Origin of the sequence: Diaphorobacter aerolatus (assembly GCF_014489535.1) — a bacterium.
In the GTDB taxonomy this organism is placed as follows: Bacteria; Pseudomonadota; Gammaproteobacteria; order Burkholderiales; family Burkholderiaceae_C; genus Diaphorobacter_A; species Diaphorobacter_A aerolatus.
In genome coordinates, this window is record NZ_CP060783.1 from 1,556,584 (window position 1) to 1,787,269 (window position 230,686).

Sequence of the window (230,686 nt, forward strand, 5' to 3'; positions counted from 1 at the left end):
TGGCCGAGTCGGTTTTTCTGCTGCTGCGCCTGATGCGTGATTCCGGCATGCCTCAAAAGGTGGTGACGACGCGTGGCCAGTTCCAGCAGACCTTGCCGCATGGCCGCACTTTCAATCTGCTGCGCATGCGCATCGACCCCGCATTCAAGCTGATTCCCGAGATCAGCGGAAACCGGCTGCTGGTGTCGGTGCGACTGATGCAGCAGGAAGAGAGTGGCAAGTTGTTGCCATCCACCGAAGATGCCAATTTCGAGCTGACCCTCTGCTCCTGACTCACTGAACACTCGACCGACCGCGCAGACCGACAGCATGAGCGAGAAAGATTCCGCATCGGGCACCACCGCCCCCAAATATGTGAAATGCCCCACCTGCGGCGGCCCGAGCCTGTACGCGGCGTCCAACCGCTTTCGCCCGTTTTGCAGCGAGCGCTGCAAGATGATCGACCTGGGCGCATGGGGCAATGAAGATTTCAGAATGCCTGCCGAAGCGCCGCCAGAGGACAACCTCTACGGCGACCCCAAGCTCGAGCCTTGAGCAACCCGGCGTCTACAGGTTGCGTCTATCTGTGGCTCAGCCAATCAGCGACGGATCGAACGGCACCCCACGCTCCTCGGCAAACCATTGAAGCACCGGAACGGCGCCGGGCAGAATCGGCTCGACGGTCGGCGGCCAATCCTGCCAGGCCATGTTCTGGCCCTCGCGCATCTCGAATGCACCCTGCCATTCAAACACCTTGCACCAGTGCAGCCGCACCAGGGCGTGCGGGTAGTCGTGCTCGGTTATCTTCCACACACTGGCCGCACCAATGACGATGCCGAGCTCTTCCTGCAGCTCGCGGCGCAGCGCCTGTTCCACCGTCTCACCCGCTTCGAGCTTTCCTCCCGGAAACTCCCAGTAGCCCGCATACGGCTTGCCCTCGGGACGCGAGGTCAAGAGCATCGCGCCATCGCGCTTGAGCAGAATGCCGACCGCCACTTCCGTATGCTTGCGCGGCACCGCGTTGTCTGACGCATCAGCCATGGGCGTTCTGCCCTGCAAAGTCGCGTGCGAACTGCGAAGCCACGCGGCCACTGCGCGAGCCTCGCTCAAGCGCCCACACCAGTGCCTGTGGACGCGCTGCGGCCATCGCCTCTTCGGGCACGCCAAGTGATCGCAGCCATTGCGCGACGATGACCAGATACTCTTCCTGACTGAACGGATAGAAGCTCACCCAGAGACCGAATCGCTCGGACAGCGAAATTTTTTCCTCGACGACTTCGCCGGGATGTATCTCGCCATCGTCGGTGTGCGTATAGCCGAGGTTCTCCTTCATGTATTCGGGCAGAAGATGGCGGCGGTTGCTGGTTGCATAGATCAGCACGTTGGGCGTTGACGCCGCCACAGACCCATCCAGAATCGACTTGAGCGCCTTGTAGCTCGCCTCGCCGTCCTCGAAGCTCAGGTCGTCGCAGAAGACAATAAATTTTTCGGGGCGACTCGACACCACTTCCACGATGTCCGGCAGATCGGTGAGATCGGCCTTGTCGACCTCGATCAGCCGCAGTCCCTGCGAAGAATAGGCGTTCAGGCAGGCCTTGATCAGCGAGGATTTGCCGGTGCCGCGCGCGCCGGTCAGCAACACGTTGTTGGCAGGCTTTCCATCCACGAACTGCTGTGTGTTGCGTTCGATCTTTTCCTTTTGCCCGTCGATTTCCTTCAGGTCGCTCAGGCTCTGCAGCGAGAGATGGCGCACGGGCTCCAGCACGCCATGACCGTTGCTGCGCTTGCGGTAGCGAAACGCCACCGAGGCACCCCAATCCGGCGCGGAAAGTGGCTTGGGCAGCACGGATTCAATGCGATCAATCAGTTGTTCCGCTCGTTGCAGCAAGCGCTCAAAGGCTTCGTTCATGTCTCGTCCATCGATCTGTCTTTGAGTGCGACTCACGAGCGGTAGTCGGCATTGATGGTCACGTATTCGTGGCTCAGGTCACAGGTCCACACGGTGTCGCTCGCGGTGCCGCGCCCCAGGCTCACGCGCACCGTGATCTCGCTTTGCTTCATCACGCGCTGTCCGTCTTCCTCACGGTATTCGGGATTGCGACCGCCCTGCTTTGCCACGTGCACTTCATCCAGATAGAGGTCGATGCCGCCTTGTTCGAGGTCCTCGATACCCGCATAGCCCACGGCCGCGAGAATGCGACCCAGATTCGGATCGCTTGCAAAGAACGCGGTCTTAACCAGTGGCGAATGCGCGATGGCATAAGCCACCTGACGGCATTCCTCACCCGTCTTGCCGCCATCGACGCGAATGGTAATGAACTTGGTTGCCCCCTCGCCGTCGCGCACGATGGCCTGTGACAGCTTCTGCGCCACGTCGAGCAGCGCCGCCTTGAGCAGCTTGCCGTCGGCGCTGTCCATGGACGTGATCTCGGCGTTTCCGGCCTTGCCGGTCGCCATCAGCACGAACGAATCATTGGTCGATGTGTCGCCGTCAATGGTCACACGGTTGAACGACTGGTCGGCCAGATCGCGCACCAGGTCCTTGAGCAGAGCGGGCGCGATGTCGGCATCGGTGGCGACAAAGCTCAACATGGTCGCCATGTTCGGACGAATCATGCCCGCGCCCTTGGAGATACCAGTGACAGAAACCGTCTTGCCTGAAATCTGCACCTGCGTGCTGAAGGCCTTGGGGATCGTGTCCGTGGTCATGATGCCGCTCGCCGCATTTCCCCAGTTGTCGGGTGTAGCGGCGGCGATGGCCGCAGGCAGGCCCGCAACGATGCGCTCCACGGGCAGCGGCTCCATGATCACGCCCGTCGAGAACGGCAGAATCTGGGTGGCCTTGATGCCGAGTTCCCTGGCAAGCCCATCGCAGGTCGCGTTGGCGCGCGCAAGGCCGTCGGAACCCGTGCCGGCATTGGCGTTTCCGGTGTTGATCACCATGGCGCGAATGTCCGAGCCATTGGCCAGGTGCTCGCGGCAAATCTGCACCGGAGCCGCGCAGAAGCGATTTTTCGTGAACACCCCGGCAACCTTCGTGCCCTCGTCGAGCAGGAAGACCGTGAGGTCCTTGCGATTGGCCTTGCGCACGCCCGCTTCGGTCACCCCGATGCACACGCCGGCGATCGGGTGCAGAGCGGCTGGATCAGGAGCGGAAAGGTTCACTGGCATACAACGGTGTCCTTGAAAATTGAAATCAATCGGTGGAATCTGCGGAAGCGGCAAGCGCGTCGCGAAACCATGATCCTACAAGCAAAAACACGGGCGTGAAGCCCGTGTTGGTGATCGCAGAGTGGGCTAAGGCCGATGGTACTTGCTCACGCCAGTTTGCCGTGGCACTGCTTGTACTTCTTGCCGCTGCCGCAGGGGCAAGGGTCGTTGCGACCGATGCGCAGGCCCTCGTATTCGGCCGGCAGCGGTTGCGACTCGGGACCATCACCGGGATCGCCGAGATCGGTACCGCCGTGGTAGATCGCGCCTTCCAGCCGATCACCCTGGTGGTTGATGGCCTGAGAAACCTCGTCGAGCTCGTCGTTGGAGGGAATGCGCACCGTCATGAGCGTGCGTGTCACGCCGTTCTTGACCGAGTCGATCAACTGACGGAACAGTTCGAACGCCTCACGCTTGTATTCCTGCTTGGGCTGCTTTTGTGCATAGCCGCGCAGGTGGATGCCCTTGCGCAGATAGTCGAGCGCCGAGAGGTGATCGCGCCAGTTGGAATCGAAACTCTCGAGCAGCACGGCGCGCTCGAAATTGTTGAACTGTTCCTTGCCGACCAGTGCCACCTTGGCTTCGAACTGGTCGCGAGCCGCGGACACCACCTTGTCGAGGATTTCGTCGTCGGTCATGCTCTCGGAGCCCTGCACAGCCTGCTGCAATGGCAGCTCGATATGCCAGTCGGCAGCGAGCGCTTTTTCGAGGCCGGGCAGGTCCCACTGCTCTTCCACCGATTCGGCGGGCACGTACTGATGCACGACGTCGGCAAACACGTCATCACGCATGGCGGCGATCAGGCCGCTCAGGTCCTCGGCGTCGATGATCTCGTTGCGTTGCTGGTAGATCACCTTGCGCTGGTCGTTGGAGACGTCGTCGTACTCAAGCAGTTGCTTGCGGATGTCGAAGTTGCGAGCCTCGACCTTGCGCTGCGCGGATTCGATGCTGCGCGTGACGATGCCGGCCTCGATCGCTTCGCCATCGGGCATCTTCAGGCGATCCATGATGGCCTTGACGCGGTCGCCCGCGAAGATGCGCATCAGTTGGTCATCCAGGCTCAGGTAGAAGCGTGAAGAGCCCGGGTCACCCTGACGACCGGAGCGGCCACGCAACTGGTTGTCGATGCGGCGCGATTCGTGACGCTCGGTCGCGATGATGCGCAAGCCGCCCAAGGCCGCGACCTTGTCGTGATCGACCTTCCACTCTTCACGCAATTGCTGTACGCGTGCCGCACGTGCGGCCTCGTCCAGCGATTCATCGGCTTCGACGGCAGCAATCGATTTTTCAATATTGCCGCCCAACACGATGTCGGTACCACGACCGGCCATGTTGGTGGCAATCGTGATCATGCCGGGACGACCGGCCTGCGCCACGATGTCGGCTTCGCGGGCATGCTGCTTGGCGTTCAACACCTGGTGCGGCAGGTTCTCGCGATTGAGCAGTTCGTCGATGATTTCGGAGTTCTCGATGGAGGTCGTGCCCACGAGGACCGGCTGACCACGACCGTAGCATTCGCGGATGTCCGTGATCGCCGCTTCGTATTTTTCTCGCGTCGTCTTGTACACGCGGTCGAGCTGGTCATCACGCTTGCTCGGACGATTAGGTGGCATCACCACGGTCTCAAGACCGTAGATTTCCTGGAATTCGTAGGCTTCGGTGTCGGCCGTACCGGTCATGCCCGAGAGCTTGTTGTACAGGCGGAAGTAGTTCTGGAATGTGATGGAAGCCAGCGTCTGGTTCTCGGCCTGAATCTCCACGCCTTCCTTGGCTTCCACGGCCTGGTGCAGGCCATCGCTCCAGCGACGGCCCGACATCAGGCGGCCCGTGAATTCATCGACGATCACGATTTCGCCGTTCTGCACGACGTAGTGCTGGTCACGGTGATAGAGGTGATGGGCACGCAGCGCCGAGTACAGGTGGTGCACCAGCGCGATGTTCGACGGATCGTAGAGCGATGCGCCTTCCGCGATCAACCCGGCCTGCGCGAGCAAGTGTTCTGCATGCTCATGGCCCTGCTCGGTCAAGAAGACCTGCTGCGACTTTTCATCCAGCGTGAAGTCGCCCGGCTTGGTCACGCCCTCGCCCGTGCGCGGGTCGGCCTCGCCTTCCTGGCGGGTGAGCGTGGGGACGATCTTGTCCATCTCCACGTACATGGCGGTATGGTCTTCGGCCTGGCCGCTGATGATCAGCGGCGTGCGCGCTTCATCGATCAGGATCGAGTCCACTTCGTCGACGATGGCGTAGTTCAGGCCGCGCTGCACGCGCGAAGCACCTTCGTAGACCATGTTGTCGCGCAGGTAGTCGAAGCCGTATTCGTTGTTCGTACCGTAGGTGATGTCGGAGCCATAGGCCGACTGCTTTTCCTCACGCGGCATCTGCGGCAGATTGATGCCGACCGTCAGGCCCAGGAACTGGTAGAGGCGTCCCATCCAAGTGGCATCGCGATTGGCCAGGTAATCGTTGACCGTCACCACGTGCACGCCCTTGCCGGACAGCGCATTCAGATAGACCGGCAGCGTCGCCGTCAGCGTCTTGCCTTCACCGGTGCGCATTTCGGCGATCTTGCCGTCATGCAGCGCCATGCCGCCGAGCAACTGCACGTCGAAGTGACGCATCTTCATGACTCGCTTGGAGCCCTCGCGAACCACGGCAAACGCCTCGGGCAACAGATCGTCGAGCGACTCGCCCTTGGCGACCCGGTCCTTGAATTCCTGTGTCTTGCCACGCAACTCGTCATCACTCAGCTTCTCGAATTGAGGCTCCAGAGAATTGATGCGTGCAACGGTCTTGCGATAAGTTTTAAGCAGCCGGTCATTGCGGCTGCCAAATAATTTGGTGAGAAAGTTGGTGGCCATGCAAACAGGACCGTCTGACCCGCACAACGCGCGCCAGACGACCGTAATCCCTAAGACTAATTGGTATCAGATGGGGCCGGTTCCGGAAATTGCAACAGTTGCTTGCCCTGTTACCTCGCCTCCGGACACGGGGGCTCGGTCGCAGATTCTACCCGCGCGCAGTGGATCACCCTTGAAAACACCGACCACCCTGACAAGGAAGTGTGTTTGAGCGCGTTCAGCGACGTGCGCGAACCACGCTCGCAAGCGAAATCGCCAAAAAAGTGAAGGAATTCGCGGCTCGCATCGGCGAGGAGCGCTGCACAATAACGGGCCGAATCCCGATCAGACTCCAGCCCCATCACAACCCACGACATGCATCGACGCCACGAAGCCATCCCGCTCCTGCAGGCAGCACAGAAATCGCCTGCGCTGGCACACCTGGCGCAGTTGACGCGCGATTCCAGCGCCCGTCTCGCGGCCATACAGCCGCTGATTCCACCCGGCATGCGCGCAACGATTCAGGCCGGACCGATAGAAGGTTCGACCTGGTGCCTGCTCGTCAAGGGAAACGCTGCCGCATCCAAGCTCCGACAACTGCTGCCATCGTTCGAGGCGCATTTGCGAACCAAGGGATGGGACGTGCAGCTCATCCGCATCAAGATTCAGGCCAGAGCCGATATCTGAATCGGTGTCCAAATGCTTATTGCTCAGCAAACGGAAAATCACCGACGCAGAACGAAAAAACCCCATGCGTGGGCATGAGGGTTTATCGTACTGGTGCCGGTTGTCGGATTCGAACTGACGACCTACCGCTTACAAGGCGGGTGCTCTACCAACTGAGCTAAACCGGCGAAGCTCTTATTCTAGCCTTGACTTTCGGGCGTTTTGCGAAAAACCCGAAAACTTTTGCGCACCGATTGTTTATTTCACCAGCTTGAGTGACGGGCGTGCGCCGCCACCACCCGCAGGCGGCTTGGGTGGTGGGCTGTCTTCATCGAAATCCTCGTTGTTCCCCTGCGCACCACCCACCGGGACGAGTTGTGGAACCGGACGTTCGGTGGTTGCGTCCGTGGGTGCGGAAGCGCTTGCCAAGCCATCCATCTGCGACGGCAGCCGATCCTGGGACACCGAGCCATCGAGATTGTCGACCGGAGGCGGGAACGCCATGCCCTGGCCATTCTCACGCGCATAGACCGCAATCACCCGGCCCACGGGCACCATGATCTCGCGTGCCACGCCGCCAAAGCGAGCCTTGAACTCGATGAAGTCATTGCCGAGTTGCAGACTGCTGGTTGCGTCGTAGCTCGCGTTCAACACGATCTCGCCATCCTTGACGAATTCACGCGGCACCTGAACGGAATCATTCACGCTCACCACGATGTAGGGCGTGAATCCGTTGTCGATGCACCATTCGTGAATCGCGCGGATCAGATAAGGCCTGGTGGACGAAATTTCCGGGGCGTTGATCATGGTGTGCAGACGTTTGTTCGCAATGTCTTCGGTAAAAACCGATTACTTGCGCATCACCTTTTCGGACGGTGTCAGCGCTTCGATGTAGGCGGGGCGCGAGAAGATGCGCTCGGCATACTTCAGCAGCGGTGCCGCGTTCTTGCTGAGCTCGATACCGTAGTAGTCGAGACGCCAGAGCAGAGGCGCAATGGCCACGTCGAGCATCGAGAAGTTTTCGCCCAGCATGTACTTGTTCTTGAGGAACACGGGCGCGAGTTGGGTGAGGCGATCACGAATGTGTGAGCGGGCCTTTTCCAGCGCCTTGTCGTTGCCCTTGGAGGCACGCGACTCGAGCGTGTTCACGTGAACGAACAGTTCCTTTTCGAAATTGAGCAGGAATAGACGCACACGCGCGCGATCCACGGGATCACCAGGCATCAGTTGGGGGTGAGGGAAACGCTCATCAATGTACTCGTTGATGATGTTGGACTCATACAGAATCAGGTCACGTTCGACCAGAATCGGCACCTGCCCATACGGGTTCATGACATTGATGTCTTCGGGCTTGTTGTAGAGATCCACATCGCGGATTTCGAAGTCCATGCCTTTTTCGAAAAGGACGAATCGGCAGCGGTGTGAAAAAGGACAGGTCGTACCCGAGTAAAGCACCATCATGGTGAGCGGCTCCTAAAAAGTCAAAAAGAGTGGACGCTTTCGCGGCCACTCTGGACCGGCCAGACGCACGCCTGACCGGTATTCATTGTATGGATTGGCGGTTACTTGACGTCTTTCCAGTAGGCTGCATTGAGCCTCCACGTAAAGAACGTCAGCACTCCCAGGAAGAACAGAACCCAGACGCCCACGCGGATGCGCGTATTTTGCGCTGGTTCGCCCATCCATTGCAGGTAATTCACGAGATCACCTACGGTCTCATCGTATTTCAGGGGCGACATGGTACCAGCGCTCACCTGCTGCCAGCCCTTGAATACCTGAGTTTTATGTCCGTGGCTCTCGATTTCCTCGAAAACCGGTCTGCGATCACCCTGCAACTGCCACATCGGATGCGGCATGCCGACGTTCGGGAACGCAAGGTTGTTCCAACCCGTCGCCTTGGTGTCATCACGGTAGAAGGTGCGCAGGAAGGTGTAGAGATAGTCCGCGCCCGTGCCGTTGTGGCCCGCACGCGAGCGCGCGATCACGGTCAGATCCGGGGGATTGGCTCCGAACCAGTCCTTGGCCTGCTTGGGATCGATGGCTGCCTTCATGGTGTCGCCGATTTTCTCGGTCGTGAACATGAGGTTGTCCTTGATCTGCTGCTCGGTCAGGCCGATGTCCTTCAGGCGGTTGATGCGCATGAAAGCCGCCGAGTGACAGTTCAGGCAGTAGTTCACGAAGATCTTTGCGCCGTTCTGCAGCGACGCGGTGTCGCTGGTGTTGCCCGGCGCCTTGTCCCAGGCAATTCCACCCTCTGCCGCCTGAGCACCCGTGGCGATTGCGAGGGTCGCGACCAGGGTCAAGATAACTTTTTTCATCATGGTTTTGGACTCCTGCTCAATGCGCTGCAAAGGTGACGCGATCCGGCACCGGTTTGGGCTCGCCCAAACGTGACCACCAGGGCATCAACAGGAAGAAACCGAAGTAGAACAGGGTACCCACCTGCGAAACGCGTTCACCGATAGGCGATGGCGGCTGTACGCCGAGATAACCGAGGATCAGGAACCAGACCACAAAGAGGGCATACAGCCACTTGTGCCAGCCCGGACGATAACGAATCGAACGAGCCGGGCTCTGATCCAGCCATGGCAGGAAGAACAGGATGATCACGGCACCACCCATCACCACCACACCCCAGAACTTCGCATCGATGGAGAGCATCAGCGCAATGGCGACCACCGCGGCCACAACCACCGCGCCCTTGAAGATGCTTGGCAGCTTCGACTTGAAGACTCCGAAGCCCGCGCCCAGCACCACGCACCCGATCAACGCATACATCATTTCGCTCGTGATGGCACGCAGCATCGAGTAGAACGGCGTGAAATACCAGACCGGAGCAATGTGGTTCGGCGTCTTCAGCGGATCTGCCGGAATGAAGTTGTTGTACTCGAGGAAGTAGCCACCGAACTCCGGCGCGAAGAACACGACCGCCGAGAACAGGAGCAGGAAGACACAGACACCGAAGATGTCGTGCACGGTGTAGTAGGGATGGAAAGGAATGCCGTCGAGCGGATGGCCCTTGTCATCGACCGGCTTGCCCGGACCCTTGATTTCGATGCCGTCGGGGTTGTTCGAGCCCACGTCATGCAGTGCGAGCAGGTGGGCAACCACCAGACCCAGCAGCACCAGCGGCACGGCAATCACGTGGAAGCTGAAGAAGCGGTTCAACGTTGCGTCACCAACCACATAGTCGCCACGGATCAGCAACGCCAGATCGGGGCCGACGAACGGAATGGCGGCAAACAGGTTCACGATCACCTGCGCGCCCCAGTACGACATCTGTCCCATGGCAGCAGATAGCCCATGAACGCTTCGGCCATCAGCGCGAGGAAGATCGCGCAGCCGAAGATCCAGACCAGCTCGCGCGGCTTGCGGTACGAGCCGTACAGCAGGCCACGGAACATGTGCAGATAGACGACGATGAAGAACGCCGATGCGCCCGTCGAGTGCATGTAGCGGATCAGCCAGCCACCCGGCACATCGCGCATGATGTATTCGACCGACTCGAACGCCTTGGCGGCGTCGGGCTTGTAGTGCATCACGAGGAAGATGCCCGTGACGATCTGGATCACCAGCACCAGCAGCGCCAGCGAGCCGAAGATGTACCAGAAGTTGAAGTTCTTCGGAGCGTAGTACTCCGACATGTGAACCCGGTAGGCATCGAATGCCGTGGGGAAGCGGTTTTCCAGCCAGGTCGTCGCCTTTTCGGTGGCGGACGCGTTGGGGGAAACTTCCTTGAATTCGCGGTAGGCAGCCATTTTTGGTTTCTCCCTCAAGCCTTCTTGTCGTCGCCGATGAGCAATCGGGTGTCGGACAGGTACATGTGAGGCGGAACCTCAAGGTTGTCCGGAGCCGGCTTGTTCTTGAACACCCGGCCTGCCAGGTCGAATGTGGAGCCGTGGCAGGGGCAGAGGAAGCCGCCCTTCCAGTCTTCCGGCAGCGAAGGCTGGGGACCGGCCTGGAACCTGTCCACGGGCGAGCAGCCGAGGTGCGTGCAGATACCCACGACCACGAGGACCTCCGGCTTGATCGAGCGAGCCTCGTTGCGCGCGTAGGGCGGCGTGAACTCGTCGGGCTTGCGTTGCGATTGGGGATCGGCCAGTTGTCCGTCCAGCGAGGGCAGTTCGGCGATCTGCGCCTTGGTGCGCTTGACGATCCAGACCGGCTTGCCGCGCCATTCCACCGTCAGCTTCTCCCCTTCCTGCAGAGATGAAATGTCCACCTCAACCGGCGCGCCGGCGGCCTTGGCCTTTTCGGACGGCTGAAACGAGCTGACAAATGGTACGGCAACTCCAACGCCGCCCACCGCACCAGCACAGCCAGACGCAATCAGCCACGTCCGTTTGCTGGAATCGATCCGGGATTCACTCATGGGGGTCCTCGATGTGCATCGCTAATATGGTTAACAATAAATTGTAGCGGAGTGAAAATGGTTATTGCACCATAGCAATCACCCTTAAGCTACGTAATACTTCGGTGTTTTCATCTATATCAAAGGATTTCTCAATGAGTTTTATGAAAGAATTCCGCGAGTTCGCGGTCAAGGGCAACGTAGTTGATTTGGCAGTCGGTGTGATCATCGGCGCCGCATTCGGCAAGATCGTTGACTCCATCGTGAACGATCTGATCATGCCGATTGTGGGCTTGATCTTCGGCAAGCTGGACTTCTCGAATCTATTCGTTGCACTGGGCACCGTCCCAGAGGGAACACCCCATACCCTGGAAGCGATCCGCAAGGCAGGCGTTCCTGTTTTCGCATACGGAAATTTCATCACCGTGGCAGTGAACTTCATCATCCTGGCGTTCATCATCTTCCTGATGGTCAAGCAGATCAACCGTCTCAAGCGCGAGGCTCCGGCCGAGGCCGCTGCACCCGAAGCGACGCCGGAAGACGTGATTCTGTTGCGCGAAATTCGCGACAGCCTCAAGCGCTGAATTGATTTTTTTACAACACTCGCAACAAAAATGCCGCCCTTTTGGGCGGCATTTTTGTTGGGGAACGTCGTCATATATCGCCAGTAACGAATATTCAGTCGTTCCAGGCCGCCAATTGTTTGGCCATGCGGATCGAAGCCACGAGGCTGGAAGCATCCGCGCTGGCGCTGCCGGCGATATCAAACGCAGTCCCGTGGTCGGGGCTGGTGCGCACGAGGGGCAATCCCAGCGTCACGTTCACGCCGGATTCCACGCCCAGATACTTGACAGGTATCAGTCCCTGATCGTGGTACATCGCGACTACGGCATCGAACTCGCCGGGCTTTTCAGTCGTGTTGCGCGCGCGCATGAAGACGGTGTCGGGCGCAAACGGACCGGCCGCGGCGATACCCTCGGCGCGCGCCGCGGTGATCGCCGGGGAGATGATTTCAAGCTCTTCGACACCAAACAGGCCGCCCTCACCAGCGTGCGGGTTGAGCCCGGCCACTGCGATCCGAGGCGCGCGACCCAGTGTTCTGACCAACGCACCGTGTGTGATGCGCAACGTCTGCAACACGTTTTCGAAAGTGACTGCTTCAATTGCATCGCGCAGTGACATGTGGATGCTCACCAGCACGGTGCGCAGTTCGTCGTTGGCGAGCATCATGCGCACGGGCATGTCGACAATCTGCATGCCGCGCGATTGCGCCGCTTCGGCCTGCAGCAGTTCGGTATGTCCGGGAAAGCTCACGCCTGCGAGCGCCAGCGCTTCCTTGTGAAGCGGAGCGGTCACCATGGCCGCCACCTCGCCACGCAACGCGGCACGCGCCGCCCAGATCACGGATCGCGCCGCCGACAGGCCGCCTTCGCGAGTGATCTGGCCGAACGGAACCAGCGCGGGCATGTCCGGAAGCTGCAGGACCGGGATGCAGCGTGGCGACGCATTCAGCGCCTCGGCCACGTCATTGATCTGCGCCACGGGCAACGGCAAGTCGCCAGCCACGCTCACGCACTGCGCGGCGCGGCGCATGGTGGCGACATCGCCCACCACGCAACAGCCACGCGTGACATCGGGCGAGTCGCGAAAGGCCTTGGCGATGATCTCCGGGCCGATGCCGGCCGGGTCACCCTGGGTGATGGCCAAAGGCTTGCGCGATAGGCTTTCTGAATTGGCTGACATGGTGTGCCGCAGCATCAGGCCGGGTTGTCGATTTCGACGAACACATGCTCAAGGCCGAGTTGCGCCGCCACATGACCGGCAGCAGCCGGCGCCCCGTAGCGCTCCGTCGCGTGATGGCCCGCTGCGAGGAAGGCCACGCCGGTTTCACGCGCGAGATGCGCCTGGGGCTCGGAAATCTCTCCCGTGATGAAGGCATCGGCACCGGCCGCAATCGCGGACTCGAAATAGCCTTGCGCGCCCCCGTGCACCAGGCCACCCGGCGGATTTCGCGGCCATTGCCGGGATCCGCCAGCGTCACGGCGCGGCCCAATTGGGCCTGTACATGCTGGGCCAGCTCGGTGGCATTGGCAAAATCGGCCGGACCCGCAAAGCCCAGATCCTGTTCGCCAAATCGCTGATCGGCCACGATGCCCAGAACCCGGCCAAGCTGGGCGTTGTTGCCGAATTGGGGATGGGCATCCAGCGGCAGGTGATACGCGAACAGATTGATGTCGTGCGCGAGCAGCAACTGGATGCGCTGCTTCATCCATCCGGTGATGCGCCCGTCCATGCCGCGCCAGAAAAGGCCGTGGTGCACGAAAATGGCGTCGGCCTTGTGCGCGATTGCGGCCTCGATGAGTGCGCGGCTCGCGGTGACGCCGCTCACGATGCGCGAAATGCTGTCCTTGCCTTCCACCTGCAGGCCGTTGGGCCCGTAGTCCTTGAAGCGTTCGGGCTGCAAGAGTTCATCAAAAGTAGTCAGCAGGTTTTGCCTTGAGGTGCTCATGCCCCGGATTGTCCCAGATGATCCCGATGCCGGAATCGGCCGAAACAACCATTGCCAGCAAATGGTTGAATGGGTGGACTTCGCAGCGGCACTTCGTGGATCGTTCCCATCCGCGCGACAATGCGTTCTTTTGCACGTAGAGAATCACCCAACATGAAGCGCTTCTGGCTGCTTTTCTCCCAGGCCGTCACGGTCCTGCTCGCCGCGTATTTTGTCGTGGCCACCTTGCAGCCGAGCTGGCTGCAGCGCGGTGCGTCGCGCAGTGTGGCGGGCATCAACCTGATCGAGGCACCGCCGGCTCCAAGGGCCGAACCGGCACCCGGGAGTCTCAGTGGCGCGGCGCGCAAGGCGTCGCCCGCCGTGGTCAGCATCAACACCAGCAAGGCCGCCCGTGCCTCGCGCGGCAATGATCCGTGGTTCGAGTTCTTTTTCGGCGACCAGGGCAACCAGGCACAGGTGGGTCTTGGCAGCGGCGTGATCGTGAGCCCGGATGGTTTCATCCTCACCAACAACCACGTCGTCGAAGGCGCGGATGAAATCGAGGTCACGCTGACCGATGCGCGCCACGCCAAGGCCAAGGTGATCGGCACCGACCCCGACACCGATCTGGCGATTCTCAAGATCGACCTCGACAAGCTGCCCGTGATCGTGCTCGGCGACTCCGACCAACTCTTCGTGGGCGACCGCGTGCTCGCCATCGGCAACCCGTTTGGCGTCGGCCAGACCGTGACCAGCGGCATCGTCTCGGCGCTGGGTCGCAGCCAGTTGGGCATCAACACGTTCGAGAACTTCATCCAGACCGACGCCGCGATCAACCCCGGAAATTCGGGCGGCGCGCTGGTCGACGTGAACGGCAACCTCATGGGCATCAATACCGCCATCTACTCGCGCTCTGGCGGCAGCATGGGCATCGGCTTCGCGATTCCGGTGTCCACGGCACGCCTGGTGCTCGACGGCATCGTCAAGGATGGGCAGGTCACGCGCGGCTGGATTGGCGCCGAACCCAATGAGCTTTCGCCGGAACTTGCCGAAACCTTCGGCGTGAAGGCATCGAAAGGCGTGATCGTCACCGGCGTGCTTCAGGGCGGTCCGGCAGCTCAGGCGGGCCTGCGTCCGGGCGACGTGATCACCAAGGTGGGCGACAAGAGCATCACCAATGTCTCGGAACTGCTCTCTACCGTGGCGGCACTCAAGCCAGGCGTCGAGACCCCATTTGCGCTTCTGCGCGGCGACGCGACCACCGAGATCGCCATCACGCCCGGCACCCGCCCGGCTCCACAAAAACGCTTGCCGCAGCAGCGCTGATCGCTGCGTAGCCGAGCCAAAAACAAAGGGCAGTCCCGTCAAGGACTGCCCTTTTGTTTGATAGGTTCGGCAGCGCCCTCGATCAAGAGGAACTCTTCTCCGACTCCGCCTGCTCTTGCTCGGATTTCTGGGCATTCTTCTGGAACCAGCCCGCCGCAATGATGCCGATCTCGTAGAGCAGCACCATCGGCACGGCAAGCGATATCTGCGAGAGCACGTCGGGCGGCGTCACCACGGCAGCGATCACAAAGGCCAGCACGATGAAATAGCCGCGAAACGCCTTGAGCTTGTCGATTTCGACGATGCCAAGGCGCACCAGCAGGATCACCACGATCGGCACCTGGAACGCGAGGCCAAATGCGATGTAGAGCGAGAGAATCGCCTCGACATAGGACGAGATGTCAGGCGTTGCCGCTACGCTCGCAGGCGTGAAATTCTGGATGAAACCGAACATGCGCTCGAGCACGAACAACTGCACGAAGGCGATGCCCGAGTACGCGAGCGCGCTGCCGAAGAAGATCAGCGGAAGCGCAAATTTCTTTTCGTGGGAATACAGGCCCGGCGCGACGAACGCCCAGAGCTGGTACATGATCCACGGCAGCGCGAACAGGACGGCGGCCATCGCAAGCACCTTGAGTGGCACGATGAACGGCGAGAACACACCCACGGCAATGAGCTTGGCGCCCGGTGGCATGTGGTGCTTGATGGGCGTGGCGATGAAATCGATCAGACCGTCCGGCCCCGGCCAGATGGCCAGCAGGATCAGGGCGACGATGATGCCGTAGATGCTGTAGAGCAGGCGGTCGCGCAACTCGACAAGGTGCTGCACGAAGGGCTGCTCAGTGCCTGCCAGTTCGTCGTCTTTGGATGGTGGGTGGTCTGCCATGGTGAAAACAAAGACGCGAACCTGAACGCTTCATCGTCAACGCAGGTTCGCGCACTGATAAAAAAGAGGGCCGAAACCGGAGGATTGCTTGACCGCAACCGGGGTTGCCTCAGGCACTGGCCGAAATCGACCTTGCGGCATGGCGTTCAGATCGGCTTTTTGGGACGGAAGCGCGCCACGCGCGCGGCACCCGATTGTGCCTTGGTCCGCACGCCTGAGCGCGATTTGTACCATTGGGGCACAGCGCCTCGCTTGACGCGCCAGTTCTTGCGCGGATGATTGTAGGCTGGCGTGACAGAGCTGTAGGAGGACGACGAAACATCACCATCCCAGTTCGACTCCGACGACGAGGAGGAGAAGGAGGTCGAGCCGGTGATCGAACCCGTGGTTTCGTTCCAGTCCTTTTCGAAGTCGCGCGCGCTGGTCTGCACGGATTGCTCGACATCGCGTGCCGCGCTCTCCACGTTGTCCTTCATCTTGCGCAACTCGTCCAGCTCCATCGAGCGATTGACCTCGGCCTTCACGTCATTCACATAGCGCTGCGCCTTGCCCAGCAACGTACCCACGGTACGCGCCACTTTCGGCAATTTCTCGGGACCGATGACGACCAGCGCCACCACTCCGATCAGCGCCATCTTTGAAAGGCCAATATCAAACATTCAGCTATCCGGGTATCCGGGTATCCGGTGGTCGTGCGTCGCAGATCAGCTCTTGTGCTTGGCTTCCACGTCGATGGTCGACTTGTCGGCGGCGGCGGCGTTGGTGACTTGGCCGGTGGCAGCAGCGGCATCGGCGTCAGTGGCCTGACCGTCCTTCATGCCATCCTTGAAGCCCTTGACCGCGCCGCCCAGATCGGAGCCCATGTTCTTGAGCTTCTTGGTGCCAAAAACCATCACCACGATCAGCAGCACGATCAGCCAGTGCCAAATAGAAAACGAACCCATGTTGATTCTCCTAACGAATAGCGACCATTCTAGACGCCGTACGTGTCAAGACGGTCATTAACCAGTAACTTTCCCCGGCGGGGACATGGCATTTGCAAGCGCTCAGCCCTTTTTCCAGGGGCGCGGACCGGCGATCACGTGCATGTGCAGGTGGTGCACCTCCTGGCCGCCTTCGTCGCCCGTGTTCACCACGATGCGAAATCCGCCTTCCGGATAGGGATTCGCGCCCTGCTCCTGCGCGAGCTTCGGAGCCAGCGTCATCATGCGGCCCAGCAGCGGTGCGTCTTCCGCCGTGACGTGCGCCATCGACGGAATGTGCTTCTTCGGAATCATCAGAAAATGCACCGGTGCCCATGGATTGATGTCGTGGAACGCGAAGATGTCGTCGTCCTCGTAGACCTTCCTGGAAGGAATCTTGCCTTCGATGATCTTGCAAAAAATACAGTCGGGGTCGTGCATGGCTGGCTGGTCTGTTTCAAGAAACGATGGGGGTCGTGGACAGCGACCGGCTTTTGCTGGCGTTCACGCAGGCTGCGGCTGTCCGTTCGTTCGTTCACATATTCTCGGCGAGTTTGAGCGTGGGCTTGAGGCCGATGTCCGCAAAGTGCTTTTTCAGCCATTCCTCGCCCGAGGCGCGGCCGAGTGCGAACAACTGCCGAATGAATGACATGTCGGTGCGCATCTTGCTCGCCGCGCCCATCGGTGCGAGCACCGAGCCGCCGTCGATGCGGTGCATCAGCACATTCTTGTAGCGCCGACTATCCAGTTTGCCTTCGGCAAGCAGGCGGCGCACGAATTCAATCGCGCGCAATTCGGCCAGCAGTCCGGCGTTGAAGGTCACTTCGTTCACGCGCTCCATGATTTCCTGCGCGTCGTCGGGCAGGCGATCATGGTCGATCGGATTGATCTGCACGAGCAGGATGTCGCTTGCATCGGTACGGTAGATCAGCGGATAGATCGCCGGATTACCGGAGTACCCGCCATCCCAGTAATGCTCGCCATCGATCTCCACGGCCTTGAACAGCATCGGCAGGCAGGCCGACGCCATCACGGCATCGGCGCTCAGCCGTTTGCCCGTGAAGATCTCGCCGCGCCCGGTGCGCACATTGGTCGCACAGACGAACACCTGCTTGGCATTCGTCGCGCCGATGCGCTCGAAATCCACTTCCTTTTCAAGCAGCTTGCGCAGCGGATTGATGCCAAGCGGATTCATCTGGTAGGGCGACAGCCACTGCGAGAGCATGTTCATGAACGCACCGGCAGCAGGCATGGGCACGCCCCACAGCATCGTCGATCCCATGGTGCCGACGCCCTCCCACAGCCGCGTGAGGGATTCGCGCGCCTTCTGGGCTCCGGCCAGTTGCTTCTCGTGTGGATCCTTGTATTCGTGCGCCGCCATCGCGAACCCATGGGCCAGCGCCACGGCGTTCATCGCGCCCGCGCTGGTGCCGCTCACGCCCTCGATACGCACACGACCGTCTTCAAGCAACGCGTCGAGCACGCCCCAGGTATAGGCACCGTGCGAGCCGCCGCCCTGCAACGCCAGATTCAGCGTCTTTTCCCGGCGCTCTTCAGGCATCGATCGGGCGTCCGTTGCTCATCGCGAGCATGCCGCGAACGATGCGGTACAGGAACCACAGCGAAATCAGTCCCCAGGCAATCCAGCCCGGCACGAGAAACAGCAGCCAGAGCGGCGCCGTCACCACGTAGAGCACACCGGCCCAGATCACGGATCTGATGCGCCAGGAAAAATGGCTGGCCTGCCACGTGCCTTCGGCATCTCCGCGCTTCACGAGGTCGATGACCAGCGCGATCAGCAGCAAGGCGACGCTCGCCTGTGCACTGGGAATGACGGCGGCGACCGCCACGATCAGATGCAGGATGTAGCTGACCCAGCCGATCGCCTTGAGACTGTTCGCTCGCTGGTCGGGCTCGATGTCGACAATGTCGTTGTTGCGGTTGTTCAAGTGGAACCTCCTTCTTCCTTGGCACGTTGTTCGGCCTTGCGCAGCGCCTTTTCCTCAAGGCCACTCAGGCCCTCGCGGCGCGCAAGTTCGCTGACGACATCGGCTGGCGTGAGTCCGTAATGGGACAGCGCCACCATCGAGTGAAACCACAGGTCGGCGACCTCGTAGATCAGTTTGGATTTGTCCGCGCCGTGATCCACATCCTTGGCGGCCATCACCACCTCGGTCGCCTCCTCGCCGATCTTCTTCAGAAACGAGTCCGGGCCCCTGGCGAGCAGGCGCGCCACGTAGCTCTTGTCCACATCGCCGCCCTTGCGACTTTCGATCACATCGGCCAGCCGCGCCAGCACATCGACGGAATTCACCTCTGCGTCACTCATGATGTCATTCAGCATTTCTTATTTATAGATGGATTCGGGATCTTTCAAGACCGGATCGATAGGTATCCACTCGCCATCTTGAAGGCGACTATAGAAGCAGCTATGACGTCCCGTGTGACAGGCAATGCCGGGTTCGTGGCCGGTCTGCGTCACCTTGAGCAGCACCACGTCATTGTCGCAGTCGATGCGAACCTCGTGCACCGTCTGCACATGGCCGGACTCCTCGCCCTTGAACCATAGCTTGCCGCGCGAGCGGCTGAAGTACACGGCGCGACCCAGCTCGGCGGTTTTGGCCAGCGCCTCGCGATTGGCCCATGCGAACATCAGCACGTCGCCCGTGGCGGCTTCCTGCGCGATCACGGGCACGAGGCCCTGCGCATCCCATTTCACTTGATCTAACCAGTTCATCCCCGCATTGTCTGCGATTCGCAAAATGGGCTGGCAGGTTGTGGATTTGCGCAGCGCGTCCCCGGACTTCCATCCTCACTTGCGAGCACGCAGGACTCGGGCCGCACGCATGCCCATCAGCATGAGCAGCAGTGTCAGCAACCCGAGCGCCAAGCGCGAATCGACGGGAACCGGCGTCACGCCGCCCGGTTGCGGCGGAACCACGTCGGCGATCACGTCACTGTCGACCGACGTGCAGGGCGCGTCGGCCCTGCAAACACCGCCGGTGACGATGGCCGTGTTCACCGCATTGGTACCTACCGCGCCGCTGACCCGCGCGTTCACGAGATAGGTGACGTTGCCGCCCGCCGCAATCGTGATGCCCGAGCAAGTGAGGCCCGAGCACGTGCCGAGTGCAGACCCGGCGCTGGCGGCGCCCGGGACAATCGCCAGATCGGACAGTCCGCTGCCCACCACATCGGTCCAGCTCACACCTGTCGCCTCGGTCGTTCCGGGATTGGAAATGGTGACGGTATAGGTCGTCGTACCGCCGACAAGCAGCGAGTTCACGTTGTTGGTCTTGCTCACCGCCGGATTCGCAAGCGCCGCCACCGTCGTGGTCAGGCTCGCGCAGTGACCGTCGCCCGCCGCGCAATTGCCGGGAACCGGAGCCGCACCCGCGTTGTACGGATCACCGCCGCCGCCTACCGCCGCCGCATTGGTCACTTGTGGAACTGCCGTGCCGCCAATCGTGACTGGCAACACGATGCTCGACGATGCGCCGGCTCCGAGGATGGCCTCGCCGGTGCAGGTGACGGTTTGACCGCTCACCGTGCAATTGAAGTCGCCGTAGGTTCCAGCGGTTGCCGTGACGCCTGCGGGCATTTGATCGACCACTGTGATGCGCCCCGCGCTCGCAACCGTTCCCCTGTTGGTCACTTGCAGCGTGTAGCTCGCGTTGGCCTGCTCGACCATCCAAGGGCCGTTGCTGGTCTTTGTGATGCTCAGGTTGGGTACGCCAGGCAAGGCGTTGCACGCATCGTCGGTCGCAACCGCGCTGCCCGCAATGCTGGCTTCATTGAACGCGCCGTTTCCTGGCGTCGCATTGCAAACGAGTGCGGTCGCGCTGGCGTTGATGGCGAACGTGATTGTCACCACGTACCTGTGCGTGACCCCCGCCGGTAATGCCACGCTGGCGGCGCTGATGGGCGCGGCCACGTTGTTCGTCGGCGCCGGTGCCAAAGCCGCATTCACCGAGCCGATATCGGTCGTCACGGTCCAGCCGTTCAGCACCACGCCCACGGTCGGGAAGCCCGGCTTGTCGGACAAGGTGTATTCACCCGAGAAGCCGCCGTTGTTGCTCACGCTCACCTCATAGGTCGCCGTGAATTGTCCGGTGGCCGTCGCGGCAGCAATGACGGGATTGTTCTTGGCGACCTGAATGCTTGCCGGAGTGTTCACGCGCGTATCGCGGGTGGCGCAATGACCGGGCGCCGCCGCATCCAGCGCCGTGCAGGTGCTTGCCGGTGCCGGCGTGCTGTTGCCATTGAACGGATCACCGCCGCCTCCCACCGAGGCGTTGTTGGTCACCGTCGCGCCTGTGCCGCCCGCGATGGCCGATGCCGTCACGTTCACGGGCAGGCCGATCACGCTGGTGCCCGCCGCCGCAATGCTGACTGCGCTCGTGCAGGTGATGTCCTGCGCGGCGTAGGTGCAGCTCCAGTCGCCACTCGTGAGCGTGCCGCTCCAGTTCGGCGTGATGCCCCGGGCAGGGTGTCAAGCACCGTGACGCTGCCCGTCGTGGCCGCCGTCGTGCTCGCATTCGTCACCGTCAGTTGGTAGGCTGCATTGCCCTGCCCCACCACCCACGGGCCGTTGTCTGCCTTGGCAAGCTGCAGGCTTGGCGCGTTCACATTCGTGGTCAGGCTGGCCTTGCAGTTGTCCGTTGCCGGGCAGGTCGGATCACCGCCCCGAGTGCGGTCGCGGTATTGGTCACGCTCGGCGCAGCCGATGCGATGGGCGTGACTGGAATGACGAAGCTCGCTTCGCTGCCCGCTGCGGGGCTGGCGGTGAGGCTTTGCGTGATCGTGCAGCTCACCTGCTGGCCTTGCGCCGTGCAGCCCGCCGGCAGCGTGCCGAGCATGAGGCTGGCGGGCATCACGTCAGTGATCGTGATGGCGCCGCTGGTGGCTGCCGTGCCGGTGTTGGTCACGCTCAGTGTGTAGCTGGCCGGTACACCCACCGAGAACGTCGGCGTGCTCGCTGCCTTGCTCAGCACGAGCCTGGGTGCGTTCACTGCCGTGGTGTTCGTGGGTGCGCAGCGCGCTGGCAGGCTCGCGGCCTGTGTGCCGTTTGCGCACAGCGGATCACCGCCGCCCGTGGCCGTCGCCTGGTTTGTCACCGAGATGCCGTTCACCGTGTTTTGCGGAGTCACCGTGATGTTGAGCGCAACGCTCGCGTTGACCGCCAGGCTGGCGACCGTGCACACCAGCGTCTGGCTGCCCGCCGGGGTGTTCGTGCAGCCCGCGGGAAGCGCTGCGGTGTCAATCGTGAGGCCTGCGGGCACCGTGTCCGTCACCGTTGTCGCCGCGGTCGTTGCCGCCGTTCCCGTGTTCCTGAGCACCAGTTGGTACTGCGCAGCCTGCCCCACGGTGAAGGTCGCCACCGACGCGTTCTTGGTCAGTGTGAGTTGCGGCGCGGTCACCGGGTTGTCGGTGGTGCCGCTGCAGTGCGCTGCGGCCGGGCAGCTTGCATCACCCGTGTCGGCGTTGGCCTTGGCCACGTTCTGCAATGCCTGATTGTTGGCGCTCGCACTGGGTGTCACCGGAATCGTGAAGCTCACCGAGGAGCCAGTGGACAAGCCCGACGGCACGCTGCAGGTGAGGGTCTGGGCGCTTGCGCTGCATGACGCGGGCAGCGTGCCGATCACCAGGCCCGCTGGTATCACGTCGGTGATCGTGCCTGCAAGCGTTGCAGCCTGCCCGTTGTTGGTGGCCGTGATCACGTAGCTCGTGGGCTGGCCCACAACGAAGCTGCCATTGAGCGACTTGGTCACATCAAGGTACGGAGCGTTCACGTTGGTCACCAGTTCGCTCTGGCATGTGGCCGCCGTGCAGGCCGTGCCGCCGCCGCTCACGCTTGCCGTGTTCGTCACGGGTGATGCCGTGCCGTTGGCGATGCTCACCGGTGCGTTGATCACGGGCGCGTTCGAGCCCGGCAGCAGAACGACGCTGTTCGTGCAGCTGAGCTGCAATGCCGTGCTGGCCGAGCAGTCCCAGCCGTTCACGTTGTTCGTGAGCGCCGGAGTGATCGTGATGCCGGTGGGCATCGTGTCCGTCACCGTGATCTGTCCGCTCGTGCTGCTCGTGCCGTTGTTGCGCACCGAGAGCGAGTAAATGCCCGTCTGACCGACTGCGAATGCGGAAGGTGTCGCCACCTTGGTGATGGCAAGGCCTGGCGTGCCGCCGTTGGTGTTGGTGACCGTCGCCGTCCTCGCGCAGGGCGCCGTGGTGCAGCTCACGCCAGCCGGCGGCGTGACGGTGGCCGTGTTCACGATGTCGCCCGTGGCAGCGAGTTGCGCCTTGCCCGTGATGCTGATCGTGATCGAGCTGCCGCTGGCAAGGCTTGCGCCCGGCAAGGACACAGTGTTCGTCGTGCCACCGGTAGTGCCGCACGTCGCGCCAGCGCTCGCCGCACAGCTCCAGCTTGTCACCGCCACCGAGGCGGGCACCGTATCTGCCACGCTCACGCCCGTCACGTCGCTCGGGCCCGCATTGCTCACCACGAGCGTGTAGTTCAGGTCCTGGCCCGGCACATAGCCGCTCGCCGGGCTCGCCGTCTTGGTGATGCTCAGGTCTGCCTTCTTGCTTACCGTGGTCGTGTCGTTGGCGCAGTGGCTGTCCGAACAGCTACCGGGCACCGGAGGATTGCCGCCGTTATAGGGATCGCCACCACCGCCGACCGACGCAGCATTGGTGATCGTGGGAGCGGCTGTATCGGCGACCGCGACCGGCAACGTGATGGCTACACTACCGCCGCTCGCGACCAGCGCGGCACTGCTGGTGCAAGTGACGGTCTGACCCGAGACGCCGCATGCCCAGCCACTGTAAGTGCCTGCCGTGGCCGTGATGCCTGCGGGCAGATTGTCGATCACCGTGATCGCGCCGGACGTCGCTGCATTGCCGCTGTTGGTCACGGTCAGCGTGTAGTTCGCGTTGGCTTGTCCGACCAGCCATGGGCCATTGCTGCTCTTGGCAATACCCAGGTTGGGCAGGCCCGGCAATGGGCCGCAGTTCGCGGCTGGTGCGACGCCTGCAATGCGGGCCGCGTTGTAAGCGCCATTGCCCGCGCTGCCCGTGCACGCCAATGCTGTCACGCCGGAACTCGTCACGAACGTGATCGCAACAGTGTAGGTGTGCGTCGTGCCTGCTGCAATCGATGTATTGGTGGCGCTGACCTGATTGGCTGAGCCGTTGGCGGGTATTGCCGGCAAAGCGGGATTCACTACGCCATTGGTCGTGATGCTCCAGCCATTGAGCGACACGCCTGCCGGGAAGCCGGGGTGTCTTCGAGCGTGTATGCGCCCGCAACGCCGCCATTGTTGGTGACGGTGATGGTATACGTCGCCGTGTATTGGCCGAGCCCTCCCGCCGCCGCAATCGCTGGGGCGCTCTTGGCAAGCATCATCGCTGCCGGTGCATTCACTGCGGTGGGTTTGCTTGCGCAATGACCGGGTGCTGCCGCATCCAGCGCCGTGCAGGTGCTTGCCGGTGCTGGCGTGCTGTTGCCATTGAACGGATCACCGCCGCCTCCCACCGAGGCGTTGTTGGTCACCGTCGCGCCTGTGCCGCCCGCGATGGCCGATGCCGTCACGTTCACGGGCAGGCCGATCACGCTGGTGCCCGCCGCCGCAATGCTGACTGCGCTCGTGCAGGTGATGTCCTGCGCGGCGTAGGTGCAGCTCCAGTCGCCACTCGTGAGCGTGCCGCTCCAGTTCGGCGTGATGCCCCGGGCAGGGTGTCAAGCACCGTGACGCTGCCCGTCGTGGCCGCCGTCGTGCTCGCATTCGTCACCGTCAGTTGGTAGGCTGCATTGCCCTGCCCCACCACCCACGGGCCGTTGTCTGCCTTGGCAAGCTGCAGGCTTGGCGCGTTCACATTCGTGGTCAGGCTGGCCTTGCAGTTGTCCGTTGCCGGGCAGGTCGGATCACCGCCCCGAGTGCGGTCGCGGTATTGGTCACGCTCGGCGCAGCCGATGCGATGGGCGTGACTGGAATGACGAAGCTCGCTTCGCTGCCCGCTGCGGGGCTGGCGGTGAGGCTTTGCGTGATCGTGCAGCTCACCTGCTGGCCTTGCGCCGTGCAGCCCGCCGGCAGCGTGCCGAGCATGAGGCTGGCGGGCATCACGTCAGTGATCGTGATGGCGCCGCTGGTGGCTGCCGTGCCGGTGTTGGTCACGCTCAGTGTGTAGCTGGCCGGTACACCCACCGAGAACGTCGGCGTGCTCGCTGCCTTGCTCAGCACGAGCCTGGGTGCGTTCACTGCCGTGGTGTTCGTGGGTGCGCAGCGCGCTGGCAGGCTCGCGGCCTGTGTGCCGTTTGCGCACAGCGGATCACCGCCGCCCGTGGCCGTCGCCTGGTTCGTCACCGAGATGCCGTTCACCGTGTTTTGCGGAGTCACCGTGATGTTGAGCGCAACGCTCGCGTTGACCGCCAGGCTGGCGACCGTGCACACCAGCGTCTGGCTGCCCGCCGGGGTGTTCGTGCAGCCCGCAGGAAGCGCTGCGGTGTCAATCGTGAGGCCTGCGGGCACCGTGTCCGTCACCGTTGTCGCCGCCGTCGTTGCCGCCGTTCCCGTGTTCCTGAGCACCAGTTGGTACTGCGCAGCCTGCCCCACGGTGAAGGTCGCCACCGACGCGTTCTTGGTCAGTGTGAGTTGCGGTGCGGTCACCGAGTTGTCGGTGGTGCCGCTGCAGTGCGCTGCGGCCGGGCAGCTTGCATCACCCGTGTCGGCGTTGGCCTTGGCCACGTTCTGCAATGCCTGGTTGTTGGCGCTCGCACTGGGTGTCACCGGAATCGTGAAGCTCACCGAGGAGCCAGTGGACAAGCCCGACGGCACGCTGCAGGTGAGGGTCTGGGCGCTTGCGCTGCATGACGCGGGCAGCGTGCCGATCACCAGGCCCGCTGGTATCACGTCGGTGATCGTGCCTGCAAGCGTTGCAGCCTGCCCGTTGTTGGTGGCCGTGATCACGTAGCTCGTGGGCTGGCCCACAACGAAGCTGCCATTGAGCGACTTGGTCACATCAAGGTGCGGGGCGTTCACGTTGGTCACCAGTTCGCTCTGGCATGTGGCCGCCGTGCAGGCCGTGCCGCCGCCGCTCACGCTTGCCGTGTTCGTCACGGGTGATGCCGTGCCGTTGGCGATGCTCACCGGTGCGTTGATCACGGGCGCGTTCGAGCCCGGCAGCAGAACGACGCTGTTCGTGCAACTGAGCTGCGATGCCGTGCTGGCCGAGCAGTCCCAGCCGTTCACGTTGTTCGTGAGCGCCGGAGTGATCGTGATGCCGGTGGGCATCGCGTCCGTCACCGTGATCTGTCCGCTCGTGCTGCTCGTGCCGTTGTTGCGCACCGAGAGCGAGTAAATGCCCGTCTGACCGACTGCGAATGCGGAAGGTGTCGCCACCTTGGTGATGGCAAGGCCTGGCGTGCCGCCGTTGGTGTTGGTGACCGTCGCCGTCCTCACGCAGGGCGCCGTGGTGCAGCTCACGCCAGCCGGCGGCGTGACGGTGGCCGTGTTCACGATGTCGCCCGTGGCAGCGAGTTGCGCCTTGCCCGTGATGCTGATCGTGATCGAGCTGCCGCTGGCAAGGCTTGCGCCCGGCAACGACACAGTGTTCGTCGTGCCACCGGCCGTGCCGCACGTCGCGCCAGCGCTCGCCGTACAACTCCAGCTTGTCACCGCCACCGAGGCGGGCACCGTATCTGCCACGCTCACGCCCGTCACGTCGCTCGGGCCCGCGTTGCTCACCACGAGCGTGTAGTTCAGATCCTGGCCCGGCACGTAGCTGCTCGCCGGGCTCGCCGTCTTGGTGATGCTCAGGTCTGCCTTCTGGACAACCGTCGTGACGGGTGTCGAAGGATCACAGGTTTCGTTGGAATTGGCCGCCGTGCAACTGGGATCTCCACCACCACCGATGTTCGCCTTGTTGAGCCCTCCCGCTGCTACGGCCGAAGCAGCCACCGCAACCGGAATGGTGACCGTGTAGGTGCCATTGGCCAAACCCGAATTCAACTGGCAGTTCGGCCCCAAGGCGCTTCCGGAACTGGCGGTGCAGCCGCTGAGCGTGGCTCCGTTGTTCACCGTGGGAACTCCGGCCAGGGTGATTCCAGTGGGCAGGGTGTCCGCCACGGAAATGGTTGCGGTCGTGGGACCACTGCTCACGGTGATTGCAATCTTGTAATTCTGACCTGCCGCGCCGACCAGCAACGGAGTTGCCGATGCAGTCTTGGTGGCCGTGATGCCGGGCTGCTGAATCGTGGTGACCACGCTCGCGCTGTTGTTGGCCGGGACGCTGTCGTTGATGCCGTCAGGCGCAACAGCGGTCGCGGTATTGGTGATCGATGCTCCGTTGGTCGAGGCCGTCGCCTGAACGATGACCGTGCAGGATGCGTCCTTGGCCATCGAGGCAAGGGTGCCTGTGAGGTTGTTGCCATCCAGCGTGACGCTCGTGGCACTGCAACCGGTGACGGTCCCGGCCGGGGTCACCGAGACAATGGTTGGCGACGTGAAATTGCTGGGGATTTGATCGCTCAGCTTGGCATTGCTGACGACGCTCGGGCCTGCGTTGGTCAGTTTCAAACGGAACTGCACCAATGCCCCGTTGGATGCAACGAGGGTTCCCGTTTGGTACGCGGCTGCGGTGGAAAGCTTCTGCTCTTTGGTGATCTGCAGGTCCGCATTCAACGGCACGCTGTCGGTGGCGCAGCCCACAAAGGGCACGCCATTGGCGGTACACGTCTGCGCCGTGACGTCCGTGGGAAAAGTGCTGTTTTGCGGATCGGTGGACGAAGACGCAGTACCTACCTGCGCCGCATTGGTCAGCGAATTGGTGGCACCGGTTGCCACCGTCGCATTGAAGGTGATGACGGCGTTCGCATTTGCAGCTAGGACCCCGCCCGTGTTATTGCAGGTCAGTACGTTGGCGGCAACGCTGCAACTGAATATGCCTTGCGTTGCCGGGTTCACGACGGGTGCGCTGAAACCCGCCGGCAGAACGTCAACAACGCGGATCGTGTTCACAGCCGCCGCGTTACCGCCGGTATTGCTCACCGTGAGCGTGAACGCGACCGTATCACCAGGGCCTCGGGATTGCGGATTTGCGTGGGTTTTCGCAAGCCGTATCTGCGCTGCGTTCTGCGCAGTGTTCATGTCGATGGCGCAGCCCGCAGGAACGTTGTTGTTGGTGCACAGCGCGACAGAGCCAGCGTCTGGCGTCGTCAACGGCAGATTGGGATCACCTCCGCCGCCAATGCGCGCCTTGTTGGTGTATTGCTCGGCACTCGTCAAGGCTCCGGCATTCGCCAACAGACTGAACTGACTGGAGGCACCGCCGGGAATCGACACATTCGAGGTACAGGTCACCTCGGTGCCGGAGGCCCGAACGCAGGTCCAATCCGCAGCGTTGGCACCCGATTTGACGAGTGTTACCGGCCAGTTCATCGGCGCGGGCAGGACGTCCCGGAACTGGATGCTCCCGATCGATGCCGCATCTCCCGAATTGGTGACGGTGAAGGCGTAGGTGGTCGTGCCGTTGATGTTCACGTTGAACTGACCATCGTCCTTGGTGAGCGACAACGCCACGCGCTTCACGATATTCGTGTCTGCCGCACACCCCGTCGCCAGATCCGACGCTGCGGCCGAGCACAGTGACGCCGTCGCCTCGGTCGGAGCCAATGGCTTGCTGGGATCGCCACCGCCGCCGATTTGCGCGCGATTGGTCACCGCGCTGGGCGCTGTGGAGTCCACTGTGAGTGGAATACCGATGACCGCGTTTGCACCAGCGGCAAGCGAAGTCGATGTAACACACGAAATGCTGCGGGAATTGGCCGCGAGCGTGCAGGCGAATCCGCCGGAATTGAACGGTGAATTACCGGCAAAGCTGAGCCCCGTTGGCAGGACATCCACCACCGTGATCAAACCGGTCGTCGGCGCACTTCCGAGATTCGCAACCGTCAGCGCATAGGTCGAGCCACCGCCCGCGATGACGGTCGTGGTGCCATCGGACTTCGTCAGCGAAAGCAGCGACGATTGCACCGAGTCGATGTCCAGCGCGCAGCCCACCGGAACATCATTCGCCGTGCACGCCTGAGTGGTTGCCGAAGTGGGTGCCGTTGGCTTGTTCGCATCACCGCCGCCGCCGATTCGGGCCTTGTTGGTAACCGCCGCCGCAGCCCCGCGTTGACCGCGGCAGAAAAGGCGAAGGTGCTGGTGCCGTTGTTGCCCGGAATCGGCGTCGCACTGGTGCAGGTCAGGACGTTGCTCGCTGCCGAGCAGGACCAGAAAGTGCCCTGTGGACCCGACAAGGGAACGATGCCGTTGTTCACGCTCAGGCCTGCGGGCAACACATCCACAACGGTGATCACGCCGGTGCTGGCAACCGAACCTCTGTTGGTGGCCGTCACCGAATACGTCGCATTGCCACCGTTTTGCAATACCGAAACATTGTCGGTTTTCGACAGGCGCAGATCGGTCGTGCATGCCGCGCCCGGCAAAGTACCCGGGGGAGTCGAGGTCTGGAAACTCGCGAGCCCGCCGCTGTTGCCGCTTGCGCCATAGTTGTCCGATGCGCCATTGGTCGTGCGCCCCGGTGTTCCGCCCTGAACGGTGGGTGTCACCACAAAGGCTGCCGGTGAATAGGCAATGAATCCGCCGCCACCACCGCCGCCCGGCCCATGGCGATTGGCAACGCCAGCGCCGCCCGAACCCCACGCATTTCCACCGTCGCCGCCGCTCACGTCAATGGTCGCCGCGCCGCCCGCAATGGAGTAGATGACCACGGAGCCACCGGCGCCGCCGCCGCCTGCCGCATCCGAACCCACGTTGTAGCCACTCGCGCCGCGCGCATCTATCACACCGGAGCCGGTCACCAGGTTGGCGCGGATGATCACGATGCCGCCTCCGGCCGCGCCGGAAGAACAAAGTGCCGCCGCGGAGCAACCCATTCCGTTGTTCGCGTAGGCCAATGGGTCGCTGGTCAAATTATTGGTGCCGCCCGCACCCCCGCCGCCGCCGAGGAAGATTCGATTGAAGGTCAGATCGCCCGAATATCCCGCGCCACCACGGCCCCCGCTATCGACCAGCGGGTAGTACCAAGGCCGCCCGCCGACGCCGCCCGCGGCGTAGTTCCCGCCGCCACCACCGCCAGCGTTGTATTGATTGATGCCGCTCGTGGGGCCACCGTCGCTGCCGCCGCCGCCCGCGTTGGCTGGAGCGCCCCGGGCCCTCGAGCCATTGGGATAACCTTCTACCGCGCTGTCCACCGTCGTCAGGTTGGTCGCGTTAGCGGCATTGGTCGTTTTGAAGCCCCAGCTGTCTTTCCTGGCGACGACTCGCGGCGTTCCGGCAATGCCTTCGCCCTTGCCCCCGTCGGCCTGAGAGGGCGACGATATGGCCCAGTCAGCGGCCGAGCCGCCCGACGTGGCGCCTATGCCTGCCGCGCCTCGAAACCCTTTGCCAGCCGCAAAAATGGCGCGATTGCTCACACCCTCGGCGGTTCCATTGCCCAGAGTCAGCGTGTCACGCACATCGAGGACGACCACACCACCGGTCGCCCCATTCCATGCGGGCGCGACGATTCCATTTGCCGTCAACGAGGTGTATTGCGGCACGCGAATCACCTGGAAGGTCTTCTTTCCGGAAGTCGCCGTTGCCGCCACGTTTCTATAAGTGTTGGTCAACTGGGGCGCAAAGGTCACGTTGCTGCCAGCCACTGCGGTCACCGTGACGAACTCATAGACGCCGGAATTTCCTATGGAGGTCGATCCCTGTCCCGATCCCGTGCCATCGCCATAGGCATTCGAATTGTTGGAGTTGATGCTGGCGTCCTGCATCTGGATGATCAGAAGCAGATCACCCGCGACGATGGACTTGCCTGCACCATCGCTTGCGCGCGTACCCAGGGTCAGCGAGTTGGCTCCCGCCGCCACCTGAGGCGCTGACACCGGGAAGTAGTCATTGACGGCACCGCCTGCTGTTTGCGGCCCGTCCTGCCGGGCGCTGCGCAGACCTGAGCCCCAACCGAAACCGGTAGTAGCAACACTGCCAGCGCAAGCGCAAGACGGCCAAGCCATGCACGACAAACTGCCAACGGATTCATTTGTTCCCGGGCTGATGTCGAATCACTCACAAGCACACGCGATTCATTCGCTGCCTCGTGCCCACGCCCACCAAGAACCAATTTCAAAGACATCGACGATTTCTCCAGCACATAACTGCACTGGCTTTACAGCTACGCCAAGTGCGCGCTCACATTTCGCCGTTGAAACGGGTTGCCCAACAAATCCACCTATGGGCAATGAGTAGCGAATACTGTGCGACTAAGCGCACTTTATAGCATTTACTCACAATCACGCTTCAATTAATATCTTTGAACAATGCTTGGAATCCACTGCCAGTACAGCGCCTGACGCGTGACGGCGTTGTCTGGTCGCCACGCAAAACGCCCCTGACATCTGTGCAATGCCAGGGGCGTTTTGTTTGAATTCGCTCAATACACGCTATGCCGTCACCAGCGAACAGGAATTCCCCGCTCGCGCATGCGCTCCTTGGCTTGACCGACCGTGTATTCGCCAAAGTGAAAGATGCTCGCGGCCAGGACGGCGTCGGCGCCGCCTTGCTGGACTCCGTCTGCCAGATGGTCGATGTTGCCAACGCCTCCGGAAGCGATCACCGGAACGCTGACCGCATCGGCAATCGCGCGCGTGAGCGCGAGGTCGAAGCCTGACTTGGTGCCGTCGCGATCCATGCTGGTCAGCAGGATCTCTCCTGCGCCGCGCTGCGCCATTTCGCTCGCCCATTTCACGGCGTCAAGGCCGGTGTTCTTGCGGCCACCGTGACTGTAGACGTCCCAGCCTTCGCCGCGCTCGTTCACGTCCTGACCCTGGCGACGCTTGGCGTCAATCGCGACGACGATGCACTGCGCGCCGTATTTGTCACTCGCCGCGTTGATCACGTCGGGATCAGCAATCGCGGCAGAGTTGAAGCTCGTCTTGTCGGCGCCCGCGTTGAGCAGGCGGCGCACGTCGGCGACGGTGCGCACGCCGCCGCCCACGGTCAGTGGAATGAACACCTGGCTGGCGACGGCTTCGATGATCGGCAGGATCAGGTCACGGCCATCGCTCGTTGCGGTGATGTCGAGAAACGTGAGTTCGTCAGCACCCTGCGCGTTGTAGCGCGCGGCGATTTCCACCGGGTCGCCAGCGTCGCGCAATTCCACGAAGTTGACGCCCTTGACCACGCGGCCACCGGTCACGTCGAGGCAGGGAATGATGCGTTTTGCAAGCACAGTGAAATCTCCGAATCAGACTGAATGAAAATTCAAAACAAGCCGAGCATATTCCAACAGACAAGCTCGGCGTTCGCTGGGCGCGACGGCCATCAGCTTTCAGACAACCGCTGCCAACCCGACCAGCGTTCACCCGGTTTCAGCGTTACGGCCTGATCCACGCAGGCGGCCTCCACACACAGCATCGTGCGGTAGCCGTCGGTGGGCATGTCCTGCAATTGCGCGCACAGCTCGGCACCGGGATTCCAGACCACCACGTTGCCCCAGTTTGGGCTGTGTTCCACGATGAGTGACGGCCTGCCCTGTTGATCCCGCAATTGCATGGGTCGCGTTGCCGAGGCAAACACGCTGTCGTATTCGCCGTCGAAACCGATCTCGCCCTGCTGCACGTCACGCAGATCGCGCACCGCATCCCAGCGCGCAAGACCGTCGAGCCCTTCGAGGCGCAAGTGGCCGATATCGCTCACCCGCAGATAGCTGTGCAACGCCCCGTGAAGCTCCAGGCATCGACGCCGCTGTTGAACAGATCGAGCGTCATGCACAGACTGCCGGGCGCGAGTTGCACGATGAGCCGCGCCTCGAAGCCGTGCGGCCACCAGTCGCGCGTCCGTGCATCGTCCTGCAGCAGGAAGATGGCTTCGGCGTCGCCCGCAGTCTGCGCGGTGGACTCCAGGCGCCACGGCAGGTTGCGCGCAAAGCCGTGCTTGGCAAGCGGGCCGCGCTGGTTGAACTGCGGAAAGCAGATCGGCACACCGCCGCGTATCGCCGCCTTGCCATCCCGGACGGCGCGCGGACTCAGAAACAAATGCTCGCCAGCACTCGACGTGCTCCAGGAAAGCACCTGCGCGCCATGCAGTGCGATGACCACCGTGTCGCCGTTGGCAAGCGACAACCGCACGACCGGCTGTTGGTCCAATGTCTCGTTGCGCACCCGATCCGCGCCGACCGCCTGCGTCCCGCTCATTGCACGCGGCGCGCTTCGCCGTTCTGCCAGCGCCAGACATCGGCGCACATCTGCTCGACATTGCGCGCGGCTGTCCAGCCGAGCTTTTTCCTCGCGGTCTCGGGGTCGGCCCAGTAAGCGGCCACGTCCCCCGGGCGGCGATCCACGATGCGATACGGCACGGACACGCCACTCGCGCTCTCGAAGGCCTTGACCATCTGCAGCACCGACACGGGCTCGCCCGTGCCGAGGTTCAGCGTGAGCACACCGGGATGTTTTTCGAGATAGCGCAGCGCGGCCACATGGCCGTCTGCCAGATCGCTCACATGGATGTAGTCGCGCACGCCGGTGCCATCCGTGGTGGGATAGTCGCCACCGAAAATGCTGAGTTCCTTGCGCCCGCCCGCCGCGACCTGGGCCACGAAGGGCATCAGGTTGTTGGGGATGTCCTGTGGGTCTTCGCCGATCAGCCCGCTCGCATGCGCACCCACCGGGTTGAAATAACGCAACCGCGCCAGACGCCACTGGCCAGGCTCGGAACGGTCGAGGTCCGCCATGATCTGCTCGGACATCAGCTTGCTGTGACCATAGGGATTGGTCGGGCCGGTGGGCGCGCTTTCACGGATCGGCGATTCGGGTGCATCGCCGTAGACCGTGGCCGACGACGAGAACACCATGGTGCGCACGCCCACCTCACGCATCGCGGCGAGCAGCGTGGCGGTGCCTGCAACGTTGGTGTCGTAGTACCTGAGCGGCTCGCGCACCGATTCACCCACGGCCTTCAGACCCGCAAAATGGATCACCGCCGTGACGCCGTGTTCACGCAGCACGCGCGCAACCAGCGCCCGATCACGCACATCGCCTTTGACGAAGACGGGCTCTGCGCCCGTGATGCGCGCAAGCCGCTCCAGCACCGAGGGCTTGCTGTTGCAGAAATTGTCGAGGATCACATGGGGCAACCCTTGCGCGGACAGCGCCGCGCAGGTGTGCGAACCGATGAAGCCGGCTCCGCCAGTGACGAGAATCATCAGGCCGCGAGCTCGTCGGCGCGATCTTGGGCGGCCGCAAAATCGAGGTCACCGCTGTAGATCGCGCGGCCACAGATCACGCCTTCGACGCCTTCACTCTCGACTTCGCAAAGCTTCTCGATGTCCGACATGCCGGCCAGACCACCCGATGCGATCACGGGAATGGACAGCGCCTGAGCCAGCTTCACGGTGGCATCGATGTTGATGCCCGAGAGCATGCCGTCGCGGCCGATGTCGGTATAGATCACGGATTCGACGCCCCAGTCCTCGTACTTCTTCGCCAGATCGACCACCTCGTGGCCGGTGAGCTTGCTCCAGCCGTCGGTCGCGACCTTGCCGTCCTTGGCATCGAGGCCGACGATGATGTGGCCGCCAAAGGCGCTGCAGGCGTCTTTCAGAAAGCCGGGGTTCTTGACCGCCGCCGTGCCGATGATGACGTAGCGCATGCCCGCGTCGATGAAGGTTTCAATCGTGTCCAGATCGCGAATGCCGCCGCCGAGCTGCACCGGGATCTCGCTGCCCACTTCGTTGAGGATGGCCTTGATGGCGATCATGTTCTTGGGCTGCCCCGCGAACGCGCCGTTCAGGTCGACCAGATGCAGACGGCGTGCGCCCGCATCCAGCCACCGACGCGCAATCGCGGCGGGGTCGTCACCAAAAATGGTGGATTGATCCATGTCGCCTTGCTTGAGGCGCACGCAATGGCCGTCTTTGAGGTCGATGGCGGGGATGAGCAGCATGATCGTAAGCGGGAGAGGGGCGAGTCAAAAAGGTGGTCGACCCAACCAAGGTTGGAAAATCAGGGCTTCCAGTTCAGGAAGTTGCGGAACAACGCCAAACCATGTTCGGAGCTTTTTTCCGGGTGGAACTGCGTCGCGAAAATATTATCGCGCGCGATGGCCGAAGCAAAATGCCCACCATAGTCGGCCTCGCCCGCCACATGCTCTGCGCTGTCGGGTCGGGCGTAAAAACTGTGCACGAAATAATAGAAGCTGTCGTCGGGAATACCGCTCCATAGCGGGTGTACCGAGCCCGCATGACGCGACTGGCGCACCTGATTCCAGCCCATCTGCGGCACCTTGAAGCGGCTGCCATCGGCCTGCGTGCGACCTGCGAGCTCGAACTTGACCACTTTCCCGGGGATGACGCCAAGGCCGGGCGTGTCGCCCTCGGTGCTGTGATCAAGCAGCATCTGCATGCCCACGCACACGCCGAAAAGCGGCTTGTTCGCGGCGGCTTCGAGCACGCTTTCCTGCAGTCCGGAATCGCGCAGCTCGCGCATGCAGTCGCGCATCGCGCCCTGTCCCGGCAGCACGACGCGCTCGGCCGCACGAACTTCCTCGGGCGCGAGGTCACCACCACGCTCCAGCCACTGTCGGCAGCCACCGCAAGCACGGCCTGCGACACCGAGCGCAGATTGCCCATGCCGTAGTCCACGACCGCGACCCTTTTTGATTCACTGCTCATAGCTGCGTGTGCCAATGCCTGTTGTCGCCGAAGGAAAGAAAAATCGCCTGTTCTACCGCTCAAAGCGAGCCCTTGGTGGACGGGATCACGCCCGCCGAGCGCGGATCGCGCTCAAGCGCATCGCGCAGCGCGCGCGCAAAGGCCTTGAACACGGTCTCGCACTGGTGGTGCGCGTTGATGCCCTTGAGATTGTCGATATGCAGCGTGACACCGGCGTGGTTCACGAAACCCTGAAAGAACTCGTAGGTGAGCTGGGTATCGAAGCCGCCAATGCTGGCCGCCGTGAACGGAATGTGCAGATGCAGGCCCGGACGGCCGGAGAAATCCACCACCACGCGCGAGAGCGCCTCATCGAGCGGAATATAGGCGTGGCCGTAGCGGCGAATGCCTTTCTTGTCACCTACCGCGCGCGCAAACGCCTGGCCGATGGTGATGCCCACATCTTCCACCGTGTGGTGACCGTCGATGTGCAGGTCGCCATCGCAGTCGATCTGCAGGTCGATCAGGCCATGGCGCGCAATCTGCTCCAGCATGTGGTCGAAGAAGCCGATGCCGGTGGCAATGCGCGATGCGCCGCTGCCGTCCAGATTCAAACGCACCTTGATGCGCGTTTCCGCCGTGTTGCGGGACACTTCGGCGACGCGGTCGGCATTGGCATCGACCGCCGGGGTGGAGGGTACAAGTGATGATGTCATAGGGAAGCCTGAAGCGCCGCAAGCATTCTGGCGTTGTCGGCAGCATTTCCGACCGTCAGACGCAGGCAGTTGGCCAGCAATGGGTGCATTGTAGAAACGTTTTTGATCAGCACCTTCAGGGCCTTCATGCCCTCATAGGTTCTGGCGGCATCCGCCACGCGGATGAGCACCATGTTGGCCTCGCTGTTCCAGACCTTCTGCACGCCTGCCATCTGCTGCAGATCGGCAATCAACCGCGCGCGTTCGGTGCGTATTTCAAGGGCCTGCGCGGCGAACACCCCGGCGTGTTCCAGCGCGAAGATCGCGGCCTCGCAGTTCAGCACGCTCACGTTGTAGGGCGGGCGCACCTTGTCGATCTCGTTCACGATCGCCTGCGGGCCGATCAGGTAGCCCAGACGCACGCCCGCCAGACCGAACTTGCTGAGCGTGCGCATCAGCAGCACGTGGCCGTTGCGCCCGGGCTCGGCCTGCATGCGGCTGAGCCAGCTGCGGCTCGCGAATGGCTGGTAGGCCTCGTCCATTACCACGAAGCCGCCCTGCTCGCCGACCGCGTCAACGATGGACTGCACCGACGCTTCGCTCCACAGCGTGGCCGTCGGGTTGTTCGGGTAGGCGATGTAGGTGATCGCAGGCCTGTGCTCGGCAATCGCGGCCAGCATCGCAGGCACGTCGATTTCAAAATCGGCGTCGAGCGACACGTTCACAAAGTCGAGGCCCTGCAACTGCGCGCTCATCGGGTACATCACGAACCCCGGCATCGGCGCGAGCAGCTTGGCGCGGTCACCATCGAACGGCTGGGCGCAAGCCAGCGCCAGCAGGCTGATGATTTCGTCAGAGCCATTGCCGAGCAGAATCGCGCTGCCTTCGGGCGCGCCCGCATATGCGGCGAGCGCCGCCTTGAGGTCGTTCTGACGCTCGCCCGGATAGCGGTTGATCTCCAGTGCAGCAAGGCGCTTGCCCAGCTCCACCTGCAACTGCGCAGGCAGGCTGAAGGGGTTCTCCATCGCGTCCATCTTCAGGTATCCCGCCGATCCCTGAACCTTGTAAGCGTGCATGGCGCGCACGTCGGGGCGGATGCGATCAAGGGCTCTGGATTGGGAAGCGGACAGGGTGGTCATGATGGGAAAAACTTCGTCTGGATCGTCGTCTTGAAGGCGAAATGGAGATAGGGATGCGGGGGTCGCTCAGCCCGCCGCCGCATGCAGCGGATGCACCACGGTAACGCCGCCAAACTGCGCGCCGTGCGGCAAATGCAGCGACAGCATCTGATCGCAGCCACTGTGTTGCGCACAGGCCACCGCGAGGCAATCGCCGAACGCGAGCTGATGGCGCGCCTGCACGGCCCAGGCGGTCTCGAGCGTGGCGGCATCGGTTTTCCAGGGATTCCAGGTCTGATAGCGACGAATCGCAGCACGCGCATCGCCCTGCGACAACGGCACGGGCGCGCCCGTGACCTGGTCGTAGAACTCGCACAGCGCCTGACTGCCGGTGCGGCCGCTGCGGGCCTTCCACAGCGCATCAAGCCATTGGAGCGTCGCGGCATGAAGTTCGGCCTGACCCACGTCTTCCGCCGCAATCAGCACCGAGGTATCGACAAACACGGGACTCATCGTGCGACATCCTCGCCGGTCGTGCGCGCCACACGCAGCTTGCGCCCAGCGGGCGCGGAACCGGATTGCGGCGACGACACCGCGTGCCAACTGCGTTCATCGGTGCGCCATGCGAGATAGGCCCGCTCGTATGCATCCTCGCGCCGCTGCATCTCCGCCATGAAATCGCCCACCATGCGAGACACACTGGTGCCGCGCCTCGCGGCCTCGATGCGCGCCCATTCGAGCACGTCGTCTTCGACGGTGATGGTGAGATTTTTCACAGACTCGAGTTTACACGAAATTCGTGCAACACGAATTTCGTGTTCCTATTGCGTCAACGCACTACGGAATTTCCAGGCCCGGCAATTTCACCTTGCCCAGCCCCATCCAGTTGCCATATCTGTCGCGAGTGCGCACAACGTAACTCATGCGATCAAAGGGATCCCACACAAACGATCCGCGCCCTACATAAACGGCACCGGTACTGGGTATCGGAACCTGTCGCCAGAAGCATTGGGCCGCTGGCAGCCCGGTCAAGCCATCCGTATGCCCATTGCACACCAGCGAGCCGTCGGCATTGGCGACGCTGTTGAAATCCGGTGCAACCAACCGCTCAAGAACCGTATCGTATTTAGGCGGGCTCTCCTCGCTCTGCCGTGGGAGGTAGAACTCCCGAGCACACGCTCAAGATGGCTTGCTGCGCTTTGCCATGCCATGCGGCGAATGGTTTTCGGGGCCTCGCCCGGAAATTCGATGATGCCGGTACTGAGTATTCTTGAGCCCCGGTTGTAGTCGTACGGAAAACTGATCTTCACCACTCCGGCATTCGCGCTCTCATACGCGGAGCGGCCTGGCCCACCAAAATAACGGCCCCCTTGATATTCGATCAAATTCGCCGTGGTCTGAGTCACGTTCCCCTGATCAAACTTGGCGACGAATACACCCGACGCCGTGTGAAACGTGGCCGAGCCGTCCTTGCGGAAATTCGCGATCTGCGCAAACAGCACCGTGTCCTGCACGTCGAGCGAAATGCCGCGACCGGGCCGTCCGTCATCTTCAGACTCGACGATCCATGTGCCATTGACGGGCTGGACCGAGTTACCGGGAACGTGTGTAAAACCTTCTGGATGCTTGGGAGCCGGCGTACCCGTTGCGATACAGACCGAATCCTCGCCAACGAATTCGGGCACATAGCCCTGCCTTGTGGAGGGGTCACCTCCGCAGTCGTTCCCAGCACCTTGCGCTCCGAGATTCACTCCCATCAACTCGAAGGACTGCGCAGGTGCCTGATCCGTGACGACAGTCCCAACGACATCGCGGCCGAGTATTCGAAATCTTGCCTTGCGAATGGGCACGTCCAGATCCTGCCCACTGGTGCCCTGCACCCTTTCCCCGGTGGGGAAAGTCGTGCGCTCACAGTCATAGACTTGCGTGGCCTCGGCCAAAGAGCAGCGCATTTTCATGTACGGAGTCTCGTAACCATAATATGGAGGCGAAGTAGGTACACGCTTCTGATCCGCCAGGTGCAAGCCGAATACGCCCTGGCCTTCAGGAATGAGCGACACATTCCACAGATTGCGCGCGCCCGTAGCGTCCTTTCCCACCCAACGCATGATGCGGAATGGATCCCAGCCATCCACAAGCGGAGGCTGCATCAGATTTCGGTACAGCGGATCGCCCTGAACCAGCAACATGCGCGTGATGACTTTCGGCGATTCACCGGGAAGCTGAATCGTGCCGCTCAATCCATCGTTGAAGGTCACCACAACATCTCCCGCCGAGCCATCCTCGCTGGCAGCCGCATCGCCGCTGCCGAAATGCCGGCCTCCGCGATACTTCATCAGCGGCGCGGAAACGCTGTTGCCCGTCATCTGCCCCATGGCCGTGTGAAAGATGGCCGAACCATCCTTCGCGTAGTTGAACACCTGCATGAAGAAGGTATTGCCCTGCACGTCAATGGCAACACCCCTGCCCGGCTGGCCGTCCACCTCTTCGGAGATGACCCAGGTACCCGCCTGCGGCGTGAATTCGCGGGCGGCGAACGCGGGTTGCACCGCGGCGCTGACCAGGATGAGACTGGCTGCGATGTCGATGGGACGCAAACGTCTGGCCATTGTTTCGTTCCTTGTTACGAGGGTTTGAATGCCTGATGCAGTCACGGCCGCCAATTTCTATCACATTTCGCACAAAACTATGCGAGGTGATGATCTCTTAACAGGCGATACACCCAGAACGACGGATCGTTGTTGTTTACTCTGCTCTCGAACTCGACGGGCGAGAGGCCGGTCACTCGCTTCACGGAGCGACCGAGGTGCGACTGATGCTCGATCTACTTCGACAGCCGCATTTCCGCCGCCCGCGCGTGGCCCTGCAAGCCCTCGCCGTAAGCCAGTTCCGCCGCGATCTTGCCGAGTACCTGCGCACCGGCTTCGCTCACCTCGATGATGCTGGAGCGCTTCTGGAAGTCGTACACGCCGAGCGGCGATGAGAAGCGCGCCGTGCCACTTGTGGGCAGCACGTGGTTCGGACCGGCGCAGTAGTCGCCCAGGCTTTCGCTGGTGTAGGCACCGAGAAAAATCGCGCCGGCGTGCTTGAGCAGCGGCTCCCACTTGTGCGGCTCGCGGCTCGATACTTCGAGGTGTTCGGGCGCGATGCGGTTGCTGATCGCGCAGGCCTCGTGCATGTCGCGCGTGAGGATCAATGCGCCACGGCCATTCAGGCTCCTGGCGATGATGTCCCGGCGCGGCATCTCGGGAAGCAAGCGGTCGATCTCGCGTTGCACGGCGTCGATGTAGGCCGCGTCCGGGCTCAGCAGAATCGATTGCGCAAGTTCGTCGTGCTCGGCCTGGCTGAACAAATCCATCGCAACCCATTCGGGCGGTGTCGTGCCGTCGGCGAGCACCAGAATCTCCGAGGGCCCGGCGATCATGTCGATGCCCACCATGCCGAACACGCGCTTCTTGGCGCTGGCCACATAGGCGTTGCCGGGGCCTGTTATCTTGTCCACCTTGGGAATGGTCGCCGTGCCGTAGGCGAGCGCGGCCACCGCCTGCGCGCCGCCAACGGTGAACGCGCGATGCACGCCCGCCACATGGGCCGCAGCCAGCACCAGCGCGTTCTTTTCGCCGCGCGGCGTGGGCACGACCATGATGATGTCCTCGACACCCGCAACCTGCGCGGGGATGGCGTTCATCAGCACGCTTGATGGGTAAGCCGCCTTGCCACCGGGCACGTAGATGCCGACGCGGTCGAGCGGCGTCACCTTCTGGCCGAGCAGCGTGCCGTCCTCGTCGCGGTAGCTCCAGCTTTCGCCGTTGGCCTTCTTCTGCGCCTCGTGGTAGCTGCGAACGCGCCTTGCCGCGGCCTCGAGCGCGTGCTTTTGCGCATCGTTCAGACCTTCGAACGCGGCCTTGAGTTCATCCTTGCGGAGTTCGAGCGCCGACACGCTTTGCGCATCCAGACCATCAAAGCGGGCCGTGTATTCGAGCACGGCTGCATCGCCGCGCTGCTGCACATCGGCGAGGATGTCGGCCACGCGTTGCTCGATCTGCGCGTCGGTGTCAGCCGACCAGTGCAGCCGCGCAGCGAAGTCGGCTTCGAAGGTCTTCGAAGCAGTGGACAGACGCAGTGGAGCAGCTTGCAAAGTCATGGTGGCTCGGCTTTCGGGCAAGAAAAAAGAGTGTGATCAGTCCTGGCGAATCGCGGAGGCGAACGCGTCGATGATGTGGCGCAGCGGCGCCTGCTTGAGCTTGAGCGCGGCCTGGTTAACGACGAGGTGTGAACTGATGTCCATGATGCGTTCGACCTCGACCAGGTGATTCGCCTTGAGCGTATTGCCGGTGGAGACCAGATCGACGATCGCGTCGGCCATGCCGGTGAGCGGCGCAAGCTCCATGCTGCCGTAGAGCTTGATCAGGTCGACGTGCACGCCCTTGGACGCAAAGAAGTCGCGCGCGATGAGCGTGTACTTGGTCGCCACCTTCAGGCGCGAGCCCTGCGTGACGGCGTGGGCGTAGTCGAAATCGCTGCGCACGGCGACGCTCACGCGGCACTTGGCGATGTTGAGATCGAGCGGCCTGAAAAGTCCCTGTCCGCCATGCTCGATCAACGTGTCCTTGCCGGTCACGCCGAGATCGGCACCACCGTATTGCACATAGGTGGGAACGTCGGTGGCGCGCACCATCACCACGCGCACGCTTGGCTGATTCGTGGGCAGAATCAGCTTGCGTGAGGTTTCCGGATCTTCCAGCACCTCGATGCCGGCAGCGGCCAGCAGCGGCATGGTTTCATCAAAAATGCGGCCCTTGGAGAGCGCCAGAGTAATCATCGTCATTGAATTCTTTCCACGTCGGCTCCGAGGTCGCGGAGTCCGTCTTCCATGCAATCGTAGCCGCGCACTGCGAGGCCACCGCGAATCAATCGCAGGATCGAAAGATTTTCTCAGGCCTGCGCGTCACCCTGCACCGCCCATTCGGCGGGCGTGAAGGTCTTCATCGACAGCGCGTGCACTTCGTCGGTCTTCATGCGGTCACCAAGCGTCGCGTAGACACGCTGGTGGCGCTGGATCAGGCGCTTGCCGTCAAATTCGGCGGACACGATGGTTGCGTACCAATGGCGACCATCGCCCTCGAGGGTGATGTGCTCGCAAGGCAGGCCGGCGCTGATGAGGTCCTTGAGTTGGTCTGCTGTCATGGTGGGATGGGAAGGTGATGAAAATGAATGCCGCTGCGGCCATGCCGGGCCGCAGCGAATCGGCGAATCAATGGCGGATCTTGTAGCCGATGCGCAGCAGGTGGATGGCCAGCGCGCTGATCAGCAGCCATGCAGATCCGACGATGGCCAGACTCGTCCACGGCGACACGTCGCTCTGTCCGAAGAAGCCGTAGCGAAACCCGTCGATCATGTAGAAGAACGGGTTCAGGTGGCTCACGCCCTGCCAGAAGCCCGGCAGCGAATGGATCGAGTAGAACACGCCGGAAAGAAAGGTCAGCGGCATGATCAGAAAGTTCTGGAACGCAGCCATCTGGTCGAACTTGTCCGCCCACAGGCCTGCGATCAGGCCGAGCGTGCCCATGAGGGCAGCGCCCAGCAGTGCAAAGACGATGATCCACAGCGGTGCAGAAAAATCGGGCACCGAAAAGAACAGCGTGATGGCGAAAACGCCGACACCGACCAGCAAACCACGCAGCACGGCCGCACCGACGTAGGCGCTGAACCAGGCCCAGTGCGACAGCGGCGTGAGCAGCACAAACACCAGCGAACCCATGATCTTGCTCTGCACCAGGCTCGACGAGCTGTTGGCGAAGGCGTTCTGCAGGATGCTCATCATCACGAGGCCCGGAATGATGAACGCGGTATAGCTGATGCGGTCATAGACCATCACGCGACCTTCGAGCACGTGGCCGAAGACCAGCAGATAGAGCACGGCGGTGAGCACCGGCGCGCCGACGGTCTGAAAGGCGACTTTCCAGAAACGCAGCACTTCCTTCTTGAGCAGGGTTTTCCAGCCGTTCATGCCCCACCTCCCTGCTGCTCGTTCATCACATGGATGAAGACGTCTTCAAGATCGGCGCGGCGGATTTCCACATCCTCGGGCATCACGCCGCCCTCGCGCAACGCCGCGAGCAATTGCTCGACATCGCCCGCATCCTGCGCGGGGATCTGCACGATGCGACCGGTGACCCGGGCGCGCACTTCAACGGCGGCGGGCAGCGCTCCGTCGGTCTTGAATTGCAGCACATTGGAGGTCGCGGTCTTGAGCAGATCGGACATGCTGGAGAGCTTGACGACGTTGCCATGCTTGAGCATCGCCACGCGATTGCACAGCGCCTCGGCCTCTTCCAGATAATGCGTCGTCAGCAGGACCGTGTGGCCCTCGCGGTTCAGGCGGGCGACGAAATGCCAGAGGGTCTGGCGCAACTCCACGTCAACGCCCGCGGTCGGCTCATCCAGCACGATGATCGGCGGCTTGTGCACCAGCGCCTGTGCGACCAGCACACGGCGCTTCATGCCACCCGAAAGCTGGCGCATGTTGCTGCTGGCCTTGTCGGCAAGCCCGAGACTCTCGAGCAACTCGTCGATCCAGGCATCGTTGTTCTTGACGCCGAAGTAGCCGGACTGAATGCGCAGCGTCTCGCGCACATTGAAAAACGGATCGAACACCAGTTCCTGCGGCACCACGCCAAGGCTGCGGCGCGCTGCGGCAAAGTCGCCCTGCACGTCGTGGCCGAGCACCTTGACGGAGCCTCCGGTCGCCTTGGCGAGCCCAGCGAGAATGCTGATGAGCGTGGTCTTGCCCGCGCCGTTGGGGCCGAGCAACCCGAAGAATTCGCCTTCACCGATGTCCAGGCTGACGTCGTTCAGCGCCTGGAATGGGCCCTTGGGGTTTGGAAGGTCTTGGAGACGGACTGAAAGGATACGGCTGGCATGTAGCCTACGATTCTAATTCGGGAGGGCAGATCGCTGCCGGGCAAGGTCTTGAAGCGCTCCTCGCGAATCGCCGGGGTGCCGCAGCAGGCGCGACGACCACCCCGCCGCGCTCATTCCGAAGCCAGCAGTTCCTGCACGCCGTACAGGCCCGCCAGACTGGCAAGGGATGCAGGCAGTGCCTTGACGGCAAAGGTCTTGCCGAATTCGAGCGCGGTGCGGCGGCATTCGAGCAGCACCGCAAGCGCGGAAGAATCAAACACCTTGAGCGCACCGGCATCGACCACCAGATGCTGTTCCTTGTGCGCCTTCATGGCATGCATCAGCATGCGCAGACTGGCCGTCGCCTGGGCGTTGGTCAGTTCGGGCGGAAGCACCAGCATGCTCGGAGCGGTGGCAGCATTCATGGTGATCGGCTTCCTGCGGTCTGCTTCTTACTTGGTGTTGCCCGCAGCGTTGGCCTTGTTGCGGGCCACGAGCGATTCGATCAGGCCGTCAATGCCCTTGGCGTTGACTTCCTGGCCGAACTGCGTGCGGTAGGTGTCCACGATCCAGACGCCGAGCACGTTCAGGTTGTAGATCTTCCAGCCGCTGCCGTCCTTCTCGAGCCGGTAGTCGACCTGCACGGGATCGCCCTTGCCGCGCACTTCGGTGCGCACCAGCACGTCCTTGTCGCCAGCGGCGGCGCGCATCGGCTTGACGTCCACGGTCTGGTTGGTCACCTGGCTCAGGGCACCCGAGTAGGTGCGCACCAACAGGACCTTGAACTCATCCTGCAGACGCTTTTGCTGCTCGGGCGTGGCCTTGCGCCAGCCCGGGCCAACGGCGGCGGCGGTCATGCGGCGGAAATTCACATGCGGCATCAGCAGGCGATCCACGAGCACCATGATCTTGTCCACGTCGCCCGACTTGATCGAGGCGTCGTTGCGAATGGTCTCGAGCACCTCGTTGGACAGGCGCTTGATCATCGCATCAGGTGCCTCCTCGGCGGCCATCGAGGCCACCGGCAACGACATCAGGACCAGCGATGCCACGGCGGCGGCGGATTGGGAAAAAAGACGTCGATTCATCATCTTGGAGGTTCCTTGTGAATTCACATACAGGCTTGAATGTATGTGATTGGCAACATGCGCGTTATTGTCAGCACGCCGCCCGTGTTTCTTGCGTCCCGGACGTACCGGTTTGAAAGCAATTGCAACCCGCGCCGCAATCGCTCCGATGTTGATCCGGGCAAGTGATCAATAGTCGTCGGACAGCTTGCCCGCATCCTCATTCTCTACCTGCCCCTTCTTGGGCGCGATGCGCTGGCTGCGCACCTGCAGGTAGACGTCACGCGTGAACGAATAGGGATCGAGCGCGGCAGCATCCAGCACCTCGCCCGCATTCAGCAGCGATTCGCGCTTTTCCACATAGCGCAGGCCGTACAGTGAATTGCGCACCGGAATGTCGTTGATGTGGCCGACCAGATCGCCAGCATACCAATCCACAGGCAGCGCCGCGGTATCGCGAATCGTCGAGGGGCCCAAGAACGGCAACACCAGATACGGACCAGTCTGCACGCCCCAGTGGCCCAGCGTCAGGCCAAAGTCCTGCTTGTGGCGCTGCACACGCATTTCGCTCGCTATGTCGAGCAGCCCGCCGAGGCCGAACACGGTGTTGACGTTGAAGCGCACCATGCTGTCGAGCGCATCGGCGCCGCGACCTTGCAGCAGGTTGTTCACGAACGACCACGCATCGCCGAGATTGGCGAAGAAGTTGCTCACGCCCGTGCGCACCGGCTTGGGAGTGACTTGCTGATAGGCCGTCGCCACGGGCTTGAGCACCGCGCGGTCCAGCCCGTCGTTGAACGAGTAGATGTTGCGGTTGAAGGACTCATACGGATCGTCAGGATGCGGCTGGCCCGAGATACGGGTGGAGCTTGCGCAACCGGCGAGCAGCGCCATCGCAAGCGCAGCCATGCCGATGCTCAGCAGGCGTTTCGAATGGGTGGTTTTTGAATTAGTCATTTTTTACCGCCAGACCCGCTGGTGCTTCCACCTTCTTCGGCCTTGTTGTAGAGAAATTGTCCAATCAGGTTTTCCAGCACCACAGCAGACTGCGTCGCCGTGATTGTGTCACCTTCCGCCAGATTGGCATCGTCGGCTCCCGCCTCTATTCCGATGTATTGGTCACCCAGGAGGCCGCTCGTGAGAATCTTCAACGAGCTGTCCTTGGGAAACTTGTACTGCTTGTCCAGCTCCAGATGCACATTGGCCTGGAAGGTCTGGTCGTTGAAGGAAATACCCTTGACGCGCCCCACCACCACACCGGCGCTGCGCACTGCGGCCTGGGGCTTCAGGCCACCGATGTTGTCGAAACGTGCGGTCACGGCATAGCCCGGCTTCCAGTTCAGGCTCAGCAGGTTGGCGGATTGCAGGGCAAGGAACACGAGTGCGGCCGCGCCCAACAGCACGAACAGGCCGACCCAGACATCATTCTTGGATTGCTGCATGGTTTGCTACTTTCTCAAATACTGAACATCAGCGCGGTGAGCAGGAAGTCCAGCCCCAGCACCGAAAGCGACGCGATCACCACCGTGCGCGTCGTGGCGCGCGAAACGCCCTCTGGCGTGGGCTTGGCCACGTAGCCTTGCAGCACCGCCACGAAGGTCACGGCAACGCCGAAGACGAAGCTTTTGACCACGCCGTTGCCCACGTCCTTCCAGACATCGACGCTGCTTTGCATCGCGCCCCAGAACGCACCGGAATCCACGCCGAGCATGATCACGCCGACGACCCACCCGCCGATCACGCCGACGGCGTTGAACACCGCCGCGAGCAGCGGCATGGCAATCACGCCGCCCCAGAAGCGCGGCACGAGAATGCGGCGCACGGGATCGACCGCCATCATTTCCATGGCCGAGAGTTGCTCGCCCGCGCGCATCAACCCGATCTCGGCCGTGAGCGATGTTCCCGCGCGCCCCGCGAACAACAGCGCCGTCACCACCGGGCCCAGCTCGCGCACCAGCCCGAGCGTGACCACCAGACCGAGCGCATTGGTCGAGCCATACAGTTGCAGGATGTTGTAGCCCTGCAGCGCCAGCACGAAACCGACGAACAAGCCCGACATGGCGATGATCGACAGCGAGTAGTTGCCCAGAAAATGCACCTGGTCGCGCACCAGACCGGGCCGCCTGAAGACCTCGCCGCCAAGCTGCAACATGCGCCAGAACAGACGCGCACCCTGGCCGAGATCGACCAGCTTGCTGCGGACAGCAAAACCTATGTCGGAAGGACGCCACCAGCTCATGACCTGCCTCCCGATACGCCGCCCACCGGACCGAAATCATCTGCCACGGCAGGCCCCGGATAGTGAAACGGCACCGGCCCCGTCGGCAGCGCATTGACGAACTGGTGCACCAGCGGATCGCTGCTGTTGCGTACCTCGTCGGGCGTGCCCTGCGCGGCAATGGTGCCCGCGCCCAGAATGATCACGTGATCGGCCAGACGGAAGGTTTCCTCAAGATCGTGCGACACGATGATCGTCGTGAGGCCCATGGAATCATTGAGCTGGCGGATCAGTTGCGCGGCCGTTCCCAGCGAGATCGGATCGAGACCGGCAAACGGCTCGTCGTACATGATGAGTTCGGGATCCAGCGCAATCGCACGCGCCAGCGCCACGCGCCGCGCCATGCCGCCGGAAATCTCGCTCGGCATGAGGTCACGCGCCCCGCGCAGGCCCACGGCGTTGAGCTTCATGAGCACGATGTCGCGGATCAGTTCCTCGGAGAGATCGGTGTGCTCGCGCAGCGGAAACGCCACGTTCTCGAACACGCTCATGTCCGTGAACAACGCGCCGAACTGGAACAGCATGCCCATGCGGCGGCGAGCGGCGTACAGCGCCTTCATGTCCATCGCGCCGACGTTCTTGCCGTCGAACAACACCTCGCCACCCTGCGCCATCTGCTGGCCGCCAATCAAGCGCAGCACGGTGGTCTTGCCGCCGCCCGACGCACCCATCAGCGCAGTCACCTTGCCGCGCGGCACGCTCAGGCTGACGTCGCTCAGGATCGCACGTTCGCCGTATCCAAAATGGACGTTGCGGAACTCGACGAGCGGATCGGTGACGAGGGAAGCGGTTTCAGGCATGGATAAAAGCAATCGAGTGCCCGCACCGAACAGTGACGAGCAACCCCGCATCATAGGGGGAAAGGCCTTCGCCCTTGCGACACACGGGCATGAACGAACTGTTTCCCAAACGGCGCTTGACTATACTTGTGCGTTCTGTACCAAGCAGGCGGCAGCGCGCGGCCTGCAAGTTGCATGGACTCTTCCTGAAGTGAGTCCCCGCATTTCCGGACACGTGCAGCACTGCAACAGACTGCAGCAATCGCTTTTTTCATTGCGCCGTGATGTCGCAATGCAACATTTTCCGAGGCCATCTTCCCGCATTGTGGAAGGGATGGCCGTTTTATCGCCTCCACTTGTAAGGAAAGGGCCCCGAGTTCAATGAAGAACCACGTCCAGAACGCCATCCTCCCCGCAATCAACTCCCCGGCCGCACGCAAGGCGAGCGGTCTGCATCTGATTGGAGACCTGTACGGCTGTCTTTGCGACTCTCGCCTGATGCTGGATGCCGAATTTCTGGAGTCCTTCTGCAAGGAACGCGTTGCCTCGGCTGCTCTCACATCGGTGGGCAGCCTCTTTCACAGTTTTGGCGAAGGCGGCGGCGTGACCGGCGTGGTGGTGCTGGCCGAATCGCATCTGTCCATCCACACCTGGCCCGAGTCGGGCTATGTCACGCTGGACGTCTACGTCTGCAACCACACGAGCAACAACCGTCCGAAGGCGCAACAGCTGTTCGACGACCTGATGGCTGCCTTCAATCCGAACGACCCGCACCTGCACAGCGTCGAGCGCGCCTGACATGGGAGCGTTTGAACTGAAGCAGGCCGCGACACAGTCCTATGCGGCCGAGCGCCTGAACCCGGACTTCGGCTTCTACCTGAAGAACAGCCGCCTGCTCGTGAGTCGGCAGTCGGCGTGGCAGCACATCGAGATCTTCGAGAACGAGCAGTTTGGCCGCGTCATGCGCATCGACGACTGTTTCATGACCTCGGAGCGCGACGAATTCTTTTACCACGAGCCCATGGTGCACCTGCCGGCGATTGCGCACCAAGGGGTGCGCCGCGCGCTCGTGGTGGGCGGCGGCGATGGCGGCGCGGTGGAGGAACTGTTGAAGCTGCCGGACATCGAGCGCGTCGTGCTTGCCGAACTGGATGCCGAAGTTCTCTGCGTCGCGCGCGAGTGGCTTGCGCAAATCCATCGGGGCGCGCTCGACGATCCACGGGTGGAAATCCGCATCGGCGACGCGCGCGATTTCATCGGGCAGACGGATGAATCATTCGACCAGATCGTGCTCGATCTCACCGATCCGTTCGGCCCCGCGACCGATCTCTACACGGTCGAGTTCTATGAGGCCTGCCGCCGCGCGCTCGCGCCCGAAGGCGTGATGTCGCTGCATCTCGGCTCGCCGATCCATCTGCCGCAAAGCCTCAAGCGCATCGCGGCATCGGTGCGACAGGTGTTTCCGGTGTTTCGTCCGTATCTGCAATACGTGCCGCTCTATGGCACGCTGTGGTGCATGGCGATGGCATCGGAATCCACCGATCCGGCGCACGTCAGCATAGAGGAAGTGGATGCGCGCATCGCATCGCGCGGCATCGGGTCGCTGCAGCTCTACAACGGCGCCGTGCACCATGCGCTGCTGGCCCAGCCGAACTTCGTGCGCGAGTTGCTGGCCGAGCCCGCGATGCCGCTGCGGCGTGGCGAGACGCTCGGCGAGGTGCGCAATCCCGCGGATCTGCCGACCGTCGTGATCCAGTCGGCATAGCCCGGGACGCTGCGTTTACAGCATGTGGTGAAGAAAGGCCTTGGCGCGCTCGTGGCGCGGATCGGCAAAGAACTCCTGCGCGGGGCGTGATTCGATCAGTTCGCCCTGGTCCATGAACACCACGGTGTTTGCCACTTCACGCGCAAAGCCCATTTCGTGCGTGACGACCAGCATCGTCATGCGCTCGTCGGCCAGCTCGCGCATGGTGCGCAGCACTTCGCCCGTCAACTCGGGATCGAGCGCCGACGTCGGCTCGTCAAACAGCATGATGTCGGGCTCCATCGCCAGCGCGCGCGCAATCGCCACGCGCTGCTTCTGCCCGCCCGACAGGCGCGACGGATAGTTGTCGCGCTTGGCCGAGAGGCCCACCTTGGCGAGCAGCCTTTCGGTGCGCGCAATCGCCTCGGCGCGCGAGATCTTCTGCACGATCATCGGCGCTTCGATGATGTTCTCAAGCACGGTCAGATGCGGAAACAGATTGAAGTGCTGGAACACCATGCCCATCTTGCGGCAGATGGCGCGCACCTCACCCTCGGGCGCATAGCTGCGCTTGCCGCTGGCGTCGGTGGTCACCAGTGTCTTGCCCTCGACCTCGATCGTGCCGCTGTCGATGGTCTCCAGATGATTGAGGCAGCGCAGAAACGTGCTCTTGCCCGAACCCGAGGGGCCGATCACGGCGACCACCTCGCCCTTGGCAAGTTCGAGCGACACGCCGCGCAGCACCTGGGTCGCGCCGAACGCCTTCGTGATGTCGCGCGCGTCGATCATCGCCGTGCGGGGCGTGTTCGCGTTCGCGTCATTCGTCATATTTGGCATAGCGTTTTTCCAGGCGCTGGAAGCCCCATGTGAGCACCAGCGTCATGATCAGGTAGAAGGCCGCGGCCACGATGAATGGTGTGGTCGTGAAGTCGCGCTGCACGAATCCGCGCGCGGCGCGCAGCAGGTCATTGAGTGCGAGCACGTAGATCAGCGAGGTGTCCTTGACGAGCGTGATCGTCTCGTTGCTCATCGGCGGCAGAATGCTGCGCACCATCTGCGGCAGCACGATGCGGCGCATGGTCTGCGGATAGCTCATGCCGAGCACCTTCGCGGCCTCGTATTGACCGCGATCGACCGACAGAATGCCCGCGCGGAAAATCTCCGCGAAATAGGCCGCGTAGTTCAGCGCAAAGGCCACCACGGCGGCCGGAAAGTCCGGCAGGCGCACGCCGATCACCGGAACGAACGGCAGCGCGAAATAGATGAACAGCATCTGCAGCATCAGCGGCGTGCCGCGCATGAGCCAGATGTAGCCGTTGACAAGCGCCGAGAGCGGCTTGAAGTGCGACACGCGCGCGAGCGCCAGCACCAGTCCGAGCGGAACGGCCAGCAACAGCGTGATTGCGAACAGCTTCAGCGTGACGGTTGCGCCCTGCGCAAGTGGTCCGAGAAGGGAGAGAACGTAGTCCATACGGAAAGCTTGAGAGCCCCGAAGACGCCGGGACGATGGGCCCCGAAACGCCTGCGACGCGCGCTGCGCATCGTTTTGTGCAAGAACACCGCAGTGGCCCACCGGGCCGCTGCGGCGTCACGAAGAAGGCTCAGCGAAAGGCTGGCCGATGGCTGGTCGATTACTTGACGATGTCCTTGCCGAACCACTTGGTCGCGATCTTGGCCGCGGTGCCGTCGGCCTTCATGTCGGTCATGGCCTTGTTGAGTTTTTCGAGCAGGGCCGTGTCGTCCTTGCGAACGCCGACGCCATAGTCTTCGGTGCCGAAGTTCTCGTCGAGAACGCGGTACTCATCAGGCTTCTTGGCGACGTAGTAGCGGCCCACGACTTCATCCACCACCACGGCTTCCAGGCGGCCAGCGGACAAGTCCATCAGCGCGGTCACGTTGTCGCCGAAGGTCTTGAATTCCTTGAACGACTTGAACACCGCGTCGTCCTTCTTCACGGCGTCCACGGCAGACGAGCCTTCCTGAGCGCCCACGACCTTGCCGGACATGTCGGCCTTGTTGTTGATTGCCGACTTGGCGGCCACCACGATGATCTGGTGGTTTTCCATGTAGGGAGCGGTGAAGCCGATCTTTTCCTTGCGCTCGTCGGTGATGGTCAGGCCGTTCCACAGCGCATCGACGCGCTTGCCCGAGAGCTCGGCTTCCTTGGCGCTCCAGTCGATGGGCTTGAACTCGGCCTCTACGCCCATGCGCTTGGCGGCTTCGCGAGCCATGTCGATATCGAAGCCGACGATCTCGTTCTTCTCGTCGCGAAAGCCCATTGGGGGGAAATTGTCATCGAGTCCCACTACGATCTTGGTGACCGCCGCCGGAGTCGGCGCAGGTGCGGCCGAGGGCGCAGGAGTTTCGTTTTTGCTGCATCCAACCAGAGCGGCACCCAAAGCGAGAAGCGCGACAGCGGCAATCTTTTTCATGGTCTTGATGAAAAGTTAAAAGAAAAAAAGAGAAGACCCGGCCCGCAGGCAATTGCCCGCCTTCATGGAACCCGGTCACAAGAAAATAACCCTCTATTTTCGCCCAGCTTGAGCACAAGAGTCATGAGTCGCACCAATTGCACGGGCCATTTATTACAAGGCCGAAGCCCACCGTCTGAAACAACCCATGAATAGGTGATTTTCTGCTACCTAAAAAATAGCAATCACAAGAATACATCAACCCGCTCAGGCCCTGACCGCGCGCAACATCCTTGGTTGCGGACCGGCAATGCGCCAAACCCGGCTCAGTCGTCAGACAATATTCCGATCTCATCTTTCAGCCATTCAACCGGTACTTTTCATGCGTCACATACTCTCCGCCGTCGCCCTGTCCGCACTCACCTTTGTCAGCACCTTGAGCCATGCCGAAGTCAAGGTGCAGGACGCCTGGGTTCGTGCCACGGTCGCCCAGCAGAAATCCACAGGTGCCTTCATGCGCATCACCAGCACCGAGCCCACCACGCTGGTCGGTGTGCGCACCAGCGCCGCGCCCGTGTCCGAAGTGCACGAGATGAAGATGGAAGACAACGTGATGAAGATGCGCAAGGTCGATCCGGGCATCGCGATCAAGGCCGGTGAAGCACTCGAACTCAAGCCCGGTGGCTATCACGTGATGCTGATGGACCTGTCCAAGGCAATGGCCGCGGGCAGCCAGGTGCCGCTGACTCTGGTCTTCAAGGATGCTGCCGGAAAGGAAAGCACGGTTGATGTCAACGCCGAAGTGCGCGCGCTGAACGCCAACGCCCCGGCAGCCATGGATCACGGCAAGCACAAGCACTGACCGCCCAACGGCTGGTTTCGCGGCGCCAAGCTCGCCGCATGCCTGATAATCCGCCGTCAGCATCCATTCAATCTGATGCATTGATTGAAAGATGCCGACGGCGTTTCTTTTGAAGCGCCGCTCACCGCCCTTTTCTTTTCCATATACAACTACAACAAGAATTCATGCCCTCTGGTCAAGCCGACAAACAATGGAACTCTCCGCGCTGGGCGCTCGCCGTGCTGCTGGCGCTGCTCGGCATGCTCGGGCCGTTTTCCATCGACACCTACCTGCCCGCATTTCCCGCGATTGCGAGCGCGCTGCAGGCGACGCCCGTGCAAATGCAGCAGACGCTGTCGGCCTACCTGTTTGCGTTCGCGTTCATGACGCTGTTCCACGGATCGCTGTCCGACAGTTTCGGACGCAGACCCGTGGTGCTCTGGGGCATCGTGGTCTACACGCTCGCGTCTGCGGGCTGCGCGCTGTCGCAATCCATCGGTCAGCTCGTGCTCTTTCGCGCCATGCAGGGGCTGTCGGCAGGCGCGGGCATCGTCGTTTCGCGCGCCGTGATCCGCGACATGTTTCCGCCCGCAGAGGCCCAGCGTGTGATGAGCCAGGTGACCATCTTCTTCGGTGTGGCGCCCGCCGTTGCGCCCATCGTCGGGGGATTCTTTTCGGTCTATCTGGGCTGGGCCAGCGTGTTCTGGTTTCTCACCGGCGTCGGCATCGTTCTGTGGATCGCCAACTACCGTCTGCTGCCCGAGACACTGCCCCGTAAGGACCGCCAGCCATTCGACGCGGCGAATCTGATGCGTGGCTACTGGCAGCTCGGTACCAGCCCGCGCTTTCTGCTGCTGGCGCTCGCAAGCGGCGTGCCGTTCAACGGCATGTTCCTCTATGTGCTTTCCGCGCCCGCATTCCTCGGCGACCTGCTGCACCTTGGGCCTACCGAATTCTTCTGGTTCTTCGTGCTGACCATCAGCGGCATCATGGGCGGCGCGTGGGTCAGTGGCCGCCTCGCCGGGAAGATTCCGCCCAAGCGCCAGATCCGCCACGGCTTCGTGATCATGCTCACCGTCGCTTTGCTCAACCTGGCGCTCAACCTGTTCCTCAAGCCCCATCCGGCCTGGGCGATGCTGCCGATTGCGGTCTTCGCATTCGGCTGGGCCTTGATGGTGCCCGTGGTCACGCTGTTGGTACTCGATCTTTATCCGCAGCGGCGCGGCATGGCATCGTCGATGCAGGCATTTATCGGTTCCACCGCCAACGGCCTCGTTGCCGGGGTGCTGGCTCCGCTCGTGATGCATTCGGCAATCGGCCTCGCGGCCACCTCTCTCGCGCTGATGTGCGTGGGGCTGTTCGCGTGGATTTACCTGCATCACCGCTGGCCGGACATTGGCCGCGTGTCGCACAGCCAATGAGCATGAGCGGGCAATAAACGGAACGGCTGGCAACGGCGCACGCCGCTTGCTCAGGGTCCATTTGACCGAACAAAAAAAGGCCGGGGTGGTCAATCCACCCCGGCCTTCTTACCGTCTCAATTCAACGAATCTCAACGAGGCGTGCGCGTACGCGGTGCGTAAGGCTTGGCACCTGCACCCGACTTGGTGTGTGCATGCGATGGCTTGCGATCACCAAAGCCACCTTCGCGGCGCTCGGCACCGAAGCCAGCCGGCTTGCGAGCACCAAAACCTTCACCTTCGCGACGGGCGCCGCCGCCGAACGAGGCGGAGCGGTCGCCACCGCGATCACCGCCACCGAACGAAGAAGAACGCTGCTCGCCGCGTGGAGCGCCGCCACCGAAGCCACCGCGCGGTGCGCCGCCATCACGGCCGCCAAAGCCGCCTTCACGACGCTCGGCACCAAAGCTGCGCTCACCACCACGGTCACCGCCGAAGCGGCCGCCGCGATCACCACCGAAATTGCGATCACCACCACGGTCGTTGCGGTCGCCAAAGCTGCGCTCAGCACCGCGATCACCGAAGGGGCGCTGCTGGTCACGCTGGCCACCGAAGGAGCGCTGTTCGCCGCCACGGTCACCACCACCAAAGCCGCCGAAGCCTTGCTTGCGGCCATAGCCGTCGGAATCACGGCCACCACCAAAACCGCCGCGTCCACCGCCGCCATGGCGCTTGCCGCCATTGCCGCCGGCACCACCACGGCCGCCGCGACCGAAGTCGGGCTGCGGTGCGCGCTGCTGGGGCTCCATGCCAGGAATCACTTCAGGCTTGAAGCGTTGCTTGGTATAGGCCTCGATGTCGAACACACGACGGCGATCACGGAACTCTGCAAAGGTCACGGCCAGACCCTGACGGCCAGCGCGACCGGTACGGCCGATGCGGTGGGTGTAGTCCTCCGCCTTCATCGGCAAACCGAAGTTGAACACGTGCGTGATCGTGGGAACGTCGATGCCGCGTGCTGCCACATCGGTCGCCACCAGAATCTGCACCTGGCCGTTGCGCAGCGCCATCAATCGACGGTTGCGCAGGCCCTGGCTCAGAGCGCCGTGCAGTGCCACGGCAGAGAAACCATCTTGCTGCAGATCGTTGGCGAGGCCATCGCATTCGATCTGCGTGCTCGCGAACACCACCGCCTGGTTGATCGACGTGTCGCGCAGCCAGTGGTCGAGCAGCTTGCGCTTGTGCTGGGCGTTGTCGGCCCAAAACAGCGTCTGCGTGATGTTGGCGTGCTGCTCTTGTGGCGAGTCGATCTGGATCTTCTTCACCGAAGCGCCGTTGTCGTGCATCACGCGCATGGCGAGTTGCTGGATGCGCGGCGCGAACGTGGCGCTGAACATCATGGTCTGGCGGCGCTGGCTGGTCATCTGGTTGATTTCGGCGAGATCGTCCGAGAAGCCCAGGTCGAGCATGCGGTCGGCTTCGTCAACCACGAGGAACTGCACCTGGTCGAGCTTGATCTGCATCGAGCGTTGCAGGTCGAGCAGCCGGCCCGGCGTGGCCACCACGAGGTTGGCGTTCTGCAGCTTGGCGATCTGCAGCTGGTAAGGCATGCCGCCCACCACGTTGGCGATGCGCAGGCCCTTGCAATGACGCACCAGCTCGATGGCGTCATGCGCCACTTGCTGGGCCAGTTCGCGCGTCGGGCACAGGATCAGGGCACCGGGAACGGCTGCCTTGAAATGACGCGGATTGGTCGGGTCCTTGCGGCGATTGCGCTTTGGAGCGGGTTCGCCCTTGGCTGCGGCTTCGGCGCACAGGCGCTCGTATTCCGCGCGTTCAAGCGCCACTTGCTCATCTTGCTGCTTGAGCAGCGTGTGCAGCACGGGCAGCAGGAAGGCGGCGGTCTTGCCGCTGCCGGTCTGGCTGGAAACCATCAGGTCGATGAAACGATCGCTGTCGCCATCGGCTTCCATCGCGTAGGGAATGGTCTGTTCCTGAACCGGCGTGGGCTTGGTGTAGCCAAGGTCCACCACGGCCTGCACCAGCTCGGGCGCAAGGCCCAGCTCGGCAAACAGGTTCGGGCCTTTTTCGACTTCAGGAGTCGTGGTAGAGACGTCGACGTTGTCGTCGGCGGATTCGTTTGTGGCTTCGGAAGCGAAAACAAAGTTTTCTTCAGGCAAAGCGGAGTCTGCAGGCGCGAAATCGCCCTGCGAATGCAAAGAGTCAGTCATGTATATATGCAGCCGCAGGCGTTACCTGCGGAGGCTTCATCAAACGGTTAAAAAAACATCAACCATTCAACAAATCCTGCGCCAGCGTGAATGCTGGGCTGGTGGGTGTTCTTCAGTGGCGAATCCGCTGTACGTCCATGCTGGACCGTTCATCGCGTACGCCGTGAACCCGGAGTGAAGGGGAGATGTACAAAAGCGCATGAACGAAACTGTAAGCCCCAGTCTTCTTGATGACCGGTCAAGCGCTGAATTCATGCGAGTCTGCAATTATGGCATGCATCGGGTTTTCCCGCAAGTGACAACACACATACGGTGCGCACAAAGCATGAAACCGCCCTCCCCGCTACCTGCCACAGCCACCTGCCTGTTGGCGCGTCGCAACAAGGCCAGCAGCGCGCCGAAAGTTCAGAGCGACAAAAACGTGGAACGGTAGTGCGCGAGTTCCTCGATGGATTCCATCACATCGGCAAGCGCCGTGTGCTTTTGCGCCTTCTTGAACGAGCTGTAGGCCTCGGGCTTCCAGCGCTTGGCCAATTCCTTCAAGGTGCTCACGTCGAGGTTGCGGTAGTGGAAATACGCCTCGAGCCGGGGCATGTACTTCACGAGGAAACGCCGATCCTGTCCGATGGTGTTACCGCACATCGGCGTGGAGGTCTTGGGCACATATTGCTTGATGAATTCGAGCAGTTGCTCCTCGGCCTGCTCCTCGGTCAGCGTCGAGGCCTTGACCTTGTCGATCAGTCCGCTGCGGCCATGCGTGCCCTTGTTCCAGGCATCCATGCCGTCAAGCAATTCATCCGGCTGGTGAATCACCAGCACCGGGCCTTCGATGCGCGGCTCGAGGTTCGGGCCGGTGACGATGACCGCGATCTCCAGAAGGCGGTCGGTTTCGGGGTTCAGGCCGGTCATTTCGCAATCGAGCCAGACCAGATTCTGGTCGTTCTTCTTGAGCTCGGGAACAGTCGGGGTAACGGTTTCAGACATGCGGGGGATTGTCGCCGATCACCTACACTTGCGCTGTCCACCTTCTGAAATTTCCGCCCTGCCCAACGTGTCCCCTTCTCTGCTCTGGACCTCGCTGTTCGCCTTTTTCCTGCTCGCCGGTCTCGCGCTGCGCCTGTGGCTTGCCTCGCGCCAGATGCGCCATGTGGCGCGGCATCGCGATCAGGTGCCGACCGATTTCGCGGGGAGCATTGCGCTTGCGGCACACCAGCGCGCTGCCGACTACACCATCGCCAAGGGCCGCTTCGGCCTGATCGAAATGGCGCTCGGCGCGGCCGTGGTGCTGGGCTGGACCTTGCTCGGCGGGCTGGACGCACTCAACCAGTGGTTGATCACGATGATGGGTGGCGGCCTGTGGCAGCAGTTGGCCCTGCTTGCCTGTTTTGTGCTGATCAGCGGCGCGATCGATCTGCCGGTCTCGTACTACCAGACCTTCGTGATCGAGCAGCGCTTTGGTTTCAATCAGACGACTGTCAAGCTGTGGCTCAGCGATCTGCTGAAGTCCGCACTGCTGGGCGCCGTGATCGGCCTGCCGCTGGCCGCGCTGATCCTGTGGCTCATGGGCGCCGCCGGAAGCTACTGGTGGCTCTGGGCCTGGGCGGTCTGGATGGCGTTCAACCTGCTGCTGATGGTGGTCTATCCGCTGTTCATCGCGCCGATCTTCAACAAGTTCAAGCCGCTCGATGACGTGTCGCTCAATGCCCGCGTCACCGCGCTGATGCAGCGCTGCGGCTTCACATCCAAGGGTCTGTTCGTGATGGACGGCAGCCGCCGCAGCGCGCATGCCAACGCGTATTTCACGGGCTTTGGCGCGGGCAAGCGCGTGGTCTTCTACGACACGCTGCTCAAGCAACTCACGACGGAAGAAGTCGAAGCGGTGCTGGCGCATGAGCTGGGCCACTTCAAGCACAGGCACATCACGCGCCGCATCGTCGGCATGTTCGCGATGAGCCTCGCGGGACTCGCCCTGCTGGGCTGGATTTCGACCAAGGGCTGGTTCTACACCGGGCTCGGCGTGATGCCCAATTTCAATCTGCCGGGCGTGGATGGCTCCGCGCCGAACGACGCGCTCGCGCTGCTGCTTTTCATGCTGGCCGTGCCGGTGTTCACGGTGTTCCTGTCGCCACTTTTTGCACAGCTCTCGCGCAAGCACGAATTCGAGGCCGATGCCTATGCCGTGGCGCAGACGCGCGGCGCCGATCTCGCCTCCGCGCTGCTCAAACTGCATGAGGACAACGCCTCCACACTGACGCCCGATCCGGTCTACGTGAAGTTCTACTATTCCCATCCGCCCGCCACCGAACGGCTGGCACGCATTCCCCACGCCTCTGGAGTCGCGGCATGACCTCTGCATTGAAAATCAAGGACTGGTCTCAGGAAAAGCGCCGCGCACTGAGCGCCGTCGAGCTCGTCACCAAGCTGGTCGACCTGCCGGGCTGGCGTCTCGATGGCGACGGCGAAAACGTCGCCATCGAGAAGACGTTCGAGTTCGCCAACTATTTCGAAACCATGGCCTTCGTGAACGCGGTCGCCCTGATTGCGCACCAGCAGGATCACCACCCCGACATGTCGGTGCACTACAACCGCTGTGTGGTGCGCTGGAACACGCACGATGTCGGTGGTGTTTCCACCACCGATCTCGACTGCGCGGCGCGCGTCGATGCGCTGCTCGCCCAGCCATGAGCACTCGCTCGGAACTGAACCAGGGCCTGGTGGTCGGCAGCCACGGTCGGCATTGCGTGGTGGAAACGCCCGATGGCGAGCGTCGCATCTGCCATCCGCGCGGCAAGAAGAGCCAGGCCGTCGTCGGTGACCACGTGCTGTGGCTGCCTGCCCTGCCCGGCCAGGGTGACGAGGGCACGATAGAGAAGGTGCAGACGCGCCGCAACCTGTTCTATCGCCAGGACGAGATCCGCACCAAGTCGTTTGCCGCGAACCTCGATCAGGTGCTGATCCTGCTCGCGGCCGAGCCGGTGTTTTCCGAGAGCCAACTGGTGCGCGCGCTGATCGCCGCCGAGGCAGAACACATCAAGCCCATCATTGCGCTCAACAAGAGCGATCTGGTCGAGCCCTTTGCGCGCGCCTGGGAGCGGCTCTGGCCGTATCGGCACATGGGCGGCGAGAGCAACACCGAGCACCACTATCGCGTGCTGCCGATGTCGCTCACCGAATCCGGCAGCGTCGATCATCAGGCGCTGATGCCGATACTCGCGGGCAAGACCACGCTGGTGCTGGGCCCCTCGGGCGTCGGCAAGAGCACGCTGGTGAATCTGCTGGTGCCCGGCGCCTACGCGCAGACCGGCGAAATCTCCCAGGCACTGAATTCGGGCAAGCACACGACCACGACCACCACGCTCTACTGGATCGACAAGGAGCGCACGACGGCGCTGATCGATTCACCGGGCTTTCAGGAATTCGGCCTGCGCCACCTCGCTCCGACCGACCTCGCGCGCTGCATGCCCGACATCGCGGCGCACGCGGGCAACTGCAGGTTCTACAACTGCACCCATCTGCACGAGCCCGGTTGCGGCGTGCGCGAACGCGTGCTCGATGCCGGGGAAGACCAGAAGCAGGCCGATGCGATCAGCGCCAACCGCTATCGCATCTATGGAGAACTCTTCGAGGAATTGAGCGCGCCCCCCAAATACTGAGGTGCGGCCATCCGCCCGGAAACGGGTGGCGCCAGCGCTCAGCCCAGCAAACGCGCAAACGACAGCAGCGCCAGCAGCAGCATCCAGACGACCACCGAGCGCCAGACCAGTCCGACCACGCTGCGCAGATGCGCCACCTCGGGCTCGCGGCCCGGCGTGCTCGCGCTGTCGCCGAGATGGGGGTCGGTCTCCCAGCCTTGCGTGGTCGCTCCCATTTCCGACTTCAGGCGCAACGCCTCACCGCCAAGGCGCACGTTGATGGCACCGGCGGTGGCGGCAAGAATCACGCCGTCGTTGTCGTTGGGAAAGCGCTGGGCGTGAAAGCGCCAGCCGTCGATGGCTTCCTCAAAGCTGCCGACCACGGCAAAGCTCAGCGCGGTCAGGCGCGCTGGCAGCCAGTCGATGACCATCCACGCTTTGGCGGCCACGTCCTGAAGCGGTGCGCTTGCGGGGTGCGCGACCAGCGTGCGGCTGCGGGGAGACCAATAGCGCGCGACGAACTCCGCCATACGGTAGAGCACGGCGCCAGTCGGCCCGAGCCCCAGGGCCGCGAGCACGGAGTACCAGGCCAGCACGCCAAACACATGGCGGTGCGCGGCGATCACGCAATACTCGATGACATGGCGCACGACTTCGCTGCGCGGCAGTTCGCCCACTTCGAGCTGTTTCCATTCGGCCAGGCGGGCGCGCGCACGGTCCGCATCGCCTTCTTCGAGCGCATCGCGAATGCCCGTGAAGTGGTAGCTGAATTGACGGAAGCCGAGCGTGAAATACAGCACCGCCACGTTCCACAGCAAGGCGAACGGCCAGCCGAGCCAGTGCACCAGCGCCCAATGCACGCCGAGCGCAACCGCAGACGGCACCAGCACGGCAACACCCCAGGCCACCCAGGCGTGCACCACGGTTCCAGTATCGAAATTGCGACCGACGGAAAGTGCCCAGGCGCGCGGTCCCGCGTGAATCGGATCACTGCGCGACAGCGGCCTTGCCTGCTCGATGAGCAATGCAAACAGGATGGCGAAAAAACTCATGCCCGTCATCATACTGGCGCAGGTAGCCGCAGAGGCTTTCAGCGGCATGCGCAGAAAAAAATTCCGCGCGCGCAAGCCTTGTCATCACGAGATCATGAAACGATAGAAATTGCGCAGAATGCCTGCGGTCGCGCCCCAGATGTGGCGCTGCCTGTCGCCATCCTGGAATGGCATCGCCCACCAATCACGGCGCAGCCCCTCCCATTCGAGATGGCGGCGTTGATGGTGGTTCGGATCGAGCAGAAAGCGAAGCGGCACTTCGAACACGTCCGCCACCTCGTCCGCGTTGGGCCGCAACTCGAACCCGGGATGCACGAGCGCGACCACGGGAGTGATGTTGAACGCGGTCACCGTCATGTAGTTGTTGAGCTGACCCAATACCTCGATGAACCGCGCGTCGATGCCGACTTCTTCGCGCGTCTCGCGCAGCGCGGTGCCGCTCGGACCACCATCGCCCGGATCGGCACGGCCGCCGGGAAACGCGATCTGACCGGAGTGATTGGTGAGCTTGACCGTGCGCTCGGTTAGCAGCATCGTGAGTTCATCGCGCATCACAATGGGCAGGAGCACCGAGGCATCGGCGGGCTCACGATTCAGGCCAGGCGCGCGATCACGCAGCACGTCGGGCGTCCAGGGCGGCGGATGGGCAAAGCGCTGGCGCAATGCGTCGGGCGTCATTGCGCTGTCGGGCACGGCCGGCAAATGCGAGTCCACACCGTCCAGCGGGGCAAGGCGTGGATCGAAGTTCGGCACCGTCGCAAGCGAAAGCACTGCGGGAACGGCGGTGGGGGGAGAGGCAGTCACAAACTCAATATCCAGCAACGATCAGGCATAGCCAGCGCCGCAAACAGGCACAAAAAAAGCCGCTACAGGCTGAATGCACTGTAGCGGCTTTTCGCGAGACTCGCAGAAGCGGCGTTGATTTACGCTGCTTCGACAACCGTCTTGCGGGCAGGCAGCTTTTCCTTGATACGCGCCGACTTGCCGCTGCGCTCGCGCAGGTAGTACAGCTTGGCACGACGCACGTCACCACGGCGCTTCACTTCGATACCGGCGATCAGGGGGAGTAAGTCTGGAACGTACGCTCCACACCTTCGCCGCTCGAGATCTTGCGCACTGTGAAGCCGCTGTTCAGGCCGCGATTGCGCTTGGCGATCACAACGCCTTCGTATGCCTGCACACGCTTGCGTGTACCTTCCACCACGTTCACGCTCACGATGACGGTGTCACCAGGCGCGAAAGCGGGGATGGTCTTGTTCAAGCGAGCGATTTCTTCCTGCTCGAGAGTCTGAATCAGATTCATGATTTCTTCCAAACGATCATTGTCCGCGCCAAAATTGGCTTGATGCCCGGATTGGCATCTTGTGGCTCAAAGCGGGTGTGCAAAGCAAGGTTTGCGCACCTTTCAGGCTTGAAGAGCGGCCGGCCAGAGGATCGAAAAGCCTTTGATTATAACAACTTGGGCAATTTCGCCAAGAGCATTTCATCCGCCTGGGTCAGCGCGCCATGGCGGCGGGCCGCTTCGAGCAGTTCCGGGCGGTGCTGCGCGGTCAGCGCAAGCCGCTGATCGCGACGCCAGCGCTCGATCTGCGCGTGGTGGCCCGACAGCAGCGCCGCAGGTACGCGCTCGCCTTGCCACTCCTCGGGCCGCGTGTAGTGCGGATTGTCCAGAAGCCCGTCGAGCGCCGGGTTGAAGCTGTCGAGCTGATGGCTTCCATCGTCGTGTAGCACGCCGGGTTGCAGGCGCGCAACAGCGTCGATCAGCGCCATTGCAGGGATCTCGCCGCCCGAGAGCACGAAGTCGCCGAGGCTGATCTGCACGTCCACGAACCTGTCGATGAAGCGCTGGTCCACGCCCTCGTAACGGCCACACAGCAGCACCGCACCCGCGCTGGCCGACCATTGCTCGACGGCTGAATGCGTGAGCGCCTGCCCGATGGGTGAAAACAACACCAGCGGCACCTGCGCGTCGGAATTCTCGGCGCGATCCTGGCGAATCGCCCCGAGGCAGCGCGACAGCGGCTCGGCCATCATCACCATGCCGGGCCCACCGCCGAACGGGCGATCATCGACGCGCCGGTAATTGCCCTCGGCATGGTCGCGCGGATTCCACAGCCGCACCTCGACGAGCCCGCTCTGATAGGCACGCCGGGTCACACCGCTTTCGAGAAACGCTGCAAACAACTCGGGAAACAGCGTGATGATGTCAAAGCGCATGATGGGATGGGAACGAGATGCCCTGAAGCGATCAATAGTCCGGCTGCCAATCGACAGTGATCAAACGTGCCTCTGTATCGACCTTGTCCACGAATGCCGCGACAAACGGAATCATGCGCTCGAGCGCCTTGCCGTCCACCTCCTGCGACAGCACCAGCGTCGTCTGCGGACCGGTGGCCATGAGATCCTTCACGGTGCCCAGGCTCACGCCCTCGCGGTTCACCACCTCAAGGCCGATCAGGTCAACCCAGTAATACTCGTCCTCGGCGGCCTTCGGAAAATCGGCACGCGAAATGAAAATCCGCGCGCCGCGCAAAGCCTCGGCGCCATTGCGATCCGGAATCTCCCCGGCCGTCGCGACAACCGAATCCGAATGCACGCGCGCCTGCTTCACCGAAAGCAGCACCGTTCCCGAAAAAAAGCTCTTCGCGCCCTTCTCGGATGGCAACAAATACCAGTTCCCACCCCGCAACAGCGCCTCGGGATCGGCGCTGTAGGGCACGATCTTGAACCAGCCCTTGACGCCCCAAGCCTCGCCAATGCGCCCCACTTCGATGGCATCGGACGGAAGAACAGCGGACTGCAAAACGGGAAGTTCGGCGGGCATAAGGAAAAATAAAGTCAGAGATGGAAAACAAGGCCAGCAAAGCCTCTGAGGCCGGAGTGGGCAATCAAAACCATGGTGTACGCCAACCCCACAGCCACAACGGAAATACAACCCCTCAGGCGGCTAGGCGTCGAAGCCGCAGACAGTACATGTGTACGGCAAGGCTTCGCAACAACGCATGAGGGGTTGTATTGCCGCCCCAAACCAGCCCACCATCGAAACCAAAGGCTTCGTTAAAAAAGAACAATAAAAAAGCGGACTTCACCGGCAACACCGATGAAACCCGCTTTTTGGAAGCATGAAAGCTTAGGCAGCAGCCTTCGCGCCTTGCTTGATCAAGCGATCAACGGTAGGCGAAGCCTGCGCACCAACGCTCTTCCAGTAGGTCAGACGATCTTGCGCAATGCGCAGACCCTCTTCGCCTTCCTTGGCGGACGGGTTGTAGAAACCCAGACGCTCGATGAAGCGACCATCGCGACGAATGCGCTTGTCAGCCACGACGATGTTGAAGAACGGACGATGCTTGGAACCGCCGCGCGAGAGTCGAATAACGACCATAATGAATCCTTCGGGTGGAAAAGCAGTTACCACCAATGATGTTTTTGGCAACTGCCAAGGTTTTTCCTGCTGCGTTTGAGACACGCGACATGGCCACCCGGCCAGCGACACGCAGCAAAGTCCGCAATTATAGCCAGTTCCTGGGAAAAGATGCTCACCATTCGCGCCAGTCGGGAAAATGATGTTCCGGCGATCACCGAAATCTACCGCCATCACGTGCTGCACGGCACCGGAACCTTCGAAACCGAGCCCCGACCGCGAGCGACATGGCTCAGCGCCGTGCCGATGTGCTCACCAGGAACCTGCCCTACCTGGTGGCCGAGGATGCGAATGGCGAGATTCTCGGCTTCGCGTACTGCAACTGGTTCAAACCGCGTCCGGCCTACCGTTTTTCTGCCGAAGATTCGATTTATGTGGCCGAGTCGGCGCGTGGTCGGGGTGTGGGGCGTCAACTGCTGGACGCCCTGAGCATCGCCGCCGAACAGGCGGGCGTGCGCCGTCTGCTGGCGGTGATCGGCGACTCGGCCAATGCGGGTTCGATTGGCGTGCACACGGCCGCAGGTTTTGCACACGCAGGCGTGCTGCGATCCACCGGCTGGAAGTTCGGCAAATGGCTTGACGTCGTGCTCATGGACAAGGCGCTCGGAGCCGGAGACACGACCGCGCCCGAGTGACGTGAACCAAAGAAAACAAGCGCCGGAACAGCCCCTCTGCACGACATGACCCTCACGACTTCTAACGCCACCAAGAACAAGACCGTCGCCGCATGGCTGGCATTTGTGGGCGGGCCGCTGGGCCTGCATCGCTTCTATCTCTACGGCTGGTTCGACACGCTGGGGTGGTTGCTGCCCATTCCCACGGCGCTGGGCGTGTACGGCATCCAGCGCGTGATGGAGTACGGACAGGACGATCAATTCAGCTGGATTCTCGTGCCCCTGCTCGGCTTCACATTTGCCGGATGTGCGCTGCGGGCGATCCTCTACGGGCTGATGACGCCTGAAAAATGGAATGCGCGCTTCAATCCCCAGTCACCACTCGATGCGCCTGCCGGCCAGACCCGCTGGGCCACGATTTTTGCGATTGGTCTGGCGCTGATGATCGGCACGGCGGTGCTGATGGCAAGCATCGCGTTCAGCTTTCAACGCTACTTTGAATACCAGATCGAGGAAGCGCGCAAGATTTCGCAGTGATTGCGCCACAAAGTCAAAAAGCGCCAGACCTTGTCGGTACTGGCGCTTTTTTTTACGTTGTTTTTTCCGTCGATTTCGTCGATCAGACAAACAACTGCAGGCTGATCCAGTAGGCAATCGCGGCCACGAAGGCGCTGGCCGGAATTGTCAGAATCCAGGCCCAGACGATGTTGCCCGCCACGCCCCAGCGCACGGCGCTGGCACGCTGGGTCGAACCCACGCCCACGATGGCTCCGGTGATTGTGTGCGTGGTGGAGACCGGAACACCCAGCCCGGTCGCGATGAATAGCGTCAGCGCACCGCCGGTTTCTGCGCAGAACCCGCCGACCGGCTTGAGCTTGGTGATCTTCTGACCCATGGTCTTGACGATGCGCCAGCCGCCGAACATGGTGCCCATGCCGATGGCCACGTAGCAACTGACAATCGCCCAGAGCGGCGGCGATGCATCGCTTGCCGATGTGTAGCCGGTCGCGATCAGCATCATCCAGATGATGCCGATGGTTTTCTGCGCGTCGTTGCCGCCGTGACCCAGGCTGTAGGCGCCCGCCGAGACGAGCTGCAAACGGCGGAACCACTTGTCCACCTTGCTGGGCCGGGCGCGGCGGAAGGTCCACGCCACGATCACCATCATCAGGGAGCCGAGCACAAAGCCGAGCAGTGGCGAGATGAAGATGAACGCCACGGTCTTGAGGATGCCGCCCGCGATCAGCGCGCCCGCGCCGGACTTGGCGATCACCGAACCGACGATGCCGCCGATCAGCGCGTGCGAGGAGCTGCTCGGGATGCCGTAGTACCAGGTGATCACGTTCCAGGTGATCGCGCCGACCAGCGCACCAAACACCACGTGCGTGTCCACGACGCCCGGCTGGACGATGCCCTTGCCGACGGTGGCTGCCACGCTCAGGTGGAAGATGAAGATCGCGACGCAGTTGAAGAACGCCGCAAAAACGACGGCCTGGGTCGGTTTGAGCACGCCCGTGGAGACCACGGTCGCGATGGAGTTGGCCGCGTCATGAAATCCATTCATGAAGTCGAACAACAGGGCCAGCGCGACCAGGAGGATCACGACCCAAAGGGCTGCTTGTACTGTTTCCATACTGAGATGAGGCGGTTGGCCGATTCCGGTCAGCTCGGGCGAAATGCGCCGAGACTGCGAAGCAGCTTCAGGAGTTTTCGAGGATCACGCCCTCGATGAGATTGGCGACGTCCTCGCACTTGTCGGTGATGGTCTCGAGCAGTTCGTAGATCGCCTTGAGCTTGATGACTTCGCGCACATCGGGCTCTTCGCGGAACAGTTTGCTCATGGCGCTGCGCATCACGCGGTCGGCATCGCTTTCGAGGCGGTCGATTTCCTCGCAGGTCTTGAGCGCGGCCTCGGCAATCGCGGGATCGGCAATGCGCGAAAGCAGCTTGACCGCCTCCTGCACGCGCTCGCAGCACTTGACGCTGATGTCGGTCAAGCGGCTGATTTCATCCGTCATGTGGTGGATGTCGTACAGCGCCATGGTCTCGGCGGAGTCCTGGATCAGGTCGGCCACGTCGTCCATGGTGTTGATCAGCGAGTGGATTTGTTCGCGGTCGATCGGCGTGATGAAGGTCTTGTGCAGCGTGCGGTTGACCTCATGCGTCACGCGGTCGGCGGCGCGCTCGGCGTTGTCCACGTCCTGGTTGTATTTGTCCCGCAGATGCGGATCCCCGTAGTGGGCGACCAACTGCGAGAACGCACGTGCCGCCTCGACAATGCGCTCCGCATGCTGGTTGAACATCTCGAAAAAATTGCCCTCCTGGGGCAACAGCTTTCCAAACAACATGCAAACTCCTGACGCGGCCTTCTAGTCACCTGTCGTTACAATTTGACAGTCAGGTGACATATTCGTGAAAGCTCGGAGTTTAACCGGGTCGGGACGGGGTCCCTGTTGCCAATTTCCAAATAGCTGCGCCCGTCAGGCGCTGCGGAAGATGAAATACACCGCGCCGACCATGCACAGACCGGCCCAGAGATAGTCGAGCTTGAGTGGCTCGCCCATGTAGAACACGGCAAACGGCACGAACACGGTGAGCGTGATGACTTCCTGCAGAATCTTGAGCTGGCCCAGCGACATCATGCTCGCGCCGATGCGGTTGGCAGGCACCTGCAGCAGGTACTCGAACAACGCAATGCCCCAACTGATCAGCGCCGCGATGTACCAGGGCGAGGTGCTCAGATTCTTCAGGTGCCCGTACCAGGCAAAGGTCATGAACACATTGCTGGCGAGCAGCAGCAAAATGGTTTGCAGCGGGATGGGCAGGGATTGCAGGAATTGCATGAGCGAACGAAGCCGTGATCGGGTGACGCAGCAATGTAGCGCAAGCGCCAACGGATGCCGGGGCAGCCGCTGGCGCATCGGGCTGTGAGAATTCAGCGCATCGGCCGGCCGTGGCTCACTCGCCCAGATAGGCGGCGCGCACGCGCGGATCGTGCAGCAGGGTTTCGCCCGGGCCCGTCATGGTGATGATGCCCGACTCCATCACATAGCCGCGATTGGCCATTTGCAGCGCGCGGCTGGCGTTTTGCTCGACCAGCAAGATCGTCACGCCGAGCTTGTACACGTCACCCACGACCTCGAAGATCTTGTCGACCATGATGGGCGAGAGGCCCATCGAGGGCTCGTCGAGCAGCAGCACCTTGGGGCGGCTCATGAGCGCGCGGCCCATGGCGAGCATCTGCTGCTCGCCGCCCGACATCGTGCCGGCCAACTGGTCCTTGCGCTCTCGCAGGCGCGGGAAGATGTTGAACATGCGCTCGATGTCATCCTTGATGCCTGCCTGGTCGTCACGCGTGTAGGCGCCCATCTGCAGGTTCTCGGTGATGGTCATGCGCGCGAACACGCCCCGGCCCTCGGGCACCATCACGAGACCTTCGCGCACCAGATCCCACGCGCCCTTGCCCTTGATGCTCCTGCCGAGGTATTCGATGTCGCCATCGTTCATCGGCAGCAGGCCGGTGATGGCCTTCATCGTCGTGGTCTTGCCCGCGCCGTTGGAGCCGATGAGCGAGACCAGTTCGCCCTCGTGCACCTCCATGTCGACGCCCTTCACGGCCTGAATACCACCGTAGGCAACGCGCAGGCCGCTCACTTTCAACAGAATTTCGGCCATGCTCAATGTCCTCCGGTGCCCAGGTAGGCCTCAATCACTTTTTCATTCTTCTGCACTTCGGCTGGCGTGCCCTCGGCGATCTGCTTGCCGTAGTCGAGCACCGTCACCCGGTCGCACAGGCCCATCACCAGCTTCACGTCGTGCTCGATCAGCAGGATCGTGCGGTTGTCGTTGCGAATGCGGTCGATGAGTTCACGCAACTGCACCTTCTCGGTGGCGTTCATACCGGCGGCCGGTTCGTCGAGCGCGATGAGCTGCGGATCGGTGGCCAGCGCGCGGGCGATCTCGAGGCGGCGCTGGTCGCCATACGACAGCGTGCGCGCCTTGAAGTCGGCGTACTTGCCGATGCCGACGTAGTCGAGCAGTTCCTGCGCGCGCGCGCGGATTTCCGCCTCCTCACGCTTGAAGCCGGGCGTGCGCAGCACGGCGCCGACCAGCCCGGAGTGCGTGCGCGTGTGCCGTCCGACCATAACGTTCTCGAGTGCCGTCATTTCAGCAAACAGCCGGATGTTCTGGAAGGTGCGCGAAATGCCCGCCTTGGCCACCAGGTGCACGGCCGTGGGTTCATAGGGTGTGCCTGCGAGCACGAAGCTGCCCGCATCGGGCGTGTACAGCCCGGTGATCACGTTGAAGAACGTCGTCTTGCCCGCGCCGTTGGGGCCGATCAGGCCGTAGATCTGCCCGCGATGGATGGTGATGCCTACTTCCGAAAGTGCCTGCAGTCCGCCAAATCGCTTGGACACACCGGCCACCTTGAGCACCACATCTGATGATGTTTCTGCCATATCGTTGTTGCTCTGTTGATTCTTTGAAGTTTCGTAGCCTTGCCGGATGGCGCTCAGGTCTTCTGCGGAAGACTCTTGCCATGCTCCGGAGAAGGCCACAGACCGCGCGGACGCAGCAGCATGATGATGATCATCGCCAGAGCAATCAGCAACTGGCGCAGGATGGAGGCGTCCAGGCGCCCGCCGGTCAAGTCCTGCAGCGGACCCGCGACATAGCGCAGCACCTCGGGCAATGCCGACAGCAGCACCGCACCCAGAATCACGCCGGGGATGTGGCCGATGCCGCCGAGCACCACCATCGCGACGATCATCACCGACTCCATCAGGCTGAAGGACTCGGGTGACACGAAACCCTGGAAGGCGGCAAACATCGCCCCCGACACGCCACCGAACGAGGCGCCCATGCCGAACGCCAGCAGCTTCATGTTGCGGGTGTTGATGCCCATGGCCTTGGCGGCGATCTCGTCTTCACGAATCGCCATCCACGCGCGCCCGATGCGCGAATCCTGCAGGCGGTAGCACACCACGATGGTGATCAGCACCAGCGCGAGGAACAGGTAGTAGTACAGCGTGACCGAGCTGATGTCGTAGCCGAAGATCTCCTGCCGCTTGCCGAGATTCAGCCCGAAGATCTTCACCGAGTCGATCTCGCCAAGCCCCTTGGGACCATTGGTGACGTTCACCGGGTGATCGAGGTTGTTCAGGAAGATGCGGATGATTTCACCAAAGCCCAGCGTGACGATGGCCAGATAGTCGCCGCGCAGCTTGAGCACCGGTATGCCCAGCAGCACGCCCGTACAGGCCGCGAGTAGCAGCGCGAGCGGAATCACCATCCACAGCGACAGATGAAGGCCGTTCGGAAACTGCGCGGCAAACCACGCGAAGTTCTCGCTCAGGTGCGGCGACGCCAGCAGGCCGAACATGTAGGCACCGACGGCGTAGAAGGCCACATAGCCCAGATCCAGCAGACCGGCGTAGCCCACCACGATGTTGAGGCCGAGCGCCAGCATCACGTAGAGCAGCGCGAGATCGGCGATCCGCACCCAGGCGTTGCCGAAGTATTGCAGGATGAGGGGCAGCACCAGCAGCGCGATGCCGCCGAGTACCCAGTTGATGGTCTTGTTGTTTTTGCTCATGTTCGTGCTCCTCCTGTCAGGCGCGATCCGCCACGCGTTCACCCAGCAATCCCGAAGGACGCAACGTGAGCACGATGATCAACACGATGAACGCGAAGATGTCGGCGTAATTGCTGCCCAGCAGCCCACCCGTCAACTTGCCCAGATAACCCGACCCAATGGCCTCGATCAGCCCGAGCAGCAGGCCACCGACCACCGCACCCGCAAGATTGCCGATGCCGCCGAACACCGCCGCCGTGAACGCCTTGAGGCCGGGCAGAAAGCCCATCGCGTGCTGCGCCGTGCCGTAGTTGGATGCGTACATGATGCCGGCAATCGCCGCCAGAATCGCGCCGATGATGAATGTCGCCGAGATGACCATGTCGGGTTTCACACCCATGAGCGCCGCCACCTTCGGGTTCTCCGCCGTGGCGCGCATGGCGCGACCGAGCTTGGTGTAGTTGACCAGATAGACCATGGCCGCCAGCGCCACCACGGTGGTCGCCAGAATCAGGATCTGCGTGGGCGTGATCACCGCACCGCCCAGGTGATACGGCTCCGACGACAGCAGCGTTGGATAAGGTTTGTAGTTCGGCTTCCAGATGATCATCGCGATCGTCTGCAGCAGGATGGACATGCCGATCGCCGTGATCAGCGGAGCCAGGCGCGGACTGTTGCGCAGCGGCTTGTAGGCAATCTTTTCAATGGTGAAATTGAGGGCCGCCGCGACAATGCAGGCGATGATCGTGGCGATCAGGAGAATGACCCAACCCGGGGCTCCCGGCATCGCCTCCTGCATCATGCCGATGCAGCTCCAACTGGTGAGCGCTCCGATCATGAGCACTTCGCCGTGAGCGAAATTGATCAATTGAATAATGCCGTACACCATCGTGTAGCCAAGGGCTATGAGGGCGTACATGCTGCCGAGAACCAGACCGTTGATGATCTGCTGCAGCAAAATGTCCATAAAGAAAATCCTTCGCGTTGATGGGCGCGCGCCACACTCACTGAAAACCAGCCGAAACACGGCCACATGCCCACAAGCGTGTAGCAAAAAACCCGCCAGTTTTCCTACCTGTGCGGGTTCACGTGAAGAATGACAACCAGCGAATGTAACCGGCCCTGCCACTTCTGCGGCGATCTTGTTGCCGCGCCCATGGTTCGTTAGCCAATGGATTTCATTATCCCGACAAGCGCAATCAATGGCACATAGGGAACACGCGAATTGCGCAATGCCGTGCACCAAAATGGAATGTGCGTGAAACGGCGTTTCAGATCTTGTTTTGCCCCTCGGCATTGAGCGCCCGAAGCTCGTCGAGCTTCTGGCCGATCTTGATTTCCAGCCCGCGCGGCACCGGGCTATAAAAGCCCGGTGGCTCCATGCCGTCCGGCAGATAGTTCTCGCCCGCGGCGAAACCGCCCTCCTCGTCATGCGCGTAGCGGTAGTTCTTGCCGTAGTCGAGCTCCTTCATGAGCTTGGTCGGTGCGTTGCGCAAATGCATGGGCACGGGCCGCGTGCCGTCCTGCTTCACGAAGGCGCGCGCGGCGTTGTAGGCCTTGTAGACGGCATTGGACTTGGGCGCCATCGCGAGATAGACCACGCACTCGGCCAGCGCCAGCTCGCCCTCAGGCGAGCCGAGGCGTTCATAGACCTCGGTCGCATCCAGCGCCAGACGCAGCGCGCGCGGGTCGGCCAGGCCGATGTCCTCACTCGCCATGCGCACCAGCCGACGCGCCATGTAGCGTGGGTCCGCGCCGCCGTCGAGCATGCGCACCAGCCAGTAAAGCGCCGCATCGGGATCGGAGCCACGCACCGACTTGTGCAGTGCGCTGATGGTGTCGTAGAACTGCTCGCCGCCCTTGTCGTAGCGGCGCATGCGCTCGCCCAGCACCTTGAGCAGCCATTCATCGGTGATCGACTCGATTCCGGCTTGTTTTGCCGTCACCGAAAGCGTCTCCAGCGTGTTGAGCAGACGCCGGGCGTCGCCATCGGCATAGGAGATCAACCGGTCCAGAGCCGTCTCTTCAATAGGAGGGATTGCATCGAGTGCCTGCGCCTTGGTGACGATCTGCCCGAGGTCCTCGGCCGTGAGCGGCTGCAGCACATAGACCGCAGCGCGCGAGAGCAACGCGGAGTTGACCTCGAACGAGGGATTCTCGGTCGTCGCGCCGACAAAGGTGAACAGTCCACTTTCCACGTGCGGCAGAAACGCGTCCTGCTGGCTCTTGTTGAAGCGATGCACCTCATCGACGAACACGATGGTGCGCTGCTGCATCAGCCCATCGCGCGCGGACTGGGCCTGCTCGACGGCCTCGCGGATGTCCTTGACGCCGCCGAGCACGGCGCTGATCGAGATGAACTGCGCATCGAACGACTGGGCCATCAACCGGGCGATGGTGGTCTTGCCCACGCCCGGCGGGCCCCAAAGAATGCAACTATGAGGCTGCCCCGATTCGAACGCCAGCCGCAGCGGCATGCCCGGCCCGAGCACATGCTGCTGGCCGATCACCTCGCCCAGACTGTGAGGGCGCAGGCGCTCGGCGAGAGGCTGGTGGGCGGAGGGCTGGCTCACGGGTGGTTCAGAGAGTGCGGCTCTGGGCGCTGGTCACTGCTTGACCACATCCGCATTGGCAGGTGGCTTGAACTGGAATGCGGTTGGCGCAAGCGGCGTGTTCACCTGCATGTTGGTGAACGTGAGCACCGAGCGCTGTCCGAAATTGTCGAGGATATCCAGCGTGGCCAGCGTCTCGCCTGCAAAACCGACGCGCACGCTCTTGATCTGGCCTTCCTTGGCCTTGGGTTCGGCGACCACCCATTGAAGGCCATCCTGATCGGGCGCCGACGACAGATTGAAATCGGCCTTGAGCGCCGAAAGATCAGGCGCGCTCGCGAGCAGGGCTGCGGGCGTGCTGCCCAGCGCCTGCGATTGCGCGCGCTGGGTGACCTGATTGAGATCTATGTCATGCAGCCACAGGGTCTTGCCGTCGGCCACGATGGTCTGCTCGAACGGACGCCGGTAGTCGAAGCGGAAGCGCCCCGGGCGCTGGAATTCGAAATTGCCGGTCGAGGTCTTGACCTTGGGCTGCTGCCCATCCTTGGAAGGTGCCGTGACGGTCTGCGTGAAATCAGCGCGACCGCTTTTTGCGCCCTTCATGAAGCCTTCAAGGCTCTGCATGCCGTCGGCACTCGCAACCTGCGCGCAGGCGGCCAGCACCATGGTCGTGATCAAACGCTTGGTCGTCATCATCTTCATCGTCATCGAATGGAACTCCTTCAAACGCCGCAGGCGCGATCTCTCTTGGAGCGCGAAACGCGCCACAGGTTCACTCGCCGCCGCCAGCGCCGCGCGCGGGCACCAGCACTTCGCGCTGTCCGCTGGCGGTGAGTGCGCTCACCAGACCGGCATTTTCCATGTCTTCGAGCAGGCGGGCCGAGCGGTTGTAGCCAATGCGGAGCTTGCGCTGCACATAGGAAATGCTGGCCTTGCGGTCTTTCAGCACGATCTCGACCGCTTGGTCGTACATCGGATCCTTCTCGCCACCGCCCTCGCCGGCTTCGCCGCCAAAGCCGCTGTCGTCGCCGTCGGTCGTGCCGCCTTCGAGCACGCCTTCGATGTAGTCAGGCTCGCCCTGTGCCTTGAGGTAGCTGACCACGCGGTGCACTTCCTCGTCGGACACGAACGCACCGTGAACACGGATCGGCAGGCCCGTGCCGCTGGCCATGTAGAGCATGTCACCCATGCCGAGCAGCGCTTCCGCGCCCATCTGGTCAAGGATGGTGCGGCTGTCGATCTTGCTGCTGACCTGAAAGGCGATGCGCGTCGGAATATTGGCCTTGATCAGGCCGGTGATCACGTCCACGCTGGGGCGCTGGGTCGCCAGAATCAGGTGAATGCCGGCCGCGCGCGCCTTCTGGGCGAGTCGCGCGATCAACTCTTCGATCTTCTTGCCGACCACCATCATCAGGTCGGCCAGTTCGTCGATCACCACCACGATGTGCGGCAGGCGCTGCAGCGGTTCGGGCTCTTCGGGCGTCAGGCTGAACGGGTTGGGAATCGATTCCTCGCGCGACTTGGCGTCGTCGATCTTGACGTTGTAGCCCGCGAGATTGCGAACGCCCATCTTGCTCATGAGCTTGTAGCGACGCTCCATCTCGGCCACGCACCAGTTCAGGCCGTGGGCGGCCTGGCGCATGTCGGTCACCACGGGGCACAACAGGTGCGGAATGCCTTCGTAGACCGACATTTCGAGCATCTTCGGGTCGATCATCATCAGGCGCACGTCGCGCGCCTCGGCCTTGTACAGCAGTGACAGGATCATCGCGTTGATACCCACCGATTTGCCGGAACCGGTGGTACCGGCAACGAGCACGTGGGGCATCTTGGCCAGATCGGCCACGACCGGATTGCCGACGATGTCCTTGCCCAGACCCATGGTCAGCATGCTCTTGGCATCGTGATAGACCTGCGAGCCGAGAATCTCGGACAGCTTGATCGACTGGCGCTTGGCGTTCGGCAGTTCGAGCGCCATGAAATTCTTGCCGGGAATCGTCTCGATCACGCGGATCGACACCAGCGACAGCGAACGCGCCAGATCCTTGGCGAGATTGACAACCTGCGAGCCCTTCACACCGGTGGCGGGCTCGATCTCGTAACGCGTGATCACCGGACCGGGCGCAGCGGCCACCACGGCCACGTCCACGCCAAAGTCCTTGAGCTTTTTCTCGATCAGGCGGCTGGTCATCTCCAGCGTCTCGGGCGAGACCGTTTCCTGTCGCGCCTGCGCCGCATCCAGCAGATCGACCTGCGGCAGCTTGCTGTCGGGAAGCTCGGAGAACAGCGGCTTCTGGCGCTCCTTGACGACGCGCGTGCTCTGCGGCGCGTCGGTCAGCACCGGCTCGATGATCTTCACCGGCTGCGGATGGTTTTCCTCGCTCTCGGTGCGCTCCTCGAGCACCACTTCCGCGCGCTCGCGGGCCGCGCGCTTGCCTTCGGCCTCGTCCTTGGCCTTCTCGCGCTTGGCGCGACCGCCCTGTACCAGGCCATCGATGCTGCCGCCGATGCGCTCGGCCAGATGGCCCAGGAAAATCCGAACACCATCGCCGCGCCGAGCACCACGAGAATCACGCAGATCAGGCCGGAGCCCGCGTCTCCCAGCCAGTTGAGCGCGAACTGGCCCATGGTGTAGCCGAGCATGCCGCCGGCCTGCCCGGGCAGAAAGGTGTCGTAGCGGTACAGGCGGGTCCATTCCAGTGCGGTGCTCGACAGCAGCAGGATCAACAGCCCCATCCAGAACATCGAGCGGCGCGCCCATGGCCCACGGGCGACTGCACCTGCTCGCCGCCACGCATCCAGTAAGCCAGCGACGACAGCCAGGCCTTCACGCCAGCGGCAATGCACCACCAGACCGAAAAGCCCAGCGCGTAATAGCTGCCATCGGCAATCCAGGCCCGAGCCGCCCCAACCAGTTGCGCACCTGCAGGCCATCCCCGCGCCCGATGTGGACCAGGCCGTATCGTGTCCGTTGTAGCTCACGAGCGCCAGCAACCAGAACACCAGCACCAGCAAGCCGATCAGCAGACCAATTTCATGGCTGAACCGCGCAGCCCAGGATCGCGGTGCCGATTTGCCGCCAGCAGAAGCATTCAAGGTATTGAGGGAATAGGTCATAAGAAACTGAAAGGCTAGGGCCTGTTCACACAACGCATGGAGATCGCACCGCCCAGGACTGCACAGTCCGTCGGGCACCCCGTGGCTTGCGTGAACACGCTCTAGCTTACCGTAAAGGCCAACGCGCGCATTCGAGCCGATGAGGCGGTCGCGACAACCACTGCACTGCTCTGGACTCGCAATCCTACTGTTTTTTCATACAGCGCGCATCACCCGGCCTGCGGAACTTTCCGCAATCCTTGCATTGTCGCTTTTTCCAACACAGATCAAGGAGTTGCGCGGACTTCTTAAATGTCACCGGATGTGCCCTGAACCCACGATGAAATTGATCTTCGCTATCAAATTGATCAAAAACCTTTGCAGGCTCTGTGAATGAAGCCTCCCTACAATAGAACCACGCAGACTGCCGGGGCTCGGAGCCATCGGTCGTCCGCCGGGCGTTCACCGCCTGCTTCAAATACCATCGTGCCGGAATCGATTTGGGAGCCAGATATCGATTGCGGCATGCAACCTGAGTGGCATCCATGTCGACACCAACACACGCTAAAGTCCTGATCCTCGGTTCCGGCCCTGCCGGTTATACCGCTGCCATCTACGCAGCGCGCGCCAATCTGAAGCCCCTGCTTGTCACCGGCATGGCCCAGGGCGGTCAATTGATGACTACCACCGAGGTCGACAACTGGCCCGCCGACGTGATGGGCGTGCAAGGCCCTGAACTGATGCAGCGCTTTCTGGAGCACGCCGAGCGCTTTCAGACCAGCATCGTCTTCGACCACATCCACAAGGTCGATTTCAGCAAGCGCCCGTTCACCCTCGTTGGTGACACCCATACCTACACCTGCGACTCGCTGATCCTCGCCACCGGCGCATCGGCCAAGTACCTGGGCCTGCCCTCGGAAGAAGCCTTCATGGGCAAGGGCGTGTCCGCCTGCGCCACCTGCGACGGTTTCTTCTACCGCGAACAACCCGTCTGCGTGATCGGCGGCGGCAACACGGCCGTGGAAGAAGCGTTGTACCTGAGCAACATTGCCAGCAAGGTGACCCTGGTCCACCGCCGCGACAAGTTCAAGGCCGAGCCCATCCTCGTCGACAAGCTCATGGACAGGGTCAAGGAAGGCAAGATCGAACTCAAGACCCATTTCACGCTGGACGAGGTGCTGGGCGACAAGACCGGTGTGACCGGCATCCGCATCAAGAGCACCCAGACCGGCAACACGGAAGACATCCAGTTGCAGGGTTGCTTCATCGCCATCGGCCACTCGCCGAACACCGAAATCTTCAAGGGCCAGCTCGACATGGACGAAACTGGTTACCTGATCACGCAGGGCGGGCTCAAGGGGTTCGCGACCCAGACCAGCGTGCATGGCGTTTTTGCTGCGGGTGACGTGCAGGATCATGTGTATCGCCAGGCGATCACGAGCGCCGGAACCGGCTGCATGGCTGCGCTCGATGCGCAGCGATTTTTGGAGCAGGAAGAGTAGGTAGCTGTTGGCGCTTGAGCGCTGCCCTCTGCCGCAGGCGGGAGAGGGAGGGAGAAAGCCAGCACGAGCGCAGCGAAGTGCCGAACACGCCTCCCCGTATTCCACTGACTTGCGGCGGTTGTCCGAGCAAAGCGCGCCAGCGCGTAGCGAGTTCTGCCGCAGGTATTCAAAGCGCTTTTTGGGTGACTTTTTGGGCAAGACCAAAAAGTTACTGCGCCGCCGGGCGCACTCCCGGCCCCGGGAAGAAAACCATCGGCAGCAGAATTCAGGCTATAATCCTTGGCTTTGCTGAATATTCGACCGCATCACGCGGCCCGAGGACGGCAAACAAGGGTTACCGCCACCCATTCCAAACTGGCGAGGTGAGGTTGCCAGCACATCAGGTGCAGGCAACCGTGAAACTTATAGGTGTTGTCCTCATGGCACGCGTATGTGAAGTAACGGGCAAGAAGCCCATGGTGGGAAACAACGTTTCCCACGCCAACAACAAGACCAAGCGTCGTTTCCTCCCCAACCTGCAATACCGCCGTTTTTGGGTCGAGACCGAAAACCGTTGGGTGCGCCTGCGCGTCTCCAGCGCTGCTCTGCGCCTGATCGACAAGAACGGTATTGACTCCGTGCTCGCAGACATGCGCGCTCGTGGCCAAGCTTAATTCCCTAACCTAAAGGAGAAAAAATCATGGCTTCTAAAGGCGGACGCGAAAAGATCAAGCTGGAATCCACTGCGGGTACCGGCCACTTCTACACCACCACGAAGAACAAGAAGACAATGCCTGAAAAGATGTTGATCAGCAAGTTCGACCCCAAGGCTCGCAAGCACGTCGAGTACAAGGAAATCAAGCTGAAGTGATCATTTTCATTTCGGCCTGACCACAGGAAACCGCCCGCAGCATCAGAGGCTCAGGCGGTTTTTTTATGGCCGATCGATCGGGTTGCCCATATGACAACGCCGACATTGCCGAACTTCTAAAATGCTCGGTGACGCCTTCATGGAAGGCGTCCACGTTCTCAGGGCGGGGTGAAATTCCCCACCGGCGGTATCCGGTGCGATGGTTCTATGGGGCCATCAAGACATCGGCAGCCCGCGAGCGCCACAGTGGCACTTGCAGCAATGCAAGGGTCCGGTGGGTCAGCAGATCTGGTGAGATGCCAGAGCCGACGGTCACAGTCCGGATGAAAGAGAAACGTGAGGTCATATGCACTCGCGCTCGGGTGGGCTCGTCGTCCTGTGGACGGCGCCGCCGCCACGCATTGCGAGGGCATGTGGTTTCGCGCGCCCTGATTCATTCAACGCTTTGAACTGTAAAGAAGTCGAGAAAAGCAAATGAATCAGACTGATGTTCAACATCTCCCCCAGGCTGCCAGCACGCCGGCAGTACCTTCCCACACCCGCATCGCCGTCATCAGTGCCAACTGGCATGACGACATCGTGCATCAGGCACGCGATTCGGCGATCAAGCGACTCGTGGAGCTGGGCGCCACCGCCTCACACATCGAGACGTTCGAATTGCCCGGTGCGTTCGAGATTCCGCTGCTGGCCAAGAAGCTCGCGGATTCTGGACAGTTCGACGCGGTGATCGCCTGCGCGCTGATCGTCAACGGCGGCATCTACCGCCATGAGTTCGTGACCACGGCCGTGATCGATGGCCTCATGCGCGTCCAGCTCGACTCCGGCGTGCCGGTGTTCTCGGTGGCGCTCACGCCGCTCAACTTCCACGATCACGACGAGCACCGCGACTACTTCTTCCATCACTTCGTCAAAAAGGGCGAAGAAGCCGCGAACGCGTGCGCCCGCACGCTCGCCCAGCACGCGGCGGTCAACGAGAAGCTGCTTGTTGCAACTGCTGCCGCGGCAAGCGTCTGAGTTCCTGCGCGCGAACCAGCCCCGTGGGTGGGGCTTGGTTGCCGGCCGTTCCGTCTCTACGCGTGCGCGGCGCGCAGCCGCCTCGAAAAGTCCTGCAGCGTCTTGATGCCGCTGGCCTCGGCACGCTGGCACCAGGCCTGCAGATCGGCCGTGAGCTGTTCGCGCGACTGCGAGGTGTTCATCCACAACTGGCGCAGTTCCTCACGCATCGTGATCATCTTGTCGAGCACCGGATGTTCGGCGCGCGCCACCGCCAGCTTGCCGTGCCAGCGGGCTGGCACCTTGTCGCTGTCGCGGTGCAGCCAGCGCTTGGCAGCGCGCATGGCGCTCACATCGGCCTTGCGTGCCTTGAGTGATTCCAGTTCCTCGCGGCAGGCCCGGCGCACGCCGCGCGCATAGCGGGCCATGACCTCGTAGCGGTGGGCGATCACGGCCTCGAGCGTCTTCTCGTCGGCCACCGGCTTGACCTCGCCGAGCTGTAGCTTCGGCGGAACCTTCTTCACCTTGGCCCAGCCGATCTTCTGCATCGCGCTGATGTACAACCAGCCGATGTCGAACTCGTACTTCTTCACCGAAAACTTGGCCGAAGTCGGATAGGTGTGATGGTTGTTGTGCAGTTCTTCGCCGCCGATCACGATGCCCCAGGGCACGAGATTGGTCGATGCGTCCGCCGCCTCGAAATTGCGGTAGCCCCAGAAGTGCCCCACGCCGTTCACGACGCCTGCGGCCCAGAACGGAATCCACAGCATCTGCACGGCCCAGACCGTGAGGCCGATGCCGCCGAACAGCATTACGTTGAGGATCAGCATCAGGCCCACGCCCTGCCAGGCAAAGCGTGAATAAACATTGCGCTCGACCCAGTCATCGGGCGTGCCATGACCGAATTTTTTGAGCGTCTCGGCGTTTTTTGCCTCGGCGCGGTACAGCTCGGCGCCTCGCCACATGACGGTGTTCAGGCCACGCGTCTGCGGGCTGTGCGGATCGTCCTCGGTCTCGCACCTGGCGTGGTGCTTGCGGTGGATCGACACCCATTCCTTTGTCTGCATGCCCGTGCCCAGCCACAGCCAGAAGCGGAAGAAATGCGAGGGAACAGCGCCCAGATCGAGCGAACGATGCGCCTGCGAGCGATGCAGAAAAATCGTCACCGCCGCAATCGTGATGTGCGTGGTAGCAAGCGTGTAGAGAGCGATCTGCCACCAGGACAGGTCCCATGCACCATGGGCCAGCCAGTCGATGACAGCGTTCAGCACAGGCCAGTCGGGTAACAACATAGATAGTCAGCCCTGAAAAATCCGTCAAACCGAAAAATCGCGGCACCGTTCCGTCGCGCATGGGACGCGCAGGCTCCATCGGCAACCTGCCCGCCCCTCATAGACGCCGATAACCGCTGAGGGTTCCTCAAACGGCGCAACTTTGCGGCAGATTTACCTTGGTGCCAACGGGCGCGGGCGGTACTTCCTACTTGCGCGTCCAGACGGCGGCGAAAAAACCATCCGTCTGGTGCGTGTGCGGCCAAAGCCTTAGGTAGCGTGTGTGGCTTTCGCCGCCGCTGCAAAGCGTGTCGGCGGACGCCACCTTGAGCTGCGTGAGCAATTCGCCCGCGTCCTGCACCACGAAGTCGGGATGCGCGGCAGTGAACGCTTCGGCAATCGCCTCGTTTTCCTGTGGAAGCAGGCTGCAGGTCGCATAGATCAGCCGACCGCCGGACTTGAGCAGCCGCGCCGCGCTCGTGAGAATCGCGGTCTGTTTTTGCGCGAGTTCCACCAGCGCTTCGGGCGACTGACGCCATTTGAGATCGGGATTGCGGCGCACGGTGCCCAGTCCCGAGCATGGCGCATCGACCAGCACGCGGTCGATCTTGCCCGCGAGCCGCTTGATGCGTTCATCGCGCTCATGCGCCAGCGCCGCCGGATGCACGTTCGAGAGGCCCGAACGCGCCAGACGTGGCTTGAGCGCTTCCAGGCGATGGGCGGACACGTCAAACGCATAAAGGCGCCCCGTGCTGCGCATCGACGCGCCAATCGCAAGCGTCTTGCCGCCCGCTCCGGCGCAAAAATCAACCACCATCTCGCCGCGCTTGGCATCGAGCAGCAGCGCGAGCAGTTGCGAGCCCTCGTCCTGCACCTCGATCGCGCCGCGCGTGAACGCATCGAGCTTGCTGAGTGGCGGCTTGCCGTCGATACGCAGACCGAGCGGCGAGTACGGCGTGGCCACTGCCTTGATGCCGGACTTGGCGAGCTCCTTCTGCACCGGGTCGCGCTTGTCCTTGAGTGCATTCACACGCAGATCGAGCGGTGCGGGCTGCGCCATGCTGTCAGCAAGCGCCCAAAAACCTTCTTCGCTCAACTGTGCCTTCAGGGGCTCTACCAGCCATTCCGGCAGATTGTGGCGATGGTGCGCCATCAACTCCTCTGGCTTGATGCTGTCGCAGTCATCGAGCCACTTGATTTCCTGGTCGGAGAGCGCGCTTTTCAAATAATCGTGCGCGCCGTGAAAGCCGAGGATCGCGAGGCGGCGCTCGCGCGGGCCGCTGCCGGAGCGCGCCAACTGCTCGAACAGCAGCTTCTTGCGCAGCACGGCGTAGGTGGTTTCGGCCAACGTCGCGCGCTCGCGCGGGCCGAGGTTGCGGTGATCGCGAAAAAAACGGGAGACCACGGCATCGGCCGGGTGTTCAAAAGTGAGAACCTGCCTGATCAGCTCGGCGCAGGCATCCAGAAGGGCTTTGGGGTGCATCCCGTGATTGTCCCATCTTGCGCAAATCCCTTGGGATCCCCTGCACGAATCGACCGGCGCATTGTGAGCGCGGATCGTCTTTTTGCCATCAGCCGCGCACGAACACCGGCTCACCGGCGAACAAGGCCCACTGCTCCTTGCTGCCTGCCACCTCGGTCGGCACCACGATCATCATGCCCGGCAGCCCGATGCGTTGCTCAAGCTCCGCGCACCACTGGCGCTGAACGGCATCCTCGTTGCGAGTCAGGGTCACCAGCACGACGTAGACCTTGCGATCCGGCAGGCTGGCAAGCCTGCGTCGAACGACCCAGCCTTGCCGCACCGGCAGCATGCGCTGCATTTCCGCCTGCAGCTCGGCCAGCTCAAACGCCGTGAGGTCATGGCGCATCGCCGAATCCATCAGGCCGCTGCGGTTCAGTTCCTGCACCACCTCGGCCTCGGTGTTCTCGCCCTCGCGGCGCCGCTCGCGCCAGAGTTTCAGCGCCTGCTCCTGAAATTCGCGGCCTTCGCGCGGCGTATCCAGTTCACCGACCGCCATGCGAGCCGCCCAAAGGCGGTGCGTTGGATGGTTGCTCCAGAGACGGTCCAAGTACTGAATCGCGCGCTCCGGATCGCTCTGCATGAGACATTGCACCATGCCGATGAGCGCATCGGCATTCACCGGATCGCGATCAAGCGCCTGCTGGTAGAGCCCGTTCGCCGCACTGGAGGCGGGATTCAGGCGGCGGATCAGATCGGCCGCCTCGACCTGCTCGGCCACGCTGCGGCTCGGGCCGCCGGATTGCAGCTCCATCACGCGGGCACGCGCACGTTGAAGGCGCGCGTGGTGGCGTTTCCATTCGTCGGCGTTCTCCTTGCACCAGGCGCGGTCGAAATGATCGACCCAATGCGCCGCCGCCTTGCCGAGCAGCGACAGCGCGCCCTGCTGGGACCATTGCTGCGGCAGGCTGGCCCGGTCGCCGCCGAGCGCCTTGACACGCTCGCGCAGAACCGGATGCGTATCGTCCACGCTCGAGAGTTGCTGCATCGCCCTGCGCAGGGTTTCCTTGGCGAATACGGGTTCCGGTGCCTCAACGAGGATGCGCTGCATCGCCCGAAACGGTCCGAGCGGCAGCGGCTCGCGCGCCGCCTGCGCCCAGTGCAGCTCCCAGAATCGTGTATTCAGCCAGGCGCTCTTGATCTGCGTTTCCACCAGCGATGCGCCCGCCTCCTCGCGCCCCAGCAGCTTCGCAGCGATGCGGTCGGCCTCGTATTCGTCCTGCCTGGCCATCGCAAACGTGCGTGCGACAAACCGCGGCGAATACCAGCGCAGAAACGCCTGCGTGGTCACGGCGAACGGGCTCGCCGAGTCTTCCATGCTGTCGTAGAGACGACTCCAGCTCATGCGCGTGCGGTACACCCAGGAACTGAGCTTGCCATGGTCGCCGCGCAGGTGACCGTATTCATGCGCCAGCACGGCGAGCATGCGGCGCTTGTCCAGCGCCATCAGTATCGGCAGGCCGATGATCAACTCATTGCGCGCCCCGCCGAACACGCCCAGCGTGGCACCTGCCGCACGCTGGCGTTGAATTCGTCATTGAGATACACCTCGTGAATCGGTGGGCCCTTGATCTTGTGCTGAATCCGCTCAAGCGCCTTGAACAGCTCGGGCGCTTCGTCACGCGAGATGCGCTCGCCCTCGGGCGGCTCGATCCTTACCCACAGCGCCTGCAGGCTGACCCAGAGCAGGCCGAAACCGGTCAGCGTCATCATCACCCAGGCAAAGCGAAAGCGGCCGCTGATCAATTGCGGCAGACAAAAGGCGAGAATGCCGATGGCGAGCGCGGCGCAGCCCACCACCCACAGATAGCCCAGCGCGGCAAACCAGACGACCCGGCGACGGTAGGCGCGGCTATCCTCGGCGCACTGCTGTTCGCTGCGGCGCGCCAGATGCACAAAATCGGCGTATTCCATCTCCCGCAATCTCCTCTTTTAATGCGTATTCTTTTTGCATGGTAACCATGTCTTCAGACCATCTTCCCCATTGATCGTGACCTCGCCCGGCCTGTACCGCCACTACAAGGGAAATCTCTACGAGGTGCTTGACACCGTGCGCCACAGCGAAACGCTGGAGCCGATGACGCTCTACCGCGCGCTTTACGGCGAGCGTGGGCTCTGGGTGCGCCCCGCCGCCATGTTCGGCGAGAGCGTCGTCATCGACGGCATCGCCCAGCCGCGGTTTCGCAGACTACCGCAAAGCGAGCAAAAGAGCCACGAGGACGCGACCCGCTGACTTCAGCGGCGGACCAGCCCCAGCACGGCACGCGGATAGATCACATGCTCCTGCGTGAGCACGCGAGCCGCCAGCGTGGCGGCGGTGTCGCCCGGCAGCACGGGCACCACGGCCTGCTCGAGAATCGGGCCGACATCGAGTTCTGCGGTCACGCGATGCACCGTGCAGCCGGCGAACTTGCAGCCCTCGTCGATGGCGCGCTGGTGCGTATGCAAACCGGGAAACGCGGGCAGCAGCGATGGATGAATGTTCACCATGCGTCCCTCGAAGTGCTGCACGAACCCCGGCGTGAGGATGCGCATGAACCCCGCGAGCACGATCAGCGCCGGATCGTGGCGGTCGATGACCTTCGCAAGCTCCGCGTCGAATTCCTCGCGCGAGGCAAACTGCTTGTGATCGAGCACCTCGGTGGCAATGCCGTTGTCTTTCGCGAAACCCAGACCACCGGCGCTGGCTTTGTTGCTCACGACCGCCGCAACCCGTGCACCATGGCGGCCAATCCAGTCCTGCTGCTGGGATGCACGCACAATGGCAGCCATGTTGGAGCCACCGCCCGAGATGAGGATCACGATGTTTTTCATGGGCGGCGATTGTCTCACCGAAGCCATCGGGCTTCGCGGCAATCGGGATTTTTGAATTGACCACCACGAGACGCACCATGCCCTTCGATCCCCAATCCGCCCCGCTCTCCGCCGACGAGGCCCGCGTGCTTGCCACGCTGGTCGAGAAGTCGCGCACCGTACCGGACAGCTACCCGCTCACGCTCAACTCGCTGGCCTCGGGCTGCAATCAGAAGACCAGTCGCGAGCCGGTCATGCAGCTCAGCGACGGTCAGATCCAGGAAGCGCTCGACGATCTGCGCCGCCGTTCGCTGGTCACCGAAATCGGCGGCGCGCGCACCTCGCGCTGGGAACACAATTTTCCGCGCGGCGTGGGCGTGCCCGATCAGTCGGCCGCGCTGTTGTGCCTGCTGATGTTGCGGGGCCCGCAGACGGCGGGCGAACTGCGCATCAATTCCGAGCGCTGGCACCGATTCGCGGACATCTCCTCGGTCGAGGCGTTTCTCGATGAGCTGCAATCGCGTAGCGAAGAAAAGGGCGGGCCGCTGGTCATTTTGCTGCCACGCGCGCACGGCGCTCGCGAGCCGCGCTGGGCGCATCTGCTGTGCGGCCCGGTGGATGCAAGCGCACTTGCTGCCGCGAGCGCATCGGCGTCCACCACGACCGCAGCGCAGGCAGACCCGGCCCTGTCCGAGCGCGTCACGGCGCTCGAAGGCGAAGTGGCCGCGCTGCGCGTGGCGCTCGCGCAGGTTTGCGAGCAGCTCGGTATCGACATCGAATCGAAGCCTGCAGAGAATTGAATCGTCATTGTCCCGGCCAGGACAGTCGTCAAAAGCACGTGCGTGCTACAAAGCCGCTGGAACACGGGAGCCCTTTCCCCCGATTGAAGGAGACACAAAATGGATTTGGCGTTCACGCCCGAAGAGCTGGCGTTTCGCGACGAGGTTCGCGAGTGGGTAGCGGCCCATCTGCCCAAGACGATTTCCGACAAGGTCCACAGCGCCCAGCGCCTGACCCGCGACGACATGCAGGGCTGGGCGAAGACGCTGGGCAAGAAAGGCTGGCTCGGCTATGGCTGGCCGGAGCAGTTTGGCGGCCCGGGCTGGAACGCCATTCAGAGGCATTTGTTCGAAGAGGAATGCGCGATGGCCGGTGCGCCGCGCATCGTTCCCTTCGGCCCGGTGATGGTCGCGCCGGTGATCATGGCCTTTGGCTCGCCCGAGCAGCAAAAGCGCTTTCTGCCCGGCATCGCGAGCGGTGAGGTCTGGTGGAGCCAGGGCTACAGCGAGCCGGGTTCGGGCTCGGATCTCGCGAGCGTGAAAACCCGTGCCGAGCGCGTGGGTGACAAATACATCGTCAACGGCCAGAAGACCTGGACCACGCTCGGCCAGTACGGCGACTGGATGTTCAACCTCGTGCGCACCAGCACCGAAGGCAAGCCGCAGACCGGCATCAGCTTTTTGCTGCTCGACATGAAGTCGCCCGGCGTGACCGTGCGACCGATCAAGCTGCTGGACGGCGAATGCGAGGTCAATGAGGTGTTCTTCGACAACGTCGAAGTCCCTGCCGACCAGCTCATCGGCGAAGAGAACAAGGGCTGGACCTATGCCAAATACCTGCTCGCCACGAACGCACCAACATCGCCGACGTCAACCGCGCCAAGCGCGAACTCGAGCGCGTCAAGCGCCTCGCGCAGCAAAACGGCGTGTGGAACGACATGCGCTTTCGCGACCAGATCGCGTTGCTGGAAGTGGACGTCGTCGCGCTCGAGATGATGGTGCTGCGCGTGCTGTCCGCAGAGACTTCGGGCAAGAAGTCGCTTGACGTGGCGGGCCTGCTCAAGATTCGCGGCAGCGAAATCCAGCAGCGCTACACCGAACTCATGATGCTCGCCGCAGGCCCGTTCAGCCTGCCCTTCATCGAAGAAGCCATGGATGCGGGCTGGAACGGCAGCTTTCCCGGCGGCAATGTGCTCAATGCACCGCTTGCTGCCAACTATTTCAACATGCGCAAGACGACCATCTACGGCGGCTCCAACGAGGTGCAGCGCAACATCGTGGCGCAGACGGTGCTCGGCTGAAAAAAGGGAGACAACCACATGGATTTCGATTTCACAGAAGACCAGCAATCGCTGCGCGACGCGGTCGCCCGCTGGGTGGACAAGGGCTACAGCTTCGAGCGCCGCCGCGCCATCGTGAATGCGGGCGGCTTTGATCGCACCGCCTACGGCGAACTCGCCGAACTCGGCCTCACTGCGCTGACCGTGCCCGAGGACGACGGTGGCATGGGTCTCGGTGCCGTGGACGCCATGATCGTCATGGAGGAACTGGGCCGAGGCATCGTGCTAGAGCCGCTCACCCAGACGCTCGTGGTCAGCAACGTGCTCAGGCAGTTCGCCCCCGAAGCCGTCAGGCAGCAATGGCTGCCGCGCATGGCGAGCGGCGAGGCCCTCGTGGTGCTGGCGCAGCAGGAAGTGCCATCACGCTATCGTCCCGACCTGTGCGAGGCCACGGCCGCCAAGGCAGACAACGCCTACACCGTCAACGCCACCAAGAACGTCGTGCCGGCTGGCGACAAGGCCGACGCGTGGCTCGTGTCCGCGAGGCTCGACGGCGTCGTCGCGCTGTTTCTGGTCGAGCGCAACGCCCAGGGTGCGAGCAGCAACGGGTATCTGACACAGGACGGAAGCCGCGCGGCCGATGTCTTCTTGCAGCATACGCCCGCCACGCTGGTCACCACCGAAGGCATTGCCGCGCTGGAACTCGCCATGGACACCGGCATCGCCGCCAGCAGCGCCTACGCCGTCGGCGCGATGGAAAAAACGCTGGCGGTCACGGCCGAGTACATGAATCAGCGCAAGCAGTTCGGCGTGGCAATCGCCACCTTCCAAGCCCTGCGCCACCGCATTGCCGATATGAAGATGCAGCTCGAACTCGCGCGTTCGATGAGCTATTTCGCCAGCCTCAAGCTCGGCGAAGAACCCGGGGCCCGCCGCCGTGCGCTCTCGCAGGCCAAGGTTCAGCTCGGACAGTCGATGCGCTTTGTCGGCCAGCAGGCGGTGCAACTGCATGGTGGCATCGGCGTGACGGACGAATACATCGTGAGCCACTACTTCAAGACGCTGACGCAACTGGAGATGAGCTTTGGTGACACGCTGTATCACCTGGGACAGGTCTCCGACCGCATGAAGGAGACGGCCGGCGTGTTCGGCTGACACGTGGGGCCGCATGGCGAACCCGGAAGCCTTGCCCGCAAGTCGCGCGCAAGGCTTTTTTCATTCTGATGCACTCGCTGCGCCCACCTATGCCCTGACCCATCGCAATCATCGTTCGATATACGATAATGAAGGGTTAAGCATCCTCAAGTGCCGGACGACCGGCCCCGCCGCCCTGTGGGCGACCTTTTGCCCGCTGAGCCAGCGTTGATCTGGCCATATGAAGTTTTATGAGCGCTACTGCCACATCCTACGATCCCATTCGCACGCTGCTGGAAACCGCAACCCAGCAGATTGAACGGAACGAGCTGCGCGAAGCTGCGCTGACGTTGAACGAGTGCCAGCGCCTCTGGCCCAACGATGCCCGCGTGTTCATGCTCGCAGGCCTGATGGCCGAGCGTTCGGGCAATATCCCGGCCGCCTTCGACGCGCTGCGCCGCTGCGTGGCCGCCGATCCGAACTGGACCCCTGGCGAACTGCAACTGGCGCTGCTGTATTCGCGCCGTGGCATGTACGACAAGGCCATCAAGCATGCCGAACGGCTGGCCAGACGCGAGCCCAACAATGCGCTGGTGCTCGCGCATCTGGTGGATTTCGCGCACGAGGCAGGCAATACGGAACTGGCGATTCGCGAGCTGCGTCGTGGCCTCGAATACATGCCGCGCGACGCGCAACTGCGCCGCGTGCTCGCCAACGATCTGCAAGTCACCGGCCAGCGCGCCGAGGCCGTGGAGGTCTGGGGCAGTCTGATCGCCGACAATCCCAAGGACGAGATGGCGCTGCTTGGCCGTGCCACCACGCTCATCGAAGCGGGCAAGCCGTCGGCTGCCACGAGCGACACCACCAAGCTGCTCGAGCTTTCGCCCGGCAATTCGATCTACGCATACTTCAACGCCATTGCCCATGGCCTGACGCCCGATCACCAGCCGCCCGAACTCAACCGCATGCTGTTCGACACCCTGGCCAGCAGCTACGACCAGCGCGTGGTGCGCGGTTTGCACTACCAGTTGCCCAAGATCGTTGCCGAGAAGATCGTCGCGCGCTTTCCGACCAAGTCGCTGAGCATTCTCGATCTCGGATGCGGCACGGGCCTGCTCGGCGCATGTCTGGGCCGCATCGACGGCTTCCTGATCGGCGTGGACATCTCCACCAAGATGATCGAGCAGGCCGCGCGCCATGAGGTCTACGACCGCTTTCACACGGTCAACATGCTCGACGCGCTGCGCGAGACCCCCGGCGAGATCTACGAAGTCATCACGGCACTCGATGTGTTCATCTACACGGGCGACCTGAAGGCCACCGTGCCCGATGCGCACCGCATCCTGCTGCCCGCAGGCGACCTGTACTTTTCGTGCGAGACAGCGCCCGAAGACGGCCCCGACTTCGTGCTGCAATCGACGGGCCGCTATGCCCACAAGCGCAGCTACGTGCAGGCGCTGTGCAAGCAGGTCGGCTTTGAAGACGTGCAGATCGAAGACATGGTGCTGCGCAACGAAGGCGACGAGCCGGTCAACGGCTTCCTCGTGACGGCCCGCAAGGCCGCCTGATCGGCACACTGCCGCTCAAGGCAAATAATGGCAACGGCGCGTGTGACCCACGCGCCGTTTTTTCCTTGTGCGGGCAGGCGCGTACCGCATCACACGCCCAGCAATTGCGCCAGACGCTCGGGCTGGGCGCGCAACTCCGCCGAATCGCTTGTCAGCACGAGGCGCCCTTTTTCCATCACCACCGCGCGGTCGGTATGCGCAAGCACCTTGCGGTAGTCGCGATCCACGATCAGCGTGGAGATGCCGGTGCTTCGGATTTCCGCGATCACGCGCCAGATGTCGGCGACGACCAGCGGTGCGAGGCCTTCCGTGGCCTCGTCCAGAATCATCAGTCGCGGGTTGGTCATGAGCGCACGGCCAATCGACACCATCTGCTGCTCGCCGCCGGAGAGCTGGTTGCCGCCGTTGTTCCAGCGCTCCTTCAAGCGTGGAAAGATATCGAGCACGCGTTCATAGGTCCAGCGCCGCTCGCCATCGAGCCCGCGCGCGCGCTCATCACCAGGTTCTCCTTCACCGTGAGATTCGGGAACACGCCGCGTCCCTCGGGCACGTAGCCTATGCCCAGGCGCGCCATGCGTTCGGGCGGCGCGCCCGTCACGTTCCGGCCATCGCAGAACACCGACCCCGCGCGCGGCGTCACATAGCCCATGAGCGTGCGGATCAGCGTGCTCTTTCCCATGCCGTTGCGCCCAAGCAGCCCCACAGCCTGGCCGCGCGGAAGTCGCAGGCTCACCCCGTGCAGGATGTGGCTGTCGCCGTAATAGGTGTGCAGTTCTTCGATCTGGAACATGCCGTTCTCTGGAGCAGCAGGCTCCGCATCGGCCAAGGCTCCAGCCATGCGTTCAGCCATGTGCTTGCTCCTCTCCGAGATAGGCGGTGCGCACGACGGGATCGATGCGGATTTCGTCGGGCGTACCGCTTGCCACCACGCTGCCGTTGACCATCACCGTGATGCGGTCCGCGATGCGAAAGACCGCGTCCATGTCGTGCTCAACCAGCAACACGGCGTGGCCGGCCTTCAACTCCTGCAGCAGTCCGAGCATGCGTTCGGTTTCTTCCGCGCCCATGCCGGCCAGCGGCTCGTCGAGCAGCAGCACCTGCGGCCCGGTCGCCAGACACATCGCCACTTCCAGTTGCCGCTTTGCGCCGTGACTCAGGCTGCCCGCCTGCGCGTTCAGGTGCGGCGTGAGCCCGGCACGCGCGAGCGCCGCATGGGCGCGCTCGTTGCTCAACGTGCAATTGCGCGATGCCTGCCAGAAGTACCAGGGCCGGGGATGGGCCTGGGCCTGGGCGGTGAGGCGGCAGTTTTCGAGCACGCTGAACTCCGGAAAAATCGTCGTGCGCTGGTAGCTGCGGCCAATGCCTGCGCGAGCCCTTCGCGGCTGCGGCATCTGCGTGACGTCGATGCCATCGAGCGCAATCGTTCCGCTGCTCGCGGCGATCTCTCCCGAGAGCATGTTGATGAGCGTGGACTTGCCCGCGCCATTGGTGCCGATCACCGCATGGACCTCGCCCACCTTGAGTTCCAGATCCACGTTGTTGACCGCGATGAGGCCGCCGAACCGGCGCGTGAGTCCACGCACGCAAAGCTTGGCTCCGGTATTGGCCTCAGCCATGATCGGCTCCTTGTGCCGGGCGGGCGCGCGGCGTCTTTTTGCGCAGCAACTGGTCACCGAGGCCCATCACACCCCTGGGCAGCAACGCGACCAGCACGATGATCGACATGCCCAACGTGATCTGCCAGTGGTCGGCGAGATTGCCCACGATGGCATGCGTGCTCAGCAACTCCTTGAGCAGCACAAAGGTCACGGTGCCGATCACCGCGCCGCGCAGCGAACCGATGCCCCCAGGATCACCATCAGCAGCACCTCGCCCGAGTGATGCCAGGCGAGCAATTCGGGATTGACCACACCGTCGCGCGCCGCCAGCAGAAAGCCCGCAACGCCTGCGAGCATGCCGGCGATCACGAACGCCGCGAGCTTGTACCAGTAAGTCGCAAAACCGGCCGCGCGCATGCGCTGCTCGTTGACGCGGATGCCCGCAAGCGCCGCACCGAAACGCGATCGCGCGAGCATGGCCAGCAGCAGATACACCAGCACCAGCGCGCCAGCACCACGTAGTACTGCGTCGTGCTGTTTTCCATGTCGAGCGGCCCGACCGCAGGGCGCACCATCAGATAGATGCCATCACTGCCGCCTCCGACCGCCGTGTCGTGAAAGACAAAATAGGCGAGTTGCGCAAACGCCAGCGTCACCATGATGAAGTAGATGCCCCTGGTACGCAGGCTGAACGCCCCGATGAACAGCGCACACAGCCCGCTCGCAGCCATCGCCGCGATCCACAGCACCACGAAGTTGCCGCCTTCCTGGGGCGACGCGAGCACCGTTGCGTAGGCGCCGATGCCGAGAAACGCGGCATGGCCGAGGCTCACGAGCCCCGTGCCCCAACGAGCAATTGCAGGCTGAGCGCGAAGATCGAGAGAATCATGATCTTCACGACCAGATCGAGCAGATACGCAGACCACGCGGGAGCGAGCAGCGCCAGCGCCATCGCGCAGGTCAGGGGCAGCGCGGCCCGTGCCCAATCACCGGTCTGCGCGGGTTGGCCGGGCAGGCTTCTGGACGTGACCAGCGGCGCTTCGGCATACGCCTCGGCCTTGTCCAGTGCGGGTGTGGAACTCTTGCTAAAAGACATGGCTCAGCTCCTCCTGCCCATCAGGCCCTCGGGCCGCCACACCAGAATGATGGCCATGAGCAGATAGATGCTCATGCCGCTGAGTTCCTGGAAGAACACCTTGCCGAAGGTGTCGACAAAGCCCACGAGCAGGGATGCGACCAGCGCACCGGTGATCGAACCGATGCCGCCGATCACCACCACGACGAAGCAGATGATCAGCACGCCAGAACCCATGTTCGGATAGACCGACGCCATGGGCGCGGAGATCATTCCGGCCAGCGCCGCGAGTGCGACTCCCAGAGCGAACACGATGCGGTACAGCCGCTTGATGTCGATGCCCAGGCCGCGCACCATGTCGCGATTGCTGGCACCGGCCCGCACCATCATGCCGAGCCGCGTGCGATGGACCATCCAGTACATCGCAAACGCCACGAACAGACAGGTCATGGCCGCAAACACCCGATACCACGGATAGCTCATCATGCCGAGCAGCGAAAAGCTGCCTGCAAGCCATCCGGGCGGCTCAACGCCGTGCACGTCGTTGCCGGCCAGAATCGCGCGCAGTTCCTCGAACACGAGGATCAGCCCGAACGTCATCAGCACCTGCTGCAAGTGGTCGCGCTCATACAGGAAACTGAAGAACGCCCACTCGAGCAAATATCCAAGCACCACCGCGAGCAGCACGCCGACCAGCAGCATGGTGATGAAGTGCTGGCCCAGGTACGGCGCGAGCGCAAACGCCATGTAGGCGCCGATCATGTAGAAGCTGCCGTGCGCCAGGTTGATCACGCCCATGATCCCGAAGATCAGCGTGAGCCCCGAAGACAGCAGGAACAGCAGCAGCCCGTACTGAACCGAGTTCAGGCACTGCACCAGAAAAGTCGCAAGATCCACGGCAGCCCAAGTCAGTTGTCGTGTCGATGAAAAGGTGGGAAGTTGGACGGGCGAAGCGAGAGCGATGCCGGTCAGAGCTTGCAGCCGCGCGCCGGGTCGGCGAGCGCCTTGACCGCCACGCCGAGCTTCCTGTTTTCCTTGCCTTCGACCTTGCGCAGATAGATGTCCTGGACCGGGTTGTGTGCCTTGCTCAGCGTGAAGTCGCCACGCGGACTGGCAATCGTGGCCTTTTCCACTGCCGAGCGAAACACGTCCTTCTTGCTCACGTCTCCGCCTGCGGCCTTCAGGCCCACGGCCAGCATCTGCGCAGCGTCGTAGCCCTGGACTGCGTACACGTCAGGGGCAAGCTTGTAGGCTTTGGCGTAGTTGGTGCGAAAGCTCTTGTCACGCTCACTGCCAAGTTCATCGGCATAGTGCAGCGTGGTCAGCATGCCCTGCGCGGAATCGCCCTGGGCTTCGAGCGTGCCATCGGTGAGGAAGCCCGGGCCGTAGAGCGGAATGGTTTTGGAAAGCCCCGCCGCGTGATAATCCTTCACGAATTTCACCGCGCCCGCACCCGCAAAGAACGCATACACCGCATCAGGCTTGGCCGCCGCAATCTCGGTCAGCAGCGCCTGGAACTCCACGTTCGGGAACGGCAGTGTGAGTTGCTTGTTCACCTTGCCGCCGTTCTTCTCGAAGCCTTCCTTGAAGCCGTTCACCGATTCTTCGCCAGCCGCGTATTTCCAGGTGATCGTCATCGCATTCTTCTTGCCCTCCTGCTTGCCGGCGACCACACCCATCGGATAGGCGGTCTGCCAATTGCTGAAGGATGAACGGAAGATGGTTGGCCCGCACATCGGCCCGGTGACCGCGTCCGCACCAGCGTTCGGCACGATGAGAATCGTGTTGCTTTCCTTGGCCGCGCGCGCCATCGCCATCGCCACGCCCGAATGCACGGTGCCCACGATCACATCCACCTTGTCGCGCTTGATCAGACGGTTCACGTTGTCGGTCGCCTTGGCGGGATCGGATTCATCGTCCACCTTGAAATATTCGATCTCGCGCCCGCCGAGCTTGCCGCCCTGCTCGCCCACATACATGCGAAAGCCGTTTTCGATGGCAACGCCGAGCGCTGCGTAGGTGCCGCTCGCGGGCAGCATGAAGCCGACCTTGATCTTCTCGCCAGACTGCGCCCAGACCGCGCCGGTCAATGCCGAGAGCGCAAGGAGTGCGACGGCGTTGCGTGGCCTGCAGGTGCGGCGCTGCGGCGGTACTCCGTTCGCGCTGATGGGGGTGTGGTGGGTCATTGTTGTCTCCGTTTTCTCTGATGAAGTTCGGTACGCCGATGATGACTTCTGTCGGTCGATTTCGGTGTGGGGATTGCCCGCAGTCGGGCCAGGCAGGGAACGCGAAGCCTTTCGCACTGCCTTTCAGGGTGGTCTGCCTGCTGGCATGGCTGCGATCATTCATCGCACCGGATCGCGCAGACGAAAGCGCTGGATCTTGCCTGTCGCAGTCTTGGGCAGATCGTTCACGAACTCCACGAAGCGCGGGTACTTGTAGGGCGCAAGCCGCTCCTTGACGAACGCCTTGAGTTCCTGCTCGTCCACCGACTGGCCGGGCTTGCAGACCACGAACGACTTGGGCTTGAGCAACCCATCCTGATCCATCTTGCCGACCACCGCCACTTCGAGCACCGCCGGATGCTGCATCAGCGTGGCCTCGACCTCGAAGGGCGAGACATAGATGCCGCTGACCTTGAGCATGTCGTCGCTGCGGCCCGCGTAGGTGTAGTAACCGTCGGCGTCGCAACTGTATTTGTCGCCGCTTTTGAGCCACTCGCCGCGAAAGGTGTCGCGCGACTTCGTGCGGTTGTTCCAATACATGAGCGCGGTGCTCGGCCCCTTGATGTACAGCTCACCGATCTCGCCCACGCCCACCGGGCGGCCGTCCTCGCCGCGCAGCTCGATCTCGTAGCCGGGAACCGGCTTGCCGGTCGAGCCGTAGCGGATGTCGTCCGGACGGTTGGACAGGAAGATGTGCAGCATCTCGGTGGAGCCGAGTCCATCCACGATGTCGGCACCAAAATGCGCCTTGAAGCGCTGGGCGATTTCAGCGGGTAGCGCCTCGCCCGCAGACGAACACATGCGAAGGCTGACCTGCTCGCGCCCGGGCAGCGCCGCGTTCGCGAGCATGCCCGCAAAGCCGGTGGGCGCGCCGAAGAACACCGTCGGCTGGTGCTCGATCCAGCGCGCAAACGTGGCGTCGGGAGTCGGTCGCCCGGCCATCAGCACGACGGTTGCCCCGACGCTCAGGGGGAAGCTCAACGCATTGCCGAGCCCATAGGCGAAGAACAGTTTGGCGGCGGAAAAACAGATGTCGCGCTCCTGCAGATTCAGAATCGCCTTGCCGTAGAGTTCCGCCGTCCAGTACGGGTTGGCCTGCGTGTGCACCGTGCCCTTGGGCTTGCCGGTCGAGCCCGACGAGTACAGCCAGAACCCGGGATCGTCGCCCATGGTGCGCGCAGGCTTGTCGAGCATGGCATGCGCGCCCATCCATGCTTCGAATGGCTGCGCACCCTGCGGCAAGGTCCCGGCCTCTTCCGGATACGCGACCCACAGTTGCCGGGCCTCGTGGTCGGCGCGTTGCATCGCCTCGACCAGCACCGGCAGCATCGCGCCGTTGGTGATGATGGCCTGTGCGCGGCTGTTCTCGAGCATGTACGCGTAGTCATCGGCCGTGAGCAGGGTGTTCACCGCCACCGGCACCACGCCGGCATACATGGCACCGAGAAAACTGATCACCCATTCGCGCATGTCCTGCATGGCGAGCAGCACACGCTCCTCACGGTGAATGCCGTTCGCGATCAACGCGCTGGCGAGACGGCGCGCCTGTTGCTCCAGTTCGCCATAGGTGAGCGTGCCGCGATCATCGATGTAGGCGAGCTTGTCGGCGCGCTCGCGATTGAGCGCAAACAGATGCTCGGCAAAGTTGAAAGGCAGGTCGAAATTCATCGTGCTGAACTCCTTGTTCAATGAGGCGTTCTGCACCCTCAATACATGCATTATTGTGCACACAACACTAAGTTAATCACGTTATAATCCAGTGTCAAGCACTATATTGCATGACTCGTACAAACCCTTGGAAGCGACGTCACCGGGTTTGCCTCGCGAGGCCATGGAAGGTCGATCAAGCCAGTGTTTATGATTCATGCCTTCTTTCAGGAAGTCTTATGGAGCAATTACAAGCCGAGCGCACTGCCGGTGATGAGGGGCCCGACGGTGCAGGCGACGGCGCACAGCAACGCGATCAGGTGTTGCACGCGCTCGGTGAACGCGTGCGCGAGTTGCGCGCGCGGCGGGGCCTCACGCGCCGTGGGCTTGCTTCGAGCGCCGAGGTTTCGGAACGCCATCTCGCCAACCTCGAGTACGGCACCGGCAACGTGTCGATCCTGGTGCTGCACCAGATCGCGCAGTCGCTGCAATGCTCGATGGCCGAGTTGCTCGGTGACGTGACCACGTCCAGCGCCGAATGGTTGCTGATTCGCGAGCTGCTCGAAGGCCGGAGCGAAAACGAACTGCGCCGCGTGCGCGTGGCTGCGGGGGAACTGCTCGGCACGGCCCCGAGCGGCGACCTTCACCGGCATTCGCGCATCGCGCTGATCGGGTTGCGCGGCGCGGGCAAGTCCACGCTTTCACGCATGCTGGCGGACGATAGGGGCGTGCCGTTCATCGAACTCAACAACGAGATCGAAACACTGGCCGGATGCAGCGTGCGCGAGATCTACGACCTCTACGGCGTGAGCGGTTACCGTCGCTACGAACGCCGCGCGCTCGAGGAAACCGTGCAGATCTATGCCGACGTCGTCATCGCCACGCCGGGCGGCATCGTCTCGGACCCCGCCACCTTCAACGAACTGCTCTCGCACTGCACCACCGTGTGGGTGCAGGCGCAGCCCGAAGAACACATGAGCCGCGTGATCGCGCAGGGAGACACCCGCCCGATGGCCGCCAATCCCGAGGCCATGGATGACCTGCGGCGAATTCTGGATGGCAGGCGCGAGTTCTATTCCAAGGCCGATCATGTGCTTGATACCAGCGGCAAGACACTCGAGCAGAGCTTCGCCCAACTGAAGTCGCTGGTCGCGGCCTGACTCGCTCCACCGCCGCGCGGCAGCGGCCCCTCCACGGCCTCCTGCTCCACCTGGAGCCCGTGGCGGATCGATTCCCCGAAACAGGCGAGCTTGACCTACAAACACGCGCTCGCACGCCCCTAGAGTGGAACGACCACGAACGGGGCGCGGGTGCCACCGAACCTGCACTGCACCGTCGCCCGATCTCCGAATACCACAGACAACACAGGAGCACGAGGTCATGCGCGACGTCCGCCAGCCACCGGTGTCTTCACCTCCGTCAGCCGCCAGCGCGCCGCTTCAGGATGAAGCCAGTCCCCATCAACGCTCCCGCGACTTGTCCCGGCGCGGCTTTCTTCAGGGCGTCACGATTGCCGGAGTCAGCGTGTTCGTTGCGCCGCTGGCAAGCAAGGCCTATGCCGCGCTGTTCGAGCAGCGCATCATCACGCCGGTGACGCGCGCGGACGGCACGCAGGCACCGCTGTTCCGCATGGACGGCTATGCCAAGGTGACCGGTGAAAAGGTGTTTGCGCGCGACATCCGCGCGCGCGACATGCCGCACTGGCCGCAGACACAGTCGCATGCCTTCATCGTGCGCGCCACGCTCGCCGACCGTCTGTTCGAGGGCATCGATCTCTCGTCGCTCGACGCCGATCTCAAACCCGACAAGGTGGTCACCGCCGAGGATCTCGCGCGCGACGGCGTGGCGTTCCCCGCGTTCTACGGCGATGACGTGCTGCTACCCAAGGGCAAGACGCCCGCGTATCTCGGCCACGCCGTGGCAATCCTCATCTATCACGACTTCGCGCGATTCCATTTCGCGAAGGAGCGCCTGCTGGCGACACCGAACGTCGTGCGCTATGGCAACGTGACCGGCCCGCTCGAGCGTGAACCCTGGGGCGTGTTCCGCTACGTGCGCATGGGCGGCGCGACACCGTTCGACGACGACAGCTATTCCAGCCTCAAGGACAACACGCTGTTTCCCAAGGAGCGCAAGCCGCTGGTCTGGCCGAAGATCAGCGAGGCCGATCTGGTCACCGCCAACGGCCTGCGCACTGCCGAGCAGATCGCCGCCGAACTGGCGACGCCGCCCGCCGACTGGCTCGTTATGAAGCGTCACTACGCCACGCAGTCCATCGACACCGCAGCGCTCGAACCCGACAACGCCAACTGCTGGTACGACCCCGAATCGCAAAGCCTGCACATGGTGATCGCATCACAGTCGCCGCAGGAGGTTGCCCAGAGCACGGCCGACATGATCAAGGCCAGCAAGTTTCCGATCAAGAATCTGTTCGTGCACCCCTGCTACACCGTGGGCTACGGCTCCAAGGATCATGCGCCGATGCCGTTCATCGGCGCGATGTGCGCGCTGTACGCGGACGGCAAGCCGGTGCGCATCGCCAACAATCGATTCGAGCAGTTCCAGACATCGCTGAAGCGCCACGCGTTCGAAATCGACTACACCATCGCGATCAACCGCCAGACCGGCCTGCTGCAATCCTTCTACGCCAACATGACCTGCGACGGCGGCGGGCGCGCCAACTTCTCGCCGTCGGTCGCGCTGGTGGCGGCCACTGCTGCGCAGTCGATCTACTACTTTCCGAAGAACGATCTCACGTCCACCGCGCTCGCATCGCGCGCACTTGACGCGGGCTCGGCGCGCGGCTACGGCACGCTGCAAAGCATGGTGGCGACCGAACTCATGATGGACGAGATCGCGCAGGAGTTGAAGCTCGATCCCATCGAACTGCGGCTTCGCAACCTGCTGCCCACCGGCGGCAAGAACACGCAGGGCGCGATTGCCGCAGGAGCGATCCGCACGCGCGAGGTGATCGAGCGCGCGCGCAAGCACCCGATCTGGACCGAGCGCGCCAAGCGCAAGGCGGCCTACGAAGCGGCACATCCGGGCGAGCGCTACGGCGTGGGCTTCGCGTGCGTGCAAAAGGATTTCGGCACGGGCGGCGAGGCCAACTTCTCGCGCGTCGAAGTCACGCCCGAAGGCCGTGTGATCCTCTATGTCTCGGGCACCGAAATGGGCACCGGCATGAGTACCTCGCAGGCGCAGGTCTGCGTGCAATGGTTTGGCAAGGCGGCCGACGAACTGCACACCGCGCGCGTCGATTGGCCCGAACTGCCGCTCAAGGCCGAGGGTGACAACTTCACCATGTCGCAGGCCGACCAGGACCGCCTCATGGCCAAGCCGTTGTGGACGCCGGCATTCGTCTCGCCGAGCAGCGCCAGCAACTCTGCCTACTTCTTCAGCCACACCACGGGCGAGACCGCGCGCGTGGTGTTCGAGCATGGACTCTGGCCCGCCGCCGTCGCCATCTGGAGCAAGGGTTTCGGCGGCGGTCAAATGGCACCTTATTCCGTGCGCCGCGAGGACGCGCGCTGGGTCCGGGGCATGCTCACCGCGAATGGCATGGAGCCACTGTCTTTGCAGGCCGTGGCGAAAATGGCGCATGCCATGAAGCTCGTGACCGGCGCGGTCGGCCACGCCTTCAACCGCTGGCAATGGGCCGAGGCCGATTTCGAGATCGCTGGCAAAAAGCAGCGCCGCCCCTCGACGCGCTGGCCGTGCGCCAGGGCAAGGGCGACGTCGCCGCGACCGTGCCGGTTGCCTCCGACGTTTCGGCCGCGCCCGTCGCCTCGGACGCCACGGCCAAGGCAGATGCCACCGGCGTTGCGGACACCGCCGCCGCCGCGCCCGGCACGGGTGCGGCCATGCCCGCCGAGGATGCGATGCATCCTGCAACCCCGGGCGACTACCAGATGATTGCGCGCGGCAACCTGTTCTATCCGCCCACGCAACGCGGCAACGCCGGTGTCACCTACTACAGCGCCAACGGCTCGCTCGCGGAAATCGCCGTGCACACGGGCACGGGCGAAGTGCGCATGCTGAGCCACCACCACATCATGGAGTGCGGCAAGCCCATCGTCACGGAACTGGTAAAGAGCCAGCTCGAAGGCGGCATCGCCATGGGTATCGGTCACGCGCTCTACGAAACCATGCCTCTGTATGAAGGCGGCCCGGGCGATGGCGACTGGAACTTTCACCGCTACCATCTGCCGCGCGCGCACGAGGTTGCCGTGTGGAACCAGACCGCCGAACTGCTGGCCCCGCTGTCGGACACCGACCCGCCCAAGGGCATCGCCGAAGTGGTGATGATTCCCATCGTTGCCGCCATCGTCACGGGCGTGCACCAGGCCATCGGCAAGCGCTTCTACGATCTGCCTCTCACCCCGAAGAAAATCAAGGAGGCGCTGTCATCATGAGCCCCACCACCCGCCCCTGAAGCTCACGATCAACGGCGAGGCCGTCGGGCCGGTTGACGTGCCCGAGGGCCTGCCGATGATTGCCTTCCTGCACGAATACCAGAACCTCACCGGCTCGCGCCTGGGCTGCGGCATCGGTGAATGCCGAGCCTGCGTGGTGCTCGTGGACGACGCATCGGGCAGCAAGGAAATGCGTACCTGCATCACCGGTGCGCACTATTTCGACGGCAAATCGGTGCGCACCATCGAAGGCATCGCGCGCGCCGCGAACGCCAAGGGTGCGGCGGCGGCCGGCACGGCTGCGCCAGCACCTGCGGGCGCGCCGCGCAAGGTGATACCTCTCGCGCCCGTGCAGCAGAAATATCTGGAGCACTTCAGTTTCCAGTGCGGCTATTGCACGCCGGGATTCGTCATCGGCGCGACCGCCCTGCTCGAGCGACTTGCCAGGAATCCCATTGCCAGCGCCGATGTCGAGAAGACCATCAGCGACGCGCTCGGCACGCACTTGTGTCGCTGCACGGGCTATGTGCGCTACTTCTCGGCGGTCAAGGATGTCATCCTCAACACGCCCGGCTACACCACGAAAGGATGAGCGCCATGAACCCGCCAAGCGCTGCACCTGTATCTCCTCCGCCCACGCCGCGCAGACGTCGGCACGGCTGGCGCAACTTGTTGCTGCTGGTCCTGCTGCTGTTGGTCGTGCTGGCGATTGCCGCCGTCTGGGGCAACCGCCACACCGTTCCCGACCGCGAACCGCAAACCGCCCAGCGCACGCCGCAGCAAATCAAGCAGGGCGAATACCTCGCGCGCATGGGCGACTGCATGGCCTGCCACACCGCAGCCAACGGTCAGAGTTTTGCGGGCGGCGTGCCGCTCGATACCGGCTTTGGCACGGTGTATGGCACCAACATCACGGCCGATCCGGATCGCGGCATTGGCCGCTGGACGAGCGAAGAGTTCTACAGGGCCGTCACCAACGGCACGGCACCGGGCGGACGGCAGCTCTACCCGGCCATGCCCTACGCCTCCTACCATCTGATGAAGCGCGAAGACGCCGACCTGATCTATGGCTATCTGTTCAGCCAGCCCAGGGCGGCGACGGAAAACCGCAAGCCCGAGATGCCATTCCCATTCAACCTGCGCGTGCTGATGCTCGGCTGGAAGTTGCTGTTCCTGCGCAGCGACGAACTGCCCGTCGCATCCCAGGGACAAAGCCCGAATGGATTCGCGGTCGCTATCTTGGCAACGTGATGGGCCATTGCGCCGAGTGCCACACGCCGCGCAACGCGCTCGGGCGATGGACAAGTCGAAATGGCTGACCGGCGCAACCTTGGGACTTTTCACCGCGCCGGACATCACCGCCGCGCAGTTGGCCGAACGCGGATGGAGCGCGGCGAACCTGCAACAGTTTCTGCGCAGCGGCTATTCGCCCTCGGGCACGGCGTTCGACGAAATGCATCCGGTCATTGCCAACAGCACGCAGTATCTGAGCGATGCCGACGCCAAGGCCATGGTGAGCTTCCTGCTCGGCGACAGCCCGCCAGCGCCCAAGCCAGTCGCCGCCGCTGCACCCGACACCGGCACCCGACTCGCGGCCGGCCAGAGCCACTACATGGCGTTGTGCGCCAGTTGCCATGGATCGCAGGGACTGGGTCGTCAACTGACCATGCCGCCGCTACAGGGCAACAGCACCGTGCGCCAGGCCGATGGACGCAATCTGGTGCTGTCGATCCTCATCGGCCTGCCCAAGCGCACGGCGGCAGAGTCCGGCCCCACGCTGCTGCCGGGCATGCCCGGGTTCGCCAACGAGCTCGATGATCAGGCCGTTGCTGATCTCGCCAACTATGTGCGCGCGCAAATGGGCGGAACCAATGCCGACATCACAACTGCACGGGCCGCGGAACTGCGCGCCGCAGCACAGAAGGCAAGGCACCCGATTGCGCCCTGATCGCAGTTGACCGGCGCGTGTTGATCGCGCGTCGACATTCCCAAGAGCCGCTCAAAAAGCCGACCGCTCGATCCATTCGAGCAGGTCGGTTTTTCTTTGTCCCGTCGAAACACGGCGGCGGCACCATGCCCTAGGTATTTACCCGATTTTCCGTGAAATATGCAAAATAATGCACATGAATGCGATGCGAAAATTCCATAACATGCATAATAATGCTCATATTCAATACACAGCGTGCATCATCCTTCATCCAGCGAGGCCGCCCCATGACTCAGCAACCCATCGTTGACTACCGCACCGAACCCGCCCGATACCGCCACTGGTCCTTCGAGGTCGAAGGCCACACCGCTCGCATGAAGCTCGACATCGCGGAAGACGGCGGCATTCGTCCCGGCTACAAGCTCAAGCTCAACAGCTACGACCTGGGTGTGGACGTCGAACTGCACGACGCGCTCAACCGCATCCGCTTCGAGCATCCCGAAGTGCGCACGGTGATCGTCACCAGCGGCAAGGAGCGCATCTTCTGCTCGGGCGCAAACATCTTCATGCTGGGCGTTTCGTCGCATGCATGGAAGGTGAACTTCTGCAAGTTCACCAACGAGACCCGCAATGGCATGGAAGACAGCTCGCGGCACAACGGCATCAAGTTCGTCGCGGCGGTGAACGGGGCGTGTGCTGGTGGCGGCTATGAACTCGCGCTTGCCTGCGATGACATCGTGCTGATCGACGACCGCTCCTCGTCGGTCTCGCTCCCCGAAGTGCCGCTGCTCGGCGTGCTGCCCGGCACCGGCGGCCTGACGCGCGTGACCGACAAGCGTCACGTGCGCAACGATCTGGCCGACATCTTCTGCACCAGCGTCGAAGGCGTGCGCGGGCAACGCGCGCTGGACTGGCGGCTGGTGGACGCCATTGCCAAGCCCGCGCAGTTTGCCGACACCGTGAAGCAGCGCGCCGACAGGCTCGCAGAAACAAGCCAGCGCCCCACCAAGGCGCAAGGCATCCAGCTCACGCGCGTCGAGCGCGAGCAGGACGCAGACAGCCTGCGCTATCGCCACGTGGATGTCGAGATCGATCGCGACAAGCGCACCGCCAGCATCACCGTGAAGGCGCCACAGGGCGAACAGCCGCAGGGCATCGAGGCCATCGAACGGGCCGGCGCTGCATGGTGGCCGCTCGCCATGGGCCGCGAGTTGGACGACGCCATCTTGCACCTGCGCACCAACGAACTGGACATCGGCACCTGGTTGCTCAAAACCGAAGGTGATGCGGCCGCCGTGCTCGCAGCCGATGCCAGCCTGCTTGCGCATCGGGACCACTGGCTTGTGGCCGAGACCATCGGACTGCTGCGCCGCACGTTCGCGCGCATCGACGTGTCCTCGCGCTCGCTGTTCGCGCTGGTCGAGCCGGGTTCCTGCTTCGTCGGCATGCTCGCCGAATTCGCATTTGCGGCGGACCGCGCCTACATGCTGGTGCTGCCGGACGAGAGCGACCGCGAACCCAGGATGCAGCTCGACGAATTCAACTTCGGCCTGCTGCCGCTGGTCAACGGCCAAAGTCGCCTGCAACGCCGCTTCTACGAAGAGGCCGCGCCGCTCGAAGCCATGCGTTTGGCAAGCGGCAAGCCGTTGTCGGGCGATGAGGCCGCAGCGCTCGGCCTCGTGACCGCGGCACTTGACGACATCGACTGGGAAGACGAAATCCGCATCGCCATCGAAGAACGCGCGGCCATGTCTTCCGATGCGCTCACCGGTCTTGAAGCCAATCTGCGTTTCAACGGCAAGGAAAACATGCTCACGCGCATCTTCGGGCGCCTCTCGGCATGGCAGAACTGGATTTTCATCCGCCCCAACGCCGTCGGCGAAAAGGGCGCACTCAAGCTCTACGGCTCGGGCAGAAGGCCGGGTTCGATTTCAACCGCGTCTGACTCGCAGCAATCCATCCATTTTTCAAGGAGGCAAGAGAGATGAGCACGATCGACTACAACGTCAAGATCCCCAACAACGTGGACCTGAGCGGCGACCGCACCCTGCAGCGTGCACTCGAGAGCTGGCAGCCGAATTTCATCCGCTGGTGGGACGACGTGGGCCCGAGGGCTCGACCCACTACGACGTCTACCTGCGCACCGCCGTCAGCGTCGATCCCCAGGGCTGGGCGCAGTTCGGCTACGTGAAGATGCGCGACTACCGCTGGGGCGTGTTCCTCAACCCGGCGGAGCAGGATCGCAGCATCCATTTTGGCGATCACAAGGGCGAGCGCGCATGGCAGGAAGTGCCCGGAGAACACCGCGCCAACCTGCGGCGCATCATCGTCACGCAGGGCGACACCGAGCCCGCATCGGTGGAGCAGCAACGCCATCTCGGCCTGACGGCCCCGTCGCTCTACGACCTGCGCAACCTGTTTCAGGTGAACGTCGAGGAAGGCCGCCACCTGTGGGCCATGGTCTACCTGCTGCACAAGTACTTCGGGCGCGATGGCCGCGAAGAGGCCGAGGCGCTGCTCGAACGCCAATCGGGCGACGAAAACAACCCACGCATTCTGGGCGCTTTCAACGAGAAGACGCCCGACTGGCTGGCGTTCTTCATGTTCACCTATTTCACCGACCGTGACGGGAAATTCCAGCTCGCCGCGCTGGCCGAGAGCGCCTTCGATCCGCTGGCACGCACGACCAGGTTCATGCTGACCGAAGAAGCGCACCACATGTTCGTCGGCGAGTCCGGGGTCTCGCGCGTGCTGCAACGCACCTGCCAGGTGATGAACGAACTCAGGACCGATGAGGTGAACAAGCTGCGGGCGGCCGGCGTGATCGATCTGCCCACGATCCAGCGCTACCTCAACTTCCACTACAGCGTGACCATCGACCTGTTCGGCGCCGACCAGTCGAGCAACGCCGCCACGTTCTACAGCTCGGGCCTCAAGGGGCGCTATGAAGAGGGCAAGCGCACGGACGATCACGCATTGCACGACCAGACCTACCAGGTGCTCGAAGTCGTCGACGGCAAGCTCCAGCAGAAGGAGGTTGCGATGCTCAATGCGCTCAACGAGGTGCTGCGCGACGACTACATCAAGGACTCGAACGCGGGCGTCGCGCGCTGGAACAAGGTCATGGAAAAGGCCGGCATCGACTTTCGCCTGATCGTTCCGCACAAGGCGTTCAATCGCCAGATCGGCGCACTCGCGGGTGTGCTCATCAGCCCAGATGGCCGTCCCGTGACACAGCAGGAATGGGCGTCACGCAGGAACGAATGGCTGCCCACCGACGACGACCGTGTGTTCGTCGCATCGCTGATGAAGCAATGCCTTGAGCCCGGCAAGTTCGCCGGCTGGATTGCGCCACCGGTCATGGGCATCAACCGGCAACCGGTCGATTTTGACTACGTGAAGTTCAACTGACCGGCCACGAATGCACGAGCGCGGCGCTCCAGCCGCCGCAAGGAGACGAGCAAGATGACAAGCACCACGCTGATCGCCAACGGCATCCTGAACCAGCATCTGATCGATCCCGAAATCTGCATTCGCTGCAACACCTGCGAGGCCACCTGCCCCATCGATGCCATCACGCATGACGACACCAACTACGTGGTCATGGCCGACAAGTGCAATGGCTGCATGGACTGCATCTCGCCCTGCCCCACGGGAGCCATCGACAACTGGCGCAAGATGCCCGCAACAGAACCCTACACGCTCGCCCAGCAATACGGCTGGGAGGTGCTGCCCGATGAGCTTTCCGCGGACCAGCTTGCACAGGCCGCGCAGCAGGGCGATGCGGGGACCGGGCATGCCGAGGAGGAAGAAGACCTGAGCCAGGCCAAGGCCGTGATTGCGGCGGCGGTGGTGAGCAGCGCCGCCAGCGCCGACGAAGTGTTCCGCGCTGCGGCCTATGGCGCAAGCGTTCCGCCGTGGTCCGCGGCGCACGCCTACACCAACCTGCATGGCCCGAAAAACCCCGTCACGGCGACCGTGGCCGGCAATCTCAATTGCACCGAAGCGGGCTTTGACAACGAGACGCACCATATCGTGCTCGACTTCGGTGCCATGCCCTTCCCGGTGCTGGAAGGCCAGTCCATCGGGGTCATCGCGCCGGGTGTCGATGCGAGCGGCAGGCCGCACATGGCGCGCCAATACTCCGTCGCCAGCGCGCGCAACGGCGAACGTCCCGGCTACAACAATCTCGCGCTGACCGTGAAGCGCGTCACCCAGGATCACGACGGCAAGCCGGTGCGCGGCGTGGCCAGCAACTACCTGTGCGATCTGCGGGTGGGCGACACGGTGCAGGTGATCGGCCCGTTCGGGCATTCGTTCCTGATGCCCAACCATCCGCGCTCGCACATCGTGATGATCTGCACCGGCACCGGCAGTGCTCCGATGCGCGCGATGACCGAGTGGCGTCGCCGCTTGCGCAAGAGCGGCAAGTTTGACGGTGGCAAGCTGATGTTGTTCTTTGGCGCACGCACCCCGCAGGAGCTGCCTTACTTCGGCCCGCTACAGAACCTGCCCAAGGATTTCATCGACAACAATTTCGCGTTCTCGCGCGTGGCGGGACAACCCAGACGCTATGTGCAGGACGTGATCCGCGAGCGCGCGACCGATCTCGTCGAGCTGCTGCGCGACGAGCACACGCACATCTATGTCTGCGGCCTCAAGAGCATGGAGGAAGGCGTGGTGCTGGCGCTGCGCGACGTGATGGTTCAGGCCGGCATGGATTGGGAGAGCAGCGCGGCACGCTTTAAGCAGCAGGGCCGCCTGCATCTCGAAACCTACTGAGGCGCGCTGTGTCCTAATTGACCAGCAGGCGCGACGACTTCGGCACGTGCGCCATCAGAAATTCCATCTGGTCCGCGAGAATCCGGCGATTGCGCAGGATGAAGTCTTCCCAGAGGCTTGGCACATAGGGCGTATAGAGCAACGGCATGTGCGCCTGCTCGGGCGTGCGCGGGCCCTTGCGGTGGTTGCAGGGGCGGCAGGCGGTGACCACGTTCATCCAGTGGTCCTGGCCATTGCGTGCAAACGGCACAATGTGCTCGCGCGTCAGCACGTCTTCGTGGAAATGTCCGCCGCAGTAGGCGCAGACGTTGCGGTCGCGAAGGAACAGCTTGCTGTTGGAGAGCGTGGGCTTGAGATCGAACGGGTCGATGGCCGGAACGCCCTTGGTGCCGATGATGCTGCTGACGGTGATCTGCGACTGCTCGCCCGTGACCGCATTGTGGCCGCCGCGAAACAGTGCCACCTGCGCGCCGAGTTCCCAGCGCACTTCACCGGCCGCGTAGTGGGTCACCGCCTGTTCGAGCGACACCCACGATTGCGGCAAACCCTGGGCCGAGAGCTTCAACACCTTCACCACACGCCTCCTGTACCGTTGAAAAACAAGATTCGGAACGCAGATAACAAGTGCCGGACCGGCCAGGGATCGCGGGCTTGGACGATCGATTCGCGCGGAAGATCCCTTGGCGGCAGCCGACTGACACACAATATACTCTTTTCGTGACGAAATGGCGTCTTTTGGCCTCTGCGTGGTCACCAAACGCTATCAAAAGAAAAGTGAAACGATGAAAATCTTCCGAGGCCTGCATCACCCTGGTGTTGCCGACGCGTGTGCCCTGACCATCGGCAATTTCGATGGCGTGCATCGCGGGCACCAGGCCATGCTGGCTCTGCTCAACAACGAGGCCCGCCAGCGCGGCGTGGTCAGTTGCGTGCTCACGTTCGAGCCCCATCCGCGCGACTATTTCGCGGGTCGGCTGAACAAGCCCGAGCTAGCGCCCGCGCGCATCGGCACCTTGCGCGACAAGCTCTGCGAGCTGGCCGAATGCGGGGTGCAGCAGACCATCGTGCTGCCGTTCAACGAGCGGCTGGCGAGCCAGTCGCCGACGGCGTTCATCGAAGACGTCATCCAGAAAGGTCTGGGTGCGCGCTACGTGCTGGTGGGCGACGATTTCCGCTTCGGCGCAAAGCGCGCGGGCGACTACGCGATGCTTGACGCCGCCGGTCGCGAACGCGGCTTCGACGTCGCTCGCATGAACAGCTATGAGGTGCACGGGCTGCGCGTGTCGAGTTCGGCCGTGCGCGACGCGCTCGCCAAGGCCGATCTGGTCGAGGCTGCACGCCTGCTCGGTCGTCCCTATTCCATCTCGGGCCATGTGGTGCATGGGCGCAAGCTCGGTCGTCAACTGGGCACATCTGCCGCCATCGGCCCCGATCAGGACGGATTTCGCACGCTCAACCTGCGTTTCAAGCACTGGAAACCCGCGGCCAGCGGCATTTTTGCCGTCGCGGTCCATGGTCTCGCGGACCATTCGTTGCCCGGCGTGGCCAACCTTGGCGTGCGTCCATCGGTCGATCCCGATGACGTGAACGGCGGACGCGTGCTTCTGGAGACGCATTGCCTCGAATGGCCCGCCCATCTCGGGCCGAAGGGGCATACGGTAAAATCGTCCGTGTGGAACTCCTGCACAAACTGCACGACGAGCTGAAGTACGACAGCCTCGCCGCCCTGACCGCTGGCATCGCCAAGGATTGCGATGATGCGCGCGCGTTCTTTGCGGCTTCCACGCATGCCGAAACCCGGCGTCAGACCACACGCGACCGAATTTGACGCTCACGCCGTCACCGTCCCGCCGTATCCTCGTATTCCAGGCTCCGTTCCCGCCACGGAGCCTGCATGCTTTCTTGAAGATTCCAGCCCATGTCCGATAAACAGCAAGCCACGACCGCGTCCGACAAAACGGACTACCGCAAGACCCTGAACCTGCCCGATACCCCCTTCCCGATGCGCGGCGATCTGCCCAAGCGCGAGCCGGGCTGGGTCAAGCAATGGCAGGACGAAGGTGTCTACAAGAAACTGCGCGATGCCCGTTGCGGCGCGCCCAAGTTCATCCTGCACGACGGCCCGCCATATGCCAACGGCCAGCTTCACATCGGCCACGCGGTCAACAAGATCCTGAAGGACATGATCACCAAGAGCCGCCAGCTCGAAGGCTTTGACGCGCTCTACGTGCCGGGCTGGGATTGCCACGGCCTGCCCATCGAGAACGCCATCGAGAAGCTGCACGGGCGCAATCTGCCGCGCGACGAGATGCAGGCCAAAAGCCGCGCCTTCGCGACCGAGCAGATCGCTCAGCAGATGGTCGATTTCGAGCGCCTCGGCGTGATCGGCGACTGGGAAAATCCATACAAGACCATGAACTACGCGAACGAGGCGGGCGAGCTGCGCGCCTTGAAACGCGTGATGGAGCGCGGTTTCGTCTACCGTGGTCTCAAGCCCGTGTACTGGTGCTTTGACTGCGGCTCGTCACTAGCCGAGTTCGAGATCGAATACCAGGACAAGAAGAGCAACACGCTCGACGTGATGTTCAAGGCGCACGACCCGGCGCGCCTGGCCGCCGCATTCGGCCTGCCCGCGCTCAACAAGGATGCGTTCATCGTCATCTGGACCACCACCGCGTGGACCATCCCCGCCAATCAGGCGCTGAACCTGAACCCCGAGCTGAACTACGCGCTGGTCGATACCGAGCGCGGTCTGCTGATCGTCGCCGAGACGCTGGTCGAGGACACCATGAAGCGCTGGGGCCTCGACGGCAAGGTGCTCGCGTTGGCGCAGGGCAGCAAGCTCGATGCGCTGGAGTTCGAGCATCCGCTCTACGACGTCGATGCGGGCTACAAGCGCCTGTCGCCGGTGTATCTGGCCGACTACGCGACGGCCACCGATGGCACGGGTATTGTTCACTCCGCGCCCGCCTATGGTCTCGACGACTTCAACTCCTGCATCGCGCATGGCATGAAGCTCGACGAGATCCTCAATCCCGTGCAGGGCAACGGCACCTACGCGGCGGACTTCCCGCTGTTCGGCGGCCTGCATATCTGGAAGGCCGTGCCGGTGATTCTCGAGGCGCTGGACAAGGCCGGCCGACTGCTGAACACCACGGTCATCACCCACAGCTATCCGCATTGCTGGCGCCACAAGACGCCGGTGATCTACCGCGCCGCAGCGCAGTGGTTCATCCGCATGGATGAAGGCGAAGGCGTGTTCACCAAAGTCGGCGACAAGCCCGAGAAAACGCTGCGCCAGATCGCGCTCGAAGCCATCGACCACACCGGTTTCTACCCGGAAAACGGCCGCACGCGATTGCGCGACATGATCGCCCATCGTCCCGACTGGTGCATCTCGCGCCAGCGTAGCTGGGGCGTGCCGATCCCGTTCTTCCTGCACAAGGATTCGGGCGAACTGCATCCGCGCACCATGGAAATCCTCGACCAGGCCGTCGGCATCGTCGAGCAAGGCGGCATCGAGGCCTGGAGCCGCGTGACGGCCGAGGAAATCCTCGGCGAAAAGGAAGCCGCCGAATACACCAAGAGCACCGACATCCTCGAAGTCTGGTTCGATTCCGGCTCGACCTTCTGGCATGTGATGCGCGGCACGCACCACACCATGCACCACGACGTGGGGCCAGAGGCCGATCTGTACCTCGAAGGCCACGACCAGCATCGCGGCTGGTTCCATTCGTCGCTGCTGCTCGCCTCCGCCATCTATGGCCGCGCGCCGTACAAGGGCCTGCTCACGCACGGCTTCACCGTGGACGGCCAGGGCAAGAAGATGAGCAAGTCGCTCGGCAACACAGTTTCGCCGCAGGAAGTGAGCGGCAAGCTCGGCGCGGAAATCATCCGCCTGTGGTGCGCTTCGACCGATTATTCGGGCGACCTCGCCATCGACGACAAGATCCTCGCCCGCGTGGTCGATTCGTATCGCCGCATCCGCAACACGCTGCGTTTCCTGCTGGCCAACGTGAGCGACTTCGATGCCGCCACGCATGCCGTGCCATTCGACGACCTGCTCGAGATCGACCGCTACGCGCTGACCCGCGCGGCCGCGCTGCAGCAGGAAATCCTCGCGCACTACAAGGTGTACGAATTCCACCCGGTGGTCGCCAAGGTGCAGTTGTACTGTTCGGAAGACCTCGGAGGTTTTTACCTCGACGTGCTCAAGGACCGCCTCTACACCACGGCCGAGAACAGCCACGCGCGCCGCAGCGCGCAGACCGCGCTGCACCAGATCACGCATGCGATGCTGCGCTGGATGGCGCCGTTCCTGTCGTTCACCGCCGAAGAGGCGTGGAAGCTGTTCGGCAGTTCCGAGACCATCTTCCTCGAAACCTACGGCACCATCCCCGCGGGCGACGAGGCGATGAGCGCGAAGTGGGAGCGCATCCGCGCCATCCGCGACGTGGTGAACAAGGAAATCGAGACCGTGCGCGCAAGCGGCGCGTTGGGCTCGTCACTGCAGGCCGAGATCGTGCTCACGGCCGCTGCTGAAGACCACGCGTTGCTGGCTTCGCTCGGCGCCGATCTCAAGTTTGCGCTGATCGTCTCCAAGGTCGAACTCAAGGCAGGCGATGCGCTCGGCGTCCGGGTGAGGCCCTCGCCCGACACCAAGTGTGATCGCTGCTGGCACTACCAGAGCGACGTGGGCAGCAACAGCGAACACCCAACGCTGTGCGGCCGTTGCGTGAGCAACCTCTACGGCGCCGGTGAAAACCGGGCGTTCGTCTGAACATGGCGCGCGGCTCCAGCTCCGGCAACAAAGCAAGCATCTGGCCCTGGCTCGCTTGGGCCGTGGTGATCTTTCTTGCAGACCAGTTCACGAAGGTGTTGATCCTCGGCTACTACAAGCTGGGCGACGCCACCTACATCACGAGCTTTTTCAACATCGTTCGTGCACACAACACCGGCGCCGCCTTCAGCTTCCTCGCGAACGCGGGCGGCTGGCAGCGCTGGGTGTTCACCGGCATCGGCCTTGCGGCGGCCATCTTCATCATCTGGCAGTTGCGCGCGCATCCGGGCCAGAAGCTGTTCGCGTTCTCGCTGTCCAGCATTCTCGGCGGCGCGATCGGCAACGTGGTGGATCGCCTGCAACACGGCTACGTGGTGGATTTTCTCGATTTCCATCTGGGTGGCCGGCACTTCCCTGCATTCAATATTGCGGACAGCGCGATCACCATCGGTGCGATCTGCCTGATTCTCGATGAACTGCTCAGAGTGAAGCGAAGCAAGTAGCGCACAACGCGTCATCAGCTTTTCCAAGGATCCAGGGCGACGGTGTGATTTCACCGTCGCCCTTTTTCATGACGCTTACGTGGTGCTGCACTCACTGCTTCGGGCAGCGCGCACCGGAGCACATGGCGGGTTAAGACTGGCGATGTCATTTGAATTGCCGGTACACGCCGGGCATGGTCACACAATGCCGTCGCTCGCTGACCGGGCGATGTGCAGGCAGGTTCCTGGCAACTGCCGTCTCTGCGAAATAGAAAAACCCCCGCACCTTTCGATGCGGGGGTTTTTATTCCGGTGTTGCGTTGCGGTGTGATTGACTGATTGATTTATTGCGTAATCAACAACCTGCATCCACCACCATCCGTCACTACTCTTCCACGAAGGCTTCCTCGCGCTTCTTGCTCACTGCGGGCAGCAGCACGATGATCAGCAGCAGCAGCGCGGCCGCCAGCAGACCGGCGGAGATCGGACGCGTGACGAACACGCTCCAGTCACCACGCGAGAGCAGCAGCGCACGGCGCAGGTTTTCTTCCATCATCGGGCCCAGGATGAAGCCCAGCAGCAGCGGTGCGGGCTCCACACCGAGCTTGTAGAACATGTAGCCGATGAAACCAAAGATACCCACAAGCCACACGTCGAACGTGTTGTTGTTGGTGGAGTACACGCCAATCGCGCAGAACAGCACGATGGACGGGAACAGCCAGCGGTAAGGCACGGTCAGCAGTTTGATCCACATGCCGATCAGCGGCAGATTCAGAATGACCAGCATGGCGTTACCGATCCACATCGAAGCGATCAGACCCCAGAAGAGTTCCGGGTTGCTCGTCATCACCTGTGGACCAGGCTGGATGTTGTGGATCGTCATCGCACCCACCATCAGCGCCATCACGGCGTTCGGTGGAATACCGAGCGTCAGCAGCGGAATGAACGAGGTCTGCGAACCGGCGTTGTTGGCGGACTCGGGAGCGGCTACGCCACGGATATTGCCCTGGCCGAACGGCACTTCACCGGGCTTGAGCTTGGTCTTCTTCTCGATGGTGTAAGCAGCGAACGCGGACAGCAGCGCGCCGCCACCGGGCAGGATACCGAGCGCGGAACCCAGAGCCGTACCACGGATCATCGCAGGCAGCATGCGCTTGAAGTCTTCCTTCGTCGGGAACAGGCCTTGCACCTTGGCGGTGAACACTTCGCGCTCATCGTCGGATTTCGACAGGTTGGCAATGATTTCGCCGTAGCCGAACACACCCATGGCGATCACGACGAAGTTGATGCCGTCGGTCAGTTCAGGAATGTCGAACGAGTAGCGGGCCACACCCGAGTTCACGTCGGTACCCACCAGCCCGAGGAGCAGGCCCAGCACGATCATGCCAACGGCCTTGAGCAGCGAACCCGAAGCCAGCACCACGGCACCGATCAGGCCCAGCACCATCAGCGAGAAGTATTCGGCAGGGCCGAACTTGAACGCCACTTCGGTCAGCGGAGGCGCGAAGGCAGCCAGAATCAGCGTACCCACGCAACCCGCGAAGAACGAACCGATACCGGCAGCAGCCAGCGCCGGTCCTGCGCGTCCCTTGCGAGCCATCTGGTAGCCGTCGATCACGGTCACCACCGAAGACGATTCGCCTGGCAGATTCACCAGAATGGCGGTGGTCGAACCACCGTATTGCGCGCCGTAATAAATACCGGCCAACATGATCAGCGCGGCCACGGGGGCAGCGCGTAGGTTGCGGGCAGCAGCATCGCGATGGTGGCCACAGGGCCCACGCCAGGCAACACGCCGATCAGGGTACCCAGCAGACAGCCGACAAAGCAGTAAATCAGGTTCTGAAACGTGAAGGCTACGCCAAAGCCCATCGACAAGTGTTCAATAAGTTCCATGGTCCAGTCTCTCCAATCAACCTGCGATGAAGCTAGGCCACACGGGGAATTGCAGGTTCAGCGCCCACACGAAAGCCGCATAGCTGCCAGCGGCGAGCACAGTGGCAAGAAGGAACACTTCCTTGAAGCTGAAGGTGCTTCCCGCCAGACTGGCCATGAACGTCAGGCCGTAGATCGCGATGATCAGACCCATCGCAGGAATGCCGAGCGATGGCAAGCCAGCGAGCAGCAGACCAAAGATCAGGTTGGCACCGATGATGAAGAACATCTGCTTCCATGCCCACTTGCCGATCGGATCGCCACCTTCGGTCTCGACCACGGTGGCCTTGAACATGATGATCGCGCCAATGACGGCAAGAATGATGCCCAGCAACAGCGGAAAGTAGCCCGGGCCCATGCGCGCACCAGAACCCACGGTGTAGGTCGTGGCGCCCCAGGCGAAACCACCCCCGATCAGCAGGAACATCAGACCGGCAAAGAAATCTTTCTGACTCTTTATTTTCACAAACAAGTCTCCCAAGAAAAGGATAACGACCGCCGGATTGTCAGGCGCACGTCCATCGAAAGCGATGTGGATTCCACCTACCGGCGGGTACAAGTTTTCCCTAAGAGACAAGGGGGTTGGGGACGTGGTGGCAGCACGTTTTTCTGCTGGTGTAAACCCGCATGGCTTGCTGTGCACGGCGCTATGGGAAGCTGGGTTTTGCTGGCCGGGTCTCGCCCCGGCGGGCGAATTACTTTCTTTTGTCAAAAAAGAAAGTAATCAAAGAAAGTTGAGCCCGCTGCCCACGACCCCTCGCGTTGCGAGGGGCGACCTGGGGCGAGACGGTCATGCGGTGCGCTGTGCAACTCACTGCGCGCCAAGGCGCTCCGTTCGAACAAGCACAGCGAGTCAGTTGTTGAAGCTGTTGCGTCACTTGACGCAACAGCCACCGCACAACCGCCTCGCCCCAGGCGTGGTCAGAGGGCGGGAGTCGGCACGTCGCTGCGCTCGTGCAATAGCGGGCGCATACGCCTCCACGCAACTCAACCCCGGCACGAGCGAAGCAAAGTGCCGAGCGCACCTCTTTCCAGCTGACTTGCGGCGGTTGTCCGAGCGAAGTGACGAAGGAACGAAGCGAGTTCTGCCGCAGGTATTCAAAGCGCTTTTTGGTGCCTTTTTGGCAAGACAAAAAGGTACTGCGCCGCCGGGCGCAATCCCGGCCAGCTCCCTCAAAACCCGCCAACACACAAAGAAAATGCCACGCACCAAAGGAACAAAAAAATTCAGCTCTCCAACGGCGGCGTAGCCGCGATCACCTCATCCATCGTAGTCACCCCTCAGCCGCCCGCATGGCCCCGCCAGCCGCAAAGGCCGCATCCCATCCTTGACCCCTTGCCGCCGAATGTTGTCCATCGAAGGCGATTGATTCACGAGGTTGCGCATGTCCTCGCTCACGGTGAGCAATTCATACAGCCCCATGCGGCCACGGAAGCCGGTCATGCGGCATTCAAGACAGCCCACCGGTTGATAGGCCCGGTACTCGCCATTGAATTTCCACGGTCTGATGACCTCGGCCAGCGCCTCGGGCGATGCGGTTTCGTCGGGCTTCTTGCAGACCTTGCAGAGCGTGCGCACCAGGCGCTGCGCGAGCACGCCGAGCAAGGTGGCGTTGATCAGATATGGCGCGACGCCCAGCTCCATCAAGCGTGAAATCGCGCTCGGAGCGTCGTTGGTGTGCAGCGTCGAGAACACCAGGTGGCCCGTGAGCGCCGCCTGCACCGCCATGTCTGCGGTTTCGAGATCGCGGATTTCGCCGACCATGATGATGTCGGGGTCCTGACGCATCAGCGCACGCAGGCCTTCGGCAAAATTGAAGTCGAGCTGCGACTGCACCTGCGTCTGGTTGAACGAGGCCTCGATCATTTCGATCGGGTCCTCGACGGTGCTGACGTTCACCTCTTCGGTCGCAATCCGCTTGAGCGTCGAATACAGCGTCGTCGTCTTGCCCGAACCGGTCGGCCCGGTCACCAGAATGATGCCGTGCGGGCGCCGCACCAGCGTCTCCCAGCGCACGGCGTCGTGCGGCGGAAAGCCCAGGGCACTCAGATCCTTGACGGTGTTGTCGGGGTCAAAGATACGCATCACCATCTTCTCGCCGAACGCGGTCGGCAAGGTAGACAAACGCATTTCGACTTCGTCGCCGCCGGGATTGCGGGTCTTGATGCGGCCGTCCTGCGGGCGGCGCTTTTCGACCACGTCCATGCGCCCGAGCAGCTTCACGCGCGCGACCATGGCGTTGAGCACGCTCATCGGCATCTGATAGACCACGTGCAGCACACCGTCGATGCGAAAGCGGATCACGCCCTGCTCGCGGCGCGGCTCCAGGTGTATGTCGCTCGCGCGCTGGTCGAACGCGTATTGCCAGAGCCAATCCACCACGCGCACCACGCCCTGATCGTTGGCATCGAGCTGCTTGTTGGCCTTGCCCAGTTCCACGAGTTGCTCGAAGCTGCTGCCCACGGAGCTGCCACCCGACTTCTGCGCCTGCCAGACGGATTTGGCGAGCGCAAAGAACTCGGCGGTATAGCGCTTGATGTCCTCGGGATTGGCCATCACGCGCGTCACGGTGCGCCGTGACTGGCGTTCGACCTCGCCCACCCAGTCGGTCACGAAAGGCTCGGCCGTGGCAACCACGATTTCCTTGGGCGACGCCTGCACCGGCAATATCTTGTGGCGCTCGGCGTAGCTCGCGCTCATGGCCTCGGACACGCGACCCACATCGACCTTGAGCGGATCGATGCGCAGATAGGCCAGGCCGCTGTGCTGCGCCACGTATTCGGTCAGCATGTAGGTGTCGAGCGGCTTGCCGTCGACGGCGCGCACCATGCCCACGCTCGCCAGGCGCACCAGCGGATGCTGCACGCTTTCAGCGCGCGAGCAGCGCTCGATGGTGCGATCCGCCACCTCGGCATCGATCACGCCTTCACTGCGCAGCCACTCCACGACCGTGCGCCAGTCCAGCGGTCCATGATGCGCGCGCCGACGCGCGGGTTGCGGCGGGGAAGATGTCGAAGAAGAAGTGGCGCGTGACGTGCTCATGATGCGTTGGTTCCCTTCGTTATTTTTTGTCATGTGGCCGAGCGTTCGGTCTTGACCGGCTTGAACACCCGCAGCCACTTGGGCGCGGGCAGGTCCCAGCGGGTCTTCACGTCCTCGGCGCGCGCCATCAGGTCGGCACGCGTCGGGCGCGTGGGAGTGCGCTGCGCGAGCACAATGGTATTGCCCTCGCGCGTGGGTTTGAAGGCCCAGAGCGCATCGTCTCCAAATGCCTCGGCAAGCTTGGCCACGCTGCTTTCGTAGCTCGATGAACGGCCGAACAGATTCACGGTGAGCACGCCATCATCGCTCAGCAGCGCGCGGCAATCCTTATAGAACTCGGCACTGTCGAGCACCGGCGCGGCTGCATCATGGTCATACAGATCAACGGCCAGCGCATCGATCATGCCCAGCCATTTCTCGTCGCGGATTTCCACGGCGGCATCGCCGAGCACGACTTCGAGCTTCGGACCATCGGGCGGCAGCTTGAACCACGAACGGCAGACGCTGATGACCTGCGGGTTGAGTTCGATGACCGTGGATTTCATGCGCAGCTTCTTCACGCAGAACTTGGTGATCGCGCCCGCGCCCAGGCCCAGTTGCATGGCGTGGCGGCGGACACGCGTTCCGGTTCGATGAACAGCAGCCAGGCCATCATGCGCTGCACGTATTCCAGTTCGATCTCGAACGGCGCCGCCATCTTCATCGAGCCCTGAATCCAGGGCGTGCCCAGATGCAGATAGCGCACGTCACCGTCATCGGAGATGCTCACTTCGGGCAGTTCCAGCGCAGCGGCCTGTTGTTTCTTTCGGGTAGTCAACTCTTCACACCAATCCGTAGGGTGCCAGCGCATCGCGCCAGGCATTCAGTTTTTTGTCGAAGCTCCACGACGCGTTGGCGGGACTTGTGGACGGCAAACGCAGCGATTCGATTCTGTCATTGTCGTGTAAAGCCATGCTGCCGCGCACCGCCTTTGCGTGCCGGAAGCTCTCGCCTCCATTGTGGGCGATGGCGGCGAGTCGCGGGAGCTGTTTTTGCAACGCAGCAAAATCGTTCACACGCGCGTTGCAGATGTTGGAATCAAGACTGCCCTCGCGTTCGCAGGCCGCATACACGTCCCAGATGCCGAGTCCGCGCTCGAGCAGCCATTGGCAGCGCGCCGCGTAGTCCTCGCGCGAAGGCAGGGCCTGTGCCGGCCAGAGGGCCGCGAGAATCTTCCAGAAATGGTTCTGCGGGTGTCCGTAGTACTGGGATGCGCGCAGCGACGCCACGCCCGGAAAACTGCCAAGCACCAGCACGCGGGTCTGCGCGCCGACGATGGGCGGCAGGCCGATCAACGGGGATTCTTCGGCCATGCTTCGGTTCCCTGGGCAACGAACGGAGCGAGCTTTGGCAGCGCCGCGACCGCATTGGCAACGCTGACACGCGCCAGTTCGCGCGCATCCAGTCCGCGAAGTCCCGCGAGGACCTCGGCGATCCGTGGCAGTTCGGCGGGCGTGTTGCGCGCCTGCGGCACGCCGGCTTCGCGCTGCTGCGCGGTCACGTAGAGCCAGTGCGGCGGGATGTCGGGTGAGTCGGTTTCGAGCACCAGCGCCTCCACGGGCAATTGCTCGGCAAGCCGCCGCAATTGCAGCGCCCGCTCGAACGTCAGTGCGCCGCCGAAGCCGAGCTTGAAACCCATGTCGATGAAGACCCTGGCCTGCTGAAGGCTGCCGTTGAAGGCGTGGGCGATACCGCCGACCACAGGCAATTCACGCAGATGCTTGAGCAACCGGTCCGCCGAGCGCCGCACGTGCACGATCACCGGCAACCCGAAACGCCGCGCCAGTTGCAACTGCTCGCGGTAGAAATGCTCCTGCCGCCCGGAGTCGAGCCCGGGCACGAAATAGTCGAGTCCGATCTCGCCGACGGCCACCAGACGCGGATCGCCCTGCCCCTCGGCCAGCGCGCGCCCAAGTTCCGCGATATCGGCTTCGCGCGCATCGGGCGTGAACAGCGGATGAATGCCAAGCGCGTAGCTGTCGCCCCAGCGGTGCGCGAGGTCGCGGCACACGCTCCAGTTGCTGCGTTCAACCGCCGGAATCACGCAATGCGCCACGCCCGCGCGCCGTGCGTCCTCGCGCATCGCATCGGCATGGGCCTGGCCGCCGTGCGCGACGAACTCGTCGAGATGGCAATGGGTGTCCACCCAATACGGACGGGAAAAATCAAAAGCAGGCTGCATATTGGCGATGATGCCGCAGAACCCGTCCGCAGATCGCCGAAACCGCCGATGTGAGGGCTGGAAACATTGGTCAATTCCCTGTAAGACGAAATCCAATTCGCTGTGCAGCACGCGACAATCCGTGCTACTGTGATTCCGACTTCGTTGACAAATCCGCCACAACCGCTTTGATTGAAGGAAGAGCGCCCCGCGCGACATGCGCATCGGGACGCCGCCGCCGAAGGTGAAGCATGCCCCGGATCGCCCGTTACAGCCGTTCACGTCGCGACCCTGTCCTCTCCGCCGGGGACACGCCGCCGCAGAGCGCCGAAAGCGTGACGGATAAGGCGCACGCGACTTCCTCCGAGGCCGCAGACGCGCCAGCGCCCGCTGCGGGTCGCGTGCCACGACACATCTGGCCGCTGTTGATATTCGTGCTGGCGCTGAACGCGGGCGTTCTCGGCTACTGGGGGCATGAGCAGAAAAATCGCGCGCCGCAGCAACTCACGCAAAAGGACATCGACGCAGCCGTGCTGCACACGCTCGCGACGCAGACCCTGCCGTCGCCCACCGCGCGTGCGGCCGCGAAGATTGCGCCCTCGGTCGTGCATGTCGTGGGATACACGCGCACCAAACGCGGCACCGAGGTCGAGCGCGGCGAAGGCACGGGGGTGGTCGTGATCGACACCGGAATCATCCTCACCAATCTGCACGTGGTCAACGGCTCGCGCCGCATCGAGGTGCAGTTCGCGGACGGCTCCACGTCCAATGCGGTGGTGGTCAACGTGCAGGTCGAAAACGATCTTGCGGTGCTCAAGGCCAGCGAGCCGCCCGACGACCTGCAGGCCGCGGCGATGCGCTCCACCGAGGGGCTGAATGCGGGCGATCAGGTCGTGGCCGTGGGCTTTCCGTTCGGTATCGGGCCGTCGGTTTCGGCGGGCGTCATTTCGGGTTTCAAACGCGAATTCCAGTCACCCGAGGGCAAGCAGGTGCTGCGCAATCTGATCCAGTTCGATGCGCCCGCCAATCCCGGCAATTCCGGCGGGCCGCTGGTCACCATGGATGGCGAGGTCATAGGCATCGTCACCGCCATTCTGAATCCGACCGCATCGCGAACCTCGCTTGGCATCGGCTTTGCCGTGCCCATCGAAAACGCGGCCAAGGCCATCGGATCACCGCCTTTCTGACTTGGCGACCCGTCACCACCGCGCGCAAAAAAGAGGACGCACATGATCGAGTACACCGGCAGCCCCCAGTCCCAGCCCACCGCCGTGCTGATGGAGCAGATCCTCTATGAAATCAAGCGTGTGGTCGTCGGGCAGGATCGCTTTCTCGAACGCGTGATGGTCGCCATCCTCGCGCAGGGCCATCTGCTGGTCGAAGGCGTTCCGGGTCTCGCCAAGACGCTGACCGTGAAGACGCTGGCGGGCACCATCAATGGACACTTCCGGCGCATCCAGTTCACGCCCGACCTCGTGCCCGCCGACCTGATCGGCACGCGCATGTACAACCAGCGCACGGGCGAATTCAGCACCACGCTCGGGCCGGTTTTCACGAACCTGTTGCTGGCCGACGAAATCAACCGCGCGCCCGCCAAGGTGCAAAGCGCGCTGCTCGAGGTGATGCAGGAACGCCAGGTGACGATTGCGGGCGAGACGCACCGCGTGGCCGAACCGTTTCTCGTGCTCGCAACACAGAACCCCATTGAAACCGAGGGCACTTACGCGCTGCCCGAGGCGCAGGTGGACCGCTTCATGATGAAGGTGCTGATCGGCTATCCGACCGAAGACGAAGAGTTCGTGATCGCAGAGCGCGCGCTGGCCCCCGCCGTGGCGGTGCAGGCGGTTGCCAGCACCGCGCAACTCGCCGAGCTGCAGCGCGTCACGCGCGAGGTCTACGTCGATCCGTCGTTGCTCCAATACGCGGTGCGCATGGTTGCGGCGACGCGCAATCCCGGTGTCTACGGCCTCAAGGACCTCTCCGGTGCCATTGCCTGTGGTGCCAGCCCGCGCGCGACGATTGCGCTGGCCGAGGGCGCGCAGGCGCTTGCACTGATGCGCGGGCGCAGCTACGTGCTGCTTGAAGACATCAAGGAACTCGCCCATGACGTGCTGCGCCACCGCATCACGCTGTCATATGAAGCCATGGCCGACGCGCAGCAGGTGGATTCGCTGATCGACCAGATCATGGTGCGTCTGCCCGCGCCCGCGCGTTCGGCCGACATCACCGGCAAGGAGGCCCGCCGTGCCTGAAACAACAAGCGGCGCCCTCATCACCGCGCCCGCCATCACGCAGACCGCCGAGCGGCTGCTGCAACGGCTGGAATGGCGCGTGCTCAGGCGGCTCGATGGTTTGCTGCAGGGCGACTATCGCACCCTGATGCGCGGCGCGGGAATCGATCTGGCCGACCTGCGCGAATACCAGACGCATGATGATGTGCGCCACATCGACTGGAACGTGACCGCGCGCCTTTCCACGCCGCACGTGCGGGTGTTCACGGAAGACCGCGAACTGACCGCGTGGTTTCTGCTCGATCTGAGCCCGTCGGTCGATTTTGGTCCGCCCGGCCACAGCAAGCGCGATCAGCTCACGGGCTTCGTGGGCGTGCTGGCGCGGCTGTTCACGCGCCGCGGCAATCGTGTGGGTGCCGTGCTGCATGCCGGTGCGGGGCGCGACAGGACCCTGCCCGCGCGCAGCAGCCGCGCCCATGTGCTGCAACTGCTTCACCTGCTGATGGGCAACAACGCAGCGCGGCAAAGGCCTGCTGAAAAAACGGCTCAGGGCACGACGCAGTTGCACCATTTGCTGGAGTCCGCGCAGGGATTGCTGCGGCGTCGCTCCACGGTATTTCTGGTCTCTGATTTCATGAGCGATCCGGGCTGGGAAAGGCCGCTCGCGCAACTCGCGCAGCGCCACGACGTGGTCGCCGTGCGCCTGCTCGATCCGCTCGAACTGGCGCTGCCCGACATCGGTCTCGTCTGGATGCGCGACCCCGAAACCGGCGAGCGCCTGCACGTGGACACGCGCAGCAGCGGCTTTCGCAAACGCTACGCGCGCCTTGCGGCTGAGCGCGAGGAGCAGTTGCGCGCCAACCTCGCGCGGGCCGGAGTCGACACGCTGGAACTGGCGACCGATGATGATCTGCTGGACAGCATGATGCGCTTTCTCGCGCTGCGCGGATTGCGTTCCGCGCAGCCCGCACGACTCGCGAATTCGCGGCACTGATTGCATTGCAGCCAAGAAAGAAAGGAGCACAGGCAACATGGCATTTCTCTGGCCCGGCATGCTCTGGCTGCTGCTGCTCCTGCCGCTGTTGGTGCTCGTCTACTGGCTGGCCCAGCGGCGGCGGCGCACCACCGCGCTCGACTACCCGGCACTGTCGCTGGTGCGCGAAGCCATGGGCGTCGGCCAGCGCATGCGCCGCCACATTCCACCGCTGCTGTGTTTCATCGGCCTGGCGGCGCTGCTGCTGGCGGCCGCGCGGCCGCTGGCCAAGCTCAGCCTGCCTTCGGACAAGCAGACCATCGTGCTCGCGATGGATGTCTCGGGCAGCATGCGCGCCACCGACGTCGAGCCCAATCGCCTCGTCGCCGCCCAGAACGCGGCCAAGGCCTTCATCGCCGCGCTGCCGCGCAACGTGCGCGTTTCGGTCGTGGCGTTTGCAGGCACGGCGCAGATCGCGCAGTTGCCGACACAGAATCACGAGGACCTGAACGCCGCCATCGATTCATTCCAGTTGCAGCGCGGCACCGCCACCGGCAACGGCATCCTGATGGCGCTGGCGGCGATCTTCCCCGGCAGCGGCATCGATCTCGCGGCGCTGTCCGGTCGCGATGGCATGCACACGCGCAGCATCGACGAGGCCATGAACAACGATGCGCGCCGCGCACCGCCCGCACCGGTCGAACCCGGCTCGTTCAACTCCGCCGCCATCGTCATGCTCTCGGATGGTCAGCGCAACACCGGCGTCGATCCGATGCTCGCCGCGCAATGGGCCGCAGACCGCGGCGTGCGCGTCTATACCGTGGGCGTTGGCACACCCGAAGGCACGGTGATCGAGTTCGAGGGCTGGTCGATGCGCGTGCGGCTGGACGAGGAAACGCTCAAGACCGTTGCCAAGGTCACCAAGGCCGAATACTTCCATGCGGCCACCGCGCAGGACCTGCTCAAGGTCTATGAGACCCTGCACTCGCGGCTCACGCTGGAAAAGCGCGAGACCGAAATCGCCTCGCTGCTGTCGCTGGCAGGCGCGCTGTTCATCATTCTCGCCGCGACGCTTTCGCTGTGGTGGTACGGGCGGGTCATGTAGGGCCTGAGCGCCGAATTCGCTGCGCTCAAAGTATCATCATCCGGCAGGAGTTCGCCTGGCGCCGCTCCGTGCCCTCTTCCTGGCCACCACAACACCCCTAAAAAGGCAAGCGCATGCTGACTCGCCGCTCCATCGTCCAATGTGCCGCCGGCACCGCCACCAGTGCCTTGCTTCCCGCCGCAATGGCCGAGCGAGCGCGCACCACGGCACGTGCCGCAGACTACTGGTATCCCGACGAGGCCCTGCCGCATGAGCGGACCTTCATGCAGTGGCCCAACAGCCGCCGGGTTCACAGCGATGCGGCCTTTCTCGCGGATCTTCAGCAGACCATTGCCGACATCGCCAATGCGATTGCCGAATTCGAGCCGGTCGTCATGCTGGCCGGTGCCGAACACCGACGCCGTATCGAGAAGCTGGTGTCTCGCAAGGTGAACGTGTGGGACGTTGCCACCGACGACCTGTGGTGCCGTGATTCCGGCCCGTCGTTTGTCGTGAATGGAAAGGGCGGGCTCGCCGTGACCCAGTTCAACTTCAATGGCTGGGGCAACAAGCAGGTGCACGCCAACGATGGCAAGGTGGCGGCGAAGGTCGCGAGCCGGCTGGGAATTCCGGTTTTCAATGCGGGGCTGGTCGGCGAGGCCGGAGGTGTGGAGACCGACGGTCACGGCACGCTCATCGCGCACGAAAGCAGCTTCATCAACCCGAACAGAAATCGTGGCAGCAAGGCGGATGTGGAGTCGAAACTGCTGCAGACCATGGGCGCTCGAAAAGTCATCTGGGCACCGGGCATCAAGGGCGCCGACATCACCGACTACCACATTGATGCGCTGGCCCGTTTCGTGAAGCCCGGCAAGGTGCTGATCCAGATGGGCAGCGAGATCGACCCCGACGATCCGTGGTCGGTCTCGGCCTTCGAGACGCGCGACATTCTCGCGAATGCGACCGATGCCAAGGGCCGCAAGCTGGAACTGTTCGTGCTACCCGAGCCCAAGGCGCCGCGCGTGGAAACGCCGGATTTCGTCGCCTCGTATGTCAATTACTACGTGTGCAACGGCGCGGTGATCGCCGCCGAATTCGGCGACAAGGCCGCGGACCGGCAGGCCAAACGCATGCTGGCCGATCTGTATCCGGGGCGCGAAATCGTCATGTTGAACGTCGACGATCTCGGCAGCATCGGCGGCGGCATCCATTGCGCAACCCACGAGCAGCCGAGAGTTTGAACGAACGCCGCGCCGCACGGCTCAGAGGTTTCCGGCAACGAGGCGCAGCACCCGGTCGCAGCGCGCCGCCAGCGACTCATCGTGGGTCACCATCACGAATGCGGTTCCGCGCTCGCGCGCCAACTGCATCATCAGCGCAAACACCGCATCCGCCGTCGTGCGATCCAGATTGCCCGTGGGCTCGTCGGCCAGCACGCAGGCCGGCGCGGTGACCAGCGCGCGCGCAATCGCGACACGCTGACGCTCGCCGCCCGAGAGCTCGGCGGGACGGTGGTGCACGCGTTGCGCAAGTCCTACGGAGTTCAGCATCGCATCGGCGCTCGCGAGGCAGCGCTCCATGTCCCAGCGACGAATGCGCAGCGGCATGGCCACGTTGTCACGCGCGCTGAATTCGGGCAACAGGTGGTGGAACTGGTAGATGAAACCCAGATGCTCGTTGCGCAGACGGCCCTGCTTTTCGGCGGACAGCCGCCCCAGGTCCTGCCCCATGAGTTCAACGCTGCCCGTGGTCGGCGAATCAAGGCCGCCCAATAGGTGCAGCAAGGTGCTCTTGCCGGAACCCGACGAGCCGACGATGGCCAGCGTCTCGCCCGCATAGACCTCGAGATCGACGCCGTGCAGCACGGTCACGTCGAGCCGCCCCTCTTCGAATCGCTTGGTCAGCCCGCGCGCGCGCAGCACCACTTTTGCGTGCCTGGTTTCGTTACTCACATCACTCATAGCGCAGCGCCTCGGCAGGGTTCACACGGCTGGCGCGCCAGCTCGGATACAGGGTGGCAACAAAGGCCAGGATCAACGAGATGACGGCAATCGGCATGATGTCGCTGTACTGCGGCTCGCTCGGCATGCTGCTGATCAGGTAGATGTCCTTGGGCAGAAACGTGGTGTGCAGCACCTTCTCGATGGCCGGCACGATGACGTCGATGTTGAATGCGATCACCAGCCCGAGCACCAGCCCCGCGAGCGTGCCGATCACGCCGACCATCGCACCCTGCACGACGAAGATGCCCATGATGCTTTTCGGGCTCGCGCCGAGCGTGCGCAAGATCGCGATGTCGGCGCGCTTGTCGGTCACCGTCATCACCAGCGTGGACACGAGATTGAACGCGGCCACCGCGACGATCAGCGTCAGGATGATGAACATCATTCGCTTTTCGACCTGCACCGCCGCGAACCAGGTCTTGTTCTGCTGCGTCCAGTCACGGATCAGCAGATTGCCGGACAGCGAGTGCACCAGTTGCAGCGCCACCTCGGGTGCCTCGTGCAGGTCGCGCAGTTTCAGGCGAATGCCGGTCGGGCCTTCGAGGCGAAAGAATTTCTCGGCATCGACGTGGTGCATCAGCACCAGCGTCGAGTCATATTCGTAGTGGCCGGAGTTGAACGTGCCCGCCACCTTCATCTGCTTGAGTCGCGGCACCACACCCGCTGGCGTGATCTGTCCCGAAGGCGCGATCACCGTCACCAGATCGCCGGGAAGCACGCCCATCTGCTGAGCCAGCTCGCTGCCCAGCACCACGTTGAACTCGCCCGGCACCAGCACCTTCAGGCCCGCGACGTTTTTGGCGGCCAGATCGGTGACCTCGCCTTCAAGCGCAGGATCGATGCCGCGCACCAGCGCACCCTTCATGTCTTCGCCGCGTCCCAGCAGCGCCTGCGCCGCGACGAACGGTGCCGCGCCGACCACGTTGGGGTTCTGGCGCGCTTCGCGCAAGGTGAGCGGCATGTCCGGCAGCGCGGCACCGCGCGGCGCAAAGATTTCGATGTGCGAGACCACGCTCAACATGCGATCGCGCACTTCTTTCTGAAAGCCGTTCATCACGCTCAGCACAATGATGAGCGCCGCCACCCCGAGCGCGATTCCGAGCATCGACACGCCCGAGATGAAGGAGATGAAGCCATTGCGGCGCGTGGCCCGGCCAGCCCGGGTGTATCGCCAGCCCAGGGCCAGTTCGTAAGGGATTTGCATGGTGTTTCTGATCGTGACGCAGACCGGCTCCTCCCGTGGAATACACGAAATCCGGCCCGCTTGAGCGTATGGATTGTGTCATCCCGGACAATAGCCCCTATGTCGGACGTCCCCCATTTACTTATTCCCTTCGCGGCGAGCCCTTCGGCAGGCTGCCAGCAGGTGCTCAAGGAACTGCCGCTGCCGCATCTGGATCGCCTGCTGTCGCGCCTGACGCTCACCGCCACCGACAGCGGCGAGGAAACCGATTTTTCCCCGCCCCATGAAAGAGCCCTGGCGCGCGCCGTGGGCCTGCCCGACGCGAAGAACGGCGTGACTCCCTGGGCCGCATGGCAGCATGGCCGCAGCGGGCCGCACGATGATTCGTCCAGAGCCTGGGCCTACATCACGCCCTGCCAATGGCATGTCAGCACCGACCATGTGACGATGCTCGACCCGGCCGATCTGCAGCTCACGCCGACCGCATCCCATGCGCTGCTCGAGATTCTCGCGCCGTGGTTTGCCGATGACGGCATCGAGCTGACCTACGACGAGCCCACGCGCTGGATCGCGTCGGGTGAGATATTCGAGGGCGTGGCCGCTGCATCGCTTGACCGGGTGATCCAGCGCGACGTGCGCGCCTTTATGCCGCTCGCCGAAAACGCCGCGCACACGCGCCGCATCCACCGGCTGCAAAGCGAGATGCAGATGCTGCTCTACACCCACCCGCTCAACGACGCGCGCGCCGAGCAGGGGCTTCCCCGATCAACACCTTTTGGGTGCACGGTGCCGGTCGCCTGGGCCAGCCGCTGGGCGCGGCTGTCGTCCCGCTGACGCCCCGGGGCCTGCGCGACGCGGCCCTGCGCGAGGACTGGCAGCGATGGGTCGCGCAATGGCGCGAACTCGACGCGGGTGCGGTGGCCGACATCGAACGCCAGGTCGCTGCCGGCGGCAAGGCGCGGCTCACGCTGTGCGGCGAGTGCAATGCCTTGCAGTACGACGTGCAGGAGCGCAGCTTCGGCCAGAAGCTCAAGGGAATTTTCGCGAAGCCGCCGCGCTTTCAGGATTTGCAGAACCAACTATGAAAATCATCGCCAGAGACATCCCGCCGCGCGCCGTGTGGGCGCTGGAACAGGCGGGCGTGCATCCGCTGCTGGCAAGGCTCTACGCCGCGCGCGGCGTGTCCACCAAGGACGAACTCGACGATGCGCTGGCGCGGCTGCTGCCGCCCTCGGGCCTGCGCGGTGTGCGCGAGGCGGCCGTGCTGCTCGCCGACGCCATCGCCGCAGACCGGCGCATGATCATCGTGGCTGACTACGACTGCGATGGCGCGACCGCGTGCGCGGTCGGTGTGCGTGGTCTGCGTCTGCTCGGCGCCAGGCACGTGGACTATCTGGTGCCTGATCGCGTGGTCGATGGATACGGCCTCACACCGCCGATCTCGCGCCGCGTGCACGAACGCCAGGCCGATCTGCTGATCACGGTGGACAACGGCATCGCCAGCGTCGAGGGCGTGGCGACCGCCAAGGCCCTCGGGCTCTCGGTGCTGGTCACCGACCACCACCTGCCCGGCCCGCAACTGCCCGACGCGGACGCCATCGTCAATCCCAACCATCCGGAATGTGGCTTCGAGAGCAAGTGCACCGCTGGCGTCGGCGTGATGTTCTATGTGCTGATGGCGCTGCGCACCGAGCTGCGCGAACGCGGTGTGTTCGACAAGGCCACGCAGCCGCGTCTGGAGTCGCTGCTGCCCCTGGTGGCGCTGGGCACCGTCGCCGACGTGGTCAAGCTCGACAGCAACAACCGCCGCCTCGTCGCGCAGGGCTTGAAGCGCATCCGTTCGGGGCAGATGCCGGCGGGCGTGGCCGCGCTGTTCAAGGTCACGGGCCGCAAGCCCGAGGAAGCCACCACCTTCGATTTCGGCTTCGGGCTCGGCCCGCGCATCAATGCGGCGGGACGTCTTGCCGACATGACGCTCGGCATCGAATGCCTGCTCACCGACGATCCGCAGCGCGCCGCCGATCTGGCGGGCCAGCTCGATGCGATCAACCGCGAACGCCGCGAACTCGAAGGCGGCATGCGCGAACAGGCCATGCTCATGGCCGAGACGCTGTTCGATGAAGGCGAGGAGCCGCCACCGGCCATCAGCGTGTTCGACCCCGATTTCCATGAGGGCGTGGTGGGCATCGTCGCCTCGCGCCTCAAGGACAAGCTGCATCGCCCGACCTTCGTGTTCGCGGCCAGTAGCGCGCCCGGCAAGGAGCATGAACTCAAGGGCTCGGGCCGCAGCATTCCCGGATTCCATCTGCGCGATGCGCTCGATCTGGTGGCCAAGCGGCATCCCGGCGTGCTGCTCAAGTTCGGCGGTCACGCCATGGCCGCAGGCTGCACCGTGGCCGAGGAATTCTTCGACGAATTCGAGACCGGTTTTGCGCAGGTCGCGCAGGAGTGGCTCGATGCCGCCACGCTCACGCGCAAGCTCGAAACCGACGGCCCGCTCGCGCCCGAATACTGCCGCGCGGAACTCGTCGACGTGCTGCACCGCGAGGTCTGGGCCAGGGCTTTGCGCCGCCGACCTTCAGCGAAGAGGTGGTGATCGTGAGCCAGCGCCTGGTCGGCGAAGCGAAGAACCACCTGTCGATCAAGCTGCTGCACCAGGGGCAACCGGTCGATGCCATCTGGTTCGGCCACACCGACCCGCTGCCCGCGCGCGCCATGCTGGCATTCCGGCTCGACGTGAATGAGTGGCGCGGCGAGCGCAAGGTGCAGTTTCTCGTCGAGGGTTGGGCCGAGCAGGGTTCGCCCTGAGACGCTGGCCGTCGGCACCGCAGGGCCGACAACGTCTGCTTGCAAAAATAACCTCTCAATCTCCGGCCTTGGAACGGCGCGGCAGTGCATATCGGACGCGTCACCCATAAAATGGGACACGTGTCCGATCCCATTCAACCATCCCAACTCAACGCCGATCTGCACTGTCATTCCGTGGTGTCCGATGGCACCCTGACTCCCGAAGCGCTCGCCGAACGGGCGAGCGGCAACGGCGTGCAGCTCTGGTCGCTTACCGACCACGACGAAGTCGGCGGGCAGCAGCGTGCGCGCGCCGCAGCGCATGCGCAGGGCATGGACTACCTCACCGGCACCGAGATCTCGGTCACCTTTGCCGACAACACCGTGCACATCGTGGGTCTGGGTTTCGATGCGGACGATGAGCAGCTAAAACACGGTCTCGCGCTCACCCGTGGCGGTCGCGGCGCGCGGGCGCAGGAAATCTCACGGCAGCTCGAAGAAGTGGGCATTCACGGCGCGTATCAAGGCGCGCTCAAGTACGTCGGCAATCCCGAACTGATTTCGCGCACGCACTTCGCGCGCTATCTGGTCGAGATCGGCGCGTGCCGGGACACCTCCGAAGTGTTTCGCCGTTTTCTCACCGAAGGCCATCCGGGCTTTGTGCCGCACCGTTGGGCGTCGCTGGCCAACGCCGTGCGCTGGATCCGCGAGGCCGGCGGCATGGCGGTGATCGCGCATCCCGCGCGCTACCGTTTCACGGCCAACGAAGAATTCGCGCTGTTTTCCGAATTCAAGAAGCATGGCGGTGGGGCGTGGAAGTGGTCACCGGCAGCCACACGCCGTCGGAGTACCGGACCTATACCGACATGGCGCTCGAATTTGGCCTGGCCGCGTCGCGCGGCAGCGACTTTCACAGCCCCGATGAATCGCACACCGATCTGGGCACGCTGCCGCCGCTTCCGGCAGCACTCACACCGGTCTGGTCGGTGATCGAAGACCGCATCCAGCGCCGCGCCGCCTGATCCGCGCGATCCCTCGCCACCCCACCACAAAGACACAGAAACCGACTCTTCCATGGCGCAGTATTTCGAGATTCACCCGGACAATCCGCAGCCACGCCTGCTCAAGCAGGCCGTCGCGATCCTGCAGGGCGGCGGCGTGATGGCCATTCCCACGGATTCGAGCTACGCGCTCGTCTGCCAGCTCGACGACAGCAAGGCGGTCGAGCGGCTGCGCCGCATTCGCCAGATCGACGAAAAGCACCATCTCGCGCTGCTCTGCCGCGACCTCTCGGAACTCGCAAGCTATGCGCGCGTGGACAACCGCCAGTACCGCCTGCTCAAGCAGGCCACGCCCGGGCCCTACACCTTCATCCTCGACGCCACCAAGGAAGTGCCGCGCCGCGTGAGCCATCCGCAACGCAAGACCATCGGCCTGCGCGTTCCGGATCGCAAGGGCACGCAGTTGCTGCTGGAGATGATGGGCGCGCCGCTGCTCGCATCCACCTTCATTCCGCCGGGCGAGACCGAACCCCTGAATGATCCCGAGGAAATTCGCGAGCGCTTCGAGAAACTGCTGGACGGTGTGGTCGATGCCGGTCCCTGCCCGCTGCAACCCACGACGGTGGTCGATCTCACGCCCATGGAAAACGGCAACGAAGCCATCGTCGTGCGTGAAGGGCGCGGCCCGCTGTCGGTTCTGGGTTTGTAGCGCGCAGCACCGCCCTCGGGCCCGGGTCTGACACAATGTCGCTGTGGACGCATCCAATCTCATCCAAACCATTCTGATCTATGCCCTGCCGGTGCTTTTCGCCATCACGGTGCATGAAGCCGCGCACGGTTATGTTGCCAGGCACTTTGGCGACAACACCGCGCTGATGCAGGGACGCATCACCCTCAACCCGCTCAAGCACATCGATCCGATCGGCACCATCCTGATGCCGATGCTGCTGTATGTCGCCACTTCGGGGCCTTTTTGTTCGGCTACGCCAAGCCCGTGCCGGTGAACTTCGCCAACCTGCGCAATCCCAAGCGCGACATGATCTGGGTGGCGCTCGCGGGCCGCTGACCAATTTCATCATGGCGATTCTCTGGGCTCTGGTACTCATCCTGCTGATGGGTTTCGAGGTCGACGAACGCTTCTTCCTGTCCATGGCCAAGGCCGGTGTGATGGTGAATCTGGTGATGTGGGCGTTCAACCTGTTTCCGCTGCCGCCGCTTGACGGAGGCCGCGTGCTCGTCGGCCTGCTGCCCTGGAAGCAGGCGCAGTGGGTGGCGCGCATCGAGCCCTATGGCTTCTTCATCGTCATGGGTCTCGTCGTCATGGGCATGGTCAGTTCGCTGTGGCTGCGACCGCTGATGTCGGTCGGATACAGCATCATCAACGTGCTGATGACGCCGTTGCGCGCCCTGTTCCTGGGCTGAGGTTTCAGTTTCCGGTTTCGCGCGAGTCCGTTCAGAATTTTCGATATTTCATTCCGTCACCTCCATGTCCGCTATTCGCTTTCTCTCCGGCATCACTCCTTCCGGCACTCCGCATCTTGGCAACTACGCCGGCATGATCCGCCCCGCCATTCGCGCGAGCAGGACCGCCGGAGTCGAGAGCTTCTACTTTCTCGCCGACTACCATGCACTCATCAAGGCGCACGACCCGGAACGCGTGCACCGCTCGACCCTTGAGATCGCCGCAAGCTGGCTGGCCGCCGGACTCGACCCCGAACACGTGACGTTCTACCGGCAGTCCGCCGTGCCCGAAGTGACCGAGCTGACCTGGCTGCTCACCTGCGTGACCGGCAAGGGCGTGCTCAATCGTGCACACGCCTACAAGGCATCGCAGGACAAGAACGTGGAAGCCGGTCGCGACATCGACGACGGCGTGACCGCAGGCCTGTTCATGTATCCCGTGCTGATGGCGGCCGACATTCTGATCTTCAACGCCAACAAGGTGCCCGTGGGTCGCGACCAGATCCAGCACATCGAGATGACGCGCGACATCGCGTCGAGCTTCAACCATCTCTACGGCGACCACTTCACGCTGCCCGACGCGGTCATCGAGGAGAGCGTTGCGACCATCGCCGGCCTCGACGGTCGCAAGATGAGCAAGAGCTACGACAACACGATCCCGCTGTTCACGCCGCGCGATCAGCTCAGAAAACTCGTGGGCAGCATCGTGACCGACTCGCGCGCCCCCGGCGAACCCAAGGAGGTCGAAGGCTCCGCGCTGTTTCAGCTCTATCAGGCATTTGCCACGCCCGAGCAGACCGAGGCCATGCGCAAGTCGTTCGCCGCAGGCATTTCCTGGGGCGAAGCCAAGGAGTCGCTGTTCGAGTGCATCGACGCCGAAGTCTCGCCGATGCGCGCGCGCTACGACGATCTGATGGCGCACCCCGAGAAGGTGGAAGCCGCGCTCGAGATCGGCGAGCGGCGCGCACGCGAGAAGGCGCACGCGTTCGTGCAGACGCTGCGCGGCGCCGTGGGCCTGCGCAGTCTGCGCGAGCCGCAGGGCCACAAGAAGGTGGCCAAGGACACCAGGGCCGCGCTGCCGAGCTTCAAGCAATATCGCGAGGCCGACGGCAGGTTCTATTTCAAGCTGGTCGCCGCCGACGGTACCTTGCTGCTGCAGAGCACCGGGTTCACGGCACCCAAGGAAGCCGGCCAGGTCATCGGCCAATTGCAAAAGGATGCCGATGCGCTCAGCGCTCTGGCCGCGCATCTGACGCCAGTGGAGGGCGTGGTCTCAGCCGACGTGCAAGCCGCGCTTGACGCATTGCGCAACGCTGCCTGATCAACTACCGGCAATAAGTAGCAAGCGATTCAGGAACGCTTGCGAATCCGCACGAAGTGCTCTTGAAAGACTTGCATCGGCGGGAACTAAGCGGAAAGACAACCAACGTACATCAATTACGATTCATGGTTGCGACAGTTCCAGTTAACAAGTGTTAATTGGGGACCATGGATGTGCATCGTCGCAGTCTGGTTTCTATACTCCGTTGAACTTTTTTTCCCAATGCATTCCCTGCAAGGATTTCCATGCGTATTGTGGCTCTGGATGATGACGCACTGCAGCTCGAGCTGTTCAAGCGTGCCATAACCGACATGGGCACTCGTGCCACACGTATCAAACCGGCACCGCCCTCATGAAGGACATGCGGCGCGATACCTTTGACCTGCTGCTTGTCGACTGGCACCTGCCCGACACCTCGGGTCCCGAAGTGGTGCGCTGGGTGCGCAAGCATGTCGGCCTGGATCTGCCGATCCTGTTCGTGACCAGTCGCCAGGAAGAGCGCGACATTGTCGAAGGACTTGACTGCGGCGCGGACGACTTCATGGTCAAGCCGGAGCGCGTGGGCGAACTCACGGCACGCGTTGGTGCCCTGCTGCGCCGCGCCTATCCCGCCGCCGTCAACGAAGTGCTGGAATTTGGCCGCTACCGTTTTCTGCCCGAGACCCGCACCCTTGAAATGGACGGCAAGCCCGTCGAACTCAAGAACCGCGAATACGATCTGGCGCTATTCCTGTTCCAGAACATGGGCCGCTTGTTGTCACGCGACCATTTGCGCGAAATCATCTGGGGCAGACCAGCGACGTGATTTCACGTTCGCTCGATACGCACATTTCCCGCCTTCGCAGTCAGCTCGACTTGAGGCCTGACAATGGTTTTATCGTGACAGCCGTATACGGCATGGGTTATCGTTTCGAAGCCGTCAAGCCTAAAAGTGATGACACTTTGATTTCTACGTAATCCAGAGCTCATTTCCGCCACGGATCCATACGCTCTGTAGGATAGGGTCACCAGCGCAAGCCAAAGAGTGGAGGCTGGAACAATGACAATTGTCCGGGAGGAAGTACTGTGATTCATTTTCTGAGTCGTTCGCCGCCAAATTTGTGGGTCGTCAGGGCTGTGGCAATCATTGTCACGGCCCTTCCCGTGTTGGCACTCGCCAGTCCCGAAGGACATTTCGAGCACCGCATCCGGCAAGGCGATACGCTCGAGCGGCTGGCGACCGAGTACTACGGTGACTACAAGCTCTGGCCCGAACTCCAACAATACAACCAGGTAGTCGATCCCAGACGCCTTCGCCCGGGCGCGGTTCTTCGCATTCCTGTCAGGCTCCTGTCGCTGCAAACTGCGGAAGTGAGCTTCGTCGAGGGACAGGCCAGCGTCGCAACCAAACCCGGTGCGGAACACACCGAGTTGAAGCCAGGGCAAAAGCTCACCGAAGGCGCGGAGATCAAGGTCGCGCCCGACTCGTTCGTCACGGTCAAGCTCGCCGATGGCAGCTTGATCCGGATCCAGGCGAATTCCGATGTGCGCCTCAAACAGTTGCGCCGCACGGGCCGCGCCGGCAGCTTGCAATCGGTACTGGAGATGCACAAGGGCGCCGTGAACGCCACGGTCGGCACCGAGCCCGATCCCTCGCGCAAGTTCGAGGTGCGCACGCCGCGCGCAACGACCAGCGTGCGCGGCACGACCTTCGACGTCTCGCTCACCGAGGGCGGCGACGCGCTGTCCACGGTCACGCATGGCAAGGTGTCGGTGCAGGGCGGCAGCGACCGGAAAAATGTGGCCAGGCTCACCGAGGGCCAGGGCATCGCGGTCAGCGGCGAAGGCCAGTTGGGGCAGACGCGCAACCTGCTGTCGCCGCCTGACCTCTCCAGGATTCCGGAGACGATGGAGGACTCCAACTTCCTGAGCTTCCAGATCGAGCCCGTGCAGCAGGCAAGCGCCTATCAGGTGCAGGTGGCGCGCGACGAATCGATGAACGAAGTCCTGCGCAGTGGCACCTTCCCGTCCGGGCAGGTACGGTTGAAGATCGTGGACGACGGCAGCTACTACGTCGTCGCGCGTGCCATGGACGCGCAGCAGTTGCCCGGCATGCCCGCCAAGCGCAAGCTCAGGGTCAAGACGCAGCCGCCGCCGCCGCTCTACCAGCAGCCGGCCCCGGGCGGCACGACCTCGCGCACGTCGGGCATGCTCAAGTGCACTCCTGTCAGCGGCGTGCAAAAGTACCGTATCCAGGTCGCCGACAGCGCAGCCGGATTTGATGCACCACTGTTGCTCGACCTGAACGACAGCGAAGATTGCAGCGCGCAACTCGCCAGCCTGCCGGTCGGCAGCTACCAGTGGCGCGCCGCCAGCATCCGCCAGTTATCCAACGGCTCGCCCGATCAGGGACCGTTCTCGCAGCCTCAGGCCTTCAAGCTGGCGAATGATCCGTCGGCACCCGACCTGTCCGCAATGGACAGCGCCGAGGATCTGCCCGGCCTGCACCTGCGCTGGCCCGGCGAGGCCGGTCAGATCTACCGGCTTCAGGTTTCGGCCACCGAAGATTTCGCCACCCTGCTCGCGGACGAGACGCTCGACACGCCGGTGTGGAACGCCTCGGGCATCAGGCCAGGCAACTACTATGTGCGCATCAGGACGCACGACAACTCCACCGGGCTGGACAGCCCCTTTTCCACGGCCCGCCAGGTGCGCGCAGCGGCGGAAATCCAGAGCGGTTTCGGCCTGCCACTGACCTCGTCCGATGGTGAACCGCTCACCCGCAAGTGACGCATTGGCGTCTGTGAACGCATGAGCCTCGTGCGCGCCACAGGCCGGGCGCAACTCCAGCGCCGGGAGTGGTCATTGCTTGCCGTGGTGCTGCTCAGCCTGGTCACCTGGCTATGCGTGACCGGTGCGCTTGAACGGGTCGACCATCTGATTCACGATGCCGGTGGCCGTCTGCATGCGCCAGAGCCCAATCGCGACATCGTCATCGTCGCCATCGACGACCGAAGCATCGAAACCATCGGCCGCTGGCCATGGCGGCGCGCGCTGCACGCGCAGCTTCTGGAGCAGATCACCGCCCAATCTCCCCGTGCCGTCGGTCTCGACGTGCTGTTCAGCGAACCCGATGCCGACTATCCCGGCGACGACCTGATCCTGTCGCAGGCCATTGCGCGCAACGGCAGCGTGGTGCTTCCCGTGATCCGCAGCACCGACGATACGGTCGCCGCCATCGACGCGCCATTGCCGGTGATCCGCGAAGGTGCCGCGCAACTCGGACACGTGCATGTGCAGGTGGATTCCGATGGCGTTGCACGGCGCCTCTACCTGTTCGAGGGGCCTGAAAACGCATTGCGCCCGCACTTCAGCCTTGCCATGGAGTGCGCCGCGCGGGCGCGCGGCTACCCCGGCTGCTACGGCGCGAACGTGCCTGCCGCAGGCGAGGCATGGAAGCGTGACAAGCTGCGCGTGATTCCGTTCGCCAAGGGCTCCTCGTCCGGCCCCACGTTCACGACCTATTCGTACATCGACGTGCTCATGAAACGCACGCCCCCCGATGCGTTTCGCGGCAAGTACGTGCTGGTGGGCGCCACGGCCACGGGGCTGGGCGACATGTTCGCCGCGCCGGTGGGTCCCGAAGCAGACCGCATTCCCGGCGTCGAACTCGTGGCACATGTGCTCAACGCGCGCATGAACGGCATTCGCATCATGCCGGCGCCGCTGTCCTGGAATCTGGTGTTCAACCTGCTTCCGGTAGCCGCCGCGCTGATGGCGGTACTGCTGCTCGGCCCGTTTGCGGCGCTGGTTGCCTGCGCGCTCATGTTTCTGTTCATGCTGCTGGTCGGGGCCGTGACCACGCTCGCCACCGGCTGGCAGTTTTCGCCCGCCTCGGGAATGATGGGCGTGCTGCTCAGCTATCCGCTGTGGAGCTGGCGGCGACTCTCGGCCGCCGCCATGTTCCTGAGCCAGGAAATGCACGACCTGATGCAGGACGGCGTGAAGCTGCCCGCGCCCGTGATCACGCGCGCCAACCGCATACTGCCCAGCGATTTTCTGGAGCGGCGCATCCACGCGGTCGAGCAGGCCACGCAGCAATTGCGCGAACTGCACCACTTCGTGAGCGACAGCCTGCGCCAACTGCCCTCGCCCACTTTCGTCTGCGACAGCCTGGGCGTCATCACGCTCGCCAACGCCGCAGCCATGCGCATGGTGGACGACATCACGATCGATCCCGTGGGTCACGCGCTTGCCGAACTGCTGTCCGACGTGGTGCACGCCGAATCGGGCATCCCGCTGCTCTCGCTCAATCCGCTCAAATGGACCGAAATCCCGAGCCAGCAGGAATGCCGCGACGACAAAGGCCGCTACTTCCTGCTGCTGTGCAAGCCGTTCGCGGCCAGCACCAATGCCGGGTGGCTCGTCACACTCGTCGATCTGACCGACATGCGCCGCGCGCAAAAGCAGCGCGACGAGGCGCTGAACTTCATCTCGCACGACATACGCTCGCCCGTGGCGTCCATCATCACGTTGATGGAGATGCACCGCGAGTATCCCGATCAGGTGCCGTTCGCCGAGCTGCTCCCGCGCATCGAACGCTATGCGCAGTCCTCGTTGTCGATGGCCGAGGGCTTTGTGCGCCTCGCGAGTGCGCAGTCGCAGAGCTACACGCTCACGACCTTCGATCTGGCGGCACTGCTCGAAGAATGCGTGGACGACGCCTGGGCCGGTGCGCGCGAAAAGCTTGTGCAGGTGCGTCTCGAGCACCGGCCCGACACCGCTGCCTGCTGGGGCGACCGCAGCATGATCGGCCGCGCCATCGGCAACGTGATGAGCAACGCGCTCAAGTTCAGCCCGCCGCAGTCCACGGTGCATTGCAACCTGTTCAACGACGGCACCGACTGGGTGATCTGCATACGCGACGAAGGCCCGGGCATTCCCGCCGAAAAGCGCACCTCGCTGTTCGAGCCGTTCCGCCGACTGCATGAAAACAGTCACCCAGGCATCCAGGGCATCGGTCTCGGCCTCGCGCTGGTGAACACGGTGATCCAGCGCCACGGCGGGCGGATCGACGTGGTGAGCGAGCCTGGTGCGGGAACCGAGTTCCGCCTGCATGTGCCGACCGCGATGCCCGATGCGCCCTGAGCTTGCATGACGCCAACGAAAAAGCCCCAGAACATCCCTGTCCTGGGGCTTGACGTTTGGTGCGGCTGGCAGGAATCGAACCCACGACCCCTTGGTTCGTAGCCAAGTACTCTATCCAGCTGAGCTACAGCCGCTTGCTGAGCGTCGAATTATAGCGGGGTTTTTTCGACCCAAGGCAAATTCGCCGGGATTTTCAAAAAACTTCCCCGCCGCCCTTCGCTGGGCACCGATGCGCACGACCGCTTCAAGGTGCAAATCCGCTTGCCCGCCACCCCGGATTTCGACCATGATGCAAAAAACAAGCAAGCAACGATGACGGATTCGAGAACACCTGCACATGCGGCGACGCCATCGGGCGCGATGTGGGAGCAATTGTTCCATCGCAGTGCCAAGCCCGGCCTGAGCCTGCAAGGCCAGATTCGCGAGATGATCGTGAGCGCCATTCTCACGGGCGTGCTGACTCCCGGCGACCCCGTGCCGTCGAGCCGCGAACTGGCCCGCCATCTGAGCGTGGGGCGCATCACCGTGGTGCTGGCCTATCAGCAGCTCACCGAGGAAGCGTTTCTGCTGAGCCGCCAACGCAAGGGGCATTTCATTCATCCCGACGTGCTGCAGGGACGCTCGCTCAAGGCCGCGACGCAGTCCGCCGCGCCCGCAGGCGACGAGCCCGCCATCCACCCCGCCGACTGGAACCAGCGCCTGTGGCTGCGCCCGAGTCAGCAACGCAGCATCGTCAAGGAGCAGCACTGGCAGGACTATCCCTATCCGTTTCTCTACGGCCAGTTCGACAAGGACCTCTTTCCGATGGCCGCTTGGCGCGAATGCTGCATCAAGGCGCTCAGCGTGCTCGACATCCAGCAATGGGCGCCCGACTACATCACGCGCGACGACGACAGCCTGATCCACGAGATCCAGACCAAGGTGCTGCCGCGCCGCGGCGTATGGGCCTCGCCCGAGGAAATCATCATCACCGTCGGCGCGCAGCACGCGCTCTACATGGTCGGCGATCTGCTGCTGCGCGACGATTCGCACGTCGGCATGGAAGACCCGGGCTACCCCGATGCGCGCAACGTCTTCTCCAGCCGCACCTCGCAACTGAAGTTCATGCAGGTCGACGGCGACGGACTGCCGCTGTCGGGCGATCTGCGGGATCTGGACTATCTCTACGTCACGCCCAGCCACCAATGCCCGACCGGCGTGACCATGCCGCTTGAGCGCCGCCACGCGCTGCTCAACATGGCGCATGAGGAAGACATCATCCTCATCGAGGATGACTACGAGAGCGAAAGCAGTTTCGACGAGCAGCCGGTTCCCGCGCTCAAGAGCCTGGATCGCAGCAACCGGGTGATCTATGTGGGCAGTCTCTCCAAGAGTCTCGCACCGGGGCTGCGCATCGGCTACATCGTCGCCGCGCCCGAGCTGGTGCTGGAGCTGCGCGCGCTGCGCAGGCTGATGATTCGCCACCCCACCACGTTCGTGCAACGCACCCTGTCCATGTTCCTTTCGCTCGGGCACTACGAAGCGCAACTGCGCCGTCTCGCGCAGGCACAAAAGGACCGGCACACGGCGCTGATCGCCGCCATGAACGATTACCTGCCCGAATGCCGCATCACGCCGGTGCGCGGCGGCGGCTCCTGCTGGGTGCAATTGCCCGACCACGTGTCGGCCCTCGCGCTCGCTCGCAGCGCGGCCGGGCACGGCGTGCTGATCGAGCCGGGCGACGTCTTCTTCAAGTCTTCCGTCGCACCGGGCAACTTCGTTCGACTTGGCTACCAGTCCATCCCGACGCACAGGATTTCCGACGGCATACGGGCGCTTGCAGAGGCCATGCGCGAGGTCTGAACACCACGGATTGCCGACTCAACCCGCCTTGGCGAGCGCCGGGCGGTTCTTGCGGAAAGCGTTCTTCACGGCGATCCTGCCGTCCTTGAAGGTGAAGACATCGACCATGCGAGCCTCCACGCGCGAGCCGTCGGCGGCCGTGCCTTTGAAGGTGCTCTCGGAGACGCCGCGATCACCATGCACCCAATGGTCGCCATCGACCCAGGCCGCATCGGGGAACGCACCCCACGCGGCCATGAAGCCTTCGCGTACCTGATCGCGACCCACAAAGCTCTTGCCCAGCGCGTCCGGTCCGGCGACGGCATGGAACACGCAGTCGTCGGACATGAAGCCCATCAGCGCGTCGATGTCGTGATCGTTCCAAGCCTGCGCAAAGCGTGCCAGAAACTGCGCATCGGGCTGGTTGGCGTTGCTGCTCATGGGATCTCCTTGTCCTTCAAAAAATGGGCCGCGGCCCGGAGCGGGCACACGGCAAAACGAAACGATGGATGGCATGTTGGGCACGCCGGCGGCGCTTTCGTAGAACCACGGCCCACCTATCGTTAAGTCCAGCGGCTCGATGGCGAAAAAATTCGCAGGTCTGGACCTATGAATACCTCCACGCTGGCGCTAACCGCCCGCCAGATGGCTCGATATGCTGACCATCGCAGCCATCGGATGCCTGTACGACGCGCGCTGGCTTCCCGGTTTTCACGACATTTGAACGATGACGCCGCCCGCATTCAGCGACTGCGGCGCGCAAGGAGACGACCCATGAAGGCAGAGGACGTGCGCGAGAGCTACATGCGCCCCTACGATCCGCAATACGACCCGCTGGTCATGGCCACGCCCGGCCAGGGCACGGGTTACGCGCCGACGTACTGGGTGGCAACCGCGGGCGTGCCGCCGCAAGATGATGGTCCGATTCACGGCGACGTCGAGGCCGATGTGGTGATCGTGGGCTCGGGCTTCACAGGTCTCAGCACCGCGCTTTTTCTGGCACGCGAGCATGGCATCAAGGCCATCGTGCTCGAAGCGAACCAGAGTGCCTGGGGCTGCACCAGCCGCAACGGCGGTCAGGGCCAGAATGCCAGCGGACGCCTGTACCGCTCGGGCTGGATCGAGCGCTGGGGCAAGGAGACCGCGCTCAGGCTCGACGCCGAAATCCGCAAAGGTTTCCAGACCTTCAAGGACCTCGTCGCCGAATTTCCCGAGTGCGAACCACAGCCCGGCGGACATCTCTACATCGCCCATCGCGAAAAGAAGATGGAGTTTCTCCGCAACGAGACCCGGCTCATGCGCGAGGTGTTCGGCTACGACGCAAAAATGCTCAGCAAGGAAGAAGTGCAGCACGACTGGGTCAACGATGCCGACAGCTTCGGTGCCATGCACGAGCCCGACGGCATTGGCGTGCATCCGCTCAAGCTCGCGTTTGCCTACATGCGCAAGGCACGCTCGCTCGGCGTCAAGGTCCATCCCGCGAGCCCCGTGCTCGACGTGGAGACGCGGGCGGCATTCACTACCTGCGCACACCCGGCGGCATCGTCAAGGCGAGGTCCGTGGGCTTTGCTACCGGTGGCTATACCAGCAACAAGCTGCACTCGAGCCTGCGCAACAAGATCATGCCGATCCTCTCGAACTCGCTGGTCACGCGAGCGCTCACGCCCGAAGAGCTGGCGGCCACCAACTTCAAGACCACGCAGGTGATCACCGATACGCGCACGCTGCGCTTTTACTACCGGCGCCTGCCCGACAACCGCGTGCAGATCGGCAGCCGCAGTTCCATCACGGGCGCGGATGCTCCCAACCCCGTGCACATGGCCAAACTGGTCGACGGGCTGCATCACAAGTTCCCGGCGCTCAAGGGCATACAGATCGACTACTCGTGGTGGGGCTGGGTCGATGTGAGCCACGACATGATGCCGCGCATCACGCAACCCGATCCCGCGCAGGCCATCTACTACGCCGTTGGCTATGGCGGCAATGGCGTGTCGTTCTCCGCGCACGCCGGCCGCCGCATGGCGCAACGCATCGCGGGCCAGCATCTGAAGGTGTTCGACCTGCCGATCTACAACTCGCCGCTCGAGTACCCGAACGTCTTCAACGCGGTGCGCGCGGAAGCGTTTGCACCGTTTCGACGCGTGGGCCAGCGCTTCCTCTACCACTGGTATCACCGACAGGACGAACAGGGCTGATCGTGAATCGCACGGCGCCAGGCAATCCCCGTGCGTTGAGTGAACACCAGGCTCCAATCAGTGAAATCACCTACTTCGGTTCACGCGGGCGTCAAGCGCTCTTATTGCGGATGCAGCAAAAGGCCGCAAGGTCACTGTTGGCAAAGACCGGCGCCATTCAAATGCATAGCGCCAGCGGCTAGGCATGCAGACAGCCGTTCGGCGATCCGCCTTCGCGTGCTCGACTGGACCTAACGATAGAGGACAACTGGCCCTACATCCTTGAAGGTGTTGCTCACTACATTCAAGTTTGAAAGCTCGGCAGATCTTGTGGGCGGACTTTCGGTTCCAACGTATTGGTTTCAAAACAATGGAGACAAGCAAAATGACAATGCAAAAAAGATGGGTTCTGAAGGTCGGCATCGCAGCAGCGGCGCTCGCGCTTGCAGGCGTGCCCGGGCTCGCCGGCGCGCAGCAGAAGACCGTGACCTTCGCCAACCAGGACATGCTGGTGCCGCTGCGCCTGATCATGGAGTCCGGCGAGGTCGAGAAAGAAACCGGCTACAAGATCAACTGGCGCATGTTCTCGGGCGGTGGCGACGTGATTCGCGCGATGGCGTCGGGCGACGTGCAGATGGGCGAGCTGGGTTCGAGCCCGCTGACCGCCGCCGCGAGCCAGGGGCAGGACATCAAGCTGTTCTGGATTTCAGCGGACATTGCCAGCGCCGAAGCATTGGTGGCGCGCGATGGCAGCGGGATCACCAACTTCAAGGGCATGGAGGGCAAGCGCATCGGCGTGCCCTTCGTCTCCACCGCGCACTACCAGTTGATCGCCGCGCTCGGCAAGGAAGGCGTGGACGCGCGCAAGGTCAACATCATGAACATGCGTCCACCGGAAATCGCTGCCGCGTGGGAGCGCGGTGACATCGACGGCACCTTCGTCTGGGACCCGGTGCTCGCCAAGGTCAAGCAAAAGGGCAAGGTGCTGGCCACGTCGGGCTCGATTGCGCAGATGGGCTTTCCGACGTTTGAGGGCGTGGTCGTCACCACCAAGTTCGCACAGGAGAATCCGGAGTTCATGGTCGCCTTCGTGAAGGCGCTGAACCGCGCAAGCACGCAGGTGCGAGACAACCTGGCCAAGTGGAATCCCGACTCCGCCGAGGTGAAGGCCATCGCCAAATGGTGCAAGGCCGACCCGAAGGACGTTCCTGCGGCCATGGCGCTCTACAAGTTCCCGAGCGCCGATGAGCAACTCACCGCGCAGTGGCTCGGGGGCGGCGCGGCCAAGGCCATGTCCAACACCGCGACCTTTCTGAAGTCCCAGGGCCGCATCCAGGAAGTCAAACCCGACTACTCGGCGTTCGTCACCGACGCCTATGTGAAGAAGGCGCTGGGCAAGTAGCTGCCCGTCTCGCGCAGGCTGTCGCCCGAATGTGCTGATCCGTGACGGCGACGGCTCTCGATTTCTTCACATCGTCTCAAGGAGAGCTTCTGTCATGCCTACCCTGGAAATATGCGAGCTGACCGTCAACTACGAGGTCAAGGGCGGACACCTGCAAGCCCTGGCTCCGGTCAATCTGACCATGAATGACGGCGATTTCGTCGTCGCGCTCGGCGCATCGGGCTGCGGCAAGACCACGCTGCTCAACTGCATGGCTGGATTCCTGGCTCCATCGAGCGGCGAAATTCTGCTCGACGGCAAGCCCATCGACGGCCCTGGCGCCAATCAGGGCGTGGTGTTTCAAAAGCATGCGCTCATGCCCTGGCTGAACGTGGTGGACAACGTCGCGCTCGGCCTGCGCATGCGCGGCGTCGACCACAGGACGCGCATGCAGATCGCCGAGGAAAAACTCGGCCTGGTGGGGCTTCAGAACTACACCCAGCGCGCGGTGTATGAGCTCTCGGGCGGCATGCAGCAGCGCGTGGGGATTGCACGCGCGCTCGCCAACGACCCCGCGTTGTTGCTCATGGACGAGCCCATGGGTGCGCTCGATGCGTTCACGCGCGAACAGGTGCAGGAGATTCTGCTCAAGGTCTGGAAGGCCACCCACAAGATGGTGTTCTTCATCACCCACTCGGTCGAAGAGGCGCTGTTTCTTGCCAGCCGCCTGATCGTGATGAGCCCGAGCCCGGGCCGCATCTCGCACGTCTATGAAGACATGCCCTTCTGTCACGAATTCCTGCGTACCGGCGATGCCCGCACGGTCAAGTCGCGTCCCGATTTCATCAAATTGCGCGAAGAGGTGCTGAGCCTGATTCACCACCGGGAGCCTGCCCATGTCTGAAGTTGCCACGCTGGACCAGATTCCTCAAGCCAGCACCCACAAGGCCGTGCGCGTGAGCCCGCAGCAGACGCCACCATCGCAACCCAAGGGGCCCGTCAAAACCAGCCGTTTCAAGACGCCCGGCGAAGGCTCGAGCGTCGGCATCAGCATCGTGACCGTGGCCGTGCTGTTGTCGCTGTGGTTTGCGGCGACCAATCTGGGCTGGGTCAAACCGCTGTTCCTGCCAAGCCCGCAGGCGGTGTTCCAGCAGTTCTACGAATACCTGACCGGGCAGGCCAACGACAAGCCGCTGTGGCAGCATTTCTCCGCAAGCCTGCTGCGCGTGACCGTGGCCTTCTGGCTCGCCTTCATCGTGGCCGTGCCGCTCGGCATCGCCATGGGCATGTCGCGCATTGCGCGCGGCGTCTTCGATCCGCCGATCGAGTTCTATCGTCCGTTGCCACCGCTGGCCTATCTGCCGCTGATCATCATCTGGTTCGGCATCGATGAGACGCCCAAGATTCTGCTGATCTTCCTGAGCTGCTTTGCACCGCTCGCGCTCGCCGCGCGCTCTGGCATGCGAAGCGCCGCGCAGGAGCAGATCAATGCGGCCTACTCCATGGGCGCGAGTTACTGGCAGGTGATCCGCTACGTGATCATTCCCGCCGCGCTGCCGGACATTCTGGTGGGCATGCGCATCGCCATCGGCTTCGGCTGGACAACGCTGGTCGCCGCGGAAATGGTGGCCGCAAATGTCGGCCTCGGCCAGATGGTGCTGAATGCATCGAACTTTCTGCGCACCGACATCGTGATCATGGGCATCATCGTGATCGGTGTGGTGGCTTATGTTTTCGACTTGTTCATGCGGTGGGTGGAGAAGCGGCTGGTCCCGTGGAAGGGACGTATGTGACCAGAAAATGATGGGGTGGTAAGCAAGGGCGGCTGCAGTTTTAGCCGCCCTTTTCTCTATCCGGCGATGTCAGGCGTTGCTGTGCTCGGCGGCGTTGGCAGCCGCTTCGTTGATCGCCTTGACGCGGCTTGGAACCAGCTCCCCTGCGGATTCGAGGATCGGATAGGCAATCGAGCAGATCAACGAGTTGATGCGCTTGAGGTCGCTGATCAGATCGATGTGCAACGAACTGGTCTCGATGCTGTACACGGTGTTGTCCGACAGGCGCGCCAAGTGGGTCGTGGAGTAGGTCCGCTCGAGGTCGCGAAAGCGCACCTTCTCTTCCAGCAGGCGCTTGGCGTCGCGCACGTTGCCGTTCAGGAACACGCTCATGCCAAGCCGCAGGTTGCGGACCAGGCGGCCATGCAGCTCGGCGATCTCGGCCATACCGGCATCGGAGAATTTGCGGCCCTTCTTGATCTTCTTGTCCTCGATGTCGATGATCACGCGCTCGATGACGTCGCCGATCTGCTCCATGTTGATCGTGAAGCTGATGATGTCCGCCCAGCGTCGGCTCTCGTCTTCACCCAGCGCCTCGCGCGAAATCTTGGTGAGGTAGTACTTGATGGCCGAGTAAAGCTGGTCCACCTCGTCATCCATCTTGCGGATGCGCTCGGCCTGCAATTGGTCGTTCTTCTCGATCACGTCGAGCATGCCCGTGAGCATGGTCTCCACCACGTCGGCCTGATAGAGCGCCTCGCGCGCCGCGCAGGAAATGGCGAGCGACGGCGTCGAGAGCGCAGAGGGATCGAGATGCTGCGGCCGCCGCGGCTTGTTGTCCACCGGCTTGGGCATCAGCCGGGTCATCAGCTCGGCGACCCATTGCGTGAAGCCGATGAATCCCACGCTGATGATGATGTTGTAGGCCAGATGAAACAGCACCACGCTCTGTCCGACGTTGGGCAGCAGCGGTTGCACATACCTCATCCAGGCGCCGATGAAGGGCGTCATGATGATCACGCCCAACACCTTGAACACCATGTTGCCCACGGTGACCTGCCGCACCTCGACGGACGACTTGGCCGTGGTCATCACGGCCAACAGGCCGCTGCCCAGATTCGCGCCCAGCACCAGACCCAGCGCCACATCCACCGGCACCACGTTCGACGCCGCCATGGCCGAGATCAGCAGCACGATGGCCAGGCTGGAATAGGCCACGACCGCGAGCACGCAGCCCATCACCAGCTCCATGAAAATGTCGCTGCTGATGGAGCTGAGCATCGCCTTGATCACCGGCGACGCGAGCATCGGCTCGCTGGCCTGCACCACCATGTCGAGCGCGAGCAGCATCAGCCCGAGCCCGATCAGCACGCGCCCGACGCGGCCTGCAGTGCTCGCCTGGCGCGTCACGAACAGGATCACGCCCACCAGAATGAATACCGGCGAGAGCCACGAAAGGTCGGTCGAGAACAGCACCGACATCAGCGCCGTTCCGACGTCCGCGCCGCGCATCACGGCCAGCGCTGCCGGCAGCGCGATCAGGCCCTGGCCGACGAAGGACGAGGTCATCAGCGAAGTCGCGGTGCTCGACTGCACCAACGCCGTGACACCCATGCCGGACAGCGCCGCCGTGAAGCGGTTGCCCATGCTGCGCGCCAGAAGCGACCGGAGGTTAGCGCCAAAAACGCGCAGCACGCCGGTCCGCACCAGGTGGCTTCCCCACACCAGTAGCGCGATGGCGGCTAAAAGATTCAACAAATGCTTCACTGTCTTTCGAGTCTACAACCATGTGACAGTTGTGTGTCCTTTGCGGATTTTTGTTCGCAATGCACGTGAAATCGCGCCAGGATGCGGTTCAGTCGATCAGCTTGCCACCGTCGTGAAACGGAAACGGTCCCTCGAAAGCGCCACTGGCCGCGAGATGCGAAACCAGCCGCCCGCCCTTGGGCAGCGCATGCAGCGCATAGGCTGGCGGCTCGTACGTCCACGCGGAAGCGGCGTCCGGGTCGAGATCGAGGCACACCTGGTGCGCGGGCGATGGCACGGTCGATGCAATCGTTCCGCCGAAGCGCACCTGGATGCTGCGGTGGAGGTGACCGCAGATCACGCGTTCCACGTTGAGATGGCGCGCGACGATGGCCTCGAGTTCCGCCGCACCGCTGAGCAGGCCGATCTTGTCCATGTGGCCGATCAGCGTGCGAAACGGCGGGTGGTGCATGGCGATAACCACCGGCTTGTGGCGCTGCCGTTCAAGCTCGGCCGCAAGCCATTCAAGACGTCGCGCGCACAGCGTGCCGTGGCTTTCACCGGGCGTGACGGTGTCGAGCGTGACGAGTTGCAGATCGCCGATCGGCACGCTGTATTGCACGAACTCGCCATTGCCCAGATACGCATGCGCGGGGAAGCTCGCGCGCAGTTGCTGCCGTTCATCGTGGTTGCCGGGCAGCAGATACAGCGCGACATCAGCCAGCGGCGCGAGCAGCGATTGCAGGTGCTCGTACTCGGCCGCGCGCCCGAAATCGGTGAGGTCGCCGGTGATGACGATCGCATCGGGCCGCTGCGGCTGGCGCAGGATCGTCTGCACGGCCTGCGCGAGATACGGCGCGGTGTTGATGCGGCCGTAGGCTAGGCGGCCCGGCTCGCGGATGTGCGGGTCCGAGAGCTGCAGCAGCAGGGTCATGTCGCGTTTGTGATCGTTCATCGGGTATCGGTCTCCAGCATGGGCATCAGATGTTCGGGCGCGATGCGGATGCCCACCACCTCGCCCTCGCGCGCCGCATGGTCGCGTTCCACGTCGGCCAACAGTGTGCCCTGTCCCGCGACGTCCAGCGTGAGTTGCACGCGGTCGCCGAGGAAATTGCGCCGCTGCACCTCGGCGCGGCCCCAGCCGGACTGAGGATTGCCGATCTCGATGTCTTCGGGCCTGACCAGCACCGAAGATGCCATGGTCGGCCCCTGCATGCTCACGCCCCCGAGATCGAGCATGCCGTTGGCCGATGTCGCCAATCGGTTCACGCGCCCCAGAAACGAAGCGACGAACGGATGAGCGGGCGTGCGATACAGCGTCTCGCCATCGCCCACCTGCACGATGCGCCCTGCCTGCATGACGGCGAGACGGTCGGCAATCGCCAGCGCCTCCTGCTGGTCATGCGTGACGTGCACGGCGGTGATGTGCAGGCGGCGCAGCAGATCGGCAAGCTCATCACGCAGCGATTCCTTGAGCTTGGCATCGAGTGCGGTCAGCGGCTCGTCCAGCAACAGCACGCGCGGCCTGGCCGCCACGGCACGCGCAAGGGCCACGCGCTGGCGCTGTCCGCCCGAGAGTTCGGCGGGGCGCTTTTTCTCCAACCCGTTGAGGCGCACCAGATCGACCAGTTCGCCGACGATGCGCTGGCGCTCGGCTTCGGGCGTGCCGCGAATCCTGAGCCCGTAGCCGATATTGGCCTGCACCGACATCTGCGGGAACAGCGCGTAGTGTTGAAACACCATGCCGACGTTGCGTTGCTCGATGGGAACCTGGGTCACGTCGGTGCTGCCGAAGCGGATGCGGCTGCCGACGTCGGGCGCCTCGAGCCCCGCGATCAGGCGCAGCAGCGTTGTCTTGCCGCAACCCGAGGGCCCCAGCAGCGCGAGCACCTCGCCGGGCTCGACCACCAGATCGGTGGGCAGCAGCCCGCGCGTGCCGTCGGCATAAGTCTTCGCGCAGTTGGCGATGTCGATGCGCGTGCGTTCAATTTCCATGATGTTTTCCGATCAGCGTGCCGATGGCCTGAAGCGCCCACAGCACGGGCAAAATCACCAACAGAAAGACCAGCGTGTAGGCGGAGCCAACCTCGATGCGCATCGACGCGTAGCTGTCGGCGAGACCTACGGGCAACGTGCGCGTGAGCGGCGTGTGCAGCATCCACGTGAGGTTGAATTCACCCACGGAGAGCGTGAACACCATCAGGCTACCGGCGATGATGGCCGGCAGCACGGCCGGCACCAGCACGCCGAGAAAGCGCTGCGCAAAGCTCGCGCCGAGCGAACGCGCGGCCTCTTCGAGCGCCAGCAGTTCATGCTTTTGCAGCGCAGACGATACGGTGCGCACCATGAAGGGCAGCGTGAATACCATGTGACCGACCAGAATGAACGCAAAGCTCTGGCGAAAACCCTGGAGCGTTCCATACGCAAGAATCAGCGCGAGTGCACTCGCAAGTCCCGGCACGGCCACCGGCAGCGTGAGCAACTCCTCGAACCCTCGCGCCCATCGTGATCGGCTGCGTGCCAGCATGTAAGCACAGGGTACGCCGATCAGCAGGTTGCCGATCACGCAGATCGCGGCAATCGCGAGCGACCACGCGACGGTATTACCGTAGGTATCCCAGACTTCGAGCAGCCAGCGCGTGGTGAAACCGCTTTTGATTCCGGCACTGTAGTTGTTGACCAGACCTGCCATGACGGAGAGCGCTATCGGCGCGATCATGAACACTGCCACGAGCGCCGTCAGCAGCATCAGCGAGAGCGGTGCCTGCCGGGCGTTTCGCAATGTCTGCATCTTCTGCATATGCCGCCTTTCTTTCGTGTTCAGATCGCCGCGCTGCCGGACGCGCGTCGCGACAGCCACAGCACCGCCCAGGTGATCACACCGAGCGCAATCGAGAGACTGGCCGCGAGCGAAAAATTGGCGTAGTTGGTGAACTCGTTGTAGATGGTGATCGGCAGCACCTCGAACTTGGCAGACAAGGTGAACGCCGTGCCGAACGCGCCCATGGCGGTCGCGAACACGATGGCACCGCAGGCGAGCGTGGTCGGTGCGAGCTCGGGAATCCACACGTCGCGCGCGACGCGCCAGCGCGATGCTCCCATCGACCGCGCGGCCTCTTCGAGCTGCGCGTCCATCGCTTCTGCGGCTGCGGTGTAGGTTGCAATCGCGCGCGGCAACGAGAAATACAGGTAGGCGAGAAACAGCCCGAGCAGTCCATAGGCGAACGTGACCCGTCCCCATCCAAGCGAGTTGCTGATGTCGGCGAGCACGCCCTGCCGACCACCGAGCAGAATCATGAAGAAGCCAATGATCACGCCCGGAAACGAAAGCGGCAGCGTGAGCAGAGACAGCAGCAACTGCCTCCCGTGAAAGCGCTGGCGCGCGAGCGTGATTCCCACGAGCGCGCCGATCAACAAGGTGGCGAAGGTCACCGCGAGCGACAGGCCCAGCGTCTGCAACAGGCTTTGCAGATAGCGCGGATTGGTGAGCACCACGAAGTAGGTCGCCCAGCCATCCCTGGCCGGAAGCGCCAGCAGCCTGGCAACCGGCAACAGCCAGAACGCGGCGAAGAACGCCGCCGCCGGTGCCGCGCAGGCCAGCAGCAGCGGGCGCGAGGGTCCGAATCCTGACCGCATGGGTTCACTCCATCCGTCGTTTGAACGTTCGCCGGTCTTGCTATTGCGCTTCCTTCAGATAGCGATCCGAAAAGTTCTTCTGCGCTGCGGCCATCTTGTCGTAATCCACGGTCTTGGCGCGTGCGTATTCGCTCGCTGGCAGGAAGCGCGACTGCACGTCCTTGGGCATGGCAATGTTGCGCACCGGACGCAGATAGGCGTTCGCCCAGATGGTCTGCCCTTCGTCGGAGAGCACGAAATCCAGCACTTTCTTGCCGTCCGCTGCGTGCGGCGCCTTGTTCACGAGACTCATGACATACGGCACTATCACGCTGCCCTCGGCGGGAATCACGAATTGCACATTGGCCTTGTCCTTGTATTTGGCGCGGTAAGCGTTGAAATCGTAGTCCAGCAGGATGGCGATTTCGCCGGAAAGAACACGCGCATAGGCAGTCTGCTTGGGAACGATGGGGTCGTTCTTCTTGAGCTGCTTGAAGTAGTCGATGGCCGGTCCGAAATTGTCGAGCGTGCCGCCGCGAGCCTGATTCACGGCGACAGCGCCCACATAGCCCACGAAGGCCGATGCGGGGTCGAGATAGCCGATGAGACCCTTGTATTCCGGCTTGAGCAGATCGGCCCATGACTTCGGCACGGGCTTTCCGCCCAGCGCGTCCACGTTCACCATGAAACCCATCGTTCCCGAGTGGATGGCGAACCAGTTGCCCGCCGGATCCTTGAGCCCATCGGGGATCTCGTTCCACAGCACAGGCTTGTAGGGCTGCACCACGCCTTCCTTGATCGCCTGGTAGGCGAAGGTCACGCCCACATAGGTCACATCGGCCACCGGGCTGGCCTTTTCGGCGACCAACTGCGCCAGCGACTGGCCGGAGTTCTTGTTGTCGGGTGGAACGGTTACGCCGGTTTTTGCCTTGATGGCCTTGATCTGCGTTCCCCAGTCGGCCCATTCGGTCGGACAGTTGTAGCAAATGGCGGTTTGCGCGAAGACGCTGGTCGCGGCCAGGCCGAGAGTGAACGCTGCGGCGCGCGCAAAGGTTTGAAGTCGCGATTTCATCGAAGGCTCCTTAAACGTCTGGTAAGAGGTGATGGATGGGTTGAAAGGGACGTGCGCGGCGCTGGCGCGCACGATTCGCCCGCGCGAAAGTGGTGTGCGAGCTTGATGCTGGCGGGCGCTGCGGGCGGCTTACCCGCGGCAATCGCCTGCACCAGCAGCTCCACGCTGTGCCTACCGATGTCCGCGTTGGGCTGGGCAATCGTGCCAAGCATGGGAGTGAGGTCTTCACCGAGCGCAATGCCGTCGAAGCCCGTGATGCTGATCTGATGGGGAACCGACAAACCCGCAAGGTGTGCAGCGCGCAGGCAGCGAATCGCAATCAGATCGTTGGAGCACACCAGCGCGGTCGGGCGCAGCCGCGCATCGACAAGCTGCGTGACGACCTCCTGCACTGCGGTTTCGACGAACGGCACCTCGATGAGCGGCAGCTCCGCAAGCCCCGCCCGCTTCATGCCGTTGCGGTAGCCGCGATACCGCTGCCTGGCGCGATCCGAGGCCTTGAGCATGCCGCTGACCATCGCGATGCGCTCATGCCCGAGCGCCGTGAGATGGGCGATCAATTCGCGAACCGCCTTTTCATTGTTCACGCCGACACAGGGGTGCCTTGCGTGCTGGTTGTAGGCGAGCACATAAGGCAGACGCACGGCGATCAGGCGTTGCAGCGCGCTCGATCTACCGGGGTTGGAAACCACGAGAATGATGCCGTCCACGTTCGCCGCCAGCAGGCGTTTCACGGCCTGATCTTCGCGCTCCACCTGGTACTCGGTCGTGAACGGCTGGATCGAATAACCCGCAGCGGCGGACGTTGCCGCAATGCCTTCGAGACATTCGGCGAACACCGGGTTGAGCAGCGTCGGCAGCACCACGCCGATCACGCAACTGCGCTGCGTGCGCAACGTGCGCGCGCTGGCGTTCGGCGTGTAACCCAGCTCGGCGGCAACCTGCCGAACGCGCTCGCGTGTCTCGGGCGTGACCTTGTCCAATGCGTTCAAGGCGCGTGACACGGTGGCAATCGAAACGCCAGCAGCCTTGGCAACGTCCTGTATGCGCATGGTGCGATGCTCTTTCGTGATCGTTCGGTTTTCTGTAAACGATTACATTGGATCAGCGCAGTATGACGAACACGTGTCAGAAGCGGGCAAGGGATTACCCGCTGAGCCACCGCGCAGTTGTGACGGTGTGAAAGAGGGGGATGGCAACCGGGACCAATGCGCGGAAAATGAGGTCGCATCCGGTGCATCGCACTTTTTTGGGAGACACGAATGATCAGCAAGAACACTGTCTGTCTTTGGTACGAAAAGAACGCGGTGGAAGCCGCGGAGTTCTACACGCGCACTTTCCCGGACAGCAAGATGGGCGCGGTGCACCACGCACCCAGCGACTACCCCGACGGCAAGCAGGGCGATCCGCTGCTGGTGGAGTTCACCGTGGCAGGCATTCCGTGTGTCGGACTCAACGGCGGCCCGTATTTCAAACACAACGAGTCGTTCTCGTTCCAGATCGCCACCGAAGATCAGGAAGAGACTGATCGCCTGTGGAACGCCATTGTCGGCAACGGCGGCGAAGAGGGCGATTGCGGCTGGTGCCGCGACCGCTGGGGTGTCTCGTGGCAGATCACTCCGCGCATGCTGCTCGCCTCGTTCACCGATCCGGATCGCGCGGCAGGCAAACGCATGTTCGACGCGATGATGACGATGAAGAAGCTCGATATCGCGACGCTGGAAAAAGCAAGAAGAGGCTGACGACGGCGCCGGGCAGATGCGAGACAAGCGCCGCGTCGAGACTTCAGTCGATGCGCGCGCCCGAGTCCTTCACCACCTTCTTCCAGTATGCGAGTTCGCCGGGCAGCGATGCCTTGAAACTTTGCGGATCGGACTGAACGGTTTCCGCGCCAAGGCCCTTGAGCCGATCCTGCATGGCCGGCGTGGCAAGCACCTTGACGACCGCATCGTGCACCTTGTTGACGATGGACGCGGGCGTGCCTGCCGGGGCAAACAGGCCGTACCAGGAGGTCACCGCCAGCTCTTTGCCGAGCGGCGTGATTTCGGGTGCGAGCGAGGTGGGCTTGTCGGAAGCGACACCCAGCACGCGCAGCTTGCCGCTGGTGACGAAAGGCATCACGCCGGGAAAGCTGCCGAAGGTCATCGGCAACTGTCCGGCCACCACATCGGTGGCAGCGGCCGCAGCGCCCTTGTAGGGCACGTGCAGCAACTCGATCTGCTTTTGCGTCTTGAGCATCTCGCCGAGCAGATGATTGAGCGTGCCATTGCCCGCAGACGCGAACTCGACCTTGCCCGGATTCGCCTTCGCATAGGCGACCAGTTCGTCCAGATTCTTCGCGGGAAACTTGGGATTCACCACCAGCAGATACGGCGCGACGGCCAGTTGCATGACGGGGGTGAAGTCCTTGACCGGATCGAACGGAATCGATGCATACAACGCGGGATTGATGATGTACGCGCTTTGTGCGGTCACGAGCCAGGTGTTGCCGTCTGGCGCGCTGCGCGCGACCTGGCTGGTACCAAGATTGCCGTTGGCACCGGGTCGGTTTTCCACGATCACCGGCTGGCCGAGCGTGTTCTCGAGACCTTGCGCCACGGCACGAGCGATCACGTCATTGGCACCGCCAGGAGCCTGAGGCACGACGAAGGTAATGGGCTTGGTGGGCCAGTGGCCCGTCTGCGCCAGCGCCTGCGACATGCTGCTCAAGGTGGTCGCCGCAAGCATGCCGCAAGACACCAAGGCAAACGCTCGGCGTGAAAAATGGATGGGGGTGGTGGCGGCGGCTGGAGCAGTCTTCTTCATCTCGAATCCTCTGGTCTTCTGCGAAATGGGAACCGGGAGAATAGCCCACTCTGGGTCGCTGTTCAAAGTACGGGAGCAGATGCCAGCAGCCTGGCGACGAGCGCATCCACCGCACTCTCCGCATGCCCAAGCGATGCGCTCTGCCGCTCGCCGCCATATTCGTCGTACTCCGCCGCGATGCTGTGGAAATCCGTGACTCCGATGTAGGCGAACGCGGTGCGCACCGACGGCTCCACATGGTTCATGTGCGCGATGCGGCCACCCGCGTGGTAACCGAAGTCGCCACGCGAGGACAGCAACACGAGGCGCTTGCCACTGCCCGCCAGCAGCGGCCAGTATGGATCGCCCTCGCGATTGCGATCAAAGCCGAAGGTGCGTCCGACGCGAACGATGTTGTCGATCCACGCCTTGAACTGCGCAGGTGGCCCGAAGTTGTACATCGGCACGCCCGCGACAATCACGTCCGCGGCAAGCAACTCGTCAACCAGTTCGTCGCTGGCCCGCAGTTGCTCTCGCATCCACTCCTCGCGCGCTGCCTCGGGCGTGAACGCGGCATGGATCCAGCGTGCGCAGACGGGCTGCGGCGGCTGCGTCCCGACATCACGCCGGATGACGCGGGCGCCAGGCTGCGCGGCAATCCATGCATTGACAAAACGTTGGGTGAGGCGTCGGGTGTGCGATCCGTGCTCGCTCAGCAGTGAGTTGTCTTTGCGGGCACTGGAGTCGATATGAAGCAGGGTGTTGGTCATTGAGATTCCCGGTTGAAATTTGAGAGGCATGGTCCATGGATGATTCATGTTGATCCATGAAGCCCGCTTTGACAAACGAGAATTCGCCACTCTATAGTTGATTCCATTTCATCCATAGGGACCGACGATGCCACTTCCCTCCCTCTCCGCGTTGCGCGCGTTCGAGGCCGCAGCAAGGCTCAAGAGTTTCAAGCTCGCCGCCGACGAGCTGTCTGTCACGCCCACAGCGATCAGCCACCGGATTCGTGTGCTGGAGGAGTCGCTGCAGCGCCCGCTCTTCATCCGCAAGGTGCGCGCGGTGGAACTCACGCCGCAGGCCGAGGAACTTCATTTGGCGGTGCGGAGCGGCTTCGATGCCATCAACCGCGCCGTGGAGCGCTTTCGCAAGCCCCAGCGAGCCTGCGTGACGGTTTCCACCACACCGGCGTTTGCCAGCAAATGGCTGGTGCCACGCATTGCGCAGTTTCAGGCCCTGCATCCGGACATCGATCTGCATCTGCAGGCGACGAACGACCCGGTGAATCTGGAGGCCGGATCCGTCGATCTCGCGGTGAGATACGGATTGGGCAAATACAAGGGACTTGAAGTGAGCGCCCTGCTGGCCGACGAATTCGTGCCCGTAGCCAGCCCCGCGATGGCCCGGGGCAAACGCGGCAAGCCCGAGCTATGGCCGATGATCCACTTCGAATGGCAACGCGAGATGCCCGTCGATCTGACGTGGAAGGCCTGGGCCCGCGCCGCGCGATTGAATTCCGCAAGGCTTCAGGCAGGCATCCGCTTTTCGGAAGAAAGCCACGCGATACAGGCCGCCGTTGCCGGACAGGGAATGGCGCTGCTCAGTCGTGTACTGGTTCAGCAGGAGCTCGATCTGGGTCTGCTCAAGCAGATGCCTGGGCCGGTGCTTCAGGCAATGAGCTACTCACTGGTTCGATCAAGACAGGTGGCCGAGAGAGAGGAGGTCAAGCGGGTGAGCGAATGGCTGCTGGCGTGCGCGCGTTCCGTCTCATCCCGCTAAGGCCTGTGCGCAATCAGCGATCCATGTCCTCGCGCGACCTGGGCGGCTCCTTTGCGTTCCTGCGGCTCTTGCCTGCGCGACCGGCCTTGCTCCATTCGTAGTCCTGGCCATCGGGCGTCCTGCCCTCCTCCACCGCGCTCACGCCCATGGGCCCGACCATCTCGCGCATTTCGGACGAGATGGTGACGTGGGCGTTGTGAGCATCGGCGCGCAGCAACTGGCACTGCTTCAACGCCTCACTCATCTGCTTGTCGCTGAAGTGCAGGCATTCGGGCTGCCATGCGGGTGCCGCGCCTTCCGGGCTCTGGTTGCGCAGGTAGAAGACGACGATGCTCATGGACGATCACTGCTGCTGGAATGAGGCAATGGTATGCGCGAAAGTCGGCCACCGGATCAACCGGCAGAAAAATAGCGGAGCGTCTTCCAGGCTCAACTCGCCAGCACCGCCAGCGCGCACGAGGCAATCCGCGCATCGACCGAGTCCGAGCGGCTGGTGAGGATGATCGGCACGCGCATGCCGAGCACCAGACCCGCGCACTCGGCGTCGGCCATGTAGACGAGTTGTTTGTAGATCATGTTGCCGGCTTCGAGGCTGGGCACGAGCAGCACATCGGGGTGTCCCGCAACTTCCGAGTGAATGCCCTTGTTCTGCGCGGAGCGCAGCGAGATCGCGTTGTCGTAGGCGAGCGGGCCGTCGACGATGCCGCCGGTGATCTGTCCGCGATCGGCCATTTTGGAGAGGGCTGCGGCATCGACGGTGCCTGGGATCGCGGGGTTCACCGTCTCCACCGCCGAGAGGATGGCGACGCGCGGTGTTTCGATGCCGATGGCCTTGGCCAGTTCAATGGCGTTCTGGGCGATGTCGCGCTTGACCATCAGGTCGGGGAAGATGTTGACGACGCAATCGGTCATGAGCAGCGGCCGCTCCATGCCGGGCAGGTCCATCACGAACACGTGACTGGCGCGCCTGCTGCCGCGCAGGCCGGCTTCCCTGGCGACGGCCGCGCCAAGCAATTCATCGCTGTGCAGACTGCCCTTCATGAGCGCCTTGGCCGTGCCGTTGCCACACAATGCTGCGGCCTGCGCGGCGGCGGCACGTGGATCATCGGCAGTGGCGTGGATTGCGGTCTGGCTCAGGTCGAGCCGGGCCTCTTTCGCGGCGGCTTCGATGCGCTCCTTCGGGCCGACGAGCAAGGGCACGATCAGCCCGGCCTGCGCCGCCTGCATGGCCGCGTGGAGCGATCCCGCATCGCACGGGTAGGCCACGGCCACCGGAATGGCGCCCTTGGCGCGCGCGCTTGCAATCAGGCGGTCCAGGTGTGGGCGCGGCTTGGCGGGGGCGTCGGGCGTGAGGATGGAAGCCATGGTGGGAGTCTCCAGTCCGGGATTTTTTGCGGGCGTTGTCGTTGAGCGAGGTTTCTAGCGGGTGTCGGTTTTTTGTGCTGCTGTCACCCTCACCCGGCCCTCTCCCGCAGGCGGGAGAGGGAGAGGGAGAGAAAGCCTCACCCAAGCTCTTTTTCACTGGTGCGAAAGGTCGCGGTATCGGGTTCAGACATAGTCCTTGTACTTTTCGAGCAGGCGCACGGGCTTGCTGAGTGCGTCGCGGCGGAACGGGTCGCCGAGTTCGCGGGTGCACATGATTTCGATGACGCAGGTCTTGCCTTCCTTCATCTGCATGTCGATGGCCTTCCTGAGCGCCGGCCCCACGTCCTCGAGCCTGTCGACCACGATGCCCTCTGCGCCCATGGCCTTGGCGATGTCGGCAAAGCTTTCGCTTTCCAGCTCGCCTGCCACAAAGCGGCGGTTGTAGAAATCGACCTGATTCTTCTTTTCCGCGCCCCACTGGCGGTTGTGGAACACCACCGCCGTCACGGGAATGTCGTGGCGCACGGCGGTCAGGACTTCCATCATCGACATGCCCCAGGCACCGTCACCGGCATAGGCCACGGCCGGACGATCCATGGCCGCGCACTTGGCGCCGATGATGGTGGGCAGCGCATAGCCACAGTTGCCGAACGACATCGGCGCGAAGAACGAGCGTGGCTCGTCAAAGCGCAGGTAGCTGTTGGCGACCGAGTTGATGTTGCCGATGTCGGTAGAGACCATCACGCGCGGCGGCATGGCCTTTTCGAGTTCGCGCAGCACCTGGCGTGGATGCAGGTACTCACCGCCGGTCGGTGGCGTTTCCTGCTTCGCCTCTTCGATCATGTCGAGGCTGTAGGCATCGCGCTCGTGGGTCCACTCGTCGAGTTCCTTTTCCCACGCGGCCTTCTCGGCCTCTACGGTTTCCGCGCATGCCGCCTTGGTGGCGTCGCACGCCAGCTTCACATCGGCGAGGCGCTTGACCAGCTCTGCGGCCACGGCCTTGGCGTCACCGTTGATCCCGACCGAGATCTTCTTCACGAGACCCAGATTGGTGTGATCGGCCTCGACCTGAATGATCCTGGCGGTCTTCGGCCAGTAGTCCATGCCATGCTGGGGCAGCGTGCCGAACGGACCCATGCGCGAACCAAGCGCGATCACCACGTCCGCCTGCGCAATCAGCTTCATCGCAGCCTTGGAGCCCTGATAACCGAGCGGGCCGACCCACAGGGGGTGCTTGGCGGGAAACGCGTCATTGCGCAGATAGCCGGTCGCCACGGGCGCGCCCAGCCGTTCCGCAAGCGCCTGCGTTTCGGGTACGGCATCCCCCATCACCACGCCGCCGCCCGCCAGGATCACCGGGAACTTCGCGGTCTTGAGCAGCTCGACGGCTTCGTTCAACGTCTTCTCGCCGCCGTGGCCGCGATCAACGCGCATGGGCTTTGGAATCTCGCACTCGATCTCGCCGTAGAAATAGTCACGCGGAATGTTCAGTTGCGTCGGGCCCATCTCGGACATCGCGCGGTCGAAGCAGCGACCCGTGAATTCGGCCATGCGCCTGGGGTTGCACACATGGCCCTGGTATTTGGTGAACTCCTGGAACATCGGCAATTGGTTGGCCTCCTGAAAACCGCCGAGACCCATGCCCATCGTGCCGGTTTCGGGCGTCACGATCACGACCGGGCTGTGCGCCCAGTAGGCAGCGGCGATGCCGGTCACGCAGTTGGAGATGCCGGGGCCGTTCTGGCCGATCACCAGACCGTGACGACCCGAGACACGCGCATAGCCATCGGCCATATGGGCCGCGCCCTGCTCGTGCACCACGGGAATCAGGCGGATGCCTGCGGGCGCAAAGATGTCCATCGCGTCCATGAAGGCCGAACCCATGATCCCGAACATTTCGGTCACGCCGTTGGCAACGCAGGTTTCCACAAAGGCCTCGGAAGGAGTCATCCTGGTGACGCCCTCGACCACCTTACGATTGTCGGCTTTAGCTTTGGTCATCTTTGTCTCCTGGTGGAAGATGCAAAAACGGAACTAAATGTTCCACAAAAAGAAATTGCAGGCGCAAGTCTAAGAGATATTCGCGTAAAAACACAATAAATTTCTTTTTTTGGAATAAATTGACTCAAAAAATGGAATTCAATATGATCGATGGCGTTATGAAGAGCACCGACATCAGCACGACCAAATTGGATGGAGACACACCCAATCTGCGTCTGTTTGCGCTTTTGGAGGTCATCGCGCAAAAGGACGCGCCTTTCACGCTGCAATCCATCGTCGAGGAAACGGGGCTCCCCAAGCCCTCGATGCACCGCATGCTCACGCAGCTCGAGACCGCGGGCATCCTGCAGCGCGAGGGCAATGGCCGCCACTACGCCACGGGCCGCCGACTGATGCGTCTGGCCGAAAACGTATTGCTCAACAGCACCACGCATGGCGCGCGCCATGCGGTGCTCAGCAAGCTCGTGAGCGATCTGGGCGAGAGCTGCAACATCACGGCGTTTTCGGGCGGCGAGGTGCTGTATCTGGATCGCGTGGAAACGCCTGCGCCGCTGCGCTTTTATCTGCATCCCGGCTCGCGTGTGCCGGCGCACTGCTCGGCCACGGGCAAGCTGTTCCTGAGCCAGATGGCACCCGCGCAACGCCGCAGGCTGCTGTCGGCCGCGCCGCTGCCGGGCTTCACCAGCAACTCGCTCACCACGTTTGAGGCGGTCGATGCCGAACTCGACAAGGTGCGCGAACAGGGCTTTGCGGTCGACAACGAGGAATTCCTGCCGGGCCTGCTGTGTCTCGGCGTGCTCGTGCCTTCACGCAGCGGCAGCTCCAACATGGGGCTTGCGGTGCAGGCACCGATCATGCGGTTTCCGAAAGAGAAGGCGCTGTCCCATCTTCCCAGGTTGCAGGCCGCAGCGGAGGCAATCGCCCGCATCAACGACGATGTTCCGAGCGGAGCCGATGATGACTGACCTGACCCTGTTGCAGCCCACCGCCACGATCAGCGTGCGCGAGATGTTCGGTATCGATTCCGACATGCGCGTGCCCGCATTCGCACAAGCCTGCGAACATGTGCCCAGGGTCGATACGGCCTACCGCTTCAACCGCCAGGTCACGCTGGCGATTCTTGCGGGTTTTGCGCACAACCGCCGCGTGGTGATCCAGGGGCTGCACGGCACGGGCAAATCCACGCACATCGAACAGGTGGCCGCACGCCTGAACTGGCCTTGCGTGCGCGTGAATCTCGACGGTCACATCAGCCGCCTCGATCTCGTCGGCAAGGACGTGATCGCACTGCAAGACGGCAAACAGGTCACTCAGTTTCAGGAAGGCATCCTGCCGTGGTCGCTGCAGCGCCCCGTCGCCATCGTGTTCGATGAATACGATGCCGGACGACCCGACGTGATGTTCGTGATCCAGCGTGTGCTGGAGCGCGAAGGCAGCTTCACGCTGCTCGACCAGAAGCGCGTGATCCAGCCGCACGAATACTTCCGCCTGTTCGCCACGATGAACACGCTGGGGCAAGGCAATCTCTCGGGCCTGTATCACGGCACGCAGATACTCAATCACGCGCAGCTCGACCGCTGGAACCTGGTCACCACGCTGGACTATCTGGCGCCCGATGAGGAAGCGGCCATCGTGCTGGCGCGCGTGCCCGCGATGGACACGCCACAGGGCCGCCCACAGATCGACGCGATGGTGGCGCTGGCCAATCTCACGCGCAAGGGCTTTGCGGTGGGCGATCTGTCGCTGCTGATGTCGCCGCGCACCGTGATCACCTGGGCCGAGAACACACAGATCTTTCACGACCTCAAGCTCGCGTTCGAGCTTTCATTCTTCAACAAGTGCGAGCCTGCAGAGCGCATCATCGTCGCCGAATACTTTCAGCGCTGCTTCGCGCAGGAACTGAACGCGCAAGCCGACGCTGCGCCGCCGCACGTGCATGTCGGCTGAAACCGCCACGCGCAACCCGCAGACCGCGCCCACGCTCGCGCAAATGGAGGCCTGGGGCGGCGCGCTGCTGCGCGCCATCACGGGCGACGCGTCGCTGCAATGGAGCGGCCAGACGCTGTACGCAGGCACCACGCCGCAAGCCCTGTCTGCCGCACACCATCTTGACGTTCCCGCGACCATGGCCGACCAGCGCGGCATGCTCGACAGCGTGGGCCTGCGATTGCGACTGAGCGATGCGGTGCTGCACCGCGCGCATCTGCCCACCGATCCCGTCGAGCGCATGGTGTTCGAGCTGCTCGAGCAGTTGCGCATCGAAAGTCAGGTTCCGGCCACCTGGCCCGGCGCGCGCGAAAACATGCGCCAGCGCTTCGTGCACTGGGCGCAGGCGTTCATGGATTCCGGACTGATCGAAACCGACCTGGGGATTCTGCTGTTCGCCGTGGCGCTGATCGCGTGGAGCCGACTCACCGATCAGGAGATGCCTGAACGCATGTCCGACACCATCGAGTCCACACGCATGGCGATGTCGCCGCAACTCGGTCGTCACTGGCTCGATCTGCGCCGCATGCGCGGCGATCAGTCCGCATTCAGGGTGCCTGCGCTGGCCGTGGCGCGCTGGGTTGGCGATGCAGTGCGCGCCGCGCAAGAAGATGCGCCGCGCGGCAGCGGCAGCCCCAAGCGCCGCAGCCAGTTTGCGCTGCCACTGCACTTTGAAGCCGCCCCTCTGGACGAACTGCCACGGGCGCAAACCGGAGACAGCCGCGCGTGGGCAAGCGCCTCCCGGACCTACCGGGTGTTCTCGCGCCAGTACGACCGCGAGGAAGCCGCGTCCGCGCTGATCCGCCGCCCGCAACTGCTCGAATTCCGCGAGCAGATGGACGACGAGATCGCGCGCTCGGGCCTGCATGTGGGCCGCATCGCGCGCTATTTTCAACAGCGGCTCGCAACGCGCCAGCGCGACGGCTGGAATTTCGGCCTCGAAGACGGGCATCTCGACGGCGCACGGCTTGCGCAACTGGTAAGCGATCCCGACACGCGTGAAATCTTCAAGGACGAGGCGCAGCGCCCGATCAACGAGACGGCCGTGAGCTTTCTGCTCGACTGCTCGGGATCGATGAAGAACCACGCCCGGGCGATGTCGATCCTTGTTGACGTGCTTGCACGTGCGCTCGAGATCGCGGGAGCGCGCGCCGAGGTGCTGGGTTTTTCCACCGGCGCATGGAACGGTGGCCGCGCGCGCCGCGACTGGCAGAAGGCCGGGCAACCCGAGGCGCCGGGGCGCCTGAACGAGCGGCTGCATATCGTCTTCAAGGAGGCGGGCAGGCGTTGGCAGCATGGCCGCCATGGCATCGCCGCGCTGCGCAAGCCCGACCTGTTTCGCGAAGGCATCGACGGCGAAGGTGTCGAATGGGCCTGCCAGCGTCTGCGCGCGCAAACGGCCAGGCGGCGCATCCTGATGGTGATCTCGGATGGTTGCCCGATGGACACCGCCACGCACCAGTGCAACGACGAGCACTATCTCGATCAGCATCTCAGGCAGGTGCTCGCCGCGTGCGAACGCGCAGGCGACGTGAAGGTCTGCGCACTCGGTGTGGGGCTCGATCTCGGCGTGTTCTACCGGAAGCGGCTCGCCGTCGATCTACAGCACGGCATTGACGACGCGCTGTTGTTTGCCGTGGCGGAACTGCTGTGCAGGCCTTGAGGGCTTGCGTCAGGCCTTCGCGCCCGGCACCCCGGGCTGCACTGGCTCTGGCTCCGGGCGGCGCGCATAACGCTGCGCAAGCACCGCGCAAACCATCAACTGCAACTGGTGGAAGATCATCAGCGGCAGCACGATCAGCCCCGCTTCGGCGGATGGGAAGATTACCTTCGCCATCGGCACGCCACTCACGAGGCTCTTCTTGGAGCCGCAGAACACGATGGTGATTTCGTCTTCCTTGTTGAAACCCAGCTTGCGTGCGAGGAAGGTCGTGAGCGTCAGCACGATGGCCAGGATGATGGCGCACACCAGCAGCAGACCGAGCAAGGCCTCAAGCGGCAACTGTCGCCAGATGCCGGCCACCACGGCCGCGCTGAAAGCGGTGAACACCACCAGCAGGATCGAGCCCTGATCCACGACCTTGAGCATCCTGGCGTTCTTCTTCACGAAATCGCCAATCAAAGGTCGCAGCAGATGGCCCACCACGAAGGGCAGCAACAGTTGCAGCATGATCTTGCCAATGCTGTCGAGCGCGTTGTGCTGCGCGTCCCCCGCCTGCGGCAGCACGAGCTTGACCAGCAGCGGTGTGACGACGATCCCCAGCAGCGTGGAGGCCGAGGCGCTACAGATCGCAGCCGGCATGTTGCCGCGCGCCATGGCCGTGAAGGCGATGGCCGACTGCACGGTGGCCGGAAGCACGCACAGATACAGCACGCCGGCATAGAGCTGCGGCGTGACCAGTGGCTCGAGCACCGGCCGCAGCACCACGCCGATGATCGGGAACACGACGAAGGTCACGGCGAACACCAGCAGGTGCAGCCGCCAATGCCCAATGCCCGCGAAAATGGCCTCGCGCGAGAGCTTCGCGCCGTGCAGGAAGAACAACAGCGCGACCGCCGCCGTGGTCAGGTTTTCAAAGAAATGCGCCGCCGCACCCGAGACCGGGACGAAGCTCGCGAGCGCCACCGTGGCGATCAGCATCAGCGTGAAGTTGTCGGGAAGAAAGCGGGAGCGAGCCATGGCGTGATCCGTTGCCACAAGGGCCTGTTACGAATGAATGATTGGCTGTGGATTGGACGCCAGCAGTCATGCAAAGTAAAATCGATTTATTTGATAATTTCATGAATCTGAATCATGAATGTGACCCTGCGACAGCTACAGGTGTTTCTCTCCCTCGCAGAAACCCGCAACTTCAGCCGCACGGGCGGTCTCATCGGCTTGACCCAACCGGCGGTCAGCCGCAGCATCACCGAACTTGAAGCGCAGTTGGGCCTGCAACTGGTCAACCGCACCACCAGAGAAGTCGAATTGACCGACGCGGGCCGCAGCCTGGCCGCGCGTCTGCCGCGCGTGCTCGACGATCTCGACGCCACCCTGCTCGACGTTGCGGGCATGGCGACCGCGCGCCGTGGCCGCGTGCGCGTGGCGAGCAGCCCCACGCTGTCGGCCAATCTCATGCCCGAGTGCATTGCGCTGTGCCACACGCTGCATCCGGGCATGGAACTGATGCTGCTTGATCGCGTGCAGAACGCAACGCTGGCCAGCGTGCTCTCGGGCGAGGTGGACTTTGGTGTGGTGATCGATCCCGAAGAGCGCGACGCGCTGACCTGCGAGACCATTCTGAGCGAACCGTTTCTGCTCGCCTGCCCGCCCGACCATCGACTCGCGACCAAGGCCGCGGTGAAGTGGACCGATCTGAGCGGAGAGTCCCTCGTGCTGCTCGACCACGCATCGGGCAGCCGCCGCCTGATCGACGACGTGCTTGCGCGGCTGGATGTTCAATGCACCGTCGCGCAGGAGGTGGGTCACAGCACCACGATTTTCCGCATGATAGAGGCCGGACTTGGCGTAGCGGTGATTCCCCGCATGGCGCTGCCGCCACAGGGTCTCGCCGGGCTTTGCGTGCGCCCGCTCACGCCGCGCATGAACCGGCAGGTGATGCTGGTGCAGCGGCGCAATCGCGCCCTGTCGCCACTCGCGCAAACGGCCTGGCAACTGGTGCGCGAGCAGGCGGCAAAAATCGGTGATGAACGCTCCGCGCCGAAAAAAACTTCAAGGAAAAGAACGGCTGCTCACCAGCCGAAATAGGCGGCCAGCAGCAGCGCCGCCTCGGGCGTGAATGCAGCGTTGGCGAGACCGTCGCGCACCTTGTCCACGGTCCAGAGTTCGAAGCGCTCGACCTCGCCGTCCTGATTTTCGGGCGTGATATTTTCGGGAATGGTCGCGCCGAACCAGTCGATGCGCTCACGCATATAGCCTGCGTTGTCTTCCTCTTCCGCGGGTTGCGCGAAATCGACGTGACCACCATGGCGCAGATCCTGAAGATCGGCAATGCGCAGGCCGGCCTCTTCCCAGGTCTCGCGTGCCAGCGCCTGTTCCAGCGAATCGTCGGCCGAAACCATGCCGCCCATCAGCGTGTCCCACATGCCCGGATGATTGGCCTTGTCGAACGCCCGCTGCTGCACCCACATGCGGCCATCGGGCGACGCGCCGATCAGATGCACAGCGCGCGTTGCAATCGCCAGCGGCCGCACGAGACCGCGCTCGATCGTGCCGATGCGTTGGCCCTGTTCATTGCACACCGCGAGTTGTTCATCGCGCCACGGGCCGCTGAGTCCGGCCTCGCGCATCGCCCGCGCGAGCGCATTCATCGCGGCGGTGGCGCCGTTCGCGCCCCCATCCGCACCGGCGGCCGCGCTTTGCAGTTGCCACGCACCCTCATCGAAGAACAGGCGATGACCACCGGGCAGAGACCCGGCGACACGCTCGATCACCTGCGTCTCGACCGAGCCAATGTCCTCGCCATCCACCACAAAGGGCATGCGCAGCCTGAGCGTCGGGCGCTTCGCATGCGCGCGCGCAGCGGCCAGCCAGGCTGGCGCTGGGGTCAGGTCCGCAGATGCCATGATGCGGCCATCAATCGAGCGTGAGGATCGTCGAGCCGGTGGTCTTGCGAGCCTCCAGGTCGCGGTGCGCCTGCTGCACGTCCTTGAGCGGATAACGCTGCTCGATGTGGATCTTCACCTTGCCGCTGGCGACGACATCGAACAGATCATCGGCCATGGCCTGCGTGACCTCACGCGAGGTGATGTGCGAGAACAGCGTCTGGCGCGTGAGATACAGCGAGCCCTTGCCGAGCACGGCCGGTGCAAACGGCGGCACGGGTCCCGACGCGTTGCCGAAGCTCGCCATCAGGCCGAACGGGCGCAGGGATTCGAGCGACTTGTCCCAGGTGTCCTTGCCCACGGAGTCATAGACCACCTTCACGCCCTTGCCGTCGGTGATTTCCTTCACGCGCGCGGCGAAGTCTTCGGTGTTGTAGTTGATCGCATGCACCGCACCGTTGGCGAGCGCGAGCTGGCACTTGGCGTCCGAGCCTGCCGTGCCGATCAGTTGCAGGCCCAGGGCCTTGGCCCATTGGCAGGTGATCAGGCCCACGCCACCGGCGGCCGCGTGGAACAGCACGAAGTCGCCCTTTTCGAGTCCCTCGACGGGGCGCGTCTTCTTGAGCAGATATTGCGCCGTCAATCCCTTGAGCATCATGGCCGCGCCGGTCTCGAAGCTGATCACATCGGGCAGCTTGCAGACGTTCATCGCGGGCATGACACGCTCTTCGCAGTAGCTGCCCGGAGGCTGGCTCGCATAGGCCGCGCGGTCGCCGACCTTGAGGTGCGAGACGCCCTCGCCCACGGCCTCGACGATGCCCGAGGCTTCCATGCCGATGCTGGCCGGCGTCTTGAGCGGATACAGGCCGGTGCGGTGATACACGTCGATGTAGTTCAGACCGACGGCCTTGTGACGGATGCGGATCTCGCCGGGTCCCGGCTCACCCACCTGAACGTTGACGATCTGCAGCTCTTCGGGCCACCATGTTGGCGAATCTGTACGGCGAGGCTCATGGCCGGATCTCCTTGTTCGTTGTATCCAGGGATGCGATAAAAGTCGAATGCACATCCTGCCATGAATCGAGCAACCTCGCGCGCTGCGGTCCTCCCGCGCCGTGGAATGCAGACGGTGCGTCGCATCCCTACAATCGCCGACTCATGTCTCAAAAACTCTCCCGGAGCACCATGGTGCTGCTGACGATTGCGCCGCTCATGTGGGCGGGCAATGCGGTCACAGGCAAACTGGTTCACGACCTCATCTCGCCGGCCGCACTGAATTTCGTCCGCTGGGCGCTTGCGTTTCTCCTGCTGCTGCCCTTTGCCTGGCGTGCGCTGCGCCCGTCGAGTCCGCTCTGGCCGCACTGGAGGCGCTACAGCCTGCTGGGCTTGCTTGGCGTGGGCTGCTACAACGTGCTTCAGTATCTGGCGCTCGGCACCTCGACACCACTCAACGTCACGCTGGTCGGCGCCAGCACGCCGGTGTGCATGCTGATCATCGGTGCCCTGTTCTTTGGCGTGCCGGCCCGCCGCGAGCAGATCGTGGGTGCGGTGCTCTCCATCATCGGCGTGGTGCTCGTGCTGTGCCGCGGCAGCCTCACGCAACTGTTCTCGCTGCATCTGGTGATCGGCGATCTGTACATGGTGTTCGCGGTGATTTCCTGGTCGCTCTACAGCTGGCTGCTGGTTCGCACGCGCGAGCCCGAAGGCATCCGCAGCGACTGGTCGGCATTCCTGATTGCACAGATGATTTTCGGGCTCGGCTGGTCGAGCGCTTTCGCGGGCGTGGAGTGGGCCATCGGCGCGCACGAGATTCTCTGGAGCTGGAAACTTGCGGGCGCGATTGCCTTCATCTGCATCGGCCCGGCCATCATTGCCTACCGTTGCTGGAGCCTTGGCGTGCAGCAGGCGGGGCCGGTGGTGGCGGGCTTCTTCATCAATCTCACGCCGTTGTTCGCGGCCGTGCTTTCGCTTGCTTTGCTGGGCGAGGCGCCGCATCTCTATCACGCCGCCGCGTTCGTGCTCATCGTCGCCGGAATCGTGATCTCTTCACGACGTTGACACGCAAACGTCACAATTTCGTCAAAACGCTGTCATCCACTCTTTCTAGCATCCACGCCAGAGAGAGCGAGGGACGCGTCAACGCTACCCAGCCAACTTCAGAGCCATCCCTCGCTTCTCGTTTCAAGCTGCGCGCGCTCCATCATCCATGGCGGCGTCGCGCAAGAGTTTCATTACCCCCAACGAAAAGCACGATGTCTCAATCCTCCATGCTCTCCCGTCGCAAGACCCTGCAAATGTTCGCCGGCATTCCCCTGCTGCCGCTCGGCGCAGGCGCGTCCTCGCTCCTGCTGTCCGCATGCGGTGGCGGTGGCGGTGGCGACGGCACAGGTGTCGCGGTCAAGTCGGTGAGCTTCACCAGCATGGCGGCTCCCACGCTCGCCACACCCGCAGCGATGGCGACCACCACGGTCGGCTCCACGATGAAGGTGACCTTCGAGGACACCACGTCGCAGAACTACACCCTCGCCTACCAGCCATTCTTCATCACCGGCGACATGGTCTCCGACGGCAAGGGCGGCAAGATCCTCGCTGGCGGCTACGTGGACATCAACAACAAGCCCATCACCGACGCCACCGTGCCCGGCAGCGAGCGCCAGTTCTTCTCGGACTCGCCCGATGGCACGTCGCTGCTGACCGTGCCCGACGCCAAGGTCGACGGCGTGAAGGGCAAGCCCGTGTTTGCCGTGGTGCAATTCGAATACACCACCTGGGCGCAGGATGGCAAGTCCGACATGTATGGCAAGCTGCCCTCGCCCATCGCCGTGCTCACGCTCGACCAGGACCAGGCGACCGGCAAGCTCAGCCTGGTCAAGTACCACAACGTCGACACTTCCAAGGTGCACGGCCTGTGGATCACCTGCGGCGCGAGCCTCTCGCCATGGGGCACGCACCTTTCGAGCGAAGAGTACGAGCCCGATGCATTCAGCATCGACAAGAACACCATGTTCAAGGCCTACTCCAAGAATCTGTATGGCAACGAAAGCGCGGCCAACCCATACAACTACGGCCACATGCCCGAGGTCTACGTCAACAAGGACGGCACCGCCTCCATCAAGAAGCACTTCTGCATGGGCCGCATCTCGCACGAGCTCGTGCAGGTCATGCCCGACAAGCGCACCGCGCTGATGGGTGACGACGCCACGAACAGCGCCTACTTCGTGTTCGTCGCGGACAAGGAAACCGACCTGTCGTCCGGCACGCTGTATGCCGCCAAGGTCGGCGCGGGTTTCTCGATCAGCCCCTCGGCAACCTCGGGCGCGCCGCTCACTTGGATCAAGCTCGGCTCCGCGACAAGCGCGGAAATCGAAAAGCTGGCCGCAACCCTCAAGCCCACCGACATCATGACCGTGGCGAGCAAGGATCCGGGCGACACCAGCTTCACCAAGATCGTTGCCAACGGCAAGACCGAGTGGATCAAAATCAATCCCGGCATGGACAAGGCCGCCGCCTTCCTCGAAACCCACCGCTACGCCGCATTCAAGGGCGCGAGCATGGGCTTCACCAAGATGGAAGGCACGACCGTCAACGCCAAGGACAAAGTCGCCTACTCCGCGCTGCAGAACTGCCAGTCGTCGATGGTTGCGGGCAACGCCGCCAACGTGCCGGGCAATGGCGTGTCGATTCCCAAGGCGCTGAACGCCGGTGCCGTGATGGCGCTGAACCTGCGCGGTAACCAGAAGGACACCTCCGGCGCTGCGATCAACAGCGAATGGATGCCCGTGGACACCAAGGCCCTGCTGGCCGGTGAAGACATCACCGCCGACGCACTCGGCAACACCGGCAACCCCAACAAGATCTGCAACCCCGACAACCTCAAGTTCTCGGAAAAGATGCGCACGCTGTTCATCGGTGAAGACTCGAGCCAGCACGTGAACAACTTCCTGTGGGCCTACAACATCGACACCAAGGCGCTCTCGCGCATCATGTCGATCCCCGCAGGCGGCGAATCCACCGGCCTGCATGCCGTGGACGAAATCAACGGCTGGACCTACATCATGAGCAACTTCCAGCACGCTGGTGACTGGGGTGGCATCCACAACGTGGTGAAGGAAACCCTGGATCCGCTGATCAAGGCCAACTACAAGAACAAGGCCGGCGCCGCTGTCGGTTACCTCACGGGCACGCCCAAGCAACTGTCGCTGCGCAGCAGCTGATCAAGGCTTGCAGGTGAAAAGAAGAGGCATGCGTGCCTCTTTTTTTTATGGGTCGGCTCACTCCACGATCGTGAGCTTGGCCACCGACAGCGCGAGCCACTTCGTGCCATGCCTCGAAAAGCTCACCTGCGCGCGCGCATCGTCGCCCGTGCCCTCAATGGCGAGTACCTTGCCTTCGCCGAACTTGTTGTGGAAGACCGGCGTGCCAGCCTTGAGTCCATGCGACGACTCGGCCTTTTGCACCGGCACGGGCGGGCTCGCGAAGACCTCCGATTTGAAGCCTGCGCCCGGCGAGCCCCCCTGCCGTAGCGATTGGAATAGGACGCGCCGCCGCCGCCGCCGTCCGGCCGGTAGGTGCCGAACGCCGACTGTTTGGGCGTCAGCCATTTGAGCGCGCCCTCGGGCAGCTCATCGAAGAAGCGGCTCTTGATGTGGTAGCGCGTCTGGCCGTGCAGCATGCGTGTCTGCGAGTGGCTCAGGTACAGGCGTTTGCGCGCACGTGTGATCGCCACATACATGAGGCGGCGTTCTTCTTCGAGCCCATCGCGGTCGCTCATCGAGTTTTCGTGCGGAAACAAGCCTTCTTCCAGGCCACCGATGAACACGCCATCGAACTCCAGCCCTTGCTCGCATGCACGGTCATGAGCTGCACCGCGTCCTGCCCCGCCTGCGCCTGATTGTCACCAGCCTCAAGCGCCGCGTGCGTCAGAAATGCGGCCAGCGGCGAGAGGGTTTCGCCGGTATCGGCATCGAGCACGCCGTTCAGCGGTGCGTCCAGAATCGGCTGATCCGGATCGAGGCCCTGGCTTGCCGGGCTCTGTGTGAGCGGCTGGCCCTGCTCGTCGAGCGGCAGCGCGACGGCATCGCGGCCAAACCCTTCCTGCGTGACGAAGCTCTCCGCCGCATTGATCAGCTCGTCGAGATTCTCGATGCGATCCGCGCCTTCCTTTTCATTGCGGTAGTGCTCGATCAGACCGCTCGATTCGAGCATCTGGCTGATGATGCCGCGCAGGTTCTGGCCCTGTGTCTGTTCGCGCAACACGTCGAGCATCGCGACGAAAGCGCCGAGGTTTGCGCCGGCCTTGCCGGGCACGGCGCTCACCGCATCATGCAGCGAGCAACCCGCATTGCGCGCCGCATCCTGCAACGATTCGATGCTGCGCGCACCGATGCCGCGCGGCGGGAAATTCACCACGCGGATGAAGCTCGTGTCGTCGTTCGGATTTTCCAGCAGGCGCAAATACGCGAGCGCGTGCTTGATTTCCGCACGCTCAAAGAATCGCAGGCCGCCATACACGCGGTATGGCACGGCGGAATTGAAAAGCGCCGACTCGATCACCCGGCTTTGAGCATTGCTGCGATACAGGATCGCGATCTCGCGGCGCTCGAAACCATCGTTGCGCACCAGTTGCCTGATCTCGTCGACCATCCACTGCGCTTCGTCGAGATCACTCGGTGCCTCATACACCCGTACCGGCTCTCCCGGCCCTGACTGGTGCGCAGATTCTTGCCGAGACGGCGACTGTTGTGCGAAATGAGTTCATTCGCGGAGTCGAGAATATTGCTGTAGGAGCGGTAGTTCTGCTCGAGCTTGATCTGGTGCTTGACGTCGAACTCCCGCACGAAGTCGGCCATGTTGCCCACGCGCGCGCCGCGAAACGCGTAGATGCTCTGGTCATCGTCTCCCACGGCCAGCACGCTGCCACGCGTGACGAGCCGGTCGTTCGCCACGTCGCCCGCCAGCTGCTTGAGCCATGCATACTGCAACCGGTTGGTGTCCTGGAACTCGTCCACCAGAATGTGCTGAAAGCGCCGCTGGTAGTGCTCGCGCACCGGGTCGTTGTCGCGCAGCAGTTCAAACGAGCGCAGCATCAACTCGCCGAAATCCACCACGCCCTCACGCTGGCACTGGTCCTCGTAGAGCTGGTAGATCTCGACCTTCTTGCGACTGTCGGCATCGTGCGTGGGCACATCGCCGGGACGCATGCCCTCTTCCTTGCAATTGGCGATGAAGTAGACCAGTTGCTTGGGAGGAAACCGCTCCTCGTCCACGTTGAACTGCTTGCACAGACGCTTGATGGCCGAGAGCTGATCCTGCGTGTCCAGAATCTGAAAGGACTGCGGCAGGCCTGCGAGCTTGTGGTGCGCGCGCAGCAGCCGGTTGCACAGGCCGTGAAAGGTGCCGATCCACATGCCGCGTACGTTCACCGGCAGCATCGCGGACAGGCGCGCAATCATTTCCTTCGCGGCCTTGTTGGTGAAGGTCACGGCCAGAATGCCCCCTGGCGTCGCGTAGCCGTTCTGCAGCAGCCAGGCAATGCGCGTGGTGAGCACGCGGGTCTTGCCCGAGCCCGCCCCGGCAAGAATCAGCGCATGGCCTGCGGGCAGCGTGACCGCTGCGAGCTGCTCGTCGTTGAGCCCCTGTAACAGCGGGGAAGCGTTGCGATTCGTCCCCGCCGTGGGGCCCTCGGGCAGGCCCGGAGGCGGCGCGGAAAAAAGGTCTTGTGGAAGCATGCCCCATTGTAGGAAGACCGGCGCGCCGCTTGCGCGCGGAACCGGTCTTCCTGCCGCGAATAGCCATACGGAAATGTGCGGCATTCCACCGGTTTTCAAATCCATCTAGAATCAATCACCGGGCCCAAGATTTCTTGGCCCGGTTTTTTGTGCCCGGACGAAAGTCGCGTGCGTCACAGATACCGGTTGCCAGACCAAGCGCCCTTTTCTGCAATGAAACGCTAGGAGCTTGGACTCATGGAAATCTTTGACTACGACAACATCCTGCTGCTGCCACGCAAGTGCCGCGTGGAAAGCCGCTCGGAATGCGACACCAGCGTGGAACTCGGTGGCCGCTGCTTCCGCATTCCCGCCGTGCCTGCCAACATGAAAACGGTGGTGGATGAAAACATCTGCACCTGGCTCGCGCAGAACGGTTACTTCTACGTGATGCACCGCTTCGATCTGGACAATGTCCAGTTCGTCAAGGACATGCACGCCAAGGGCACATTCGCCTCGATCTCGCTGGGCGTGAAACAGCCCGACTACGATACCGTGGACCGCTTCGTCGCCGAGGGCCTGTGCCCCGAATACATCACCATCGACATCGCCCACGGCCATGCCGACAGCGTGAAGAACATGATCGGCTACCTGAAGGAAAAACTGCCCAAGGCCTTCGTGATTGCCGGCAACGTGGGCACCCCGAGGCCGTGATCGATCTCGAGAACTGGGGCGCCGACGCGACCAAGGTCGGCATCGGCCCCGGCAAGGTCTGCATCACCAAGCTCAAGACCGGCTTCGGCACCGGTGGCTGGCAGCTCTCCGCGCTCAAGTGGTGCGCGCGCGTGGCGACCAAGCCCATCATCGCCGACGGCGGCATCCGCAGCCACGGCGACATCGCCAAGAGCATCCGCTTCGGCGCCAGCATGGTGATGATCGGCTCGCTGTTCGCGGGCCATGAGGAATCACCGGGCAAGACCGTGGAAGAGGACGGCCAGCGCTTCAAGGAATACTACGGCTCGGCTTCGGACTTCAACAAGGGCGAGTACAAGCACGTCGAAGGCAAGCGCATCCTCGAGCCGGTCAAGGGCCGACTCGCCGACACGCTGATCGAGATGGAGCAGGACATCCAGTCATCCATCAGCTACGCCGGAGGCAAGCGCCTCATGGACATCCGCAAGGTGAACTACGTGATCCTCGGCGGCGACAATGCGGGCGAGCATCTGCTGATGTGAACGCCGGGTCGAAAATTCGGGCCGAACGCACAGGTTTTCCGGGAGGCTCGAAATTTTGATGCATAATTGCCGTTTCAGCGATGCACACTGGTGAATCGCTTGAGGGCTCTTAGCTCAGTTGGTAGAGCAGCGGACTCTTAATCCGTTGGTCGAGTGTTCGAATCACTCAGGGCCCACCAGATACGCAAACCCGCTACGGCTTTTGGTCGTGGCGGGTTTTTCGTTGGGGCTCGTTGAATCCGTTCCCTGCGTGAAAATTCTGGAGCTTCTGCGAAACAACAGCTTTTTCGGTATATAATCGCAGACTTGCCACTTGTTCAGCATCTCTTGCCCACAAGCAGCGCAAAGGGCTCTTAGCTCAGTTGGTAGAGCAGCGGACTCTTAATCCGTTGGTCGAGTGTTCGAATCACTCAGGGCCCACCAAATATGCAAACCCGCTACGATCTTCGGTTGTAGCGGGTTTCGCTTTTTCGCGTGAGCGTTCACTGTGCCGACAGGGCTCGCCCCGGCCACATTGTCGGCAAACCCCAAAAAAACGCCCGCGCCTTTCAAGGCAGCGGGCGTTTTATCTGGGCCTGAGTGATCAGCGCGGCAGGTCGCTCGAACCCATCAGGAATTCATCGACTGCGCGCGCGGCCTGGCGGCCTTCGCGGATGGCCCAGACGACGAGCGACTGGCCACGGCGCATGTCACCGGCGGCGAACACCTTGTCCACACTGGTGGCGTAGCCGCCCATGAAATCAGTGCTGGCGCGGGCGTTGCCGCGGCCGTCTTTTTCCACGTCGAAGGCTTCGAGGACGGCGGCGACGGGGCTCACGAAACCCATGGCCAGCAGTACCAGATCGGCCTTGAGGATTTGCTCGGTGCCGGGCACTTCGGTCATCTTGCCGTCCTTCATTTCGATGCGCACGGTCTTGAGCGCGGTGACCTTGCCCTTCTCGCCGATGAATTCCTTGGTGGCAATCGCGAATTCGCGCTCGCAGCCCTCTTCATGGCTTGAAGAGGTGCGCAGCTTGTAGGGCCAGTAGGGCCACACGAGGGGCTTGTTTTCCTGCTCGGGGGCATGGGCATGAGCTCGAACTGGGTGACGCTCGCCGCGCCGTGGCGGTTTGACGTACCCACGCAATCGGAGCCGGTGTCGCCGCCGCCGATCACGATGACGTGCTTGCCGTCAGCGCGGATCTGGCCCTTGAGCTTGTCGCCCGCGTTGATCTTGTTTTGCTGCGGCAGGAATTCCATCGCGAAATGGATGCCGTCGAGATCGCGGCCCGGCACCGGCAGATCGCGTGACTGCTCTGCGCCGCCGGTGAGCAGCACGGCGTCGAATTCCTTTTTCAGCGCCTCGGGCGTGACGGTTTCCTTGGCCCAGTTGGTGACCTTGGAGTCCTTGCCCAGACCGTCCTTGGCTGCACCCACGAACACGCCGGTGCGGATTTTCACGCCTTCGGCTGCAAGCTGTTCGGCACGGCGGTCGATGTGCGTCTTCTCCATCTTGAAGTCGGGAATGCCATAGCGCAGCAGGCCGCCGATGCGGTCGTTCTTTTCGAACAGCGTCACGTCATGGCCGACGCGCGCGAGCTGCTGCGCCGCCGCCATGCCGGCGGGACCGGCACCGATCACGGCGACCTTCTTGCCGGTCTTGCGACTGGCCGGCTGCGGCTTGACCCAGCCTTCTTCCCAGGCCCGGTCGATGATCGCGTGCTCGATCGACTTGATGCCGACGGGATCGTCGTTGATGTTCAGCGTGCAGGCCGCCTCGCAGGGCGCGGGGCAGATGCGGCCGGTGAATTCCGGAAAGTTGTTGGTGCTGTGCAGCACCGTGATCGCGCTCTTCCAGTCCTGGTGATAGACGAGATCGTTGAAGTCCGGAATGATGTTGTTGACCGGGCAGCCGCTGTTGCAGAACGGCGTGCCGCAGTCCATGCAGCGCGCGCCCTGGATGCGTGCCTGTTCGTCATCGAGGGCGATGACGAATTCCTTGTAGTTCTTCAGGCGCTGGTCGACGGGCTCGTAGCCTTCGTCGATGCGCTCATATTCCATGAAGCCTGTGGTCTTTCCCATGATCGTGGTGTCCTTGAATTTATGAATCTCGGTTGCTTGAAGTGGCCGGCCGCATCGCCTTATTTGGCGGGAGCGGTCTCCTTCTTGGTCTTGGTCGCAACGGGAGGTGTTGCGGGGTCTTCAAGCACCATGCGTTCATAAATTTCCGACAGCGCGCGCTTGTATTCGGTCGGGAAGACCTTCACAAACTTGCTGCGCGATGCGGCCCAGTTGTCCAGCAGGTCGCGGGCGCGGCGGCTGCCGGTCCAGCGTGCATGGTCTTCGAGCAGCTTCTTGAGCTGCGCCTCGTCGGTCTGGTCGCGGTGCCAGATGCCGCGTGCCACGGTCGAGTTCTGCTCTTCGGCAGGCAGGATGCGTTCGAGCGCAACCATCGACATGTTGCAGCGCGAGTCGAACTGGCCGTCCTCGTCGAACACGTAGGCCACGCCGCCGCTCATGCCGGCCGCGAAGTTGCGCCCGGTCTTGCCGAGCACGACCACGGTACCGCCGGTCATGTATTCGCAGCCATGATCGCCCACGCCTTCGACGACTGCCGTGGCACCCGACAGGCGCACCGCGAAACGCTCGCCGGCCACGCCCGCGAAGAATGCCTCGCCGCGCGTCGCGCCGAACATCACGGTGTTGCCGACGATGGTGTTGGCGGTCGACGCGCCACGGAATTCATGGCTCGGGCGCACGACGATGCGGCCACCCGACAGCCCCTTGCCGGTGTAATCGTTGGCCTCGCCGGAGACGTTCAGTGTGATGCCCTTGCACAGGAATGCGCCGAACGATTGACCGCCCGTGCCTTCGAAGTGCACACGGATCGTGTCGTCGGGCAGACCTTCGGGGTGCACCCTGGTGACCGCGCCCGAGAGCATTGCGCCGACCGAGCGATTCACATTGCGCGCCACTTCCATGATGCGCACGCTCTCGCCGTTCTGGATGGCAGGCTGGCAGCGCTCGATGAGCTTCATGTCCAGCGCCTGATCGAGCTTGTGGTCCTGCTTCTCGACATGGAAACGTGCCACTTCTGCCGGCACCGGGGCCAGCGCGAACAGGCGCGAAAAATCGAGGCCCTGGGCCTTCCAGTGCTCCACGCCCTTGCGGGTGTCAAGCAGGTCGGCACGGCCGATCAGTTCGTCGAACTTGCGCAGGCCGAGCTGCGCCATGATCTGGCGAACTTCTTCGGCGATGAAGAAGAAATAGTTGACGACGTGTTCGGGCTTGCCGCTGAACTTCTTGCGCAGCGTCGGGTCTTGCGTGGCAACGCCGACGGGGCAGGTGTTCAGATGACACTTGCGCATCATGATGCAGCCTTCGACCACCAGCGGAGCGGTGGCGAAACCGAATTCGTCGGCGCCCAGCAAGGCACCGATGACCACGTCACGGCCGGTCTTCATCTGGCCATCGGCCTGCACGCGGATGCGGCCGCGCAGGCGGTTGAGCACCAGCGTTTGCTGGGTTTCGGCGAGACCGATTTCCCACGGCGAACCGGCGTGCTTGATCGACGACCACGGCGACGCGCCCGTGCCGCCGTCGTGACCGGCGATCACCACATGGTCGCTCTTGCACTTCGCAACGCCTGCGGCAATCGTGCCCACGCCGACTTCAGACACCAGCTTCACCGAGATGTCGGCGTGCGGAGCCACATTCTTCAGATCGTGGATCAACTGCGCGAGGTCTTCGATCGAATAAATGTCGTGATGCGGCGGTGGCGAAATCAGGCCGACGCCCGGCACCGAGTAGCGCTGCATGCCGATGTATTCGGTGACCTTGCCGCCCGGCAGTTGGCCGCCTTCGCCGGGCTTCGCGCCCTGTGCCATCTTGATCTGAATTTGATCGGACGAGACCAGATATTCCGCCGTCACGCCGAAGCGACCGGATGCCACCTGCTTGATCCTGGAGCGCAGCGAATCGCCATCGAGGAGTTCGATGTTGGCCTCGACCTGTGTCTCGCCGATCACCGAAGCCAGCGTCTCGCCCTTCTTGATCGGAATGCCCTTGAGTTCGTTGCGATAGCGCTTGGGATCCTCGCCGCCCTCGCCCGTGTTGCTCTTGCCGCCGATGCGGTTCATCGCCACGGCGAGCGTGGCGTGAGCTTCGGTGGAAATCGAGCCGAGCGACATCGCGCCGGTGGCAAAACGCTTGACGATCTCGGATGCGGGCTCGACCTCCTCCACGGCGATGGCTCTCGCCGGATCGACCTTGAATTCAAACAGCCCGCGCAGCGTCATGTGGCGCTTGCTCTGGTCGTTGATGATCTGCGCGTATTCCTTGTAGGTACTCCAGTTGTTGGCCCGTGTGGAATGCTGGAGCTTGGCGATGGCATCGGGCGACCACATGTGCTCCTCGCCACGCGTGCGCCATGCGTACTCGCCGCCCGCGTCGAGCATGGTTTCGAGCACCGGATCGTCGCTGAATGCGGCAACGTGGTTGCGGATGGCTTCCTCGGCCACTTCAAACACGCCGATGCCCTCCACGCGGCTGGCGGTGCCGGTGAAGTACTTGTCGACGGTCTCGCTGTTCAGGCCCACCACCTCGAACAACTGCGCACCGCAGTAGCTCATGTAGGTGCTCACGCCCATCTTGGACATGATCTTGGAGAGCCCCTTGCCCACCGCCTTCACGTAGTTGTAGATCGCCTTGTCGGCCGACATCTCGCCCGTCATGTCCTTGTGCAAATCGGCCAGCGTTTCGAGCGCGAGGTAGGGATGCACGGCTTCCGCACCGTAGCCCGCGAGCACGCCGAAATGATGGACTTCGCGCGCCGAACCGGTCTCCACGACGAGACCGGCCGTGGTGCGCAGGCCTTCGCTGACCAGGTGCTGGTGGATCGCGGACAGCGCGAGCAACGCAGGAATCGCCACTTGCGTGGAGCTGATGTTGCGGTCGCTGATGATCAGGATGTTCGCGCCGCCCTTGATCTCGTCCACCGCCTGCGCGCACAGCGAGGCGAGCTTGGCTTCCACGCCTTCCTTGCCCCAGGTGAGCGGGTAGGTGATGTCGATGGTCGCGCTCTTGAACTTGCCGTGCGTGTATTTTTCGATCTCGCGCAGCTTGGCCATGCCCTTGAAGTCGAGGATCGGCTGATGCAGTTCGAGACGCATCGGCGGGTTCACCTGGTTGATGTCCAGGAGGTTGGGCTTGGGGCCGACAAACGACACCAGGGACATCACGATGGCTTCACGAATCGGATCGATCGGCGGGTTCGTCACCTGCGCGAACATCTGGCGGAAGTAGTTGTACAGCGGCTTGTTCTTGTCGGACAGCACGGCCAACGGGCTGTCGTTGCCCATGGAGCCGATACCCTCCTCGCCGTTCTTGGCCATGGGGCGAGCAAGAACTTGATGTCTTCCTGCGTGAAGCCGAAAGCCTGCTGGCGCTCCAGCAGCGGCAGCGCGGACACGGGCTGCTGCACATCGGCAGGCACATTCACCTCGTCGAGCTTGATGCGCAGGTTCTCGATCCACTGCTTGTAGGGCTTGGTGTTGACGACGTTGGCCTTGAGCTCGTCGTCTTCGATCAGACGGCCCTGCTCCAGATCGATCAACAGCATCTTGCCCGGTTGCAGACGCCACTTGCGGATGATCTTGCTGTCGGGCACGGGCAGGACGCCGGCTTCGGAGGCGAGGATCACGAGATCGTCATCGGTCACGACATAGCGCGATGGGCGCAGGCCGTTGCGGTCCAGCGTGGCGCCAATCTGGCGGCCATCGGTGAACACGATGGAGGCCGGTCCGTCCCATGGTTCGATCATCGCGGCGTGGTATTCGTAGAACGCGCGACGACGCTCGTCCATGGATTCGTGCTGCTCCCACGGCTCGGGGATCATCATCATCACGGCCTGGCTGATCGGGTAGCCGGCCATGGTCAGCAGTTCGAGGCAGTTGTCGAACGTGGCGGTATCGGACTGGCCCGCAAAGCTGATCGGATAGAGCTTCTGCAGATCGTCGGCCAGCACCGGCGACGCCATCACACCTTCACGCGCCAGCATCCAGTTGTAGTTGCCGCGCACGGTGTTGATTTCGCCGTTGTGCGCCACGTAGCGGTACGGGTGCGCGAGCGGCCACTCGGGGAAGGTGTTGGTCGAGAAACGCTGATGCACCAGACCGATGGCCGACACGCAGCGCTCGTCGGCGAGATCCTTGTAGTACACGCCCACCTGATCGGCCAGCAGCAGGCCCTTGTAGACCACGGTGCGGCTGCTCATGCTCGGCACATAGTATTCCTTGCTGTGCTTGAGCTTGAGGTTCTGGATGGCGGCCGAAGCGGTCTTGCGGATCACGTACAGCTTGCGCTCGAGCGCGTCCTGCACGATGACGTCGGCGCCGCGGCCAATGAAGACCTGGCGCAGGATGGGTTCCTTTTCGCGCACCGTGGGCGACATCGGCATGTCGCGGTTCACCGGCACGTCGCGCCAGCCGAGCAGCACCTGGCCTTCGGCCTTGATCGCGCGTTCCATCTCCTGCTGGCAGGCCAGACGCGAGGCATGCTCCTTGGGCAGGAAAATCATGCCGACGCCGTATTCACCAAGCGGAGGAAGCTCCACGCCCTGCTTGGCCATCTCTTCGCGATAGAGCTGGTCGGGAATCTGGATCAGAATGCCCGCGCCGTCGCCCATGAGCTTGTCCGCGCCTACGGCACCACGGTGATCGAGATTTTCCAGAATCTTGAGCGCGCCGGTCACGATGTCGTGACGCTTCACACCCTTGATGTGGGCGACGAAGCCCAGGCCGCACGCGTCGTGCTCGTTGGACTTCGAATACAAACCGTGTTCTTGCAAGTGCTGGATTTCTGCTGCCGTAGTCATGGCGCTCTTCCTCAATTTATCGCGGGGATAGCAAGAATAGTGCAACGCAACATCAAGACGCAAGTGTTTTAATTAGGGTCAGAACATGATTTAAAAATTCACATTCTTCGCTATGGATATTTGGGGACATATCAATTTTTATAGCAAACACCTCCGTGAATTCGGCAGGGGCCGCGTTTTATACGCGCCGATCCTGGTCGCTGGGTGGCCTTCCAGCGCGCGACTTCACCACGCGGCGCGCTGTGGACTGTTGCAACGATGCCAGAAAATCCGCATCGCCAAGCGCCCAGCCATTGAGGGCACTGTCGGTGATCGCCCGCTGTTCCGTCGCCGATACGCCTTCGCGTACCAGCGCGGCATAGGCCTCGTCGCGTGCAAACGGGGTATTGCCCAGATCCCAGTACAGGGGATGCGGTGTGATCAGCCGATCCGAGCGCAGTCCGATGTAGTGCCCGTGGCTTGACCAGCGAAATTCCGCTGGGTCGCTGCACAGCCCGTTGCGCACGGGGTTCAGATCGAGATACGCCATGCATGGCAGCAGATGGCGCTCGGCCTGGATCAGGGTATTGCGATAGCGTCCCTCCCACAGCGTGCCCGAGCGGCCATGGCGCTGGTTGAAATAACGCACGTAGCGCCGCCCCACCGCCTGCATCAGCAGCGTGAGTCCACGCTCGACCTGCGGCGTGGCGAGCAGGTGCAGGTGGTTGTCCATGAGCACGTAGGCGTGCACGGCGACCTGCTGCTCGCGCGCGTACTGGCACAGCAGCCCCCACATCACCTCGCGATCGGCCGCGTCTAGGAAAATCGGCTGACGATTATTGCCCCGCTGGATCACGTGGTGCGGATAGCCGGGAAGGGTCAGGCGAGGTAGGCGGGCCATGGAGAGCGAAGCAGCGGACGTGGGCAGGGGGAAACAGCGTCCGATGATAGGCCAAGGCTGGGGCCTCGCTCAGTCCAGCAGGTCGGAATAGTCTCCGCGCTCGAAGCCTTGCGTCGCCTTCCAGGGCTCCGCCAGCGGCAGCGGCAGTTTCGCGGCGGTGACCACGATGCGCTCCAGCCCATGTGCGTCGCTGCGCTCGATGCGGCGCGCAAACTGGTTGGCGACGTCCCAGTCGATCAGCGTCGTGTGCTCGCCCACCACGCTGCGGTAGCGCTGCACGCCGCCCCTTGCGCTGCCCACCCGCTCCATCTTCCTGAGGCTCGCGGGCGGCACCATCCAGTATGCGTTCTCGAACGAGCCGCCCCACCCCACGTTACCGTGATGCGCTTCATCCACGCTGATCACCCGGCGCAGCTTGGCAAGCACCACCTCCACCTGGACCTTGCCATCGTCGCCGCGCTTGACGGACAGCGGCGCGGCGCGTGCATCGTCATGCGCATGACCGGCATGCGGGCCATGCGCGGGCTCATGGCCATGCTCGAGGCTCTCGCGCAGCGCCTCGGGGAAGACACGCTCGATCCACACCTGGCCTGTGCGGCGGTAGACGCGATTGGAATAAATGCTGCTGCGCCTGACGCCGTCGTTGCCCGTGCTCGCGGCTTCGTAGGTGATGCGCAGATCCAGCTCCGGCGTGGTGGTGATCGCCTGACTGGTGATCGCGACGAAATCCAGCCCCGATGCGGAAACGGTTTGCGCGCACACGGTCGCGCCGGAACCGGCCGCGATGCACACGACGAGCACGGCGCGTGAGACCACGCGGCGGCGCCGTGAAAAGGTATTCAGAAATTTCATCGATTCAAACTCATGCGGGAACCGGTGCCGTTTCGGAATTCAACGGCAGCGGTTCGTTCCAGAGATGCGGCCAGGGTTGCCCGGCCCCAGGCCGAGGTCACAGTCCAGCGGCTTCCTTGACCTTGTTGAACACCTTGGTGTTGTCCATCGTGCCTTTGAAGATCTTCGCGCCCGCGCCGCCCGCAAACAGCATCACGTCGCCACCACCATGCGTCTCGGCGCCCGGAGTGCCGAGGTTCACGCCCACTTCCTGCAGATAGTTGTCGTCGGTCGTGTCGATATTGCTGACGTCGTCGCGCGATGCGCCGCGTGCCGGGGCGATCCACGGTTTGTTGCCGTCTTCCGGGTTGACCTTGCTCGATGCCGACTCGTTGGGACGGCCACCATTGCCGAACACCAGCGTGGTGTAGGGCTTGCCATCCTGCGCCTTGACGACCTCGCCGCTCTGGTAGTCCTTGACCTTGCCGAGAATCGGATTGCCGATCTTCGAGTAGCCGTTGAATACCATGTTGTGGTCATGATCGGCGGTCACCACGATCAAGGTGTTTTTGAGGCCAGGGTCCTTCTTTTCCATGTAGGCCATCGCAGTCTCTACGGCGCTGTCGAGTGCCAGTGTGTCCTCGAGCGCGCGCTTGGCGTTCGTGCCATGCAGCGCGTGATCGATGCGGCCACCTTCGACCATCAGGAAGAAGCCCTTGCTGTTGCGCGTGAGCACGTCGAGCGCCTTGCTGGTCATGTCCGCGAGGCTGGGCTCGTCGAGCCGCTGCTTCACGCGATCAAGCTCGTAGGCCATTTCGCTTTGGGTGAACAGGCCGAGCAGCTTTCCGGTCGAGGTGGCGTTGAGCGACGCCAGCTCGCTGCCCCGGCTCACATAGGTGTAGCCCTTGGCCTTCATCAGATCGACCAGATTGGCGTCGTCCGTGCGCTTGCTGGCCGGATTCACCGACTTGGGTAGATAGTTGCGCTGGCCGCCACCCATGAGCACGTCGATGCCATCACCAAGACGCGCGTTGTACTTTGGGTGCCCCGGCACGGACTGCTCCGCAATCGTGTTGTAGCCGTTGCGATTGCAGATGTGCGCATAGGTCGCGGCCGGCGTGGCGTGGCCCACGCGCGTGGTGGACACTGCCCCGACCGCGCGCCCTTGTGCCTTCGCGAGTTCAAGCAGCGTCACGGCTGGCTGGCCGTTGCTGGCCTGGCATGTCGAATCTTCGCCGTTGATGTACTGCTTGCCGTCGGATGCATAGGCCACGGTCTCGGCCGACATGGAGATGACTTCGTTGTTCATCTTCACGCCCGTCATGTAGGCGGCCATCGAGGGTGCGCTGTCGGTGGTCTGACCATCGCGCGAGAACGTCTTCACGCGCGCCGCATGCGACAGCGACTGCATGACCAGCGCGGCGCGTTCGCTGCTTGCAAGCGAACCGGGCTTTTGCGCGAGTTGCTTTTCGCCCTTGTAGATGCGGGCGGCCGTCACCGTGACGGGGCCCATACCGTCGCCCAGAAAGAAGATCACGTTCTTCGCCTCGCCAGCGGCCTGCGCGCCGAGCGGCAGCGTGCCTGCGAGAGTCAGCGCAACGAACGATTTGCGGAAAGATATCGGGTGCATGTTGAATTCCTTGAGTGTCTTGTGAATGCCAGATCGGTCATGTGCGCATCAAAGACTGATGCTCTTCTTGATCAGCTTGAACACGTCGGTGTTTTCGATCACCCCGGAGAACGAATCGGCACCCATGCCCTGCGCGCCGAGAAACACATCCGCGCCGCCGTGGGTTTCGGTGGCCAGCGGGACGACGGCCTCCTGTAGATAGTCACGGCTCTCAAGCGCTGCCTCGTTGATCACGCCGCGCGCAGCGGGCCGGTTGGGGCCGTTGCCGAAACCAAGAATCGTGTAGGGATTGCCATCAACGTCGGTGGACGCCTTGCCATTCACGTAATTCTTCACGAGGCCGAGAATGCCGGGCTTGCCCGCTTCGGTCTTGCCCGTGCGCTGGGCATAGCCGTTCAGGTGCAGCGTGTGATCGTGGTCCGCCGTGACGACCACGAGTGTGTTTTTGAGGCCCGGATCGGCCTTCTCCATTTTCACCAGTGCGGTTTTCAGGGCGTCGTCGAACGCCACCGTATCCTGAAGCGCGCGCCGGGCGTTGGTGGCATGCAGGGCATGATCGATACGGCCGCCCTCGACCATCAGGAAAAAGCCTTTGTTTCGGCCGAGCAGCGCATCGATGGCCTTGCCGGTCATCTCGGCGAGGCTCGGTTCCTTGCTCGCGTCACGGTCCAGGTCATAGGCCATGTGATCCTTGGAAAAGAGACCGGCGATCTTGACCTTGCCATCCACGGGGAGCTTGTCGAACTCCGCCTTGTTGGCCGCGAGGCTGTATTTCTGCGTCTTGAGTTCGCTGAGCAGATTGCGTCCGTCGTTGCGCTTGCCGCCTTCAGCCTTGGGCGTGAAATAGCTGGTGCCACCACCAAAGATCACATCCACGCCATCGCCCAACGCCGCGTTATAACCCTTGCCACCGGGCACGAGCGCGGCCGCAATGGTGTTTTCGGCATCACGATGGCAGACGTGCGAATAGGTCGCCGCCGGGGTGGCGTGCGTGATGCGCGTGCTGGTGACGACACCGGTTGCGTACCCGGCGGCCTTCATCTGCTCGAGCAGCGTCGCGACGTTCTTGCCGTTGGTCTGCGGGCAGGTGCTGTCGAAGTTGCTGTGATAGGGCTTGCCGCCCGCATCCGTGGCCTTGGTATCGGGCGACATGGAGATGACCTCGTTGTTCATCTTCACGCCCGTCATGTAGGCCGCCATCGATGGCGCGCTGTCCGTGACCTGCGCGTCGTTGGAGAAGGTGTGCACGAAGGCAGTCTCGGGCAACCGGTCCATGGCAAGCTCGCCATCCTCGCCCACGCTGTAGATGCGCGCGGCGGTTATCGTGGTGATGCCCATGCCATCGCCCAGAAAAAACAGCACGTTCTTCTTGCCAGACGACGTCGTCACCAGATGATCGCCGCCGCCACAGGCGCTCAACAACAGTGCTGCACCGACGACGGCGCTGCACAAAAGCTTTCGGTTCATGTGAATTCCCTCCTGAATGGAAGCAGCGAATCACGGCATGAAAGCGCACGGGTACGCACAGGCGGATCGCTGCACAAAGTCACACAAATTTAGTCAGCCAGAATGACGGCCCAATGACATTCTCGCGGTCGGCGAATGCCTTTGATGCAGCGCAAATCAGCGCATGGGGCCCGCGTTCATCAAGCTCATAACGGTTGTTCGTCAGTGCGCTGCCGGATCCGGGTCGGCGGCAGGCAGTTGCGGAAAGCGATGGGCGAGCGACTGCTCCAGGCCGAATTCCGCCAGAATCGCGCGCAATCGCTCCGCAGCGCTGCGCTTTTTCTGGCCGGTGTAGCGCGCAAGAATCAGCTCGTTCTTCATGCTGTGTTCCCAGCCCACCAGTTCGGTCACGGTGACCTGGTAGCCGCTCGCTTCCAGATAGAGGCAACGCAGCACATTGGTGATCTGGCTACCCAATTCGCGTGTGTGAATCGGATGGCGCCAGAGTTCGGCAAGCGGCGTGCGCGAGAGCTGTAGCGCCTTGCCCTGGCGCAGACAGGTAGCGACTTCGGCCTGGCAGCAGGGCACGAGCACCATCGCGCGAGCCTTCTTCTCGAGCCCGAAAGCGATGGCATCATCGGTTGCGGTGTCGCAGGCATGCAGCGCAGTAATCATGTCGATACGCTCGGGCAGCTCCTGAGACTGCGTGGATGCGGCAACCGAGAGATTGAAAAATTTCATGCGATCGAAGGCCAGTTGCGCGGCCAAATCGCGCGAGCGCTCGACCAGTTCGCCGCGCCATTCGATGCCAAAGATCTCGCCGCGTCCGAGTTGCTTGAAGAACAGGTCGTAGAGGATGAATCCCAGATAGGACTTTCCGGCACCATGGTCCGCGAGTGTGGGCGCGTGATCGTTGGCGGCGAGTTCGGTCAGCACCGGTTCGATGAATTGGTAGAGGTGGTAGACCTGCTTGAGTTTGCGGCGCGAGTCCTGATTCAGTTGCCCCTCGCGGGTGAGAATGTGCAGCTCCTTGAGAAGCTCGACCGACTGGCCGGGCCGCAGCTCGGCCAACACGGCCGCCTTGGCCGCGTCGGCCTTGGAGGCATGCTGCTTCTGCAACCCGGGCCTGCGCTGTTGCTGCTGCTGCTCTTTTTGCCTGGAGGAAGACATGTCTTTCACGCCTTCGCCTGCTGCGACTGCGGCGCTCGCGCATGCGGACATGCATGCGCACCCACGTCGAGCGCATCCCAGCCGGATTTCCCCAGTGCTTCCAGTACCTCGATGTTGCGCTCGAAAATCTCCCCGGCTTCGGGAAACGCCTCGACCGCCTTGTCGATACTTTCCTCGCGCAGCAGATGCAGCGTCGGATAAGGTGTGCGATTGGTGCAATTGCCCACGTCATCCACGTCGGTACCGTCGAACTGAAACTGCGGATGAAAGGACGCCACCTGAAGAATGCCGCCGAGGTCCAGCGCCTCGACCATGTCGTCGGCCAGTTCCAAGAAGTCGTTAAAATCCAGAAAGTCCGCCAGGCAATCAGGGGCCATCAGCAGCGTCGTGTCGCGCTTCTCGGCAGAGATTTCCGCGAGCGCCTCCAGTTCGCGATGCAGATCGTCGGCCAGTTCCCGCGCGTCCGTGGCGTGGCTCACCACATAGTGAATCTGGCCCTTAACGTGCACCCCTTTGGCAAACGGACACAGGTTCAGTCCGATCACCGCTTTTTCGAGCCATTGAATGGTGTCGGCAATCACCTGCTCGTCGCGCGCGGCGATGGTGGAATCTGTGGAGGAAGCGGAAGTTTGCTCTTCGGACATGGACGTATTTCGTGGGAACCCTGCTGGGCCTGCATTTTAGGCGCTCGTCTTTTTTCTCACCCGCGCACGGGCCATGCACCTGCCGCGGCTCAGTCGTTCAAGAGCCGCGTGCCCGTCAGGCGTTCATGTTCGCGCGCGGCGTAGCGATCCGTCATGCCCGCAATGAAATCGGCCACCACGCGTGCGCGCTTCATCGCCTCGCCCGAAGCCATTGCAGCGGCGGCCTGCGCAGGCGGCATTTCCGTGGGTGATTCAAAATAAATGGAGAACAATTCCTTCACCACGCGTTGTGCAAGCGCCATCGTTCCCACCACCTGGGGATGGCGATACAGCTCGCGAAACAGGAATTGCTTGAGCGCCGTCGATTCGGCGCGCATCGCGTCGGAAAAGCACACCAGCGCGGGCAGGCGCCGCACATCGTCGACGCTTTGCGGCGCATGTTCCGCAATCGCTTTTGACGTCGCGCGGATCACGTCGTAGACCTGATCGCTGAGCATGCGCCGGATGGTTTCATTGAGCAGCCGTCGCTGGCCCGACTCCGGCGGCAAATGGGGATAGGCCTCCAGAGTCTGCCGACGATACCGCTCGAACAGCGGCACCGAGCACAGCTGCTCCATGCTGATCAGGCCCGAACGAACACCGTCATCCACATCGTGCGCGTTGTAGGCGATCTCATCGGCCAGGTTGCATAACTGCGCCTCCAGGCTGGGTTGCCAGCCATGCAGAAAACGCTCGCCGACACCTCCGGACTCGCGCTGTTCGATGAGTTGCGCATTGCGCCGCGAACAATGCTTGAGGATGCCCTCGCGCGTCTCGAACGTGAGATTGATTCCGTCGTAGTCGGGATACCGCTCTTCAAGCACGTCCACCACACGCAGACTCTGCAGGTTGTGCTCAAAGCCGCCGTAGTCGTTCATGCATTCATTGAGCGCGTCCTGCCCGGCGTGTCCAAACGGCGTGTGCCCCAGATCGTGCGCAAGGCAGATGGCTTCGACCAAATCCTCGTTCAGCCGCAGCGAGCGGGCAATCGAGCGTCCCAGTTGCGCCACCTCCAGCGAATGCGTGAGTCGCGTGCGGAACAGATCGCCCTCGTGATTGAGAAACACCTGCGTCTTGTAGACCAGCCGACGAAACGCCGTGGAATGCACGATGCGATCACGATCACGTTGGAACTCGGACCGCGTCGGCGCAGGTGGCTGCGCAAAGCGGCGTCCGCGACTTTGATTGGAATGACACGCGTAGGGGGCGAGAACCGCATTGAACTCTTGCAATCCAGGCTCCTCGCGTTCGCTGTCAGTCATCTCCACAGCAGGCATCGATCACTTCACGCACCAGCGCGTCGGGCGCTGGCCGCATGATGGCCTTGCCTGGCCCGTCGATCAGCACAAAGCGGATCTCGCCCGCCTCCGACTTCTTGTCGATCCGCATCAGTTGCAGATAGCGTCCCGCGTTATCACTCGCATCAATGCGTGGGCCGCGCACTGGCAGTCCTGCGCGCGCAATCAAGTCGCGCAACCGCTGCACGAAGGCCGCATCGACAAGTCCCAGTCGCTGCGACAGTTCGGCCGCCATGACCATGCCTGCCGCAACGCCCTCGCCGTGCAGCCACGCACCATATCCCATGCCCGCTTCAATCGCATGACCAAAGGTATGCCCGAAATTAAGAATCGCGCGCAGGCCGGCCTCACGCTCGTCCTGCCCCACCACCCAGGCCTTGATTTCGCAACTGCGCTTGACCGCATGGGCCAACGCCGCACGATCACGGCGGAGCAAGGCTTCCATGTTGTCTTCGAGCCATCCCATGAACTCCATGTCCGAGATCGGGCCGTATTTGATGACTTCGGCAATCCCCGCAGCGAGTTCACGCGGCGGCAAGGTATCGAGCGTGTCCAGATCACACACCACCAACCGCGGTTGGTAGAACGCACCGATCATGTTCTTGCCAAGCGGATGATTGATGGCCGTCTTGCCACCGACGGACGAGTCCACCTGCGCGAGCAAGGTGGTGGGCACCTGCACGAACGGAACGCCGCGCATGTAACTGGCCGCGGCAAACCCGGTCATGTCACCAATCACGCCCCGCCAAGCGCGAAAAGCACGGCTTTGCGGTCGGCCCCGTTTTCAAGAAGTGCGTCAAAGATTTTCTGAAGTGTCTGCCAGGTCTTGAACTCCTCGCCGTCGGGAGGATGACCGCATGCACGGTTTGATAGAACGACGAAAGAGATTCGACAGTCCTGTCGAGGTACAACGGAGCAACCGTTTCATTCGTGACGACAAACGCCGCCGTAGCCGTTGGCAGGCCTGCATTTCGGCCCAACGCATCCAGCAAATGATCGCTAATTTGAATTTGATAGCTGCGGTCACCGAGGGATATGTCGACCTCTGAACCATGACCGGATGCGGGATCGTGGTGTTGCGCGTTGGGAATGAGCATGGCCGAAGTGTAAGCCACATCAAACGGCTCGCCATTCAGGCGACATGCATACGCACAAGACACCCGCGCCACAAACAACAAGGCCCAAGAGAGACTCTTGGGGCCTTGTTTATTTTTCATTCAGATTTCATCGCGAATGACGAGAAATCCGAAAAGAGCTGCACTGCGATCAACGTCCAATCGTCACTGGATCCGTGCCTTCCGGAGTCTCCGGAACGATGGCTGGGCAATCCCTCACGGTGACCGTCACCCTGCGCGAGCTCACCAGGTTACCCCGGGTAGCCGTCACAACGTAGCCGTATGGAGCGCATGCCACACCAGGATCCTTCGCTGTTGGCGAAGCAGGTGTGCCAGCCAGCACGCCCGTGTTGCCGGAAGTCCCCATCGTCAGCCAATTGCTGGGCTGAACACTCCACACGATGGGCGCCGTCGAATCACCACCCGTGGCGGAAAACGCGTAGATGTACGGCAGTCCGCTGGTAGCGCTTGGCAACGCGCACGAAGCGCCGGATTCGATGCTGCAACCGCTCAGCGTGATATTGAGCGGAGTGAAGGTTGGCGAACCACCCACCGTCATCGTCACATTCTGCGATACCGTTTTGCCCAACGAATCAGTGACCCGCAAGCTGAAGTTGTACGAGCCGGTAACGTTGGCTGAAGGCACACCGGTGATCAAGCCCGCGCTATTCAATGTCAGGCCCGGGGGCAGAGCACCCGTCACTGACCACGTGTAAGGAGCATTGCCGCCGGTCGCTTCCAATACAAGGCTATAAGGAGCGGCCAAGGTAGCGTCGGGGATTGTGGTCGTCGCAATGGTCAAAGGCATACTCGACGCAATTTGCTCCACCGCATTCACCACCAGCAGCGAAGAAACCGGATCCTGAATGCCGTTGGCGATATTGTTGTCGCTGCGATCGGTCACAAACTCGAGCAGAATCGGACCCGCTTCCGCTCCACTGCGAAGCGCAAAGGTCCCAATGCCACCCGAGGTCGCCATCTGGACCACGCCTCCCACCTGACTACCCCAGGCGAGCTTTGCGCCCGACGCAGCAGCCGTTGTGGGGCGAATGCTCACCTGCAAATTCGCGGCACTCGGATTGGCGATGGCCTGATTGGCATCGTCAAACACGTTGGCCTGCACGGCAACACTGGTCGGCAAATTGATCACGTTGGTGCTGGTTCCGAGCGTTGTATCGGCTTGCGCGCGCCCCGTGATCCATGCAGCCTTGCCAGTCGCCGCGCCAACGGTGATGCTCACGTCACTGGAATAGGACTTGCCATCACGCGGATCAACGACCGTGCAACGGATTTGGGCCGTGCCCACCTTTTCCCCAGCGTGGAAGTGGAAGGATGCGGAGCCTGAATTTGAGTCAAGAGTGATGGAACGATACGCTGTTGGCGTCTTAATCCCGTTAACATCCGTTTCATGCTCGGACTTGCCGTCCAGATAATACAAAGCTCCGGAATCCAGTCCTTGTACCAAATTACAGGAAAACGCCCCGATTTTGTCCGGAACGACCATGCCGCCCGTTTTCGCGCTCACATAGAGAGTGGTCGTATAGTTGGCGTAAGCCCCTATTCCGGCGCCATTCTGCCCAGGATTTATGTTCAGCGGCAGCGACGACTTCTCGGTCCTCAACTCGATACTGTATTGCTGCGCGGACGTACCGCCGCTTCCACCACCACCGCCGCAGGCAGCAAGTGTCGCGATCGCGAGAAGCGACGACAGCCTCAAAATATTTTTCATCTCATTCACCTTACAAATTAGCGGACTGGTCCACGATCGGAAATCACCTTTGGCGTAATGAACACCAACATCTCATTCTTGGTAGATTCGCGCGTGCGGTTCTTGAACAGATTACCCAGCACTGGCACGTCCCCCAGTAACGGCACCTTGTTCTCCTGATTCGTCTCTTCCATCGTGAAGATACCGCCAATCACCACAGTGCCGCCATTTTCTACAAGTACTTGAGTCCTCACGTGCTTGGTATCGATGGCCACGCCCTGCGTTGTCGTTTCACCGCGGCTGTCCTTATTGACGTCCAGATCCAGAATGATGTTGCCTTCCGGAGTGATTTGCGGTGTAACTTCCAGTTTCAACACGGCCTTCTTGAAAGAGATCGTTGTCGCTCCGTTAGGGGCTGTTACGGTATAGGGATATTCGGTACCTTGCTCAATCAACGCCTTGGTCTGGTCTGCGGTGATCAAACGAGGGCTAGATACGATCTTGCCCTGACCATCCGCTTCCATTGCTGAGAGCTCCAGAGTTAGGAATCGATTGGCTGCGGAATTGAAAATCGACAAGGCGAAATTACCAAATGGATTGGCAATAGTCGCCAACGACGCAGGTAAATTAACGAAATTGCTGTTCTGATAAGCAGATCCGTTCAAACCTGCCGCAGCATTTGCATTATTAGCACTCGTGCCAAGCGCCAAGCGGTTTCCGCCACCGATACCATAGCCGCCGTCACCACCTCTGGACGCCCTCAAATCGCCCCCACCCAACCTGACCCCAAGCGAGCGTCCGAAGGTGTCACGGGCTTCAACAATGCGCGCCTCGATCAGCACCTGACGCACCGGCACATCCAGATTCAACAGCAATTGCCGTACTTCCTCCAGCTTGCTAGGTGTGTCGGTCACAAACAATTGGTTGGTGCGTGGTTCCGCAATCGCGCTACCGCGAGCGGTCAAGAAGCGCGTGGCTACTCCGCCTGTACCAGAGCCACCACCCGAACTGGTAGTGGTCAGTTGTGTCATCATTTCGGCCGCCTTGGCGTAATTCAGTTGATAAGCCTGAGTCCGCAAGGGTTCCAATCGCTCGATCGCCTGCGCTGCCTCGAAGTCCTTTTTGGTCCGATCATCAATCTCATCCTTGGGAGCGATCCACAACACGGTTCCCGACTTGCGCATGCCAAGCCCCTTGGCGTCCATGATGATCTGGAGTGCCTGGTCCCATGGCACGTCCTTCAACCGCAAGGTGAGTGAGCCCGTTACCGTATCCGACGTGACGATATTGAAGTTCGTGAAATCGGCAATCACCTGCAGCAGCGAGCGCACTTCGATATTTTGAAAATTCAGCGACAGCTTCTCACCCGTGTAGCCCGGGCCTTGGGACAGCTTGTTGAGATCCACCTTCTTCTGGCGAATCTCGATCACGAACTGGTTGTCGCTCTGATAGGCGCTGTGTGTCCATTCACCGGCCGAGTCGATCACCATCTTGACACGCTCGCCATCCTGAGTGCTGCTGATCGTCTGCACGGGCGTTCCGAAATCAGAAACGTCGAGACGACGGCGCAGGCCTTCGGGCAGCGAGGAGCGCATGAACTCGACAATCAGCGACTTGTTCTGCTGCTTGATGTCCACGCCGACCTGGCTATTGGTCAAGCTGACAACGACACGACCTGCGCCATCACTGCCGCGGCGAAAATCCACATCCTTCAAGGGTGAGGTATCCCGGTTATGGTCTTCCGCAAACTTGGTAGCCACGGGCATGGGAACGGACGCGTTTCCACCGACCGCGCCCATGATCACCAGCAGGCTGTTGCCCTGGATCTCCGCCGAGTACGTCGTGGACTGCTTCAAGTTGATCACGACGCGCGAGCGCGATGCACCCTGCGCGATATTGGCCGACTTGAGGTTGCCCTGATTGATGTCGATGGAATTCTTGCCCGTGCCGTTCGATACGCCAGGGAAATCCAGCGCGATGCGCGCGGGAGACTGGACCACGAAGCCGGCGGGCACTTCGGTCAACGGCTCGGAGAGGTCGATCCGCACCACTTCCGCGCCGCTTTGCGTGAATCCCGAGATCGACTGGATCACGCCTCCCGCCTGCGCGAGCGTCGAGCCAGCCATCGCAAACAGCGCAAAACCCGCAGTCCAAAGTCTTTCGCGAAGTTTCATTTTTCTGGTCATCATTTCTTTCCCTCTGGACCTTCCTGCAGGTCAAGCGTTGCCTGACGTTCGATCCAATCGCCCGTCGTGTCCTGAACAATTTCTCTCAGCTGGACATTCGTCTCGGAAATCTTGGTCACCAACCCATAGTTCTGGCCAAGATGGTTGCCAACCCGCACCTGATAGATCAGCTTGTCGACTCTGATCAGGGCAATCGGCACCCCGTTCTTGTTCATGCTGCCGACCATGTGGATGGCATCCAGCGGATGGGCCTCCAACGGCTCCTTGCGACGCGCAAGCTCAGGCGTGATCAATCCCGAGTTGACGGACGAGGTGTTCGAATCGCGTTTCAGCGCCTGGGTCAGGCGCATGGCCTCGAACGGGTCTTGCGCACTGTCGATGTTGTAGGCCGCTGGAATGAATTGCTTGGGCTCCTCGATGGGAGTGATCTTCGGCTTGATGGTGGCACGCTGGTGTGCCATCCACGAACGCAATTCACTGTCCTCATCCGACGAACAACCTGACAGCAACGCCAGTCCCACCATCAGCAAGGCAAAAGGTATGCGCTGCTTCATTTCTTCTTCCTCGCGGCATCGGCGGCCTTTTTCTGTTCGGCGATTTCTTCCTGATCCAGATAACGGAAAGTCTTCGCCGTCGCATCCATGGCCAGCGCGCTGCTACCATCCTTGGCATTGATGGGTGCAATCGAAAGATTGTTCAGCGTCACGATGCGCGAGAGATTGGCAATGTCAGAGGCAAACGAACCGATGTCGGGATACTTTCCGGTGACACGCACGGTGATCGGCAACTCCGCGTAGTAGTCTTTGGCAACCACCTGACCTGGCCTGAACGTTTCGAACTGGAGACTGCGACCGAGACCCGCCTGGTTGATGTCGGAGAGCAAGGCCGACATTTCCGCCTTGCTAGGCAATTGCTTTTCCAACTGCGTCACGTATTGCTGAACCTGCTCGCGCTGCTTCTTCAAAGCCTCAAGGCTCACCGCCTTGGTCAGCTTCTTTGTGTAGTCTTCGCGTAGGGTGACTTCCTTGGCCTCTTCCGCCTTGAGCTGGTCTTCATAGTCGGTCAGCCAGAAATACCAGGCACCGCCCACCACCAGCGCAGTGATGAAGGCACACAGCAAAATCTTCGGAACGATGGGCCAAAGCGACGGATCCTTGGGATCCAGATTGGTGAACTGGCGCCGCAGGTTTTCCTGAGCCTGCGCGACGTCCATTTTCGGGGCGCGTTTACTTGCCATTCGCGGCCCCCTTCTTGATCTGTGCGGTTCCAGCCTTGTCCTGGGACTCGGCGTCCTTCTTGAGGTCGGAACTACGCATCAACTGGAATCGCATCTTGAACGACGCCACGCGGCGCACGTCCTTGGGCGAAAGCGTTGCGTTGGCTGCCACGATTTCGAGCAACTCCGGCTTGGCAAACCATGGAGTATTGCCAGACAGATTGCGCAGCAACTCGGACACGCGCTCATTGGACTGCGCCATGCCTTGCAGTTCCACCACTTGATTGGTCTGCTTCATACCCGTGACGTAGATTCCATCCGGCAGTTGCGCCGCCAGTTCCTTGAGCAGGTAAACGGGCAAATTGCGGTCGGCCTGGAGATCTTCCACGGCCTTCTGACGCGCGCGCAGAGCGGCAATCTCGTCCTCGATGGAAGCGATTTCCTTGATCTGGTCTTCCAGCGTCTTGATCTCGCGCTGCAGGAAGGCATTGCGCTCCTGCTGGCTTTCGATTCTGTTTTGGTACCACATGTACACCGCGCCGGCGATCAGCGCACCCAGCACGGCGGCCATGACCATGGTGACCTGGAACGCCTCTTTCCTGCGCTTCCTGGCGGCTTCCCGGTGGGGAAGCAAATTAATCAATATCACTGCAGAAACCTCCGCATCGCCAGCCCACATGATGTGAGGTAGGTCGGCGCCTCTCGTACCATTTTCTTGAGTCGTACGGAGCCGGCAATCTCCATGCCGTCAAATGGATTGACGATAGAACATGCAAAGCCCGTGCTCTTTGTCACCGCTTCCGTCAACCCGGCCAACGGAGCAGAGCCGCCCGCAAGCATGATGTGGTCGACGCGGTTGTAGGGTGTGCTGGTGAAGAAGAACTGCAACGCGCGGGCCACTTCCTGCGCCAGACTTTCCACGAACGGGCGTTGCACGGCCGAGTTGTAGTCTTCGGGCAGATCGCCGCTGCGCTTTTTGGATTCGGCCTCTTCCTGCGAAAAACCGTATTGACGCACGATCAACTGAGTCAGTTGCGAGCCGCCAAACGCCTGGTCACGGTCATACAGCACTTCATCGTTGCGCAGCACCTGCATGCTGGTAGTCATGGCACCGATTTCAAACAGCGCGACCACGGCATCCTTGCCCTTGTTCGGAAGTGCTTCGACGAGCCGATTGGCGGCCATGCGCGCAGCATTGGATTCGATATCGACGACAACCGCCTTCAAGCCGGCCGCTTCGGCCAGGCCCTGGCGATCCTGCACCTTCTCCTTACGCGATGCTGCGATCAATACATCCACGTCATCCGGAGCCGACTTGTTCGGACCCACCACGCAAAAGTCGAGACTCACTTCATCGAGCGAAAACGGAATGTATTGATTGGCCTCGGACTCGACCTGAACTTCCATCTCCTGCTCGCTCATCCCGCCAGGCAAGGTGATACGCTTGGTAATGACGGCCGAAGAAGGCAGCGCCAGTGCCACATTCCTGGTCCTGGTTCCGCTTTTTTTCACGAGACGCTTGATGGCTTCCGCAACTTCTTCGAATTTTTCAATGTTTCCATCGACGATCCAGCCGCGCTCCAACTGCTCCATGGCGCAGCGCTCGAGTACATAGGAACCTGCCTTGTCGCGACCCAGTTCCACCAGCTTCACGCTGGACGAGCTGATGTCGACCCCGACCAATGGGGCAGACTGCTTACCAAATAGTGACCCCATCGATATCAAGAGCGCCTCCCAATTTTCACGCTGATAGAGCGCAACAAAACTTAACACTTCACATGAATGCTATCAGTAAGGTTGTTATCCAGCAAAGAATTTTGGGCACTTCATACCCATACGCCGTTGTCAAAAGCAGACGTTCCCTAGCGAGAGCACACGCTTTCACTGACGTACATTCCCGGGTGTAAAACCAACAACTTGATCAAAACATGATGAAACGCGAAGCAACAAGACAGTTTTTATAATGTTGCCCTAGCCTTTGGACCCCTATGCCCCGTACAGAAACATCTCCGCCCTCCCCTTCAACGTCTCCGAAGCCCCGCCGCTCTGCGCTGTCGTGGATCGCGAGGGGCCTCGCCTGGATCCTGGGCGTTGTCGTGGCGTGCGTGGTTGCCGGCGTCATCGTGGTGGCCATCGGCCTGGCCATGGCCTACCCCAACCTGCCGGACATCTCGCAGCTCGCCGACTATCGGCCCAAATTGCCTTTGAGAGTCTACTCACAGGAGGGCGCCCTGCTTGGCGAATTCGGGGAAGAACGTCGAAATCTGACCCCAATCAACGAAATCCCCGAGGTGATGAAAAACGCCGTTCTGGCCATCGAGGATGCCCGGTTCTTCCAGCACGGCGGCGTGGACTACAAGGGCATGGTCAGAGCGGCGCTCGCCAACCTCGGCAAGGTCAAGAGTCAGGGTGCCTCGACGATTACCATGCAGGTTGCAAGAAATGTTTACCTTTCATCGGAGAAAACATTTACGCGCAAGATCTATGAGATTTTGTTGACATTCAAGTTGGAGCATTTACTCACCAAGAATCAGATTCTCGAGATCTACATGAATCAGATTTACCTGGGTAATCGCGCCTACGGATTTTCGGCAGCCAGCGAAGCCTATTTTGGCAAACCACTCAAATCCATCACCATTGCGGAAGCGGCCATGCTCGCAGGCCTTCCCAAGGCCCCTTCCGCCTACAACCCGATAGCCAACCCCAAACGTGCGCGCGCGCGCCAGCTCTACATCATCGAGCGCATGCAGGAGACCGGCTACATCACCGCAGAGCAGGCGGCCGAGGCGAAGAAGGAAGATCTGAAGCTGCGCTCGGGCACCGACGACACCCGTGTCCACGCGGAGTATGTGGCGGAGATGGTGCGCCAGATGATTTTTGCGCAGTACGGCAACGAGGCCTATACGCGCGGCCTGAACGTCTACACGACGCTCAACGCGGGCGACCAGGAGACCGCATATCTGGCGCTGCGCAAAGGCATCATGGACTACGAGCGCCGCCAGCACTACCGCGGCCCCGAGCGCTTCGTGGACCTGCCCAAGGACCCCGGCGAGGCCGAGGAAGCGCTTGACGATGCGCTCGCCAATCACCCTGACAACGGCAACGTGCTTGCTGCCGTCGTGCTCGAGGCTTCCGCCAGGAAAGTGGTGGTCGCGCGCGCCAACGGCGAGCCGATCACCATCACGGGCGACGGCCTCAAGCCGGTGCAGTCCGGCCTGAGCGACAAGGCCCCACCCAACGTCAAGCTGCGCCGCGGCGCAATAGTGCGCATCGTGCAAATGCCCAAGCAGGGCTGGGAAATCACCCAACTGCCCGAGGTCGAGGGCGCGTTCGTGTCGGCCGACCCGCGTACCGGGGAGATCAAGGCGCTCGTGGGCGGATTCGATTTCGACAAGAACAAGTTCAATCACGTCACGCAGGCATGGCGCCAGCCGGGCTCGAGCTTCAAGCCCTTCATCTATTCCGGCGCACTGGAAAAGGGCTTCTCGCCCTCGACCGTGATCAACGATGCGCCCCTGTTCTTCAACGCGGGCGTCACCGGTGGACAGCCGTGGGAGCCCAAAAACTACGACGGTCGCTATGACGGACCAATGACGATGCGCACTGGCCTCGCGCGATCAAAGAACGTGGTGTCGATTCGGATTCTTCAAGCCGCGGGAACCAAGTTCACCCAGAACTGGGTGACCCGTTTCGGATTCGACGCCGACAAGCATCCCGCCTACCTCACGATGGCGCTCGGTGCGGGCTCCGTGACTCCGATGCAGATGGTGACGGCCTATTCGGTCTTCGCCAACGGCGGGTACCGCGTGAACCCTTATCTGATCGCCCGGGTGACGGATCATCGTGGGCACGTGATCTCCGAGGTGCCGCCGCCTTCGCTTGCCAACATGGATCGCGTGATCGATGCGCGCAACGCCTTCGTGACCAACAGCCTCTTGCAGGAAGTGGCACGCTCGGGTACCGCCGCCAAGGCGCAGGCAACACTCAAGCGACCCGACATCTACGGCAAGACCGGCACGACCAACGACGCCTTCGATGCGTGGTTTGCCGGTTTCCAGCCCACCGTGGTGGCGATCACCTGGATCGGCTACGACACGCCGCGCAATCTGGGAAGCCGTGAAACCGGAGGCGGACTGAGCCTGCCGATCTGGATCAGCTACATGGAACGCGCGCTCAAGGGCGTTCCGGTCGCCGAGCCTACCGTCCCGCCCGGCGTCGTGAATGTCGGTGGCGAATGGATGTACGAGGAATATGCCCGCAGCGGCGGGGTCGCCAACGTGGGCCTGGAAGCCGGCGCGCCCCCGCCAACGGAGCCGCACCGACCGCGCCCCCGCCAACGGAGGAGCGCAACAAGATTCTTGATTTGTTCAGAAACTGATCGATCCCGCCAGGCAAAGGCAGCGCCCTCCCACGGGTCGCTGCCTTTTTGCAATCAGGCTTGAAACGTCAACGCGCGCCCCGATTGGGCGCTCGCGTCACGGCTCAATTCGGCAAAAAATTCGGCTCCGGTTTTGGTGTCGAGCCAGGCGCTGCCGTCAAACTTGTAGTGGTAGCCGCCGCTTTGCGCGGCCATCCAGACTTCGTGCAGGGGTTTCTGCAGATTCACCACGATCTGGCTGCGATTGGCGAACGTGATGGTCACCATGCCGCCGGACCGTTGGCTGTCCAGATCCGCATCGGTGGTTTCGTTGATTTGGTCGCAGCGCTCCTCGATGGCCAGCAGCAGCGTTTCGGAGCGATCCATGAATTCGATGTCAGTCATTACAATTCGATGATGTTGAAGTCTTGCCAAATTCTATTCAGGTCGATTGTCCTCGGTGCGATTGCGGTAGTCCTCTGGGGCTGCGGGCAGCGTGGTCCGCTGTACCTTCCGACCGATGCCGCCGCAGCCAACCGCGCGACGCTCCCGCAAACGCTGGACCCGACCCGCAGATCCCGTACGGATACGGAGACTCCCGACTCAGCGCCGCTGACGACTGAGCAAACACCGGCGAACCCTGCATCCAACACACAACGCTGAGTTACGTTGATTTCGATCAGTACAAAAGTTTGACTTTAAACATAAATTGTTACTTTCGATACGAAGTAGCAAAATGTCATTAAAACCGGTCGAACTCTACCGAGACCTGCGTCACGTCTGTCTGATGTTCTCTGACCTCATCGAGGAGGATGGTGCCGCGGTTCAGGCGAACCAATTCCTGATCGTCGACGGCGACACCGGCGCCATCATCGATCCAGGCGGCAATCTGGCCTTCAACGAGCTGTTCATGGGCATGATCAAGTATTTCGCGCCCCATCGGCTGTCGTACCTGATCGCCTCCCACGCCGATCCGGACATCATCGCCTCGCTTGATCGCTGGATGACCAGCACCAAGGCACAGCTCGTCATTTCGTGCATCTGGGAGCGGTTCGCACCGCACTTCACCAAGGTCGGCAAGACTGAAAACCGCGTGATCGGCGTGCCTGACCAAGGCGCGCATCTGCCACTTGGGAACACGGAATTGTTGATGCTTCCGGCGCATTTCATGCACGCCGAAGGCAATTTCCATTTCTACGACCCGATCAGCAGGATCCTCTTCAGCGGCGACCTCGGGTATCGATGATGTCGGGCGACGAAGCGCGCAATCCCATCACCGATCTGGCGCCACACCTGCCGCGCATGGAGGGCTTTCACCGCCGCTACATGGTCTCCAACAAAATTCTGCGATTGTGGACCCGCATGGCGCGCCAGCTCGACGTCTCCATGATCGTCCCGCAGCACGGCGCGCCCATCATGGGCAAGCAAGCCATTCACGATTTCTACAACTGGCTCGACGGGCTGGACTGCGGCATCGACCTATTCGACGAACGCAACTACCAAATTCCGACAGGTACGATGAATCCGGCCACACGCGCGTACATCCCCGCGGCTTGAACACCCAAACTGCCCTACTCCGCTTTCATGCGGCCTTGGGTTTGCGCGCCTCGTTCCACTTGCGTCCCACGCGCGCCAGAAGCAGGAAGGCGATGATCAACGCATAGACCAGCACTTCGTTGAAATCATTCTTGCCTGCGCGCATCCAGAAAAAATGCAGCAGCGCCAGACCGGCAATCAGGTAGACGGCGCGATGCAGCATTTGCCAGCGCCGCGCACCCATGGCCTTGATGGCGCGTTTGGGCGAGGTCGCGGCCAGAGCGGCCAACAACACGAACGCGAGAAATCCCACCAGGATAAAGGGCCGCTTGGCAATGTCTCGCACCAGTTCTGCTGGATCGAATCCCATGTCCAGCCACGCGTAGCAAAGCAGATGCAATGCCGCGTAGAAGAACACGAAGAGCCCCAGCATGCGCCGAAATCTCGCCAGGGACGGCAGGTGCAGCCATTGCCGCAGCGGCGTGACGGCAAGCACCACGCACAGCATTCGCAACGTCCAGTCTCCCGTAGAACGGATCAGCGCTTCCGCCGGATTCGCGCCGAGCAAATCCTGAAACGCCGCATAGATCAGCCATGCCAGCGGAGCCAGACACAGCGCAAACACCATGGGCTTGGCGGCCGCGTGGCGCAGGAGATTTTCAACGCGATTGCCGCGCCGGTGCTGTTGCGCCTGGACTGCCACGGTCAGTAGAACTTCTTGAGATCCATGCCCGCGTAAAGCTGGCCGACCTGCGCCTCATAGCCGTTGAAGATCAGCGTCTTGCGCTTCTTGGCGAACAATCCGTCCTCACCAATGCGCCGCTCCGTGGCCTGACTCCAGCGCGGATGATCGACCTCGGGGTTCACGTTGGAATAGAAACCGTATTCGTTCTTGGCCGACTTGTTCCAGGCAGTGCCCGGCTCCTTGTCGGTGAGCACGATCTTCACAATGCTTTTGGCGCTCTTGAAGCCATATTTCCATGGCACGACAAGGCGCACCGGCGCACCATTCTGGTTGGGGAGCACTTCTCCGTACATGCCAAAAGACAGCAGCGTCAGAGGATGCATGGCCTCGTCAAGCCGCAGTCCCTCGGTGTACGGCCAATCGAGCACGCGCGAGCCGACAAAAGGCATGGTCGCCTTGTCGGCCAGCGTGACGAACTCCACGTATTTGGCCGATGGCGAGGGCTCGACGGCTTTGAGCAGTTCGGCAAGCGAGTAGCCAATCCACGGGATCACCATCGACCAGCCTTCGACGCAGCGCAGTCGGTACACGCGTTCTTCCTGCGGGCTGAGTTTGAGCAACTCTTCGATATCGAAGGTTCTGGGCTTTGCGACCAGCCCGGTCACTTCCACCTTCCACGGCCTGGTGCGCAGCGTGCCCGCGTTGCGCGCGGGATCGGCCTTGTCCGTGCCGAATTCGTAGAAGTTGTTGTAGGTGGTCGCATCCTTGTAGGCGGTGATTTTCTCCATCGTGACCGCGCCCGCGACCTTCGACCGCACCGCAGGCAAGGCAGTGAGCTTTCCCGCAGGGGTGTATCCCGACGATTGCGCAAGCGCGTCGAGGGACATGCTCAGCGCACCCACCGCCACACCCTGCAACAAAAAACGCCGCCGCTGTTCATAGACAGCACGCGGCGTGATTTCGGATGAATCAGGATAGGTGTAGCCGTTGTCTTTTGACCGAATCAACATGTTGAATGCTCCCGTGCAGGTAGCGCAAGGCTACACCATGAACATCTCTGGTTGAGTCAGCCAATGGCATCAAAGTTCACCGTAGCTGTGCAATCCGCTCAAAAACATGTTGACTCCGAGGAACGCAAACGTGGTGACCGCGAGACCCACCAGCGCCCACCAGGCCGACATCGTTCCGCGCAGCCCCTTCATCAGGCGCATGTGCAACCAGGCTGCATAGTTCAGCCAGACGATCAGTGCCCAGGTTTCCTTCGGGTCCCAGCTCCAGTAGCCGCCCCAGGCTTCGGCGGCCCACAGGGCGCCCAGCACTGTGGCAATCGTGAAAAAGGCAAAGCCGACGGCAATGGCCTTGTACATGACGTCGTCCAGCACCTCAAGCGCTGGCAGACGCGAGGCGATCCTGCGGCGTGCGAGCAAGATGCCTGCAACGATCAGCGCCGAAATGCCGAAATAAATCATCCAGTACGAGCTGCCGGATTGCTGCGTCTGGCGAAAGGCAAGCGGCTCGAAGCACAGCGCCACGCCAAGCAGCCACAGCGGCGCGAGCTTGTACCACTTGGTCTCGCTCGCCTGCTGCTTGATGAGGTAGGCAAAGGCCACCATCGCGGACAGCGCGAACGTGCCGTAGCCCACAAAATTGGCGGGCACGTGCAGCTTCATCCACCAACTCTTGAGCGCCGGCACCAGCGGCTGGATCTGGTGCGCATCGCGCACGACCGTGTACCACAGCAAAAAGCCGACCGCCGCGCTCACCACCAGCATGACGAAACCGCCGAGCGCACGCGTGTTGTACTGCTCCTCGAAATACAGGTAGAACAGCGCCGTCATCCAGCAGAACAACACGAAGACTTCATACAGATTGCTGACGGGAATATGGCCGATGTCGGGGCCAATCTGGTAGCTCTCGTACCAACGCACCATGGTGCCGATCAGCGCCATGGTCACCGCGGCCCAGGCGATGCGCGAGCCGAGTGTCATCAGCGTCCGGCCTTCGCCCTTGACGAACATGCCGAGCCAGTAGAACACCGTGCTGATGAAGCACAGCATGCTCATCCAGAGAATCGCCGACTGACTGGAGATGAAGTATTTCAGCAGAAATACCGTATCGGCCCGCGCCAGATCGCCGCCGCCGTCGCCCTGATAGAGACCGATCGCACCGAGCGCCACTGCCGCCACCACCAGCATCAGCGTGGCCAGAGGTCGCCAGAACCAGCCCAGCCAGATTGCACTCGGAATAGCAGCGACGAGAATGCCTTTTTCGTACATGTCCATCGCATGGCCGTAGCGTTGCAGCGCGAACAGGCCGCCCGCAATCACCAGGACGGCGAACAGCCAGTCAAACCAGTTGCGGCGAGAAAAATACCCTTCGTTCAGGGTCATCGTGGTTGTGGCGGTGTTCATGCTGCATTGCCTCCGGGCTCATGTGGGGTGCCCAATAATTTTCCGCTCAATTGTTCGAACTCCTTGTCGCCGTCCAGCGTCTTGCGGTTGGTCGACAGCGCCATCATGGCCCTGGAGCCCTGGCCCCCGTCCTGCTCCGAAGGGATGAACCAGATCCAGATTCTGCGCTCACGGATGTACAACATCGCAAAAACACCCAGAATCAGCAGGGCGCATCCCAGATAGACGATGTTTCTGCCGGGCGCGCGTGCCACCTGAAACACGCTGGCCTGAACCTGCTCGAAATTCTTGAGCTCGAAAAATACCGGCGCGGGATAGAGCTGCACATCGCTCAGGGAAAGCACCGCCTGCGTCATGAAGGCCTGCGTCTTTTCGTCCGGCTGCATCGCGGGCAAGGCGGCTTTTTCGCGCGACAGCTGCGCCAGCTCGAACAATACACCGTTGAGAATGCGCACCAGAACCTCGCCCGCGCGGGCGCGCTCGGCCTCGGGCACATTGGCCTCGATGAAATCGGAAATCGCCTGCAGACCGACCAGCTTCTGCCCGTCGCGGCTGTCACCCTCGGCGAACAGCGTGAGTGCGCGCAGCGCCGACTGGTGCAGTTGGCTGGACAACTCGGGCCGCTTGTCGTCGAGCGCCATGCGCGTGTAGCGCTGCACCGCCTGTTCGCGCAACTCGGGACTGCCTAGCGCCTCGCGCAACCGCAGGAAGCCATCAATGCCGCCCTCGACATCCACCGGCACACGCAGATAACGGAACGGCTCGGCGGGCGTTTCGCGCACGCCCAGCAGATAGACCGGCTGACCGTCACCCGTGTCCACGGGCAGCATGTAGTTCACGAATTCGCGCGCCTGGCCCGATGCATCACGCAGCTTGTAGGAGATGCTCGGGCCAACGTTGCGCAGATCACGCTTGGTGTTGCTCTTGTTGCCCGCACCGAGACGTGACTCGATCGATTGCTTGAGATCGACCTTGCGCACGTCGATTTCGGAGCTGGCCGCGCCGCTCAGATTCTCCACGTTGAGCACGCGCAGTGCCGTGAATTCCAGCGTTGCCGCCTGTCCGCCAATGTCGCTTGCGGGCAGCTTGAGTGCGCCGCCGATTTCACCTTCGACCATGAACGGTTGGATGCCCGGCTGGAATGAGCGCGCCTGCAATTGCACCTTGGAGCCGCCATCGTCAAAACTCGACTGGTAGATCTCGATGCCCTTGTAGCTCGCGGGATGGTTCACCTCCACGCGCGCTTCCTTCTTTTCGCCGGTTTCCTTGTCGTGAATGACGATGTCGCTGGCGAACAGCTTGGGCATACCGGTCGAGTAATAGTCGACGATGAATTTCTTGAGCTCGATGGCAAACGGCAGTTCCTGCAGCAAAACGCCATCGGACTGGTTGAGAATCGCCGTGCTCGACTGCGTGCCCTCTGCCACAAGCAGGTTGCCGCGGAACGTCGGATTGCGATCAGACAGCCGGTGCTCCGGCGCGACCTCTGAGATCAGACCACCGCCTGCATAGGGCGACTTGCCACCGAGCAGCATTTGCGCGCGCACGACCAGATCGCCGTCGAACAGGCCACCGAGGCAGATCAGCACAATCGACGAGTGGGCCGCAATGTAGCCAATCTTGTGGGCCGATCCGGCCTTCGCGGCGAGCATCCAGCCCGTGCCCGGGCCGACTTGCGTGTCGCGTTGCTGGAGCTTGACCTTCCAGCCACCGGAGACCAACATCTTCCCGAGCCGCTGCGCCTCGTCGTGCGGCGCTCCCGCAAGCTGCGCCTGAGCCTTGTGATGAAACGCATTCAGGCTTTTTTCGCGGATGTTTTCCTTGTAGTTGCGGACGTCGGCCAGATATTTGGGTGCGTGCCTCGCAACGCACAGCGACGTGCTCACCACCAGAAACGCCAGAATCAGCAGGAACCACCAGGCGCTGTAAACCGAATTGAGCTTGAGCGACAGGAAAAGGTCTGCCCAGAATGGTCCGAACTGGTTCACGTAATTCACCGCCGGCTCGTGCTGCTTGAGCACCGTGCCGATCACCGAGGCGATGCAGATCACCGTCAACAGCGAGATGGCGAATCGCATCGACGCCAGCAGTTCGGTCAGGGAGCGCCAGTTCGGTGCGCTGGGCGACGCGTTGGAGGCGTCTGGTGTGGCGTCGGACATGAAAGGTTGGGCGAAAAAGGAAAAGGCGGGCCATCCCTCGCGATGTGCCCGCCCTTTTGGGTGTGATTATCGGCGGTTGGTTCCGTCAATGTGCCTTGCGGAACCGCTGCTTGCCTTGAACTACTTTAACGCAATCCGGCGATGTAATCCGAAACGGCCCGGATCTCGCGGTCGTTCATCTTGGAGACTTCCTGCGTCATGATCATGTTGTTGCCACGCTTGCCATCGCGGAAATCGGTGAGCTGCTTGACGGTGTAATCCGCATGCTGGCCGCCGAGGCGTGGGTACTGCGCCGGAATGCCGGCACCGTTGGGGCTGTGGCAGCCCGCGCAGGCCGCAATATTGCGATCCTGGATGCCGCCGCGGTAGATTCTCTCGCCAAGCGCGACCAGTTCCTTGTCCTTGGAGAAACCGCTCTTGGCTTTTTTGGAGGCGAGCCACCATGACACATTGCGCATGTCGTCATCAGACAACGTGGCGGCCATGCCCTTCATCACGGGATCGTTGCGCTTGCCGGACTTGAACTCCTGCAACTGCTTGACCAGATATTCAGGATGCTGCTGCGCCAGAACGGGATTGGCCGCGATGGCCGAATTGCCATCGGCTGCATGACAGGCCACGCAAATGGCATAACTTGCCTCGCCTTTGGCAAGGTCGGGCTTTGGTGCTTTTGATTCACCTGCGGCAAACGACGGAACAGCAACTGCGGAAACCGTGACAGCCATCAGCAAAGAGGCAAGCAACTTCATATCGAGGGTTCTTTTCTTATGAGTGCAAAACTCTGGCATTCTACAATGAGGGGCTTTTGGCGCCATCCCTTGGAAACCCGATATATGTCAATAAACCCGCAAGTGTCAGAGACTGATGCAGCCAATACAGTACCCGACGCAAAGACGGCAATGGGATGGATGCATACAGCGCGCTTTTTCACCACGGCCGCACAACTCGACCAGTTGCCCGTGGTGACGGTCCCCGAGATCGCGTTCGTGGGCCGCTCCAACGCGGGCAAATCCACCTGCATCAACACCCTCACGCAGCAAAAGCAGCTGGCGTTCGCGTCGAAGAAACCCGGTCGCACGCAGCACATCAACCTGTTCTCACTGGGTCGGCAAGGCGTGACCGACGCGATTCTGGCCGACCTGCCGGGCTATGGCTATGCGGCGGTTTCGCGTTCGGACAAGCAGCGCTGGCAGCGTGTCATGCTCAATTATCTGGTGAGCCGCCCAAGCCTCACGGCGATCGTGCTGCTGTGCGATCCGCGCCTCGGGCTGACCGAGCTTGACGAGGCGCTGCTCGAAGCCGTCCGTCCACGCGTCGAGGCGGGCATGAAGTTTCTCGTGATACTGACCAAGGCCGACAAGCTCACGCGCAGCGAGCAGGCCAAGGTGCTGTCGATCACCAAACTCAATGCCGGTGGCGGCGAGGTGCGATTGTTCTCGGCGCTCAAGAAACAGGGCGTGGACGATGTCGCCAGGCTGCTGTGGCAGTGGGCGCACCCTCCCGAGAGCGAGAAGCTGCGCGCCGCTTCGACATCATCCCAGGACGGCGGCGATGACGCCCAACCGGATGCCGAAGACGAGGCTTCGTCCGAAGACTGAACGCCGGGCACTCGGGCACTCAGCGCCTGGCGTACAGAGACGGCTCGCCTTCGGGCCGGGTCTTGAAGCGCTTGTGTACCCAGTAGTACTGCGCTGGCATTTTCCGGATCGCCGCTTCGAGTTCGCGGTTCATGCGTGCGGTGTCCGCCACATGGTCGTCCGTCGGAAAATTTTCCCAGGCGGGGGTGAGATGGGCCACGTAGCCATCGGGCGTCATCTCGTTGTAGAGCGCCACCACCTTGGCCTTTCCCAAACGTGCAAAACGGGATAGCGACGGAATCGTGGCCGTTTCCTGCACCGCAAAGAACGGCACGAAGACCGAATCGTTCCTGCCATAGTCCATGTCGGGCAAAAGATACAAGAGCCCGCCCTTACGCACGCAGGACACGATGGGTTTGACGCCGTCGGCGCGATTGAGCATGCGCACGTTTCCGAAACGCTGCCTTCCCGCCATGAACCAAGCATCGAGCACGGGATCGGGATTGGTGGCAAAGATGGACGTGAACTCGCGCGTGGTATTCAGCGGAAGTGCCAGACCGCCTGCGTCCATGCTGTAGAAATGCGGCGCGAACACGATGGTCGGCGTGTCTCCCGCGAGTTCGTGAACCGCTCCTTCGAGTTTCACGCGGCTGCGAACCGTCGCTTCCGAGCCGAACCACAGCCAACTGCGATCCAGAAACGTCTGGCAGAAGACCTCGAAAGTCCGACGGGCCAAGGCCTTGCGCTGCGGCTCGGGCATCTCGGGAAAACACAATTCCAGATTGCGTAGCGCAATCCTGCGACGCTGCCTGGCCAGCACAAAAAGTACGCGCCCGACGAATTTCCCCAGCCCCCGCAGCACCGGAAGCGGCAACCCAGCCAGCACATGCATCAGGCCTACGCCCAGTTTGCTCCAGCTCATTTCTGCACGTCCTCGACGGAGGGCGACATCTGAGGGTCCACGCGCGGCTGCTTGTAGCGGCCATAACCCCAAAGGTATTGCTCTGGACATTGACGAATGGTTCGCTCCATGGCGGCGTTGATCTCTTGCACGGCGGCTTCCAGCGTGGGCGACAGTGGCGTCGCCAACTCCTCTACGTAAAGCCGATAGCCGCGCCCCCAGGACATTCGCTCGCAACGCGCCACGATGATGGCCGCGCCGGTCTGCAGCGCAAGACGCGCGGCCAGTGTCATGGTGTAGGCATCGCGTCCAAAGAACGGAGACCAGATGCCAAGGCCCTGAGGGGGTACCTGATCGGGCAACAGCCCCACCGCCGAGCCCTTGCGCAAGGCCTTGATCATCTGGCGCACGCCAGCGAGCGTCGTCGGCACTGCCTGAACCCCGCCGCGATTGCGCGCGGTTTCGAGAATCTGCGCCAGCCATGCCTGCCGGGCCGGTCGATACAGCACCGTAATGGCTCCATACTGCGCCGACCAGCGCTGGGCCGCGACCTGCACCGACAGCTCGAAGCAGCCAATGTGTGGCGTGAGAAACAAAATGCCTTTCTTCTGCGCAAAGGCGCTCTCGATGCAGTCGACACCCTCGATCGTGCAGCGCGGCAGGCTCCGGCCCAACCAGATGCGGGGCATCTCGAACACCATTCGCCCTGCGTGACCGACGGCCTTGCGCACCTGTGCGAACGAAAAACCGGCCTGTTTCGCGTTGTCCACAAAGCGGCGGCGATAGGTGGGAGACAACCCAAAGGTCACCCAGCCCATGCCGGCCCCGACGAAGTGCAACAGGCCTATTGGCAACACGGACAAGAGTCGAAAGAAGGAAAGCATTTATACTATTGAATGTCGCTGAGTTAATGAGCAACTTGCAGAGCGACGTAAAACAAATCTGCTAAAGCGTTCGCCAAAGCTCCTATGGCTTGGGCAACGCCCCAAAAGCTGGAACTAGGAGTTTATTCAATGGCGAGCGACTTTCTCTTCACATCGGAATCGGTATCCGAAGGCCACCCCGACAAGGTAGCCGATCAGATCTCCGATGCAATTCTTGACGCTATTTTCGCGCAAGACCCCCATAGCCGCGTGGCTGCCGAGACACTGACCAACACCGGTCTGGTGGTATTGGCCGGTGAAATCACCACCGGTGCCAACGTGGACTACATCCAGGTGGCCCGCGACACGATCAAGCGCATCGGCTACGACAACACCGAATACGGCATCGACTACAAGGGCTGCGCCGTGATGGTGGCCTATGACAAGCAAAGCCAGGACATCGCCCAGGGCGTGGACAGGGCGAGCGATGACGAACTCAACATCGGTGCTGGCGACCAGGGCCTGATGTTCGGCTACGCGTGCGATGAAACGCCCGAGCTGATGCCCGCGCCGATCTACTATGCGCACCGCCTCGTCGAACGTCAGGCGCAGCTGCGCAAGGACGGCCGGCTGCCGTTCCTGCGCCCCGACGCCAAGAGCCAGGTCACGATGCGCTATGTCGATGGCAAGCCCCACAGCATCGACACCGTGGTCTTGTCGACGCAGCACAGCCCCGACCAGTCCGAGTCGGCATCCAGGATGAAGGCCAGCTTCAACGAAGCCATCATCGAGGAAATCATCAAGCCGGTGCTGCCCAAGGAATGGCTGCTGGACACCAAGTACCTGATCAATCCGACCGGCCGTTTCGTCGTCGGTGGCCCTCAGGGCGACTGCGGCCTGACCGGTCGCAAGATCATCGTGGACACCTACGGCGGTGCCTGCCCGCATGGCGGCGGCGCGTTCTCCGGCAAGGATCCGACGAAGGTGGACCGCTCCGCAGCCTACGCTGCACGCTACGTCGCCAAGAACGTGGTGGCCGCCGGTCTCGCACGCCAGTGCCAGGTGCAGGTGGCCTACGCGATCGGCGTCGCACGTCCGATGAACATCACGGTGTACACCGAAGGCACGGGCGTGATTCCCGATTCGGAAATCGCCAAGCTGGTTGCTGCCCAGTTCGACCTGCGTCCGCGCGGCATCATTGAAATGCTCGACCTGCGCCGTCCGATCTACGAAAAGACCGCCGCCTACGGCCACTTTGGCCGCGAAGAGCCGGAATTCACCTGGGAGCGCACCGACAAGGTAGCCGCATTGCGCGCTGCAGCCGGTTTGAAATAACGCCTGCCGAGAGTCCCCCTCAAAGGGATTCCCAGTCCTGAAAACAAAGCCGGAGGGCTCCACGCAACGGAGTCCTCCGGCTTTTGTGCATCTGCAAGGCGTTGACTGTGCTGTCAAAAACCGCCTACGTGCGCTGTCTGCTTGCACCCACTCGCATCCCGCGTGCACGTTCCTATGCTGGAGCCATCCGAGTGGATTCAAATTTCAGGAGATCATTCATGCTCAAGTGGGCCATCATTTTTGCCGTCGTCTCTCTCATCGCGGGTGTTTTCGGTTTCACCGGCGTCGCGGCAGGAGCGGCAAGCATCGCCAAGGTGCTGTTCTTCATCTTCCTGGTCATTGCCGTCATTTTCATCGTGCTCGCGGTTCTGGGAATCGGCGCCGTTGGATAGAAGTAGTAGAAATGACCAGAGCAGAAAGCCCGCGCACAGCGGGCTTTTTGTTTGCAGCCCCTTTTGCGCCGCACCAGAATGGCCGTTCGGGCCTGGATTCCATTTCGGATACGGACAAACACCGCAATTTGTGAGCGAGTATTTACATTCGTTGAAACGCCTTGAATAAAACCTACACTCAACGACGCGCGCTCCGAAATTCATCACCCATCCCGGAACAACATTTTCTCTTCCGATGAAAAACGGATGTTTCGGGACCGATGAATTGACGCTCGATCCGTTGCGGTGCCGACGGGCATCGGATTTCGATTGACGCGACCCAGGCGCGATTTCTTTATTCATGTTCTCGGGAGATATGGATATGCAGCAGGGTCAAACCGAAAGAAACTGGGCAAGTCTGCTCGGATGGATCATTCTCGCGGCAATCGGTGCCGGAGCGCTCGGCGTGGTGGCGCTGCGACGCGGCGAAGCCATCAACGCCATGTGGATCGTGGCGGCTGCGGTCTGCATTTATCTGGTGGCGTATCGCTTCTACAGCCGCTTCATTGCGGACAAAGTCATGCAGCTCGATCCCCGCCGCGCCACGCCGGCCGTGCTGCACAACGACGGACTCGACTATGTGCCCACGAACAAACACATCCTGTTCGGGCATCACTTTGCGGCCATCGCCGGTGCGGGGCCGTTGGTAGGACCGGTGCTCGCCGCGCAGATGGGCTATCTGCCCGGAACGCTCTGGCTGATTGCCGGGGTGGTATTTGCCGGAGCGGTGCAGGATTTCATGATTCTGTTCATCTCGTCGCGACGCAATGGACGTTCGCTCGGTGAGCTGGTTCGCGAGGAGATGGGACAGGTGCCGGGCACCATCGCGCTGTTCGGCGCCTATCTCATCATGATCATCATTCTCGCGGTGCTCGCGCTCATCGTGGTGAAGGCGCTCGCGGAAAGCCCCTGGGGCATGTTCACCGTGATGGCGACCATTCCCATCGCGCTGTTCATGGGTGTGTACATGCGCTACATCCGCCCCGGTCACATCGGCGAGATTTCGGTGATCGGGCTGGTGCTGCTCATGCTGTCCATCTGGGGCGGCGGCAAGGTCGCTGCCGATCCGGTCTGGGGCCCCGCGTTCACCTTCACCGGCATGCAGATCACGTGGATGCTGATTGCCTACGGCGCGATTGCGTCGGTGTTGCCGGTGTGGCTGTTGCTCGCGCCGCGCGACTATCTTTCCACCTTTCTCAAGATCGGCACCATCGTCGGTCTCGCGCTCGGCATCCTGTTCGTTGCGCCGCATCTGAAGATGCCCGCGCTCACCCAGTTCACCGACGGCACCGGCCCGGTCTGGAAGGGCACGCTGTTCCCGTTCCTGTTCATCACCATCGCTTGCGGAGCGGTCTCGGGCTTTCATGCGCTGATCTCCTCGGGCACCACGCCCAAGCTGCTGGACAGCGAACCCAACGCGCGCTACATCGGCTACGGCGGCATGCTGATGGAATCGTTCGTCGCCATCATGGCGATGGTCGCCGCCTGCGTGATCGAACCCGGCATCTATTTCGCGATGAACAGTCCACCGGCGCTCGTGGGCACCGACGTGCAGAGCGTTGCGGCCGCGGTCAGTCAGTGGGGCTTTGCCATCACGCCGGAGCAGCTCACGCAGGTGGCGGAGGACGTGGGCGAGCACACCATCCTTGCACGGGCGGGCGGCGCGCCAACGCTGGCGGTCGGCATCGCCTACATCCTGCATCAGCTGCTGCCGGGCGAGAACACCATGGCGTTCTGGTACCACTTCGCGATTCTGTTCGAGGCGCTGTTCATCCTGACCGCTGTCGATGCCGGCACCCGCGCGGGCCGCTTCATGCTGCAGGACCTGCTCGGCAATTTCGTCCCCGCGCTCAAGCGCACCGACTCATGGGGCGCCAACATCATCGCGACGGGCGGCTGCGTCGCGATGTGGGGTTGGCTGCTGTATCAGGGCGTGATCGACCCACTCGGCGGGGTGAACACGCTGTGGCCGCTGTTCGGAATCTCCAACCAGATGCTCGCCGCCATCGCGCTGATGCTGGCCACCGTCGTGCTGGTGAAGATGAAGCGCCAGCGCTATGTCTGGGTGACGATCCTGCCCGCCGCCTGGCTGGTGCTGTGCACGACGGCGGCCAGCCTGATCAAGCTGTTCGACCCCAATCCGGCGGTTGGCTTCACCAGCCTCGGCAAGAAATACAGCGACGCGGTGGCAAGCGGCCAGTTGATCGCACCTGCCAAGACCATGGAACAGATGCAGGCCATTGCCTTCAACGCCTACACCAATGCCACGCTCACGGCCGTCTTTCTGCTGGTGGTGTTCAGCGTGCTCTTCTACTCGGTCAAGATATCGCTCAAGTCGCTGAAATCGCCCGAACGCACAGACCGCGAAACGCCGTTCGAACCCGTACCCAACGCCGCAGCCGCATGAGCGGACTTGCCATTCACGAGGAGGTCATCAACATGTTCGATCTTGAAAAACTCAAGCAGACCGGGAGCTATCTCGGCCGCGCCGCACGCATGATGGTGGGCATGCCGGACTACGGAACCTATGTGCGGCACATGCAGGAGAACCACCCCGACAAGCCCTTCATGAGCTACGAAGAATTCTTCAGGAACCGCATCGACGCGCGCTACGGCGGTGGCTCGGCAAGCCCGGTGCGCTGCTGCTGAAGCGACGTCGAAACGCATCACCCGAAAGGCACGCCCCGGCGTGCCTTTGTTTTGCGTGCCGCAGCGTGACTACACACGACGATAGCCAGACACCTCGCCTGGTTTTATAAGTTGTACAATGCAACTAAATCAGCTACACTGACCTCATCAAGCCACTTGTGAAGGACTTCCCTCCATGCCGCAGACCACCCGCAGTCCCGTCAGCACACAGCTTCTGATCATCGATCCGCAGAACGATTTCTGCGACCTGCCCGACGACAGGTGTCCGCTCGATGCGCGCACCGGTCAGCGCGTCGCTCCCGCATTGCCCGTGAAGGGAGCGCACGCCGACATGCAGCGCCTGGCACGCTTCATCGGCAAGCACTGCGCGCGGATCGATGGCATCACCGTCACGCTGGACTCACACCAGCGCTACGACGTCGCCCACCCAAGTTTCTGGCAGAGGCGGGATGGATCCGAAGTACCGCCCTTCACGCCGATTCTCGCGAAGGAGGTGCGCGACGGCAGCTATGCTCCGCGCGATCCGCGAGCGCTGCAACGCGTGCTGGCCTACATGGACGCGCTTGAAACCCAGGGCCGCTATGTACTCATGGTCTGGCCCGTGCACTGTGTGATCGGCAGTTGGGGCCACGGCGTGCATGCCGACGTGCTCGCCGCCTGTGATGAATGGCAGGTCACGCAGCGTCAGGCCGTTCGCAACGTCTTCAAGGGCATGAGCCCGTGGACCGAGCACTACAGCGCGATCAAGGCTGAAGTGCCCGACAGGGACGATCCCGAGACCGATGTGAACGAACGCCTGCTGCGCGACCTCGCGAAGGCCGACCGCCTCGTGGTTGGCGGAGAGGCCAGCAGCCACTGCGTGCGCGCGACGGTCGAAGACATCGTTCACTTCCTGCCGAAGCTGTCGCCGGACTGGACGCCGCAGCGCCTCGTGCTGCTGAGCGACTGCATGAGTCCCGTGCAAGGATTCGAGCGCGAGCATGCGGCGTTTCTCGATTCCATGCACACTCGGGGAGTGCAGTTGGCACAATCGTCCGAGCTGCCCTTCTGACTTTTTCATCGGCGTTCAATCAGCAAACACACCATGCGAAGCCTAGACAAGCCCGTCATCTCCAGCCTGCTGGACACCGACCTCTACAAGTTCACCATGTGGCAGGCGCTGCTGCACCGCCACCCGCAGACCCAGGCCGAGTACCGCTTCGTGTGTCGCAATCGCCCGGGTTATCCGCTCACCGAATTGCTCGATGAGGTGAACGCCGAACTCGATGCACTGTGCAGCCTGCGCTTCACCAAGGACGAGCTTGACTACGTCGGCTCGCTGCGGTTCATGAAGAGCGACTTCATCGACTTTCTGCGCATCTTCCAGTTCCAGCGCAATTTCATCCACGCGTGGGCGCAGGGCGAGACGCTCAACATCGTCGCCACCGGGCCTCAGGTGCATGTGATGGCGTTCGAGATCTTCGTGCTCGCCATCGTCAACGAGTTGTATTTCCGCCGTTTCGACAAGGAGGCTGCGCTCGCCGAGGGCCGCACGCGACTCGCCGCGAAGATCACCCATGTCCAGGCTCTTGCCCGCGAGGCCAAGCCGCTGCGCCATCCGTTCGAGCTGTTCGATTTCGGTGTGCGCCGCCGCTTCAGTGGCGAGTGGCAGCGCGAGGTGGTTACCGCCTTCGCGGAGCAGACCCCGCAATGGTTCAAGGGTACGAGCAACGTGCTGCTCGCGCGCGACCTGAATCTCGTGCCCATCGGCACCATGGCCCACGAATATCTGCAGACCTATCAGGCGCTCGGCGTGCGCCTGCGCGACTTCCAGAAATACGCGCTCGAGGACTGGGTGCAGGAGTATCGCGGCGACCTCGGCATCGCGCTCACCGACACCGTCGGCATGGATGCATTTCTTGCCGACTTCGATCTGTACTTTGCCAAGCTCTTCGACGGCCTGCGCCACGATTCGGGCGATCCGTATGCGTGGGGCGAGAAGGCGCTTGCGCACTACCGCCGTCTGCGCATCGACGCGAACACCAAGCGCTTCGTGTTCTCCGACGGCCTGAACGTGGACAGCGCGCTCGCGCTTTATCAGCACTTCGGAGATCGCGTGCAGCTTGGCTTCGGCATCGGCACGCAGCTCACCAACGACATGGGACTTGAGCAGCTCAACATCGTCATGAAGATCGTGTATGCCAACGGCCAGCCCGTGGCCAAGCTCTCCGACAGTCCCGGCAAGACCATGTGCGATGACGAAACCTTCCTCGCCTATCTGCGGCAGGTGTTCAACGTCGCCGAATCTCAACCCCAAGGCATGGAGAAATAAAGCATGCTCCGCATCACCCTCGCGCAGTTGAATTTCACTGTCGGCGACATCGAAGGCAACGCCGAGCGCATGATCGCCGCAGCGCACAAGGCGGCGCTCGACAACGCGCACATGATCGTGTTCTCCGAGCTTGCGCTGTGCGCCTACTACCCCGGCGACATGCTGGACGACAAGCACTTTCTCACGCGCATCGAAGAAGGCCTGGGCACGCTCAAGCGCGCGTCCGCCACGCTGCCCGATCTGTACTGGGTGATCGGCACGCCAACGCCGCGCAAAGGCCCCGGCAAGCATCTGCACAACAGCCTGATCGTGCTGCACAACGGCGAAGTGCGCCTGCAGTACGACAAGCAACTGCTGCCGACCTACAACATCTTCGACGAACGCCGCCACTTCGAACCCGGGCCCGACGTCGCCAAGGTGCTGCGCATCGGCCAGACCCAGGTGGGTTTTTTGATCTGCGAAGACAGCTGGAACGACGAGGGCGGCGACTACACCACCAACCCGTTCATGCGCATGGCCGACGCCGCACCCGAGATCGTGGTGAGCATCAACGCCAGCCCGAGCAACGTCGGCAAGCGCGAGCAGCGCCACCAGGTATTCAGCGACGCGGCGCGACGCCACAATCTCACCGTCCTGTACGTGAACCAGATCGGGGGCCACGACCAGATCGTCTATGACGGCGCGTCGTTTGCCGTCGAGCCCGAACGCGGCGTGGTTTTCGAGGCCGACCGGTTCGTGGAAGACCTGCGCACGCTGCAGCTTGGCGACGATGGGCACTTCAGTCTGCGCAATGGCGAGGCGCTGTCGTCCGTGCCCAAGGAGGGCCTGCCCACGATGAGCTTCTATCGCGAGCAGATCCTGCTCGGGCTGCGCGACTATGCGCGGCGCTGCGGCTTCAGCAAAGTAGTGGTGGGCAGTTCGGGCGGCATCGACAGCGCGCTCACGCTCGCGCTCGCGGCGCAGGCGCTGGGCCCGAGAATGTGATTGCGGTGACCATGCCGTCGCACTTCTCGAGCAGCGGCTCGGTCGAAGACTCCAAGGCGCTGTGCAATAACCTGGGCATCAAGCTGTTCACGCATCCCATCGCCGATCTCGTGCACCAGTATGCGCGCCAGTTTCTCGACGCGTTCTCGCAGCCGCTCGCGGGTCTGCCGCTCGAAAACCTGCAGGCGCGCATACGCGGCACGATTCTGATGGAGTACTCCAACGCGTTCGGCAACCTGTTGCTCACGACGGGCAACAAGTCGGAACTCTCGGTCGGCTACTGCACGCTGTATGGAGACACCAACGGCGGACTCGGGCTGATCGGCGACCTCTACAAAACCGAGGTGTTCGCGCTGTCCCAGCACATCAACGAACACGCCGGCCGCGAATTGATTCCGCAGGCCATCATCGTCAAGGAGCCGTCCGCCGAACTCGCACCCGACCAGCGCGATGCCGACAGCCTGCCGCCCTATCCCGTGCTCGATGAAATCCTCAAGCTCCTGATCGAAGGCGAAGGTCTGTCCGTCGGTGAATACGACAGCGCGCGCCGGTTCACGCAACGCCTGCAAGCCAGCGAGAAGGGGCGCGAGCTGATCCAGCGTGTGCGCCTGATGGTGGCGCGCAGCGAATACAAGCGGCGACAGGCGCCACCGATCATCCGCGTGCGCGCCAAGGCATTCGGCTCCGGCCGGCAGATGCCGATTGCGGCGCGATACGTTTGAGCAGCGAATACCGTCCATAGCGCGTTCACAGATTCCAACCGGCGGACCGACGCCGATCATTTTTCAGTCCATGTACGACACCGCCATCCTCATCGGCCGCTTCGAGCCGGTACACACCGGGCACCTCGCGCTGCTCAGCCACGCGCTTGAAAAGGCCGACAGGGTCATCATCATCGTCGGCTCGGCGTTCCAAGCACGCTCACCCAAGAACCCGTTCACCTGGAGCGAGCGCGCGCAAATGCTGCTCGGCAGCCTGAGCGACGCCGACCGCACGCGCGTCGACGTCGTGCCCGTGCGTGACTACTACGACGAAGCGCGCTGGGTGCGCGCCGTGCAGCAGGCCGTCGGCGAGCGCTCCAGGCCCGGTGCGCGCATCGGGCTGGTCGGCCACTTCAAGGACGCGAGCAGCAGCTATCTCAGCTCGTTCCCGGGCTGGGAACTGATTCCTATGGCACGCCAGGGCGACATCGACGCGACCATGATCCGCAACGCCTACTTCGGAGCCACGGCGCGAACGATCCCCATTGCGCTCTCGCCCTTTCACGACGTACTGCCCAAATCGACCCGCACGCTGCTGGAGCGATTTGCCACGCAGCCAGAATTTGGCGAGCTGCAAAACGAATGGCGCATGCTGCGCGGCTACCGCGAGGCCTGGGCAAACGCGCCCTACCCACCGGTGTTCGTGACGGTGGACGCACTGCTGCGCTGCCAAAACCGGATCCTGCTGATCCGCCGCGCCCAACCTCCCGGGCGCGGCCTGCTCGCCCTGCCCGGCGGCTTCATCGAACCACGCGAAACCATCTGGCAATCGTGCCTGCGCGAGCTGGTGGAGGAAACCCATTGCGATGTTCCAGCGGCGCTGCTTGAAAAAGCACTCAGGGAAGTCCGCGTATTCGACCACCCCGACCGCAGCCTGCGCGGGCGCACGATCACGCATGTGCACTATTTCGATCTGGAAGATGCGTCGCTGCCAAACGTGCGGGCCGACGACGATGCAGCGCAGGTGCTGTGGATGCCGGTCGAGTCGATACCGTCGAATGAAGCGTCATTCTTCGAGGACCATTTTCAGATCCTGAACCATTTTTTAAGCTCGGACATCGAGACGAAGTAGCGATTGCAGGCCGCTATGATGGGCGGCCCTCATGAACGTAGTCCATAGAACATCACAGCAATGAAGCTGTTCTTTCCTCGCCCGGTCTGGATGCGGGCGTTGTTGATCGCGCTGATCTTTACCAGTTGCGCCATCGGCGTGCGCTTGTTCTGGGGTTATCCACGTTGCCAGAACGACGAATTGAATTGGGTGCAGATCGCTCGCGGACTGGATGACGGCGTGGACTGGCCGGTGTCCGGCCCATCCTTCATGTACGTGGTGCGCGAACTCCGGGTGCTCACCGAGATGCGCTACACCGAACTGATTTCCAGCCTCGGTGTCTTCAGCGTCTTCGTGGGCACGCTTCTGATCATTCTGGGATATTCGCGGCTTCGCATCACGCGTCCCGGCATCACGCTCGTGGCGCTGGCGATGTCGAGCTATTTCTGGGTGCCGCTGCTGGAGGCCAGGCCACAGCAATGGGGACAGATTCAGGTCTTCATCGGAGCCATTGCCGCATGGCTTTGGCTGCATCGGCGCGGCGGCTGGATTTTTTTCCCGGTGCTGGTGCTGGCCTCGGTCTCGCACATCCTGAGTCACGCGATCCTGGTATTTCTCTGCGCCGCACTCGCACTCGCCGACTACTTTGAGAATCGACCGCTGACCCGGCGGCACGCAATCATCATCGCCGTCGCTTTCGCGAGTCTCGTGGTCTACGTGCTTCCCGCCGGGCCATATCAGACCATGCTGCGGGATATCGAACAAAACCACCTGCGTCGCCTGCTGGGCACGGCACCCTACCTGGGCGCCGCAGCGCTGGCCGTGGTCTTTGCCATCATGGCGCTGAAACCCGCACTGCATTGGCGCACCGATTGGTCGCGCAACACGGTGGAATATGCGCTGACACACCAACGCCTGATTTGTTCCCTGGTGTTCGCCGCTTTCTTCATCGCCATGGCCACGCAGGCCGCCGTCCTGCCACCCGCGTCGTGGCTGCCTTATGGCGGATCGGTCTGGACATTCGTGATTTTCCAGACCGGCAATCTGGCCTTTGCGCTGCTGTTCATTTGCGGATTGTTCACGTTTCTGCGCGCCATCTCCGAACACGCGGTCGATGCATCGCTGGCCCGCATGCTCATCTGGTCGCTGCTCGCGTTTGCCGTTCTGGGATTGATCACCCTGGTCGCATCGTTCTGGATGCACGACACCAACTGGGTGCTGCGCCTCATCAACTACAGCATCCTGTTCGCGGCACCGATTGCCGCCATGGGTTTGGAAGCATCGGTTTGCTGAAGAGACACCCACTGCTCTTCGTGCTGGTGATTCCGCTGTTTGTTGTAAGCATCTGTCAGGCCGTGCGCCCCGACGGTTATCTCGGCTGTTGAGCAAATTCCCGATGGCCTATCGGCTCGATTACAGACCGATACAAGCCTTCGATATCCCTCCCGTGGTTTGATAGACTCGCTGACCGCCGTTCTCCGTCCATCATTTCCACTCCCAATGGCAAAAATCTCCAAGACTTCCGTCATTTTTGCAATCCTGTTGATTGCTGCCATTTTGTGCGTCTATGTTCCCGGCCTGAACAACCAGCTGATCTTCGACGATCTGCGACTCGCGGAGGGCGAGTTCTTTGGGCGATACGGCAGCCTGCTGCAGTTCAAGCAGCGCATGCTGTCCTATGGCAGTTTCGTCTGGGTGCAAAAGCTGTTCGGCGATGGCTGGTGGAAGCAGCATCTGTTCAACGTGTTCCTGCACGTGTTGACGGTGGGCGCACTCTACGCACTGTTCAAATCGCTGCTGCAACGCACGCAATTCCCGCATGACATCGAAAGCCAGGAGCATTTCCAGGCCTCGCGCATGGCGGCGCTGCGCGTCGGCCTGATCGTCTTCGCACTCAATCCGGTCGCGGTCTACGTGGTCGGTTATCTGATCCAGCGTTCGATCCTCATGGCCACGCTGTTTGCGGTGCTCGCTTGCTTTGCCTATGTGCGTGGCCTAGAAACCGGCCGCATCGGCTGGTTCGTCGGCGGCGCGTTGGCCTATGTGGCCGCCGCGCTCTCGAAGGAGCAGGCCGCGCTGACCGTCGCCATGGCCGTGCCGCTGTACATCTACGTGCGCCGCCCTCGTGGAAAAAAATTCTCGTCGTCTCGGGCGCGACCGCTGTCGTACTCGTGCTCGCCGTCGGCGCCGTGCTGAGCATCTACGGCAACCTGATCGGCAACCTGATCGACAACCAGTCGGTTGCCTACGTGAAGCAACTCGAAGTCATCAGCCCCGGAATCGCGAGCAAGGTCTACGGACTCAGCATCCTGAATCAGGCCGCGCTGTTCTTCGTCTACGGCTTTCTATGGGTGATTCCGTACGTTGGCGCGATGTCGATCGACATGCGCCCGGCCTTCCCGTGTCCTACGGCTCGGCACTGCATTTGGTCGGCGCGATGGCCTATGTCGCGCTGCTCGTCGCCTCGATCTGGGCAGTGCTGCGCAAGGACGGCGTGCTGCGTTTTGCGGCGCTGTGCCTGCTGTTCCCGCTGCTCTGGTTCTTCACCGAATTCGCGGTCGTCTGGGTGCAGGATCCTCTGGTGCTCTATCGCAGCTACCTGTGGGCAGTCGGTATTCCCGGCCTGGTCGCCATCGTGCTCACCGGCTTCAAGCCGCGCACCATCTATATCGTCGGAGTGTTTCTGGCGCTGATCTTCGGCGCACTGGCCGTCGAGCGCGTGCTGTCGATGCGTGACGCCGAAACCGTCTGGGAAGACGCCGCGAGCAAGGTCGATCTGAAAGCCCCGCCAACGCACTCGGCCGCTATCGCCCTTACCTGAACCTCGGCACCGAGCGCATGGAACGCGGCCGCTACGTGCAGGCCGAGCGTGATTTCATCACCGCCGATTCGCTCAACGACCTGAACGGCAATGCGCGCTTCAGCATCGGCGTCTCGCAGCTTCAGCAGAAGAAATACCCGGACGCCGTGCGTTCGTTCAAGGCGGCAGAAGACAAGGGCTATGCGGGCCAGACGCTCTGGTACCAGCGCGGCGAAGCCTACGCGGGCCTTGGTCATCCCAAGGAAGCATTCGACGCCTTCACCGCCGCCCTGCAGGCCGGTGGCCCGGACGTCAACGACAGCGAGGGCGCAAGGCAGCTCACCGAGCAAACCCACCTGCGCCGCGCCGAGATGGGCATGACCACCCAGAAGTACGACGAGGCCGTGAAGGACTACGAGGCGGCGCTGAAGACGTCCCCCAACAGCTCGCGCGCGGCGGTCGGCCTCGCGATGGCCCTCACCGGCAAGGGCGAAGCGCCCAAGGCCAAGGAACAGATGGACGCCCTGATCGCCCGTACTCCGAGCGGTCCGGCCTTCTACGCGCGCGCCATGTCGCAATACGCGATGAAGAACACCGCCGCCGCGCTCAAGGATCTCGACGAAGCCACAAAGGCCGACCCCGGGAACGCCCAGCGCTACGCCATGGCTAAGGCCCAGTTGAGCAGCGAAACTCCCGCCACCCCCACCAAGCCCTGACTCGCGCACGCATCGATTCGACAGACACCACCATGGCACTGCGCGTTCTTCACATCGGCAAGTTCTACCCACCGTACCGCGGCGGCATGGAGGTATTTCTCGCCGATCTGCTCACCGAACAACGCAAGCAGGGCATCGACGCACATGCGCTGGTCCATGGCGATCCCGAGCCGGATGATCCGCCTTGGGTGCAGCGGGTGCCGGTGCAGTTCAGCTTGGTCTATGCGCCCATGGCCGCTGGCTTTCGCGGTGCCATGGCCAGGGCCATCGAGAGAATCCGCCCGGATGTATTGCACCTGCACCTGCCGAACAATTCGGCGTTGTGGGCTTTGACACTGCCTGGCGCACGCACCATTCCATGGGTCATCCATTGGCAGTCCGATATCGTCTTCTCCGATATCAAATGGTCGGTAGCGCTGGCCTATATGGTCTACAAGCCCTTTGAGCAGGCCCTGCTGGAGCGCAGCGCGCAGATCATCGCCACGTCACCCGCGTATCTCGAAGCCAGCAAGGCACTGCGTAGCTGGCATGACAAGACCAACATCATTCCACTGGGAATCAACGTCGAGGCCACTCCCGCCCCGGTCGAATTGCCGCCCGAACTGCAATGGCGGCCTGAAACGCAACTCAAGCTGCTGTCGATTGGGCGACTCACGTATTACAAGGGTTTCGAAACGCTGATCGAGGCGGTCAACTCCATGCCGGGCGTCGAACTCCTGATCGTTGGCGAAGGTGAGTTGCGCCCGGACCTCGAGGCCGTGATCAACGAGACAAAACGTCCAGGCCAGCCCCCCGCGCCCGTCTGCTGGGCGAATTGGATGACGCGCAAAAACACACGCTCCTTGCGCAGTGCGACGTGTTTTGCCTGGCCTCGCGCGAGCGTACCGAAGCCTTTGGTATTGTGGTGCTGGAAGCCATGATGCATGGTCGTCCCTGCGTCGTGACCGATCTTCCCGGCTCCGGCATGCCCTGGATTGTTGCGCAGGCGCGCAGCGGTTTGCGCGTGCCCTATGAGGACGTGCACGCATGGCGCAGCTACATCGCGCGCATGCAGCACGACCCCGAGCTGCGCAGGAGGACCGGCGAGGCCGGCATACAGGCCATCAGGCGCATGTTCAGCATCGGCCCCTGCGAGCGCGAGATCAATCGATATTACCGTGGACTCGCCCCGGAATCCGCACCATCCGCCGCCCACAGCGGTCTGATGGTGGTGGTCAGCGCACGCAATCAGGAAGACCACATCGCCCATATCATCCGGCGCGCCATGCAATTGGCACCCGGTGCCAAGGTTGTGGTGGTGGACAATCGCAGCACCGATGCAACCGGCCATCTCGCAGAAGTGAACAACGCCGTGGTGCTGCGTCCCCTGCTGGCAATGACGACTTGGGGCACCCTCCAGACCGGCTTGCGCTATGCGAAGGCACATGGATACGAAACGGTGGTCACCATCGATGCCGACAGCTACTACGAGGTGGAAGAGTTACCTGCGCTGCTGCAGGCGGTAAAGCTCAATCCAACGGCCGATCTCTCGGTAGCGTTCTTCGCTTCTCAACACAGTGTCGTGCGCCGCATGGCCTGGCAGTGGTACCGTCTGCTCACCGGATTCGATCTTCAGGATTTCGTATCTGGCTTTCGCGTGTATCGCCGCAAGGCCATCGATGTTGCGATTTCTTCGGAAGCAACTTTGCTCGACTACCAGGACGTCGGTGCGTTCCTGCTCATGCGGAGTTACGGCCTCAGAATCAGCGAAGTACCGCTGCAGATGCATACGGCCAAGCAAGACAGTTCCGGCATCTTCCGGTCGTGGGCGAAGGCGATTCGCTATTTCGCGATTTCGACATTGATGGCGCTTGCACACGGGCGCAAGCGCGCCGCAACGACTATTCAATAGCCGGGCAACCCGTCCCGCGTCAAACTCGAGTAGATATCGCTGGTGCTTCTCGCGCATTGCATCCACGTGAATGCACGTGATCGTTCTACCCCGGCCACGGACGCGAGCGAGCGCCACTGGTCATTCTGTAGCGCATCCAGAAGCGCCACCGAAATTGCTCGCTCATCTTCCGGTTCCACCTTCCATCCCACATCCCCAACGACTTCGGGCAGCGAAGACGTATTCGACGCGAGCACCGGCGTTCCCGATGCCATGGCCTCGAGTGGCGGCAATCCAAAGCCCTCATACAAAGAAGGAAAGCAAAAAAGCCGCGCACCGGAGTACAAAAACGGCAGGTCTTCCTGGGGTATGAAATCCAGATATCTGAGCCATCCGGCGCTCGCCCCACGTGTCATCAACTCATGTATCTCCTGCGCCTGCCAACCACGCGATCCAGCCAGCACCAGGGGAACATGCATTCGCAGCGATTCCGGCAGTTCAGCGTAGGCGCGAATCAACCGCGCGAGATTCTTGCGCGGCTCGATCGTTCCCACATAGAGTGAATAGGCTCCGTGCACCAACCCATGACGCTGCAAGACCGGTTGCGTCTCGGTGGAACTGCGTGGATGAAAGGATGCATCAACCCCTAAAGGCACCGTGCGTATACGGTCTTCGGGCCACCCAAAATGCTCGATCACCTCTCGCCGCACCGACTCCGCGTCGGTAATCAGAAAGTCCGCGCGAGCCACCGACTTGGGTAGATCCCGCTTCAACAGCTCCACGCGCGCCGCTGGATGGAACTGCGGACAAACAATATGCGAAAGGTCGTGGATCGTTGCGACCGATTTACCAGGAAACGGCGGCAGGAAGTAGTTGGGGGAATGAAACAGCGTATGCCGCTCCTGCTTCATACGCCATTGTGACCATATCGGCATGAGCGCGGAGTACGCGCGTACCGCCAATTTGTTACCTGCAAGCACGCGCCGCAATGTCGGCTTATTGAGTTCCTGCGTGCTGACCGTCTTGGCTCTTGCCTGTACCGCATCACCAGTGACCCATTGGCCCAGCGAATAGAAACGCAAGGATTCCACGGCTTCACACTGAGGCAGCAACGTCGCAAGTTCATACGCGTAGCGCCCGATGCCAGTCAACGGGGCATGAATTGCATCCGCACCAAGAATCACATGGGCCACGTCATGCTGCCTCGGTTCCGGTTGACAGCATCCACTCCAGCGTTTCGTACAACGGCCTCGGCGACCATGAGCCCACCAGCGTGTTCAACTTCGACGCGTCACCGCATAGGCTCTGCACTTCATTCGCGCGCACAAACGCCGGATTGGTAACCGCATTCATCGAGTGACCAGTTATCTTTTCCGCCATCGCGAGCACTTCGCGCAGGGATACCAACCGGCCAGAGCACACATTGACGACTTCGCCTTTCGCAAGATCGGACTCGAGCAACCGACGGTACGCCGAAACCACATCCCGCACATCGGAGAAATCGCGTGAGACGTCCATGTTTCCAAGCTCGATGAGATTCGCCTTGCGTTGGAAGTGACTTACGATTTTCGGAAGCAAAAAACTCCCGGATTGTCCAACTCCGGTGTAGTTGAACGGGCGAGCCAGCGTGATCGGTAGCTTGTCATACCAAAGCCGCGCCATGTATTCCATGGACAGCTTGCTCACGGCGTAGTCGTTCGCCGGATTGGGCACCGTAGTCTCGTCAAGCGCACCGCCAGTGGTATTCCCGTAAATGTTCGCGCTGCTCGCGAGCAAGACTCGCTCCGGCGCACGGGCAAGCCCTGCCAACGCGGCCAAGAGATTGCGTGTTCCCACCAAATTCACATCGTAAAAAGCCTTGGCATCACTATGAGCGACAAATGCAATCGCCGCGAGATGCACGACCGCTTGGGGTTGCACCTCGCCAACCCAATCGTTCAATGCAGAGATATCAAGCAAATCCACAGCGCGACAGCGCGGTTGGTGATTCTCGGCCTGCGAACCCAGTCCCCAGATTTCCCAACCGTGCCGCTCCAATTCACGCGTCAGGTAGTGACCCGTAAAACCATTGATACCAGTAATCAGCGCGCGCTTCACTTCACTGCGCCTCAGAACGAAAATCCGCGCTCATTACGGCGAATATCGGCCTCCACCATCATCTGGCACAACTGCTCCAGCGTGGTCGTGGGCTTCCACCCAAGTTCGCGATGGGCTTTCTCGGGATTGCCAATCAACAATTCGACTTCCGCTGGACGATAGAACTTGGGATTAACTCGCACCAAGGTCTTGCCAGACTCAACGTCAATTCCGACCTCGGATTCAGCCGCGCCCTGCCATTTCAGATCGAATCCTGCAGCCTTCGCAGCCATCGATACAAAGTCACGAACCGTCTCGGTACGGTTGGTAGCCAACACGTAGGTATCCGGCTTCTCGGCCTGCAAAATGCGCCACATGCCTTCCACATAGTCCTTGGCGTAACCCCAATCGCGCTTCGCATCCATGTTGCCAAGCTCCAGCACTTCCAATTTTCCGAGCTTGATCTTGGCAAGGCTGTCGGTGATCTTGCGCGTCACAAACTCGCGACCGCGCAACGGACTCTCGTGATTGAACAAGATGCCACTCGAACCAAAAATGCCATAACTCTCACGATAGTTCACCGTCATCCAGTGGGCATAGAGCTTGGCCACACCATAAGGGCTGCGCGGGTAAAACGGCGTAGATTCCCTTTGAGGAATCTCCTGCACTTTGCCAAACATCTCGGATGTGCTGGCTTGATAGAAGCGAATCTTTGGATTGACGATGCGGATGGCTTCAAGCAAATTGACCGCACCAAGTCCGGTGATCTCAGCGGTCGTCACCGGCTGCTCGAAGGACACGCCGACAAAGCTCTGCGCGGCAAGATTGTAGACCTCACTGGCTTCGGTTGTCTGCAGCAAACGAATGCTCGCGGAGAGATCAGTCAGGTCGTATTCCACCAAATGAAGATTGGGGTGACTCTGGATACCCAATTCATCGATTCGCCAGAAATTGACAGAGCTGGTGCGACGGTAGGTGCCGAATACGGTGTAACCTTTCCCAAGAAGCAATTCGGCGAGATAAGCGCCATCCTGGCCTGTTATACCGGTAATGATAGCTGTCGTCATAATTTTAAAGTAGCTAGTTAAAGATTAAAATGATCATGACCACTGCATATTCCGGGCCAGATCGTAGTCATATATCAAAATTATATAACCATTAGAAGATAAGGTCCGCTGCGGGCGTCCAAATTGGTTTTCGATCACTTGTGCCAAAGTAGTCTCTTCAGCATTGGTCAAAAGTAAAAAGGATTGAACCGATTCGTCCTTGTACCAGTCGCGGCTTACCATTACCGGATAAGGATGAAGCGCATCGACCGCCACGTTAAGCGGGCGGACCTTGACAGTCTCGGATGTCAGGACAGTGAGCGAAGACGCGTTCCAGTAAGTTGAATATCCTTTTGCAATATTCAAGGCTTGAATATCCCGGGCGACGCGTATTAAATTTGTTTCCGCTCTATAGTTAGCCGATTGCACTTGATATCGTATATGTGAAAGCCAGCAGATTGAGACCAACACCATTACAGTAACGACAATATGATAGCTGCATTTTACAGAAATCCAGTTCTGAATGCAAATGGCCGAAACAAAAAATAGAATGGTTATAGGGGTCGTGAAATAACGAGTCGTCCACTCATTGACCGCGAGCGGAACAAAAAATACATATAACACAAGAACTGGTACAAACGCTGCCAAAAATGCAGCAGCCATTGCTCGGTAAAAATCAAAATGCCCGGTATCCCGACTACCAGCACAAAGCCACCACACAATCGCTGCCGCAGAAAATAAGACAACAAAGGCTGCGCACATGGCTAGATAAAACCCAGATAAAACTGTGCCACCAAAGGCGAGAGCATCCACACCAAGATAGTTCATCCAGCCGTTGAGAAGAATTGCCAAATTCGAAAATATTTGATTCGGACCCGCCAATTGCAAAGCGGAGGCATGATCCACGGTATCCCACCATCCCAATCTTCTTGAAATATAGTAGATCGCTGCCGCAATTAACCAACCAGAAGTTATGGGACAAATACGCCAAACAATTGGCTTCAAACTCACAACAGAAATTCGTTCTGGAAAATGAAACACCGAAACAAAAGCCAGCGCTGGCAAGACATACATAAGCATCGCGCGCCCGGGGTTGCTCAAACTAACGCACGCCGACATGAGCGCAACCAGAATTTGCGCACCGAAACCAGGTCGCGAAAAACGATGGTTTGCAAAAACAGAAATCGTGAGAAAAAAAGCAGTAATCCACCAAAAATATGTTGTCTGCAAGAGCACCATCTGTGTGTACTTAAAAGACACCCCACTGGCAAAAATCGCCATCGGTAAAAAATATGACTGACGCGCGTAGGTTCGTAATGCGTAGTGAATTGAAAATAAAAAAACAGCTGTCAATAATATACTGACAAAGGCATGCATTTCAAA

At 62.4% G+C, this 230,686-nt stretch carries 186 protein-coding genes, 4 tRNA genes, 30 pseudogenes and 1 riboswitch (2 of these 221 running past the window's edge); of the genes and pseudogenes, 83 read left to right on the forward strand and 137 right to left on the reverse strand.

Translation table 11 applies throughout. From position 1 onward, the window contains the following. Both zapD and H9K75_RS07230 read left to right on the forward strand, forming a co-directional pair. Window positions 1-272, forward strand: partial view of a cell division protein ZapD gene (zapD, locus tag H9K75_RS07225; protein WP_187725254.1) — the 3' portion only. Its footprint begins 484 nt before the window's first position; the window shows 272 of its 756 coding nt (coding positions 485-756); its start codon lies off the left edge, out of view; the stop codon is at window positions 270-272. 37 nt (window positions 273-309) lie between these two features. Next, window positions 310-534, forward strand: coding sequence for a DNA gyrase inhibitor YacG (locus H9K75_RS07230; protein ID WP_187725255.1), 225 nt, complete (start codon window positions 310-312; stop codon window positions 532-534). A 36-nt stretch (window positions 535-570) separates the two neighbouring features. On the opposite strand, the gene H9K75_RS07235 is transcribed toward H9K75_RS07230, so the two are convergent. From H9K75_RS07235 to secA, 4 genes are all read right to left on the reverse strand, one after another. Then, window positions 571-1,020 (reverse strand): NUDIX domain-containing protein, encoded by a 450-nt coding sequence (locus tag H9K75_RS07235; RefSeq protein ID WP_187725256.1) that lies wholly within the window; start codon window positions 1,018-1,020, stop codon window positions 571-573. Then, on the reverse strand, window positions 1,013-1,888 hold the full coding sequence (locus H9K75_RS07240) for an ATP-binding protein (protein WP_187725257.1): 876 nt from the start codon (window positions 1,886-1,888) through the stop codon (window positions 1,013-1,015). The genes H9K75_RS07235 and H9K75_RS07240 overlap by 8 nt, the downstream gene beginning before the upstream one ends. Window positions 1,889-1,920: 32 nt before the next feature. Continuing rightward, on the reverse strand, window positions 1,921-3,150 hold the full coding sequence (gene argJ / locus H9K75_RS07245) for a bifunctional glutamate N-acetyltransferase/amino-acid acetyltransferase ArgJ (RefSeq protein ID WP_187725258.1): 1,230 nt from the start codon (window positions 3,148-3,150) through the stop codon (window positions 1,921-1,923). 146 nt (window positions 3,151-3,296) lie between these two features. Next, on the reverse strand, window positions 3,297-6,047 hold the full coding sequence (secA, locus tag H9K75_RS07250) for a preprotein translocase subunit SecA (RefSeq protein ID WP_187725259.1): 2,751 nt from the start codon (window positions 6,045-6,047) through the stop codon (window positions 3,297-3,299). Between the two features lie 354 nt (window positions 6,048-6,401). On the opposite strand from secA, the gene H9K75_RS07255 reads away from it, so the two are divergent. After that, window positions 6,402-6,713: a hypothetical protein gene (locus H9K75_RS07255; RefSeq protein ID WP_187725260.1), complete on the forward strand. Its 312-nt coding sequence runs from the start codon at window positions 6,402-6,404 to the stop codon at window positions 6,711-6,713. A gap of 91 nt (window positions 6,714-6,804) precedes the next feature. Here the strand turns inward: H9K75_RS07255 and H9K75_RS07260 are convergent. The 6 genes and pseudogenes from H9K75_RS07260 to petA form a co-directional block, all read right to left on the reverse strand. Then, window positions 6,805-6,880: transfer RNA gene (locus H9K75_RS07260), tRNA-Thr, on the reverse strand. 70 nt (window positions 6,881-6,950) lie between these two features. Then, complete coding sequence (locus H9K75_RS07265) at window positions 6,951-7,499, reverse strand: ClpXP protease specificity-enhancing factor (protein WP_187725261.1); 549 nt, start codon at window positions 7,497-7,499, stop codon at window positions 6,951-6,953. A 42-nt stretch (window positions 7,500-7,541) separates the two neighbouring features. Further along, window positions 7,542-8,153 (reverse strand): glutathione S-transferase N-terminal domain-containing protein, encoded by a 612-nt coding sequence (locus tag H9K75_RS07270; RefSeq protein WP_166308054.1) that lies wholly within the window; start codon window positions 8,151-8,153, stop codon window positions 7,542-7,544. A 101-nt stretch (window positions 8,154-8,254) separates the two neighbouring features. Further along, window positions 8,255-9,010 carry a cytochrome c1 gene (locus tag H9K75_RS07275; RefSeq protein WP_187725951.1) on the reverse strand — a complete coding sequence of 252 codons (756 nt, stop codon included), beginning with the start codon at window positions 9,008-9,010 and terminating at the stop codon, window positions 8,255-8,257. Between the two features lie 19 nt (window positions 9,011-9,029). Further along, window positions 9,030-10,450: pseudogene (locus tag H9K75_RS07280) on the reverse strand (cytochrome b). Window positions 10,451-10,464: 14 nt separating this feature from the next. After that, window positions 10,465-11,064, reverse strand: a complete 600-nt coding sequence (petA, locus tag H9K75_RS07285) for a ubiquinol-cytochrome c reductase iron-sulfur subunit (RefSeq protein ID WP_187725262.1) — start codon at window positions 11,062-11,064, stop codon at window positions 10,465-10,467. A gap of 134 nt (window positions 11,065-11,198) precedes the next feature. Between petA and mscL the strand changes: the two genes are divergently transcribed. Next, the gene (gene mscL, locus H9K75_RS07290; RefSeq protein ID WP_187725952.1) at window positions 11,199-11,627 is read left to right on the forward strand and encodes a large conductance mechanosensitive channel protein MscL; all 429 of its coding nucleotides are present in this window, start codon (window positions 11,199-11,201) and stop codon (window positions 11,625-11,627) included. A gap of 94 nt (window positions 11,628-11,721) precedes the next feature. On the opposite strand, the gene pdxA is transcribed toward mscL, so the two are convergent. Further along, window positions 11,722-12,786 (reverse strand): 4-hydroxythreonine-4-phosphate dehydrogenase PdxA, encoded by a 1,065-nt coding sequence (pdxA, locus tag H9K75_RS07295; protein ID WP_187725263.1) that lies wholly within the window; start codon window positions 12,784-12,786, stop codon window positions 11,722-11,724. 14 nt (window positions 12,787-12,800) lie between these two features. Beyond that, a pseudogene (locus H9K75_RS07300) lies at window positions 12,801-13,552 on the reverse strand (Nif3-like dinuclear metal center hexameric protein). A gap of 153 nt (window positions 13,553-13,705) precedes the next feature. Here H9K75_RS07300 and H9K75_RS07305 point away from each other — a divergent pair. Next, on the forward strand, window positions 13,706-14,857 hold the full coding sequence (locus H9K75_RS07305; RefSeq protein ID WP_187725264.1) for a trypsin-like peptidase domain-containing protein: 1,152 nt from the start codon (window positions 13,706-13,708) through the stop codon (window positions 14,855-14,857). 82 nt (window positions 14,858-14,939) lie between these two features. On the opposite strand, the gene tatC is transcribed toward H9K75_RS07305, so the two are convergent. The 37 genes and pseudogenes from tatC to H9K75_RS07485 all read right to left on the reverse strand — a co-directional run bounded on the left by tatC (window position 14,940) and on the right by H9K75_RS07485 (window position 48,259). Continuing rightward, complete coding sequence (tatC, locus tag H9K75_RS07310) at window positions 14,940-15,743, reverse strand: twin-arginine translocase subunit TatC (protein WP_187725265.1); 804 nt, start codon at window positions 15,741-15,743, stop codon at window positions 14,940-14,942. Between the two features lie 146 nt (window positions 15,744-15,889). Further along, entirely contained in the window at window positions 15,890-16,402 is a 513-nt protein-coding gene (gene tatB / locus H9K75_RS07315) for a Sec-independent protein translocase protein TatB (protein WP_187725266.1), read from the reverse strand. A gap of 45 nt (window positions 16,403-16,447) precedes the next feature. Next, window positions 16,448-16,687: a Sec-independent protein translocase subunit TatA gene (tatA, locus tag H9K75_RS07320; RefSeq protein WP_187725267.1), complete on the reverse strand. Its 240-nt coding sequence runs from the start codon at window positions 16,685-16,687 to the stop codon at window positions 16,448-16,450. Window positions 16,688-16,789: 102 nt separating this feature from the next. Continuing rightward, the gene (locus H9K75_RS07325) at window positions 16,790-17,146 is read right to left on the reverse strand and encodes a histidine triad nucleotide-binding protein (protein ID WP_187725268.1); all 357 of its coding nucleotides are present in this window, start codon (window positions 17,144-17,146) and stop codon (window positions 16,790-16,792) included. Window positions 17,147-17,240: 94 nt separating this feature from the next. Continuing rightward, window positions 17,241-18,266, reverse strand: coding sequence for a patatin-like phospholipase family protein (locus tag H9K75_RS07330; protein WP_187725269.1), 1,026 nt, complete (start codon window positions 18,264-18,266; stop codon window positions 17,241-17,243). After that, complete coding sequence (locus tag H9K75_RS07335; protein ID WP_187725270.1) at window positions 18,259-18,654, reverse strand: DUF4870 family protein; 396 nt, start codon at window positions 18,652-18,654, stop codon at window positions 18,259-18,261. Before H9K75_RS07335 ends, H9K75_RS07330 begins: the two co-directional genes overlap by 8 nt. After that, window positions 18,651-19,034: a phosphoribosyl-ATP diphosphatase gene (locus H9K75_RS07340; RefSeq protein ID WP_187725271.1), complete on the reverse strand. Its 384-nt coding sequence runs from the start codon at window positions 19,032-19,034 to the stop codon at window positions 18,651-18,653. Before H9K75_RS07340 ends, H9K75_RS07335 begins: the two co-directional genes overlap by 4 nt. Window positions 19,035-19,052: 18 nt before the next feature. Then, entirely contained in the window at window positions 19,053-19,442 is a 390-nt protein-coding gene (gene hisI / locus H9K75_RS07345; RefSeq protein WP_187725272.1) for a phosphoribosyl-AMP cyclohydrolase, read from the reverse strand. 75 nt (window positions 19,443-19,517) lie between these two features. Further along, complete coding sequence (locus H9K75_RS07350; RefSeq protein WP_187725273.1) at window positions 19,518-21,071, reverse strand: DUF11 domain-containing protein; 1,554 nt, start codon at window positions 21,069-21,071, stop codon at window positions 19,518-19,520. Next, a complete protein-coding gene (locus H9K75_RS07355; RefSeq protein WP_187725274.1) occupies window positions 21,068-21,334 on the reverse strand; it encodes a hypothetical protein in 267 nt (88 codons plus the stop codon). The genes H9K75_RS07350 and H9K75_RS07355 overlap by 4 nt, the downstream gene beginning before the upstream one ends. An 8-nt stretch (window positions 21,335-21,342) precedes the next feature. Then, window positions 21,343-23,925: a DUF11 domain-containing protein gene (locus H9K75_RS07360; protein WP_187725275.1), complete on the reverse strand. Its 2,583-nt coding sequence runs from the start codon at window positions 23,923-23,925 to the stop codon at window positions 21,343-21,345. Next, the gene (locus tag H9K75_RS07365; protein WP_187725276.1) at window positions 23,925-24,314 is read right to left on the reverse strand and encodes a hypothetical protein; all 390 of its coding nucleotides are present in this window, start codon (window positions 24,312-24,314) and stop codon (window positions 23,925-23,927) included. The genes H9K75_RS07360 and H9K75_RS07365 overlap by 1 nt, the downstream gene beginning before the upstream one ends. Beyond that, window positions 24,311-24,577, reverse strand: a complete 267-nt coding sequence (locus tag H9K75_RS07370) for a hypothetical protein (RefSeq protein ID WP_187725274.1) — start codon at window positions 24,575-24,577, stop codon at window positions 24,311-24,313. Before H9K75_RS07370 ends, H9K75_RS07365 begins: the two co-directional genes overlap by 4 nt. A gap of 8 nt (window positions 24,578-24,585) precedes the next feature. Beyond that, entirely contained in the window at window positions 24,586-28,758 is a 4,173-nt protein-coding gene (locus H9K75_RS07375) for a beta strand repeat-containing protein (RefSeq protein WP_187725277.1), read from the reverse strand. Next, complete coding sequence (locus H9K75_RS07380; protein WP_187725278.1) at window positions 28,707-30,638, reverse strand: DUF11 domain-containing protein; 1,932 nt, start codon at window positions 30,636-30,638, stop codon at window positions 28,707-28,709. Before H9K75_RS07380 ends, H9K75_RS07375 begins: the two co-directional genes overlap by 52 nt. A gap of 563 nt (window positions 30,639-31,201) precedes the next feature. Next, window positions 31,202-31,981 carry an imidazole glycerol phosphate synthase subunit HisF gene (gene hisF, locus H9K75_RS07385; RefSeq protein ID WP_187725279.1) on the reverse strand — a complete coding sequence of 260 codons (780 nt, stop codon included), beginning with the start codon at window positions 31,979-31,981 and terminating at the stop codon, window positions 31,202-31,204. Window positions 31,982-32,073: 92 nt separating this feature from the next. Next, window positions 32,074-32,448 carry an aldose epimerase family protein gene (locus tag H9K75_RS24695; protein ID WP_264294028.1) on the reverse strand — a complete coding sequence of 125 codons (375 nt, stop codon included), beginning with the start codon at window positions 32,446-32,448 and terminating at the stop codon, window positions 32,074-32,076. Then, complete coding sequence (locus H9K75_RS24700) at window positions 32,445-32,945, reverse strand: aldose epimerase family protein (RefSeq protein ID WP_264293989.1); 501 nt, start codon at window positions 32,943-32,945, stop codon at window positions 32,445-32,447. Before H9K75_RS24700 ends, H9K75_RS24695 begins: the two co-directional genes overlap by 4 nt. Beyond that, window positions 32,942-33,952, reverse strand: a complete 1,011-nt coding sequence (gene galE, locus H9K75_RS07395) for a UDP-glucose 4-epimerase GalE (RefSeq protein WP_187725280.1) — start codon at window positions 33,950-33,952, stop codon at window positions 32,942-32,944. The genes H9K75_RS24700 and galE overlap by 4 nt, the downstream gene beginning before the upstream one ends. Then, window positions 33,952-34,692 carry a 1-(5-phosphoribosyl)-5-[(5-phosphoribosylamino)methylideneamino]imidazole-4-carboxamide isomerase gene (gene hisA / locus H9K75_RS07400; protein WP_187725281.1) on the reverse strand — a complete coding sequence of 247 codons (741 nt, stop codon included), beginning with the start codon at window positions 34,690-34,692 and terminating at the stop codon, window positions 33,952-33,954. Before hisA ends, galE begins: the two co-directional genes overlap by 1 nt. A 59-nt stretch (window positions 34,693-34,751) precedes the next feature. After that, a pseudogene (gene hisH, locus H9K75_RS07405) lies at window positions 34,752-35,419 on the reverse strand (imidazole glycerol phosphate synthase subunit HisH). 59 nt (window positions 35,420-35,478) lie between these two features. Then, window positions 35,479-36,114: an imidazoleglycerol-phosphate dehydratase HisB gene (gene hisB / locus H9K75_RS07410; RefSeq protein ID WP_187725282.1), complete on the reverse strand. Its 636-nt coding sequence runs from the start codon at window positions 36,112-36,114 to the stop codon at window positions 35,479-35,481. Then, window positions 36,111-37,232 (reverse strand): histidinol-phosphate transaminase, encoded by a 1,122-nt coding sequence (gene hisC, locus H9K75_RS07415; protein WP_187725283.1) that lies wholly within the window; start codon window positions 37,230-37,232, stop codon window positions 36,111-36,113. Before hisC ends, hisB begins: the two co-directional genes overlap by 4 nt. Window positions 37,233-37,298: 66 nt before the next feature. Continuing rightward, window positions 37,299-37,724 carry a PIN domain-containing protein gene (locus tag H9K75_RS07420; RefSeq protein WP_187725284.1) on the reverse strand — a complete coding sequence of 142 codons (426 nt, stop codon included), beginning with the start codon at window positions 37,722-37,724 and terminating at the stop codon, window positions 37,299-37,301. After that, complete coding sequence (locus tag H9K75_RS07425) at window positions 37,721-37,987, reverse strand: DUF6364 family protein (RefSeq protein ID WP_187725285.1); 267 nt, start codon at window positions 37,985-37,987, stop codon at window positions 37,721-37,723. The genes H9K75_RS07420 and H9K75_RS07425 overlap by 4 nt, the downstream gene beginning before the upstream one ends. Window positions 37,988-38,239: 252 nt before the next feature. Further along, the gene (locus H9K75_RS07430) at window positions 38,240-39,820 is read right to left on the reverse strand and encodes a hypothetical protein (protein WP_187725286.1); all 1,581 of its coding nucleotides are present in this window, start codon (window positions 39,818-39,820) and stop codon (window positions 38,240-38,242) included. A gap of 215 nt (window positions 39,821-40,035) precedes the next feature. Further along, window positions 40,036-41,355, reverse strand: a complete 1,320-nt coding sequence (gene hisD / locus H9K75_RS07435) for a histidinol dehydrogenase (RefSeq protein ID WP_187725287.1) — start codon at window positions 41,353-41,355, stop codon at window positions 40,036-40,038. Between the two features lie 36 nt (window positions 41,356-41,391). Continuing rightward, entirely contained in the window at window positions 41,392-42,033 is a 642-nt protein-coding gene (hisG, locus tag H9K75_RS07440; protein WP_404826435.1) for an ATP phosphoribosyltransferase, read from the reverse strand. Window positions 42,034-42,146: 113 nt separating this feature from the next. Continuing rightward, on the reverse strand, window positions 42,147-42,398 hold the full coding sequence (locus H9K75_RS07445; protein ID WP_187725289.1) for a BolA family protein: 252 nt from the start codon (window positions 42,396-42,398) through the stop codon (window positions 42,147-42,149). Between the two features lie 67 nt (window positions 42,399-42,465). Beyond that, a complete protein-coding gene (locus H9K75_RS07450; RefSeq protein ID WP_187725290.1) occupies window positions 42,466-43,221 on the reverse strand; it encodes an ABC transporter permease in 756 nt (251 codons plus the stop codon). Next, window positions 43,218-44,134, reverse strand: a pseudogene (locus H9K75_RS07455) (ABC transporter ATP-binding protein). The gene H9K75_RS07450 and the pseudogene H9K75_RS07455 overlap by 4 nt, the downstream one beginning before the upstream one ends. Window positions 44,135-44,245: 111 nt before the next feature. Beyond that, window positions 44,246-44,515, reverse strand: coding sequence for an STAS domain-containing protein (locus H9K75_RS07460; RefSeq protein WP_187725953.1), 270 nt, complete (start codon window positions 44,513-44,515; stop codon window positions 44,246-44,248). Window positions 44,516-44,566: 51 nt separating this feature from the next. After that, complete coding sequence (locus H9K75_RS07465) at window positions 44,567-45,205, reverse strand: MlaC/ttg2D family ABC transporter substrate-binding protein (RefSeq protein ID WP_187725291.1); 639 nt, start codon at window positions 45,203-45,205, stop codon at window positions 44,567-44,569. Window positions 45,206-45,370: 165 nt separating this feature from the next. Continuing rightward, the gene (locus tag H9K75_RS07470; RefSeq protein ID WP_187725292.1) at window positions 45,371-46,138 is read right to left on the reverse strand and encodes an MlaA family lipoprotein; all 768 of its coding nucleotides are present in this window, start codon (window positions 46,136-46,138) and stop codon (window positions 45,371-45,373) included. After that, the gene (gene mlaD, locus H9K75_RS07475) at window positions 46,135-46,623 is read right to left on the reverse strand and encodes an outer membrane lipid asymmetry maintenance protein MlaD (RefSeq protein WP_187725293.1); all 489 of its coding nucleotides are present in this window, start codon (window positions 46,621-46,623) and stop codon (window positions 46,135-46,137) included. Before mlaD ends, H9K75_RS07470 begins: the two co-directional genes overlap by 4 nt. A gap of 14 nt (window positions 46,624-46,637) precedes the next feature. Continuing rightward, window positions 46,638-47,420 (reverse strand): lipid asymmetry maintenance ABC transporter permease subunit MlaE, encoded by a 783-nt coding sequence (mlaE, locus tag H9K75_RS07480; protein WP_187725294.1) that lies wholly within the window; start codon window positions 47,418-47,420, stop codon window positions 46,638-46,640. After that, window positions 47,417-48,259: an ABC transporter ATP-binding protein gene (locus H9K75_RS07485; protein WP_187725295.1), complete on the reverse strand. Its 843-nt coding sequence runs from the start codon at window positions 48,257-48,259 to the stop codon at window positions 47,417-47,419. The genes mlaE and H9K75_RS07485 overlap by 4 nt, the downstream gene beginning before the upstream one ends. Window positions 48,260-48,619: 360 nt before the next feature. On the opposite strand from H9K75_RS07485, the gene speD reads away from it, so the two are divergent. Next, the gene (speD, locus tag H9K75_RS07490; protein ID WP_187725296.1) at window positions 48,620-49,036 is read left to right on the forward strand and encodes an adenosylmethionine decarboxylase; all 417 of its coding nucleotides are present in this window, start codon (window positions 48,620-48,622) and stop codon (window positions 49,034-49,036) included. 1 nt (window position 49,037) lies between these two features. After that, complete coding sequence (speE, locus tag H9K75_RS07495) at window positions 49,038-50,003, forward strand: polyamine aminopropyltransferase (RefSeq protein WP_187725297.1); 966 nt, start codon at window positions 49,038-49,040, stop codon at window positions 50,001-50,003. A 15-nt stretch (window positions 50,004-50,018) separates the two neighbouring features. Here the strand turns inward: speE and H9K75_RS07500 are convergent, their stop codons facing one another. The 3 genes from H9K75_RS07500 to H9K75_RS07510 form a co-directional block, all read right to left on the reverse strand. Continuing rightward, window positions 50,019-50,819 carry an amino acid ABC transporter ATP-binding protein gene (locus H9K75_RS07500; RefSeq protein WP_319016890.1) on the reverse strand — a complete coding sequence of 267 codons (801 nt, stop codon included), beginning with the start codon at window positions 50,817-50,819 and terminating at the stop codon, window positions 50,019-50,021. Then, the gene (locus H9K75_RS07505; RefSeq protein ID WP_187725298.1) at window positions 50,800-51,453 is read right to left on the reverse strand and encodes an amino acid ABC transporter permease; all 654 of its coding nucleotides are present in this window, start codon (window positions 51,451-51,453) and stop codon (window positions 50,800-50,802) included. Before H9K75_RS07505 ends, H9K75_RS07500 begins: the two co-directional genes overlap by 20 nt. A 160-nt stretch (window positions 51,454-51,613) precedes the next feature. Further along, entirely contained in the window at window positions 51,614-52,414 is an 801-nt protein-coding gene (locus H9K75_RS07510) for an amino acid ABC transporter substrate-binding protein (RefSeq protein ID WP_187725299.1), read from the reverse strand. Between the two features lie 361 nt (window positions 52,415-52,775). Here H9K75_RS07510 and H9K75_RS07515 point away from each other — a divergent pair, with 361 nt between their 5' ends. Both H9K75_RS07515 and H9K75_RS07520 read left to right on the forward strand, forming a co-directional pair. Next, the gene (locus H9K75_RS07515) at window positions 52,776-53,255 is read left to right on the forward strand and encodes a copper chaperone PCu(A)C (RefSeq protein WP_187725300.1); all 480 of its coding nucleotides are present in this window, start codon (window positions 52,776-52,778) and stop codon (window positions 53,253-53,255) included. A 164-nt stretch (window positions 53,256-53,419) separates the two neighbouring features. Further along, on the forward strand, window positions 53,420-54,655 hold the full coding sequence (locus tag H9K75_RS07520) for a multidrug effflux MFS transporter (RefSeq protein ID WP_187725301.1): 1,236 nt from the start codon (window positions 53,420-53,422) through the stop codon (window positions 54,653-54,655). A gap of 131 nt (window positions 54,656-54,786) precedes the next feature. On the opposite strand, the gene H9K75_RS07525 is transcribed toward H9K75_RS07520, so the two are convergent. Further along, window positions 54,787-56,865 (reverse strand): DEAD/DEAH box helicase, encoded by a 2,079-nt coding sequence (locus H9K75_RS07525; protein ID WP_187725302.1) that lies wholly within the window; start codon window positions 56,863-56,865, stop codon window positions 54,787-54,789. A 405-nt stretch (window positions 56,866-57,270) separates the two neighbouring features. Continuing rightward, window positions 57,271-57,849: an oligoribonuclease gene (gene orn / locus H9K75_RS07530; protein ID WP_187725303.1), complete on the reverse strand. Its 579-nt coding sequence runs from the start codon at window positions 57,847-57,849 to the stop codon at window positions 57,271-57,273. Window positions 57,850-57,916: 67 nt separating this feature from the next. Here orn and H9K75_RS07535 point away from each other — a divergent pair, with 67 nt between their 5' ends. The 3 genes from H9K75_RS07535 to rsgA are packed head-to-tail and all read left to right on the forward strand — an operon-like array spanning window position 57,917 to window position 60,518. After that, the gene (locus tag H9K75_RS07535; protein ID WP_404826413.1) at window positions 57,917-59,212 is read left to right on the forward strand and encodes a M48 family metallopeptidase; all 1,296 of its coding nucleotides are present in this window, start codon (window positions 57,917-57,919) and stop codon (window positions 59,210-59,212) included. Next, entirely contained in the window at window positions 59,209-59,550 is a 342-nt protein-coding gene (locus H9K75_RS07540; protein ID WP_187725305.1) for a 4a-hydroxytetrahydrobiopterin dehydratase, read from the forward strand. Before H9K75_RS07535 ends, H9K75_RS07540 begins: the two co-directional genes overlap by 4 nt. Further along, entirely contained in the window at window positions 59,547-60,518 is a 972-nt protein-coding gene (gene rsgA, locus H9K75_RS07545) for a ribosome small subunit-dependent GTPase A (protein WP_187725306.1), read from the forward strand. Before H9K75_RS07540 ends, rsgA begins: the two co-directional genes overlap by 4 nt. Before the next feature lie 38 nt (window positions 60,519-60,556). On the opposite strand, the gene H9K75_RS07550 is transcribed toward rsgA, so the two are convergent. From H9K75_RS07550 to rpsP, 6 genes and pseudogenes are all read right to left on the reverse strand, one after another. Continuing rightward, the gene (locus tag H9K75_RS07550; protein WP_187725307.1) at window positions 60,557-61,549 is read right to left on the reverse strand and encodes a CobD/CbiB family protein; all 993 of its coding nucleotides are present in this window, start codon (window positions 61,547-61,549) and stop codon (window positions 60,557-60,559) included. Window positions 61,550-61,633: 84 nt separating this feature from the next. Further along, window positions 61,634-62,353 (reverse strand): CoA pyrophosphatase, encoded by a 720-nt coding sequence (locus H9K75_RS07555; RefSeq protein WP_226858592.1) that lies wholly within the window; start codon window positions 62,351-62,353, stop codon window positions 61,634-61,636. 119 nt (window positions 62,354-62,472) lie between these two features. Further along, window positions 62,473-62,852: pseudogene (gene rplS / locus H9K75_RS07560) on the reverse strand (50S ribosomal protein L19). A gap of 146 nt (window positions 62,853-62,998) precedes the next feature. After that, window positions 62,999-63,766 carry a tRNA (guanosine(37)-N1)-methyltransferase TrmD gene (gene trmD, locus H9K75_RS07565; protein ID WP_187725308.1) on the reverse strand — a complete coding sequence of 256 codons (768 nt, stop codon included), beginning with the start codon at window positions 63,764-63,766 and terminating at the stop codon, window positions 62,999-63,001. 31 nt (window positions 63,767-63,797) lie between these two features. Continuing rightward, a complete protein-coding gene (rimM, locus tag H9K75_RS07570) occupies window positions 63,798-64,373 on the reverse strand; it encodes a ribosome maturation factor RimM (RefSeq protein WP_187725309.1) in 576 nt (191 codons plus the stop codon). A gap of 306 nt (window positions 64,374-64,679) precedes the next feature. Continuing rightward, entirely contained in the window at window positions 64,680-64,931 is a 252-nt protein-coding gene (gene rpsP, locus H9K75_RS07575; RefSeq protein WP_187725310.1) for a 30S ribosomal protein S16, read from the reverse strand. Window positions 64,932-65,081: 150 nt separating this feature from the next. On the opposite strand from rpsP, the pseudogene H9K75_RS07580 reads away from it, so the two are divergent. Together H9K75_RS07580 and H9K75_RS07585 are read left to right on the forward strand one after the other, a co-directional pair. Continuing rightward, a pseudogene (locus H9K75_RS07580) lies at window positions 65,082-65,605 on the forward strand (N-acetyltransferase family protein). Window positions 65,606-65,650: 45 nt separating this feature from the next. After that, a complete protein-coding gene (locus H9K75_RS07585) occupies window positions 65,651-66,121 on the forward strand; it encodes a TM2 domain-containing protein (RefSeq protein WP_187725311.1) in 471 nt (156 codons plus the stop codon). 82 nt (window positions 66,122-66,203) lie between these two features. On the opposite strand, the gene H9K75_RS07590 is transcribed toward H9K75_RS07585, so the two are convergent. The 11 genes from H9K75_RS07590 to H9K75_RS25725 all read right to left on the reverse strand — a co-directional run bounded on the left by H9K75_RS07590 (window position 66,204) and on the right by H9K75_RS25725 (window position 76,828). Then, window positions 66,204-67,217, reverse strand: a complete 1,014-nt coding sequence (locus H9K75_RS07590) for an inorganic phosphate transporter (RefSeq protein WP_187725312.1) — start codon at window positions 67,215-67,217, stop codon at window positions 66,204-66,206. A 67-nt stretch (window positions 67,218-67,284) separates the two neighbouring features. Further along, entirely contained in the window at window positions 67,285-67,932 is a 648-nt protein-coding gene (locus H9K75_RS07595) for a DUF47 domain-containing protein (RefSeq protein WP_187725313.1), read from the reverse strand. A gap of 132 nt (window positions 67,933-68,064) precedes the next feature. Next, on the reverse strand, window positions 68,065-68,427 hold the full coding sequence (locus H9K75_RS07600) for a DMT family protein (RefSeq protein ID WP_187725314.1): 363 nt from the start codon (window positions 68,425-68,427) through the stop codon (window positions 68,065-68,067). Window positions 68,428-68,542: 115 nt separating this feature from the next. Continuing rightward, window positions 68,543-69,259 (reverse strand): ABC transporter ATP-binding protein, encoded by a 717-nt coding sequence (locus H9K75_RS07605; protein WP_187725315.1) that lies wholly within the window; start codon window positions 69,257-69,259, stop codon window positions 68,543-68,545. A gap of 2 nt (window positions 69,260-69,261) precedes the next feature. Continuing rightward, window positions 69,262-70,044 carry an ABC transporter ATP-binding protein gene (locus H9K75_RS07610; protein WP_187725316.1) on the reverse strand — a complete coding sequence of 261 codons (783 nt, stop codon included), beginning with the start codon at window positions 70,042-70,044 and terminating at the stop codon, window positions 69,262-69,264. 53 nt (window positions 70,045-70,097) lie between these two features. Further along, window positions 70,098-71,180, reverse strand: a complete 1,083-nt coding sequence (locus tag H9K75_RS07615; RefSeq protein ID WP_187725317.1) for an ABC transporter permease subunit — start codon at window positions 71,178-71,180, stop codon at window positions 70,098-70,100. Between the two features lie 16 nt (window positions 71,181-71,196). Next, window positions 71,197-72,126 carry a branched-chain amino acid ABC transporter permease gene (locus H9K75_RS07620; protein ID WP_187725318.1) on the reverse strand — a complete coding sequence of 310 codons (930 nt, stop codon included), beginning with the start codon at window positions 72,124-72,126 and terminating at the stop codon, window positions 71,197-71,199. A gap of 304 nt (window positions 72,127-72,430) precedes the next feature. After that, window positions 72,431-73,732: a replication-associated recombination protein A gene (locus H9K75_RS07625; RefSeq protein WP_187725319.1), complete on the reverse strand. Its 1,302-nt coding sequence runs from the start codon at window positions 73,730-73,732 to the stop codon at window positions 72,431-72,433. 33 nt (window positions 73,733-73,765) lie between these two features. Beyond that, on the reverse strand, window positions 73,766-74,419 hold the full coding sequence (lolA, locus tag H9K75_RS07630; RefSeq protein WP_226858593.1) for an outer membrane lipoprotein chaperone LolA: 654 nt from the start codon (window positions 74,417-74,419) through the stop codon (window positions 73,766-73,768). 64 nt (window positions 74,420-74,483) lie between these two features. Then, window positions 74,484-76,118, reverse strand: a complete 1,635-nt coding sequence (locus H9K75_RS25055; RefSeq protein ID WP_449757727.1) for a DNA translocase FtsK — start codon at window positions 76,116-76,118, stop codon at window positions 74,484-74,486. Then, window positions 76,067-76,828, reverse strand: coding sequence for a DNA translocase FtsK 4TM domain-containing protein (locus H9K75_RS25725; protein WP_226858594.1), 762 nt, complete (start codon window positions 76,826-76,828; stop codon window positions 76,067-76,069). Before H9K75_RS25725 ends, H9K75_RS25055 begins: the two co-directional genes overlap by 52 nt. A gap of 524 nt (window positions 76,829-77,352) precedes the next feature. On the opposite strand from H9K75_RS25725, the gene trxB reads away from it, so the two are divergent. From trxB to H9K75_RS07655, 4 genes are all read left to right on the forward strand, one after another. Next, window positions 77,353-78,309, forward strand: a complete 957-nt coding sequence (gene trxB, locus H9K75_RS07640) for a thioredoxin-disulfide reductase (protein ID WP_187725320.1) — start codon at window positions 77,353-77,355, stop codon at window positions 78,307-78,309. A gap of 419 nt (window positions 78,310-78,728) precedes the next feature. Next, window positions 78,729-78,962 carry a 50S ribosomal protein L28 gene (gene rpmB, locus H9K75_RS07645; protein ID WP_066539714.1) on the forward strand — a complete coding sequence of 78 codons (234 nt, stop codon included), beginning with the start codon at window positions 78,729-78,731 and terminating at the stop codon, window positions 78,960-78,962. A gap of 26 nt (window positions 78,963-78,988) precedes the next feature. Beyond that, window positions 78,989-79,159, forward strand: a complete 171-nt coding sequence (gene rpmG / locus H9K75_RS07650) for a 50S ribosomal protein L33 (RefSeq protein WP_166067304.1) — start codon at window positions 78,989-78,991, stop codon at window positions 79,157-79,159. Window positions 79,160-79,309: 150 nt separating this feature from the next. Further along, window positions 79,310-79,499, forward strand: a riboswitch (FMN riboswitch). Window positions 79,500-79,633: 134 nt separating this feature from the next. Continuing rightward, the gene (locus tag H9K75_RS07655; protein ID WP_187725321.1) at window positions 79,634-80,173 is read left to right on the forward strand and encodes a 6,7-dimethyl-8-ribityllumazine synthase; all 540 of its coding nucleotides are present in this window, start codon (window positions 79,634-79,636) and stop codon (window positions 80,171-80,173) included. 56 nt (window positions 80,174-80,229) lie between these two features. Here H9K75_RS07655 and H9K75_RS07660 read toward each other — a convergent pair whose 3' ends face one another. The 4 genes from H9K75_RS07660 to H9K75_RS07675 all read right to left on the reverse strand — a co-directional run bounded on the left by H9K75_RS07660 (window position 80,230) and on the right by H9K75_RS07675 (window position 84,859). After that, the gene (locus tag H9K75_RS07660) at window positions 80,230-81,444 is read right to left on the reverse strand and encodes a DesA family fatty acid desaturase (RefSeq protein WP_187725322.1); all 1,215 of its coding nucleotides are present in this window, start codon (window positions 81,442-81,444) and stop codon (window positions 80,230-80,232) included. Window positions 81,445-81,631: 187 nt separating this feature from the next. Beyond that, complete coding sequence (locus H9K75_RS07665; RefSeq protein WP_187725323.1) at window positions 81,632-82,906, reverse strand: RsmB/NOP family class I SAM-dependent RNA methyltransferase; 1,275 nt, start codon at window positions 82,904-82,906, stop codon at window positions 81,632-81,634. 88 nt (window positions 82,907-82,994) lie between these two features. Next, a complete protein-coding gene (locus tag H9K75_RS07670) occupies window positions 82,995-84,440 on the reverse strand; it encodes a M48 family metalloprotease (protein ID WP_187725324.1) in 1,446 nt (481 codons plus the stop codon). Continuing rightward, window positions 84,413-84,859 (reverse strand): M48 family metalloprotease, encoded by a 447-nt coding sequence (locus H9K75_RS07675; RefSeq protein ID WP_187725325.1) that lies wholly within the window; start codon window positions 84,857-84,859, stop codon window positions 84,413-84,415. Before H9K75_RS07675 ends, H9K75_RS07670 begins: the two co-directional genes overlap by 28 nt. Window positions 84,860-84,929: 70 nt before the next feature. Between H9K75_RS07675 and H9K75_RS07680 the strand changes: the two genes are divergently transcribed. Beyond that, a complete protein-coding gene (locus H9K75_RS07680; RefSeq protein WP_187725326.1) occupies window positions 84,930-85,178 on the forward strand; it encodes a DUF1653 domain-containing protein in 249 nt (82 codons plus the stop codon). Between the two features lie 2 nt (window positions 85,179-85,180). Here H9K75_RS07680 and purN read toward each other — a convergent pair whose 3' ends face one another. After that, complete coding sequence (gene purN, locus H9K75_RS07685; RefSeq protein WP_187725327.1) at window positions 85,181-85,759, reverse strand: phosphoribosylglycinamide formyltransferase; 579 nt, start codon at window positions 85,757-85,759, stop codon at window positions 85,181-85,183. 77 nt (window positions 85,760-85,836) lie between these two features. Here purN and H9K75_RS07690 point away from each other — a divergent pair, with 77 nt between their 5' ends. From H9K75_RS07690 to H9K75_RS07705, 4 genes and pseudogenes are all read left to right on the forward strand, one after another. Continuing rightward, window positions 85,837-86,538, forward strand: a complete 702-nt coding sequence (locus H9K75_RS07690) for a YceH family protein (RefSeq protein ID WP_187725328.1) — start codon at window positions 85,837-85,839, stop codon at window positions 86,536-86,538. A 99-nt stretch (window positions 86,539-86,637) separates the two neighbouring features. Beyond that, window positions 86,638-87,818: pseudogene (locus H9K75_RS07695) on the forward strand (acyl-CoA dehydrogenase family protein). An 18-nt stretch (window positions 87,819-87,836) separates the two neighbouring features. Then, complete coding sequence (locus tag H9K75_RS07700; protein ID WP_187725329.1) at window positions 87,837-88,952, forward strand: acyl-CoA dehydrogenase family protein; 1,116 nt, start codon at window positions 87,837-87,839, stop codon at window positions 88,950-88,952. 230 nt (window positions 88,953-89,182) lie between these two features. After that, the gene (locus H9K75_RS07705) at window positions 89,183-90,499 is read left to right on the forward strand and encodes a tetratricopeptide repeat protein (protein ID WP_187725330.1); all 1,317 of its coding nucleotides are present in this window, start codon (window positions 89,183-89,185) and stop codon (window positions 90,497-90,499) included. An 89-nt stretch (window positions 90,500-90,588) separates the two neighbouring features. On the opposite strand, the pseudogene H9K75_RS07710 reads toward H9K75_RS07705, so the two are convergent. From H9K75_RS07710 to H9K75_RS07735, 6 genes and pseudogenes are all read right to left on the reverse strand, one after another. Further along, a pseudogene (locus H9K75_RS07710) lies at window positions 90,589-91,289 on the reverse strand (ABC transporter ATP-binding protein). A gap of 52 nt (window positions 91,290-91,341) precedes the next feature. Next, complete coding sequence (locus H9K75_RS07715; protein WP_187725331.1) at window positions 91,342-92,115, reverse strand: ABC transporter ATP-binding protein; 774 nt, start codon at window positions 92,113-92,115, stop codon at window positions 91,342-91,344. Beyond that, a pseudogene (locus tag H9K75_RS07720) lies at window positions 92,108-93,049 on the reverse strand (branched-chain amino acid ABC transporter permease). The gene H9K75_RS07715 and the pseudogene H9K75_RS07720 overlap by 8 nt, the downstream one beginning before the upstream one ends. A 147-nt stretch (window positions 93,050-93,196) precedes the next feature. Beyond that, window positions 93,197-94,069: a branched-chain amino acid ABC transporter permease gene (locus H9K75_RS07725; RefSeq protein ID WP_187725332.1), complete on the reverse strand. Its 873-nt coding sequence runs from the start codon at window positions 94,067-94,069 to the stop codon at window positions 93,197-93,199. 71 nt (window positions 94,070-94,140) lie between these two features. After that, complete coding sequence (locus tag H9K75_RS07730) at window positions 94,141-95,358, reverse strand: ABC transporter substrate-binding protein (protein WP_187725333.1); 1,218 nt, start codon at window positions 95,356-95,358, stop codon at window positions 94,141-94,143. Window positions 95,359-95,517: 159 nt separating this feature from the next. Continuing rightward, complete coding sequence (locus tag H9K75_RS07735; protein ID WP_187725334.1) at window positions 95,518-97,065, reverse strand: benzoate-CoA ligase family protein; 1,548 nt, start codon at window positions 97,063-97,065, stop codon at window positions 95,518-95,520. Between the two features lie 218 nt (window positions 97,066-97,283). Between H9K75_RS07735 and H9K75_RS07740 the strand changes: the two genes are divergently transcribed. The 8 genes and pseudogenes from H9K75_RS07740 (at window position 97,284) to boxA (ending at window position 108,168) form a co-directional block, all read left to right on the forward strand. Beyond that, on the forward strand, window positions 97,284-98,204 hold the full coding sequence (locus H9K75_RS07740; RefSeq protein ID WP_187725335.1) for a helix-turn-helix transcriptional regulator: 921 nt from the start codon (window positions 97,284-97,286) through the stop codon (window positions 98,202-98,204). Between the two features lie 220 nt (window positions 98,205-98,424). Next, window positions 98,425-101,459 (forward strand): annotated as a pseudogene (locus H9K75_RS07745) (xanthine dehydrogenase family protein molybdopterin-binding subunit). Beyond that, on the forward strand, window positions 101,413-102,051 hold the full coding sequence (locus H9K75_RS07750; RefSeq protein WP_226858697.1) for a (2Fe-2S)-binding protein: 639 nt from the start codon (window positions 101,413-101,415) through the stop codon (window positions 102,049-102,051). The pseudogene H9K75_RS07745 and the gene H9K75_RS07750 overlap by 47 nt, the downstream one beginning before the upstream one ends. Before the next feature lie 5 nt (window positions 102,052-102,056). Further along, complete coding sequence (locus H9K75_RS23705; RefSeq protein WP_226858595.1) at window positions 102,057-102,710, forward strand: hypothetical protein; 654 nt, start codon at window positions 102,057-102,059, stop codon at window positions 102,708-102,710. A gap of 46 nt (window positions 102,711-102,756) precedes the next feature. Further along, a complete protein-coding gene (locus H9K75_RS23710) occupies window positions 102,757-103,407 on the forward strand; it encodes a c-type cytochrome (RefSeq protein WP_226858596.1) in 651 nt (216 codons plus the stop codon). A 266-nt stretch (window positions 103,408-103,673) separates the two neighbouring features. Beyond that, a pseudogene (boxC, locus tag H9K75_RS07760) lies at window positions 103,674-105,331 on the forward strand (2,3-epoxybenzoyl-CoA dihydrolase). 39 nt (window positions 105,332-105,370) lie between these two features. Next, window positions 105,371-106,797, forward strand: a pseudogene (gene boxB, locus H9K75_RS07765) (benzoyl-CoA 2,3-epoxidase subunit BoxB). A 54-nt stretch (window positions 106,798-106,851) separates the two neighbouring features. Beyond that, a complete protein-coding gene (boxA, locus tag H9K75_RS07770) occupies window positions 106,852-108,168 on the forward strand; it encodes a benzoyl-CoA 2,3-epoxidase subunit BoxA (RefSeq protein WP_187725336.1) in 1,317 nt (438 codons plus the stop codon). Window positions 108,169-108,181: 13 nt separating this feature from the next. Here boxA and H9K75_RS07775 read toward each other — a convergent pair whose 3' ends face one another. Next, window positions 108,182-108,742: an HNH endonuclease gene (locus tag H9K75_RS07775; protein WP_187725337.1), complete on the reverse strand. Its 561-nt coding sequence runs from the start codon at window positions 108,740-108,742 to the stop codon at window positions 108,182-108,184. A gap of 208 nt (window positions 108,743-108,950) precedes the next feature. Here H9K75_RS07775 and H9K75_RS07780 point away from each other — a divergent pair. The 3 genes and pseudogenes from H9K75_RS07780 (at window position 108,951) to lspA (ending at window position 113,451) form a co-directional block, all read left to right on the forward strand. Then, window positions 108,951-109,996: pseudogene (locus tag H9K75_RS07780) on the forward strand (bifunctional riboflavin kinase/FAD synthetase). Window positions 109,997-110,086: 90 nt separating this feature from the next. Then, a complete protein-coding gene (gene ileS / locus H9K75_RS07785; RefSeq protein WP_187725338.1) occupies window positions 110,087-112,948 on the forward strand; it encodes an isoleucine--tRNA ligase in 2,862 nt (953 codons plus the stop codon). A gap of 2 nt (window positions 112,949-112,950) precedes the next feature. After that, window positions 112,951-113,451 (forward strand): signal peptidase II, encoded by a 501-nt coding sequence (gene lspA, locus H9K75_RS07790; protein WP_187725339.1) that lies wholly within the window; start codon window positions 112,951-112,953, stop codon window positions 113,449-113,451. Window positions 113,452-113,815: 364 nt separating this feature from the next. Here lspA and H9K75_RS07795 read toward each other — a convergent pair. The 6 genes and pseudogenes from H9K75_RS07795 to H9K75_RS07820 form a co-directional block, all read right to left on the reverse strand. Continuing rightward, window positions 113,816-115,326 (reverse strand): annotated as a pseudogene (locus tag H9K75_RS07795) (tripartite tricarboxylate transporter permease). 16 nt (window positions 115,327-115,342) lie between these two features. Beyond that, window positions 115,343-115,831 (reverse strand): tripartite tricarboxylate transporter TctB family protein, encoded by a 489-nt coding sequence (locus H9K75_RS07800; RefSeq protein WP_187725340.1) that lies wholly within the window; start codon window positions 115,829-115,831, stop codon window positions 115,343-115,345. 761 nt (window positions 115,832-116,592) lie between these two features. Further along, window positions 116,593-118,408: pseudogene (locus tag H9K75_RS07805) on the reverse strand (GspE/PulE family protein). A gap of 29 nt (window positions 118,409-118,437) precedes the next feature. Continuing rightward, window positions 118,438-119,258, reverse strand: a pseudogene (locus H9K75_RS07810) (spermine/spermidine synthase domain-containing protein). After that, a complete protein-coding gene (locus tag H9K75_RS07815; RefSeq protein ID WP_187725341.1) occupies window positions 119,230-119,760 on the reverse strand; it encodes a DNA-deoxyinosine glycosylase in 531 nt (176 codons plus the stop codon). Before H9K75_RS07815 ends, H9K75_RS07810 begins: the two are co-directional and overlap by 29 nt. Further along, window positions 119,739-120,629 (reverse strand): TatD family hydrolase, encoded by an 891-nt coding sequence (locus tag H9K75_RS07820; protein WP_187725342.1) that lies wholly within the window; start codon window positions 120,627-120,629, stop codon window positions 119,739-119,741. The genes H9K75_RS07815 and H9K75_RS07820 overlap by 22 nt, the downstream gene beginning before the upstream one ends. 230 nt (window positions 120,630-120,859) lie before the next feature. Here H9K75_RS07820 and H9K75_RS07825 point away from each other — a divergent pair, with 230 nt between their 5' ends. The 5 genes from H9K75_RS07825 (at window position 120,860) to H9K75_RS07845 (ending at window position 126,137) form a co-directional block, all read left to right on the forward strand. Beyond that, entirely contained in the window at window positions 120,860-121,795 is a 936-nt protein-coding gene (locus H9K75_RS07825) for a S1C family serine protease (RefSeq protein WP_187725343.1), read from the forward strand. A 42-nt stretch (window positions 121,796-121,837) separates the two neighbouring features. Next, window positions 121,838-122,860 (forward strand): AAA family ATPase, encoded by a 1,023-nt coding sequence (locus H9K75_RS07830; protein ID WP_187725344.1) that lies wholly within the window; start codon window positions 121,838-121,840, stop codon window positions 122,858-122,860. Next, window positions 122,853-123,833, forward strand: a complete 981-nt coding sequence (locus H9K75_RS07835; RefSeq protein WP_226858597.1) for a DUF58 domain-containing protein — start codon at window positions 122,853-122,855, stop codon at window positions 123,831-123,833. Before H9K75_RS07830 ends, H9K75_RS07835 begins: the two co-directional genes overlap by 8 nt. A gap of 37 nt (window positions 123,834-123,870) precedes the next feature. After that, window positions 123,871-124,917 carry a VWA domain-containing protein gene (locus H9K75_RS07840; protein ID WP_187725345.1) on the forward strand — a complete coding sequence of 349 codons (1,047 nt, stop codon included), beginning with the start codon at window positions 123,871-123,873 and terminating at the stop codon, window positions 124,915-124,917. A 113-nt stretch (window positions 124,918-125,030) separates the two neighbouring features. Next, on the forward strand, window positions 125,031-126,137 hold the full coding sequence (locus H9K75_RS07845; protein WP_226858598.1) for an agmatine deiminase family protein: 1,107 nt from the start codon (window positions 125,031-125,033) through the stop codon (window positions 126,135-126,137). 21 nt (window positions 126,138-126,158) lie between these two features. Here H9K75_RS07845 and lolD read toward each other — a convergent pair whose 3' ends face one another. Together lolD and H9K75_RS07855 are read right to left on the reverse strand one after the other, a co-directional pair. Then, window positions 126,159-126,857, reverse strand: a complete 699-nt coding sequence (gene lolD, locus H9K75_RS07850) for a lipoprotein-releasing ABC transporter ATP-binding protein LolD (RefSeq protein WP_187725346.1) — start codon at window positions 126,855-126,857, stop codon at window positions 126,159-126,161. Beyond that, window positions 126,850-128,103, reverse strand: a complete 1,254-nt coding sequence (locus H9K75_RS07855; RefSeq protein ID WP_187725347.1) for a lipoprotein-releasing ABC transporter permease subunit — start codon at window positions 128,101-128,103, stop codon at window positions 126,850-126,852. Before H9K75_RS07855 ends, lolD begins: the two co-directional genes overlap by 8 nt. A gap of 99 nt (window positions 128,104-128,202) precedes the next feature. Between H9K75_RS07855 and H9K75_RS07860 the strand changes: the two genes are divergently transcribed. The 10 genes and pseudogenes from H9K75_RS07860 (at window position 128,203) to H9K75_RS07900 (ending at window position 139,779) form a co-directional block, all read left to right on the forward strand. Beyond that, the gene (locus H9K75_RS07860; protein ID WP_319016891.1) at window positions 128,203-128,916 is read left to right on the forward strand and encodes a hypothetical protein; all 714 of its coding nucleotides are present in this window, start codon (window positions 128,203-128,205) and stop codon (window positions 128,914-128,916) included. Then, a complete protein-coding gene (locus H9K75_RS25060; protein WP_319016892.1) occupies window positions 128,862-129,167 on the forward strand; it encodes a hypothetical protein in 306 nt (101 codons plus the stop codon). The genes H9K75_RS07860 and H9K75_RS25060 overlap by 55 nt, the downstream gene beginning before the upstream one ends. Continuing rightward, window positions 129,164-130,890: pseudogene (gene recJ / locus H9K75_RS07865) on the forward strand (single-stranded-DNA-specific exonuclease RecJ). Before H9K75_RS25060 ends, recJ begins: the two are co-directional and overlap by 4 nt. A gap of 111 nt (window positions 130,891-131,001) precedes the next feature. Further along, a pseudogene (locus H9K75_RS07870) lies at window positions 131,002-131,891 on the forward strand (3',5'-nucleoside bisphosphate phosphatase). Between the two features lie 52 nt (window positions 131,892-131,943). Further along, the gene (locus H9K75_RS07875) at window positions 131,944-132,579 is read left to right on the forward strand and encodes an L-threonylcarbamoyladenylate synthase (protein WP_187725348.1); all 636 of its coding nucleotides are present in this window, start codon (window positions 131,944-131,946) and stop codon (window positions 132,577-132,579) included. A gap of 43 nt (window positions 132,580-132,622) precedes the next feature. Continuing rightward, window positions 132,623-133,292, forward strand: a pseudogene (locus H9K75_RS07880) (site-2 protease family protein). A gap of 64 nt (window positions 133,293-133,356) precedes the next feature. Then, window positions 133,357-134,652 carry a tryptophan--tRNA ligase gene (locus H9K75_RS07885; protein WP_187725349.1) on the forward strand — a complete coding sequence of 432 codons (1,296 nt, stop codon included), beginning with the start codon at window positions 133,357-133,359 and terminating at the stop codon, window positions 134,650-134,652. 245 nt (window positions 134,653-134,897) lie between these two features. Then, window positions 134,898-135,609: pseudogene (locus H9K75_RS07890) on the forward strand (response regulator transcription factor). 186 nt (window positions 135,610-135,795) lie between these two features. Then, window positions 135,796-137,421 (forward strand): FecR domain-containing protein, encoded by a 1,626-nt coding sequence (locus tag H9K75_RS07895; protein ID WP_187725350.1) that lies wholly within the window; start codon window positions 135,796-135,798, stop codon window positions 137,419-137,421. A 21-nt stretch (window positions 137,422-137,442) separates the two neighbouring features. Then, window positions 137,443-139,779 (forward strand): CHASE2 domain-containing protein, encoded by a 2,337-nt coding sequence (locus tag H9K75_RS07900; protein ID WP_187725351.1) that lies wholly within the window; start codon window positions 137,443-137,445, stop codon window positions 139,777-139,779. A 57-nt stretch (window positions 139,780-139,836) separates the two neighbouring features. Here H9K75_RS07900 and H9K75_RS07905 read toward each other — a convergent pair. Beyond that, a tRNA-Arg gene (locus tag H9K75_RS07905) sits at window positions 139,837-139,913 on the reverse strand. A gap of 178 nt (window positions 139,914-140,091) precedes the next feature. Between H9K75_RS07905 and pdxR the strand changes: the two genes are divergently transcribed. Next, window positions 140,092-141,621, forward strand: a complete 1,530-nt coding sequence (pdxR, locus tag H9K75_RS07910; RefSeq protein ID WP_226858599.1) for a MocR-like pyridoxine biosynthesis transcription factor PdxR — start codon at window positions 140,092-140,094, stop codon at window positions 141,619-141,621. Window positions 141,622-141,639: 18 nt separating this feature from the next. Here pdxR and H9K75_RS07915 read toward each other — a convergent pair whose 3' ends face one another. After that, window positions 141,640-142,041, reverse strand: a complete 402-nt coding sequence (locus H9K75_RS07915; protein ID WP_187725352.1) for a nuclear transport factor 2 family protein — start codon at window positions 142,039-142,041, stop codon at window positions 141,640-141,642. Between the two features lie 333 nt (window positions 142,042-142,374). Here H9K75_RS07915 and H9K75_RS07920 point away from each other — a divergent pair. From H9K75_RS07920 to H9K75_RS07935, 4 genes and pseudogenes are all read left to right on the forward strand, one after another. Further along, window positions 142,375-143,795: pseudogene (locus tag H9K75_RS07920) on the forward strand (FAD-dependent oxidoreductase). Window positions 143,796-144,159: 364 nt separating this feature from the next. Continuing rightward, complete coding sequence (gene tauA, locus H9K75_RS07925) at window positions 144,160-145,176, forward strand: taurine ABC transporter substrate-binding protein (RefSeq protein WP_187725353.1); 1,017 nt, start codon at window positions 144,160-144,162, stop codon at window positions 145,174-145,176. A gap of 94 nt (window positions 145,177-145,270) precedes the next feature. Further along, complete coding sequence (locus H9K75_RS07930) at window positions 145,271-146,059, forward strand: taurine ABC transporter ATP-binding protein (protein WP_187725354.1); 789 nt, start codon at window positions 145,271-145,273, stop codon at window positions 146,057-146,059. Beyond that, a complete protein-coding gene (locus H9K75_RS07935; RefSeq protein WP_187725355.1) occupies window positions 146,052-146,948 on the forward strand; it encodes an ABC transporter permease subunit in 897 nt (298 codons plus the stop codon). Before H9K75_RS07930 ends, H9K75_RS07935 begins: the two co-directional genes overlap by 8 nt. Window positions 146,949-147,017: 69 nt before the next feature. Here H9K75_RS07935 and H9K75_RS07940 read toward each other — a convergent pair whose 3' ends face one another. From H9K75_RS07940 to H9K75_RS07970, 7 genes are all read right to left on the reverse strand, one after another. Next, window positions 147,018-148,694 carry a Na/Pi cotransporter family protein gene (locus H9K75_RS07940; RefSeq protein ID WP_187725356.1) on the reverse strand — a complete coding sequence of 559 codons (1,677 nt, stop codon included), beginning with the start codon at window positions 148,692-148,694 and terminating at the stop codon, window positions 147,018-147,020. 88 nt (window positions 148,695-148,782) lie between these two features. Continuing rightward, window positions 148,783-149,607, reverse strand: coding sequence for a phosphodiesterase (locus H9K75_RS07945; RefSeq protein WP_226858600.1), 825 nt, complete (start codon window positions 149,605-149,607; stop codon window positions 148,783-148,785). A 17-nt stretch (window positions 149,608-149,624) separates the two neighbouring features. After that, window positions 149,625-150,668 (reverse strand): ABC transporter ATP-binding protein, encoded by a 1,044-nt coding sequence (locus H9K75_RS25470; RefSeq protein WP_187725358.1) that lies wholly within the window; start codon window positions 150,666-150,668, stop codon window positions 149,625-149,627. After that, window positions 150,658-151,464, reverse strand: coding sequence for an ABC transporter permease (locus H9K75_RS07955; RefSeq protein WP_187725359.1), 807 nt, complete (start codon window positions 151,462-151,464; stop codon window positions 150,658-150,660). The genes H9K75_RS25470 and H9K75_RS07955 overlap by 11 nt, the downstream gene beginning before the upstream one ends. Window positions 151,465-151,493: 29 nt before the next feature. Next, window positions 151,494-152,309 (reverse strand): ABC transporter permease, encoded by an 816-nt coding sequence (locus H9K75_RS07960; RefSeq protein WP_187725360.1) that lies wholly within the window; start codon window positions 152,307-152,309, stop codon window positions 151,494-151,496. Window positions 152,310-152,349: 40 nt separating this feature from the next. Then, window positions 152,350-153,360 carry an ABC transporter substrate-binding protein gene (locus tag H9K75_RS07965; protein ID WP_187725361.1) on the reverse strand — a complete coding sequence of 337 codons (1,011 nt, stop codon included), beginning with the start codon at window positions 153,358-153,360 and terminating at the stop codon, window positions 152,350-152,352. Continuing rightward, a complete protein-coding gene (locus H9K75_RS07970) occupies window positions 153,357-154,412 on the reverse strand; it encodes a LacI family DNA-binding transcriptional regulator (RefSeq protein ID WP_187725362.1) in 1,056 nt (351 codons plus the stop codon). Before H9K75_RS07970 ends, H9K75_RS07965 begins: the two co-directional genes overlap by 4 nt. A 210-nt stretch (window positions 154,413-154,622) precedes the next feature. Between H9K75_RS07970 and H9K75_RS07975 the strand changes: the two genes are divergently transcribed. After that, the gene (locus tag H9K75_RS07975; protein ID WP_187725363.1) at window positions 154,623-155,102 is read left to right on the forward strand and encodes a VOC family protein; all 480 of its coding nucleotides are present in this window, start codon (window positions 154,623-154,625) and stop codon (window positions 155,100-155,102) included. 43 nt (window positions 155,103-155,145) lie between these two features. On the opposite strand, the gene H9K75_RS07980 is transcribed toward H9K75_RS07975, so the two are convergent. Continuing rightward, window positions 155,146-156,087 (reverse strand): Bug family tripartite tricarboxylate transporter substrate binding protein, encoded by a 942-nt coding sequence (locus H9K75_RS07980; protein ID WP_404826436.1) that lies wholly within the window; start codon window positions 156,085-156,087, stop codon window positions 155,146-155,148. A gap of 140 nt (window positions 156,088-156,227) precedes the next feature. Beyond that, window positions 156,228-156,914 (reverse strand): FMN-dependent NADH-azoreductase, encoded by a 687-nt coding sequence (locus tag H9K75_RS07985; RefSeq protein WP_187725365.1) that lies wholly within the window; start codon window positions 156,912-156,914, stop codon window positions 156,228-156,230. Between the two features lie 127 nt (window positions 156,915-157,041). On the opposite strand from H9K75_RS07985, the gene H9K75_RS07990 reads away from it, so the two are divergent. After that, on the forward strand, window positions 157,042-157,929 hold the full coding sequence (locus tag H9K75_RS07990; RefSeq protein ID WP_187725366.1) for a LysR substrate-binding domain-containing protein: 888 nt from the start codon (window positions 157,042-157,044) through the stop codon (window positions 157,927-157,929). Window positions 157,930-157,942: 13 nt separating this feature from the next. On the opposite strand, the gene H9K75_RS07995 is transcribed toward H9K75_RS07990, so the two are convergent. From H9K75_RS07995 to xsc, 3 genes are all read right to left on the reverse strand, one after another. Beyond that, window positions 157,943-158,266: a hypothetical protein gene (locus tag H9K75_RS07995; RefSeq protein WP_187725367.1), complete on the reverse strand. Its 324-nt coding sequence runs from the start codon at window positions 158,264-158,266 to the stop codon at window positions 157,943-157,945. A 92-nt stretch (window positions 158,267-158,358) separates the two neighbouring features. Continuing rightward, entirely contained in the window at window positions 158,359-159,294 is a 936-nt protein-coding gene (locus H9K75_RS08000; RefSeq protein ID WP_187725368.1) for a bifunctional enoyl-CoA hydratase/phosphate acetyltransferase, read from the reverse strand. Window positions 159,295-159,477: 183 nt separating this feature from the next. Next, on the reverse strand, window positions 159,478-161,295 hold the full coding sequence (gene xsc, locus H9K75_RS08005) for a sulfoacetaldehyde acetyltransferase (protein WP_187725369.1): 1,818 nt from the start codon (window positions 161,293-161,295) through the stop codon (window positions 159,478-159,480). 143 nt (window positions 161,296-161,438) lie between these two features. Between xsc and H9K75_RS08010 the strand changes: the two genes are divergently transcribed. Genes H9K75_RS08010 through H9K75_RS08020 form a run of 3 tightly spaced genes read left to right on the forward strand, consistent with a single transcriptional unit; the run spans window position 161,439 to window position 164,944 of the window. Next, the gene (locus tag H9K75_RS08010) at window positions 161,439-162,260 is read left to right on the forward strand and encodes an IclR family transcriptional regulator (RefSeq protein WP_187725370.1); all 822 of its coding nucleotides are present in this window, start codon (window positions 161,439-161,441) and stop codon (window positions 162,258-162,260) included. Continuing rightward, window positions 162,253-163,242, forward strand: a complete 990-nt coding sequence (locus H9K75_RS08015) for an AAA family ATPase (RefSeq protein ID WP_187725371.1) — start codon at window positions 162,253-162,255, stop codon at window positions 163,240-163,242. The genes H9K75_RS08010 and H9K75_RS08015 overlap by 8 nt, the downstream gene beginning before the upstream one ends. Then, window positions 163,232-164,944, forward strand: coding sequence for a cobaltochelatase CobT-related protein (locus H9K75_RS08020; RefSeq protein ID WP_187725372.1), 1,713 nt, complete (start codon window positions 163,232-163,234; stop codon window positions 164,942-164,944). The genes H9K75_RS08015 and H9K75_RS08020 overlap by 11 nt, the downstream gene beginning before the upstream one ends. 9 nt (window positions 164,945-164,953) lie before the next feature. Here H9K75_RS08020 and H9K75_RS08025 read toward each other — a convergent pair whose 3' ends face one another. Continuing rightward, on the reverse strand, window positions 164,954-165,961 hold the full coding sequence (locus H9K75_RS08025; RefSeq protein ID WP_187725373.1) for a bile acid:sodium symporter family protein: 1,008 nt from the start codon (window positions 165,959-165,961) through the stop codon (window positions 164,954-164,956). 114 nt (window positions 165,962-166,075) lie between these two features. Here H9K75_RS08025 and H9K75_RS08030 point away from each other — a divergent pair, with 114 nt between their 5' ends. Continuing rightward, a complete protein-coding gene (locus H9K75_RS08030; protein WP_187725374.1) occupies window positions 166,076-167,029 on the forward strand; it encodes a LysR family transcriptional regulator in 954 nt (317 codons plus the stop codon). On the opposite strand, the gene H9K75_RS08035 is transcribed toward H9K75_RS08030, so the two are convergent. Further along, window positions 167,014-167,847, reverse strand: coding sequence for an NUDIX hydrolase (locus H9K75_RS08035; RefSeq protein ID WP_187725375.1), 834 nt, complete (start codon window positions 167,845-167,847; stop codon window positions 167,014-167,016). The two genes, H9K75_RS08030 and H9K75_RS08035, sit on opposite strands and share 16 nt — an antisense overlap. A 10-nt stretch (window positions 167,848-167,857) precedes the next feature. Continuing rightward, window positions 167,858-168,840 (reverse strand): annotated as a pseudogene (locus H9K75_RS08040) (quinone oxidoreductase family protein). A 144-nt stretch (window positions 168,841-168,984) separates the two neighbouring features. Here H9K75_RS08040 and H9K75_RS08045 point away from each other — a divergent pair. Both H9K75_RS08045 and H9K75_RS08050 read left to right on the forward strand, forming a co-directional pair. Beyond that, window positions 168,985-169,884 carry a DMT family transporter gene (locus H9K75_RS08045; protein ID WP_187725377.1) on the forward strand — a complete coding sequence of 300 codons (900 nt, stop codon included), beginning with the start codon at window positions 168,985-168,987 and terminating at the stop codon, window positions 169,882-169,884. A gap of 194 nt (window positions 169,885-170,078) precedes the next feature. After that, the gene (locus H9K75_RS08050; RefSeq protein ID WP_187725378.1) at window positions 170,079-172,040 is read left to right on the forward strand and encodes a PhoX family protein; all 1,962 of its coding nucleotides are present in this window, start codon (window positions 170,079-170,081) and stop codon (window positions 172,038-172,040) included. A 57-nt stretch (window positions 172,041-172,097) separates the two neighbouring features. Here the strand turns inward: H9K75_RS08050 and H9K75_RS08055 are convergent. Beyond that, window positions 172,098-174,554, reverse strand: a pseudogene (locus H9K75_RS08055) (UvrD-helicase domain-containing protein). Between the two features lie 237 nt (window positions 174,555-174,791). Here H9K75_RS08055 and H9K75_RS08060 point away from each other — a divergent pair. The 3 genes and pseudogenes from H9K75_RS08060 to H9K75_RS08070 all read left to right on the forward strand — a co-directional run bounded on the left by H9K75_RS08060 (window position 174,792) and on the right by H9K75_RS08070 (window position 176,191). Then, window positions 174,792-175,768 (forward strand): annotated as a pseudogene (locus H9K75_RS08060) (GMP reductase). 103 nt (window positions 175,769-175,871) lie between these two features. After that, window positions 175,872-175,947, forward strand: a tRNA-Lys gene (locus H9K75_RS08065). Window positions 175,948-176,115: 168 nt separating this feature from the next. Next, window positions 176,116-176,191: transfer RNA gene (locus tag H9K75_RS08070), tRNA-Lys, on the forward strand. Between the two features lie 160 nt (window positions 176,192-176,351). On the opposite strand, the pseudogene H9K75_RS08075 reads toward H9K75_RS08070, so the two are convergent. The 16 genes and pseudogenes from H9K75_RS08075 to H9K75_RS08150 all read right to left on the reverse strand — a co-directional run bounded on the left by H9K75_RS08075 (window position 176,352) and on the right by H9K75_RS08150 (window position 198,509). Then, window positions 176,352-177,829, reverse strand: a pseudogene (locus tag H9K75_RS08075) (glutamate synthase subunit beta). 59 nt (window positions 177,830-177,888) lie between these two features. Beyond that, window positions 177,889-182,621 (reverse strand): annotated as a pseudogene (locus H9K75_RS08080) (glutamate synthase-related protein). 178 nt (window positions 182,622-182,799) lie between these two features. After that, entirely contained in the window at window positions 182,800-183,501 is a 702-nt protein-coding gene (locus H9K75_RS08085) for a transposase (RefSeq protein ID WP_187725379.1), read from the reverse strand. 69 nt (window positions 183,502-183,570) lie between these two features. Beyond that, window positions 183,571-184,353, reverse strand: coding sequence for a hypothetical protein (locus H9K75_RS08090; RefSeq protein WP_226858603.1), 783 nt, complete (start codon window positions 184,351-184,353; stop codon window positions 183,571-183,573). Window positions 184,354-184,450: 97 nt separating this feature from the next. After that, complete coding sequence (locus H9K75_RS08095; protein WP_187725380.1) at window positions 184,451-185,962, reverse strand: alkaline phosphatase; 1,512 nt, start codon at window positions 185,960-185,962, stop codon at window positions 184,451-184,453. A 48-nt stretch (window positions 185,963-186,010) separates the two neighbouring features. After that, entirely contained in the window at window positions 186,011-187,429 is a 1,419-nt protein-coding gene (locus H9K75_RS08100; RefSeq protein ID WP_187725381.1) for an alkaline phosphatase, read from the reverse strand. 201 nt (window positions 187,430-187,630) lie between these two features. Next, the gene (locus H9K75_RS08105) at window positions 187,631-188,578 is read right to left on the reverse strand and encodes a class I SAM-dependent methyltransferase (protein WP_187725382.1); all 948 of its coding nucleotides are present in this window, start codon (window positions 188,576-188,578) and stop codon (window positions 187,631-187,633) included. A 5-nt stretch (window positions 188,579-188,583) separates the two neighbouring features. Then, a complete protein-coding gene (locus tag H9K75_RS08110) occupies window positions 188,584-189,222 on the reverse strand; it encodes a DUF1415 domain-containing protein (protein WP_187725383.1) in 639 nt (212 codons plus the stop codon). An 89-nt stretch (window positions 189,223-189,311) separates the two neighbouring features. Then, a complete protein-coding gene (locus H9K75_RS08115; RefSeq protein WP_187725384.1) occupies window positions 189,312-190,523 on the reverse strand; it encodes a deoxyguanosinetriphosphate triphosphohydrolase in 1,212 nt (403 codons plus the stop codon). Further along, window positions 190,516-191,656, reverse strand: a pseudogene (aroB, locus tag H9K75_RS08120) (3-dehydroquinate synthase). The gene H9K75_RS08115 and the pseudogene aroB overlap by 8 nt, the downstream one beginning before the upstream one ends. Before the next feature lie 169 nt (window positions 191,657-191,825). Continuing rightward, a complete protein-coding gene (locus tag H9K75_RS08125) occupies window positions 191,826-193,403 on the reverse strand; it encodes an Ig domain-containing protein (protein ID WP_187725385.1) in 1,578 nt (525 codons plus the stop codon). A gap of 17 nt (window positions 193,404-193,420) precedes the next feature. Continuing rightward, a complete protein-coding gene (gene pilQ, locus H9K75_RS08130) occupies window positions 193,421-195,571 on the reverse strand; it encodes a type IV pilus secretin PilQ (RefSeq protein WP_187725386.1) in 2,151 nt (716 codons plus the stop codon). Further along, entirely contained in the window at window positions 195,568-196,122 is a 555-nt protein-coding gene (locus H9K75_RS08135) for a pilus assembly protein PilP (protein ID WP_187725387.1), read from the reverse strand. Before H9K75_RS08135 ends, pilQ begins: the two co-directional genes overlap by 4 nt. Further along, window positions 196,119-196,805: a type IV pilus inner membrane component PilO gene (pilO, locus tag H9K75_RS08140; protein WP_187725388.1), complete on the reverse strand. Its 687-nt coding sequence runs from the start codon at window positions 196,803-196,805 to the stop codon at window positions 196,119-196,121. The genes H9K75_RS08135 and pilO overlap by 4 nt, the downstream gene beginning before the upstream one ends. Then, entirely contained in the window at window positions 196,795-197,433 is a 639-nt protein-coding gene (locus H9K75_RS08145; protein ID WP_187725389.1) for a PilN domain-containing protein, read from the reverse strand. Before H9K75_RS08145 ends, pilO begins: the two co-directional genes overlap by 11 nt. Continuing rightward, window positions 197,430-198,509 carry a pilus assembly protein PilM gene (locus H9K75_RS08150; protein ID WP_404826414.1) on the reverse strand — a complete coding sequence of 360 codons (1,080 nt, stop codon included), beginning with the start codon at window positions 198,507-198,509 and terminating at the stop codon, window positions 197,430-197,432. Before H9K75_RS08150 ends, H9K75_RS08145 begins: the two co-directional genes overlap by 4 nt. 263 nt (window positions 198,510-198,772) lie before the next feature. Between H9K75_RS08150 and H9K75_RS08155 the strand changes: the two are divergent. Then, window positions 198,773-201,162, forward strand: a pseudogene (locus H9K75_RS08155) (penicillin-binding protein 1A). A gap of 54 nt (window positions 201,163-201,216) precedes the next feature. On the opposite strand, the gene cyaY reads toward H9K75_RS08155, so the two are convergent. Next, window positions 201,217-201,546: an iron donor protein CyaY gene (gene cyaY / locus H9K75_RS08160; RefSeq protein ID WP_187725391.1), complete on the reverse strand. Its 330-nt coding sequence runs from the start codon at window positions 201,544-201,546 to the stop codon at window positions 201,217-201,219. A 12-nt stretch (window positions 201,547-201,558) separates the two neighbouring features. Between cyaY and lptM the strand changes: the two genes are divergently transcribed. Together lptM and H9K75_RS08170 are read left to right on the forward strand one after the other, a co-directional pair. Further along, window positions 201,559-201,804, forward strand: coding sequence for an LPS translocon maturation chaperone LptM (gene lptM, locus H9K75_RS08165; protein WP_187725392.1), 246 nt, complete (start codon window positions 201,559-201,561; stop codon window positions 201,802-201,804). 73 nt (window positions 201,805-201,877) lie between these two features. Then, window positions 201,878-202,698: pseudogene (locus H9K75_RS08170) on the forward strand (MBL fold metallo-hydrolase). 25 nt (window positions 202,699-202,723) lie between these two features. Here H9K75_RS08170 and H9K75_RS08175 read toward each other — a convergent pair. From H9K75_RS08175 to H9K75_RS08195, 5 genes are all read right to left on the reverse strand, one after another. Next, window positions 202,724-203,305: a protein-methionine-sulfoxide reductase heme-binding subunit MsrQ gene (locus tag H9K75_RS08175; RefSeq protein ID WP_187725961.1), complete on the reverse strand. Its 582-nt coding sequence runs from the start codon at window positions 203,303-203,305 to the stop codon at window positions 202,724-202,726. 77 nt (window positions 203,306-203,382) lie between these two features. Next, complete coding sequence (msrP, locus tag H9K75_RS08180) at window positions 203,383-204,372, reverse strand: protein-methionine-sulfoxide reductase catalytic subunit MsrP (protein ID WP_187725393.1); 990 nt, start codon at window positions 204,370-204,372, stop codon at window positions 203,383-203,385. 69 nt (window positions 204,373-204,441) lie between these two features. Beyond that, window positions 204,442-205,773: a c-type cytochrome biogenesis protein CcsB gene (ccsB, locus tag H9K75_RS08185; RefSeq protein ID WP_187725394.1), complete on the reverse strand. Its 1,332-nt coding sequence runs from the start codon at window positions 205,771-205,773 to the stop codon at window positions 204,442-204,444. Beyond that, window positions 205,770-207,932, reverse strand: coding sequence for a cytochrome c biogenesis protein ResB (locus H9K75_RS08190; protein ID WP_187725395.1), 2,163 nt, complete (start codon window positions 207,930-207,932; stop codon window positions 205,770-205,772). The genes ccsB and H9K75_RS08190 overlap by 4 nt, the downstream gene beginning before the upstream one ends. Before the next feature lie 125 nt (window positions 207,933-208,057). After that, window positions 208,058-208,681: a c-type cytochrome gene (locus H9K75_RS08195; protein WP_187725962.1), complete on the reverse strand. Its 624-nt coding sequence runs from the start codon at window positions 208,679-208,681 to the stop codon at window positions 208,058-208,060. Between the two features lie 150 nt (window positions 208,682-208,831). Here H9K75_RS08195 and yihA point away from each other — a divergent pair, with 150 nt between their 5' ends. Further along, complete coding sequence (gene yihA / locus H9K75_RS08200) at window positions 208,832-209,530, forward strand: ribosome biogenesis GTP-binding protein YihA/YsxC (protein WP_187725396.1); 699 nt, start codon at window positions 208,832-208,834, stop codon at window positions 209,528-209,530. 19 nt (window positions 209,531-209,549) lie between these two features. On the opposite strand, the gene H9K75_RS08205 is transcribed toward yihA, so the two are convergent. Next, window positions 209,550-210,431, reverse strand: a complete 882-nt coding sequence (locus tag H9K75_RS08205; RefSeq protein WP_187725397.1) for a lysophospholipid acyltransferase family protein — start codon at window positions 210,429-210,431, stop codon at window positions 209,550-209,552. Further along, complete coding sequence (locus H9K75_RS08210) at window positions 210,428-211,294, reverse strand: lysophospholipid acyltransferase family protein (protein ID WP_187725398.1); 867 nt, start codon at window positions 211,292-211,294, stop codon at window positions 210,428-210,430. Before H9K75_RS08210 ends, H9K75_RS08205 begins: the two co-directional genes overlap by 4 nt. 129 nt (window positions 211,295-211,423) lie before the next feature. Between H9K75_RS08210 and metK the strand changes: the two genes are divergently transcribed. From metK to H9K75_RS25090, 14 genes and pseudogenes are all read left to right on the forward strand, one after another. Beyond that, window positions 211,424-212,608, forward strand: a complete 1,185-nt coding sequence (gene metK, locus H9K75_RS08215) for a methionine adenosyltransferase (protein ID WP_187725399.1) — start codon at window positions 211,424-211,426, stop codon at window positions 212,606-212,608. A gap of 218 nt (window positions 212,609-212,826) precedes the next feature. Continuing rightward, complete coding sequence (locus tag H9K75_RS08220) at window positions 212,827-213,000, forward strand: DUF1328 domain-containing protein (protein ID WP_187725400.1); 174 nt, start codon at window positions 212,827-212,829, stop codon at window positions 212,998-213,000. Window positions 213,001-213,361: 361 nt separating this feature from the next. Continuing rightward, window positions 213,362-215,446, forward strand: coding sequence for a carbon starvation CstA family protein (locus H9K75_RS08225; RefSeq protein WP_187725401.1), 2,085 nt, complete (start codon window positions 213,362-213,364; stop codon window positions 215,444-215,446). Beyond that, window positions 215,443-215,688: a YbdD/YjiX family protein gene (locus tag H9K75_RS08230; RefSeq protein WP_449757728.1), complete on the forward strand. Its 246-nt coding sequence runs from the start codon at window positions 215,443-215,445 to the stop codon at window positions 215,686-215,688. The genes H9K75_RS08225 and H9K75_RS08230 overlap by 4 nt, the downstream gene beginning before the upstream one ends. Before the next feature lie 175 nt (window positions 215,689-215,863). Then, window positions 215,864-216,739, forward strand: coding sequence for a cysteine hydrolase family protein (locus H9K75_RS08235; protein ID WP_187725402.1), 876 nt, complete (start codon window positions 215,864-215,866; stop codon window positions 216,737-216,739). Window positions 216,740-216,772: 33 nt separating this feature from the next. Further along, window positions 216,773-217,999 carry a nicotinate phosphoribosyltransferase gene (pncB, locus tag H9K75_RS08240; RefSeq protein WP_187725403.1) on the forward strand — a complete coding sequence of 409 codons (1,227 nt, stop codon included), beginning with the start codon at window positions 216,773-216,775 and terminating at the stop codon, window positions 217,997-217,999. Window positions 218,000-218,002: 3 nt separating this feature from the next. After that, window positions 218,003-219,705: pseudogene (locus tag H9K75_RS08245) on the forward strand (NAD+ synthase). Between the two features lie 70 nt (window positions 219,706-219,775). Next, window positions 219,776-220,816, forward strand: coding sequence for a bifunctional nicotinamide-nucleotide adenylyltransferase/Nudix hydroxylase (locus H9K75_RS08250; protein ID WP_187725404.1), 1,041 nt, complete (start codon window positions 219,776-219,778; stop codon window positions 220,814-220,816). Window positions 220,817-220,876: 60 nt separating this feature from the next. Next, on the forward strand, window positions 220,877-222,088 hold the full coding sequence (locus H9K75_RS08255) for a hypothetical protein (protein ID WP_187725405.1): 1,212 nt from the start codon (window positions 220,877-220,879) through the stop codon (window positions 222,086-222,088). A 207-nt stretch (window positions 222,089-222,295) separates the two neighbouring features. Then, window positions 222,296-222,991, forward strand: coding sequence for a hypothetical protein (locus H9K75_RS25070; RefSeq protein WP_319016893.1), 696 nt, complete (start codon window positions 222,296-222,298; stop codon window positions 222,989-222,991). 151 nt (window positions 222,992-223,142) lie between these two features. Beyond that, window positions 223,143-223,616, forward strand: coding sequence for a hypothetical protein (locus H9K75_RS25075; protein ID WP_319016894.1), 474 nt, complete (start codon window positions 223,143-223,145; stop codon window positions 223,614-223,616). A 17-nt stretch (window positions 223,617-223,633) separates the two neighbouring features. Then, window positions 223,634-224,311 (forward strand): tetratricopeptide repeat protein, encoded by a 678-nt coding sequence (locus tag H9K75_RS25080; RefSeq protein WP_319016895.1) that lies wholly within the window; start codon window positions 223,634-223,636, stop codon window positions 224,309-224,311. Window positions 224,312-224,343: 32 nt separating this feature from the next. After that, a complete protein-coding gene (locus tag H9K75_RS25085) occupies window positions 224,344-225,231 on the forward strand; it encodes a glycosyltransferase (protein WP_319016896.1) in 888 nt (295 codons plus the stop codon). Beyond that, window positions 225,126-226,202 carry a glycosyltransferase gene (locus H9K75_RS25090; RefSeq protein WP_319016897.1) on the forward strand — a complete coding sequence of 359 codons (1,077 nt, stop codon included), beginning with the start codon at window positions 225,126-225,128 and terminating at the stop codon, window positions 226,200-226,202. Before H9K75_RS25085 ends, H9K75_RS25090 begins: the two co-directional genes overlap by 106 nt. Here the strand turns inward: H9K75_RS25090 and H9K75_RS08270 are convergent. The 4 genes in view from H9K75_RS08270 to H9K75_RS08285 are tightly spaced (at most 33 nt apart) and all read right to left on the reverse strand, a layout consistent with a single transcriptional unit that may run on beyond the window. Next, a complete protein-coding gene (locus H9K75_RS08270; protein WP_187725406.1) occupies window positions 226,196-227,374 on the reverse strand; it encodes a glycosyltransferase family 4 protein in 1,179 nt (392 codons plus the stop codon). The genes H9K75_RS25090 and H9K75_RS08270 overlap by 7 nt on opposite strands. Before the next feature lies 1 nt (window position 227,375). After that, window positions 227,376-228,278 carry an NAD-dependent epimerase/dehydratase family protein gene (locus H9K75_RS08275; RefSeq protein ID WP_187725407.1) on the reverse strand — a complete coding sequence of 301 codons (903 nt, stop codon included), beginning with the start codon at window positions 228,276-228,278 and terminating at the stop codon, window positions 227,376-227,378. Window positions 228,279-228,289: 11 nt separating this feature from the next. Next, window positions 228,290-229,324, reverse strand: coding sequence for a GDP-mannose 4,6-dehydratase (gene gmd / locus H9K75_RS08280; protein ID WP_187725408.1), 1,035 nt, complete (start codon window positions 229,322-229,324; stop codon window positions 228,290-228,292). A gap of 33 nt (window positions 229,325-229,357) precedes the next feature. Then, a protein-coding gene (locus H9K75_RS08285; RefSeq protein WP_187725409.1) for a hypothetical protein crosses the window boundary here: on the reverse strand, window positions 229,358-230,686 show its 3' portion. 279 nt of this gene lie beyond the right edge of the window; 1,329 of the gene's 1,608 nt are visible here — the last part of the coding sequence; its start codon lies beyond the right edge, outside the window — the gene reads right to left on this strand; it ends in the stop codon at window positions 229,358-229,360.

Excerpts from the sequence above, each read along its gene's own strand:
- H9K75_RS07845 (WP_226858598.1), top strand. The coding sequence starts at position 125,031 with ATGCTGACTCGCCGCTCCATCGTCCAATGTGCCGCCGGCACCGCCACC.
- H9K75_RS07255 (WP_187725260.1), top strand. The coding sequence starts at position 6,402 with ATGCATCGACGCCACGAAGCCATCCCGCTCCTGCAGGCAGCACAGAAA.
- H9K75_RS07605 (WP_187725315.1), bottom strand. The coding sequence starts at position 69,259 with ATGGCCGAAATTCTGTTGAAAGTGAGCGGCCTGCGCGTTGCCTACGGT.
- mscL (WP_187725952.1), top strand. The coding sequence starts at position 11,199 with ATGAGTTTTATGAAAGAATTCCGCGAGTTCGCGGTCAAGGGCAACGTA.
- lptM (WP_187725392.1), top strand. The coding sequence starts at position 201,559 with ATGTTGAAGTCTTGCCAAATTCTATTCAGGTCGATTGTCCTCGGTGCG.
- speE (WP_187725297.1), top strand. The coding sequence starts at position 49,038 with ATGGGAGCGTTTGAACTGAAGCAGGCCGCGACACAGTCCTATGCGGCC.
- H9K75_RS07935 (WP_187725355.1), top strand. The coding sequence starts at position 146,052 with ATGTCTGAAGTTGCCACGCTGGACCAGATTCCTCAAGCCAGCACCCAC.
- H9K75_RS25080 (WP_319016895.1), top strand. The coding sequence starts at position 223,634 with ATGGAACGCGGCCGCTACGTGCAGGCCGAGCGTGATTTCATCACCGCC.
- H9K75_RS07465 (WP_187725291.1), bottom strand. The coding sequence starts at position 45,205 with ATGATGAATCGACGTCTTTTTTCCCAATCCGCCGCCGCCGTGGCATCG.
- H9K75_RS07715 (WP_187725331.1), bottom strand. The coding sequence starts at position 92,115 with ATGGCTGAGGCCAATACCGGAGCCAAGCTTTGCGTGCGTGGACTCACG.
- H9K75_RS07930 (WP_187725354.1), top strand. The coding sequence starts at position 145,271 with ATGCCTACCCTGGAAATATGCGAGCTGACCGTCAACTACGAGGTCAAG.
- pdxR (WP_226858599.1), top strand. The coding sequence starts at position 140,092 with ATGACGGATTCGAGAACACCTGCACATGCGGCGACGCCATCGGGCGCG.
- H9K75_RS07990 (WP_187725366.1), top strand. The coding sequence starts at position 157,042 with ATGCCACTTCCCTCCCTCTCCGCGTTGCGCGCGTTCGAGGCCGCAGCA.
- H9K75_RS07615 (WP_187725317.1), bottom strand. The coding sequence starts at position 71,180 with ATGAGCAAAAACAACAAGACCATCAACTGGGTACTCGGCGGCATCGCG.
- H9K75_RS08105 (WP_187725382.1), bottom strand. The coding sequence starts at position 188,578 with ATGTCTTCCTCCAGGCAAAAAGAGCAGCAGCAGCAACAGCGCAGGCCC.
- H9K75_RS07470 (WP_187725292.1), bottom strand. The coding sequence starts at position 46,138 with ATGACTAATTCAAAAACCACCCATTCGAAACGCCTGCTGAGCATCGGC.
- H9K75_RS24700 (WP_264293989.1), bottom strand. The coding sequence starts at position 32,945 with ATGAGCGGGACGCAGGCGGTCGGCGCGGATCGGGTGCGCAACGAGACA.
- mlaE (WP_187725294.1), bottom strand. The coding sequence starts at position 47,420 with ATGAGCTGGTGGCGTCCTTCCGACATAGGTTTTGCTGTCCGCAGCAAG.
- H9K75_RS08020 (WP_187725372.1), top strand. The coding sequence starts at position 163,232 with ATGTCGGCTGAAACCGCCACGCGCAACCCGCAGACCGCGCCCACGCTC.
- H9K75_RS08045 (WP_187725377.1), top strand. The coding sequence starts at position 168,985 with ATGTCTCAAAAACTCTCCCGGAGCACCATGGTGCTGCTGACGATTGCG.
- H9K75_RS08035 (WP_187725375.1), bottom strand. The coding sequence starts at position 167,847 with ATGGCATCTGCGGACCTGACCCCAGCGCCAGCCTGGCTGGCCGCTGCG.
- H9K75_RS08010 (WP_187725370.1), top strand. The coding sequence starts at position 161,439 with ATGATCGATGGCGTTATGAAGAGCACCGACATCAGCACGACCAAATTG.
- lolD (WP_187725346.1), bottom strand. The coding sequence starts at position 126,857 with ATGAGTGATGTGAGTAACGAAACCAGGCACGCAAAAGTGGTGCTGCGC.
- rpmB (WP_066539714.1), top strand. The coding sequence starts at position 78,729 with ATGGCACGCGTATGTGAAGTAACGGGCAAGAAGCCCATGGTGGGAAAC.
- H9K75_RS25075 (WP_319016894.1), top strand. The coding sequence starts at position 223,143 with ATGGGTGATTCCGTACGTTGGCGCGATGTCGATCGACATGCGCCCGGC.
- H9K75_RS08230 (WP_449757728.1), top strand. The coding sequence starts at position 215,443 with ATGAGCGGACTTGCCATTCACGAGGAGGTCATCAACATGTTCGATCTT.
- ccsB (WP_187725394.1), bottom strand. The coding sequence starts at position 205,773 with ATGAACACCGCCACAACCACGATGACCCTGAACGAAGGGTATTTTTCT.
- H9K75_RS07525 (WP_187725302.1), bottom strand. The coding sequence starts at position 56,865 with ATGACTGACTCTTTGCATTCGCAGGGCGATTTCGCGCCTGCAGACTCC.
- H9K75_RS25470 (WP_187725358.1), bottom strand. The coding sequence starts at position 150,668 with ATGGAAATTGAACGCACGCGCATCGACATCGCCAACTGCGCGAAGACT.
- H9K75_RS07970 (WP_187725362.1), bottom strand. The coding sequence starts at position 154,412 with ATGCGCATACAGGACGTTGCCAAGGCTGCTGGCGTTTCGATTGCCACC.
- H9K75_RS07275 (WP_187725951.1), bottom strand. The coding sequence starts at position 9,010 with ATGAAAAAAGTTATCTTGACCCTGGTCGCGACCCTCGCAATCGCCACG.
- H9K75_RS07270 (WP_166308054.1), bottom strand. The coding sequence starts at position 8,153 with ATGATGGTGCTTTACTCGGGTACGACCTGTCCTTTTTCACACCGCTGC.
- H9K75_RS07585 (WP_187725311.1), top strand. The coding sequence starts at position 65,651 with ATGACCCTCACGACTTCTAACGCCACCAAGAACAAGACCGTCGCCGCA.
- pncB (WP_187725403.1), top strand. The coding sequence starts at position 216,773 with ATGCGAAGCCTAGACAAGCCCGTCATCTCCAGCCTGCTGGACACCGAC.
- H9K75_RS07235 (WP_187725256.1), bottom strand. The coding sequence starts at position 1,020 with ATGGCTGATGCGTCAGACAACGCGGTGCCGCGCAAGCATACGGAAGTG.
- H9K75_RS07945 (WP_226858600.1), bottom strand. The coding sequence starts at position 149,607 with ATGACCCTGCTGCTGCAGCTCTCGGACCCGCACATCCGCGAGCCGGGC.
- H9K75_RS07485 (WP_187725295.1), bottom strand. The coding sequence starts at position 48,259 with ATGCCTGAAACCGCTTCCCTCGTCACCGATCCGCTCGTCGAGTTCCGC.
- lspA (WP_187725339.1), top strand. The coding sequence starts at position 112,951 with ATGGCGCGCGGCTCCAGCTCCGGCAACAAAGCAAGCATCTGGCCCTGG.
- H9K75_RS08030 (WP_187725374.1), top strand. The coding sequence starts at position 166,076 with ATGAATGTGACCCTGCGACAGCTACAGGTGTTTCTCTCCCTCGCAGAA.
- H9K75_RS07955 (WP_187725359.1), bottom strand. The coding sequence starts at position 151,464 with ATGCAGACATTGCGAAACGCCCGGCAGGCACCGCTCTCGCTGATGCTG.
- H9K75_RS25070 (WP_319016893.1), top strand. The coding sequence starts at position 222,296 with ATGGCAAAAATCTCCAAGACTTCCGTCATTTTTGCAATCCTGTTGATT.
- H9K75_RS08175 (WP_187725961.1), bottom strand. The coding sequence starts at position 203,305 with ATGGTGTTTGCGCTGTGTCTGGCTCCGCTGGCATGGCTGATCTATGCG.
- H9K75_RS08190 (WP_187725395.1), bottom strand. The coding sequence starts at position 207,932 with ATGTCCGACGCCACACCAGACGCCTCCAACGCGTCGCCCAGCGCACCG.
- rsgA (WP_187725306.1), top strand. The coding sequence starts at position 59,547 with ATGAGCACTCGCTCGGAACTGAACCAGGGCCTGGTGGTCGGCAGCCAC.
- H9K75_RS07340 (WP_187725271.1), bottom strand. The coding sequence starts at position 19,034 with ATGAGTGACGCAGAGGTGAATTCCGTCGATGTGCTGGCGCGGCTGGCC.
- rpsP (WP_187725310.1), bottom strand. The coding sequence starts at position 64,931 with ATGGTCGTTATTCGACTCTCGCGCGGCGGTTCCAAGCATCGTCCGTTC.
- trmD (WP_187725308.1), bottom strand. The coding sequence starts at position 63,766 with ATGCGCTTTGACATCATCACGCTGTTTCCCGAGTTGTTTGCAGCGTTT.
- H9K75_RS07975 (WP_187725363.1), top strand. The coding sequence starts at position 154,623 with ATGATCAGCAAGAACACTGTCTGTCTTTGGTACGAAAAGAACGCGGTG.
- H9K75_RS07620 (WP_187725318.1), bottom strand. The coding sequence starts at position 72,126 with ATGGACATTTTGCTGCAGCAGATCATCAACGGTCTGGTTCTCGGCAGC.
- H9K75_RS08095 (WP_187725380.1), bottom strand. The coding sequence starts at position 185,962 with ATGCACCCGATATCTTTCCGCAAATCGTTCGTTGCGCTGACTCTCGCA.
- H9K75_RS23705 (WP_226858595.1), top strand. The coding sequence starts at position 102,057 with ATGAACCCGCCAAGCGCTGCACCTGTATCTCCTCCGCCCACGCCGCGC.
- H9K75_RS07855 (WP_187725347.1), bottom strand. The coding sequence starts at position 128,103 with ATGCAAATCCCTTACGAACTGGCCCTGGGCTGGCGATACACCCGGGCT.
- H9K75_RS07820 (WP_187725342.1), bottom strand. The coding sequence starts at position 120,629 with ATGCAGCCTGCTTTTGATTTTTCCCGTCCGTATTGGGTGGACACCCAT.
- H9K75_RS08250 (WP_187725404.1), top strand. The coding sequence starts at position 219,776 with ATGTACGACACCGCCATCCTCATCGGCCGCTTCGAGCCGGTACACACC.
- H9K75_RS07875 (WP_187725348.1), top strand. The coding sequence starts at position 131,944 with ATGGCGCAGTATTTCGAGATTCACCCGGACAATCCGCAGCCACGCCTG.
- H9K75_RS07665 (WP_187725323.1), bottom strand. The coding sequence starts at position 82,906 with ATGCACCCCAAAGCCCTTCTGGATGCCTGCGCCGAGCTGATCAGGCAG.
- H9K75_RS07825 (WP_187725343.1), top strand. The coding sequence starts at position 120,860 with ATGCCCCGGATCGCCCGTTACAGCCGTTCACGTCGCGACCCTGTCCTC.
- tatB (WP_187725266.1), bottom strand. The coding sequence starts at position 16,402 with ATGTTTGATATTGGCCTTTCAAAGATGGCGCTGATCGGAGTGGTGGCG.
- H9K75_RS07730 (WP_187725333.1), bottom strand. The coding sequence starts at position 95,358 with ATGACCCACCACACCCCCATCAGCGCGAACGGAGTACCGCCGCAGCGC.
- hisD (WP_187725287.1), bottom strand. The coding sequence starts at position 41,355 with ATGACTTTGCAAGCTGCTCCACTGCGTCTGTCCACTGCTTCGAAGACC.
- H9K75_RS07230 (WP_187725255.1), top strand. The coding sequence starts at position 310 with ATGAGCGAGAAAGATTCCGCATCGGGCACCACCGCCCCCAAATATGTG.
- H9K75_RS08100 (WP_187725381.1), bottom strand. The coding sequence starts at position 187,429 with ATGAACCGAAAGCTTTTGTGCAGCGCCGTCGTCGGTGCAGCACTGTTG.
- metK (WP_187725399.1), top strand. The coding sequence starts at position 211,424 with ATGGCGAGCGACTTTCTCTTCACATCGGAATCGGTATCCGAAGGCCAC.
- trxB (WP_187725320.1), top strand. The coding sequence starts at position 77,353 with ATGTCGACACCAACACACGCTAAAGTCCTGATCCTCGGTTCCGGCCCT.
- lolA (WP_226858593.1), bottom strand. The coding sequence starts at position 74,419 with ATGACGATGAAGATGATGACGACCAAGCGTTTGATCACGACCATGGTG.
- H9K75_RS07460 (WP_187725953.1), bottom strand. The coding sequence starts at position 44,515 with ATGCTGGTGCTTCCGCCCGAACTGACCAACGCCCAGGCGACGGCCAGT.
- H9K75_RS07840 (WP_187725345.1), top strand. The coding sequence starts at position 123,871 with ATGGCATTTCTCTGGCCCGGCATGCTCTGGCTGCTGCTGCTCCTGCCG.
- pdxA (WP_187725263.1), bottom strand. The coding sequence starts at position 12,786 with ATGTCAGCCAATTCAGAAAGCCTATCGCGCAAGCCTTTGGCCATCACC.
- gmd (WP_187725408.1), bottom strand. The coding sequence starts at position 229,324 with ATGACGACAGCTATCATTACCGGTATAACAGGCCAGGATGGCGCTTAT.
- H9K75_RS08195 (WP_187725962.1), bottom strand. The coding sequence starts at position 208,681 with ATGAAGTTGCTTGCCTCTTTGCTGATGGCTGTCACGGTTTCCGCAGTT.
- H9K75_RS07705 (WP_187725330.1), top strand. The coding sequence starts at position 89,183 with ATGAGCGCTACTGCCACATCCTACGATCCCATTCGCACGCTGCTGGAA.
- H9K75_RS07420 (WP_187725284.1), bottom strand. The coding sequence starts at position 37,724 with ATGAGTCCCGTGTTTGTCGATACCTCGGTGCTGATTGCGGCGGAAGAC.
- H9K75_RS07590 (WP_187725312.1), bottom strand. The coding sequence starts at position 67,217 with ATGGAAACAGTACAAGCAGCCCTTTGGGTCGTGATCCTCCTGGTCGCG.
- H9K75_RS07505 (WP_187725298.1), bottom strand. The coding sequence starts at position 51,453 with ATGGACTACGTTCTCTCCCTTCTCGGACCACTTGCGCAGGGCGCAACC.
- H9K75_RS07690 (WP_187725328.1), top strand. The coding sequence starts at position 85,837 with ATGCCCTTCGATCCCCAATCCGCCCCGCTCTCCGCCGACGAGGCCCGC.
- H9K75_RS07305 (WP_187725264.1), top strand. The coding sequence starts at position 13,706 with ATGAAGCGCTTCTGGCTGCTTTTCTCCCAGGCCGTCACGGTCCTGCTC.
- H9K75_RS08115 (WP_187725384.1), bottom strand. The coding sequence starts at position 190,523 with ATGACTGACAGCGAACGCGAGGAGCCTGGATTGCAAGAGTTCAATGCG.
- hisA (WP_187725281.1), bottom strand. The coding sequence starts at position 34,692 with ATGCTGCTCATCCCCGCCATCGACCTCAAAGACGGCCATTGCGTGCGC.
- H9K75_RS08205 (WP_187725397.1), bottom strand. The coding sequence starts at position 210,431 with ATGAGCTGGAGCAAACTGGGCGTAGGCCTGATGCATGTGCTGGCTGGG.
- H9K75_RS08090 (WP_226858603.1), bottom strand. The coding sequence starts at position 184,353 with ATGAAATTTCTGAATACCTTTTCACGGCGCCGCCGCGTGGTCTCACGC.
- H9K75_RS07445 (WP_187725289.1), bottom strand. The coding sequence starts at position 42,398 with ATGACAGCAGACCAACTCAAGGACCTCATCAGCGCCGGCCTGCCTTGC.
- H9K75_RS07265 (WP_187725261.1), bottom strand. The coding sequence starts at position 7,499 with ATGATCAACGCCCCGGAAATTTCGTCCACCAGGCCTTATCTGATCCGC.
- hisC (WP_187725283.1), bottom strand. The coding sequence starts at position 37,232 with ATGACCACCCTGTCCGCTTCCCAATCCAGAGCCCTTGATCGCATCCGC.
- H9K75_RS07985 (WP_187725365.1), bottom strand. The coding sequence starts at position 156,914 with ATGACCAACACCCTGCTTCATATCGACTCCAGTGCCCGCAAAGACAAC.
- H9K75_RS07500 (WP_319016890.1), bottom strand. The coding sequence starts at position 50,819 with ATGCCAAATATGACGAATGACGCGAACGCGAACACGCCCCGCACGGCG.
- H9K75_RS08110 (WP_187725383.1), bottom strand. The coding sequence starts at position 189,222 with ATGTCCGAAGAGCAAACTTCCGCTTCCTCCACAGATTCCACCATCGCC.
- H9K75_RS25725 (WP_226858594.1), bottom strand. The coding sequence starts at position 76,828 with ATGACCTATTCCCTCAATACCTTGAATGCTTCTGCTGGCGGCAAATCG.
- H9K75_RS07815 (WP_187725341.1), bottom strand. The coding sequence starts at position 119,760 with ATGGCCGAAGAATCCCCGTTGATCGGCCTGCCGCCCATCGTCGGCGCG.
- H9K75_RS07675 (WP_187725325.1), bottom strand. The coding sequence starts at position 84,859 with ATGGAATACGCCGATTTTGTGCATCTGGCGCGCCGCAGCGAACAGCAG.
- H9K75_RS07450 (WP_187725290.1), bottom strand. The coding sequence starts at position 43,221 with ATGAACGGCTGGAAAACCCTGCTCAAGAAGGAAGTGCTGCGTTTCTGG.
- ileS (WP_187725338.1), top strand. The coding sequence starts at position 110,087 with ATGTCCGATAAACAGCAAGCCACGACCGCGTCCGACAAAACGGACTAC.
- H9K75_RS08085 (WP_187725379.1), bottom strand. The coding sequence starts at position 183,501 with ATGGCCCGCCTACCTCGCCTGACCCTTCCCGGCTATCCGCACCACGTG.
- H9K75_RS08025 (WP_187725373.1), bottom strand. The coding sequence starts at position 165,961 with ATGGCTCGCTCCCGCTTTCTTCCCGACAACTTCACGCTGATGCTGATC.
- H9K75_RS07610 (WP_187725316.1), bottom strand. The coding sequence starts at position 70,044 with ATGGCAGAAACATCATCAGATGTGGTGCTCAAGGTGGCCGGTGTGTCC.
- H9K75_RS08225 (WP_187725401.1), top strand. The coding sequence starts at position 213,362 with ATGCAGCAGGGTCAAACCGAAAGAAACTGGGCAAGTCTGCTCGGATGG.
- orn (WP_187725303.1), bottom strand. The coding sequence starts at position 57,849 with ATGTCTGAAACCGTTACCCCGACTGTTCCCGAGCTCAAGAAGAACGAC.
- H9K75_RS07980 (WP_404826436.1), bottom strand. The coding sequence starts at position 156,087 with ATGCTTGCGGCGACCACCTTGAGCAGCATGTCGCAGGCGCTGGCGCAG.
- H9K75_RS07325 (WP_187725268.1), bottom strand. The coding sequence starts at position 17,146 with ATGCACGACCCCGACTGTATTTTTTGCAAGATCATCGAAGGCAAGATT.
- H9K75_RS07965 (WP_187725361.1), bottom strand. The coding sequence starts at position 153,360 with ATGAAATCGCGACTTCAAACCTTTGCGCGCGCCGCAGCGTTCACTCTC.
- H9K75_RS07330 (WP_187725269.1), bottom strand. The coding sequence starts at position 18,266 with ATGCCTGAAGAGCGCCGGGAAAAGACGCTGAATCTGGCGTTGCAGGGC.
- H9K75_RS08210 (WP_187725398.1), bottom strand. The coding sequence starts at position 211,294 with ATGCTTTCCTTCTTTCGACTCTTGTCCGTGTTGCCAATAGGCCTGTTG.
- H9K75_RS08220 (WP_187725400.1), top strand. The coding sequence starts at position 212,827 with ATGCTCAAGTGGGCCATCATTTTTGCCGTCGTCTCTCTCATCGCGGGT.
- boxA (WP_187725336.1), top strand. The coding sequence starts at position 106,852 with ATGACAAGCACCACGCTGATCGCCAACGGCATCCTGAACCAGCATCTG.
- H9K75_RS07430 (WP_187725286.1), bottom strand. The coding sequence starts at position 39,820 with ATGGCCAGACGTTTGCGTCCCATCGACATCGCAGCCAGTCTCATCCTG.
- tatC (WP_187725265.1), bottom strand. The coding sequence starts at position 15,743 with ATGGCAGACCACCCACCATCCAAAGACGACGAACTGGCAGGCACTGAG.
- H9K75_RS08235 (WP_187725402.1), top strand. The coding sequence starts at position 215,864 with ATGCCGCAGACCACCCGCAGTCCCGTCAGCACACAGCTTCTGATCATC.
- secA (WP_187725259.1), bottom strand. The coding sequence starts at position 6,047 with ATGGCCACCAACTTTCTCACCAAATTATTTGGCAGCCGCAATGACCGG.
- xsc (WP_187725369.1), bottom strand. The coding sequence starts at position 161,295 with ATGACCAAAGCTAAAGCCGACAATCGTAAGGTGGTCGAGGGCGTCACC.
- H9K75_RS07885 (WP_187725349.1), top strand. The coding sequence starts at position 133,357 with ATGTCCGCTATTCGCTTTCTCTCCGGCATCACTCCTTCCGGCACTCCG.
- H9K75_RS08255 (WP_187725405.1), top strand. The coding sequence starts at position 220,877 with ATGAAGCTGTTCTTTCCTCGCCCGGTCTGGATGCGGGCGTTGTTGATC.
- galE (WP_187725280.1), bottom strand. The coding sequence starts at position 33,952 with ATGATTCTCGTCACTGGCGGAGCCGGCTTCATCGGTTCGCACACCTGC.
- H9K75_RS07660 (WP_187725322.1), bottom strand. The coding sequence starts at position 81,444 with ATGTTGTTACCCGACTGGCCTGTGCTGAACGCTGTCATCGACTGGCTG.
- rpmG (WP_166067304.1), top strand. The coding sequence starts at position 78,989 with ATGGCTTCTAAAGGCGGACGCGAAAAGATCAAGCTGGAATCCACTGCG.
- pilQ (WP_187725386.1), bottom strand. The coding sequence starts at position 195,571 with ATGATGACCAGAAAAATGAAACTTCGCGAAAGACTTTGGACTGCGGGT.
- H9K75_RS07860 (WP_319016891.1), top strand. The coding sequence starts at position 128,203 with ATGTCGGACGTCCCCCATTTACTTATTCCCTTCGCGGCGAGCCCTTCG.
- H9K75_RS07735 (WP_187725334.1), bottom strand. The coding sequence starts at position 97,065 with ATGAATTTCGACCTGCCTTTCAACTTTGCCGAGCATCTGTTTGCGCTC.
- H9K75_RS07515 (WP_187725300.1), top strand. The coding sequence starts at position 52,776 with ATGCGTCACATACTCTCCGCCGTCGCCCTGTCCGCACTCACCTTTGTC.
- H9K75_RS07995 (WP_187725367.1), bottom strand. The coding sequence starts at position 158,266 with ATGAGCATCGTCGTCTTCTACCTGCGCAACCAGAGCCCGGAAGGCGCG.
- H9K75_RS07915 (WP_187725352.1), bottom strand. The coding sequence starts at position 142,041 with ATGAGCAGCAACGCCAACCAGCCCGATGCGCAGTTTCTGGCACGCTTT.
- yihA (WP_187725396.1), top strand. The coding sequence starts at position 208,832 with ATGGGATGGATGCATACAGCGCGCTTTTTCACCACGGCCGCACAACTC.
- hisB (WP_187725282.1), bottom strand. The coding sequence starts at position 36,114 with ATGACATCATCACTTGTACCCTCCACCCCGGCGGTCGATGCCAATGCC.
- pilO (WP_187725388.1), bottom strand. The coding sequence starts at position 196,805 with ATGGCAAGTAAACGCGCCCCGAAAATGGACGTCGCGCAGGCTCAGGAA.
- tatA (WP_187725267.1), bottom strand. The coding sequence starts at position 16,687 with ATGGGTTCGTTTTCTATTTGGCACTGGCTGATCGTGCTGCTGATCGTG.
- H9K75_RS08050 (WP_187725378.1), top strand. The coding sequence starts at position 170,079 with ATGTCTCAATCCTCCATGCTCTCCCGTCGCAAGACCCTGCAAATGTTC.
- petA (WP_187725262.1), bottom strand. The coding sequence starts at position 11,064 with ATGAGTGAATCCCGGATCGATTCCAGCAAACGGACGTGGCTGATTGCG.
- H9K75_RS07960 (WP_187725360.1), bottom strand. The coding sequence starts at position 152,309 with ATGCGGTCAGGATTCGGACCCTCGCGCCCGCTGCTGCTGGCCTGCGCG.
- H9K75_RS08135 (WP_187725387.1), bottom strand. The coding sequence starts at position 196,122 with ATGAAGCAGCGCATACCTTTTGCCTTGCTGATGGTGGGACTGGCGTTG.
- rimM (WP_187725309.1), bottom strand. The coding sequence starts at position 64,373 with ATGCCCGCCGAACTTCCCGTTTTGCAGTCCGCTGTTCTTCCGTCCGAT.
- H9K75_RS07595 (WP_187725313.1), bottom strand. The coding sequence starts at position 67,932 with ATGTTGTTTGGAAAGCTGTTGCCCCAGGAGGGCAATTTTTTCGAGATG.
- H9K75_RS07510 (WP_187725299.1), bottom strand. The coding sequence starts at position 52,414 with ATGAAAAAGATTGCCGCTGTCGCGCTTCTCGCTTTGGGTGCCGCTCTG.
- H9K75_RS07900 (WP_187725351.1), top strand. The coding sequence starts at position 137,443 with ATGAGCCTCGTGCGCGCCACAGGCCGGGCGCAACTCCAGCGCCGGGAG.
- H9K75_RS07655 (WP_187725321.1), top strand. The coding sequence starts at position 79,634 with ATGAATCAGACTGATGTTCAACATCTCCCCCAGGCTGCCAGCACGCCG.
- hisG (WP_404826435.1), bottom strand. The coding sequence starts at position 42,033 with ATGATTACTCTGGCGCTCTCCAAGGGCCGCATTTTTGATGAAACCATG.
- speD (WP_187725296.1), top strand. The coding sequence starts at position 48,620 with ATGAAGAACCACGTCCAGAACGCCATCCTCCCCGCAATCAACTCCCCG.
- H9K75_RS07540 (WP_187725305.1), top strand. The coding sequence starts at position 59,209 with ATGACCTCTGCATTGAAAATCAAGGACTGGTCTCAGGAAAAGCGCCGC.
- H9K75_RS07240 (WP_187725257.1), bottom strand. The coding sequence starts at position 1,888 with ATGAACGAAGCCTTTGAGCGCTTGCTGCAACGAGCGGAACAACTGATT.
- H9K75_RS07550 (WP_187725307.1), bottom strand. The coding sequence starts at position 61,549 with ATGAGTTTTTTCGCCATCCTGTTTGCATTGCTCATCGAGCAGGCAAGG.
- H9K75_RS08000 (WP_187725368.1), bottom strand. The coding sequence starts at position 159,294 with ATGGCTTCCATCCTCACGCCCGACGCCCCCGCCAAGCCGCGCCCACAC.
- hisI (WP_187725272.1), bottom strand. The coding sequence starts at position 19,442 with ATGAACTGGTTAGATCAAGTGAAATGGGATGCGCAGGGCCTCGTGCCC.
- tauA (WP_187725353.1), top strand. The coding sequence starts at position 144,160 with ATGACAATGCAAAAAAGATGGGTTCTGAAGGTCGGCATCGCAGCAGCG.
- msrP (WP_187725393.1), bottom strand. The coding sequence starts at position 204,372 with ATGTTGATTCGGTCAAAAGACAACGGCTACACCTATCCTGATTCATCC.
- H9K75_RS23710 (WP_226858596.1), top strand. The coding sequence starts at position 102,757 with ATGGACAAGTCGAAATGGCTGACCGGCGCAACCTTGGGACTTTTCACC.
- H9K75_RS07740 (WP_187725335.1), top strand. The coding sequence starts at position 97,284 with ATGGAGCAATTACAAGCCGAGCGCACTGCCGGTGATGAGGGGCCCGAC.
- H9K75_RS07600 (WP_187725314.1), bottom strand. The coding sequence starts at position 68,427 with ATGCAATTCCTGCAATCCCTGCCCATCCCGCTGCAAACCATTTTGCTG.
- H9K75_RS07700 (WP_187725329.1), top strand. The coding sequence starts at position 87,837 with ATGGATTTCGATTTCACAGAAGACCAGCAATCGCTGCGCGACGCGGTC.
- H9K75_RS08015 (WP_187725371.1), top strand. The coding sequence starts at position 162,253 with ATGACTGACCTGACCCTGTTGCAGCCCACCGCCACGATCAGCGTGCGC.
- mlaD (WP_187725293.1), bottom strand. The coding sequence starts at position 46,623 with ATGCAGCAATCCAAGAATGATGTCTGGGTCGGCCTGTTCGTGCTGTTG.
- H9K75_RS07520 (WP_187725301.1), top strand. The coding sequence starts at position 53,420 with ATGCCCTCTGGTCAAGCCGACAAACAATGGAACTCTCCGCGCTGGGCG.
- H9K75_RS25085 (WP_319016896.1), top strand. The coding sequence starts at position 224,344 with ATGGCACTGCGCGTTCTTCACATCGGCAAGTTCTACCCACCGTACCGC.
- argJ (WP_187725258.1), bottom strand. The coding sequence starts at position 3,150 with ATGCCAGTGAACCTTTCCGCTCCTGATCCAGCCGCTCTGCACCCGATC.
- cyaY (WP_187725391.1), bottom strand. The coding sequence starts at position 201,546 with ATGACTGACATCGAATTCATGGATCGCTCCGAAACGCTGCTGCTGGCC.
- H9K75_RS07830 (WP_187725344.1), top strand. The coding sequence starts at position 121,838 with ATGATCGAGTACACCGGCAGCCCCCAGTCCCAGCCCACCGCCGTGCTG.
- purN (WP_187725327.1), bottom strand. The coding sequence starts at position 85,759 with ATGAAAAACATCGTGATCCTCATCTCGGGCGGTGGCTCCAACATGGCT.
- H9K75_RS08125 (WP_187725385.1), bottom strand. The coding sequence starts at position 193,403 with ATGAAAAATATTTTGAGGCTGTCGTCGCTTCTCGCGATCGCGACACTT.